Origin of the sequence: Halalkalibacter urbisdiaboli, assembly GCF_002156385.1 — a bacterium.
Classification (GTDB): Bacteria; Bacillota; Bacilli; order Bacillales; family Bacillaceae_D; genus Halalkalibacter_A; species Halalkalibacter_A urbisdiaboli.
On the sequence record NZ_MVJM01000003.1, the window covers coordinates 712,642 to 943,327 of the forward strand.

Annotated in this window: 238 protein-coding genes, 1 other RNA gene, 3 pseudogenes and 3 riboswitches (1 of these 245 cut by a window edge); of the genes and pseudogenes, 107 read left to right on the forward strand and 135 right to left on the reverse strand. The window is 37.0% G+C overall.

From position 1 onward, the window contains the following. A protein-coding gene (locus tag B1R93_RS17915) for a hypothetical protein (RefSeq protein WP_088105313.1) crosses the window boundary here: on the reverse strand, nt 1-59 show its start. Its footprint begins 517 nt before the window's first position; only the first 59 of its 576 coding nucleotides appear in the window; the start codon lies at nt 57-59; its stop codon lies off the left edge, out of view. A gap of 308 nt (nt 60-367) precedes the next feature. On the opposite strand from B1R93_RS17915, the gene B1R93_RS17920 reads away from it, so the two are divergent. The 5 genes from B1R93_RS17920 (at nt 368) to B1R93_RS17940 (ending at nt 6,675) form a co-directional block, all read left to right on the forward strand. After that, a complete protein-coding gene (locus B1R93_RS17920) occupies nt 368-3,208 on the forward strand; it encodes a 2-oxoglutarate dehydrogenase E1 component (protein ID WP_088105314.1) in 2,841 nt (946 codons plus the stop codon). A gap of 16 nt (nt 3,209-3,224) precedes the next feature. Continuing rightward, nucleotides 3,225-4,463 carry a 2-oxoglutarate dehydrogenase complex dihydrolipoyllysine-residue succinyltransferase gene (gene odhB, locus B1R93_RS17925; protein ID WP_088105315.1) on the forward strand — a complete coding sequence of 413 codons (1,239 nt, stop codon included), beginning with the start codon at nt 3,225-3,227 and terminating at the stop codon, nt 4,461-4,463. Nucleotides 4,464-4,595: 132 nt separating this feature from the next. Further along, complete coding sequence (locus tag B1R93_RS17930; RefSeq protein WP_088105316.1) at nt 4,596-4,796, forward strand: DUF6501 family protein; 201 nt, start codon at nt 4,596-4,598, stop codon at nt 4,794-4,796. Between the two features lie 217 nt (nt 4,797-5,013). Beyond that, complete coding sequence (locus tag B1R93_RS17935; protein WP_088105317.1) at nt 5,014-5,625, forward strand: DedA family protein; 612 nt, start codon at nt 5,014-5,016, stop codon at nt 5,623-5,625. A gap of 177 nt (nt 5,626-5,802) precedes the next feature. Then, complete coding sequence (locus tag B1R93_RS17940) at nt 5,803-6,675, forward strand: AraC family transcriptional regulator (RefSeq protein ID WP_088105318.1); 873 nt, start codon at nt 5,803-5,805, stop codon at nt 6,673-6,675. On the opposite strand, the gene B1R93_RS17945 is transcribed toward B1R93_RS17940, so the two are convergent. Then, the gene (locus tag B1R93_RS17945; RefSeq protein WP_088105319.1) at nt 6,676-8,496 is read right to left on the reverse strand and encodes an ABC transporter ATP-binding protein; all 1,821 of its coding nucleotides are present in this window, start codon (nt 8,494-8,496) and stop codon (nt 6,676-6,678) included. A 3-nt stretch (nt 8,497-8,499) separates the two neighbouring features. Next, entirely contained in the window at nt 8,500-10,272 is a 1,773-nt protein-coding gene (locus tag B1R93_RS17950) for an ABC transporter ATP-binding protein (protein ID WP_088105320.1), read from the reverse strand. A 605-nt stretch (nt 10,273-10,877) separates the two neighbouring features. Between B1R93_RS17950 and B1R93_RS23515 the strand changes: the two genes are divergently transcribed. Next, nucleotides 10,878-11,105 (forward strand): hypothetical protein, encoded by a 228-nt coding sequence (locus B1R93_RS23515; protein ID WP_245308319.1) that lies wholly within the window; start codon nt 10,878-10,880, stop codon nt 11,103-11,105. Beyond that, the gene (locus B1R93_RS23520) at nt 11,102-11,413 is read left to right on the forward strand and encodes a class I SAM-dependent methyltransferase (protein ID WP_245308320.1); all 312 of its coding nucleotides are present in this window, start codon (nt 11,102-11,104) and stop codon (nt 11,411-11,413) included. The genes B1R93_RS23515 and B1R93_RS23520 overlap by 4 nt, the downstream gene beginning before the upstream one ends. Nucleotides 11,414-11,534: 121 nt before the next feature. On the opposite strand, the gene B1R93_RS17960 is transcribed toward B1R93_RS23520, so the two are convergent. Both B1R93_RS17960 and B1R93_RS17965 read right to left on the reverse strand, forming a co-directional pair. Beyond that, nucleotides 11,535-13,121 carry an ABC-F family ATP-binding cassette domain-containing protein gene (locus B1R93_RS17960; protein ID WP_088105321.1) on the reverse strand — a complete coding sequence of 529 codons (1,587 nt, stop codon included), beginning with the start codon at nt 13,119-13,121 and terminating at the stop codon, nt 11,535-11,537. Nucleotides 13,122-13,402: 281 nt separating this feature from the next. Next, entirely contained in the window at nt 13,403-13,669 is a 267-nt protein-coding gene (locus tag B1R93_RS17965) for a hypothetical protein (RefSeq protein ID WP_088105322.1), read from the reverse strand. Nucleotides 13,670-13,743: 74 nt separating this feature from the next. Between B1R93_RS17965 and recQ the strand changes: the two genes are divergently transcribed. The 7 genes from recQ (at nt 13,744) to B1R93_RS18000 (ending at nt 21,100) form a co-directional block, all read left to right on the forward strand. Beyond that, nucleotides 13,744-15,867, forward strand: coding sequence for a DNA helicase RecQ (gene recQ, locus B1R93_RS17970; RefSeq protein WP_088105323.1), 2,124 nt, complete (start codon nt 13,744-13,746; stop codon nt 15,865-15,867). An 86-nt stretch (nt 15,868-15,953) separates the two neighbouring features. Next, on the forward strand, nt 15,954-16,802 hold the full coding sequence (locus tag B1R93_RS17975; RefSeq protein ID WP_088105324.1) for a DegV family protein: 849 nt from the start codon (nt 15,954-15,956) through the stop codon (nt 16,800-16,802). A 2-nt stretch (nt 16,803-16,804) separates the two neighbouring features. Next, entirely contained in the window at nt 16,805-17,131 is a 327-nt protein-coding gene (gene ytxJ, locus B1R93_RS17980; RefSeq protein WP_088105325.1) for a bacillithiol system redox-active protein YtxJ, read from the forward strand. Nucleotides 17,132-17,380: 249 nt separating this feature from the next. Next, complete coding sequence (locus B1R93_RS17985; protein WP_088105326.1) at nt 17,381-18,319, forward strand: hypothetical protein; 939 nt, start codon at nt 17,381-17,383, stop codon at nt 18,317-18,319. A 56-nt stretch (nt 18,320-18,375) separates the two neighbouring features. Further along, nucleotides 18,376-18,840 (forward strand): divergent PAP2 family protein, encoded by a 465-nt coding sequence (locus tag B1R93_RS17990; RefSeq protein WP_088105327.1) that lies wholly within the window; start codon nt 18,376-18,378, stop codon nt 18,838-18,840. A gap of 116 nt (nt 18,841-18,956) precedes the next feature. Then, a complete protein-coding gene (locus tag B1R93_RS17995; protein WP_088105328.1) occupies nt 18,957-19,661 on the forward strand; it encodes a hypothetical protein in 705 nt (234 codons plus the stop codon). A 263-nt stretch (nt 19,662-19,924) separates the two neighbouring features. After that, nucleotides 19,925-21,100: a DUF4367 domain-containing protein gene (locus tag B1R93_RS18000; RefSeq protein WP_165763868.1), complete on the forward strand. Its 1,176-nt coding sequence runs from the start codon at nt 19,925-19,927 to the stop codon at nt 21,098-21,100. A 236-nt stretch (nt 21,101-21,336) separates the two neighbouring features. Here B1R93_RS18000 and B1R93_RS18005 read toward each other — a convergent pair whose 3' ends face one another. After that, on the reverse strand, nt 21,337-21,855 hold the full coding sequence (locus B1R93_RS18005) for a hypothetical protein (protein WP_425348975.1): 519 nt from the start codon (nt 21,853-21,855) through the stop codon (nt 21,337-21,339). A 279-nt stretch (nt 21,856-22,134) separates the two neighbouring features. Here B1R93_RS18005 and B1R93_RS18010 point away from each other — a divergent pair, with 279 nt between their 5' ends. After that, nucleotides 22,135-23,124, forward strand: coding sequence for a ketoacyl-ACP synthase III (locus B1R93_RS18010; protein WP_088105331.1), 990 nt, complete (start codon nt 22,135-22,137; stop codon nt 23,122-23,124). 293 nt (nt 23,125-23,417) lie between these two features. On the opposite strand, the gene B1R93_RS18015 is transcribed toward B1R93_RS18010, so the two are convergent. From B1R93_RS18015 to B1R93_RS18025, 3 genes are all read right to left on the reverse strand, one after another. After that, complete coding sequence (locus tag B1R93_RS18015) at nt 23,418-24,320, reverse strand: 5'-3' exonuclease (RefSeq protein WP_088105332.1); 903 nt, start codon at nt 24,318-24,320, stop codon at nt 23,418-23,420. Between the two features lie 112 nt (nt 24,321-24,432). Beyond that, complete coding sequence (locus B1R93_RS18020; protein WP_088105333.1) at nt 24,433-25,647, reverse strand: sn-glycerol-1-phosphate dehydrogenase; 1,215 nt, start codon at nt 25,645-25,647, stop codon at nt 24,433-24,435. Then, nucleotides 25,647-26,444 carry an HAD-IIA family hydrolase gene (locus B1R93_RS18025; protein ID WP_088105334.1) on the reverse strand — a complete coding sequence of 266 codons (798 nt, stop codon included), beginning with the start codon at nt 26,442-26,444 and terminating at the stop codon, nt 25,647-25,649. The genes B1R93_RS18020 and B1R93_RS18025 overlap by 1 nt, the downstream gene beginning before the upstream one ends. 205 nt (nt 26,445-26,649) lie before the next feature. Here B1R93_RS18025 and B1R93_RS18030 point away from each other — a divergent pair, with 205 nt between their 5' ends. From B1R93_RS18030 to B1R93_RS18055, 6 genes are all read left to right on the forward strand, one after another. Then, nucleotides 26,650-27,423 (forward strand): DeoR/GlpR family DNA-binding transcription regulator, encoded by a 774-nt coding sequence (locus B1R93_RS18030; protein ID WP_088105335.1) that lies wholly within the window; start codon nt 26,650-26,652, stop codon nt 27,421-27,423. A 69-nt stretch (nt 27,424-27,492) separates the two neighbouring features. After that, nucleotides 27,493-28,527, forward strand: coding sequence for an aldose epimerase family protein (locus tag B1R93_RS18035; RefSeq protein WP_088105336.1), 1,035 nt, complete (start codon nt 27,493-27,495; stop codon nt 28,525-28,527). A 195-nt stretch (nt 28,528-28,722) separates the two neighbouring features. Then, nucleotides 28,723-29,418 carry an L-ribulose-5-phosphate 4-epimerase gene (gene araD / locus B1R93_RS18040; protein WP_088105337.1) on the forward strand — a complete coding sequence of 232 codons (696 nt, stop codon included), beginning with the start codon at nt 28,723-28,725 and terminating at the stop codon, nt 29,416-29,418. A gap of 15 nt (nt 29,419-29,433) precedes the next feature. Continuing rightward, nucleotides 29,434-31,098: a ribulokinase gene (locus tag B1R93_RS18045; RefSeq protein WP_088105338.1), complete on the forward strand. Its 1,665-nt coding sequence runs from the start codon at nt 29,434-29,436 to the stop codon at nt 31,096-31,098. Between the two features lie 27 nt (nt 31,099-31,125). Continuing rightward, the gene (gene araA / locus B1R93_RS18050; protein ID WP_088105339.1) at nt 31,126-32,613 is read left to right on the forward strand and encodes an L-arabinose isomerase; all 1,488 of its coding nucleotides are present in this window, start codon (nt 31,126-31,128) and stop codon (nt 32,611-32,613) included. A gap of 192 nt (nt 32,614-32,805) precedes the next feature. Then, complete coding sequence (locus B1R93_RS18055) at nt 32,806-33,924, forward strand: GntR family transcriptional regulator (RefSeq protein ID WP_088105340.1); 1,119 nt, start codon at nt 32,806-32,808, stop codon at nt 33,922-33,924. Nucleotides 33,925-33,965: 41 nt separating this feature from the next. Here B1R93_RS18055 and B1R93_RS18060 read toward each other — a convergent pair whose 3' ends face one another. After that, nucleotides 33,966-35,243, reverse strand: a complete 1,278-nt coding sequence (locus B1R93_RS18060; RefSeq protein ID WP_088105341.1) for a glycoside hydrolase family 27 protein — start codon at nt 35,241-35,243, stop codon at nt 33,966-33,968. A 331-nt stretch (nt 35,244-35,574) separates the two neighbouring features. Between B1R93_RS18060 and B1R93_RS18065 the strand changes: the two genes are divergently transcribed. Continuing rightward, nucleotides 35,575-36,537, forward strand: a complete 963-nt coding sequence (locus tag B1R93_RS18065) for a glycoside hydrolase family 43 protein (RefSeq protein ID WP_088105342.1) — start codon at nt 35,575-35,577, stop codon at nt 36,535-36,537. 48 nt (nt 36,538-36,585) lie between these two features. Here B1R93_RS18065 and B1R93_RS18070 read toward each other — a convergent pair whose 3' ends face one another. Continuing rightward, nucleotides 36,586-37,503, reverse strand: coding sequence for an ArsR/SmtB family transcription factor (locus B1R93_RS18070; RefSeq protein WP_088105343.1), 918 nt, complete (start codon nt 37,501-37,503; stop codon nt 36,586-36,588). Between the two features lie 179 nt (nt 37,504-37,682). Between B1R93_RS18070 and B1R93_RS18075 the strand changes: the two genes are divergently transcribed. The 3 genes from B1R93_RS18075 (at nt 37,683) to B1R93_RS18085 (ending at nt 40,703) form a co-directional block, all read left to right on the forward strand. Further along, on the forward strand, nt 37,683-38,138 hold the full coding sequence (locus tag B1R93_RS18075; RefSeq protein WP_088105344.1) for a MarR family winged helix-turn-helix transcriptional regulator: 456 nt from the start codon (nt 37,683-37,685) through the stop codon (nt 38,136-38,138). 16 nt (nt 38,139-38,154) lie between these two features. Further along, on the forward strand, nt 38,155-38,523 hold the full coding sequence (locus B1R93_RS18080; protein ID WP_088105345.1) for a hypothetical protein: 369 nt from the start codon (nt 38,155-38,157) through the stop codon (nt 38,521-38,523). Nucleotides 38,524-38,609: 86 nt separating this feature from the next. After that, nucleotides 38,610-40,703 (forward strand): peptidoglycan D,D-transpeptidase FtsI family protein, encoded by a 2,094-nt coding sequence (locus B1R93_RS18085; protein ID WP_245308321.1) that lies wholly within the window; start codon nt 38,610-38,612, stop codon nt 40,701-40,703. A 51-nt stretch (nt 40,704-40,754) separates the two neighbouring features. On the opposite strand, the gene bshB2 is transcribed toward B1R93_RS18085, so the two are convergent. Next, nucleotides 40,755-41,426: a bacillithiol biosynthesis deacetylase BshB2 gene (gene bshB2 / locus B1R93_RS18090; RefSeq protein WP_088105347.1), complete on the reverse strand. Its 672-nt coding sequence runs from the start codon at nt 41,424-41,426 to the stop codon at nt 40,755-40,757. A gap of 15 nt (nt 41,427-41,441) precedes the next feature. Continuing rightward, on the reverse strand, nt 41,442-41,786 hold the full coding sequence (locus B1R93_RS18095) for a YojF family protein (RefSeq protein WP_088105348.1): 345 nt from the start codon (nt 41,784-41,786) through the stop codon (nt 41,442-41,444). A 108-nt stretch (nt 41,787-41,894) separates the two neighbouring features. Between B1R93_RS18095 and B1R93_RS18100 the strand changes: the two genes are divergently transcribed. The 9 genes from B1R93_RS18100 (at nt 41,895) to B1R93_RS18140 (ending at nt 51,533) form a co-directional block, all read left to right on the forward strand. Further along, nucleotides 41,895-42,695: a S1C family serine protease gene (locus tag B1R93_RS18100; RefSeq protein WP_088105349.1), complete on the forward strand. Its 801-nt coding sequence runs from the start codon at nt 41,895-41,897 to the stop codon at nt 42,693-42,695. Nucleotides 42,696-42,839: 144 nt separating this feature from the next. After that, complete coding sequence (locus tag B1R93_RS18105) at nt 42,840-43,088, forward strand: hypothetical protein (RefSeq protein ID WP_088105350.1); 249 nt, start codon at nt 42,840-42,842, stop codon at nt 43,086-43,088. After that, nucleotides 43,085-44,206 carry a GerAB/ArcD/ProY family transporter gene (locus B1R93_RS18110; RefSeq protein ID WP_088105351.1) on the forward strand — a complete coding sequence of 374 codons (1,122 nt, stop codon included), beginning with the start codon at nt 43,085-43,087 and terminating at the stop codon, nt 44,204-44,206. Before B1R93_RS18105 ends, B1R93_RS18110 begins: the two co-directional genes overlap by 4 nt. A 58-nt stretch (nt 44,207-44,264) precedes the next feature. Further along, nucleotides 44,265-45,398 carry a GerAB/ArcD/ProY family transporter gene (locus tag B1R93_RS18115; RefSeq protein WP_088105352.1) on the forward strand — a complete coding sequence of 378 codons (1,134 nt, stop codon included), beginning with the start codon at nt 44,265-44,267 and terminating at the stop codon, nt 45,396-45,398. Next, a complete protein-coding gene (locus tag B1R93_RS18120; RefSeq protein WP_245308322.1) occupies nt 45,385-46,965 on the forward strand; it encodes a spore germination protein in 1,581 nt (526 codons plus the stop codon). The genes B1R93_RS18115 and B1R93_RS18120 overlap by 14 nt, the downstream gene beginning before the upstream one ends. Next, nucleotides 46,962-48,155 (forward strand): Ger(x)C family spore germination protein, encoded by a 1,194-nt coding sequence (locus tag B1R93_RS18125; protein ID WP_088105353.1) that lies wholly within the window; start codon nt 46,962-46,964, stop codon nt 48,153-48,155. The genes B1R93_RS18120 and B1R93_RS18125 overlap by 4 nt, the downstream gene beginning before the upstream one ends. 150 nt (nt 48,156-48,305) lie before the next feature. Further along, the gene (locus B1R93_RS18130; protein WP_088105354.1) at nt 48,306-49,466 is read left to right on the forward strand and encodes an acyl-CoA dehydrogenase family protein; all 1,161 of its coding nucleotides are present in this window, start codon (nt 48,306-48,308) and stop codon (nt 49,464-49,466) included. A gap of 179 nt (nt 49,467-49,645) precedes the next feature. Continuing rightward, nucleotides 49,646-50,620, forward strand: a complete 975-nt coding sequence (locus B1R93_RS18135; protein WP_088105355.1) for a YbgA family protein — start codon at nt 49,646-49,648, stop codon at nt 50,618-50,620. A gap of 709 nt (nt 50,621-51,329) precedes the next feature. Beyond that, on the forward strand, nt 51,330-51,533 hold the full coding sequence (locus B1R93_RS18140) for a cold-shock protein (protein ID WP_088105356.1): 204 nt from the start codon (nt 51,330-51,332) through the stop codon (nt 51,531-51,533). A 65-nt stretch (nt 51,534-51,598) separates the two neighbouring features. On the opposite strand, the gene modB is transcribed toward B1R93_RS18140, so the two are convergent. The 3 genes from modB to B1R93_RS18155 all read right to left on the reverse strand — a co-directional run bounded on the left by modB (nt 51,599) and on the right by B1R93_RS18155 (nt 53,318). Then, nucleotides 51,599-52,255: a molybdate ABC transporter permease subunit gene (gene modB / locus B1R93_RS18145; RefSeq protein ID WP_088105357.1), complete on the reverse strand. Its 657-nt coding sequence runs from the start codon at nt 52,253-52,255 to the stop codon at nt 51,599-51,601. Between the two features lie 3 nt (nt 52,256-52,258). Then, nucleotides 52,259-53,005 (reverse strand): molybdate ABC transporter substrate-binding protein, encoded by a 747-nt coding sequence (modA, locus tag B1R93_RS18150; RefSeq protein WP_245308323.1) that lies wholly within the window; start codon nt 53,003-53,005, stop codon nt 52,259-52,261. Nucleotides 53,006-53,117: 112 nt separating this feature from the next. Beyond that, the gene (locus tag B1R93_RS18155; RefSeq protein ID WP_088105358.1) at nt 53,118-53,318 is read right to left on the reverse strand and encodes a cold-shock protein; all 201 of its coding nucleotides are present in this window, start codon (nt 53,316-53,318) and stop codon (nt 53,118-53,120) included. A 310-nt stretch (nt 53,319-53,628) separates the two neighbouring features. Here B1R93_RS18155 and B1R93_RS18160 point away from each other — a divergent pair, with 310 nt between their 5' ends. The 8 genes from B1R93_RS18160 (at nt 53,629) to helD (ending at nt 64,402) form a co-directional block, all read left to right on the forward strand. Further along, on the forward strand, nt 53,629-54,612 hold the full coding sequence (locus tag B1R93_RS18160; protein WP_088105359.1) for an aldo/keto reductase: 984 nt from the start codon (nt 53,629-53,631) through the stop codon (nt 54,610-54,612). Nucleotides 54,613-54,769: 157 nt separating this feature from the next. Continuing rightward, on the forward strand, nt 54,770-55,645 hold the full coding sequence (locus B1R93_RS18165) for an ATP-binding protein (protein WP_088105360.1): 876 nt from the start codon (nt 54,770-54,772) through the stop codon (nt 55,643-55,645). 27 nt (nt 55,646-55,672) lie between these two features. Beyond that, a complete protein-coding gene (locus B1R93_RS18170) occupies nt 55,673-57,589 on the forward strand; it encodes a vWA domain-containing protein (RefSeq protein ID WP_088105361.1) in 1,917 nt (638 codons plus the stop codon). A gap of 14 nt (nt 57,590-57,603) precedes the next feature. Next, nucleotides 57,604-59,568, forward strand: coding sequence for an ATP-dependent DNA helicase (locus tag B1R93_RS18175; RefSeq protein WP_088105362.1), 1,965 nt, complete (start codon nt 57,604-57,606; stop codon nt 59,566-59,568). A gap of 51 nt (nt 59,569-59,619) precedes the next feature. After that, on the forward strand, nt 59,620-60,474 hold the full coding sequence (locus B1R93_RS18180) for a patatin-like phospholipase family protein (RefSeq protein ID WP_088105363.1): 855 nt from the start codon (nt 59,620-59,622) through the stop codon (nt 60,472-60,474). A 21-nt stretch (nt 60,475-60,495) separates the two neighbouring features. After that, a complete protein-coding gene (locus B1R93_RS18185) occupies nt 60,496-61,401 on the forward strand; it encodes an ROK family protein (RefSeq protein WP_088105364.1) in 906 nt (301 codons plus the stop codon). Nucleotides 61,402-61,493: 92 nt separating this feature from the next. Then, nucleotides 61,494-61,745: a sporulation protein gene (locus B1R93_RS18190; protein ID WP_088105365.1), complete on the forward strand. Its 252-nt coding sequence runs from the start codon at nt 61,494-61,496 to the stop codon at nt 61,743-61,745. Nucleotides 61,746-62,083: 338 nt separating this feature from the next. Continuing rightward, entirely contained in the window at nt 62,084-64,402 is a 2,319-nt protein-coding gene (helD, locus tag B1R93_RS18200) for an RNA polymerase recycling motor HelD (protein ID WP_088105367.1), read from the forward strand. An 85-nt stretch (nt 64,403-64,487) separates the two neighbouring features. Here the strand turns inward: helD and B1R93_RS18205 are convergent, their stop codons facing one another. Continuing rightward, nucleotides 64,488-65,123 (reverse strand): STAS domain-containing protein, encoded by a 636-nt coding sequence (locus B1R93_RS18205; protein WP_342587539.1) that lies wholly within the window; start codon nt 65,121-65,123, stop codon nt 64,488-64,490. Further along, a complete protein-coding gene (locus B1R93_RS18210) occupies nt 65,124-65,324 on the reverse strand; it encodes a hypothetical protein (RefSeq protein ID WP_088105369.1) in 201 nt (66 codons plus the stop codon). Between the two features lie 135 nt (nt 65,325-65,459). On the opposite strand from B1R93_RS18210, the gene B1R93_RS18215 reads away from it, so the two are divergent. Next, nucleotides 65,460-66,296 (forward strand): pirin family protein, encoded by an 837-nt coding sequence (locus B1R93_RS18215; RefSeq protein ID WP_088105684.1) that lies wholly within the window; start codon nt 65,460-65,462, stop codon nt 66,294-66,296. A 185-nt stretch (nt 66,297-66,481) separates the two neighbouring features. Here the strand turns inward: B1R93_RS18215 and B1R93_RS18220 are convergent, their stop codons facing one another. Together B1R93_RS18220 and B1R93_RS18225 are read right to left on the reverse strand one after the other, a co-directional pair. Then, nucleotides 66,482-67,657: a GTP-binding protein gene (locus tag B1R93_RS18220; protein WP_088105370.1), complete on the reverse strand. Its 1,176-nt coding sequence runs from the start codon at nt 67,655-67,657 to the stop codon at nt 66,482-66,484. 173 nt (nt 67,658-67,830) lie between these two features. Further along, on the reverse strand, nt 67,831-68,754 hold the full coding sequence (locus B1R93_RS18225; protein WP_088105371.1) for an MBL fold metallo-hydrolase: 924 nt from the start codon (nt 68,752-68,754) through the stop codon (nt 67,831-67,833). Between the two features lie 87 nt (nt 68,755-68,841). Between B1R93_RS18225 and B1R93_RS18230 the strand changes: the two genes are divergently transcribed. From B1R93_RS18230 to B1R93_RS18245, 4 genes are all read left to right on the forward strand, one after another. Next, the gene (locus B1R93_RS18230; RefSeq protein WP_088105372.1) at nt 68,842-69,609 is read left to right on the forward strand and encodes a TatD family hydrolase; all 768 of its coding nucleotides are present in this window, start codon (nt 68,842-68,844) and stop codon (nt 69,607-69,609) included. Between the two features lie 68 nt (nt 69,610-69,677). Beyond that, entirely contained in the window at nt 69,678-70,247 is a 570-nt protein-coding gene (locus B1R93_RS18235; protein WP_088105373.1) for a nitroreductase family protein, read from the forward strand. Between the two features lie 23 nt (nt 70,248-70,270). Next, nucleotides 70,271-70,564 carry a 4a-hydroxytetrahydrobiopterin dehydratase gene (locus B1R93_RS18240; protein WP_088105374.1) on the forward strand — a complete coding sequence of 98 codons (294 nt, stop codon included), beginning with the start codon at nt 70,271-70,273 and terminating at the stop codon, nt 70,562-70,564. Between the two features lie 74 nt (nt 70,565-70,638). After that, a complete protein-coding gene (locus B1R93_RS18245) occupies nt 70,639-71,430 on the forward strand; it encodes an HAD family hydrolase (protein WP_088105375.1) in 792 nt (263 codons plus the stop codon). Nucleotides 71,431-71,522: 92 nt separating this feature from the next. Here B1R93_RS18245 and B1R93_RS23735 read toward each other — a convergent pair whose 3' ends face one another. After that, on the reverse strand, nt 71,523-71,651 hold the full coding sequence (locus tag B1R93_RS23735) for a hypothetical protein (protein WP_280949494.1): 129 nt from the start codon (nt 71,649-71,651) through the stop codon (nt 71,523-71,525). Nucleotides 71,652-71,916: 265 nt separating this feature from the next. Between B1R93_RS23735 and B1R93_RS18250 the strand changes: the two genes are divergently transcribed. Beyond that, the gene (locus tag B1R93_RS18250; RefSeq protein ID WP_088105376.1) at nt 71,917-72,324 is read left to right on the forward strand and encodes a VWA-like domain-containing protein; all 408 of its coding nucleotides are present in this window, start codon (nt 71,917-71,919) and stop codon (nt 72,322-72,324) included. A gap of 176 nt (nt 72,325-72,500) precedes the next feature. Next, nucleotides 72,501-72,686 (forward strand): type Z 30S ribosomal protein S14, encoded by a 186-nt coding sequence (locus B1R93_RS18255; protein ID WP_088105377.1) that lies wholly within the window; start codon nt 72,501-72,503, stop codon nt 72,684-72,686. A gap of 19 nt (nt 72,687-72,705) precedes the next feature. Here the strand turns inward: B1R93_RS18255 and B1R93_RS18260 are convergent, their stop codons facing one another. Both B1R93_RS18260 and B1R93_RS18265 read right to left on the reverse strand, forming a co-directional pair. Beyond that, nucleotides 72,706-72,897, reverse strand: coding sequence for a hypothetical protein (locus B1R93_RS18260; protein WP_088105378.1), 192 nt, complete (start codon nt 72,895-72,897; stop codon nt 72,706-72,708). Between the two features lie 146 nt (nt 72,898-73,043). Then, entirely contained in the window at nt 73,044-73,307 is a 264-nt protein-coding gene (locus tag B1R93_RS18265) for a DUF6154 family protein (RefSeq protein WP_088105379.1), read from the reverse strand. Between the two features lie 223 nt (nt 73,308-73,530). On the opposite strand from B1R93_RS18265, the gene B1R93_RS18270 reads away from it, so the two are divergent. Beyond that, the gene (locus B1R93_RS18270) at nt 73,531-73,713 is read left to right on the forward strand and encodes a hypothetical protein (protein WP_088105380.1); all 183 of its coding nucleotides are present in this window, start codon (nt 73,531-73,533) and stop codon (nt 73,711-73,713) included. A 44-nt stretch (nt 73,714-73,757) separates the two neighbouring features. On the opposite strand, the gene B1R93_RS18275 is transcribed toward B1R93_RS18270, so the two are convergent. Then, the gene (locus B1R93_RS18275) at nt 73,758-74,258 is read right to left on the reverse strand and encodes a metallophosphoesterase family protein (protein ID WP_088105381.1); all 501 of its coding nucleotides are present in this window, start codon (nt 74,256-74,258) and stop codon (nt 73,758-73,760) included. A gap of 96 nt (nt 74,259-74,354) precedes the next feature. Between B1R93_RS18275 and B1R93_RS18280 the strand changes: the two genes are divergently transcribed. Further along, nucleotides 74,355-74,762 carry a hypothetical protein gene (locus B1R93_RS18280; protein WP_088105382.1) on the forward strand — a complete coding sequence of 136 codons (408 nt, stop codon included), beginning with the start codon at nt 74,355-74,357 and terminating at the stop codon, nt 74,760-74,762. Between the two features lie 57 nt (nt 74,763-74,819). Here the strand turns inward: B1R93_RS18280 and B1R93_RS18285 are convergent, their stop codons facing one another. Beyond that, on the reverse strand, nt 74,820-75,248 hold the full coding sequence (locus B1R93_RS18285) for a hypothetical protein (RefSeq protein ID WP_088105383.1): 429 nt from the start codon (nt 75,246-75,248) through the stop codon (nt 74,820-74,822). Nucleotides 75,249-75,549: 301 nt separating this feature from the next. Further along, nucleotides 75,550-77,175: a DUF2339 domain-containing protein gene (locus B1R93_RS18290; RefSeq protein WP_165763869.1), complete on the reverse strand. Its 1,626-nt coding sequence runs from the start codon at nt 77,173-77,175 to the stop codon at nt 75,550-75,552. Between the two features lie 166 nt (nt 77,176-77,341). On the opposite strand from B1R93_RS18290, the gene B1R93_RS18295 reads away from it, so the two are divergent. The 14 genes from B1R93_RS18295 to B1R93_RS18360 all read left to right on the forward strand — a co-directional run bounded on the left by B1R93_RS18295 (nt 77,342) and on the right by B1R93_RS18360 (nt 92,877). Then, entirely contained in the window at nt 77,342-79,642 is a 2,301-nt protein-coding gene (locus B1R93_RS18295; protein ID WP_088105385.1) for a DEAD/DEAH box helicase, read from the forward strand. Continuing rightward, nucleotides 79,620-80,888 carry a ribonuclease H-like domain-containing protein gene (locus B1R93_RS18300; protein WP_088105386.1) on the forward strand — a complete coding sequence of 423 codons (1,269 nt, stop codon included), beginning with the start codon at nt 79,620-79,622 and terminating at the stop codon, nt 80,886-80,888. Before B1R93_RS18295 ends, B1R93_RS18300 begins: the two co-directional genes overlap by 23 nt. A gap of 393 nt (nt 80,889-81,281) precedes the next feature. Beyond that, nucleotides 81,282-81,824: a spore coat protein gene (locus B1R93_RS18305; protein WP_088105387.1), complete on the forward strand. Its 543-nt coding sequence runs from the start codon at nt 81,282-81,284 to the stop codon at nt 81,822-81,824. 89 nt (nt 81,825-81,913) lie between these two features. Further along, nucleotides 81,914-82,471: an SLOG family protein gene (locus tag B1R93_RS18310; protein ID WP_088105388.1), complete on the forward strand. Its 558-nt coding sequence runs from the start codon at nt 81,914-81,916 to the stop codon at nt 82,469-82,471. A gap of 87 nt (nt 82,472-82,558) precedes the next feature. Next, nucleotides 82,559-82,870, forward strand: coding sequence for a cell division regulator GpsB (gpsB, locus tag B1R93_RS18315; protein ID WP_088105389.1), 312 nt, complete (start codon nt 82,559-82,561; stop codon nt 82,868-82,870). 29 nt (nt 82,871-82,899) lie between these two features. Continuing rightward, entirely contained in the window at nt 82,900-83,295 is a 396-nt protein-coding gene (locus B1R93_RS18320; RefSeq protein ID WP_088105390.1) for a reverse transcriptase-like protein, read from the forward strand. 67 nt (nt 83,296-83,362) lie between these two features. Beyond that, an RNA gene (gene rnpB / locus B1R93_RS18325) (RNase P RNA component class B) lies at nt 83,363-83,750 on the forward strand. A gap of 167 nt (nt 83,751-83,917) precedes the next feature. Then, entirely contained in the window at nt 83,918-85,063 is a 1,146-nt protein-coding gene (locus tag B1R93_RS18330) for a THUMP domain-containing class I SAM-dependent RNA methyltransferase (RefSeq protein WP_088105391.1), read from the forward strand. 488 nt (nt 85,064-85,551) lie between these two features. After that, nucleotides 85,552-86,484: an HD-GYP domain-containing protein gene (locus B1R93_RS18335; RefSeq protein WP_245308324.1), complete on the forward strand. Its 933-nt coding sequence runs from the start codon at nt 85,552-85,554 to the stop codon at nt 86,482-86,484. A gap of 121 nt (nt 86,485-86,605) precedes the next feature. Continuing rightward, entirely contained in the window at nt 86,606-86,872 is a 267-nt protein-coding gene (locus B1R93_RS18340; RefSeq protein WP_088105392.1) for a DUF2564 family protein, read from the forward strand. Nucleotides 86,873-87,034: 162 nt separating this feature from the next. Then, the gene (locus B1R93_RS18345) at nt 87,035-88,552 is read left to right on the forward strand and encodes a carboxypeptidase M32 (RefSeq protein ID WP_088105686.1); all 1,518 of its coding nucleotides are present in this window, start codon (nt 87,035-87,037) and stop codon (nt 88,550-88,552) included. Between the two features lie 235 nt (nt 88,553-88,787). Further along, nucleotides 88,788-90,917: a methyl-accepting chemotaxis protein gene (locus B1R93_RS18350; protein WP_088105393.1), complete on the forward strand. Its 2,130-nt coding sequence runs from the start codon at nt 88,788-88,790 to the stop codon at nt 90,915-90,917. A gap of 131 nt (nt 90,918-91,048) precedes the next feature. Next, the gene (locus tag B1R93_RS18355; RefSeq protein ID WP_088105394.1) at nt 91,049-91,939 is read left to right on the forward strand and encodes a LysR family transcriptional regulator; all 891 of its coding nucleotides are present in this window, start codon (nt 91,049-91,051) and stop codon (nt 91,937-91,939) included. A gap of 26 nt (nt 91,940-91,965) precedes the next feature. Next, entirely contained in the window at nt 91,966-92,877 is a 912-nt protein-coding gene (locus B1R93_RS18360; RefSeq protein WP_088105395.1) for a ketopantoate reductase family protein, read from the forward strand. 130 nt (nt 92,878-93,007) lie between these two features. Here B1R93_RS18360 and B1R93_RS18365 read toward each other — a convergent pair whose 3' ends face one another. Next, nucleotides 93,008-93,271 carry a DUF1292 domain-containing protein gene (locus tag B1R93_RS18365; RefSeq protein ID WP_088105396.1) on the reverse strand — a complete coding sequence of 88 codons (264 nt, stop codon included), beginning with the start codon at nt 93,269-93,271 and terminating at the stop codon, nt 93,008-93,010. A 187-nt stretch (nt 93,272-93,458) separates the two neighbouring features. Here B1R93_RS18365 and B1R93_RS18370 point away from each other — a divergent pair, with 187 nt between their 5' ends. The 4 genes from B1R93_RS18370 (at nt 93,459) to parC (ending at nt 99,708) form a co-directional block, all read left to right on the forward strand. Beyond that, the gene (locus B1R93_RS18370; RefSeq protein ID WP_088105397.1) at nt 93,459-94,448 is read left to right on the forward strand and encodes an aldo/keto reductase; all 990 of its coding nucleotides are present in this window, start codon (nt 93,459-93,461) and stop codon (nt 94,446-94,448) included. A gap of 61 nt (nt 94,449-94,509) precedes the next feature. Then, a complete protein-coding gene (locus B1R93_RS18375; RefSeq protein ID WP_088105398.1) occupies nt 94,510-94,923 on the forward strand; it encodes a CoA-binding protein in 414 nt (137 codons plus the stop codon). A gap of 373 nt (nt 94,924-95,296) precedes the next feature. Further along, nucleotides 95,297-97,267 carry a DNA topoisomerase IV subunit B gene (gene parE / locus B1R93_RS18380; RefSeq protein WP_088105399.1) on the forward strand — a complete coding sequence of 657 codons (1,971 nt, stop codon included), beginning with the start codon at nt 95,297-95,299 and terminating at the stop codon, nt 97,265-97,267. A gap of 2 nt (nt 97,268-97,269) precedes the next feature. Next, entirely contained in the window at nt 97,270-99,708 is a 2,439-nt protein-coding gene (gene parC / locus B1R93_RS18385; RefSeq protein ID WP_088105400.1) for a DNA topoisomerase IV subunit A, read from the forward strand. Nucleotides 99,709-99,787: 79 nt separating this feature from the next. Here parC and abnA read toward each other — a convergent pair whose 3' ends face one another. Beyond that, the gene (gene abnA / locus B1R93_RS18390; RefSeq protein ID WP_088105401.1) at nt 99,788-100,741 is read right to left on the reverse strand and encodes an arabinan endo-1,5-alpha-L-arabinosidase AbnA; all 954 of its coding nucleotides are present in this window, start codon (nt 100,739-100,741) and stop codon (nt 99,788-99,790) included. A gap of 281 nt (nt 100,742-101,022) precedes the next feature. Between abnA and B1R93_RS18395 the strand changes: the two genes are divergently transcribed. The 8 genes from B1R93_RS18395 (at nt 101,023) to B1R93_RS18435 (ending at nt 107,144) form a co-directional block, all read left to right on the forward strand. Continuing rightward, nucleotides 101,023-101,505 carry a DUF2975 domain-containing protein gene (locus B1R93_RS18395; RefSeq protein ID WP_088105402.1) on the forward strand — a complete coding sequence of 161 codons (483 nt, stop codon included), beginning with the start codon at nt 101,023-101,025 and terminating at the stop codon, nt 101,503-101,505. Nucleotides 101,506-101,515: 10 nt separating this feature from the next. Next, nucleotides 101,516-101,737, forward strand: coding sequence for a helix-turn-helix domain-containing protein (locus B1R93_RS18400; protein ID WP_088105403.1), 222 nt, complete (start codon nt 101,516-101,518; stop codon nt 101,735-101,737). Between the two features lie 99 nt (nt 101,738-101,836). Then, nucleotides 101,837-102,628: a DUF817 domain-containing protein gene (locus B1R93_RS18405; protein ID WP_088105404.1), complete on the forward strand. Its 792-nt coding sequence runs from the start codon at nt 101,837-101,839 to the stop codon at nt 102,626-102,628. A 221-nt stretch (nt 102,629-102,849) separates the two neighbouring features. After that, a riboswitch (SAM riboswitch) is annotated at nt 102,850-102,965 on the forward strand. A 90-nt stretch (nt 102,966-103,055) separates the two neighbouring features. Next, on the forward strand, nt 103,056-103,430 hold the full coding sequence (locus B1R93_RS18410) for a peptide-methionine (S)-S-oxide reductase (protein ID WP_088105405.1): 375 nt from the start codon (nt 103,056-103,058) through the stop codon (nt 103,428-103,430). A gap of 155 nt (nt 103,431-103,585) precedes the next feature. Beyond that, a riboswitch (ZMP/ZTP riboswitch) is annotated at nt 103,586-103,663 on the forward strand. 46 nt (nt 103,664-103,709) lie between these two features. Continuing rightward, complete coding sequence (locus tag B1R93_RS18415) at nt 103,710-105,020, forward strand: serine hydrolase domain-containing protein (RefSeq protein ID WP_165763870.1); 1,311 nt, start codon at nt 103,710-103,712, stop codon at nt 105,018-105,020. Between the two features lie 31 nt (nt 105,021-105,051). Further along, nucleotides 105,052-105,276, forward strand: a complete 225-nt coding sequence (locus tag B1R93_RS23740) for a phosphotransferase-like protein (RefSeq protein ID WP_165763871.1) — start codon at nt 105,052-105,054, stop codon at nt 105,274-105,276. Then, entirely contained in the window at nt 105,245-105,628 is a 384-nt protein-coding gene (locus B1R93_RS18425; RefSeq protein WP_133058677.1) for a phosphotransferase-like protein, read from the forward strand. Before B1R93_RS23740 ends, B1R93_RS18425 begins: the two co-directional genes overlap by 32 nt. Before the next feature lie 436 nt (nt 105,629-106,064). Beyond that, a complete protein-coding gene (locus tag B1R93_RS18435; RefSeq protein ID WP_088105410.1) occupies nt 106,065-107,144 on the forward strand; it encodes a glycoside hydrolase family 11 protein in 1,080 nt (359 codons plus the stop codon). A gap of 167 nt (nt 107,145-107,311) precedes the next feature. Here the strand turns inward: B1R93_RS18435 and B1R93_RS18440 are convergent, their stop codons facing one another. The 3 genes from B1R93_RS18440 to B1R93_RS18450 form a co-directional block, all read right to left on the reverse strand. Further along, complete coding sequence (locus B1R93_RS18440; protein ID WP_088105411.1) at nt 107,312-107,725, reverse strand: universal stress protein; 414 nt, start codon at nt 107,723-107,725, stop codon at nt 107,312-107,314. A 39-nt stretch (nt 107,726-107,764) separates the two neighbouring features. Then, nucleotides 107,765-109,213, reverse strand: coding sequence for a SulP family inorganic anion transporter (locus B1R93_RS18445; protein ID WP_088105412.1), 1,449 nt, complete (start codon nt 109,211-109,213; stop codon nt 107,765-107,767). Nucleotides 109,214-109,718: 505 nt separating this feature from the next. Further along, on the reverse strand, nt 109,719-110,027 hold the full coding sequence (locus B1R93_RS18450) for a hypothetical protein (RefSeq protein WP_088105413.1): 309 nt from the start codon (nt 110,025-110,027) through the stop codon (nt 109,719-109,721). Between the two features lie 66 nt (nt 110,028-110,093). Then, nucleotides 110,094-110,176, reverse strand: a riboswitch (cyclic di-GMP riboswitch). A gap of 242 nt (nt 110,177-110,418) precedes the next feature. Here B1R93_RS18450 and B1R93_RS18455 point away from each other — a divergent pair. Next, a complete protein-coding gene (locus tag B1R93_RS18455) occupies nt 110,419-110,772 on the forward strand; it encodes a hypothetical protein (RefSeq protein ID WP_088105414.1) in 354 nt (117 codons plus the stop codon). 327 nt (nt 110,773-111,099) lie between these two features. Here B1R93_RS18455 and xerS read toward each other — a convergent pair whose 3' ends face one another. Both xerS and pelA (B1R93_RS18465) read right to left on the reverse strand, forming a co-directional pair. Next, entirely contained in the window at nt 111,100-112,182 is a 1,083-nt protein-coding gene (xerS, locus tag B1R93_RS18460; RefSeq protein ID WP_088105415.1) for a tyrosine recombinase XerS, read from the reverse strand. Between the two features lie 188 nt (nt 112,183-112,370). Beyond that, nucleotides 112,371-117,611: a pectate lyase gene (pelA, locus tag B1R93_RS18465; protein WP_088105416.1), complete on the reverse strand. Its 5,241-nt coding sequence runs from the start codon at nt 117,609-117,611 to the stop codon at nt 112,371-112,373. Nucleotides 117,612-118,180: 569 nt separating this feature from the next. Here pelA (B1R93_RS18465) and B1R93_RS18470 point away from each other — a divergent pair. Next, nucleotides 118,181-118,879 carry a YetF domain-containing protein gene (locus B1R93_RS18470; protein WP_088105417.1) on the forward strand — a complete coding sequence of 233 codons (699 nt, stop codon included), beginning with the start codon at nt 118,181-118,183 and terminating at the stop codon, nt 118,877-118,879. A gap of 179 nt (nt 118,880-119,058) precedes the next feature. Here B1R93_RS18470 and B1R93_RS18475 read toward each other — a convergent pair whose 3' ends face one another. The 12 genes from B1R93_RS18475 to B1R93_RS18525 form a co-directional block, all read right to left on the reverse strand. Next, complete coding sequence (locus B1R93_RS18475; RefSeq protein ID WP_088105418.1) at nt 119,059-119,295, reverse strand: hypothetical protein; 237 nt, start codon at nt 119,293-119,295, stop codon at nt 119,059-119,061. Nucleotides 119,296-119,384: 89 nt separating this feature from the next. Continuing rightward, on the reverse strand, nt 119,385-119,612 hold the full coding sequence (locus tag B1R93_RS18480; RefSeq protein ID WP_088105419.1) for an SHOCT domain-containing protein: 228 nt from the start codon (nt 119,610-119,612) through the stop codon (nt 119,385-119,387). A gap of 196 nt (nt 119,613-119,808) precedes the next feature. Next, nucleotides 119,809-121,746 (reverse strand): copper resistance CopC/CopD family protein, encoded by a 1,938-nt coding sequence (locus tag B1R93_RS18485; protein WP_088105420.1) that lies wholly within the window; start codon nt 121,744-121,746, stop codon nt 119,809-119,811. A gap of 94 nt (nt 121,747-121,840) precedes the next feature. After that, on the reverse strand, nt 121,841-122,047 hold the full coding sequence (locus B1R93_RS18490) for a hypothetical protein (protein ID WP_088105421.1): 207 nt from the start codon (nt 122,045-122,047) through the stop codon (nt 121,841-121,843). Nucleotides 122,048-122,230: 183 nt separating this feature from the next. Beyond that, a complete protein-coding gene (locus tag B1R93_RS23105) occupies nt 122,231-122,371 on the reverse strand; it encodes a hypothetical protein (RefSeq protein ID WP_165763872.1) in 141 nt (46 codons plus the stop codon). Nucleotides 122,372-122,772: 401 nt separating this feature from the next. After that, nucleotides 122,773-122,970 carry a hypothetical protein gene (locus B1R93_RS18495; protein WP_088105422.1) on the reverse strand — a complete coding sequence of 66 codons (198 nt, stop codon included), beginning with the start codon at nt 122,968-122,970 and terminating at the stop codon, nt 122,773-122,775. Between the two features lie 3 nt (nt 122,971-122,973). Beyond that, nucleotides 122,974-124,374, reverse strand: a complete 1,401-nt coding sequence (locus B1R93_RS18500) for a sensor histidine kinase (RefSeq protein WP_088105423.1) — start codon at nt 124,372-124,374, stop codon at nt 122,974-122,976. Then, complete coding sequence (locus tag B1R93_RS18505) at nt 124,371-125,078, reverse strand: response regulator transcription factor (protein ID WP_088105424.1); 708 nt, start codon at nt 125,076-125,078, stop codon at nt 124,371-124,373. Before B1R93_RS18505 ends, B1R93_RS18500 begins: the two co-directional genes overlap by 4 nt. Nucleotides 125,079-125,341: 263 nt before the next feature. After that, the gene (locus B1R93_RS18510) at nt 125,342-126,052 is read right to left on the reverse strand and encodes a cytochrome c biogenesis CcdA family protein (protein ID WP_088105425.1); all 711 of its coding nucleotides are present in this window, start codon (nt 126,050-126,052) and stop codon (nt 125,342-125,344) included. 41 nt (nt 126,053-126,093) lie between these two features. After that, the gene (locus B1R93_RS18515) at nt 126,094-126,918 is read right to left on the reverse strand and encodes a cytochrome c oxidase assembly protein (RefSeq protein ID WP_088105426.1); all 825 of its coding nucleotides are present in this window, start codon (nt 126,916-126,918) and stop codon (nt 126,094-126,096) included. Nucleotides 126,919-126,938: 20 nt separating this feature from the next. Further along, a complete protein-coding gene (resA, locus tag B1R93_RS18520) occupies nt 126,939-127,475 on the reverse strand; it encodes a thiol-disulfide oxidoreductase ResA (RefSeq protein WP_088105427.1) in 537 nt (178 codons plus the stop codon). A gap of 282 nt (nt 127,476-127,757) precedes the next feature. Then, complete coding sequence (locus B1R93_RS18525) at nt 127,758-128,759, reverse strand: LLM class flavin-dependent oxidoreductase (protein ID WP_088105428.1); 1,002 nt, start codon at nt 128,757-128,759, stop codon at nt 127,758-127,760. A 286-nt stretch (nt 128,760-129,045) separates the two neighbouring features. Between B1R93_RS18525 and B1R93_RS18530 the strand changes: the two genes are divergently transcribed. Then, a complete protein-coding gene (locus B1R93_RS18530) occupies nt 129,046-129,942 on the forward strand; it encodes a hypothetical protein (protein ID WP_088105429.1) in 897 nt (298 codons plus the stop codon). 38 nt (nt 129,943-129,980) lie between these two features. After that, nucleotides 129,981-130,175, forward strand: coding sequence for a hypothetical protein (locus tag B1R93_RS18535; protein ID WP_088105430.1), 195 nt, complete (start codon nt 129,981-129,983; stop codon nt 130,173-130,175). 35 nt (nt 130,176-130,210) lie between these two features. Here B1R93_RS18535 and B1R93_RS18540 read toward each other — a convergent pair whose 3' ends face one another. The 5 genes from B1R93_RS18540 to B1R93_RS18560 form a co-directional block, all read right to left on the reverse strand. After that, nucleotides 130,211-130,393: a hypothetical protein gene (locus B1R93_RS18540; protein ID WP_088105431.1), complete on the reverse strand. Its 183-nt coding sequence runs from the start codon at nt 130,391-130,393 to the stop codon at nt 130,211-130,213. A gap of 135 nt (nt 130,394-130,528) precedes the next feature. After that, nucleotides 130,529-131,890, reverse strand: a complete 1,362-nt coding sequence (locus B1R93_RS18545) for an MFS transporter (RefSeq protein ID WP_088105432.1) — start codon at nt 131,888-131,890, stop codon at nt 130,529-130,531. A gap of 45 nt (nt 131,891-131,935) precedes the next feature. Next, nucleotides 131,936-132,688: an NRDE family protein gene (locus B1R93_RS18550; RefSeq protein ID WP_088105433.1), complete on the reverse strand. Its 753-nt coding sequence runs from the start codon at nt 132,686-132,688 to the stop codon at nt 131,936-131,938. A 75-nt stretch (nt 132,689-132,763) separates the two neighbouring features. Then, entirely contained in the window at nt 132,764-133,159 is a 396-nt protein-coding gene (gene spxA / locus B1R93_RS18555) for a transcriptional regulator SpxA (protein ID WP_088105434.1), read from the reverse strand. A 150-nt stretch (nt 133,160-133,309) separates the two neighbouring features. Then, on the reverse strand, nt 133,310-133,723 hold the full coding sequence (locus B1R93_RS18560; RefSeq protein WP_088105435.1) for an RrF2 family transcriptional regulator: 414 nt from the start codon (nt 133,721-133,723) through the stop codon (nt 133,310-133,312). A 224-nt stretch (nt 133,724-133,947) separates the two neighbouring features. Between B1R93_RS18560 and B1R93_RS18565 the strand changes: the two genes are divergently transcribed. Continuing rightward, nucleotides 133,948-134,781 (forward strand): cupredoxin domain-containing protein, encoded by an 834-nt coding sequence (locus tag B1R93_RS18565; protein ID WP_245308325.1) that lies wholly within the window; start codon nt 133,948-133,950, stop codon nt 134,779-134,781. Between the two features lie 165 nt (nt 134,782-134,946). On the opposite strand, the gene B1R93_RS18570 is transcribed toward B1R93_RS18565, so the two are convergent. From B1R93_RS18570 to B1R93_RS18590, 5 genes are all read right to left on the reverse strand, one after another. Beyond that, entirely contained in the window at nt 134,947-136,626 is a 1,680-nt protein-coding gene (locus B1R93_RS18570) for a long-chain-fatty-acid--CoA ligase (RefSeq protein WP_088105436.1), read from the reverse strand. 69 nt (nt 136,627-136,695) lie between these two features. Next, entirely contained in the window at nt 136,696-138,468 is a 1,773-nt protein-coding gene (locus B1R93_RS18575; RefSeq protein WP_088105437.1) for an acyl-CoA dehydrogenase family protein, read from the reverse strand. A gap of 86 nt (nt 138,469-138,554) precedes the next feature. Continuing rightward, nucleotides 138,555-139,739, reverse strand: coding sequence for an acetyl-CoA C-acyltransferase (locus B1R93_RS18580; protein WP_088105438.1), 1,185 nt, complete (start codon nt 139,737-139,739; stop codon nt 138,555-138,557). Between the two features lie 22 nt (nt 139,740-139,761). Next, a complete protein-coding gene (locus B1R93_RS18585) occupies nt 139,762-142,155 on the reverse strand; it encodes a 3-hydroxyacyl-CoA dehydrogenase/enoyl-CoA hydratase family protein (protein WP_088105439.1) in 2,394 nt (797 codons plus the stop codon). 2 nt (nt 142,156-142,157) lie between these two features. Next, on the reverse strand, nt 142,158-144,263 hold the full coding sequence (locus B1R93_RS18590; protein ID WP_088105688.1) for a heterodisulfide reductase-related iron-sulfur binding cluster: 2,106 nt from the start codon (nt 144,261-144,263) through the stop codon (nt 142,158-142,160). 321 nt (nt 144,264-144,584) lie between these two features. Here B1R93_RS18590 and B1R93_RS18595 point away from each other — a divergent pair, with 321 nt between their 5' ends. The 3 genes from B1R93_RS18595 (at nt 144,585) to B1R93_RS18605 (ending at nt 146,807) form a co-directional block, all read left to right on the forward strand. Continuing rightward, the gene (locus B1R93_RS18595; RefSeq protein WP_088105440.1) at nt 144,585-145,352 is read left to right on the forward strand and encodes an electron transfer flavoprotein subunit beta/FixA family protein; all 768 of its coding nucleotides are present in this window, start codon (nt 144,585-144,587) and stop codon (nt 145,350-145,352) included. 39 nt (nt 145,353-145,391) lie between these two features. Further along, complete coding sequence (locus B1R93_RS18600; RefSeq protein WP_088105441.1) at nt 145,392-146,369, forward strand: electron transfer flavoprotein subunit alpha/FixB family protein; 978 nt, start codon at nt 145,392-145,394, stop codon at nt 146,367-146,369. Between the two features lie 246 nt (nt 146,370-146,615). Beyond that, entirely contained in the window at nt 146,616-146,807 is a 192-nt protein-coding gene (locus B1R93_RS18605) for an alpha/beta-type small acid-soluble spore protein (RefSeq protein WP_088105442.1), read from the forward strand. Between the two features lie 166 nt (nt 146,808-146,973). Here B1R93_RS18605 and B1R93_RS18610 read toward each other — a convergent pair whose 3' ends face one another. From B1R93_RS18610 to B1R93_RS18645, 8 genes and pseudogenes are all read right to left on the reverse strand, one after another. Continuing rightward, the gene (locus B1R93_RS18610; protein WP_088105443.1) at nt 146,974-147,402 is read right to left on the reverse strand and encodes an Hsp20/alpha crystallin family protein; all 429 of its coding nucleotides are present in this window, start codon (nt 147,400-147,402) and stop codon (nt 146,974-146,976) included. A 265-nt stretch (nt 147,403-147,667) separates the two neighbouring features. Further along, nucleotides 147,668-147,886, reverse strand: coding sequence for a spore germination protein (locus B1R93_RS18615; protein WP_088105444.1), 219 nt, complete (start codon nt 147,884-147,886; stop codon nt 147,668-147,670). A gap of 74 nt (nt 147,887-147,960) precedes the next feature. Continuing rightward, on the reverse strand, nt 147,961-148,329 hold the full coding sequence (locus B1R93_RS18620; RefSeq protein WP_088105445.1) for a spore germination protein GerPE: 369 nt from the start codon (nt 148,327-148,329) through the stop codon (nt 147,961-147,963). A 14-nt stretch (nt 148,330-148,343) separates the two neighbouring features. Continuing rightward, the gene (locus B1R93_RS18625; RefSeq protein WP_088105446.1) at nt 148,344-148,520 is read right to left on the reverse strand and encodes a spore gernimation protein GerPD; all 177 of its coding nucleotides are present in this window, start codon (nt 148,518-148,520) and stop codon (nt 148,344-148,346) included. A 6-nt stretch (nt 148,521-148,526) separates the two neighbouring features. Then, on the reverse strand, nt 148,527-149,135 hold the full coding sequence (gerPC, locus tag B1R93_RS18630) for a spore germination protein GerPC (RefSeq protein ID WP_088105447.1): 609 nt from the start codon (nt 149,133-149,135) through the stop codon (nt 148,527-148,529). A 27-nt stretch (nt 149,136-149,162) separates the two neighbouring features. Next, nucleotides 149,163-149,384, reverse strand: coding sequence for a spore germination protein GerPB (locus B1R93_RS18635; protein ID WP_088105448.1), 222 nt, complete (start codon nt 149,382-149,384; stop codon nt 149,163-149,165). A 23-nt stretch (nt 149,385-149,407) separates the two neighbouring features. Further along, nucleotides 149,408-149,629: a spore germination protein gene (locus tag B1R93_RS18640; protein WP_088105449.1), complete on the reverse strand. Its 222-nt coding sequence runs from the start codon at nt 149,627-149,629 to the stop codon at nt 149,408-149,410. A 494-nt stretch (nt 149,630-150,123) separates the two neighbouring features. Beyond that, nucleotides 150,124-150,333: pseudogene (locus B1R93_RS18645) on the reverse strand (ZIP family metal transporter); the annotation flags it as partial. A 61-nt stretch (nt 150,334-150,394) separates the two neighbouring features. Between B1R93_RS18645 and B1R93_RS18650 the strand changes: the two are divergent. Both B1R93_RS18650 and B1R93_RS18655 read left to right on the forward strand, forming a co-directional pair. Further along, entirely contained in the window at nt 150,395-150,595 is a 201-nt protein-coding gene (locus B1R93_RS18650) for a hypothetical protein (protein WP_088105450.1), read from the forward strand. Beyond that, entirely contained in the window at nt 150,596-150,868 is a 273-nt protein-coding gene (locus tag B1R93_RS18655; protein WP_088105451.1) for an OsmC family protein, read from the forward strand. It begins immediately after the preceding gene. Between the two features lie 76 nt (nt 150,869-150,944). On the opposite strand, the gene B1R93_RS18660 is transcribed toward B1R93_RS18655, so the two are convergent. The 4 genes and pseudogenes from B1R93_RS18660 to B1R93_RS23525 form a co-directional block, all read right to left on the reverse strand. Continuing rightward, the gene (locus B1R93_RS18660; protein WP_088105452.1) at nt 150,945-151,622 is read right to left on the reverse strand and encodes a serine/threonine protein kinase; all 678 of its coding nucleotides are present in this window, start codon (nt 151,620-151,622) and stop codon (nt 150,945-150,947) included. 259 nt (nt 151,623-151,881) lie between these two features. Further along, the gene (locus tag B1R93_RS18665; RefSeq protein WP_088105453.1) at nt 151,882-152,562 is read right to left on the reverse strand and encodes an NAD(P)H-dependent oxidoreductase; all 681 of its coding nucleotides are present in this window, start codon (nt 152,560-152,562) and stop codon (nt 151,882-151,884) included. Nucleotides 152,563-152,581: 19 nt separating this feature from the next. Next, nucleotides 152,582-153,694 (reverse strand): annotated as a pseudogene (locus B1R93_RS18670) (NADH-dependent flavin oxidoreductase). A 183-nt stretch (nt 153,695-153,877) separates the two neighbouring features. Beyond that, nucleotides 153,878-153,985 (reverse strand): annotated as a pseudogene (locus B1R93_RS23525) (hypothetical protein); the annotation flags it as partial. Between the two features lie 85 nt (nt 153,986-154,070). On the opposite strand from B1R93_RS23525, the gene B1R93_RS23110 reads away from it, so the two are divergent. Continuing rightward, nucleotides 154,071-154,214 (forward strand): hypothetical protein, encoded by a 144-nt coding sequence (locus tag B1R93_RS23110; protein ID WP_165763873.1) that lies wholly within the window; start codon nt 154,071-154,073, stop codon nt 154,212-154,214. Nucleotides 154,215-154,607: 393 nt separating this feature from the next. Here B1R93_RS23110 and cysI read toward each other — a convergent pair whose 3' ends face one another. The 5 genes from cysI to B1R93_RS18695 all read right to left on the reverse strand — a co-directional run bounded on the left by cysI (nt 154,608) and on the right by B1R93_RS18695 (nt 163,173). Further along, the gene (gene cysI / locus B1R93_RS18675) at nt 154,608-156,329 is read right to left on the reverse strand and encodes an assimilatory sulfite reductase (NADPH) hemoprotein subunit (protein ID WP_088105454.1); all 1,722 of its coding nucleotides are present in this window, start codon (nt 156,327-156,329) and stop codon (nt 154,608-154,610) included. A 33-nt stretch (nt 156,330-156,362) separates the two neighbouring features. Continuing rightward, nucleotides 156,363-158,183, reverse strand: coding sequence for an assimilatory sulfite reductase (NADPH) flavoprotein subunit (locus B1R93_RS18680; protein ID WP_088105455.1), 1,821 nt, complete (start codon nt 158,181-158,183; stop codon nt 156,363-156,365). Between the two features lie 268 nt (nt 158,184-158,451). Beyond that, entirely contained in the window at nt 158,452-159,885 is a 1,434-nt protein-coding gene (locus B1R93_RS18685; RefSeq protein WP_088105456.1) for a phospholipase D-like domain-containing protein, read from the reverse strand. A gap of 353 nt (nt 159,886-160,238) precedes the next feature. After that, a complete protein-coding gene (trhO, locus tag B1R93_RS18690) occupies nt 160,239-161,210 on the reverse strand; it encodes an oxygen-dependent tRNA uridine(34) hydroxylase TrhO (RefSeq protein WP_088105457.1) in 972 nt (323 codons plus the stop codon). A 130-nt stretch (nt 161,211-161,340) separates the two neighbouring features. Further along, a complete protein-coding gene (locus B1R93_RS18695; RefSeq protein ID WP_088105458.1) occupies nt 161,341-163,173 on the reverse strand; it encodes a UbiD family decarboxylase in 1,833 nt (610 codons plus the stop codon). A gap of 497 nt (nt 163,174-163,670) precedes the next feature. Between B1R93_RS18695 and B1R93_RS18700 the strand changes: the two genes are divergently transcribed. Both B1R93_RS18700 and B1R93_RS18705 read left to right on the forward strand, forming a co-directional pair. Then, entirely contained in the window at nt 163,671-163,850 is a 180-nt protein-coding gene (locus tag B1R93_RS18700; RefSeq protein WP_088105459.1) for a small acid-soluble spore protein H, read from the forward strand. Between the two features lie 72 nt (nt 163,851-163,922). Further along, nucleotides 163,923-165,623 (forward strand): ABC-ATPase domain-containing protein, encoded by a 1,701-nt coding sequence (locus B1R93_RS18705; RefSeq protein WP_088105460.1) that lies wholly within the window; start codon nt 163,923-163,925, stop codon nt 165,621-165,623. An 86-nt stretch (nt 165,624-165,709) separates the two neighbouring features. Here the strand turns inward: B1R93_RS18705 and B1R93_RS18710 are convergent, their stop codons facing one another. Together B1R93_RS18710 and B1R93_RS18715 are read right to left on the reverse strand one after the other, a co-directional pair. Continuing rightward, on the reverse strand, nt 165,710-166,375 hold the full coding sequence (locus B1R93_RS18710) for a DUF421 domain-containing protein (protein WP_088105461.1): 666 nt from the start codon (nt 166,373-166,375) through the stop codon (nt 165,710-165,712). A 126-nt stretch (nt 166,376-166,501) separates the two neighbouring features. Then, nucleotides 166,502-167,308, reverse strand: coding sequence for a histidinol-phosphatase (locus tag B1R93_RS18715; RefSeq protein ID WP_088105689.1), 807 nt, complete (start codon nt 167,306-167,308; stop codon nt 166,502-166,504). Nucleotides 167,309-167,636: 328 nt separating this feature from the next. On the opposite strand from B1R93_RS18715, the gene B1R93_RS18720 reads away from it, so the two are divergent. Continuing rightward, nucleotides 167,637-168,569, forward strand: coding sequence for a 3'-5' exonuclease (locus B1R93_RS18720; RefSeq protein WP_088105462.1), 933 nt, complete (start codon nt 167,637-167,639; stop codon nt 168,567-168,569). A gap of 58 nt (nt 168,570-168,627) precedes the next feature. Here B1R93_RS18720 and B1R93_RS18725 read toward each other — a convergent pair whose 3' ends face one another. The 7 genes from B1R93_RS18725 to B1R93_RS23120 form a co-directional block, all read right to left on the reverse strand. Further along, nucleotides 168,628-168,927 (reverse strand): spore coat protein, encoded by a 300-nt coding sequence (locus B1R93_RS18725; RefSeq protein ID WP_088105463.1) that lies wholly within the window; start codon nt 168,925-168,927, stop codon nt 168,628-168,630. A gap of 14 nt (nt 168,928-168,941) precedes the next feature. Further along, nucleotides 168,942-169,130, reverse strand: coding sequence for a hypothetical protein (locus B1R93_RS18730; protein ID WP_088105464.1), 189 nt, complete (start codon nt 169,128-169,130; stop codon nt 168,942-168,944). A gap of 22 nt (nt 169,131-169,152) precedes the next feature. Further along, on the reverse strand, nt 169,153-169,422 hold the full coding sequence (locus B1R93_RS18735; protein WP_088105465.1) for a spore coat protein: 270 nt from the start codon (nt 169,420-169,422) through the stop codon (nt 169,153-169,155). A gap of 17 nt (nt 169,423-169,439) precedes the next feature. Next, entirely contained in the window at nt 169,440-169,655 is a 216-nt protein-coding gene (locus tag B1R93_RS18740) for a hypothetical protein (protein ID WP_088105466.1), read from the reverse strand. Between the two features lie 160 nt (nt 169,656-169,815). Next, nucleotides 169,816-169,956 carry a hypothetical protein gene (locus B1R93_RS23115; protein WP_165763874.1) on the reverse strand — a complete coding sequence of 47 codons (141 nt, stop codon included), beginning with the start codon at nt 169,954-169,956 and terminating at the stop codon, nt 169,816-169,818. A gap of 178 nt (nt 169,957-170,134) precedes the next feature. After that, entirely contained in the window at nt 170,135-170,509 is a 375-nt protein-coding gene (locus tag B1R93_RS18745) for a DUF2512 family protein (RefSeq protein WP_088105467.1), read from the reverse strand. A 111-nt stretch (nt 170,510-170,620) separates the two neighbouring features. After that, nucleotides 170,621-170,791, reverse strand: a complete 171-nt coding sequence (locus B1R93_RS23120) for a hypothetical protein (protein WP_165763875.1) — start codon at nt 170,789-170,791, stop codon at nt 170,621-170,623. 328 nt (nt 170,792-171,119) lie between these two features. On the opposite strand from B1R93_RS23120, the gene B1R93_RS18750 reads away from it, so the two are divergent. Next, a complete protein-coding gene (locus tag B1R93_RS18750) occupies nt 171,120-171,578 on the forward strand; it encodes a hypothetical protein (RefSeq protein ID WP_088105468.1) in 459 nt (152 codons plus the stop codon). 493 nt (nt 171,579-172,071) lie between these two features. On the opposite strand, the gene B1R93_RS18755 is transcribed toward B1R93_RS18750, so the two are convergent. The 4 genes from B1R93_RS18755 to B1R93_RS18770 form a co-directional block, all read right to left on the reverse strand. Next, the gene (locus B1R93_RS18755; RefSeq protein WP_088105469.1) at nt 172,072-172,311 is read right to left on the reverse strand and encodes a hypothetical protein; all 240 of its coding nucleotides are present in this window, start codon (nt 172,309-172,311) and stop codon (nt 172,072-172,074) included. Nucleotides 172,312-172,473: 162 nt separating this feature from the next. Then, a complete protein-coding gene (locus B1R93_RS18760; protein WP_088105470.1) occupies nt 172,474-173,004 on the reverse strand; it encodes a hypothetical protein in 531 nt (176 codons plus the stop codon). A gap of 222 nt (nt 173,005-173,226) precedes the next feature. Continuing rightward, nucleotides 173,227-173,520, reverse strand: coding sequence for a spore coat protein (locus tag B1R93_RS18765; RefSeq protein ID WP_088105471.1), 294 nt, complete (start codon nt 173,518-173,520; stop codon nt 173,227-173,229). Nucleotides 173,521-173,536: 16 nt separating this feature from the next. Beyond that, entirely contained in the window at nt 173,537-173,740 is a 204-nt protein-coding gene (locus B1R93_RS18770; RefSeq protein WP_088105472.1) for a hypothetical protein, read from the reverse strand. Nucleotides 173,741-174,099: 359 nt separating this feature from the next. On the opposite strand from B1R93_RS18770, the gene B1R93_RS18775 reads away from it, so the two are divergent. Continuing rightward, a complete protein-coding gene (locus B1R93_RS18775) occupies nt 174,100-174,720 on the forward strand; it encodes a YitT family protein (protein WP_207634177.1) in 621 nt (206 codons plus the stop codon). Between the two features lie 71 nt (nt 174,721-174,791). Here B1R93_RS18775 and B1R93_RS23745 read toward each other — a convergent pair whose 3' ends face one another. The 3 genes from B1R93_RS23745 to B1R93_RS18785 all read right to left on the reverse strand — a co-directional run bounded on the left by B1R93_RS23745 (nt 174,792) and on the right by B1R93_RS18785 (nt 176,635). Next, nucleotides 174,792-174,902: a tripartite tricarboxylate transporter permease gene (locus tag B1R93_RS23745; protein ID WP_133058687.1), complete on the reverse strand. Its 111-nt coding sequence runs from the start codon at nt 174,900-174,902 to the stop codon at nt 174,792-174,794. A 160-nt stretch (nt 174,903-175,062) separates the two neighbouring features. Then, complete coding sequence (locus B1R93_RS18780; RefSeq protein WP_088105473.1) at nt 175,063-175,356, reverse strand: hypothetical protein; 294 nt, start codon at nt 175,354-175,356, stop codon at nt 175,063-175,065. A 16-nt stretch (nt 175,357-175,372) separates the two neighbouring features. Then, nucleotides 175,373-176,635: an MFS transporter gene (locus B1R93_RS18785; protein WP_088105474.1), complete on the reverse strand. Its 1,263-nt coding sequence runs from the start codon at nt 176,633-176,635 to the stop codon at nt 175,373-175,375. A gap of 165 nt (nt 176,636-176,800) precedes the next feature. Between B1R93_RS18785 and B1R93_RS23125 the strand changes: the two genes are divergently transcribed. Together B1R93_RS23125 and B1R93_RS18790 are read left to right on the forward strand one after the other, a co-directional pair. After that, entirely contained in the window at nt 176,801-176,962 is a 162-nt protein-coding gene (locus B1R93_RS23125) for a hypothetical protein (RefSeq protein ID WP_165763876.1), read from the forward strand. Between the two features lie 86 nt (nt 176,963-177,048). Beyond that, nucleotides 177,049-177,636, forward strand: coding sequence for a spore coat protein (locus B1R93_RS18790; protein WP_088105475.1), 588 nt, complete (start codon nt 177,049-177,051; stop codon nt 177,634-177,636). A gap of 207 nt (nt 177,637-177,843) precedes the next feature. Here B1R93_RS18790 and B1R93_RS18795 read toward each other — a convergent pair whose 3' ends face one another. The 3 genes from B1R93_RS18795 to B1R93_RS18805 all read right to left on the reverse strand — a co-directional run bounded on the left by B1R93_RS18795 (nt 177,844) and on the right by B1R93_RS18805 (nt 180,715). Then, on the reverse strand, nt 177,844-179,985 hold the full coding sequence (locus B1R93_RS18795; RefSeq protein ID WP_280949495.1) for a heavy metal translocating P-type ATPase: 2,142 nt from the start codon (nt 179,983-179,985) through the stop codon (nt 177,844-177,846). Then, nucleotides 179,975-180,361: an ArsR/SmtB family transcription factor gene (locus B1R93_RS18800; RefSeq protein ID WP_088105477.1), complete on the reverse strand. Its 387-nt coding sequence runs from the start codon at nt 180,359-180,361 to the stop codon at nt 179,975-179,977. Before B1R93_RS18800 ends, B1R93_RS18795 begins: the two co-directional genes overlap by 11 nt. Nucleotides 180,362-180,529: 168 nt before the next feature. After that, nucleotides 180,530-180,715, reverse strand: coding sequence for a hypothetical protein (locus tag B1R93_RS18805; RefSeq protein ID WP_088105478.1), 186 nt, complete (start codon nt 180,713-180,715; stop codon nt 180,530-180,532). A 207-nt stretch (nt 180,716-180,922) separates the two neighbouring features. Between B1R93_RS18805 and B1R93_RS18810 the strand changes: the two genes are divergently transcribed. Beyond that, nucleotides 180,923-181,228, forward strand: a complete 306-nt coding sequence (locus B1R93_RS18810; RefSeq protein ID WP_088105479.1) for a hypothetical protein — start codon at nt 180,923-180,925, stop codon at nt 181,226-181,228. 26 nt (nt 181,229-181,254) lie between these two features. Here the strand turns inward: B1R93_RS18810 and B1R93_RS18815 are convergent, their stop codons facing one another. The 10 genes from B1R93_RS18815 to B1R93_RS18855 all read right to left on the reverse strand — a co-directional run bounded on the left by B1R93_RS18815 (nt 181,255) and on the right by B1R93_RS18855 (nt 190,320). Next, the gene (locus tag B1R93_RS18815; protein ID WP_088105480.1) at nt 181,255-182,334 is read right to left on the reverse strand and encodes an anti-sigma-I factor RsgI family protein; all 1,080 of its coding nucleotides are present in this window, start codon (nt 182,332-182,334) and stop codon (nt 181,255-181,257) included. Next, nucleotides 182,335-183,048 (reverse strand): RNA polymerase sigma-I factor, encoded by a 714-nt coding sequence (gene sigI, locus B1R93_RS18820; protein ID WP_088105481.1) that lies wholly within the window; start codon nt 183,046-183,048, stop codon nt 182,335-182,337. 130 nt (nt 183,049-183,178) lie between these two features. Next, nucleotides 183,179-184,003 (reverse strand): DUF5667 domain-containing protein, encoded by an 825-nt coding sequence (locus B1R93_RS18825; protein WP_088105482.1) that lies wholly within the window; start codon nt 184,001-184,003, stop codon nt 183,179-183,181. Between the two features lie 21 nt (nt 184,004-184,024). Beyond that, entirely contained in the window at nt 184,025-184,513 is a 489-nt protein-coding gene (locus tag B1R93_RS18830) for a hypothetical protein (RefSeq protein ID WP_088105483.1), read from the reverse strand. Between the two features lie 154 nt (nt 184,514-184,667). Further along, nucleotides 184,668-185,690, reverse strand: coding sequence for a potassium channel family protein (locus B1R93_RS18835; RefSeq protein WP_088105484.1), 1,023 nt, complete (start codon nt 185,688-185,690; stop codon nt 184,668-184,670). Nucleotides 185,691-185,780: 90 nt separating this feature from the next. Further along, nucleotides 185,781-187,022, reverse strand: coding sequence for a glutathionylspermidine synthase family protein (locus B1R93_RS18840; RefSeq protein WP_088105485.1), 1,242 nt, complete (start codon nt 187,020-187,022; stop codon nt 185,781-185,783). 24 nt (nt 187,023-187,046) lie between these two features. Then, on the reverse strand, nt 187,047-187,463 hold the full coding sequence (locus tag B1R93_RS18845) for a DUF350 domain-containing protein (protein ID WP_088105486.1): 417 nt from the start codon (nt 187,461-187,463) through the stop codon (nt 187,047-187,049). Continuing rightward, nucleotides 187,460-188,713: a glutathionylspermidine synthase family protein gene (locus B1R93_RS18850; protein ID WP_165763877.1), complete on the reverse strand. Its 1,254-nt coding sequence runs from the start codon at nt 188,711-188,713 to the stop codon at nt 187,460-187,462. The genes B1R93_RS18845 and B1R93_RS18850 overlap by 4 nt, the downstream gene beginning before the upstream one ends. Continuing rightward, the gene (locus B1R93_RS23130) at nt 188,703-189,191 is read right to left on the reverse strand and encodes a hypothetical protein (RefSeq protein ID WP_165763878.1); all 489 of its coding nucleotides are present in this window, start codon (nt 189,189-189,191) and stop codon (nt 188,703-188,705) included. Before B1R93_RS23130 ends, B1R93_RS18850 begins: the two co-directional genes overlap by 11 nt. Nucleotides 189,192-189,285: 94 nt before the next feature. Then, on the reverse strand, nt 189,286-190,320 hold the full coding sequence (locus B1R93_RS18855) for a phosphotransferase (RefSeq protein ID WP_088105488.1): 1,035 nt from the start codon (nt 190,318-190,320) through the stop codon (nt 189,286-189,288). 95 nt (nt 190,321-190,415) lie between these two features. On the opposite strand from B1R93_RS18855, the gene B1R93_RS18860 reads away from it, so the two are divergent. Continuing rightward, nucleotides 190,416-191,255 (forward strand): deoxyribonuclease IV, encoded by an 840-nt coding sequence (locus B1R93_RS18860; protein ID WP_088105489.1) that lies wholly within the window; start codon nt 190,416-190,418, stop codon nt 191,253-191,255. A 22-nt stretch (nt 191,256-191,277) separates the two neighbouring features. Here B1R93_RS18860 and B1R93_RS18865 read toward each other — a convergent pair whose 3' ends face one another. Beyond that, nucleotides 191,278-191,919: a TVP38/TMEM64 family protein gene (locus B1R93_RS18865; protein WP_088105490.1), complete on the reverse strand. Its 642-nt coding sequence runs from the start codon at nt 191,917-191,919 to the stop codon at nt 191,278-191,280. Between the two features lie 159 nt (nt 191,920-192,078). Here B1R93_RS18865 and B1R93_RS18870 point away from each other — a divergent pair, with 159 nt between their 5' ends. Continuing rightward, the gene (locus tag B1R93_RS18870) at nt 192,079-192,777 is read left to right on the forward strand and encodes a hypothetical protein (RefSeq protein WP_088105491.1); all 699 of its coding nucleotides are present in this window, start codon (nt 192,079-192,081) and stop codon (nt 192,775-192,777) included. Between the two features lie 66 nt (nt 192,778-192,843). Next, nucleotides 192,844-192,996: a YpzG family protein gene (locus B1R93_RS18875; RefSeq protein ID WP_088105492.1), complete on the forward strand. Its 153-nt coding sequence runs from the start codon at nt 192,844-192,846 to the stop codon at nt 192,994-192,996. 72 nt (nt 192,997-193,068) lie between these two features. On the opposite strand, the gene B1R93_RS18880 is transcribed toward B1R93_RS18875, so the two are convergent. Together B1R93_RS18880 and B1R93_RS23135 are read right to left on the reverse strand one after the other, a co-directional pair. After that, complete coding sequence (locus B1R93_RS18880) at nt 193,069-194,043, reverse strand: aldo/keto reductase family protein (RefSeq protein ID WP_088105493.1); 975 nt, start codon at nt 194,041-194,043, stop codon at nt 193,069-193,071. Between the two features lie 133 nt (nt 194,044-194,176). Beyond that, a complete protein-coding gene (locus tag B1R93_RS23135; protein WP_165763828.1) occupies nt 194,177-194,332 on the reverse strand; it encodes a hypothetical protein in 156 nt (51 codons plus the stop codon). A 135-nt stretch (nt 194,333-194,467) separates the two neighbouring features. Between B1R93_RS23135 and B1R93_RS18885 the strand changes: the two genes are divergently transcribed. Further along, nucleotides 194,468-194,737: a hypothetical protein gene (locus B1R93_RS18885; RefSeq protein ID WP_207634178.1), complete on the forward strand. Its 270-nt coding sequence runs from the start codon at nt 194,468-194,470 to the stop codon at nt 194,735-194,737. 345 nt (nt 194,738-195,082) lie between these two features. On the opposite strand, the gene B1R93_RS18895 is transcribed toward B1R93_RS18885, so the two are convergent. The 3 genes from B1R93_RS18895 to B1R93_RS18905 all read right to left on the reverse strand — a co-directional run bounded on the left by B1R93_RS18895 (nt 195,083) and on the right by B1R93_RS18905 (nt 198,213). Then, nucleotides 195,083-195,919 (reverse strand): sugar phosphate isomerase/epimerase family protein, encoded by an 837-nt coding sequence (locus tag B1R93_RS18895; protein ID WP_088105495.1) that lies wholly within the window; start codon nt 195,917-195,919, stop codon nt 195,083-195,085. 19 nt (nt 195,920-195,938) lie between these two features. Next, nucleotides 195,939-197,042, reverse strand: a complete 1,104-nt coding sequence (gene bglB / locus B1R93_RS18900) for a beta-galactosidase BglB (protein ID WP_088105496.1) — start codon at nt 197,040-197,042, stop codon at nt 195,939-195,941. A 217-nt stretch (nt 197,043-197,259) separates the two neighbouring features. After that, complete coding sequence (locus B1R93_RS18905) at nt 197,260-198,213, reverse strand: GGDEF domain-containing protein (RefSeq protein ID WP_088105497.1); 954 nt, start codon at nt 198,211-198,213, stop codon at nt 197,260-197,262. A gap of 232 nt (nt 198,214-198,445) precedes the next feature. Between B1R93_RS18905 and B1R93_RS18910 the strand changes: the two genes are divergently transcribed. Continuing rightward, nucleotides 198,446-199,045, forward strand: coding sequence for a DsbA family oxidoreductase (locus B1R93_RS18910; RefSeq protein WP_088105498.1), 600 nt, complete (start codon nt 198,446-198,448; stop codon nt 199,043-199,045). Nucleotides 199,046-199,103: 58 nt separating this feature from the next. On the opposite strand, the gene B1R93_RS18915 is transcribed toward B1R93_RS18910, so the two are convergent. From B1R93_RS18915 to B1R93_RS18935, 5 genes are all read right to left on the reverse strand, one after another. Continuing rightward, nucleotides 199,104-199,820 carry a 3-ketoacyl-ACP reductase gene (locus tag B1R93_RS18915; RefSeq protein ID WP_088105499.1) on the reverse strand — a complete coding sequence of 239 codons (717 nt, stop codon included), beginning with the start codon at nt 199,818-199,820 and terminating at the stop codon, nt 199,104-199,106. Between the two features lie 271 nt (nt 199,821-200,091). After that, the gene (locus B1R93_RS18920) at nt 200,092-200,283 is read right to left on the reverse strand and encodes an H-type small acid-soluble spore protein (protein ID WP_088105500.1); all 192 of its coding nucleotides are present in this window, start codon (nt 200,281-200,283) and stop codon (nt 200,092-200,094) included. 279 nt (nt 200,284-200,562) lie between these two features. After that, entirely contained in the window at nt 200,563-201,405 is an 843-nt protein-coding gene (locus B1R93_RS18925) for an endonuclease/exonuclease/phosphatase family protein (protein ID WP_088105501.1), read from the reverse strand. Between the two features lie 118 nt (nt 201,406-201,523). Beyond that, nucleotides 201,524-201,826, reverse strand: a complete 303-nt coding sequence (locus tag B1R93_RS18930; RefSeq protein WP_088105502.1) for a hypothetical protein — start codon at nt 201,824-201,826, stop codon at nt 201,524-201,526. Between the two features lie 72 nt (nt 201,827-201,898). Further along, on the reverse strand, nt 201,899-202,306 hold the full coding sequence (locus B1R93_RS18935; protein ID WP_088105503.1) for a DUF4395 family protein: 408 nt from the start codon (nt 202,304-202,306) through the stop codon (nt 201,899-201,901). Between the two features lie 110 nt (nt 202,307-202,416). On the opposite strand from B1R93_RS18935, the gene B1R93_RS18940 reads away from it, so the two are divergent. Together B1R93_RS18940 and B1R93_RS18945 are read left to right on the forward strand one after the other, a co-directional pair. Then, entirely contained in the window at nt 202,417-203,139 is a 723-nt protein-coding gene (locus B1R93_RS18940; protein WP_088105504.1) for a YwaF family protein, read from the forward strand. 67 nt (nt 203,140-203,206) lie between these two features. Further along, nucleotides 203,207-204,085: a manganese catalase gene (locus B1R93_RS18945; protein WP_088105505.1), complete on the forward strand. Its 879-nt coding sequence runs from the start codon at nt 203,207-203,209 to the stop codon at nt 204,083-204,085. A gap of 72 nt (nt 204,086-204,157) precedes the next feature. On the opposite strand, the gene B1R93_RS18950 is transcribed toward B1R93_RS18945, so the two are convergent. The 3 genes from B1R93_RS18950 to B1R93_RS18960 all read right to left on the reverse strand — a co-directional run bounded on the left by B1R93_RS18950 (nt 204,158) and on the right by B1R93_RS18960 (nt 210,913). Next, a complete protein-coding gene (locus tag B1R93_RS18950) occupies nt 204,158-205,447 on the reverse strand; it encodes a LysM peptidoglycan-binding domain-containing protein (protein ID WP_088105506.1) in 1,290 nt (429 codons plus the stop codon). 147 nt (nt 205,448-205,594) lie between these two features. Beyond that, the gene (gene pelA / locus B1R93_RS18955; protein ID WP_088105507.1) at nt 205,595-209,956 is read right to left on the reverse strand and encodes a pectate lyase; all 4,362 of its coding nucleotides are present in this window, start codon (nt 209,954-209,956) and stop codon (nt 205,595-205,597) included. An 84-nt stretch (nt 209,957-210,040) separates the two neighbouring features. Continuing rightward, a complete protein-coding gene (locus B1R93_RS18960; protein WP_165763879.1) occupies nt 210,041-210,913 on the reverse strand; it encodes a helix-turn-helix transcriptional regulator in 873 nt (290 codons plus the stop codon). 446 nt (nt 210,914-211,359) lie between these two features. Between B1R93_RS18960 and B1R93_RS18965 the strand changes: the two genes are divergently transcribed. After that, nucleotides 211,360-212,901, forward strand: coding sequence for a sensor domain-containing protein (locus tag B1R93_RS18965; RefSeq protein WP_088105509.1), 1,542 nt, complete (start codon nt 211,360-211,362; stop codon nt 212,899-212,901). A gap of 93 nt (nt 212,902-212,994) precedes the next feature. Here the strand turns inward: B1R93_RS18965 and B1R93_RS18970 are convergent, their stop codons facing one another. The 7 genes from B1R93_RS18970 to B1R93_RS19000 all read right to left on the reverse strand — a co-directional run bounded on the left by B1R93_RS18970 (nt 212,995) and on the right by B1R93_RS19000 (nt 218,228). Next, nucleotides 212,995-213,777, reverse strand: a complete 783-nt coding sequence (locus B1R93_RS18970; protein WP_088105510.1) for a TerC family protein — start codon at nt 213,775-213,777, stop codon at nt 212,995-212,997. Nucleotides 213,778-213,804: 27 nt separating this feature from the next. Further along, on the reverse strand, nt 213,805-214,083 hold the full coding sequence (locus tag B1R93_RS18975) for a YkvA family protein (protein ID WP_088105511.1): 279 nt from the start codon (nt 214,081-214,083) through the stop codon (nt 213,805-213,807). A gap of 27 nt (nt 214,084-214,110) precedes the next feature. Further along, nucleotides 214,111-214,500, reverse strand: a complete 390-nt coding sequence (locus B1R93_RS18980) for a sporulation protein (protein ID WP_088105512.1) — start codon at nt 214,498-214,500, stop codon at nt 214,111-214,113. A 271-nt stretch (nt 214,501-214,771) separates the two neighbouring features. After that, a complete protein-coding gene (locus B1R93_RS18985) occupies nt 214,772-215,602 on the reverse strand; it encodes a DUF368 domain-containing protein (RefSeq protein ID WP_425348979.1) in 831 nt (276 codons plus the stop codon). Nucleotides 215,603-215,615: 13 nt separating this feature from the next. Further along, nucleotides 215,616-216,734 carry a sporulation integral membrane protein YtvI gene (ytvI, locus tag B1R93_RS18990; RefSeq protein WP_245308326.1) on the reverse strand — a complete coding sequence of 373 codons (1,119 nt, stop codon included), beginning with the start codon at nt 216,732-216,734 and terminating at the stop codon, nt 215,616-215,618. A gap of 264 nt (nt 216,735-216,998) precedes the next feature. Further along, complete coding sequence (locus B1R93_RS18995) at nt 216,999-217,955, reverse strand: calcium/sodium antiporter (RefSeq protein WP_088105514.1); 957 nt, start codon at nt 217,953-217,955, stop codon at nt 216,999-217,001. A gap of 15 nt (nt 217,956-217,970) precedes the next feature. Next, the gene (locus tag B1R93_RS19000; protein WP_088105515.1) at nt 217,971-218,228 is read right to left on the reverse strand and encodes an alpha/beta-type small acid-soluble spore protein; all 258 of its coding nucleotides are present in this window, start codon (nt 218,226-218,228) and stop codon (nt 217,971-217,973) included. 75 nt (nt 218,229-218,303) lie between these two features. On the opposite strand from B1R93_RS19000, the gene B1R93_RS19005 reads away from it, so the two are divergent. Both B1R93_RS19005 and B1R93_RS19010 read left to right on the forward strand, forming a co-directional pair. Continuing rightward, nucleotides 218,304-219,074: an aspartate/glutamate racemase family protein gene (locus B1R93_RS19005; RefSeq protein ID WP_245308327.1), complete on the forward strand. Its 771-nt coding sequence runs from the start codon at nt 218,304-218,306 to the stop codon at nt 219,072-219,074. Nucleotides 219,075-219,110: 36 nt separating this feature from the next. Next, nucleotides 219,111-219,362 (forward strand): DUF2524 family protein, encoded by a 252-nt coding sequence (locus B1R93_RS19010; RefSeq protein WP_088105516.1) that lies wholly within the window; start codon nt 219,111-219,113, stop codon nt 219,360-219,362. A gap of 177 nt (nt 219,363-219,539) precedes the next feature. On the opposite strand, the gene speD is transcribed toward B1R93_RS19010, so the two are convergent. The 4 genes from speD to B1R93_RS19030 all read right to left on the reverse strand — a co-directional run bounded on the left by speD (nt 219,540) and on the right by B1R93_RS19030 (nt 221,919). Beyond that, nucleotides 219,540-220,349, reverse strand: coding sequence for an adenosylmethionine decarboxylase (speD, locus tag B1R93_RS19015; RefSeq protein ID WP_088105517.1), 810 nt, complete (start codon nt 220,347-220,349; stop codon nt 219,540-219,542). A gap of 73 nt (nt 220,350-220,422) precedes the next feature. Then, complete coding sequence (locus B1R93_RS19020; protein WP_245308328.1) at nt 220,423-220,755, reverse strand: aminoacyl-tRNA hydrolase; 333 nt, start codon at nt 220,753-220,755, stop codon at nt 220,423-220,425. Next, nucleotides 220,752-221,231, reverse strand: coding sequence for a GNAT family N-acetyltransferase (locus B1R93_RS19025; RefSeq protein WP_245308329.1), 480 nt, complete (start codon nt 221,229-221,231; stop codon nt 220,752-220,754). The genes B1R93_RS19020 and B1R93_RS19025 overlap by 4 nt, the downstream gene beginning before the upstream one ends. A gap of 22 nt (nt 221,232-221,253) precedes the next feature. Further along, nucleotides 221,254-221,919 carry a hypothetical protein gene (locus tag B1R93_RS19030; RefSeq protein WP_088105520.1) on the reverse strand — a complete coding sequence of 222 codons (666 nt, stop codon included), beginning with the start codon at nt 221,917-221,919 and terminating at the stop codon, nt 221,254-221,256. Nucleotides 221,920-222,082: 163 nt separating this feature from the next. Between B1R93_RS19030 and B1R93_RS23980 the strand changes: the two genes are divergently transcribed. Beyond that, the gene (locus tag B1R93_RS23980) at nt 222,083-222,172 is read left to right on the forward strand and encodes a putative holin-like toxin (protein WP_425348980.1); all 90 of its coding nucleotides are present in this window, start codon (nt 222,083-222,085) and stop codon (nt 222,170-222,172) included. A 189-nt stretch (nt 222,173-222,361) separates the two neighbouring features. Here the strand turns inward: B1R93_RS23980 and B1R93_RS19035 are convergent, their stop codons facing one another. The 9 genes from B1R93_RS19035 to B1R93_RS19070 form a co-directional block, all read right to left on the reverse strand. Beyond that, complete coding sequence (locus B1R93_RS19035) at nt 222,362-223,162, reverse strand: nucleotidyltransferase domain-containing protein (protein WP_165763880.1); 801 nt, start codon at nt 223,160-223,162, stop codon at nt 222,362-222,364. A 79-nt stretch (nt 223,163-223,241) separates the two neighbouring features. Continuing rightward, complete coding sequence (locus tag B1R93_RS19040) at nt 223,242-224,030, reverse strand: VOC family protein (RefSeq protein WP_088105522.1); 789 nt, start codon at nt 224,028-224,030, stop codon at nt 223,242-223,244. 329 nt (nt 224,031-224,359) lie between these two features. Next, nucleotides 224,360-225,163: an ABC transporter permease gene (locus tag B1R93_RS19045; RefSeq protein ID WP_088105523.1), complete on the reverse strand. Its 804-nt coding sequence runs from the start codon at nt 225,161-225,163 to the stop codon at nt 224,360-224,362. A 1-nt stretch (nt 225,164) separates the two neighbouring features. Next, nucleotides 225,165-225,971 (reverse strand): ABC transporter permease, encoded by an 807-nt coding sequence (locus tag B1R93_RS19050; protein ID WP_207634179.1) that lies wholly within the window; start codon nt 225,969-225,971, stop codon nt 225,165-225,167. Next, nucleotides 225,961-226,983, reverse strand: a complete 1,023-nt coding sequence (locus tag B1R93_RS19055) for an ABC transporter ATP-binding protein (protein WP_088105525.1) — start codon at nt 226,981-226,983, stop codon at nt 225,961-225,963. Before B1R93_RS19055 ends, B1R93_RS19050 begins: the two co-directional genes overlap by 11 nt. Before the next feature lie 383 nt (nt 226,984-227,366). After that, entirely contained in the window at nt 227,367-227,522 is a 156-nt protein-coding gene (locus tag B1R93_RS23140; RefSeq protein WP_165763882.1) for a hypothetical protein, read from the reverse strand. 209 nt (nt 227,523-227,731) lie between these two features. After that, nucleotides 227,732-228,415, reverse strand: a complete 684-nt coding sequence (locus B1R93_RS19060) for a hypothetical protein (protein WP_088105526.1) — start codon at nt 228,413-228,415, stop codon at nt 227,732-227,734. A 160-nt stretch (nt 228,416-228,575) separates the two neighbouring features. Beyond that, entirely contained in the window at nt 228,576-229,415 is an 840-nt protein-coding gene (locus B1R93_RS19065; RefSeq protein ID WP_088105527.1) for an SDR family oxidoreductase, read from the reverse strand. 23 nt (nt 229,416-229,438) lie between these two features. Then, nucleotides 229,439-230,665 carry a CynX/NimT family MFS transporter gene (locus B1R93_RS19070; RefSeq protein ID WP_088105528.1) on the reverse strand — a complete coding sequence of 409 codons (1,227 nt, stop codon included), beginning with the start codon at nt 230,663-230,665 and terminating at the stop codon, nt 229,439-229,441. Nucleotides 230,666-230,686: the final 21 nt, after the last annotated feature.

Sequence of the window (230,686 nt, forward strand, 5' to 3'; positions counted from 1 at the left end):
TGACAGGTTAAACAAGCGTTTGTAAGTAATTGATTATATGTTTTATCGAAAATAATCATAATTAACACCTTTCTAAAAAAAAATCAATAAAAAAACAATAAAAATAATAGTATATTTCATGACAAAGAACTAGATTTTTTGTGACAGAAGTTTTACAATTTTAAGTTGTAGACGCTTTCTAATATTTTTGCATTCTACGTAAGAAATAGTATGTATAAATTAATTAGGAAGTCAACAAACAAATCTATGAATGATTGAAGATAACCTTTGTTTGAATGTTACAATCGTGTTAAAATAAGTGTGTAAGCGTTATAAAATGAGATCATTTATAGATTTGACTTCAAAGTAACTAGGAGGTTTTTATCACATGTCCAGCAAGGAGAACACACCAGAAGAGCCTTGGCAAGGATTTCATGGTCCAAACCTTGGCGTCGCAATCGAACTTTACGAAGAATTTACAAAGGACCCAGAGGCAGTTGATGAAGAGTTAAGAGAATTGTTTCGTGCATGGGGACCGCCACCTTCGGCTTTAGAAGATGTTTCGGTTCAAGCGACTAATGCTTCAGTAGCACCTGCTGCAGGAGCGGGCATGATGAATAAGATTGTAGGGGCGATGAAATTAGCTGATGCAATCCGTAACAAAGGTCATTTAGCATCTGATGTTCACCCGATTCACAAAGACAGAAAAAATGAGGCTATTTTAGAGTTAAGTCGGTATGACCTAACTGAAGAAGACTTAAAACAAATTCCTGTTGAGTTTATCTGTCCAGATGCACCTTCTCATGTAAAAGATGGTCTTGATGCGATTAAACACCTTAAGAATATGTACACGAAGACAGTTGCATTCGAATTTAGTCATGTTCAAGATGAGGAAGAAAGAACTTGGCTTAACAAAATGGTTGAGTCAGGAATGTTTTTACCTAATTTTTCAAAACAACAACGCGTTAACTTACTTAAGCGATTAACAGAAGTTGAAGGTTTTGAGAAATTCATTCATAGGACGTTTGTAGGTCAAAAGCGTTTTTCAATTGAAGGATTAGATGTGCTTGTTCCAATGCTTGATGAAGTAGTAAGAGAATCTGTACATGAGGGTACAGAAAATATCATGATTGGTATGGCTCACCGTGGACGTTTAAGTGTTCTTACTCACACATTAGGCAAACCGTATCATATGGTTTTCTCTGAATTTCTTCATGCTCCGACGAAACTTGCCGAACCAGAAGGTGGAAAAGGAATTAACGGTTGGACTGGGGATGTAAAGTATCACTTAGGAGCAGATCGTCAAATTAAAGATGATAATACAGTTGAAGCAACTGTTACGCTTGCGAACAACCCAAGTCATCTAGAATTTGTTAGTCCGATTGTTGAAGGTTACGCTCGTGCTGCACAAGAAGTTCGTACGTCTAAAGGTTTCCCCGAGCAAACTGTCTCAAAAGCTTATTCCATTTTAATTCATGGTGATGCAGCTTTTCCAGGGCAAGGAATTGTAACAGAAACATTGAACCTAAGTCGTCTAAGTGGATATCAAACAGGTGGTTCTCTTCATATTATTGCTAACAATAATATTGGTTTTACTACTGAAACGTATGATTCTCGTTCTACTACATATGCCAGTGATCCTGCGAAGGGATTTGAAATTCCAATCCTTCACGTGAACGCGGATGATCCGGAAGCCTGTCTTGCTGCTATGCACCTGGCTTTCCAATATCGCAAAAGATTTAAAAAAGATTTCCTTGTTGATTTAATTGGGTATCGTCGTTTTGGTCATAATGAGATGGATGAACCTGCTGTTACACAGCCTGATTTATATACGAAAATTAGAAAACACCCTACGGTACGAGTGCTTTATGCAGACCAACTAGTCGGAAAAGATGTAATTGATAAGTCTTTTGCAGATAAAATTGATCAAGAGATATTAGAAAATCTTCAGTCTGAATACGATAAAGTTGCAGGAAATAAATCTGATAGTGTTAGTGAAATGTCTCCACCAGATTTTGTTGTAAATGGTCTGCCAAAAGTAAAAACAGCCGTAACGTATAATAAATTAAAAACGATAAATGAGTCATTACTAAATTGGCCGAAAGAATTTGCTGCAAATGAAAAGCTAGAAAAAATTCTTAAGCGTCGCCTTAATGCATTTGATGAAGGTGGAAAAATTGACTGGGCATTAGCAGAGACTTTAGCTTTTGCTACAATTTTAAGTGATGGAACACCAATTCGTTTGTCTGGGCAAGATGCAGAACGTGGAACATTTGCTCATCGTCATCTTGTGTTGCATGATCGTAATGACAATACAGTGTTTACTCCTTTACAAGAGTTTAACGAAGCGAATGCGTCCTTCGCTGTTTACAACAGTCCGCTTTCTGAGCAGGCAATCGTAGGTTTTGAATATGGGTATAACGTGTATGCTCCAGAAACATTAGTTTTATGGGAGGCTCAATTTGGTGACTTTGCCAACGGAGCACAAGTAATGTTTGACCAATGGGTGTCAGCGGGTAGAGCAAAGTGGGGACAAAAATCTGGGTTAGTATGCTTATTGCCACATGGATATGAAGGACAAGGTCCGGAGCATTCAAGTGGACGTGTTGAACGCTTCCTAGTTCTTGCTGCGGAAAATAACTGGACGATTGCAAATTGTACAACAGCAGCACAATATTTCCACATTTTAAGACGACAAGCAGCGATTCTTGAAAAGAATGCAGTTCGCCCATTGATTATCATGACACCAAAGAGCTTATTACGTAACCCAGTTGTTGCTTCAACTCATGATGCATTTACAGATGGTGAGTTCTTACCTGTGTATGAACAACCGGGTCTAGGTGGGAAAGATGACAAGGTTGAACAAATCATCCTTTGTAGTGGGAAAATTTCCATTGATTTAGCTGACAAAATTTCTAAAGATACGGAAGGTGATTGGGATTGGATTCATATTGCCCGTGTAGAAGAGCTTTATCCATTCCCAAGAAAAGTAATCCGTGAGTTATTTGCACGCTATAAGAATTTGAAAGACATTGTTTGGGTTCAAGAGGAGCCTAAAAACATGGGTGCTTGGCCATTTATCGAGTCTCGCATCCGTGAGATAACGCCTGAAGGAGTATCGGTCAGCTATATTGGACGTACACATCGTTCAAGTCCAGCTGAAGGTGACCCGGTTGCACATAAAAAAGAACAAGAGCGCATTGTAAACGAAGCGTTGACTCGTAAATAATAAGGAGGCCGTACCCGTGATTGAAATTAAAGTACCGGAATTAGCAGAATCGATTACTGAAGGAACAATTGCTCAATGGTTAAAGCAAGTAGGAGACCATGTCAATCAAGGCGAATACATCGCCGAGCTTGAAACAGATAAAGTAAATGTAGAAATTACCGCAGAACACTCCGGTGTGATTAAAGAATTTAAAAGAGAGCCTGGCGATACAGTTGAGGTTGGTGAGGTTATTGCTGTTATTGATGAAACTGCAAGCACTTCAGATGCTTCAGCACCCGCTGCAGAAACTCCAGTAGCAGAAGAGCCTAAGCAAGAGGAAAAAGCAGAGGCTTCTGAAACAAACACAAAATCAGCTTCTGAGCGTCCTATTGCTTCACCAGCAGCTCGTAAGTATGCACGTGAGCACGGAATTAATTTAAGTGAAGTTTCTTCACCGGATCCACTTGGACGCGTACGTAAGCAAGATGTAGAAGCTTATGAAAAGAAGCCAGCAGCTCCTGCGGCACCAGTAGCTCAAAAGCCAGCAGCTCCTACATTCCAAGAGCAACCAGGAAAGCCAGTTGAGCGTGTGAAAATGTCTCGCCGCCGCCAAACGATTGCTAAGCGCTTGGTTGAATCACAGCAAACAGCTGCAATGCTAACTACATTCAATGAAGTTGATATGTCAGCTGTCATGGACGTAAGAAATAGAAGAAAGGATGCCTTCGTTGATAAGAATGGTGTTAAACTAGGCTTCATGTCTTTCTTTACAAAAGCTGTTGTTGGTGCGTTAAAAGAATTCCCACTTCTTAATGCTGAAATTCAAGGAGATGAAATTTTAGTTAAGAAGTATTATGATATCGGTTGTGCAGTGTCTACAGATGAAGGATTAGTTGTACCTGTCTTACGTGATGCGGATCGTCTAAGCTTTGCGGGCATTGAGCGTGAAATTGGAGAACTTGGCAAAAAAGCACGTGATAATAAACTTTCTATTGCGGATTTACAAGGTGGAACATTCACGATTACAAACGGTGGTGTGTTTGGTTCTCTTATGTCTACACCAATTTTAAATGCTCCTCAAGTAGGGATTTTAGGAATGCATAAAATCCAATGGCGTCCGGTAGCGATTGATCAAGAGCGTTTTGAAAATCGTCCAATGATGTACATTGCGCTTTCTTATGACCATAGAATTGTTGACGGAAAAGAAGCCGTTAGCTTCCTAGTTAAAGTTAAAGAGTTAATTGAGGACCCTGAATCACTACTTTTAGAAGGTTAATAATTTTTAAGTTTAAACAACCTCTTTGATTTTGATTAAGGAGGTTGTTTTTTCTTTACTTTAAAACGTTTTGATTATCGTTGTCGTTCGGTTTATAATAGAAATGACGCTAAATAGAGGAGTTGAAGGATCTTGATTCATCAGCACTGGATGAACAGTAAAACGATTCGTAACGTCGAATGCGTACATACAAACGCCAAGAAATACATGGTTGACCGTGCGCTTACGGCAGGTAAAACATACGAATTAAAAAATGAAACAGATGAGTTTTATTTTGTCATTGATAACACTGGAAAAATTGGTGGTTATTATAAAGAGTATTTTAAAGGATAGAAAATAAGTTAGCATTCCAAAAAGATAGCCCAAGGTTCTGGGTTATTTTTTTTCATAACAAGCAGCTATTTTCAAAAAGTTTATGGAAGGAAAATAAAGGCAGGTTATTTTTCTTTTAAAAAAAGCTTGACAATAAAAAAAATACAAGTTAAATTCGTTGCTAATTGTAAAAAATTGCTGTATTGTTTAGGTAATATAAGATAAGGAGAGATTGGGAATGGATTTAGCCACGATGATCCAGGTTGTTCAAAGCCATGGTTACCTTGCCTTATTTTTTATATTTATGATTGGCTTGTTCTTTTTCCCAGTACCAAATGAATTACTGCTTATGAGTGGAGGGTGGCTTGCAACTACGAATCTATTAGAGCCAATTCCAAGCTTTTTAATTATTTACCTAACCGTGTTTTTTCATGGTTCTATTTTATATGTAGTAGGAACTGAACTAAGTAAAAGAACCCATTTCTCTAAGTTTCATCACTTAATCTGGTATAAACGAGCAGAAAGAGGGAGAGAGTTACTTGATCAACATGGTTTAAAAGCAGCTTCCTTTAGTTACTTTTTTCCTTTTATTCGACATGCTGTTCCGTTTAGTGTAGGAGTTTCAGATATTTCTTATCGAAAATTTGCATTGGTTAGCTTTAGCTCTGCATTCATATGGGTAGGGTTATATTTCTTAATTGGTTTATATTTTGGGCGTTCCATTCATAATTGGACAACATTTATCGACCAGTTGTTACTAAGTTTTATCATCATTGTATCTTTTTTATTCATTTACCAAGTGATTAAAAAACGTAAAAGAAATATAAAAATGAATAAATATGTTGAATAACAAACAAATTTCTTAGCTTGAAGAGTTCCTATTTTTAGGATTCTTCAAGCATTTCTTATGTTATATGTTCTATTCATTTATAGTAGGCCATACCTTTTAAAATAACAACGTTGTTAAAGTGTTGAAAAAGGAGTAAAATAAAAGTGTTTCGAAAACAGGTAAAGGGGAAACGGTAAGATGATGAAGTTAGGGGAAATACTGTCAAAATTAAATCAGCTTGTCTTTTCTATTAATCTTATAGGATATAAGCAATGTGAACCTACCTGGTATCACCACCCAAGACAACAATCTTTTCATTCAGTATGGTTTATTGCGAAAGGAAAAGGTGAATTTGTGATAAATGGGACTAGTTATCCAGCTGAACCAGGTAAATTATTTTTTTTCGAGCCAAGTATGATTTGCGAACGGTCAACTGATTTTAATGACCCTCTAGAATATTACTTTATTCGCTTTTCATATGCTTCGGCCTTTTTAGAAAAAGAACAATGGAATTTTGAGCTAGAGAAAAATATAGATTTTCCATTGACTGGAATGTATAATGTTCAAAACATTGCTCACGTCATGAACGTATTTGAGCAATTGCAGCATTTGCGGAAAAGAAGAGGAGCGATCGTAGCAATGAAGCGTAAAATGCTATTCTGGGAGCTCCTATTAATGATTATTCAAGATTTTCGTTCTCAAAAGCTAACTGGTAATACGACGAATGCCATTGATAGTACGATTGATTTTATAACCACACACTATCAGGAAAACATTACATTAGAAAGGTTAGCGCGAATGGCAGGGATGAGTGTTAGTCATTATTCCAGACTGTTCAAAAAATTCATTGGTTATAGTCCTATGGATTATTTAAGGCATGTTCGGATGGATCGAGCAAAGGAGTTAATTGTTTTATCGGATTCTAGACTTAAAGAGATTGCACAAAGTGTTGGATACCATGATGAGTTTTTCTTTAGTAGGACGTTTAAAAAAGTTGTTGGGGTGTCACCTACGGAATTTGCCAAAAAGCATAAAACGAAAATCACACCCCAAGAAAGAAGAAAAAGCTAATTAAATGGACGGGGAAGGTACAACCGATTTACGTTTAAGTGATTCTTTGTTTTGCATCTTGTAAAGGCTGTAATAAATACCTTTTTGTCTAAGAAGTTCATGATGATGACCTGATTCTTTCACAACTCCTTTATCTAACACAATAATGTTATCAGCATGTTGAATCGTAGAGAGGCGATGTGCAACAATAATGGTTGTTCTCCCAACAGAAAGACGTTTTAGAGCATGCTGAATCAATTCTTCTGTTTGTGTATCAATATTTGCAGTCGCTTCATCTAAAATAAGAATATCGGGATTAAAAGCTAACGCACGAAGAAAAGAAAGCAATTGCTTTTGACCACTAGATAAAATAACTCCTTGTTCACCTAGTAATGTTTGAAAACCGTTTGGCAAACTTGCAATAAAGTCATCAAGACCAATCTTTTTAGTTAATTCATATACGTCTTCCTCTGTCAAATCTTCATGATGAAGGCGAATGTTATACATAACATCTCCCGTGAAAATATAAGGATCTTGTTGAATGATCCCAACTCGGGTTCTTAAATCTGATAGTTTTATCTCCTTAATGTTTAACCCATCAATTGTAATCGTGCCAGTTTGAATATCGTAAAATCGTGAAATTAGATTGATAATAGAGCTTTTACCTGCCCCGGTTGCCCCAACAAAAGCAACTGTTTCTCCTCGGTTTATTTGAAAGTTAAGATCCTTCAGTACCCACTCATTGTTTTGATAGGCAAACCAAACGTTTTTGAAGTGAATATCTCCTTTCACGACTTTTGGAAAATGAATCGCTTGCGGATCATCTGTGATAAGTGGTTGTTCCTCAAGCATCTCAAATACGCGTTCAGCAGAAGCCATGGCAGTTTGGATTTGGTTATAGCGATCTGCTAGTGCCATTAACGGTTGGAAAAACTGCCGTATATAGTGAGTAAAGGCATAGACAACACCGAACGTTAATGCATCTCCCATTATGCCAATTCCGCCATACCAAATTATTAACGCTAAAGCTATGTTTCCTAAAAAGCCAATCGTAGGGTTAAAAATCGAATTAACAATGGTTGCTCGCATTCCTGCACGATAATGCTCTTCATTAAGTTCGTCAAATTGCAAAATTTGTTTTTTCTCACGTGTGAAAAGCTGGATAATTTGCATACCTGACAAGTTTTCTGCTAAATTTGAGTTCAACTTTGATAATAATAATCTTGTATAACGATGGGCCTTACGAATTAACTTTTTATAATAAACGGTTAGAATGAGTAAAACTGGGATAACGGTAAAGCTTATCAGCGTTAATTTTACACTCATCTGTAGCATAATAATGAGGATTCCGACTAAGATAAGCACTTCCTTTATTAGGTTCACAATAACCTGAGAATAAAGCTGATTTAACGCTTCTGTATCATGGGTTACCCTTGTTACTAACCGCCCAACTGGATTCCGGTCAAAAAACTGCATATGCATCTCGGAAAGATGCTTAAATACTTTTTGGCGAATATCAAAGATAATCGATTGACCAGTAAACTGTAGCAATCGGTCTTGAAAATAGGTTAATAGAGAGGCGAAGACAATAGTTCCTAAAAAAAGCACTCCTATCATCATAAACCCTTGAAAGCTTTCACGAAAAGAAGTTTCCACAGTTAAATAATCATCAATAGCGACTTTAATCAAATAGGGTTGGGCAAGTGTGGCTATAACAAATAACATGGCTAGGATAAATGATATGAAAATTTTCTTCCAATAAGGTTTTGCAAATGAAAGCAATTTGAGTAGAAGCTGTCTATCTAAGACTTCAACAGAATCTTTTTCATCATGGATATTCATCTCTTACCTCCTTTTTGTCTTAATGGAGAGTGTGCCAAGAGGGCTCGCTTGTTTCAATGCTTGTTTTTCGTACATTTGTTGATAGATTCCGTTCTTCTTAATTAACGTATCGTGAGTCCCGTGCTCAACAATTTCTCCTTCATCTAATACGATAATTTGATCAGCATCTTTAATGGTTGAGATTCGATGGCTGACAATAATGGTTGTGCGGTTTATCATTTGCTCTCGAAGCCCCTGTAATATTTTCTCCTCTGTTACGGCATCAACAGCAGAGAGGCTATCGTCAAAAATAAGAATGTTTGCTTTTTTAATTAATGAACGCGCGATACTAATTCTCTGCCTTTGCCCACCAGACAAAGAAATGCCTCGTTCTCCTAAAGCAGTTTCAAATTTGTTAGGGAAATCAATGATATTGTCATAGACTTGAGCTAGTTTTGCAGCGTTCGTAATTTGTCGTTCATTATAATTTGCTGGATCAAAAGCAATATTATCGGCAATAGTTGATGAAAAAAGAAAATTTTCTTGTGGAACAATTCCAATCGATTGCCGAAGTGTCTTTAAAGGAATCTGATAAAGATCATACCCATCAATGAAAATGGTCGACTTTGGTGGATTATATACACGCATTAATAAGTGGAGAAGCGTCGTTTTTCCGCTACCAACTTTACCAACAATAGCCAAACTCGACCCTTTTGGAATATTAAGATTAATATTTTTTAAAACCAATTCCTCAGTATCGGGGTAGGCGAAAGAAAGGTTTCGTATAGTAATTTGACCATCTACGCTTGTAGCTGTAACATCTTGTGCATCTTTAATCTCTGGCTCTGTATTTAAAATGGTACGTAACCGTTTATTTGAAGCCCAACCACGCTGAAGAATATTCATTACTTTACCTAGATTTTCGACTGGCGCGATAAGCAATGATAAATACGTGTTAAAAGCAACGAATTCTCCGAGTGTAATCGTGTTATTCATTACAAGCATGCCACCAAAAAATATTGATAATAGGTAACTTAATCCAACAATGGCAATGCTCACGGAATTAAATAACGAATTCGTTTGAATAAGCTGCCGATTAGTATAAACATTATGTTGATTTTTAAGTTCGAATTTTTTACGTTCATCTTTTTCTTGACCATAAGCTTTAATCACACGAATTCCTGCACAAAACTCTTGTACGGTACTTGTAAGATGTCCAATTGCTTCTTGAACTTTAGTGGAACGTTCTTGAATTTGAAAGCGGAATTTATAGGCTAAAAACGTTAAACCAGGAAGAGGGAGGATGACGAGTAAAGTTAACCATGCATTAATCGTCATGCCCATTGCAATTACTGCAACCGTAATTAAAATAACAACTTCGATTGAGAGAAAAACCCCACCCATTGCAACTTCTCGAATGACGTTAACATCATTAATCGCATGAGACATTAGGTCCCCAATACGATGCTTATGATAATATTGCGAGGGGAGTTTTACCCAATGAGTAAAAAGTCTTCGGCGCACCCTTTTCTCTAAAATTCGTGATAATCGAAAAATATAGATTCGACTACATGAACGAAAGAATGCAATTATAAACCCAACAATAATGATGTTTATTAACAGCTTAATTAAATCTGCCGATGTAAGCGTCGAGTCCTGGACTCTGTCGGCAAACTGTTCCAAAAAAGTTGGAATAAGTAATTGAAATAAGCAAGAGATGGACAATAATATCACACCAAAAACGTATTGCCATTTATGTTTGATGAGGTGCTCTTTTACAATCGATTTTGATGACAAACGGAATTCCCTCCTTCAACAAACAATTTAATTGACGTAAAAATAGAATAAATCGAATTGATTATGTTAACCATGGATTTCCTTATCAGCATACATGGATTATATTGCTTTCTGTTAAAACAAAAAGTAGTTAAATTCCATAAAAGGGTTGGATTTGAAAGATTTACAAGATATAATTCTGCAATTTTTGTTGCAGAGAGCTGATGTTTGCTGTGAATCAGTACAAAGGCGATATGGAATCGGCTTCGGAGCACTCAAACCGAACTTTATTGGCGCTTTGACGGAACAGCCTCATCGTTAAAAGAGGCACTTGTTGATAGACAAGAAGAGTGGATAGTTCTATTCCAAATACTGGTGTAGAATTTTCAATGAAGGTGGTACCATGGGTCTCCCGTCCTTTTTGGATTGGGGGCCTTTTTGTTTTTTATTCTTTGAAAGGGGTGATGAATATTGGAGGATGAATGGTGGTGTCTTTCAAATTGTAGTTAATAAATGGTTGTAGCTGAGCAGAGATTAGCAAAGGAGAGCTGAGAAATGGAACAGAAAAGCATCTATGAACAACAAGGTGTTGCAATGACATGCAGGTCGTTTCAAGAGTATAAGACATGTTTCAACTGACTGAACCCTTACTGACAAAAGGAAAGATTTTAGATGTAGCAGTCGGTGCTTCATCGTTTACTGCCGAGTGCATAAAGCGAGGATATGATGTAATGGACCTCGATCCTCGCTATGCATTATCTTCAAAAAAGATAAGTGAGTTTGGATTAAAGGAGCTTGAAACGGCAGAAGAAAAGATTCGGAAACATCAGAAACGGATAGGAAGTGCTATGTGACAGGTTCACTACCGAAGCTTCCTTTTCCCAATGATAGGTTCTCTCTCGTATTATGCAATCACTTTTTGTTCCTTTATCAGGACCAATTTGATTATCGATTTCATCTCGATGCAATCGAGGAGCTCATTCGTGTAATGAAAAAGGGGGGCACGATTTGTATATATCCATTAGTTGGCTTTAAGGATGAGCGTTATCCTTTTATCGATCAACTAATAGAACGTCTAAATCAACATGTAAAAGTAACAGAAACAAAAACGAATTTCCGTTTTCTTCCGTCTGCAACGCATTATCTAAGAATCGATAAATAATTTCACATACCATAATTTATTGATTGGTTTAACTAGTATTAAAACTAAGAAAGCATATCAAAAAAGGATGATGAACGTAAGGGGTTCATCATCCTTCTTCTAAGAAACAATTATAATCAATTTATGCTTCTTGTAAAAATTCATTATAGGTCATTTGTTTATCAACTAAGCCATCTTCTGTTAATTCAATAATCCGATTGGCGATCGTTTCATTGAATTGATGGTCATGCGAGGAGAAAATTAATGAGCCTTTGTAATTAATTAATCCGTTATTTACAGCTGTAATTGATTCAAGATCTAAGTGGTTTGTTGGTTCATCAAGTAATAGGACGTTTGCTCCGCTTAGCATCATTTTTGAGAGCATGCAACGAACCTTCTCACCACCTGATAGGACACTCGCCTTCTTTAATACTTCTTCTCCGGAGAATAACATCCGACCTAAGAAGCCACGTAGGAAAGTGTCACTATCATCCTCTGGGGAATATTGACGAAGCCAGTCTACAAGATTTAAGTCACAGCCCTCAAAAAATTCAGAGTTGTCTTTTGGGAAATACGCCTGTGACGTTGTTACGCCCCATTTAAATGTTCCACTATCAGGTTCCATTTCCCCAGCTAAAATTTTAAATAATGCTGTTTTGGCAATTTCATTACTGCCAACTAAGGCGATTTTATCCCCTTTATTCATAACGAAGCTAACATTATTTAATACCTTTACTCCATCAATTGTTTTTGTAATACCATCGACCGTTAAAAGATCATTACCAACTTCACGTTCCGGCGTAAAATGTACGTAAGGGTATTTACGTGAAGATGGCCTTATATCATCTAACGTAATTTTGTCTAGTAATTTCTTTCGTGACGTTGCCTGCTTTGACTTAGACGCATTGGCACTAAAACGTGCAATGAAGTTTTGAAGATCTTTAATCTTTTCTTCTTTTTTCTTGTTTGCATCCTGCGCCAGTTTCTGAGCTAGCTGACTAGATTCATACCAGAAGTCATAATTCCCAACATAGATTTGAATTTTTCCGAAGTCGAGGTCAGCAATATGAGTACATACTTTATTTAAAAAGTGACGGTCATGCGAAACAACAATAACTGTATTTTCAAAGTTAATCAGAAATTCTTCGAGCCATTCAATTGCTTTTAAATCAAGGTGGTTTGTCGGCTCATCTAGAAGTAATACATCGGGTTCTCCAAACAAAGCTTGAGCAAGTAATACTTTTACCTTCTCGCCACCTGTCAGGTCAGCCATTTTTTTTGTATGAAGCTCCTCAGAAATTCCTAAGCCTTTTAAAAGAATCGCTGCTTCGGATTCTGCTTCCCAACCGTTTAACTCTGCAAATTCTCCTTCTAGTTCAGCCGCTTTAATACCGTCTTCGTCAGAAAATTCCTCTTTCATGTAAATCGCATCTTTTTCCTGCATGACTTCATATAGGCGGGCATGTCCCATAATAACCGTGTTAAGGACTTCTTCCTCTTCATACTCAAAATGGTTTTGTTTTAATACAGCTAAACGCTGACCAGGCTTCATATGAACATCACCAGATTGAGGTTCGATTTCACCAGAAAGAACCTTTAGAAACGTCGATTTTCCTGCCCCATTTGCACCAATTAACCCGTAGCAATTGCCAGGGGTGAATTTTATATTAACTTCCTCAAATAATTTGCGGTCTCCGTACTGAAGACCAACATTTGTAACTGTAATCATGTATTACTTGCCTCCAATCCCAATATCCATAACCGAATGAAGATTAGGACAATGACAATTTAATTAAAACGAGCATTAAATGACATGTATGTGCACTATTATCATTCGGTTTATATTTTTCCACGTATATAAGGATAACCTTTTTTGGCTATGAAAACAAAGGTTTCATATTTGAATTTTATAAGAACGCAAATTTACAAGAAACGTTAAATAAAAAAGAACCTACTCAATAGAGTAAGCTCTTCCCCAGTGATGAATAAACGTGGTACGATAGTGGTTGATTACAGCCAAACATTCATAAAATAAACGATCAGACCACCAGCTGTTGCTAGCATCGTAATAGATAATAATTTCATCGAATGCATTGAATAATTTACGATAATCGCACCGAGTAAAACAGCAAAATAGAGTGAATAGTCTAAAGGAAATTGACGTAGTGACACAATAAAGGAATCCTCAGTAAATAAGTAAATGAAAAGAGGAGATAGCATTACAATAGCTAGAACGATAAGACAAATTGTATTTATTCGTTTTAATGAATTATCCATTTTTGCACCTCATCACATTCGTTTTAGGGTTACTATGTCCAATTAATTAGAAAATATGATTGGGGGAATGATGAATGACGGTCACGATGAGTCATGCTGAAGAAAAACTAAAGCATTATTTTGGTTACACTCATTTTCGAGTTGGCCAAGAGCAAATCATTGACCAAATGCTTTTAGGAAATGATTCGATTGCAATCATGCCAACTGGTGGGGGGAAGTCGATTTGTTATCAGATTCCGGCTCTGCTTCTTCCGGGAATTACTCTCGTGCTATCACCACTAATTTCGTTAATGAAGGACCAGGTGGATGCATTATTAGAAATTGGTATCGAGGCAACTTATTTAAATAGTACTCTTTCAAAAGAGGAGGAAATGCAACGTTTAGCGGATATTAAAGCGAAGCGATATAAGCTGGTGTATGTTGCACCTGAACGCTTAGAGCAATCAAGCTTTACTCGTTTTTTGGCTGAACTTGACTTGTCTCTTGTTGCTATTGACGAAGCCCATTGTATGTCTCAATGGGGGCATGATTTCCGCCCAAGCTATTTGAAAATATCAGCTTGGTTAAATGAACTTATTAAAAAGCCTCGTGTATTAGCTCTTACAGCAACAGCAACTGAAGATGTACGCCATGATTTACAGCAACACTTAAATATAAAGGACGAGCAAGTATTTGTAACAGGCTTTGCTCGTGAGAACTTACGGTTTCAACTCGTCAAAGGAGTTGATAAGTGGTCTTATGTTGAACAGTATTTACAAAAACAGAACTACAGTGCAGGGATCATTTATGCATCTACACGTAAGGAAGTTGAACAAATTTTTGAACGTTTAAAAAACAAAGGTGTTAAAGTTGGCATGTACCACGGTGGAATGAATGAACAGGACCGACACCATCATCAGGAAGCGTTTATCCATGATCATGTTTCGATCATGGTCGCAACGAATGCATTTGGAATGGGAATTGATAAATCAAATGTTCGTTTCGTTGTTCATTATAATTTACCGAAAAATATCGAAGCTTATTACCAAGAAGCGGGACGAGCCGGACGAGATGGAGAGCCAAGTGAATGTATTCTTCTCTTTTCACCACAAGATATTCGGACTCAGTCGTTTTTTATTGATCAATCAGACATGCACGAGGAACGGAAAACGCAGGAGTATGAAAAACTTCAACAAATGGTCGCTTATTGTCATACGGAAATGTGTTTACAGCAATATATTTTGCGTTATTTTGGTGATGACTCAGAGGAACAGTGCCAGCAATGTAGTAATTGTAATCGAACTGGTGAAAAGGTAAACCGTACGCGCGAAGCACAAATGGTTTTCTCTTGTATGAAACGAATGCGTGAACGTTTCGGAAAAACAATGGTCGCACAAGTGCTTACCGGATCCGAAAACCAAAAAATTAAGCAATTTCAATTAGATTCATTGCCTACATACGGATTAATGAAGCAATGGACATTGAAAAACCTTTCTGCTTTTATTGATTATTTAACGGCAGAACAATATATTAAACCGACTGGGTCTGCTTACCCAACATTGCAATTAACGGAAAAAGCGCTTCATGTTTTAAAAGGAGAAGAAGAGGTTTTTCAATATGAACAACCGAAACAAGAAGAACCGCAAGAGCAGGATGATGTTTTTGAAGCATTAAGAACTTGTCGGAAAGAGCTTGCAGATGCGCATCATGTTCCACCGTATGTTATATTTTCTGATAAAACGTTAAGACAAATGAGTCAATACATTCCTTTAACAGAAGATGAGTTAGCTCTCATTCAAGGGGTAGGGGAGCAAAAGTTACAGAAATACGGTGAGACATTTTTACAGGTTTTACATCAGTTCCAAGAAAGAAAACCTGAGCACTCTGAAATTGCTATTAATACAAGCCCTACAAAACCGAAAACATCATCGGCGAAAAAAGGCAGCTATTTAGAGTCAGTAACTTTGTTTAAACAAGGTGTCTCGATTGAGGACATTGCAAAAGAGAGGCAACTAACTGAACAAACGATTTTAAACCATATTATGAAGGCTTATCAAGATGGTGAGCCGCTTGAGCTTGAAAGCCTAGTAGATAAAGAAAAGGTTACTGCGATTAAAAGGGTCGTTGATGAAATCGGTAGTGAATATCTCCGACCAATAAAAGAACAATTACCAGAGGATGTAACATACCAGGATATTCGCTTTGTGTTAGGAAAATAATAGCTACTTGTTACTGGTATGATTCATCATGGTGCGTCTAAACTATCAAGAAGGAAACAAGCGAAAATAAAGGGGATTATATTTATATGACGGTTAAAGTCGTAACAGATTCAACTGCAGATTTAACGCCAGAACTTATTGAGAAATATAATATTATCGTTATCCCACTGTCCATTTCAGTTGAGGGGAAAACGTATTTAGATGGTGTTGATATTAGTAAAAAGCAATTTATGACGTTGTTAAAAAATACGGAAGAATTACCGAAAAGCTCTCAGCCCGCAGCGGGAGTCTTTGTTGAAACCTATAATGAATTAGCGAAAGAGCCTGACACGCAAATAATTTCCATTCATTTAACAGAAGGAATGAGTGGAACGTATCATTCCGCTCGTGCAGCAGCTGAAATGTCTGATGCAGATGTTACCGTGGTGAACTCTGAGTTTATTTCACATGCACTAGGATTTCAAGTTCTAGAAGCAGCTGAAATGGCAAAAGCAGGTAAGGGGATTGAGGAAATTGTTGAACGATTAGCCAAAGTGCGTAAGCAAACTTCTTTATATCTTATGGTTGATACGTTAGAATATTTGGTAAAAGGAGGAAGGATTGGTAAAGGTAAAGCTTTATTAGGTTCATTATTAAAAATTAAACCGATTGCTTCACTAGCAGATGGTGTATATTCTCCTTTTGCAAAGGTTCGTACTCATTTGCAAATGATTCAACTTCTTACGAAAACGTTTGAAGAAGAAACAAGAGGGAAAGTTCTCAAGCGAGTCGGAATCGCTCATATCGAAGCAGAAGCGCTTGCAGGACGCCTGAAGCAATCTTTACTACAAATTGCTAACGATGCAGATATTTATATTACGGAAACGTCTCCTATTATTAGCACTCATACTGGACCGGGTGCAATAGCATTAATGTATTACAGTGAGGAAGTGTAAAAATGAAAGAAATAGTAACCGAGCAGGATTGGAACGATGTATTTGAAGCATCTGCTGAAAAGAAAGTATTTGTACTAAAGCACAGTACAACATGCCCGATTAGTGCTGAAGCTCACGCGGAGTATTTGAAATATGTCGAGGAAACTAGTGCAAGTGATAGCTTGTATTCTTATGTGAAGGTCATTGAGTCAAGACCGATCTCTAACTTAATTGCCGAACAATTACAAGTGAAACACGAATCACCTCAGTTAATTATTTTAAAAGACAAGCAAGTGCAATGGGCTAAATCACATTGGAATATTACAAAAAAGAATATTGAACAAGCATAGGCTTGAAAAAGAGAAGGGGGACGTTAGTCATCACGTACGCGTTTCTCTTTTTTTCTTGCCATTTGTACATAGGTGAATATTAGGCACCCTGTCCCTAAAACTGAACAAACGTATTGAAACACTTTCATAAGTTCCATTTAACCACCTCGATGGTAGATTATCCCTATATATAGGAGCCTATTCATATTTGGAACAGCTTAGTGAAACTTTTCCGTCTGTTTGGCGTAGAAGGAAGAGAGGTGAGAAATGATGTTGTCGCAATATAGAGTAAGATTAGAAAATATCAAAGATAGAAAACGCCAGAAGGCAAAGTGGGAAATGCACCTAAATCGAATAGAAGAACAATTAGTGATTGAACAGAATAAGCTCAGCAAACTGTCAGAACAGTTAAAACGAGAGAGTGCAGATGTCCAAAGGTTAGAAGGGCTTTCTTTTACAAACCTGTTTTATTCAGTTGTTGGTAAGAAATTAGAAAAGATGGAAAAGGAACAACAGGAACTACTTACAGCACAATTAAAGTATGACGAGGCTCGGGAAACCGTAAATGATTTACGAGAGGAAACCGAAACGATTCGACAAGAGCTTCATACGTTAGGACAGCCGGAGCAAGAGTACAAGCAATTTTTAAAAGAAAAGAGTAAGGCTATTGCAGACGTGAATACCGAGTTAAGCGAAAAATTAGCCGTTCTCTTTGATCAGGAATCTGAATTGTCTATTCAACTAAATGAATATCAAGAGGCGATTTCTGCAGGAAAGAAAGCTATTCATTCAATTGAAGAAGCAATCGCTTCACTTGGAAGTGCGAAAGACTGGTCCACATGGGACATGTTCGGAGGTGGCGTTTTATCAACGGCGATAAAACATAGTCGAATTGATGATGCTAAAGGGCATATTCATACAGCACAGCGTGATTTGCGTCATTTTCAAGAAGAGCTCCGTGACATTAATCAATTTACAAATTTCAATATTGATATTGGTCAATTTTTAAGTTTTGCGGATTATTTCTTTGACGGGTTTATTGTTGACTGGATGGTACATGGCAAAATTAAAGATTCTCTCGAACGAATCGAGCAGATGGGACAGGATGTAAAGCAGTTGCTTCACACATTAGAGCACCAAAAACAACAAATTGAACATGAAAAAGAGAAAGTCCAAGTATTACGGATTAACGAGATCGAAAGGGCTTAAGAAGACTTTGAATAGAACCCTCACGTTATTCTCAAACTAACGGTGAGGTGAGTAGAATGAATCGACCAATGCTGACAGCACTAATAACAATAGGGTTAGCGCAATCTCTAAAGATTCCGATTAAAAAAGCAACAACTGGAGAATGGGACTCGAAAATGATACTTGAAACAGGGGGAATGCCAAGCTCCCACTCAGCTGGTGTTACAGCACTTGCAACGTATATTGCCCTTGAACGTGGGGTCCCATCAGTTGATTTTGCGCTTTCCACTGTTTTTGGTTTGATTGTGATGTATGACGCACAAGGAATTAGACGGCAAACAGGTGAGTTAACAATAAAGGTGAATGAAATGGATTCAGAACTTGAGCAAATTACTGAAGAATATGACCATGAAAATAGTCATCGTCACGCAGTAAAGCTTCGTGAAAGACTTGGGCATCAACCACAAGAGGTGCTAGGAGGAGCGTTATTAGGCCTATTAACAGGTTCCCTCGGCTATTTATTAAGTAAATCAGCAAAATAGAACGTCAGAGCAATCTGGCGTTTTTTCGAGGATAAAACGTTTTTAACTTGTGAAACCTTTTACATTCAGTGAACGTTTCATATGTAAATAAAGCATCAAGACAGGGGGAAGAAAATATGAATCGAATATTAAAATATGTTGCATGTGTAGGATTGATTGCAAGTCTCGTCGCTTGTGGGGCGGTAGAAGAAGACCGGAATGAAGCTGACACTCCGCTGGAGGAGACCGAAGAGCATACATTAGAAGAAGAGCCGGTTGTTGACAACAATCAAGATGGGGAGGAAAGTGATAAGGCGGTTGATGAGCCAAAGGAGGAAGAGGAACTCCCGACTGAAGAAGCACCGGCGGACGCCATTGAACTCGCTGATGAAAAAGAAATCGATGTACATGTTGAAGGAGAAACAGAAAAAAGGTTAGCGCAATTTAACCGTGCCCCATTAGGCTATGGAATCTATATTCTCCAAGATTACACACTAGTTAGTGAAGAACCAAATTCAGATGTCATTTTCTCAAACTTTGATGAAGAGTTTTTTACACGTATTAAATCGCTTGGGAAAGAGACTGATCTTGAAGAAGTAAAGCAAACAATATTGGAACATGCCAGTGGTACCATTCATGAAAATATAGATATCCCATTAGAGGGAGCAGTGTATGCAATTCTAGAAGAAGTTGAAATCGATGGACTAAAAACCGGAATCATTCATACAGCAAAGAAGTACGAGGAGAATGTATTAAGCTTCACCGTTTATTTGCCTTTAAAAGAAGCTGCTGAAGGAATTGGTCCAAGTATGTGGGCGATGCTGGATACGATTGAGTATTAAGCTTATTGTTTGACCATATTGCAACCATAGAAAACAAGTCTCTCATCAGTTCACTAAACTGGTTAGAGGCTTGTTTTCTGTTTTAATATAGCCTTCGAATTACTAGAATCATTCAAAAGTCAGCGATAGTATAGTGGTTGTTTAAATATAAATAGCGCTAGGTGGAAATTGGAAGCGTTAGAACTAGTTATTTATGTTATTCTTTACTGTGTTGGCTTGAAATGTGTACAGCAAAAAATATACATCGCGGAAGGAATGATCCTGTGAGAAGATACGTCATATTATTAATGGTTCTTACAATCTTAGTTCTATCAAGTTGTGGTACGGAACAATTAAATCAATCGACTGTCTTAAGTAAATCAATAGAAGCTGTTAACGAGTTAGATAGTTATTCGGTTGACATGGATATGGATGTTAATATGATGGAAATGGACATGAATATGAAAATGACAGGTGATGTGACACATGAACCGGATGCAATGCATATGTTCATGAACATGGGCATGCCTGGTATGTCGATGGACTTTGAAGCTTATTTACTTGAAGATGAAGTTTATGTAAGTATGTTCGGAGAATGGCTTAAAATGGATGCAAATGAAATGGGATTGGAAGACTTTGATCAACTGAACGAAGAAGAAATGAAGAAGTTATTAGAGTTTAGTGATGAGTTTACAATGAATGAAGAAGATGGTGTTTATGTTCTTACCCTTTCAGGTGAAGGAGATGAATACTCTGTACTGATTGAAGATTATATTAAGTCGGGAATGGGCGACTTCTATGAAGATGCCGAAATGGAAGAGATGTTGGAAACGATCAAAATAAATGATTTTGATTTTCAAATTCACATTGATAAAAAGACGTTTATGCAAACCACACAAATTTTCAACGCAGATGTAGAGATTGTAGAAGGGGACTTCCCTATGTCGATGACGCTTGGTGGGACGCTTACTATTTCAAACGTTAATGGTGTTGATCCGATTGAGATACCAGAAGAAGTAAAAGAACATGCGGTTGAAGAGGATGCGTTCTATTCAGACTTTGATGAAGATTTATTAGGCTCTTATGAAGAAATGACATTAGAAGAGATCCAACATGTAGTGGATTACACAGTTCCAGAAATACATGCTCTTCCAGATGGATACACACTGACAGAGAGTAAGTTTGATGAAACGATGGACATGATCATGTTAAATTATGAAAAAGGTATCGATAATCATTTCATGGTAACAATCTTCCCAACGGATGGAGAACCATTTCTTGAATATGAATTGGTGGATGGTGAAGAAGTCACGGTACAAGGAACTAAGGGTGTACTTTACGAAATGGACGATTTCATTAGTCTAAGCTGGGAACAACATGGATTGTACTTTGAAATAGCTGGTGGCGGAGTAGACATAACAACCGATACAGTTATGAATATTGCTGAAAGTATCAAATAATAATCCTATTATATAGAAAACGGGTTTGAATTCAGGTTCAAGCCCGTTTGTTGATCGTAAAAAAATGTAAAGGAGGTTGTGAGAGGACCTCTAAGTTGAAAGGAATAACCATTTAATAAACAGTGAAGCCAGCTTTACAAATGGCATATAATTACGTAATACAGGTTTTTTTGGGGGCCACGTTCGAACCAGTGAATATTTATAGTAAAAGAAAGGAGCCTAAAGGGCCCCTTTCTTTAATAACTCGGATTCCATTTAATTTCGCCGAACTTTTGATCGTAATCAACATGAACATGAAAATCATGCTTGCTATAAAAATGGATGAGTCTGTCTAGATGGTCCCAATCACGCTCGGCAAGATCGCCTTTAATGTATTGGACGTTTTGGCTTTTGGCGTGGTTCTTTAAATAATTCATGCAAATGGACCCATAACCTTTGTTTTCCTCGCCTTTAATGTCACCGATGTGAATGGTGTGAGGGTCCTCGTATTTAGCTTGGATTGAAAAGTCCCACATTCCACGATAAGCGGATTCGCAATCATTTAACATGATTTTGCATGAACTGCCATCATCTAATAAATACACAATCACCCATTTTTCTTCTTTTGTTTGTTCTATGCCAATGACTTGCCAGCGCTTGGCAATTTCTTTAAGATTTTCTTGCATACGAAATACTTGAAATTCAAGATCTTCAAGGCTTTGCTTTAACAGTTCAGGTTTCTCCTCCAAGACCCTTTCTCTTGTTAATAGCACCAAATCCCTCCCCTATCCATTAACTTATATATATACATACAAGTATAATATTATATTCGAAATGAGTAAAAATGACAATAGCTGCGAATGATGTCGGATTGAAAAGGATAAAAACTATGGATTTCTAGACGAAGTTGATTTACACTAAAATTAGTACCAGATCCTAATATAAACTCATTAAAAACTTTAATGTGGTATGTTTTTTTGCAAGGTTGGTTATGAGCATATACAAGGACTATTTTACATTTTTGAATTTACACTTAAAAGTGAGGTATAGAGATTATGCTGCAGTCAAAAGCAAGAATTACCGCAATCGGTTCCTATGTTCCTGAGCGAGTAATGACGAACGAAGATTTAGAAAAGTTAGTTGAAACTAATGATGAATGGATCGTAAAGCGTACTGGTATTAAAGAAAGGCGAATTGCTGAGGATACAGAGTTTACAAGTGACTTAGCCTATCGAGCTGCTTTGAATTTGATGGAACGCTTTTCAAAGTCACTTGAGGACGTTGATTTAATTATAGTAAGCACGCTTACTCCAGATTACAGAACACCAAGTGTTGCTTCCAGACTTCAGGCTAAGCTTGGGATTAAACAAACAGGAGCATTTGATTTAAATGCTGCATGTGCAGGATTTACTTATGGACTTCATGTTGCAAATGGCTTAATCACAGCAGGTCTAAATAAAAAGATTCTCATAGTAGGGGCTGAAACCATTTCTAAAATTACTGACTACACAGATCGAACAACATGCATTTTGTTTGGTGATGGTGCAGGGGCAGCATTAGTTGAGTATGATGAACAAAATCCTAGCTTCCTTTCTGCGCATTTAGGTTCTAATGGTGAATCGGCTATCAATTTATATGGGACAAACATAGCGACTCAAATGGATGGAGAAGAACTTATAAGTAATGGCCATCTTGTACAAAATGGTCGTGAAGTGTATAAATGGGCTGTCACAACAGTTCCAAAAGGGATGAAGGCAGTTACAGAAAAGTTCGGCATTGATTTGAGTAATGTTGATTGGTTCGTTCCACATAGCGCTAATTTAAGAATGATTGAATCAATCTGTGATCGAACAAGCTTTCCGATTGAACGTACGTTGAATAGTTTGGTGAATTATGGGAATACATCTGCAGCTACGATACCGTTAGCTTTAGACATTGGTGTTCGAGAAGAAAAATTAAAAAAGGATGACCTTGTTCTGTTATACGGATTCGGTGGTGGCCTCGCCCATTGTGGTCAGTTAATTAAATGGAACTTGGATGAATAATATATAAAATAAGAACCTGCTATTGTAGGAAGCCACTGAAAAACCCCTTGAAAGTCACTCTAGGAAGCAGCAATGGCTTCACACGTTGCTCGCCTGCTAAGAGAAACCCACTCATAGCAGGCTTTTAAAAAGATGGCAACGGCTCCGCACATTGCTTCGAGGGCACTGAAAAAGGGAAAAGCACCCTTTTTCAGTGCCCTCCTATTGTAGCGGGTTCATATTTTTAAGAGAATGGGGATAAACAGACGGTTAATCTATGGAACAGCTTCAACAAAAAGAAACAGCAGAAGAGATCAGTTACTGATCTTTTCTGCTGTTTTGACTTTAATTTTATATGGCTCAAGTATACTAGAAATACTTTTCCCTTCAAAATCTAGGATATAATCATCAAAGTTCGTTTTTTCTAGTTCAGGAATTTCACAAAGGATCGTAGCGAGTTTTTTACTTAAAACCGCAGAGTCTTGTCCTGCGAGGAGCTTTTTCTTATAGCGGTTGAAGCTCGAATCTAACGTCTCTATCTGCTCAAAAACAGATTCAATCGTTCCATATTGTTGAATGAGGGGAAGGGCTGATTTTTCACCTACTCCGGGGCAACCAGGAATATTATCACTTTTATCACCAAGTAGCGCCTTTACATCAATCCATTGTTCTGGTGTGATACCATAATCTTCTTTAAAATTTGTGAGTGTATAGAGTTGGTCTCCTTTTTTTCCTGCGATAATCTGAGTCGTTTGCTCGTTTAGTAATTGGAGTAAGTCTTTGTCGTTACTATAAATATAGCAAGGCTGCTCTTCATATTGCTTTTTCCATAAGCAAGATATCGCCCCAATCGCATCGTCTGCCTCATAAGGTGGGGTTACTAACTGCTTAATTCCAAGCTCATTAAGAAGTCGTTCGCATGTTTCGTACTGCTGTATAAGGGCTTCTGGTAATTCACCTCGAGTTTCCTTATAGGCTGAAAAGTATTGCCTACGAACCGAATCTTCTCGTTTCACATCCCATGCAACAGCAAGGTGAGTTAGCTCATGTAAAGAAACTAATTGAAACAGCTTTTGAAAAAATACACGGAGGGCGTTCGTGTATAAGCCATCACTTGTTTTCGGTAAATCCTCTTCGTTTTTACCATATGCTGTTGCAAAATAGCCTCGACTTAAAAGGTTAAACCCATCTATTAATAATAATCGTTTTTTCTGCATTGTTTCGCTCCTTTCGATGTTCTATTTTAACATGAAACAATGAAAAAAGGGAAAATCCCTAAAAAAAACAGAATGCCCTAAAAATATAGACATTCTGATAGAAAAAGTAGCCTTAGCGAATATTTTCGTTAATAAATTTTAAAATCGTGTATCGATCACGTATAAGGTGAGCTTTTTCAATACTTTCCTGAACTAGTTGATCATCTACCCCGAGCATTTCAGAGGTAGAATCGCCTTCTAATTGGTCGAGCATCTCTTTTAATTTAGCAGGTGCAGGGATGTTTTCAATTGCTTCTAAGATCTCTTGCTTATGTTCGATGATACGATTAATATAGTCATTGTTTTTATCTGTGCGAAGCTGTTCCAACTTTTGTTCACTTAGTAAATACTCAGAAAATACGTTTTTGTATAGATCAGCAATCAGTTGGGTTGTTACGCCAACCTTTGCACCATGTAAAATAGCCGGACGGTTTTTTTGTAAAAATTCCATTTCCCAGCAATGAGAAATGTGATGCTCCCCACCTGAGGCTGGGGCAGAATGACCAATAAGCAACATGGCTAAACCAGAAGCTACCAATGCTTCAATTAATATTTTTACCCCTTCTTCATTTGCTGCAGCGATACTATCAACATGCTCTACACAGTAACTAAGTGTATCTGCGGTCACTTTGGCGGACAATGGACAATACGGTTCGCCTCCTACAAGGTGACTAAATGTCCAATCTGTAAGTGATGTATATTTTCCAATGATGTCACCAAATCCTGCTGCAATCATTTTCTTAGGGGCATTTGCGAGCACATCAATTTGTGCGAATAACGCAATCGGAGCTTGCATCTGATAGGTTTTTTTCATGCCTTTGACAACAATAGGGGCACCCATTGAATTAAAGCCATCAACGGAAGGCGCTGTTGGAATTGAAATAAAAGGTTTTCCCATTTTATAGCTAGCAAAGCGCGTAATATCGTGTATAGTTCCAGAACCGACAGCGAGCAAAACATCTGTCTCATTTGGTGTTTCTAATAGAACTTGGACAAGGGCTTGTTCATCTGCAACGACATCTCCTTGTTCATCTTGTTCAACAAAGCAAGTCGTAACATGAAGATTTGTTTTATTTATGGCGTCATTAAAAGCTCCTTGAAGAGCATGGTCGATCGTCTTATCAGTTACAATCACCACATTTTGAAAGGACTTTTCTTTTAGGAAAATTACAGCCTCTTCAAAAGCTGAATGACTGATTTCAATTTTGTCAATGGCAATCTGAAAATGTTTATTCCCACAACTACACTTAGAAGCAAGATTAGTTAATTCGGTAACATTTGTAATCATCATTTTCCCTCCAATAGTGATTGTAAATTAGCTAAAGATTCGATAATAATGTGTGGTTTTCTTCTACCAACGAGCGTATCTACTTGCTCTTTTGTCGTATTTCCGGTAAGAACTAGAGTTGTTGAAATTCCATGCATATTTCCTAATGAAATGTCTGATTCGGGACTATCACCGATAATCATACAATTCTCAGCCTGTAATTGAATTAACTCTAATGCAGCCTCAACCATAAAACAAGAGGGCTTTCCAATCACAATTTCCGTTTTTCTTCCTGTTGCTGCTTCGATTGCGCCAATCATCCCGGCAACGTCGATGGCATGCCCATCCTCAGTTGGATAGGTTTTATCAGCATTTGTAGCGATCATTCTTGCGCCGTTACGAACCGCTTTAAAGGCATTATTTAATTCTTGGTAAGTCATCGTCTCGTACAATGAAACTAGGAGGAAATCGGCTTCCTCAGGAAATTCAGCTAGTATTACGTCATGTTCAACAAGTTCTTCACGTAAACCCGGATCACTTAATACCCAAACTTTACATGAAGGATAATGTTTTTTGATAAAACAAGCTGAAACGGTTGAAGCTAATAGAATTTCATTTGCTTCAATATCAACACCGGCATTTATTAACTTCTTATGACAGGTTTTTCGCGAAATATTACCACGATTACTTAACAATACAATCTTTTTGTTTTGAGATTTTAAATAAGAGATTGCTTTTTCTGCTCCTGGAATAAGTTGATTTCCTTTCATAATTGTTCCGTCAATATCTATAAGGAAACCATCAATATTTGAAAACAAGGACAAGACCTCCTTTTGAACACATTTACTATATTATCAGGGGAACAATGGAATAACGTCAATCATTTAATTGTGTATTTTTGCGTTTTATTGATGTTTGTTGTGCTTTTTTCGGTTGTTTCTTTTAATAAATCGGTAGAATGTGGTATGATATATATATTGAAGGAAAAAACTTTTTTCCACCTAAATAAGGAGTTGTTTGCATGTGCTAGCACCAAGTCGACGAAACAGAATCATGCAAAAATTGCGTGAACAAAAACAAATAACAGTTAAAGATACAGCTCGGGAGATGAACATCTCTGTAGGTACCCTTAGAAATGATTTAAAAGTTCTAGAAGAAGAGGGGTTCCTAACGAGAACGCACGGTGGAGCGATATTACCAAAAACATTCGAGAAAGAATTTTCATTTATTTCAAGAAGTGAAACTAATATAGATGAAAAACGAGCAATAGGAAAAGAAGCGTTAAAATTAATTGAGGGTAAGAATTGTATCATTATCGATGCAAGTTCTACGGGCATGGAGCTTGCAAAGCTTTTGTTGGACTATAAACATCTAACCGTTATCACGAATGGATTAGTAACAGCGCAATTACTCTCTCAAAATCCACACATTACCGTGATTATTGTAGGAGGAGTTGTTCGAACGGGAAGTAGTGAGGTGGAAGGACTATTAGGACAATCATTACTTTCGCAAATTCATGCAGACTTGTTTTTTACGTCAGCTCATGGGTTTACTAGCGATCTTGGGATGACTGAATTTAGTATTTATGAGGCTGAGCTAAAAAAAGCAATGGGTGCTAATGCGGATCAAATTGTTGTATTGATGGACCATACGAAAATAGGCCGTAAATCGATTGCTTCTTCAATTGAGCCTTCCGATATCGATGTATTTATCACAAGTAAAAAGAGTGATTCGACTTTTCTCAATTATTTAGAAGAACAACATCAAATTAACGTTGTGACCGCAAAAATAGAATAGACAAATACTTTAATTTGTTGTAAATAGATTATAGATCCATTTAACCTAATTAGAAACGAGGGTACAAATATGCTGATAAAAAAGGAAAAGTTTGGAGAGTTAAACGGTCAGGTAGTAGATGCCTATACATTAAAAACAGAACAACTTGAAATGACATGCATTAATTACGGTTGTATTATTACAGAGCTATTAGCACCAGATGCAAATGGACAATTTGAAAATGTAGTTTTAGGCTTTGATACTATTGAGGAGTATGTAGAACATTCACCTTATTTCGGTGCCGTAATCGGCCGGATTTCCGGTCGGATTAAACATGCTTCATTTGAATTAGATGGTGTTACTTATCCTTTAGTAAAAAACGATGGGGATAACCACTTGCATGGTGGAACAAAGGGTTTTGATAAAGTTATATGGGATGTAGAGACATTTGATTCAGAGAACAAAATTGTGTTTACATATACTAGCCCTGATATGGAGGAAGGTTTTCCGGGCGAATTGAAAACAACGGTTTCGTATACACTTGTAGGTGACAAACTAGAGATTTCGTATGAAGCGACAACTACAAAACGTACGTTAGTTAATTTAACGAATCACACGTATTTTAATTTAACAGGTGATTTAAAGCGTGATATTCTAAATCATGAATTAAAGATGAAGAGTAGTAAGTTTTTAGAGTTAGGTGAAGACCTTCTTCCAACTGGTCAACAGGTTGATGTTGAAGGAACATCGTTTGATTTTCGTTCTGGCCGAAAGATTATTGATGGAACACAAACAAACGACCCTCAAAATATTTTAGCTGGTAAAGGGTACGATCATCCATTTATGCTTGACGAAAACAGTCAACAAGAAATCGAGTTAACGGATGAAGAAAGTGGTCGTAAATTGGTGATTGAAACAACTGAGCCTTGTGTCGTACTTTATGCAGGAAATATGATGGATGATTCCTTTGCAATTAGAGGAGTGGAATCGCAGAAGCATCTAGGATTATGCTTAGAAACCCAAGGTCCACCTGACGCGATTCATCATCCTGAGTTCCCGCAAACGACTCTAGATGAAGGTGAAGTCTATCAATCAAAAACAACTTACCAATTTACAACGAAATAATACGTTCATTAGGGTCCCTTTTCGGGGCCTTTTTTTAGTTGTATGGACTTGTATGCTATTAATATAAAAACCTTGTAAAATAGCATTATTTCTGAGTGGTTTTAAAAAAGTGATCGTTATTTCAAAAAAAATAGTGAAAATTTGTCCGTACAAGTATATAATAAGTTGTAGAAGGAAAAGAAAGGAGCTGACAACATGCTTGAGAATTTAAAACAAGCTGTTCTAGATGCAAACCTTGCCCTACCTAAATATAAGATGGTTACGTTTACATGGGGCAATGTTAGTGGTATTGACCGAGAAAAAGGTCTTGTCGTTATTAAGCCAAGTGGAGTCGAATACGAAGACATGAAGGCCGAAGACATGGTTGTTGTAGATCTAGATGGAAACGTCGTTGAAGGGAAGTTGAAGCCTTCATCTGATACACCAACCCATGTTGTATTATACAAGGCTTTTCCTGAAATCGGGGGAATTGTACATACACACTCTCCGGGGGCAACAAGTTGGGCACAAGCTGGTCGAGGAATTCCTGCACTTGGTACAACACATGCTGATTATTTTTATGGTGAAATTCCGTGTACGCGTAAAATGACGGAGGAAGAAATTAAAGGGGCATACGAGCTAGAGACGGGGAATGTAATTGTCGAAACATTTAAGGTGAACAACATTGATCCTAATATGGTTCCTGGTGTTTTAGTTAATTGTCACGCTCCTTTTGCTTGGGGTACGAATCCAGATAATGCGGTTCACAATGCTGTTGTTCTTGAAGAAGTTGCGAAAATGGCGACAAATACATTCACATTAAACCCTAACGTAGAAGCAATGGACCAAACGTTGCTTGATAAGCATTTTTTAAGAAAACATGGTGCGAATGCTTATTACGGACAAAAATAATAATAGGAGGGATAATTGATAAAAAAATATACAATTGGCGTTGATTTCGGAACTGGTTCTGGTCGTGCAGTTCTTGTTGATTTATCAAACGGAACAGAGGTTGCCGATCATGTGACAGAATACCGTCATGGCGTGATTGCTGAGTATTTACCTGAATCAGGAGTAAAGTTGGAACATGAATGGGCGCTTCAGCATCCACGTGACTATATTGAAGTGTTAACAACATCTGTTTCGGCAGTGATTAAAGAATCAGGAGTAAATCCTGAAGATGTAATTGGACTAGGGATTGATTTTACTGCTTGCACGATGCTTCCAGTTGATAATAAGGGAGAGCCGCTTTGCTTTAAGCAAGAGTTAGCGCAACGCCCACATAGCTGGTTAAAGCTGTGGAAGCACCATGCAGCGCAAGATGAAGCAAATAAAATCAATGAAATTGCTGAACAAAGAGGAGAAAATTTTTTACCAAGATACGGTGGGAAAATTTCCTCAGAATGGATGCTTGCAAAGGTTTGGCAAATCCTTGATGAAGATCGTGAAATTTATGACATGACGGATCAGTTCCTTGAGGCGACTGACTGGGTTGTCTTTAAAATGACAGGCAATATTACAAAAAACAGTTGTACGGCTGGTTATAAAGCAAATTGGCATAAAAAAGAAGGTTATCCTTCTAAAGAGTTTTTCAAAGCGCTTGACCCAAGACTTGAAAACCTCACTGAAACAAAGCTTCGTGGTGAGATTTTCCCACTAGGAACAAAAGCTGGTGAATTAACAGAGGAAATGGCGGCGTTAATGGGCTTAAAGCCAGGCATTGCGATTGCTGTTGGGAATGTTGATGCTCATGCTGCAGTTCCGGGTGTTGGTGTAACGGAACCAGGAAAGCTTGTTATGGCAATGGGAACATCAATCTGCCACATGCTTTTAAGTACAGAAGAAAGAGAAGTAGAAGGCATGTGCGGTGTCGTTGAAGACGGAATTATTCCTGGTTATCTCGGCTATGAAGCGGGTCAATCAGCGGTTGGGGATATTTTCGCATGGTATGTTGAAAATGCAGTTCCTGCTTATGTGAAAGAAGAAGCTGAAAAAGCGGGTGTAAACGTTCATGCATGGCTTGAAGAGCAAGCATCAAAATATCGTCCAGGACAATCAGGTCTACTAGCACTTGATTGGTGGAATGGAAATCGTTCAGTCTTAGTTGACACTGAATTAAGTGGACTACTCATTGGCGCGACATTACTAACAAAGCCTGAGGAAATTTATCGTGCATTATTAGAAGCTACAGCTTTCGGTACGCGTAAGATCGTCGATGCTTTCCATAACAACGGTGTTCCTGTTGAGGAGTTGTATGCTTGCGGTGGTCTACCTCAGAAGAACCGTCTACTTATGCAAATTTATGCTGATGTTATGAATCGTTCAATTAAAGTAGCAGATTCTAAACAAACACCAGCTCTAGGTGCAGCGATGTTTGGTGCGGTTGCTGCTGGGGCGGATAAAGGTGGTTATGACAGTATTGTTGATGCAGCAAAGAAAATGGCACGTGTGAGGGAAGAAGCGTTCGAACCAATTCCTGAAAATGTTGCGATTTATGAAAAGTTGTATCAAGAATATTCAACGTTACATGATTATTTCGGTCGTGGTGAAAATGATGTCATGAAACGCTTAAAAGCAATTAGGCAAGGCTAATACTATTTAAATTAGGAGGAAGTTAACATGTTAAAAGTGAAACCTTATGAATTTTGGTTTGTAACAGGAAGTCAGCATTTATATGGGGAAGAGACGCTAAAGCAAGTTGCGGAGCATTCTCAAAAAATCACAGATGGCTTAAACAGTGAAGGGAATTTCCCTTTTAAAATCGTATTCAAACCTGTTCTAACAAATCCCGATTCCATTCGTCGTTTATGTATTGATGCGAATACAGATGATAATTGTGCAGGGATTATTACATGGATGCACACATTCTCGCCAGCAAAAATGTGGATTGCAGGCCTGTCTGTTCTAAACAAGCCATTACTACATTTACACACTCAATTTAACCGTGACATCCCATGGGATAAAATTGACATGGATTTTATGAATTTAAATCAATCTGCTCATGGTGATAGAGAGTATGGGTTTATCGGAGCTCGCATGAATGTAGCTCGTAAAGTTGTAGTAGGTCACTGGCAGGATAAAAACGTAATTGGTCGCATTGCCGACTGGATGCAAACAGCTGTTGGGGTTACAGATGGGAAAAACCTTAAGATTGCCCGCTTCGGGGATAACATGCGTGAAGTTGCTGTAACAGAGGGTGACAAGGTTGAAGCACAAATTAAATTTGGCTGGTCTATTTCCGGTTACGGTATCGGTGATCTTGTTCAACATGTGAATTCAGTTTCTGATAGCCAAGTAAAGGCATTATTTGATGAATATAACGAGCTATATGAAATCGACCCAGAAGGTTTAAAGTCTGGTTCCTATCAAGAGTCAATCCTAGAACAGGCAAGAATTGAACTAGGAATGAGATCGTTCTTAGAAGAAGGTGGGTTCCAAGCGTTTACGACGACGTTTGAGGATTTACATGGTATGAAACAATTACCTGGTTTAGCTGTTCAACGTTTAATGGCAGATGGCTATGGATTCGCAGGCGAAGGGGATTGGAAAACAGCAGCACTTCTTCGTGTGATGAAAATCATGGCAAACAATAAAGGTACTTCATTCATGGAAGACTATACGTATCACCTAGATCCGAGCAACGAGTTAGTGTTAGGTTCTCACATGCTAGAAATTTGCCCGACTGTTGCGGCAAACAAACCTAAAATCAAGGTACACCCATTAGGAATCGGTGGTAAAGATGATCCTGCACGTATGGTGTTTGATGGTGCTGCAGGCCCAGCTCTTAATGCATCTCTTATCGACTTAGGACACCGCTTCCGTTTAGTGGTTAATACAGTAAATGCAGTTGAGCCACAGCAGCCAATGCCAAATTTACCTGTAGCCCAAGTGTTATGGAAGCCTGAACCATCTTTAAATGAGTCCGCAGAAGCTTGGATTTATGCAGGTGGTGCTCACCATACTGTATTCTCATTCGATGTTTCAGTTGATCAGTTGTATGATTGGTCTGTTATGACAGATGTTGAATGTGTCATCATTGATAAGGATTTAAAGATGATTCCGTTCCGCAACGAACTTAAATGGAGTGACGTCGCTCGCAAGTTTTAAGCTCCTCTAGATACTAGATAGTTGAAGTTGTAGCGGGGCTTTGTATGATATTATACAAAGTTCCGCTCTTTAATGTTTTACATCTTCAGTGTTTCATCACCTGTTACAAAGGTGGTAGAATGGTTGTACGGATAAGTCTTTAAGCGCATAGCGTTCAGATAGAGTAGATGAAGCATTGACGAGGTGTCACACATGCAAACAAAATACAATATGGTGAAACAAGCAATCAAATCAAAAATTTTAGATGGTTCTATTGTTCCCCATCAGAAAATTAGTTCGGAAAACGAACTGATGAAGCAATTTAGTGTTAGCCGGCACACGACACGGAAAGCAATAGGTGAATTAGTGAATGAAGGCTGGCTTTATCGCTCACAAGGTGCGGGTACATTTTGTGCTGACAGACAGCATGAAGAGGAGAGCAATAAACCTACGGATACGAAAAGAATTGCCATTATTACGACCTATATTTCAGATTATATTTTCCCTACGATTATTCGTGGTGCAGAATCTCATTTTAGTGAGCATGGTTACCAAGTAAGTGTTTTTAGTACGAATAATGATGTAGATAAAGAAAAGAGCTTTTTAGAAAGCATCCTTTCACAACAATTTGACGGAATCATCATTGAGCCGACGAGAAGTGCGAATTCAACAGCGAATCTTAATTACTTTTTTAATTTGGAACGATTAAATATTCCTTATATTATGATTAATGCCTTCTATGATGAACTTGATCCAATTTGTTTAATTATGGATGATGAAAAGGGCGGCTATATCCAAACGGAACATTTACTCAAGCTAGGACATAAGAAAATCCTTGGTTTTTTTAAGACAGATGATATCCAAGGGAAAAAGCGGTTAAAAGGTTATGTAAATGCTCATCGTCAGTTTGGCGTTCCGATCGATTCGAATAATATTATTACTTACAATACTGAAGAAAAAAAGACAAAACCAGTTGAAGAACTAAGAGAACGATTAGGTCATTCTTTTGATCGACCGACGGCTTTGATTAGCTATAATGACCAATTAGCTTTAACATTATTAGATGTCTTAAGAGACCATGATATGAAGATTCCTACTGAGATGTCTATTGTAGGCTACGACGATTCTTTTTTAGCACAAGCATCTGAGGTCAAGCTAACAACAATAAAACACCCAAAACATGAAATGGGTCAAATGGCTGCGAAAATGATTATGAAATTGATTCAAGAAAAACAATCGAGTCATAGTCGTAAAGAGAAAGTAGAATCAATTATCTATGAGCCGGAACTTGTCATTCGAAATTCTACAAGTACGGTAGAACAATGTGAGTAAAGACACAAAGGGTGAACGTCACCTTTGTGTCTTTTTGTTTATTATGTTAGTTTAAGTAACATGGAAGAATGAGGTTGTAAAAGGGAGGAAACACGATCGGCAGTTTCTAAGTCTCTCTGATTCCAAAGGTCTCTTATGCTTTTAGAGGACGCAATCCCTAGATCATTAAAGGAAACGTCTAACGTTTGTGGAGTTTCACTAAGATTAAATAAAGCTACATACGTTTCATCCGACCATCCTTTAGCCGTCCAAACAACCTTATCATCTTTTCGATACAATAGACGATTGCTGTGGCTGTTTTGATGTACAGAAAGTACCTCGCGATTAGTCAGCAATGAATGTGTCCAATCATCATTATCTCTTAGCTCTCCACCAAACATAAGTGGTGAACGAAAAATTGACCAAAGAGTCATCATCGTTACTTGCTCATCCTTTGTAAATCTCGTCCAACGATCTGCGCCTCCACCATCTACAGAACGAATACCAATATGGCCAAGTGGCAACATATCGCAATCTGGCCAATGCCCCGGTCCGACATGCTTTTCCCATTTCTCGCAACGTTCAAACATATCGTAGAGGAGATGCCAATGATCCCAATAGTCGTCTGTCATTCGCCACATATTAGCATTTTGTATTAACGACTCCGCGTATTCAAGTGGAGCTGGGCCAGGAGAGAGACTTAACACGATTGGTCGACCACAACGATCGATTGCTCGACGAATCATGATAATTTCGTCAAGATGTGTATCGTATAGTTTAGAAGCCGCAATATCATCCACTTTTATAAAATCTACACCCCATTCAGCATAAAGCTGAAATAAGGAATCGTAATAAGCTTGTGCACCCGCAACCGAAGAATCAACACCATACATATCCGTATTCCAAGGGCAAATTGAATTAGGATGTGCGATATCTCGAGCTGTTGCAGTAGTTCCAAGAATGGCTGAGTTTGCATGAACGGCCTGCCTTGGAATTCCTCTCATAATATGTATACCAAACTTTAATCCTAATGAATGGACATAATCAGCTAACGGTTTAAATCCTTGCCCATTTTTAGCTGATGGAAAACGATTCGTAGCTGGTAATAATCTAGAGTACTCATCCATTTCTAACGGTGCAAATTTGTGATAGATGGATGAATTGGCAGTTGGTTCAAACCATTGTATGTCAACAACGACATAATCCCAGCCAAACTCTTTCAAATGCTTTGCCATATAATCTGCATTTCCGCGAACTTCTTCTTCGGTTACGCTAGCTCCGTAACAATCCCAGCTATTCCAACCCATAGGTGGGGTTTTCGCTATTTCATGGTGGTTCAAAAGCATTCCCTCCATTTCTAGGACAATTTTATTCTCGTCCATTATATTAATATTATAATAAATATTTAATGTTAAAGTAAATATTAAATAATGTTAAGAATGTACTATAATTAATCTAATTGGTTTTACTCTGTTTTTATCGATGAAAGAAGGAATATTGCGGTAATAACCATTACTAGAAATAAAAATCTGAACAGCTATTTTGCATGATTTAATAATCTATGACTCATGGTTTAATTTAAATATTTTATTTTATTTATTAATCTGTTAATATTTTTATTGAATAATTGAAATTTTATTTTAGATCTAAACGACAGATAGGAGTGTTTATATGGTGAAACACGTATATAATAATCCAATAGTGGAACAAAGAGCAGATCCTTGGGTTTATAAGCATAGCGATGGTTATTATTATTTCACCGCATCGGTACCTGAGTATGACCGAATTGAATTAAGACGCTCAAAGACAATACAAGGCTTGAATGTTGCCGAACAAGTAGTAGTATGGAGAAGGTATGAAACAGGGCCTATGAGTGCAAACATTTGGGCACCTGAGCTTCATTATATTCAAGGAAAATGGTATATCTATTTCGCAGCTGGGAGAAATGGAGAAACGAATGAGGACCGATTTGACCATCGAATGTATGTATTAGAAAATGATTCAGAAAATCCGTTAGAGGGAAGTTGGTCTGAAAAAGGACAACTGAAAACAAACTGGGAATCGTTTTCCCTTGATGCAACAACATTTGAACATAATGGCTTTCGTTATTTAGTTTGGCCACAAAGAGACCCTAACATTAAAGGGAATTCAAATCTATATATTGCTTTAATGGAAAACCCGTGGACGATTACAGGTCAACAAATTATGATTTCGCAACCTGAATTCGACTGGGAGAAAATTGGATATTTTGTAAATGAAGGACCTGCTGTGTTAAAAAGGAATGGAAAGATATTTATAACGTATTCCGCAAGTGCAACCGATCATCATTATTGCATGGGTTTGTTAGTAGCAGATGAAAAGAGCGATTTATTATCTGCAGCTTCGTGGACAAAATCTGAAGAACCTGTTTTAAAAACGAACGAAGATATTCAAATATATGGCCCAGGACATAACAGTTTTACTGTTTCAGAGGATGGGACCGAAGACGTGCTTATTTTTCATGCAAGAAATTATAAGGAGATTGAAGGTAATCCACTTAATGATCCAAATCGTCACATGAATGCTATCATTTTTGGCTGGGACGAACGTGGTTTCCCTGTCTTCGATTTGCAAGAAGAACAAATTGTTAAATGATTGTGATTACAAACAAGAAGAGTGGCAAACGCCACTCTTCTTGTTTGTTTACTCTTGAACCTCTTTTGTATAAAAGAGGCGGAAAATGATATCTTGGTTATAATTCCCGAATCCTTTTCCAAATAATGTTACACCGCCGACGTTTTCTGCATTTTCCTCAACAGCGATCCTAAATGTCCATTGTTTATCTCGGATTCTAACATTATTGATAGTAATGTCAGAGATTTTATGACCGTCAACAAATGTTCCTTCTTCGGTAATTCGCAAAAACTTAAGGAGCCCGTATTGATTAATTACTTTTGGCCACCATTCTGGGGTGTATTTACCGCGGCTATCACCGAAGTCACCAGGACTTGTCCATTTTCCTAATGGAACATCATTTAGTGTAAATGTAATATCTGACGGCCAGTTCTCATTCGTGAAGGGGGCTTCTGAAGAAAGCTCCATTGAGATTTCTAGCTCATTTGGATTATGTGTCGATAATAAGAAGTTAGGAACTTTGTACTCGATATATCCATGCTTAAACCAAAGGATTTTCGCATTGACACGTTCAGGATCTAAAAAGTAGCGTGCTTCATCAAATTCACCGATGTACTTTTCTGGGGTAGCTAATCCACAGGTTGGAACTACATCAAAGTCCGTATAATGTCCAACAGAAAGCTCAGTTTCATGGTACTCTCGCAACGTTGAAGTTAAGGTAGGGAAGAAAATTTCAATTTTTTCAACGTTTAAAATACAGAGCTTCTGTACTCCAGCTTTCCCTGGAACCATTTCGGTACGAATAAGATCTGCTTTTTCGAGCTTTTTTATATGCATGGTCATTATCGCGCTACTTAGTCCTACTGCATCTGCAAGCTCTTTAATATTCATTGAACGTTTGGATAAACATTGGATAACGGTAAGTCTAACCTTGCTTGCTAATGCTTCGTATACAGGTAAAGATTGTGTGGAGATATCTAACTGCATATATGCCTCCGATTAGTTAGTTTATATATTAATCATACCTTTTCACTCCTTTTTAGACAAGGCAAAAAAAGAATGACTGAAAGCGGAATAATAAAAAATAACAATAGACGTCGAAAGGATAATTAGTTTATATTATAAACTATTCAGCCCCTAAACTTTTAAGAGGAGTTGGTGAAACAGTGAATGAAACAACACTTAACTTGCTCATTCAACAATATGAAGACACCTATGTTTTTGCAACACAACGAATTGAGAAGATAATTTCAGAGCAAATTATTCCAATGACAATAGAACAATTTGGAATTTTAAGAAAGCTCCACAAGGATGGCTCTTGTCGACCGAAGGATTTAGCAGAGTATACGGGGGTACATAAAAGTGCTATCACGCAAAAATCAGACCGGTTAGTTGCAAAAGGCTACATTAAAAGAAAGCTTGATACTAAAGATCGGCGAAATGTCTATCTGTCCATTACGAAGGAAGGGGAAGCTGTTTATCTTGAGTCGGAGAAAGCGATGAAAATGTTTATAAAATCATTGTTACTAAAACTGGACCCTATGGAAATAGAAACACTTATTCGTGTCCACCAAAAAATAAATACTCACATGGTAAATTGGAAGGATGAGATAAAAAAATGAGACAGAAACATCATCGTTGTATGATTTATTACCTCTTATATGGATAGATTCGTTTTTCGATCCATTATCGCACCTTTTGAACCACTTGTTACAGGCTTTATATATTTTAAGTGTGGAGATTGTTTCTTTTTTAGTTGATCGGTTTGACTTTCCAGTTTCGAATTTCACTCAAGTGTTAATTGTTGCAATATTATTTGGAATAGGAATTAAGGAAGAGTTAATCAAACAAGTCGTTGTCATGCTTCCGTTGTTCGTTCCTATAATGGTTCAAGCATTAGTATATAAGCTAACAGTCGTACTGCATTTTTTAGGGGGCTGTCCCAAAAAGACCTTTTGGGACAGTTCTTTTTTTATAAAATCACAAAAAATGTGGCTCTTTTCATAAAAAAGTATGAAAAAATGTGGTGGATTTAAATGGTAAAAATGGGTTAAACTTAAATGGTGGATTTACTGATAGAAAGGAGTGAAAATTTGAAAAAAAATCGAAAGAAGAGACACCATTTTGCTTTTCGTTTGAATGTCCTGTTTTTTGCGATCTTTTTATTATTTTCAGCACTAATTTTACGAATCGGTTTTGTCCAAATTGTTAGAGGAGAAGACTACGCCAGCGATTTAGCGACAACGACCAATACAACGGCAAGAATTGATGCACCTAGAGGCCTAATGTATGACAGATATGGTCATATTGTTGTAGACAATAAACTTGAGTTATCTCTTACATACACAAATCCATCGGAAGCGACTAGCTCAAAGGCACTACTTGAAATTGCCGAAAAGCTTTCGCCGCTAATTACGATGGATACAGAAAAGGTAACTGAGCGGGATAAGCGTGAATATTTACTTTTAACGATGGAACAGGAAGAGCGATATAAGCTATTAAGTATAGAAGAGAGAGAGGAGATCGATGATCGCTCCACTGAGTACCGATTGGAGCTTGATGAAATTTCAAATCAACAGTTAACGGGTTTATCAGAGGATCATTTAACAACAATTGCTATCTTTCAGGAAATGTTAAAAGGATATGCAAATACCCCTCAACGGATTAAGCAACAAATCACAGAGAAGGAAGCACATGTTATAAGTGAGCATTTAGATGAACTACCAGGGGTCGATATTTTAAGAGATTCGACTCGTTCTTATACTTACGGAGATTCTTTTCGAAGTTTTTTTGGCTCAATCAACGCCATTCCAAGTGAAAAAATCGACTATTATTTATCACGGAGTTATGACCGCTCTGACTTAGTTGGAACGAGTTTTATTGAAGAGCAGTACGAGGATGTGTTAAGAGGAAAAAAAGCAGTAGTTGAAAGCATTTCTAAAAAAGCAGGTGGAAAAACGCTTGAGCAAGAAGTCACTGAAAAAATGGGAGAGCGAGGTAATGACTTAGTATTAACAGTAGATATGGAACTGCAGCAGCGCCTTGAGAAAATTATAGATGAAGAAATTAGAAAAGCGGGACACTCTTTTATATTAGATCGTTCTGCTTACGCTGTTTTAATAAACCCGAAAACGGGAGATATTTTAGCAATGGCTGGATTCTTTGACCCTGCTGATCATGAACGTAATAGCTATGCCGATCATATAGGAAATGTAACAAAGGCTTTCGAAATGGGTTCCTCCGTAAAAGCAGCCTCGGTTTTAACCGGGTTTCATTCAGGGGTTACTGAACCGGGACGGCAGTTTAATGATCGGCCAATTCAATTGCCAGCCACACCGATTAAACAATCCTGGAATACGAGAGGGTTTGGTTGGATTGATGACCGGAAGGCTTTAGAGCAATCCTCGAATGTTTATATGTTTGAGATTGGGATGAGAATGGCGGGCTGTTATTATACAACACCTAATGCTAGATGTGGGTGGACGGGTGAATCAATCGCTAATGCTTACAATGAAGTTCGTAATAGTTTTAGTCAGTTTGGTTTAGGTTCAGAAGTAGGAATTGACTTACCTTCTTATTCTTCAGGTCTCGCTGGTGAAAATACAAATGGTGGGAAGCTTCTTGATTTAATGATTGGACAATATGATACGTACACTACACTTCAATTGGCCCAGTATATTGCTACGATTGCGAATGATGGTTATCGTATGGAGCCACGGCTTGTACGTGAAATAAGGGAGCCAGTCACTGGTAGAAATGAACAAGGTGCGGTTATTCATAAATATGAACCGAGAATCTTAAATCGGATTGATATGAGTGATGCTCATATTAAACGTGTACAAGAGGGATTACGTCGCGTCATGACTCAAGGAACAGCAGCTAAACGATTTGCGAATGCAACCTATCATCCAGCTGGTAAAACTGGTACCGCGCAAGTGAAAGTCGTTGTTGGTGAAGGGAGTCATCGACGGATTATCGAAGGAAATACACAAACGTTAGTCGGATATGCACCATATGATAATCCTGAAATTGCTTTTGCTGTAGTTGTTCCTCATGTAAAAAGAGAGAAAAATGGAGGAGCACAGGGGATCGCACAGGAAATATCTAAGTCTGCTCTTGAAGCGTATTTTGAGTTGAAAGAAAAACGAAAAGGTCCAATTCCAGTTGAAGAAGCAGCTGAGAGATGAGTAAGGTCAAACAGGGTAGTCCTTTAAATAATAGGACTACCCTGTACTGATTTAACCTTCAAACGGATATGTCCAAAATCGCTCTTCTTGTAGCCAACGAAGAGCTTCTTTATCTCCCGCAGCCCACTTTGGTTCCATGTCTTTCAACATCCATGCTGTTTGCGAATGATGAGCTCTCATCGAGTTGATTTTTTGTTCAGTAAACCGACTCACATCGACAATAACATCTGCTGCCCCAATCTTGGTTTCGTGATTATTTGAAAATGCGATGCAATGAAGCTTAGGACGCCTTGCAGTGGGAAGGCGCTTTAATGCTCTAACGACAGCCCTTCCTGTTGCGTCATGATCGGGGTGAACGGAATATCCAGGATAAAAAGAGATGACTAGGGAAGGAGAGAGTTCATTTACGGCATCTTCAACGAGTTTTGTTAACGTTTCATCGTCCTCAAATTCGATTGTCTTATCTCGAAAACCCATCATTCTTAAATCATTTATCCCTAGAGCCTCTGCTGATCTCTGTAATTCTTGTTTTCGTATTAGTGGTAAAGATTCTCTTGTGGCAAAAGGGGGATTCCCTAAATTCCGACCCATCTCTCCAAGAGTTAGGCAAATATACGTAACAGGGGTCCCTGCATGAACGTGTTTAGCAATTGTTCCTGATACGCCAAACGCTTCATCATCAGGGTGGGGGAAAACCACGAGTACATGTCGTTCTTGTTTCATTTTCGTCTCCTTTCATTATTCAAAAGGTATTCGACTTATTTCAAGACAAACAGCAAGCTTCCCTTCATAATTATGTCCAGCTAATAATAGACGATCTTGCTGATCTTCATAATGAGTAAGCCCATCAGCATATACCCAACCAAGGTCTAATTTTAGACCAACTCGATATGGACCATCGCCTGTAATTTTACCATGCTCATATGAAATTTTTGCATTGCGGATATAAGCACTTGCTGAAAAAAAAGATTGGTCGTGATGAGAAGCATAAGCACCGTTTGTCGTTTCAAGGTGTATGTATACATCCTGTTTTGAAAATTGGTCAATTAATAATTGAACAGATGTTTGGTGTATTGATTTCATCTCCTACCCTCCTGTTCGCTCCTTATGATATTCTTACATTATAAAGGAAACGATAACATTTCGATAATAATTTGACCGGCTATATCGAGTTTATAGGAGGAGAAGCGGATGTCAACTGAGCGTGAGAACGAATTAAATGATCGTGAAGACTTTGAAGAGCCTTCTTTAGAAGATTTTTTAGATGAGGAAGAGGATGAACACACGAAAGAAATGGAGCAGTATAGAATAAAGCGCCGTCAAAAGATGTTCAGACTGATTGCATTCTCAATTTGTTTGTTTTTAGTTATAAATGGTTTAAGTATTTGGTTTAAACTATATAATTTCGATTCGATTGGTTTAAACCGCGAGTCAAAGGAGCTATCAAAGGAAGAATATATCCAAAAGTATAAGGAAGCCGTTGTTATGATACAGAGAGATAACTCACGAGGTACGGGATTCGCTGTTTCTGCCAATGGGTTAATTGTCACCAATCACCATGTTGTTGAAGGAACAGGACCATTGATTATTTCTTTTCCTTCAGGTGAAAAATTTATTGGCGATGTGATTGAAAGCGATCAAGAAATCGACATTGCTCTTGTTGATGTTGATGGAAATGATTTACCTTATTTAACGTTAAGTACAAAAGAAACCAACTTAAATGAAAAAATTTATGTAATCGGTAATCCCCTGTTACAGAGTCAAATTGTGAATGAAGGGACCATTTTAGAAAAAGCCGATACATATGATGTAGTAAAAATATCTGCACCTATTTTTCGAGGTCATAGTGGTAGTCCAGTTATCTCAGAGGAGGGAGAGGTTGTTGCTGTTGTATATGCTAAAACTATTCCAACAATCTTTAACGAGGATGACAGTGCGGGTTTAGCGGTTCCGATCGAGCTTGTTCATAAAAAAATTAATGAACTCGAATAAATGAGGAAGAGGAATAGTGTTTTAAAGGCCACTGAAAAAGGGTTGTACTTTTTCAGTGGCCTTACATGTACTTGTTTTTTTGCACATAACTTTCAAGAAATTGGTTAGTTTACTAATAAGAATCTAATCTATAAGGAGGACAATTTGGTTACTTTCGTTTATATTCTCATTTTTATTTCGCTTTCAATTTTTATGAGCGTGTTAGATTCAGTTGTTTATAAACAGTCCTTCATCCAAAGTGTAATACAGCTTATGTCTTTTGAAGTTGGTACGAGGCGTACAATCGTAGTGATGAGCGGTTTGCTTGGACTCATTTGCAGTATAACAACCGACTATCATTTACATAAAAATAAAGCTAAACAAAAAGAAAATCAGAGTGAGGGTCATCAATGAATGAATACCAGAAGGAAACCATTTCGCTCGGACAGCTTTTTATTTTGATAGTTGTTTTTTTATTAGGGACAACCATCATTCTAGCGAGAGGAGCGGAGGCGAAACAGGATTATTGGATGGCAGAGCTCCTTGGAATTTTCCTCGGTTTATGTTTTTTAGCTCTTTATTTGTATTTATTACATGCATCGAAGGGAAAAAATTTATATGAAATTTTAGAAGGGAATTTCGGGAAAAAAGTAGGGAAAGTATTTATCTTTACTTATACTGTGTATTTTCTATACCAAGCATCGCGAATTACTAGAGATGGTACTGAATTATTAAAAATAACGATTTTACCTGAAACCCCAATTGAAGTAACAGCCATTGCCATAATGTTTGTAATTGGGTATACCCTTTATCTTGGCATTGAAGTACTTGCACGCCTTGTTGAAATATTAGCCCCTTATTTTTTAATTTTCTTTCTCCTAATCGGGGCTTTTCTAGTTTTTAGTGAAGCGATTGATTTAACAAATTTTCAACCGATGCTTGCAGAAGGCTTTAATCCGATATTAACGAGTTTGCCGACAATGCTCACTTTTCCGTATGGAGAATTAGTTGTCTTTACGATTCTATTTTCAATGACTTCGCGTGTTCGTTCTGTTTCAAAGGTTGGAATTGTAGGATATCTAGTGAGTGGAATTCTGCTTGTCTATGCAGATTTTATCATAATTGGTACGCTTGGAGCTGAAATGAGTTCTCGCACCCTTTACCCATTGCTAGCAGCATCTAGAGAGGTGAATCTCTTACAATTTTTTGAGAGAGCCGACATATTAGTTGTTTTTATTTTGATGACAGGAGTTTTTTTAAAGGTAGCGATTTATTTTTTTATTGCAATAAAAGGGGTAGAGCATTTATTTGGCATTCCATATCGCCAAGTTTGTTTTCCGTTGGCGTTTCTAGTTCCTTTAGTATCATCATTAGTTGCGAAACACCTTGTTGAACACAATGTTGAAGGGTTAGAAGTGCTCCCGTATTTCGTCCACATCCCTTTTCAGCTAGTCATTCCTCTTTTAGTATTACTTGTCCTAATTGTGAAAAAGAAACAAATGAATAAAAAAGTGTTGGAATCAGGAATATGATAGTTACCCTTTTCATATTAGGGTGTCAGAAAATACGATTTCAGGAGAGAGTTCCAAGATGAATACAGCTAGAAACGAAACCCTTTCACTTTGGCAATTTTTTCTTCTCGTTATCGTCTTTACGATAGGGACAACCGTCGTTGTCGGTAGAGGAGATGATGCAAAGCAGGACATATGGATAGCGGAAATAATTGCTGTTTTCTTCGGTGTGGGCCTTGTTTATTTCTATTATTTTGTCTTAAAGCGCGGGGGAGGCAAAAACTTATACGGACTATTAGTACAGGTGTTTGGAACAAAGCTTGGCTATGTTATCGTATTCGGCTATGCTAATTATTTTATTTATATATCAACGAGAAACATACGTGATTTTGGCGAATTAATAAAGGTAACATTAATGCCAGTCACCCCGTTAGAAATTATTTCGCTAAGCATGATGGGCGTAGTTTTCTATGTTTTGTTCAATGGGCTTGAAGTTCTTGGGAAAATAAATGAGGTATTAGGTCCTTTTTTGATGACGTTTCTAGTTTTGGTTGGTGTGATGATTTTCATTACAGGTGAGATTGATGTGACGAATATTCAGCCGGTTTTGGCCGAAGGAATCAAACCGATAGTTAAAGCGTTTTTTCCAACGATGTTAACCTTTCCTTATGGGGAGACTGTTGTTTTTATGGTTATGATGACATCGGTTTCAAGATTTACAGCAGCAGGAAAAACAAGTGCCGCGGCGATCGTAGTAAGTGGTTTACTTATTGTATACTCTAATGTCGTGCAAATCACGACATTAGGAGAGGATGTTAGGAATCGTTCGATTTTTCCTTTAATGGTTGCTGCAAGGGAAATTGCTCTTTTAGAGTTTTTTGAACGTGTCGATATTCTCGTCGTATTTATTTTAATGATTGGAATTTTAATTAAAGTTAGCGTATTTTTTTATGCAGGTGTAAAGGGATTAGAATTTCTATTTCATATACCTTACCGTTACTTAATGCTCCCTATTACATTGCTTATCCCTTTATTTTCCTCCTTTATTGCTGATCATATCGTGTCCCATTTTGAGGAAGGTTTATTAGTTGTTCCTTATTTTCTTCATCTTCCGTTTCAAATTGGGATACCACTTTTTTTACTAATCGTGTTGCTTATCAAACAAAAAATGAAAATAAAAGGGAAAAGAGGTGAGAAGCATGAGAATCTATAAGCAAATTATGAAGGCTAAACGAGCAAAACAGAAAATGAATACACCAAATGATTTATTAGAGCGTGGTGAACCATCTAAGGAGCTATCTCATTTTTTAGTTGATAATGAAGCGACTTTTAATGTTATTTTTGCTGAAAACTTTGATTATTACCATAAACGAGTATATGTTGGTGGAAATGATGGCTTAATTTTGTACTTAAAAAGCATGGTCGATACAAAGTCTGTGTCTGAATATTTGATGGAAACGTTAGCTGAAGCGTATCAAGGTAAGAAAACCATTCATTCAGAGGAGGATGTCCAACGTTTTCAAAAGAAAATTTTTCCGAGTAGCGACTATGCTCTTGTTCAATATGAGCATGAGGTTGTTTGGTACGTTTTATCTGGGTATTGTGTAATCTTAATCGAAGGAGTTTCGAAAGGGCTCGCAATCAACAGTACAACAAATGAAAAGCGTGCAATTGAACAATCAAATACGCAAACGATTATTCGCGGGCCGAAGGATAGTTTTACAGAAGCACTTCCGACGAATATTAGTTTAATTCGTAGAAAAATTAAAAACCCTCACCTCATTTGCGAGAAAGTCATTGTCGGATCAGATACCCAAACCGCTGTTTGTATTACATATCTTAAAAATATCGCCGATCCGAAAATAGTGGAAGAGGTTAAAAAACGGATTAATGAGATCGATATTCATGGTATTTTCGATTCTGGAAATATTGAGGAATTAATAAATGATGATATGTATAGCCCTTTTCCGACGATTTATCATACAGACCGACCAGATACGACGTCAACAAAGCTGATTGATGGAAAAATTGCTATTGTTGTTGATGGAAGTCCGTTTGTGTTAATAATGCCTGTTGTGTTAAATGATTTCTTTCAAGTAAGCGAGGATTATTATCAAGGTATTTTTATCGGATCTTTTACACGCAGCATTCGGTATTTATCTTTTATGATCGCATTGATTTTACCGTCTATGTATATTGGGTTAACAACGTTTCACCAGCAATTGATTCCAACTAATCTAGCCTTTAATCTTCAAGCTCAAAGAGAAGGAGTTCCTTTTCCAGCTGTTGTTGAACTGTTAATGATGGAAATTACGTTTGAGATACTACGTGAGGCCGGGGTAAGGATGCCAAGGGCGGTTGGACAAGCAATTTCAATTGTCGGTACACTCGTTATTGGACAAGCCGCTGTTGAGGCAGGTGTCGTTTCCAGTTTTCTAGTCATTGTTGTCGCGCTGACTGCAATGGCAGGATTTGTATCGCCGATTTACTCATTTGCCAATTCTGCAAGGCTGTTACGTTTTGGATTAATTTTAATTACCGCGGTGCTTGGATTATATGGAACCCTTCTTGGGATTATAATGATTCTTGCTCATTTGGCAAGTTTACGTTCCTTTTCTGTCCCTTACTTAGCTCCTATGGGCCCATTTATTTTAGAGGACCAAACAGATACACTTCTCAGGCTTCCTCTTAAAATGCTTAACCGAAAACCTTCATACCTTTCAAAAAGAGCAACAGATGAACAAAGAAAGGCTGATTCAAAGGAAGGTGGTAAATCTTGAGAAGTTTTCCATGTATCTTCATTTTATGTGTTGTAATGATAGTAAGCGGCTGTTGGGATCGCCGCGAAATCAATGAAATCACCTTTGTTGCGGGGATGGCGATCGGAAAAGGGGATGATAAGGGATATGAGCTAACGCTTGAATATATCAACGCAAGTCAGCTTAATCCGCAAACATCAGAACGAATGACGCCAACCTTGTCATTTTCTTTAGCGGGAGATACCATTGCCGAATTGGACGATAAGATGAATGTCGGGATCACAAGGCAATTAGATTTTTCGCACACACGTACGGTCGTTATTGATGAAGATTTAGCGAGGGACGGAGTCGCAGCTTTTTTGCAATACATCGAGCGGAATGCAGAATTTCGTAATGATTTTCATTTATTAGTTGCTAGAGGTGTAAAGGCTAAAGATATTATCAAAACGTTGTATCCAGTTCAAAAGGTTCCTTCCTTAAAATTAGACGTGCAATTACAGTCGATGGCTGAAGAATGGGGAGGTTATCCTGATGTTCAATTTACCGACTTCACATCAAATATTTCTGCAGATGGACGCCATGCAGTGGCCGCTGCTGTAACGATTCAGGGGGATCCGAAAAAAGGCGAAGATGTGAAAAATAATGATAAAGTTTCATTGGATGCAATGACAGTTTTAGATGGGTTAGCCCTTTTTGAAAAAGATAAATTAATTGGTTATTTATCGGTTGATGAAACGAGAGATTATGTGTGGACACAGGATTTAAAGAAAACAACGATTAATGCGCCCTGTGGGCCGGAACGTAAGTTTTCTGTACGGATTTACAACTCTCATACTGAAACAAAAGCTAAATACGAGGGAGACACACCTATCATTACAATTAATTTAATACTTGAAGGAGAGCTTCAGTCAACTCAATGTCCGGATGAAACGAGTAAAATCAAGACTTACGAAAAGTATGAAAAAGAATTAACAGCACAAGTTGAGAATCAAGTGAAACAGACGATTACAAAAGTCCAGGAGAAATATGGAATTGATATTTTTGGCTTCGGTCAAGATATGGAAAGACAAGATTATAACCGTTTTAAACAAGTAAAGGATACGTGGGATGAAGAATTTAAAAAGGCAAAGGTCGATGTAAAGGTCAAGGCCTTTATAAGAAGAGACGGAATTAGAAATGAAAGCTTTTTAAAGGATGTCGAAGGTAAGTGATATATTAAAGGTGCTTGTTTAGAAGGTTAAAGGCTTCTCTAATGAATAATTTCATACAGAGGAGCTTTTTTGTACGGATGTCATCTTATGTTTGCTACAATGAACATAGTAGATTATGAGTAGTACGTAGATTATTAGGAGGGGTGAAGAATGAACAGTCCGAGTCTTTTAAAGCTTGATTCAACAGAGGAACGGATTCAGTTACTTAGAAAAAAGAGTAAGCCTTTTTTTAATAGGGCTGAAAAGCATGACCGAAATGGTACCTTCCCGAAAGAAAACATTGCAGATTTAAAGGCAATCGATTACCATGCTTTAACGATCCCAAAGAAATATGGTGGAAAAGAAATCTCTCTCTATGAAATGGTGAGACTTCAAGAAACTATTGCGGAGTTTGACGGAGCCACCTCTCTCTCGATTGGCTGGCATTTAGGAATCATTAAAAATCTTTCCGAAAGAAGAAATTGGGATGAAGATACGTATGCTGAGTTGTGTAAGGAGGTTGTAAAAAAGGGTGCGCTAATTAATGCGGCTGCTACTGAACCAGATACGGGAAGTCCTACAAGGGGGGGAAGACCAACTACGATTGCTCGAAAAGTAGGCAATGAGTGGTCAATTACTGGAAGAAAAACGTTTACGACAATGTCCCCTGTCCTTGATTTCTTTCTAGTGAGTGCATCGATTGATAAAACAGAGCAGGTTGGAAATTTTCTAATTCCAAGGACAAGTGAAGGTTTAACAATTGATGAAACGTGGGACATGATGGCGATGAGAGCTACCGGTAGTCATGATTTAGTATTAAATTCTGTTCGTGTAAATGACTCCAGACTTGTTGAGTATTTGACCCCTGGAGAAAAGCCTGCAGCAGGTTGGCTATTACATATTCCAGCCTGTTATTTAGGAATTGCAAAAGGTGCACAGGCTTATGCAATTCAATTTGCGAAAAGCTACTCTCCTAATAGTATTGAAGGGACGATTTCAGACTTACCGAATGTTAAACAAAAAATTGGAGAAATCGAGTTACTTCTTCAGCAAAGTAGTCATTTTCTATATGCGATTTCGAAAGCATGGGATGAATCTGATGAACAGCAAAGACAGCAAATGAAACCCGAACTAGGAGCAGTAAAGCATTGCGTAACAAATCAGGCTATTAAAGCGGTTGATTTAGCGATGAGAATTGTCGGCGCACATAGTTTATCAAATGAACGGCCTCTTCAGCGTTATTATCGTGATGTTAGAGCAGGCCTTCACAACCCACCAATGGATGATATGACAATCATGATGCTAGCCGCTACGGCTATGAATCGAATGTAGGATGATATAACGTGGTTTTTGTCCATTTATCATAGACTGATAACAAGATACTTTTCGAAAGCCTAGAATTAGCGAAAATTAATCGAAAAAAGTCTTTAATGTGTTTAGAGAATCCCACAATAGCAGAAAATAAAATAAATTGAGTCCAAAACGATAAATGAATCGAAGGGAGCTTAAACATGCGCACTTTTATAAAACCGAAAATTGTTGTTAGCAAATGTTTAGAATTTAGCGCATGTCGGTATAACGGAGATAAAATTAATGATGATATCATTGCAAATCTACAGCCATTTGTTTATTTTATACCTGTTTGCCCTGAGGTTGAAATAGGTTTAGGTACACCAAGAGATGTTATTCGATTAGTAGCAAATGGGGAAGAGTCTCGATTAGTTCAGCCCAAAACTGGTCATGATTTGACCGAGTCTATGACTGAGTTTTCGAATGAATTTCTTGGGAGCTTGGATGATATTGATGGCTTTATTTTAAAAGGTCGTTCTCCAAGCTGTGGAATCTCTGACGCGAAAGTTTATAGTGGCTTAGAAAAAGCACCGGTTGTTCGTACAGAAAGTGGTGTTTTTACAAAGGCCATTAAAAATTCTTACCCAAACATTCTCTTAGAAGATGAAGGTAGACTAAAAAATTTTATTATAAGAGAGCATTATTTTACGTACCTTTTTACGATTGCAGAATTTCGTGAGTTAAAAGAAAAAAATAAAACAATAGCTGCACTTATGCAATTTCAAGCAAGAAATAAATATTTATTCATGGCGATGCACCTAGATAAAATGAGAAATATGGGAAAAATAGTTGCGAATCATGAAAAAAAATCACTTGAAGACGTGTTTACTCAATATGAGGAAGAATTAATCTTATTATTTGCAAAACCACCTAATGCAGACGCGCATATAAATGTTTGCCAGCACGTATTTGGATATTTTTCAAAACAATTGACTTTACCAGAAAAAGAACATTTTCACTCAATGTTGGAGCGATTTCAACAACGAAAAAGCCCATTGAGTAGTGTCCTTAGTATTTTACGTTCTTGGTGTTATCGTTTTGATAATCAGTATTTGTTAAGGCAAACGTATTTTGAACCTTATCCCGAGGAACTAATTGCAATTAGCGATTCTGGAAAAGGTCGAAACCTTTCATAATTCTGTTATAATACATATCCATCCCTTGGAAAGGTGTCAGTTTTGTAGTCTGACGCCTTTTTTTGATATTCAACCAAGTTGTGCAGTAAGGGTTTTGTTTGAATGTGTTAATACAATCCGAAAATAACATTGACTATTATAGAACAGGTACATATAATAAAAATAGGAAAACAAACAAGGTTGAAATTAAAACATCAGGAGGGGACACCATGAGAGAAGCACAGACAACTAATTCTGATAATAGAACAGAAGAGATCCAAGAAGAACAATCTATTCTTGATATGATTAACGATTATTACAGCCGTAATGAATAAGGGATGTGTAGAGAAAAGTCATTCGTTAGCTAGACATGGCTTTTCTCTTTTTTATAATCCTTGTAACTTTTTTACAAATAGGTTATAATAAGATTATGATTTAATTCTTTTTAAAAGTGAGTGCATCTTTTTTATTCAGTGGCGCGGTCATCGGAGCCGCAACGATGAAAGAGAGGTAGGGCTTTTATTGTTTGAAAGGAAAAACGGATATTCTTTCCATTATCCCATAGGTTATTCTTTTAAAATACATGTTGGAGTTTATTATTCACATATTATAAGGAATAGTCACTCTTAGATGGATATTCCTCATAATATGTGAATTTTTATTTACCAAGGATTGTAAATGCGGATGGCATATTAAAGTAAATCAAATGAAGATTGGGGTTTTTAACAAGATGGTAGAACAAGGAACAGTAAAATGGTTCAATGCAGAAAAAGGATTCGGTTTTATTGAAGTGGAAAACGGTAATGATGTTTTTGTTCACTTTAGTGCAATCACAGGCGAAGGCTTTAAATCATTAGATGAAGGTCAATCAGTTGAATTTGAAATTGTTGAAGGCAACCGAGGACCACAAGCTTCTAACGTTGTAAAACGTTAAAGTTCAAATAAAAAAACACTATCCAACTTCATTTGGAGGGTGTTTTTTTATTTTACTTTCAGAGATTACCTCAATCTTTGAACAAAACTTAGTAAGAGGAATGAAAAGAGGACGATCGAGATTACCCAATAATAGGCGAGTATAATACTCCCTGATTCAACGGCTGTAAAAATCGCTGTTGGAATTGTTTGTGTTCGACCGGGAATATTTCCAGCGAACATCAATGTTGCTCCAAATTCACCAAGACCCCGAGCGAAGCCTAGCATATAGCCCGTTATAAGTGAACGCCAAGACAAAGGTAGTGTAATAAATTTAAGTACTTGATATTCGTTAGCCCCGAGTTGTCTAGCTGCTGCTTCTAATTCTGGATTAACATTTTCAAAGCCACTCCGTAGCATTTGATATACGAGAGGAAAAGCGACAACTACAGCTGCAATAACAGCTGCCCAAAACGAAAAAACAAGTGGCATTGAAAAAAGCCACTCAAACGAACGACCGACCCAGCTTTGTCTCCCTAATAAAACAAGAAGGCCGAATCCAATCACAGTTGGAGGTAATACTAACGGTAGCATTAAGAGTGTTTCTACGAATACTTTACCCTTAAAGGCAATTCGGCTCATAAACCATGCACAAATTAGTGCTAGAACAAAAGCGATGATACTAGCAATGCTAATCATCTGTAATGATATAATAATAGGAGACCAAAATGTTTGATTACTCATCGCTTACATTCCTTGAAATCCGTATTTTTTGAAAATGTTAAATGCAGCAGGTGTTTGTAGCCAGTTAAAGAATTGTTCTGCTTCATCTGGGTACATTGATGATTCCAAAAGGGCAAGCGGATAGATAATGAATTCATGGCTGTCTTCCGGAGCTGTTGAGCGAATGTCGACTGCTTCTGATTGTAGAGCGTCTGTCACGTAAACAATCCCAGCATCTACATTACCTGTTTCAACATAGGTTAATACTTGTCGTACGTCACTAGCAAATACAAGTTTGTTTTCAATGATTTCATATAAACCAGTGTATTCTAAAGTCTGTTTTGCGTATTCTCCAGCTGGAACCATTTCAGGTAATCCGATTGCTATATGCTTAACTTGACTTTTTTGCAAATCATCAAAATTATAAATAGTATTGTTGTCTTTATCGGTGATTAAAACGAGCTGGTTCCGTAATAAAGCAACATTAGGATTTGCACCATCTAATTGCTCTACCCAACGAACGGCAGCAGGTAAAAATATATCTGCCGGGGCACCTTGAGTAATTTGTGTTTTTAATTGCCCTGAAGAGCCGTAGTTTGGCGTAATTTTTATTGTAGGGTCAATTGTTTCGTATTCAGCTATTAATTCATTCATTGCTCCTGTTAAACTAGCAGCAACCATGATATGTAGTTCAGTTTTGTCATTTTGGTCTGTGCAACCGATGAGGAGCATAACGATAAAAAACAGTAAGAGTAGTGGATAGTGCTTCATGCAAATTTCCTCTCATATAGCCCAAAAATTATGTTAATGTTAACATAAAAAAAATGAAATAACTAGATATGAACATAAAAAAAGACTCCATAATTGGAGTCTTTTTGTTGTATTATGCTTTTTGTACGTTAGCTGCTTGTGGGCCACGGTTTCCTTCAACGATTTCGAATGTTACCGCTTGACCTTCTTCAAGAGATTTGAAACCTTCTGATTGGATAGCTGAAAAGTGAACGAATACATCGTCTCCGTCTTGGCGCTCGATGAAACCGAATCCTTTTTCTGCGTTAAACCATTTTACTGTACCTTCTAACATGTTGTTTCCTCCTATGTGTGTACACTTTGTACACAGTTGTATTACTATCTTCGCCATTAATAAAACTTACAAGAGGAAAAACAATGTTGAAATTCCTTCTTTCCATCTTAAAAACGAACAAAATCTAGTCTACTTATATTAGCATGTGTTTTATGAGAAATCAAGCGGAAAATTAAATAATGGATCTTTTATAAGAATACTGTAAATTATAATAAAAGCATTTTTTTTGCAGAATTAAAAGAAAACCCTTACAATACAAATCGGTACTTGATTTGCTTTAGCAAAAGAGAAAATGGAGGAAATTGCACATATGAATTACAGACGACTAGGTAAAACAAATGATACGATTAGTGAAGTAAGCTTCGGTACTTGGGCTATCGGTGGTGATTGGGGTAATGTGCAAACAGATGATGCTGTCAAAGCATTAAATCACGCAATCGATAAAGGTGTTAATTTCTTCGATACGGCAGATGTTTATGGTGGTGGGAGAAGTGAGGAAATTATTGGAGATGTTCTTCAAAAACGCTCAGAAAGAATTTACGTAGCGACAAAGTTTTGTCGCAATGGCGATATCGACGATCCGAAAACGTATTCCTATGATCGAGTAAAAGAATATGCGATAGCTAGCTTGAAGCGATTGAAGCAAGAGACGATCGATCTTTATCAAATTCATTGCCCACCAACAGAGATTTTAAAACAGGGTGAAGTTTTCCATACGTTAGACCGCTTAAAGGATGAGGGCATTATTCGTAACTATGGTGTTAGTGTGGAATCCGTTGAAGAAGGGCATATTTGCATGGAACATCCGAATGTTGCTACCTTGCAAATCATTTTTAATATTTTCCGTCAGAAGCCGCTTGAGTCATTGCTTTCTGAAGCCGCAAATAAAAATGTAGGGATTATTGTCAGGCTCCCACTTGCTAGTGGATTACTAACAGGGAAGTTTACGAAAAATACGACATTCTCGGAAAATGATCACCGTCATTTTAATCGTGATGGACAAGCCTTTAACGTTGGAGAAACATTCGCCGGGATCCCTTTCCAAGAAGCTGTTGAACTGAGTGACAAGCTTAAATGGATTGCGGAAGGTAGAGAAAGTATGACACAAGCAGCCCTTCGTTGGATATTGGATCAACCAGAAGTAAGCTGTGTCATCCCTGGTTTTAAAAATATTGAGCAGGTTGACGGTAATTTAAAAGCGCTTAGCACTCCTAGTTTTACTGATTCCGAAATGGAAAAATTAAAACAATTTTATCAAGATGAGATTGCTCATCGCATTCGTGGTAAATATTAAATTATAAGTGTAGGGGCTGTTTCAAAAGGTTGTTTTTTAACCTTTTGGTACAGCCTCTTTTTTTGGAGAGGTGCAATGAAGGAAGTCTAATCATTCATATGTATGGTGAAAATATGATACGATAGTGCTTTAAGGATAGGTAAAGGGGTTAAACACAATGACAATTGAACAAGTGTTAACAGATAAGGTTAAAGATTTAATAAATAGACAAAAACTAAATGAAGTTGAAGAGTATAGCTATCTCATCGGAAAAGGAGGCTACGTCCCTCCAGAGCAGGATTTGGTTACGGATGCGGTCGTTGCGTTATCGTTAGGGAAAAACGTTCTCTTAAAAGGGCCAACTGGGTCTGGGAAAACAAAGTTTGCGGAAAGTCTATCTCAATTATTTAACAGACCAATGCATATGGTAAACTGCTCGGTTGATTTAGATGCTGAGAGCCTACTTGGCTTTAAAACACTCAATTATGAAAACGACAAGCAGAAAATTGAATTTGTTCCTGGTCCAGTTATTGAATCAATGAAACATGGTCACTTTCTTTACATCGATGAAATTAATATGGCTAAGCCGGAGACACTGCCATTGATTAATAGTGTACTTGATTACAGAAAAACATTAACAAACCCGTTTACAGCTGAAGTGATTCATGCTAAGCAAGGGTTTGGAGTGATTGCTGCCATTAATGAAGGGTATGTTGGTACAGTTCCATTAAATGAGGCTTTAAAAAATCGTTTTGTTATTATCGATGTTCCATATTTATCAGGAGAGCTATTACTTGATCTAATAAAAACAGCAACGCATTTAGCTGATAACGGTATCATCGAACGCTTTGTCCGTTTATCAAATGACTTAATTCTTGCTTCAAAGCAAGGAAAGCTATCTGAAGATGCGACATCGATTCGAGCTTTACTTGACGCTTGTGATCTTGCAGCTCATATCCCACCGGCCCGTGCAATAAAACGGGCGATCGTTGATAAATTAGATGAAGAACGTGAAAAAGAAATCGTGGCGAACATTACCGATACATTGTTTTAAGTCCCATGTGAAAAGAGGAAGGGTCACATGAAATTTATTAGTTTTAACGATTCAAAGATCGATACTAACCTATTTCTTCAGCTTCAGGATTTGGCTAGTATACTTGCTGAGGATGAAGAGCTTGAATTTGAGTACCAATTTGGACATTTCCTTGATCGAAAAGGACATCGTATTACCGCGAGTCATTTTTGGGACAACCGTAATGAAACAGAAATGGTTGCTGGGTATAAGACTGACATTTATTTACGTGCAGTTGGTTCAAGAAAATATACAAACGAAACCGTATTAGCTGAGTATAAAGAGACTTTAGCGGAAACACATCTTAAAAAATTTGCGCAGCAGCTTTTTACATTGTTTGAAGATATACGAATTGAGGAGCTTTGTAAAAAGGAAAGACCTGGGACGAAGAAACTGTTTCGGATTAGAAGAGAGACATTAAAGAAATACTTTCGGAGCCAGGCTGTGACAAATAAGACGATGAGTTATTTTCTTGACGAATTATTTTGTCTCATTTTCATTACGGTGGAGGCGAACGCAGCTTATCAGAACATTGAAGAAGCTAATGAAAAGCAACAAACCCTTTTAGAAGAGATAAAACCTCTTATATTTGAACTATATGAGGCTAAAAGCACAGTCGATGTTGTTCGTTTATGCGAGCGTATCGTTTTCCGGTTAACCCCGGAATATGACAAGGACTCAATGAATGAGTATTTTGTTTACCCATTTTATGAACAACCATCATCGAACAACGAATCAATATTTGATGAGTTAAAACGAAAAGATGGGTTAAAAAACGATGATGAGAAAAATGTTGACTCAGAGCAAGAGGGCTCAGATGAATCGTTTTCTACATGGCATCGAGAAATTGATCCGGACGAACAAAACCAAACATTTTTACAGTTCGAACTAGAAAGTGGTACGGAAACGGATATGCTTGGAGATGGTGCTAGAGAAGGTGAAGAAGGTGACCAAGCAATGGCATCAGTTCAAGGAGCTTCCGGAAAAAGTAAGGAGAAGGATTATTCAAGTCTTGAAGCTCTTCAAGATGAACAGTCTAAAAAGCGTGCAAATGGTTCGTCTAAGTACGGTGAAGAAAATAGAGATGCGATTAAAATAGAGAAATCTCTTCGAAGACCATCACTTGAAGAGATACCAATGTATCAGGAGATTGTGACAGAAATTGACGGGTACCGCCGGAAGCTATCAACGACAATTGAAAAAACATTGGAGCATAAAAAAATTAGTCCGAGACGGGATTTATTATACGGTCGGTTATCTAAAAAATTACTACCAGTTACGTTTGAGCCTGTTCCAAGGGTCTTTTATAAAAAAAATAGTCCTTCAACCGAAATTGATGCTGTCTTTACTTTACTAGTTGATTGCTCGGCTTCGATGCATAATAAAATGGTGGAGACGAAAAAAGGGATCGCCTTGTTTCATGAAGTATTAAAAAAGCTACGAATTCCCCATTCAGTTGTCGGCTTTTGGGAGGATGCAAATGAGGTAAAAAAAGGCTATCAACCGAATTATTTTCACCGTGTCGTCTCATTCGAAAACTCGTTACACAATCGAACGGGTGTAGAAATCCTTCAACTTCAGCCAGAGGAGGATAATCGTGACGGTTATAGTATTCGCGTCATATCAGAAGAGCTTTTACACCGACGTGAGAAGCATCGGTTCCTGTTAGTTTTTTCTGACGGTGAACCTGCAGCTGACGGTTATGACCAAAATGGAATTGTTGATACACACGAAGCAGTGCTTTTTGCTCGTAAACAAGGAATTGATGTGATTGGCATGTTTTTAGCGAATGGTGAAATTGAAGAAACTGATGAAAAAACAATGGGAAATATTTATGGGAAAGAGTATGTTCTAGTTCCTAGTGTGGATAGGTTATCTGAACAATTTGCACCGTTGTTAAAAAAATTAATTTTAAAATCATTATAGTGGGGGCACGATTTGTGAGTATTTATGAGAAGTTACCTTTTACATTTGATCCGAAGCGTTCGTTTTTTGACCAGTTAAATGAATGGGTTGGTGATGTCTTTTATGATATTTTACCAGAGGCTGGTATGGAGCTTCGTGACGAGCAAATTTTTATGGCTTTTCAATTGGAAAAGGCCTTTACCGATAATAAAATTATGCTTGCTGAGGCAGGAGTTGGTACAGGCAAAACCATCGTTTATTTATTATATGCTCTTTGTTATGCACGGTATAAGAGAAAACCGGCAATTATTGCCTGTGCAGATGAGTCACTAATCGAACAGCTTGTAAAAAAGGAAGGAGATATTGCCAAACTAGCAACTATATTAAATTTAACGATTGATGTTAGGTTGGCAAAATCAAAGGAGCAATATCTTTGCTTAAAAAAGCTTGATGAACAGCGGAATTTAGATGAATATGAAGAAGTTTTTGATGATGTGTACGTTTCATTACCTCCGTTTGTAACCTCAAATCAAACACTGCAGTCCTACTATCATTATGGTGATCGGAAGGAATATGCTCATCTAACGAATGAGCAGTGGGATAAAATCGGCTGGGACACATTTCAAGATTGTTTCGTTTGTGAACATCGGCATCGCTGTGGTCAAACCTTGTCACGCGAGCATTACCGAAAATCTACGGACTTAATTATTTGTTCACATGATTTTTATATGGAACATGTATGGACGTTTGAATCAAGAAAACGGGAAGGGCAGCTACCACTTTTACCTGAAGCGAGTACAGTCGTCTTTGATGAAGGACATTTATTAGAGATAGCAGCACAAAAGGCATTAACGTATAAGTTTCGCCATGATGTTTTAGAAGAGTTATTGAGTCGCTTACTTGAAAATAATGTTCGCGAAGAATTTGCAGTTCTCGTTGATGAAACGATTTCTCAAAGTCTTCACTTTTCATTTTTATTACGGGATCATTCAAAATACGTTGAGGGTTCAGAGCGTAAGGAAATCGAAAACATTGAAGTAGTACTAGCCGAAGCAAACCGGTTTGCCGCACTAATCTCTCAGTTAGAAGACGAAATTGTTTTTGAGAGCGAACTATATACCATTGATGAATATCAATTAAAAATCGTCGAGGAACACCTTGATATGATTCATCATGCATTATCAATATTTGTAAAACAAACAAATGTTATCTCTTGGGTGACAGATGATAAGCAAGGGGTTACCCTTGTAATCATGCCACGTTTAGTTGAAGAAGTACTTAAGGAAAAGGTCTTTTCGAAACAGATTCCATTTATTTTTACATCAGCAACGTTATCTACAAATGGCTCATTTGATTATATCGCAAATAGTCTAGGTATAAAGGCTCCTCTTTCGTTTTCAGTTGAATCTCCATTTAACTATCAAGAACAAATGAAGATTTATACACCTGAAATTTCAACTGAAAACAGTTTTTCTGAGAAGCTTGATTATACAATTTCCTGTTTAAAGGAAACGGATGGAAAGGCACTATTGTTATTTACGAGTGAGGAAGAGTTGAAGCAATTTAAACAAGCGATGAAAGAAATTGATGCGTTTAGTAATTGGACGTTTCTATTTGAAGGAGATCGAGAAATCAGTCAATTGATCTCAACGTTTCAAGAAGAGGTGAACGCTGTACTTTGTGCTGTAAGTCTGTGGGAAGGACTTGACATACCCGGGCCGTCTCTTTCTAACGTCATCATTTGGTCTCTCCCATTTCCTCCAAAGGATCCTGTTTTTGAGGCGAAACGAAAGGTAGCAAAGGATCCATTTTTGGATGTGGATATACCTCATATGCTCTTGCGTCTACGTCAGGGTGTAGGTCGATTAATTAGAACGCATGAGGATAAAGGAATCGTTTCAATTGTTGATTCACAGCTGTTCATGAATGAGGCATTACTTAAAATGGTAAGGGGAATTCTTCCAGTGGAGGTTGAACGTAACACATCTTTTATTCAATAAAAAGGAAGGACAGCGCGGTGCGTTGTCCTTCTAGTTATCATGAGGTGAACCGTGAAAGGAACAGGACTTGTATTAGAGGGCGGAGGAATGAGAGGACTTTACACCGCGGGGGTTCTCGAATATTTTCTAGAACAGAAGTTATTTTTTCCTTACGTGGTTGGTGTTTCAGCGGGTGCATGCATGGGAGCTTCCTATGTTTCAAGACAAGAGGGAAGAAATAAACAAGTGAATATTGGCTTAGCGACAGATAAACGTTTCGTCTCATTAAGAAATTATCTTTTAAGGCGTGAGTTATTTGGGATGGACTTTCTTTTTAATGAAATCCCAAATCAAATCGTACCTTTTGATTTTGACACTTTTTTTACGGTGAACGATCAATTTATAGTCGGAACAACGGATTGTGAAACGGGTGAACCTGTATACTTTCATAAAAATAGCATAGGAAAGGAAATTTTACCCGTCATTAGAGCTTCAAGCTCAATACCGTTTATTGCTCGCCCCGTTAAGATAGCAGGGAGATTTCTATTAGATGGTGGGCTATCAGATCCGATTCCAATTCAGAAATCGATTCAAGATGGTAATCATAAGCATGTGATTATTATGACTAAATCAAAAACATACCGGAAAAAGCCAAGTCGTCTACGTCCATTCATTAAACGTAGCTATTATAAGTACCCGAATATTGCTAGATTGTTAAGTGAGCAGCATATTTACTATGAACGCGCTTGTTCAACAATTGAAACTGAACTAAATAAAGGAAAAGCCTTTGTGATTCAGCCAAGTAGAGAGGTTGCTGTTGGAATGATTGAACGTAATCAAAAAAAGCTAACGAACTTATATGAGCTCGGGTATGAAGATGCAAGGGTAAATTATAATAAGTTAATTGAATTTTTACATGACTCGTGAAGGAAAAAAGGGGCATATTTGATGAGTTTTGCAGTCGGAATTGATATTGGTGGAACGAAAATTGCGATAGGAGTCGTTTCAAGTTGGGGAGAGGTTGTAATAAAAGATACGATTGCGATGAATGTAGAATGTTCTCCAACGAAAATGATTGACGATGTCCTGTTATGTATGAATAAACAATTACATTCTCTTCCAAACGATATATTAATTTCAGGTATTGGGATTGGAGCACCTGGTCCGTTGAATGTAGAGAAAGGGATCATTCTTTCACCAACAAATCTGCCAACTTGGCAAAACTTTGCAATCGTTAACCAGGTGAAAATGGCATGTCCGTATCCCGTAGTGCTTGAAAATGATGCCAACGCAGCTGCTTTAGCTGAAAAATTGTTTGGAGCAGGGAAGGACTGTGATGATTTTATTTATTTAACAGTTAGTACTGGAATTGGGGCAGGGATTATTAGTGGCGGAGTTTTGCTGAGTGGTTTTCAAGGTAATGCTGGTGAGATTGGTCATCTTGTTGTCGATCCTTCAGCCGGAACATGTAAGTGTGGACAAGCAGGATGTTTGTATATGGTTTCATCTGGAAAGGCAATTGCACAAAGAGGCTCTGAAATCGTTGGCTCTCCCGTCTCAACTGAGGATGTTTTTAATTTATATTTCAAAGGTCATCAAGAAATAACACAGCTTGTTGAAAAAGCAATTTGGGGGCTAGGGGTCGGCTGTGTGTCATTAATTAACTTCATCGAACCTGAAAAAATCATCATTGGCGGCGGTGTTTCAAAGGTTGGCGAACCTTTATTTAGTGCTATTCGGTCATACGTTAAAAATCACGCGCTTCATCTATCTGGTAAACAGACAAAAATTATACCTACCTCGTTAAAACAGGATTCTGGTTTAATTGGGGCGGCTGCGCTAGTATTTCAGTAATGACGTAATGATGTTTATTAATAGATGTATGATTCTAAATCATTCCATCCATCCTAATGATGATCGGAAAAAGCATCGAAGGGATGATCGAAATGGATTCAAACTTAGGGTACTTACGCGAATCATTGTCAAATCACTTAGAACATCATGAATTATGTCAGCGTATTTACGATAGGATCGAAAATAATTCGTATAAAGATGAGGAAGAATTTGTTCGTGACTTAAATGAAAATGAAATTATGCTTCTAAATCTAATACTACGTACTGAAATTGGCTACGCAAAACAGGAACAGGACGAGAAACGTGAACGACAATTAAGTGACGTTTACGAATTGCTTATTTAAGGTATAGTTGAGGAGGCTGTGCCAAAAGGTTGTTTTTTAACCTTTTGGCACAGCCTTCATGCAATGAGCGTAGTCGCTACATCTTTTAAAAGTCTTACAATGAGAAGGGTACTGAAAAAGGGAAACCCACCCTTTTTCAGTGCCCTCACAATGAGTGGGGTTCTCATCGTAAGGCGCGTAGCGGACGAAGCCATTGCTGTGCACGCTTTATGCTTTTGAGACAATCCACATGTTTTTTATAGAGGAAATAATTATTCAGATATCGTATACATAAAATAAGGTGTATAAATTCTCCATTTTCAAGAAAAGCAGCAACTAGTAGAAAAAGGAGTTGTGAGATGAAGCAGACAGATCAGGTGTGGCAAAAAGAACAGGAAAGAGTAAATATAGTTGTCGAAAAAATTAAAGAACGTATGAATGAATTGAGAGAAAAAGTGGGTGTTGTTCAAGAAGATGTTGTTGAGTTTCGAAAAAAGTTTTGGGAGGATGTTACTGTTAATCTAGAAAATGATGACGAAGCAATTGAGACAATTGCGAGTATTAAACAACAGGCTGAGGTACTCTCGGAAAGAGAGCGAAGGCATCGGCATGATGTGAATCAGTTAAAAAGTTTACATAGATTGAAGGAAACACCTTATTTCGGGAAAATTACGTTTTTAGAAGATGGAGAAGAGGACGCAGAACCTGTCTATATCGGAACAGCATCGTTTGTTGATAACAATGGCTTTGATTTCTATGTTTACGATTGGCGTGCTCCAATTTCAAGTTTGTATTATGATTCAGGGCCAGGTAGTGCAAAGTATGATACACCAGTTGGTGAGATCACAGGAGCCATTGAGGAAAAGAAGCAATTTATTATTAGAAATGCTCATATCGAACATATGTTTAATACAGGGATTACTATTGGTGACGAAATGCTTCAGGAAGTACTAGGCTCTCAAGCTAATACGCAAATGAAAAGCATTGTCGCAACAATCCAACATGAACAAAACCAAATCATTCGTAATGAACGGGCACGGGTGTTAATTGTCCAAGGCGTTGCAGGAAGTGGGAAAACATCGGCAGCACTGCAACGTGTGGCATACTTACTTTATCGTTATCGAGAGACGTTGCAAGCCGATCAAATTGTCCTTTTTTCACCGAATCCGATGTTTAATAGTTATGTGGCGACTGTTTTACCTGAACTCGGTGAAGAAAATATGCAGCAGACAACATTTCAAGATTATATTGAACATCGGCTTGGACAGCAATTCTCGATTGAGGATCCATTCTCACAAATGGAGTATGTTTTGACTAAGCATAATTCACGAGAATATGAATCTCGTATCGAAGGAATTGAGTTGAAATCATCGATCCGTTATATGCATTTGATGGACGATTACATTAACGTACTAAAGAAAACAGGTATGGTTTTTAAAGAAATAACCTTTAGAAGTCAAACGTTATTCTCAGCTGAGACGATTACGGATTGGTTTTATTCATTTGAGAAAACTCTTTCTATTCCGAACCGAATTCAATTATTAGTCGAAAAATTATTGAAGGAAATTCGGATCATAGAGAAGGAAGAACGTAAAAAAGAATGGGTCGAACGAGAAATTGAGTTATTGGATAAAGACAGTTATTTATATGCTTTTAATCGTGTGGAAAAGCAAAATCAAGACAATGGTGACGGCCTTTATGATTATGAACGAGAAGAGGAAATATTAACAGCAATGGTCGTAAAACGACACTTTAAGCACATTCGCCGAAAAATAAAGCAATTGCGCTTTATTGATGTAACGAAAATGTATATTGCTTTTTTAAACGAACATGTTTGTCAGCTGTCCGACTTGGAAAAGGGCAAGGAAATGTGTTCCGAATCAATTAGAAACATTGAACAATCGCAACTTTTCTTTGAAGATGTTACTCCAATACTATATTTAAAAGGAAAAATTGAAGGCTTTGAGATGAATACCATTATCCGGCATGTGTTTATTGATGAAGCACAAGATTATTCGCCGTTTCAGTTTGCTTTTATAAAACATATGTTTCCGCGTGCTAAAATGACTGTTTTAGGGGACGTTTATCAATCGATTTACACTCATTCTCTAGCGAATGATTTCGCTTTCACCCTCAACGAATTGTTCAAAGAAGATGATACTGAATCGTATCGATTAGCCAAAAGCTATCGGTCAACGAAACAGATTATTGACTTTACAAGGCAGATTATTGGTGCTGATATCAATCCGTTTAATCGTCAAGGAAGAATGCCTGTATTGAAAAAGACAGACAGTTATAAGGATTTAGATGAATGGGTGCCCGCTCGTATTGATTTCATGCGAGAAGAAGGGCATAAAACGATTGCGGTTATTTGTAAAACAGCAGAGGAAAGCCAAGAAGTGTTTAATAAATTGAAGGAACAGGTAGACGCACGGTTGATGACTAAGCACTCGACTGGTTACGAAGAGGGTATTTTAGTGATTCCTTCTTATTTAGCAAAAGGGATTGAGTTTGATACGGTCATTGTATATGATGCATCAAAATATCGTTATGAGAGTGAGCGTAATTTGTTCTATACGATCTGTACGAGAGCGATGCATGTATTAGAAGTAGGCTATGTAACGACAACGAGTCCGTTTATTGAAGGGATTTCAAAAGAGACGTATGAAGAAGCATAATAGGGGGATGTCTCAAAAGGCTTGTTTTTGACCTTTTGGGGCATCCCTGAAAACGATAACCGAGTATTTTTGTGGTTGACTACCTTTACTCTTTTAACGATAATCCGATACTCGAAAGCGCTTGTTTTACAGTAACAAACGTCTTCACATCGGGCATGGTTAGTTTATCATCAACAATAATCGCAGCCATTTCTGGTCGGAAACCAGATATAAGAGGAGTAACGCCGATTAAGTTTAATGCGAGGACGAATTGGATTAAATAAGTACTAATCGTTTGATCCAATTTAGAAATGCCCGAAAGATCAATGATTAAATAATCTAAGTCAAAATCCTGACTTTTTCTCAAGGCCTCCTCTAATATAAGTTGGGCACGTTCTTCATCGATCTCACCAATGATTGGAAGGATTGAGATTTTCTCAGAAAGTCGTACAATGGGAACGGAAAGCTGGTGAATATGTTGATAAGCAATATCAACCTGGAGGACATATGTAATTAGTGAGGCCATCGTTTTAAATAATTCTATGTGTTCTTCGGTAAATGTAAAGGGTTTATTATCCATCCCACAAAGCGTACCGTATTTTGTCCCGTTTCTAAGGAAAATTGGCACACCAATTAAACAACCGCCACCATAATGCTTTGTAACAGCTAAGTCTTTTGTTAAGTCACTTTCTAATAAGTTTGGAATGACAAGTGGTTCCCGACCACTTTTAACAATCAGTATTCAAAATGATTGTTGGAAATCAATCGTAAACCCAGTTTCAAGCAATGAATATTTACGATTGAGTGTTTGGACAACGTCTACCTTTATTCCATCATTTTTTGCAATGAAAAACGTATTAATACCAACATGTTGACTCATTAATGAAAAGACTTTTTGGGAGATTTCATCAAAACTTTCTGTTTCAACATTCATAAGATTCACGTCAGCCCCCCTTTTTTTTCTATGCTAGTATAGTTACTTCATAAATGGTACCTTGTAAATGCTAGTTGGGTCAAGGTTGTTGCCGAAATTGTTTATTGGTACAGTAAATGAAAAAGGAGATAGAGTATGACCGACATGATTGTTCACCGTTCTATAAATGCAGTAAAGAAAGTTGGAAAAACTAAGCAAAGCTCAACACACACGTCTGGTCTAGTTCTAGAGCCAGGTAATTGGGAGGAGTATGACCCATTTCTCCTTCTAGCTGAAGACTGGTTTCAATCTGGAACGTTTCCCTTTCATCCGCATCGGGGAATAGAAACATTCACATATGTTATTAAAGGGGTACTTGAACATAAAGACAATCAACAAGGGGAAGGGGTTCTATATCCTGGAGATGCACAATTTATGACAGCTGGCAGGGGTGTGTTACATAGTGAGGATCCCGCTATAGGTGAAACCGTTCATTCTCTACAGCTTTGGCTTAATCTTCCAAGCGGATATAAAATGACGGAGCCTCGTTATCAAAATTTACGTGGACAAGATATGCCGATTTATGAAGAAGATGGTGTGAGGGTTAAAATATTCTCAGGCTCTTCCGCTGGTCTTGTGTCTGAAACAAAAAACTATGTTCCTTTTACAATGGTAGAAATGACTCTTGAAAAAGGGGCATATTTCACCCAAGAAATTCCCGAAGATTATAATGGCTTCTTTTATGTTCTAGAGGGAGAAGGGTTATTCGGAAAAGAGAAAGCAACAGCAAAACAGCGTGAAGTGGTTTGGCTTAAAAAGGTAGAGGTTGGAATGAAGAGTGAAGTCACAATTGAAGCTAGGGAGAAGTTGAAAGTATTATTTTATGCTGGAAAACCATTAAATGAACCTGTCGTGGCTCGAGGTCCGTTTGTTATGAATACGGAGGAAGAAATTTACCAAGCCTATGCTGATTACAGAGATGGAAAATTTGGTCAGGAGTAGAGTTATCGTAAGACATTACGTCTAAAAAGGTGAATCTTTAAGGCCGCTGAAAAACAACTTGAGAGTCACGCTAGGTAGCAGCAATGGCTCCACACATTGATTAGAGGGCTCTGAAAAAGGGAAAAGTACACTTTTTCAGAGCTCTCTAATCTTCTCCTTTTTAGACATTTCTTCACATAAAATGTTTAAATGTATGCCGGAAGCGGATCACTGAAGGCACTCCAATCTGCTTTCATCTCTTCATCGGTCAGTAAACATTGATCAAGTGATTTAGAAATGTGGGCAAGGTTCATATCAATGCCGATCAAAACTAGCTCAGTCATCCGGTCACCGTATTGTTGGTCCCATTTTTTCAATAGCTCCGGTTCTTCATTTAAGATTTGTATTCGTTCCTTTTCAGGATAAACGGCTACCCACTCCCCAGCTCCTTGGAGTGTGACAAGTGAACCTGCCTGTGAGAGAAGTCCGACCATTGTGTTTCGTGTTGCAATCCAAATAAATCCTTTCGCCCGTACAATGTCAACAGGCCAAGCTTCTAACCATATAAGGAAACGCTCAGGGTGGAAAGGCCGTCTTCGTTTATAGACGAAGGAGGAGATACCGTATTCGTCTGTTTCCGGTGTATGCTCTTCCGTTAGTTCTTTAATCCAACCAGCTGCTTGACTAGCTTTCTCAAAATCAAATGTACGAGTGTTTAAAATAGTGGATAAATCAACTTTTGAAAATGAGGTTGGGATGATTTTAGCTTCTGCATTTGTCTTTTTCATAAAAGCAAGTAATTGCTGAATATCCTCATCCTTAAGCATGTCGACTTTATTTAGTACAATAACATTCGCAAATTCGATTTGGTCAAGTAAAAGCTCGGCTACTTCACGTGTATCATTCATATCAGTTCCTTGTTTTCGATCAAGTAGGGATTCTCCACAAGCATAGTCTTCCCAGAAACGATTTGCATCAACAACGGTTACCATTGTGTCTAGAATACATGTTTGTGTTAAATCAATCCCAAGTTCCTCATCTACATATGTAAACGTTTGAGCCACAGGGACGGGTTCACTAATTCCGGATGATTCGATGACGATGTAATCAAATTGCTTACTAGCTGCAATTTCATTAACCTCTTGCATTAAATCCTCACGAAGTGTACAGCAAATACACCCATTTTGAAGCTCAATCAATTTTTCTTCTGTTTTGACTAAGTTAGTAATTTTAAGGAGCTTTGCATCAATATTCATTTCACTCATGTCATTCACGATAACAGCGATCTTTAATCCTTGTTGGTTTGTTAAGATATGTTTTAACAATGTTGTTTTACCAGAACCTAAGTATCCGCTAAGTACAGTAATAGGAATTTTTCTCATTAAATATTCTCCTTCACAAGATGATTAATCATTTTATATAGACGCATCTTACAAATCGTAAAGTTTACGATTTGTAATTTATAGTAGTACAGAATAATTCGATTGTAAAGGTGAAATTATTTACGTAAAAATAGGGGGTGTCCCAAAGTCAGAACACGTTTGGGATACCCCTGTTACATATCATCGTAAAAATATGATTCACCGATTTTTAAAACTTTAAGCTGTTCAGGAGGGAGCTTTAAGCGCCGCCATTCTTTTTGTAGTCGTTCAAGAGCCTCGGGACCTGTATCAATAGACAGTCTGAATGTTCCGTAATGCATAGGTATAAAATGAGTCGCTCCTATATCTAGATACGCTTGTATGGCTTTTTCCGGGCTTATGTGAGAGGTATGACATAACCATTCTGGTTCATAATCGCCAATGGGCATAAACACAGTATTAATCTGAAAGCGATTTCTGATTTCATAAAACCCTTCAAAGTAAGCGGTGTCGCCAACAAAGTAGAGGCAGTCATTTTCAGTTTGAAGAATCCAGCCACCCCAATGTGATCGATTGAAGTCAAAAGGATGACGTCGTACCCAATGATGTGCTGGGACAAAATGGAGTAATACCTCTTCATGCTTAAATGAATCCCACCAAGAGGCTTCTTTAACATTGGTTAACCCTCTTTTGATAAATGACTGCTTTAATCCAATCGGCACATAAAACGTTGGTTTTCCTTTTAGCTTTGTTAATGTAGAAAACTCTAAATGGTCGTAATGTCCGTGGGAAATGAGGACAATATCAATGAGCGGTAACTCATCTATTTTCATTCCCGGGCTTCTAAGTCTTTTTTCGAAGCCCATTCTTTTAGCCCAAACGGGATCAGTTAATATGTTTAACCCTTGTAGCTGAATAAGAAAGGTTGAATGCCCTATCCATGTATAAGAGGTTGTAGTATTGTTAGCTTGAATAGCAGAGATTTTTCGTTCTTTCGTATAAGGGATTTGAGTTTTTAAATCTTTTTTTGCCCGAAATTTTTCTACACTAAACTTCCAAACGTCTTGCAGTCTAAAGCGATAATTGATGCTATTGTTGTTGCTATATCGTTTTCTCAACCAGTATCACCCATTCAATGTAACGATGGTATCATTATGTAGAATAACCATTATGACGAAGAAAAACACAAAAAGGAGTTGAAACGAATGATTGATGCTCATATTCATCTAGAACAATATGATCGTATCTCCGATCAGATTGAACGATGGCGAATGGGTGGAGTTAAGAGTGTGATTGCTGTTTCGAACAATTTAGCGTCGTCCTACAGAACATTAGAATTAAAAGAAAAATATCCTGACTTTGTTTTTGCATGTGTTGGTTTTCACCCTGAATATGAACTACCAAAAGTAAAAGAACTTGAGGAGTGGAAATCACTTATTCGCTTGGAACGAAAACGGATTACAGGGATTGGTGAAATCGGGTTACCACATTATCAATTAGACAAGCTTTCCAATTCCTTACCTGACTATATTCAGTTTCTAGCTGAGTGCTTTGAAGTTGCTAATGAGCATAAGCTTCCCGTAGCTCTTCATGCTGTGCATGATAAAGCAGGGCTTGTGTTACAATTACTTAAGACGTACAAAATTAATAAAGCACACTTTCATTGGTTAAAGGCACCGGCAGATGTGTTGCAGGCGATCGTTGAATCTGGTTATTATCTAACTGTCACTCCTGAAGTTTGTTATCGTGAAAGGGATCAGCAGTTGCTTATGCAAGTACCGTTATCACAATTGCTTATTGAAACAGATGGGCCGTGGGAATATCATCATCCAATGTTTAAACAGGAGCGTACTACTCCTCTGTTTTTAGAAGAGATGGTTCAAACAATTGCAAGGCTAAAACGAATCAATACAACTGAATTGGAAAAACAGCTTACACGAAATACATTAAATTGTTATGTAGGAAAAGCTTGATTACTTGCTCGTGTGAAAATGAGCACGTTACAATAAAAAGGACTATTTAAATAGTTAGGAGAGAGTGTATGGATACATTTGAGCTATTAAAATCTAGAAGAGCAATACGAAACTATGAAAACAAACCAGTAGAAAAAGAAAAAATTGAGAGATTATTAGAGGCTGCTACATGGGCCCCTAATGATAGAATGAGGGAACCGTGGGGCTTTTACGTGGTTCAAGAGGAAGCGAAGTCAAGGTATGAACGACTAGCAAAAGAGTATCTTGAAGAACGTTTTCCTACAAAACCGCACTTGGTTGAAAGTTCGTTAAAGGTAGTTTCTACTACGCCTGTTATAATAATCGTCACGTCAGATATTGTTGAAGGCGATGAGGAAGCAACGGGTGATAACGAATATGCTGTATGCTGCGCTATTCACTCAATGTGGCTTGCGGCAAAAGATTTAGGATTAGGGTTTGTTTGGCGAACAAGAGGGGTTGGCCTTGTTCGGGATAGACGCTTGCATGAATTTATTGGTTCACCTAATCATAAAAAAATCATCGGTACCGTTTATCTAGGTTACCCGGACCAAGAATCGTTAGAAAAAATGAAGCCTTCAAAACGAACACCATTTTCGGATAAAACGACTTGGCTATAATTTGAAACGAAATGGAGGAGTTTATGGAAAAGCTGAATCATGCGACGATCCAAGAAAAGCTAGAAACCGTTGAAGGCTGGACAGTTCAGGATGAGAAATGGCTTGTGAAAAAATACCGTTTCAAATCATATTTACATGGAATTCGCTTTGTGAATAAAATTGCCGAGCTTTCAGAAAGAGAGAACCATCATCCTTTTATCGCTATTGACTATATTGTCGTAACACTTAAGCTCTCATCTTGGAAAGCAAACGGTATTACTGAGCTTGATTTAAAGCTTATCGAGGAATATGATCAGCTTTATTATAGTAAAGCATAAGTGACTATTTACTTCTTGCAAAATACACTGTAATCTTGAATTTGTGAGAAATTTCTAAGAAAGAGGGCACTATAATGATTAAAGCTGTATTTTTTGACCTAGATGACACGTTATTATGGGATCAAAAGAGTGTAAAGGAAGCATTTGTGGCAACATGTAAAGTTGCGCAGGAAAAGTATAATCTTGACTTAGAAGAATTTGAAGAAGCGGTTCGTAAAGAAGCAAGAGAGCTTTACGCTTCATATGAAACGTATGATTTTACTCAAATGATCGGAATTAACCCATTTGAAGGTCTTTGGGGTAATTTTTTGGACGATGATGACAACTTTAGAAAAATGAAAGACATTGTCCCTACATATCGTAAAGAAGCATGGACGAGAGGACTGAAGGCCCTCGGTATTGATGACCCTGATTTCGGGGCGGAATTAGCTGAGCGTTTTCCAGCGGAGCGTCGCAACAAGCCATTTGTTTATGAGGAATCTTTTCAGGTGCTTGATGAATTAAAAGGGAAGTACAAGCTTCTACTTTTAACAAACGGGTCTCCTGATTTACAGAATACAAAGCTGGATATTACCCCAGAACTCGTTCCGTATTTTGATGAAATCGTCATTTCAGGTGCCTTTGGAAGAGGAAAGCCAGATGTGACAATCTTTGAACACGCATTATCGTTAATGAATCTTAACAAAGACGAAGCGATTATGGTTGGCGACAATTTAATGACAGATATTTTAGGTGCTTCACGAGTTGGAATGAAATCGGTATGGATTAATCGTCATGATAAACAAAGAAATGAAGTAGTTCCAGATTATGAGATTAAGCACTTAGAAGAATTATATCCCATTTTAAATGAACTGAATCAAAAGTAAACTGAAGAGCACATAGTCGTGCTCTTTTTTGAATTTCATGTACCGTAATAGTGTATAAAAAAGTAGTCTATCATAATGGACTACTCAACTACTTAACTTGCTTTATATCGATGTTCCCATTTGATTCTCCATTTATTCCGTCTTTCAATGCGGTTTCCTTTATAAAGATGCTTATATTTTTTCCAATGAGTTTTCCATTCACTTCTTCTTTTTGTTCTCATAAAAAAAACTCCTTTGCTGTCTATTCTTCTATAAAGATTCCATTAGAAACACGTTACTCCTTTGACTATCTTTGTCTCTGGTTGTCTAATTCCGTCTAATTATTTATAACTTTCAATGCTGTTCTCGAATTAAAGCGTTTTGTTCCTGTAAATTTTAATGTATTGAACAAATTACGTACTTTTCACCTACGTTTCAACACATATTCGATTAGGCGATGTCATATAATAAATCTGCTTTGATAATGAAGGTTAGGAGCTGAAACAGATGAGATGGCAAAAATCACTTTTAAGTATGATTCAAAAGCAAGCAGATAAAAATATTGCATTAGCAATTGATACGTCAACGAATGAAACAAACCAAAAACTAATTAATAGCATTATTACGCTTTTTAAAGAAGTAAATCCAGACACGACCCTAGTTCAATCCGATTTTAAAATCAGAGATATCTCATCCATTCAGAAAACTAAAATTCAGTTTTTTACCCATGGAAAGTCTTCATATACTGAGGTATTAGAGTGGGGAAAAGAAGAAAAAATTGATACTCTATTTTATATTACTGATGTAACAGGATATTTCTATGAGGATTTACAAGTTGATTATGAGGTCATCTGGTTAGTTCCGAATGATTTTATTCCTAAAGTACCTTTTGGCAAAACGTTGAAAATTGCGTAAAATTTTTGGGAGGCTAATTCAGGATTCTGAATTAGCCTTTTAATGTGGTCAATTATACCAAAACGTCCAGTCGTTTCATAAAGACATAAAACGACTAAACGTATAAAATAAAAAGTCTATATTATCAATAACATACTTTATTATAAATTAATCTTTTGGAAAAGGAGGAATTTATGATGGCTAAAAAATCCATGATTGCTAAAGCAAACCGTGTTCAGAAGTATCAAGTACGCGAATATACACGTTGCCAAAATTGTGGTCGTCCTCATTCAGTATTAAGAAAGTTCAAGCTTTGCCGTATTTGTGTTCGTGAATTTGCCTATAAAGGTCAAATCCCCGGACTTAAAAAAGCGAGTTGGTAATAAGTAAAACCTAGTCCTTTTAAAAAGGGCTAGGTTTTTTTTGTTTTTTATTTTTGATGTTACGTTGTTTAAAATCAAGTAGGCAGGTTTGACAAAATCCCATTTCCCCATCAAATTCATACCATTTTCCACAGTTCAAACACCGCTTATGTAATACGTGGTTAATTACGAGGTCATAACCGTAATAGGTCACTCTTTTTTCAATTCTCATAGATAACCTCCACTACATTTGGGTTATTGTACTGTATGCACGGTGAGGGGAGGATGTGACAATTGATAAAAAATTAGTGAAATTCGTTTTTCGTTTCTAAAAATAAAAAAGATTTAACCGCGACATCAGTTAAATCTTTTTGACTTTTAATGAAAGTACTTAATATCACCTTGGTCATCTTTGTTTTTTGTTTGTCCTACGCCTTCTTCTGCAACCTTTAATCGGAATTTTTCATATAAAAAAAGGGAAAACATCTCATTGCGTTCACGGTCTGACATATCAGTAATCATTTTATTAATATCATTGCTGCTAAAATCTTGTAAAATCCCTTCAATAATAATAAAGGCATCCTCTTCATTTCCTGTTAAATGATTTTTATAAAGGGCATAAAGATCATCCACAAATTTCATCTTAAGTCCTCCTCAACTACATAAGTAGTCCATAGCTTTCACTAAAAAAAAGAAAATATTAGCACATAAGATAGTAAAATGTTGGTTAGTCTATTTAAGGAAATATGATAAATGATTTCTAGGAGGATACACAGATGTTTAATCAGATGAACTCAACGAATGTAAGTGGACAGCTGCAACAGATGTTACAGCAAATGCAGCAGATGGACAGCATGCGAACCAATTGAAGCAGGTTTCTAGCCAGCTACAACAAATTGGTCAGCATGAAAATATGGCTAGTCAGCAAATTCAACAGCTTTATGCTATGTGTAACCAATTAATACAAGAAAATCAACGATTAAAACAGGCAACTCAGTATTCAGCACAAACTCAGTTTAGTCAACAATCCCCAACTCAATTTCAGTAATCAAAACGGGGTGTTACAGAGGAGTTTCCTTTTGTAACACCTTTTTAGGTTTTATTAACATAAAAAACATGTTCAATTTCTAATGTACGTTCAATTTTAATTTTTCCGTATGAGTATTGAGCTTGTTTTCTTTTATCGGTAGCAGAACCAGGATTGAAAAGAATACAACCATTGTCAAGTTTTTTGGAGCAGGGGATATGTGAATGGCCGAAAATGACAAGGTCAACCTTTTCTTCCTTGAAGGCAGTAATGACCCTCTTTTCAGTTGTACCTTTTTGTCCGTGTCCGTGGACAACGCCGATTGTTACGTTAGCAATCTCGATCAATAACTTATCCGGAAATACTTCTTTTATTTCTACATCATCGGTATTTCCATGAACCCCCTTTACGGGAGCATATTGTTGCAATTCACGATAAACGCTCATATCATTCCAGTCACCTGAATGAATAATTAAATCTGCATTCTGAAGGTCTTGGATCAGAAATGTAGGAAGCTTTTTTGCGCGTTTAGGAATGTGGGTGTCTGATATAACGATAATATTCATCTGTTCCTACCTTTACATAGTTGAAATGGAATTTACGAATAATAGAATGAAGGTTCGAAAACTGTCTTGAATAAACTGTAAGGAGTGCGAATTAATATGAAAATACGCTACATCTTATTCATGATTTTAACAATAGTCATCACGGCATGCAATGTCGATAACCAATCAAACGGTGAAACTGAATTTTTAACGCAAAGTGATAATCAAACACCTCGACAAGTCGGAATTCCTACTATACACAACAATCCTGTTAATGAAAATAACGCGATTATGATTCAAGAAGCAAGCCATACCTCACAATACTTTACAAGGGAAGAAATCGCACAGCTTTTACCAGATCCAGTCGAATCCCTCTCTGCTGAAGAAATTGTACAATTGATCCCTAAGGGCACAATACAATTAACACCTGAGGAAATAAATCTTCTCATAAGCGAAGGTGCCCCATCAATGATGAAGCCTGAGCCGTACTATAATCAAAAACTGCTATTAGGACCGATTGAATAATCCTGTCATACAAATATCACCCCCTTATTGAGAAGTTCATGTAGGGGGTGAAAGCACTTAAAACGATGAAAGCAAATTCTTCAAAATGCCTTTAGTCTCGTTAATTTTAACTTGATTGTTCTTTTCCATATAATAATGTAACTCAGTAAGGTAGTAATCAATTTGCTGATACTGTAACTCTTTTGCTGCAATATTGTTAAATTTCTGTTGTTCGTTTCGTATTGTATTAATGTGAATTACATTTTCTAAAACATCGATAATCTTCTCACAGCTAAATTTAGCCCAAATAAGTTCAAGGTGTCCTTTACGTCGAATAAACATCAACTTATTGTTCATTTTATCATTATAAATGTTTAGAATCATTTTTCCTCGGTCGAATCCCCAAAATATAGCGAAATCTAATTTAAACACTTGTTTTACAATGTCGTTAATTTGTTGCTTCTTCACATCAATGGATAGGGAATCATAAATAAACGAATGTATCAATTTCTCTCACCTCATCCTCAAATAATGAATAGGCAATAAACAATCGTTAGCAACAAAAAAAGAAACCTCTTACATTTAGTTTACTATAATTCATAAACTTTGTGAAAGCGTTTTATTTTAATTCGCTTTGCAGTTTTTCATTAAAACATAGACGTCTGTGATAAAACCAATTATTAATTTCACGTACCGTAATTGGAATGAAATTTATAAATATAAAATAGTTAACGAATGATAATTTAAAGGGTGCCTCAATAGGCCTTTGACCTTTTGGGACACCCCTTCATGAACAAATTAATATGTTTTATTTTCTTTCGGTATAAAATAATCTCGAAAGGAGGACGCCAATCCCACCTAAACCAAGGAAAAGAATCGCTTTAATAACCATTGAAACATGAGGTAAGTCAGCTATAATCACCTTAATTAATGTTAAAAAGATAAGTGCAATTCCAAAAATCCGAACTGGTTTACGTTGTTTAACTACTCCATAAACGATGCTAGTTACAGCAAAGATCGCCCATAAAAAGGATACGGTTAAACTCGTTATACTCGCGCTGTAAGATTCGGTAAAGAGCGTTCCAACCATCATCAAAAAATGGAGCATAAACAGTCCATGAACAATAAGTAATCCTGTTATTAGACCATTAACATTAACTGAATGCTCCAGTTCCTTCTTATGCTCTTGTAATAAAAGTTTTATAAAAAAGACTGTTACAAATAACAAGACCCACGCAAATGTTTCTTCAGAAAGCAATTGCTGGATTCCATTAAAGACAATAAGAAAAATGGATAGCAAATATACCATCGTTCCAATTACTTTTTGAAGAGTAGCTTTTAGCTTAAAGCCAACGAATAACGAGGTACATGAGACAAGTAGTAAGGCAATCCCGACCATCTTATAATCAAGTAATTCAATGAAAAAGAAAGTCATCGCAATCGTTAAAATAGGAAACATGACTTGAAGAAACTCCTGATTGTTTCTCCAGAAATATATACAAGCACTACTATAAAGGAGAATTGCTGCAATTAAAAATGAGAGATACATGTCTGAGTGAATAATCGAGACCCACATTATAGTTAAGATAAAGCTTGTAAAAAGCATCGCTAGCTGATATTTCATGACATTTAATCTAATAAAAGCGATAAATAAAGTGAGATGCTGGATAATAATTGCTGTAACAACAATTGTAGAATCAGCTGCAGGACTCATTTTAAAGGCAACGAATGCAGCGTGGAATAATACCACTGAAGCTATGAACAAATAGCGAAATGATTTACGTAATGAAAACATGAGCAGTATCAAATAAAAAAATAATTCATAGCCTACAAATAAATAGACGTTACCAACATCACTTCTAATAAGGAAGGGTGCTAAAAATCCCGCAACACCTGCTAATAGTGCAATAGGTTGCGAATTGTATTGATGAGCAAGATAAATACCTAGTAAAGCCCAACCGAAATTTAAAATTAAAGCCAATGAAGATGGGATGTAACCATATAGCATGTTTCCAGCAAAAGTAGCTAAAATGAAGATAACAACCGCTCCACCGAGTAATACTTGAGCAAAGCCTGACCGGTTTGCTTTCATTTGTTTTATACCTAAACATAGTGCAGCTCCAGCAAGGACGTAGGCGAGGAGCATTCGTGCTAGTTCATTTAATAAGCCATAATCAGCTACGGCTTTAAATCCCCAAATGAGTCCAATAAGAAACACAAATAAAAAAATACGCGGAAGCCATACTTGGCCGATTTGCTTTTCCCAATCAATTTTTTTCGTTTCTTTTTTTGTAGGAGGTTTCGTTTGGTGGTGGAATGATTCACTTTTACTAGCTTGAACGGTTATTTTGGAGTTCTGTTGTTTTAAGCGTTGTACTTCATGTTCAAGTTGAGAAACTCTTTTCTCTAACAATTCATATTTTTCATCGCTCACGTCAGTCACCTTCTTTTATTCTTATCTGTTTACTATACAGCACATGTAAAAAATGGACAATTGGCTTTTTTTACTAACCGTTTACAACCGATTTATAAGATTGAGTTCTAGAAAAACAAACAAACATTCGCTACAATAATAGTAGGACTATAATGGGGTGGAACGGATGTTTAAACAGAATCTAGCACAATTATTAGAAGAACTTAAATCGAACAAGAAGTATAAGGACCAAATTGTTTATTGGCATGAAATGGAGGCAGTTGAAGCAAAGACAAAAGCCTTTCCAGTGGGAATGAATGACCGTATTAAAGAAGGGTTAAAGCGTAGAAGTATTTATGAGCTCTATACGCATCAAAGCAGTGCATTTGAGCTAGCTGTTGCTAAGGAAAATTTGGTTGCTGTTACACCAACTGCTTCAGGTAAAACTTTATGCTATAACTTACCAGTATTACAGCAAATAACAGAGGATAAAGAGAGTCGCGCTTTATATTTATTTCCTACAAAAGCGCTAGCTCAAGATCAAAAAAGTGAGTTAAACGAATTTATAACTGAAATGGATATCAATGTGAAGTGCTTCACATATGATGGAGATACAGCTCCGAATATACGACAAGCTGTTCGGACGGCTGGGCATGTTGTAATCACAAATCCTGATATGCTCCATTCTGCGATTTTGCCCCATCATACAAAATGGGTCGCATTCTTTGAAAATTTGAAATATGTCATTATTGATGAATTACATACATATAGAGGTGTGTTTGGAAGCCACGTTGCAAATGTTATTCGGCGTCTAAAACGAATTGCTGCTTATTATGGGAGTCATCCGACGTTCATTTGTACTTCGGCAACGATCGCCAACCCAAAGGAATTAGCTGAGGAGCTAACTGGTGAACCGATGCGACTTATCGATAATAATGGTGCACCAAGGGGCAAGAAGCATTTTATCTTTTATAATCCACCAGTTGTTAATCAAGCTTTAAACATTCGTAAAAGTGCCACAGTCGAAGTAAATGAATTGGCTAAGCTCTTTCTCGAAAACAAAATCCAAACAATTGTATTTGCTAGAAGCCGTGTAAGAGTTGAAATTATTTTAAGTCATTTACAGGAGCTAACAAAAAAACAACTCGGACCTCAATCGATTCGCGGATACCGAGGTGGCTATTTACCAAAGCAGCGGCGTGAAATTGAACGTGGGCTTCGACAGGGGGAGATACTTGGTGTCGTTAGTACGAATGCATTGGAGCTCGGTGTTGATATTGGACAACTTCAAGTTTGTGTGATGACTGGATATCCAGGCTCAATTGCAAGTGCATGGCAGCAAGCTGGACGAGCTGGTCGAAGACAGCATGAATCGGCAATCATTATGGTGGCTAACTCGACCCCGATTGATCAATATGTGATTCAGCACCCGGATTTCTTTTTCGAAAAATCACCAGAATCAGCAAGGATTAATCCTGATAACCTCGTTATTCTAGTTGATCATTTAAAGTGCGCAGCGTATGAACTACCTTTTAAAAGGGGAGATACCTTCGATGGGGTAGAGATTGAAGAAATTCTTGAATTTTTAGCGGAGGAACATGTCCTTCATCATCGAGTTGATAAGTGGTATTGGATGAATGATGCATTTCCAGCCCATGGGATTAGCCTGCGTTCTGCATCACAAGAAAATGTTGTCATTATTGACCAGTCCGATGTTGCTCATCCTACAGTTATCGGAGAAATGGACCGTTTTAGTGCAATGACATTACTTCATGATGAGGCCATTTATTTACACCAAGGTGTTCAATATCAGGTTGAGTACCTTGACTGGGATGAGAAAAAAGCGTTTGTAAGGGAAGTGGCCGTTGAATATTTTACAGATGCAAATCTTGCCGTCCAGCTACGAGTATTAGAAGAAGATGACCATAAATCAAGCTCTTATACGAAGGTTTCCTTTGGAGATGTAATGGTCAACGCAAAGGCTACTTTATTTAAAAAAATACGTCTTTCTACATTTGAAAACATCGGGTCTGGGCCAATTCATTTACCTGAAGAAGAGCTCCATACGAATGCAATGTGGCTAAGCTTTTCAGATGAAATCGCACATGAATTTGTTGATGAACCGCTTGATCAAGCCCTTATTGGTCTTGCGCATCTTTTTCAGCATGTAGCACCTGTCTTTGTAATGTGCGATCGTAGTGATCTCCATGTGATCCCACAAATGAAGGCGGAGCACTCTGAGGCACCTACCATTTTTATGTATGATCGCTATCCTGGGGGAATTGGGTTAGCGAAGGAAGTGTATCGACATATAGACCTTATACTTGAAAATGTTAAGCAGCTTCTTTCATCATGTTCCTGTCAGGATGGGTGTCCAGCCTGTGTGGGCGCATCAAGTGAGTTTACGGGTAATGTAAAACAGGTTGTTTATAAATTAATCAGATTGTTGCAAAGGAGGGAGGAGCATGGCGTTAAAGGGAAAGCTTAATCGGTTAAAGCAGCATATGAACTTTGAGAGGGGAGAGCATGTTCCATCTAAACCTGTGGTGGATGAACAAGAAGGTGAAAATACGATTCCTTATTTAGAAAAGTGGTCTAGCTTTGGGGCAAAACCAGTATGGTTTGAAGGGCAGTATACGATGATTCGTGATGTGCATTATCCGCTTGAACATCAACACGGTCGTTATCGTTTCTTTGAAATAAAAAAAGCGATAAAACAATGGCAAGATCATGTCGAAAACCATCCATTATCAGCGAAAGCGAGAAAACCTGAAGATTTACTCTTTTTTGATACAGAAACAACAGGTTTAAGTAGTGGTGCAGGGAATACGATTTTCCTTCTCGGTTATAGTCAAATACGGGAAAATGATGTACGGGTGCGTCAATATTTTTTACCGGGACCAGAAGCGGAGGTTTCTCTGTATCATCATTTTTTAACCGATGTCGGTCAAATGAAAAACCTTGTTACTTATAACGGGAAGTCGTTCGATTGGCCGCAGGTAAAGACAAGACATACCTTTGTTCGGGAGCAAGTTCCACAGCTTCCTAGGTTTGGACATTTCGATTTACTTCATGCATCAAGAAGATTGTGGAAGGAAATGCTGCCGTCCTGTAAGCTTTCTGTAGTTGAATCTAATATTTTAGGTTTCGAACGAAAGGATGACACACCAAGTTATTTAGTACCGATGTTGTATTTTGATTTTGTTAATGAAAGAGATCCTAGTTTTGTTGAAGGTGTTTTAAAGCATCATGAATGGGATGTACTGTCTCTAGTTACGTTATACACCCATCTATCTTTACTCATTACTGACCGAGAAAAAGCATCACTTCATCCACGAGAACTTTTTGAAATTGCGCGATGGTATGAATATCTTGGTGAAAAGGAGATTGCTAGTAATTTATATGAGCAACTTATTGTTTTAGGAGAGTCAGTTTCTTATGATGGTTTATTTTATTATGCTGGTTTATTAAAACAAAAAAAGTTAATAAGACAAGCCCTTCAAGCGTATGAAGACCTTTTACAGGCAAATCGATATCCTGTTGAAAGTGCGATTGAATGCTCTAAAATATACGAACATGGACTTAAGGACATTGAAAAGGCTCTATTTTTTGCAAAATGTGCATTAGTAATATATAAAGAACGCAGTGCTTTAATCAAAGGTAAAAAGGAAAAACTAGTAGCAGATCTAGAAAAACGGATTAATCGATTGGAACGGAAAATAAAGGGAGCATAAAATGAAGGAAATGTCTACACTTATTTCCTGGGCAAGCGCAAAAACAGCCGACTTTCAACATTTTGCAACAATTTTGTGAACAAAGCGAATGAAAACGTTGTAACAATAGAAAAGAAATTGTCAAAAATAAGGAAAGGGCGTACAATATGTACTAGAAATAGGAAAGATGAAAGAGTGAGAACTATGAACCGTGCCCTTTTAATTTTATTTTTTGTAATGATTGGTATAACGTTGCTTATTTCTGTTGAAATGCGAGATTCAGCAAGCCTAAATAGTTTACTAGACAAAAACCTAATCTTACAAAATTCACATAATTAGGTTAAACAACTAGGACACTAGGTGGATTTTGAACATAGGTTATTATTGACTCAACAAAAAAGGAGGAAATAACTTATGTTTGGTAATCCTAGACCAGTTAGATCTCGAGTAATGCCACCGGTAGTACACCCAACAAAATGTAACGTTGTTGAAAGCACATGTGAATATATTGTACCAGAAGTTCATCCGACTCATACTACGAATGTTACAAACCATGTTTATAAGCATGTGCACAGCTATCCACACACTCAATCATATGCTCAAAACATTGCACACCAGCAGTTTGTGAACCCTAACCCATACCCTGCAGGACCAGGAATGGTAGCAGGAGCAGCAACACCTCCAGCAGGGCCAGGAATGGTAGCGGGAGCAACAACACCTCCAGCAGGGCCAGGAATGGTGGCAGGAGCAGCAACACCTCCAGCAGGACCAGGAATGGTGGCAGGAGCAGGTATGCCAGGTTACGGAAAAGGAAATAAGCCTTTTCCGGGAATGGTAGCAGGAGCAGCAACACCTCCAGCGGGGCCAGGAATGGCGGGTTATGGAAAAGGAAATAAGCCTTTTCCAGGCCATGTAGCAGGAGCACAAAAGGGTTTCGGTAAGTCTTGTGGCTGCTAGTGAGTATGAATTTATAGAAGGGCGAACATGTTGTTCGCTCTTCTTCATTATAGAGTTTCGATGCGGCTAAGAGGAAAAGGAGGCGCTTATTGAAAACTATTGCAATAACAGGATATAAGGGACATGAATTAGGGATATTCGATCAAAAACATCAAGGTATTTATTACATAAAAAAAGCAATTGAACAACGAATTATTCCTTTAATTGAAGAGGGATTAGAATGGGTAATCATTAGCGGACAACTTGGAGTTGAACTATGGGCTGCTGAAGTTGTATTAAGTCTAAAAAAACAATACCCGAACATAAAGCTTGCTGTACTCACTCCGTTTTTAGGACAAGAGGAGCGCTGGCAAGATGCAACAAAGGAATACTATACAAGGATATTAAACGAAGCGGATTATGTTGATAGTATAACAAAGCGGCCTTATGATAATCCTAGTCAGCTGAGATTAAAAAATGAATTTATCATTTCTAAAGTAGATGGATTACTCATATTATTTGATGAAGACAAACCTGGCTCACCCTTGTACTACTTGGAAATAGCACGTAAGCAGCAGCAGTTCAAAGAATTCTCGATCTTAATGATCACGCCAACCGACTTAGATTTATTAGTCCAGGACGAACAAGCTGCTGAAAATTGGGACTAAAAAGATTCAAATTGACAATCTCTTTAACTTTTGAAAAAATAAAGATTGTATTAGGTTGTTTTTATTCGTTAGCAGAGGTGATTAAAATTGTATAATCAGGAAATTCGTTTAACAGCGAAAGATATCTTAAATAAAGATTTTAAATCGAGTATGAGAGGGTACAACCCTGATGAAGTAGATAAATTTCTAGATACGATCATTCAAGATTATGAGGTATTTCAGCGTGCAATTGAACAGCTTGAGCAAGAAAACCAGCAACTAAAACGTGAAGTTAAAAAATTATCTGACCGTCCACAAAGACAGGTAACACCACCGACCGTCGGTAGTACAAATTATGATATTCTCCAACGGTTATCAAATCTTGAGAAAAAGGTTTTTGGTGACAAGCTATTTGAATAGATTCATAACGAATCAAGGAGAGGATTTGTTTGATCGAGGTATATATCGACGGAGCAAGTGCTGGTAATCCAGGTCCATCAGGTGCAGGCGTTTTTATCAATTTTAAAAATGGCCAGGTGGAAGGACACTTTTTTCCATTAGGCGTCATGTCAAATCACGAAGCTGAATATGAGGCGCTAATTAAAGGGCTAGATGTCTGTCTCGAAAAAGGAATTACGACCGCTTCGTTTCGCACGGATTCAAAGCTAATTGATGATGCGATTGAACGTCGGTATGTTAAGAACAAACAATTTCAGCGTTATTTAGAACAAGCCCTTATACGTATTGATAAGTTTGATTTATTTTTTCTAAAATGGATTCCGAGTAAGCAAAATAAAAATGCCGATGAGCTCGCTAGAAAAGCGATTTCGAAACAAAGGGAATAACCAGTAATTCCCTATTGCATAGGTTGTATATTAGCGATATAATAAATATTGTCGCTTTGACATTTAAGCGTTCAGGTAACCGCTGCATGTTAATCATGTAGAGGAAAGTCCATGCTCGCACGGGCTGCGATGCCCGTAGTGTTCGTGCCTAGCCAATTCATAAGCTAGGGTAGTCTGGTTTCGACTGGATTAACGGCAAGATAAGCACCTACGTCTTTTGATATGGTGTGATGTCTTTGAAAGTGCCACAGTGACGAAGTCCGTTTGGAAACGAACGGAGTGGAACGAGGTAAACCCCTCGAGCGAGAAACCCAAAATTTGGTAGGGGAATCTTCTTAGTCGGAATTGAACGACTTCGAAGGACAAGGAGTATTCCTTGTAGATAGATGGTTACCACCTGAGTACGAGGTTCATCACCGTTTGCAGTACGAAGGAACAGAACATGGCTTATCGAATGCTTAATGATGAAAATTTACGCGACACTAACTCCCCTTTTAGGGGTTTTTTTATTTTTATCGATATTTACCCTATTATTTATTCAAATGTTAACATGAATTTGTCATGACATTCTGAAATGCGTATAATGGAAAAAGCATGTCCATACATAAGGGGTTTTGAATTCATGGAAAAAGTTACGTTAATTGCCACTGCAACGATGGGATTAGAAGCTCTAGTTGCAAGAGAGGTTAAAGATTTAGGTTATGAAGATGTTCAGGTTGAAAATGGAAAAGTAACGTTCTCTGCCGATATATCTGCAATTCCAAGGGCAAATCTATGGTTAAGAACAGCCGATCGTGTAAAGCTAAAGATTGGAGAATTTAAAGCGTTCACTTTCGACGAATTATTTGAAAAAACAAAGGCGCTTCCTTGGCCTGACTTTATTCCTGTTCATGCGGAATTTCCCGTAATCGGTAAATCCGTTAAATCGAAGTTATTTAGTGTGTCCGATTGCCAGGCTATTGTAAAAAAAGCCGTTGTAGAAAGTATGAAAAAACGATACAAGCGCGGTTGGTTTGATGAAAATGGACCATTTTATCGGATTGAGGTCGCACTACATAAAGATGTAGCAACGTTAACGATAGATACAAGTGGTACAGGATTACATAAAAGAGGGTATCGTTATTTACATAATCAAGCTCCATTAAAAGAAACGTTAGCAGCTGCGATGATTATGCTGACAACGTGGAGACCGGATCGTCCTTTTGCAGATCCATTCTGTGGTTCTGGAACATTACCAATTGAAGCCGCCATGATTGGCCAAAACATCGCTCCGGGGTTTAATCGGGAATTTGTCTCTGAACAATGGCATTGGATCGGTCAAGAGCGTTGGGACAAGGCAAGACAAGAAGTAGAGGATGTTGCTAACTATGACCAGCCTCTCGATATTCTCGGAACTGATATTGACCATCGTAGTGTGGAGTTAGCTCAAAATAATGCAATGGAAGCAGGTTTTGGGGAACTCATTCAATTTAAGCAAATGCAAGTGAAAGATTTTAGACATCGCGGTGAATATGGTGTTCTTGTTGGGAACCCACCGTATGGTGAGAGATTAGGTGAACGCGAGGAAGTCGAGCATATGTATCGTGATATGGGAAAGGTTTTTCAGGACCATCTAGATACATGGTCGATTTATGTTCTTACTTCACATGAAGGCTTTGAGGAACTTTACGGAAAAAAAGCAACAAAAAAGAGAAAGCTCTATAATGGGAATTTGAAAACAGATTATTATCAGTTTTTCGGGCCGCGTCCGCCAAGAATAGAATCATAAAAGTCGAAGTTTCATCTAAAGGTTGTTTACCTTAGATGAAACTTTTTTAATAGACAGAAAAATCAAAAATATCAAAAAAGAGAGCTATAAAGAGATTAAGCTAGGAAATTCGTGAAATACAACAATAAACAATAAATTTTGAATATTTACAAAATAAAAACTATTTAGTAATATAAACGTAAGCTAACAGAAAGGAGTTGGAAATGTGAAGGTCGATATCATGTTAACAGGAAATACATAGCTTTAGCTAATGAGAGGACGTGATTCCGATGAAGTAGCGTTAGCGAAATGTGCCGATTTGGTGCATACGACAAAATAATCCATAATGATTAAAATCTATTGAAAGGGATAGTAATAATGACTGAAGATGAAATAGGTTAAGCGGCCTTTTATCGTAGTGATAAGAGGCCGCTTATATTTACGTGTATAAAAACAGCCACCACGTATACGCTAAGAGTACATAACCTACTAGGGGTAGGGGGTTTTTTATGAAACGATTAACACAGAAATTTTATCAATGGTTTTACTCGACAATGTTTTATCGATATCTTTTTTTTGTTGTTTTTTTTCTTAGTGCGATCATTAATGGATTTCTTGTTGAAAGTTTTTTTTTATATCCTCTTTATATAATCTCCGTTATTTTATTAGGTATAGGGTTTGTAGATAAATCCTATCGTTTTCTTTTCTTGTCCGGAACTTTAGTCGTGATGAGTAGAATTTTTTTAACTCCTGAACCATTGCCTACAATCGAAACTGCTCTCCTACATTGGTTTACATATGTCATTATTATGTTTATCTCTGTTGGCTTAATGAGAAATGTAATCCTGTCCAGAAAACATAAGGATGAGCTTATTTCGGCATTAATCAATTCATTAGATTCGAGAGATCCTTACACCGCTTTCCACTCGAAAAACGTTGCACATTATGCTAAACGAATTGGTAAGGAGATGAAAATGTCAGAGTATCAGTGTGAGGCGTTATTTGTAGGCGGTCTTCTTCACGATATTGGGAAAATAGGGGTGCCAGAAAGAATCTTAACAAAACCGGGACGCTTATCTGATGAAGAATACCAATTTATTCAAAAACATCCTCGGATTGGCTACGAAACGCTTAAACACATAACAACCTTTAAAAAAAATGGCGTTTTAGATATGGTGAAATACCACCATGAGAGACTTGATGGGCGGGGGTATCCAAATGGTCTTTTTGGTGATGAAATTCCTTTTGTTGCTAAGGTCATCGCGATTGCAGACTCTTTTGATGCCATGACGTCAAAAAGAGTCTACCGTAAAGATATTGGATTAGACTACGCAGTTGATGAGCTTCAAAAAAATAAGGGAACACAATTTGATCCTTATATTACAGATTCGTTGCTTTCAATACTTGAACGTGAAGGTGAAGAATTTATTCGTTTATTATAAAGATACGATAAATATATTATGTAAAATAATTGTCTATTGTGAGATGAATAAATGAAGGTGTATGACGTAAACTAATTCTATAAGCAGATGCTTACATACGTCGATTTTGGGAGGCAATAAAATGACACATGATCAAAATATCAACACAGGTTATAATGATTTAAAGCAAGTTGAAATGGCGATCAAGTCCGCTCAGCACATGGTTGGACAAGCAACGATGAGTATGGATGAAGACCAGTTACAAGCGGCAACTGATGCATTAAACCAAGCAAAGCAGCAATTCCAGCATGCGGTTTCTCAACAAACAGGAGTAGATGAACAATTTTTTGAGTTTGCTTCGGAGTTGATTGAACGCACCGAAAAACAATTAACTGAAGCAAAGCAATAATGATGGAATGAATGCGCCTAGTTGGGCGCTTTTTTAATGAACTAAGAATTAATTGAGGCTTATTTTTTGTTGTGTGAATTCCTTATAATTATTTCTTATTAAAAAAGAGGATATCGAGGTAACTAGTCAAAAGAATAATGGAAGGAGAAAGGGGTTATGGTCATGAGCCAACGTATTAAAGCAACAGAACGTGATTTTCTTGCTTATGTGAAAAAAATTGAAGATTTTAATGAAGCACTTTCGTTACTAGCTTGGGATTCTAGAACTGGCGCTCCTAAAAAAGGAATGCACCAACGATCGGAAGTGATTGGGACATTGTCAGCTGAAGTATTTCAATTATCGACCTCAGAGGAAATGGCTAGTTATTTAGGTGAACTTCGTGAAGGGAGTGTACAAGATGAGCTGTCGTTTATTACGAAAAAGACAGTGGAAGAATGTCACAAAGCATTTGAGAGAAACGTAAAAATTCCTAAAGAAGAGTATAAGGATTATGTGATGCTTCAAGCACAGTCAGAAACTGTTTGGGAGGAAGCAAAGGATAAAGCTGATTTTGAGATGTTTCGCCCTAATTTAGAAAAACTACTTGAATATAAGAAACGCTTTATTAATTACTGGGGCTATAAGGGCCATCCTTATAATACGTTATTAGATGATTATGAACCGGGTGTTTTTGTTGATACGCTTGATAAAGTATTTGGCGAATTGCGTGACCAATTAATCCCGTTAGTAAAGGGGGTTACAGAGTCAACCAATCAACCAAAGACAGAGTTCTTATATAAGCATTTTCCGAAGTCGAATCAACGTGCGTTAAGCTTAGATTTATTAAAGGATATTGGCTATGATTTCGAAGCTGGACGATTAGATGAGACGGTTCACCCGTTTGCTATTGGTATCAATCCGAACGATGTTAGAATAACGACGAAATACAATGAATCTGATTTTCGTCTCGCTTTATTTGGAACGATACATGAATGTGGTCATGCTCTTTATGAACAAAACATTTCGCAGGACCTCATCGGTACACCATTATGTGATGGAACGTCTATGGGAATTCACGAATCACAGTCATTATTTTGGGAAAAGTTTGTTGGGCAAAATCCTTCTTTCTGGGAGCGACAATACCCATTATTAAAAAAGCATTCTTCTGGCCAATTTGATCATATTTCACTTGAAGATTTTTATTTTGCAGTAAATGAGGCCAAGCCATCACTAATTCGGATAGAAAGCGATGAACTTACCTATTGCTTACATATTATTCTGAGGTATGAATTGGAAAAGGCGTTAATAGAAGGCCAAATTGAAGTAAAAGATTTACCAGAAATTTGGAATGACAAGATGGATGAATACCTTGGGGTTCGACCTACACATGATGGAGAAGGTGTTTTGCAGGATGTTCATTGGTCATTTGGAGCGTTCGGTTATTTTCCTTCCTATGCCCTTGGTTATATTTATTCAGCCCAAATGAAGGAAGCGCTATTAACGGACCTTCCTAATTTTGATGACCTCATATTAAATGGTGAATTTAGCCCAATACGACAATGGATGACAACGAATGTCCACCAATATGGTAAAACGAAGAAGCCAGCTGATATCATTAAGGATATTACAGGTGGCGGGATCGATTCTGCACCATTAATTCGCTATTTGGATAATAAATATCGAAGCTTGTACACATTTTAAACTCAATTAAACAAGAGGATTCAACAGGTAATGACCTATTGAATCCTCTTTTTCTTTTATTCGACAGCTTCATTCAAAAAAATGTTAAAAGCAAATAAAAGATATGGTATAGTATATTTAGATTAGTAAATTAAACCTAGTTTTGTTAAATTTCTAACGAAAACGCTTACTAGTTTTTATTTATTTTTAAATGATAAGACGAATCCACTATTAACTTTTTAGAAAGGAAGTATCTATGAAAACAATGCTCAAGAAATTCACTCAATCATTTAGAAATAAGAAAAAGGATAAGCCTCCAAAAACCGATAAAAGAAAGCGTGTTCAGAAGCAGAAACGTGAACTCTCTTTCATGAAAGGTTCAAAAATTGGGAAGAAGCTCTTATTGATGTTTTTACTCTTTTCTATTATTCCGGTTGTTATTATCGCCTCTGTGTCCTATCAAGTATCCTCATCGATAATTAGTGAAAAAACGAGTGAAGTTACGGAGGAATTAATTGTTCAAGTAAGTAAAAACTTTGAAAGTAAAGTCGGTGAATTGGCAAATTTGAGCTTGTCCATTGTTACTTCGCGTGAAATCTATGATGGGTTAGATGGGTTAGACAGTGCTGAGACAGACTTTGATGTGTTTACCCTTAAAAGAGAGCTACAGGAAACACTAGCGCATCTGGTCAATACTAGAAAAGATATAGCTGGAATAAGCATTATTACAGATGATAACATTTTTAAAACACAAACGAGCTTCGATATTCAATCTCCTGAAGTTCAAGAAATGATTCAGAAAGTAAAGGATGCTCGTGGTAGATCGATTTTCTTTACGATGGATAAAGAGACTTCAACAAATGACAATATCGTATTAGGGAGAATGATTAATAGTATCTCATCAGGACAAGAGCTTGGAGTACTTTTAATTGAAGCGAATGATAACCTTCATGAAACGATAAAAGGGATTAGTTTAGGAGAAACAGGCTATGTTTCTATTATTAACTATCAAGGGGATCTTATTTCAAGAAGCCGCGAGTTTAGCGAGGGTGAGAGCGAAAATGCTCAATATATAGAAGATTTAATTTCAATGGAATTACCAGATTCAACAACGTTTATTTCTGAAAATAATGAATTAATTACAGCGAAGCTACTCGATGGAACAGGCTGGATTTTATCATCAAATGTACCGATTAGTGAATTAACAACTGAAACGAAAGAAATTGCAAAAATTTCCATTATTATTGGAGTGATTACGGTAGTGGTTTCATTTGTTGTTGCTATTTTTGTATCAAATGGGATGACTGGCGCGATTCGCAGAGTCACAAATATGATGCAAGAGGTTGAAGTTGGTAATTTAGCTGTGGTTCACGAACTAGGGCATAATAAAAAACAACGAAAAGATGAAATTGGAGAGTTAATGAAATCTGTGGCGAAAATGGTTGAAGGGATTCGGGCACTAATAGTTAGTGCATCTAGTACGGCTGAAGTTGTTTCAACATCTTCAAATAAATTATCGGAGAATTCGGCTTATAATAAGCAGTTAGCGACACATACTCAAGAGATAATCAATGAGGTCACTAAATTAGCACAAGAAACAGCAGCTAGTACTGAAGAAAGTGTTGAAGCGATAGAATCCATTACAACTGACATTCAGAAAATTGCTGAAGTGTCATCTGATGTATCAAATAATTCCGTTCACATGATAGATGAAGCGAAGCAAGGTCAAGAATACATTACAGATGCTGTTCAACAAATTGGTCAAGTAAACAAAATTGTTAATGAATCGGCTGATATGATTCAGGAATTAGATGACCATGCGAGTCAAATAGTAAAAGTGACTGAAATCATTAGTTCGTTATCGGAGCAAACAAATTTACTAGCGCTTAATGCAGCAATTGAAGCGGCTAGAGCGGGTGAAAAAGGTTTAGGCTTTGCAGTCGTTGCTGATGAAGTTCGAAAATTATCACAACAATCTCAAAAAGCGACAGAAGAAATCGGTGCGCTAATTACTAAGATTCAAAAATCTACAAAAGTTACGGTCGATAAAATCGTAACAGGAAAACATGAAGTGACTGAAGGAAATAAACGAGTTGAAGATGCTGGTAAGAAGTTTAATGAGCTTGTCGGATTAATTGAAAGTGTTGCTAATCAGGTTCAAGGTGTTTCGTCTATCATTCAACAAGTTTCTGCAAGCTCAGAAGAGGTATCAGCTACTGTTCATACAATGAGTAGTAATGCCCATAAGAGTACAGAAATGACACAAAGAGTTCAATCTGATATTAATAAGCAGCTTGATTCCATTGATCAAGCATCGAAATCATCTGAAGAATTAGAAGCAGTTTCGAACGATTTAATGAAAGACATCCGAGTGTTTAAAATTTAAACGTAATTCTAAAAGGTAGATCAACAGGTTAAACTCCGTTGTTCTACCTTTTTCTATTAGTATAAGAGAAATATATGTAGAGCTAATCAATCATTAAAAATGTTTATGCTATAATGGGGGCAGGAGTGATAATGATGATCGACTATTTAAAAACGTTTATAACGGTTGTAGAGCAACGTCATTTTTCAAGAACAGCAAAGATTTTAAATCTGTCTCAACCAAATGTTAGTTTGCATATCCGTCACCTAGAGAAAGAATTTGAAACGAAATTACTAAACCGCTCACCGAAGCAAGTACAAGTAACGGAGGAGGGGGAAATCCTTTATATCCGTGCTAAAAAAATATTATCTCTTGTGGAAGAAGTTAAACAAGAAATTAACGAACGAAAAGAAATTGTTAAGGGAACGCTTAAAATTGGTGCTAGCTTTACAATTGGTGAATATATCTTACCGAGTATCCTTGCGAAGTATGCTGCAGAACATCCACTTGTTAAAGTCGAGGTGACTGTTGCTAATACCGAGGAAGTAATCGCAAAAGTCCGAACACATGAAATTGAAATTGGTTTAATTGAAGGCGAATCATCAACAGCTGATTTAACGATGGAACCATTTATGGAGGATGAAATGATCATCATTGCGCCACCAGATCATTCATTGTCTCAGTTGCGGATAGTCAAACCAGAAATGCTTCAGGATCAAGTGTGGATATGGCGGGAAAGTGGTTCTGGTACAAGGGCATATAGTGATCAGCTGATTGCACAACTAGATTTAAACGTAAAGCATTTTTTTATTTTTAGCAGCAGCCAAGGGATAAAAGAGGCTGTCTCAGCAGGGTTAGGGATTGCCATGATTTCTAAATGGACCGTGCGTAAAGAATTACAAACAGGTGAAATAAAGAAATTAAATATAAACAATCGTACTTTCACAAGAAATTTTTCAATGATTCAAGCAAGGAATGGTTCATTAACAAAAGCACAGCAGCTATTTTTGCAGAAAGTAGAGCAAACGAAGGAAGAATTTTAATTGCTAGAGGTAGCAGGAGGTTTGTAATGAATATAGCCATTGTAGGTGCCGGAGCAGTTGGCGGATTTTTAGGTATATTGCTACAACAAACGGGACATCATGTCACATTTATCGGTAGAGGCTTGCATCTAGCGGCAATGAAGGATAAGAACTTCAGATTGCGAAAGGATGATGAAATACTTAGTGCAGACAGGCATTTTTCGTCAGAGTATAATTCTATTGAATCTGCGGACATTATCTTGTTTACAGTAAAAGGTACGGATACAGAGGAAACGATAAACAACATAAAACGCTATGTCACTGAAAGAGCATGTATTGTATCTTTACAAAACGGTGTATGTAATGAAGACCTTTTAATTGAAGCATTCGGAAAAGAAAAGGTTTTTCCGGCTGTTGCAAATATTTCCGTTCATGTCACGGAACCAGGGTTTATCGAACAACATGGCCCCCATTCTTTCTTACTCGGAAATGTATCCCCCACTCATTTGGCAAAGGCCGAGATATTTATTAAAGCTTGTAGAAATTCAGGGATCAATATGAAGTACCATGAGAACATTATGCAGAAAAAATGGGAAAAAAGTCTTTGGAATATTACATTTAACCCTGTATCTGCGATTTCAAGAGCGTCAGTCTCTGAAATGGTGGGTGACCCTTTGCTTAAAAAAACATGTAAAGACCTTTTAGCGGAGGCTGTTAACATTAGCGAAAAGGCTGGATACCCGATGAGTGAAAAAGCCATTACAGGTGTTTTTAACAGCGCAGAAAAAATCGGGAATCATAAAACATCAATGCTCCAAGACTTAGAAAAAGGCAAAAGAATGGAGGTTTATTCGCTATGCGGTTATTTTGTCGAGCAAGCAAATCGTTATAACGTTCAGACTCCAGTTTTAAAAACAGTCTACCACTTTCTCCAGCACCTGAATAATAAGTTAAAGTAAGGGGGTCTCAAAAGCTTATAGCGTGCACCGCAATGGGCTCCCGTTTACAATACGATAGATGTAGCGACTACGCTCATGAAGGCTGTACCAAAAGGTTAAAAAACAACCTTTTGGCACAGCCTCTATTTGGTCAATGGATAATATTGTCCTCATCTGCTTCAACTGCTATATGGTATGCTGCCAAAATATTTTCAACTTCCTCTTCGCTAACATCAACTAAATATTGTTCTTTGTCTTCATCTTCTTCAACACGCATTAGTAACATTTCCTCATCTTGATTAGCTGACAATAATGCGTATGATTCACCTTCCATATCAAACAGTGCTTCAACAAGAAAGTCTTTTTCTACTCCAGTATCATCTACGATTGTAATGCGATCATCTGTGTCGTACATCAAGCTTCACCCCTTTTATTAGGTTCATTTTAATTTTCCCCCTATAAAAAAAACGATACAAATTGAGCGTATTTCTTTTTATACGATGGAAAAGCTTGTTACAATAGGGAACGGATGAGGAATTACATAATACAGCTTGAACACTCTAACTTATCACATTTATTAAGAAAGAGGGAAATGGAGAACCATGAATTATAACAAATTGGGAAAAAGTGGATTATTAGTTTCTGAACTTTGCTTAGGAACCATGACATTTGGAAAACAAGTAAATAAAGAGGATTCAATTAAAATGGTTCACCAATTTTTAGATCAAGGTGGCAATTTTATTGATACCGCTGATGTATATGTTGGTGGTGAATCTGAGCGTATCGTCGGAGAAGCGATACAACAACGGCGCTCAGAAGTCGTGCTGGCAACGAAAGTACGGATGAAGGTCGGCCCACATCCAAATGATTTTGGTTATTCTCGTCGTCGTATCATTGAGGGAGTCGACCAAAGTTTGCGTCGATTAAACACTGATTATATTGATTTATATCAATTACATGTTTGGGATAATCTTACTCCTATTGAAGAAGCGCTTCGAGCGTTGGATGATTTAATTACAGCTGGAAAAGTACGCTACATCGGCTGCTCAAACTTTTTAGCATGGCAAATGATGAAAGCCTTGTCATATAGTGATTTTAAACGGTATGCACGTTTTATTTCAGTTCAGCCTCAATATAGCCTTGTTAGTCGAGAAATGGATCGCGAAGTTATGTCCTTGTGTAAAGAAGAGGAAATTGGCGTAATTCCTTGGGCGCCTTTGGCCGGAGGATTCCTTTCTGGAAAATACAAAAGCAAAGAAAAACCAGAGGAAGGTCGATTTGCGGAGGGCTCTGGTGAGTATGGATGGGAAAACAAAGCAACCGATCGAAATTTTGAAATACTACAAGCCGTTGAGGAAATAGCTGTCGAAGTTGGTAAAACACCTGCACAAGTATCTTTAAATTGGTTATTAGGAAAGTCAGAAATTGTCTCTCCTATTTTTGGAGCAAGTAATCTTCAGCAATTTGACGAAAATATGGGAGCTGTTGGCTGGACGTTATCAGAAGAACAATGGAACAGATTAGATCAAGCTAGTCGGCTACCAGATGAGTACCCTCAACGCTTTTTAGATAAGTTTAAACGTCACATTTAACCTTGCTTATTTAGCTTCTACAGGGACATCTTAATATAGGAAGGAGGCTAAAGAAAACGCTATGTCTATTCTAAACCCATCAAATGAAGTGATAAAGGACATATTACAAAAATACAAAACAATAGCTGTCGTCGGATTGTCTAATAACCCTGAGCGAACGTCTTACATGGTTGCAGAAGCTATGCAAGCAGCTGGTTATGAGATCATTCCTGTAAACCCATCGGTGGATAAAGTACTTGGTCAAAAAGCCTTTTCTTCCCTTGAAGAAATAGATAAACCTATTGATATCGTAAATGTTTTTAGGCGAAGTGAATTTTTACCTGATATTGCAAAAGAAACCGTTGCGATTGGAGCGAAAGTATTTTGGGCACAGCTAGGTGTATCCAATCAGGATGCGTTTGACTATTTGCAGCAACATAATGTAACAACGGTCATGGATCGCTGTATTAAAGTAGAGCACGCTAAATTTAAATAGAACCTGTATAATAGAGGGCATTGAAAAAGGGAAAAGCATCCTTTTTCAGTGCCCTTTGTACAATAAGTGAAGCCGGGCTTTTTCTCCAAGTGCTATAGTAAGTGGATTTCTCACCTGTTCGGGCGAACACATTGCTGTTTCTGTACTTAAAAGGTTGGTTTTCACCTTTTCGATAGCAGCGTATAATACTAAGTTGCCTTTTCGGTGTTTTTATTTTGTCGAAAAATGACTTTTTTCTTCAAAAAAATAGAGGATTCTTTAAAAGAGGTTGCGAATACTGAAATAACAGCTACAATAGAAAAAGCGATAGTAAACGTAAAACGAGTGTTCGTGTATGCTACAATACATGTAGCGAGTGAAAGGAGTACCTGTCTTGGCAAAGAAACAGCACCTTGATTATAACGATGATGCAATACAAGTATTAGAAGGTCTCGAGGCCGTAAGAAAACGTCCTGGGATGTATATAGGTAGTACAGATGCCCGGGGGCTTCATCATCTTGTCTATGAAGTTGTAGATAATTCTGTCGATGAAGCGCTTGCAGGGTATGGTTCAACAATAAAAGTAACTGTTCATAAAGATAATAGTATCTCAGTTTCCGATGAAGGTCGTGGTATGCCTACTGGAATGCATAAACTAGGAAAACCAACACCAGAAGTGATCTTAACGGTCCTTCATGCTGGAGGGAAATTTGGACAAGGCGGTTATGCAACGAGTGGTGGCTTGCATGGAGTCGGTGCATCTGTAGTAAATGCCCTTTCAGAATGGCTCGAAGTCGAAATAAAGCGTGATGGTCACAGATATAAGCAACGCTTTGAAGACGGAGGTAAGCCTGTAACAACTTTAGAAAAGGTTGGTAAGACAAAGCAAACAGGAACGACGATACATTTTAAGCCGGATCCAAGCATCTTTAGTGTTACCACGTATAATATCGAAACATTAACAGAGCGATTACGTGAAGCTGCGTTTTTATTAAAAGGATTAACCATCGAATTAATTGATTTAAGAAACGACGGTGCAACAGAAACTTTTTATTATGAAAATGGGATCGAAGCGTTTGTTGATTATTTAAATGAAGATAAAGAAACACTTCATCCTGTTATCTTCTTCTCTGGAGAACAAAATGAGATTGAAGTTGAGTTAGCGTTTCAATTTAATGATGGCTATACAGAAAATGTCCTTTCGTTTGTAAACAATGTTCGGACAAAGGATGGCGGTACTCACGAGTTAGGGGCAAAAGCTGCAATGACTCGTGCGGTCAATGAATATGCGCGAAAGATTAAATTGTTAAAAGAAAAAGATAAAAATCTAGATGGCTCTGATATTCGTGAAGGGTTTACAGCGATTGTTTCGGTCCGAGTACCAGAGGAAAAGCTCCAATTTGAAGGACAGACGAAAAGCAAATTAGGGACAACTGAAGCACGTTCTGCCGTCGATGGCCTTGTTTCTGAAAAGCTCTCTTACTTTTTTGAGGAAAATCCAGATATTAGCTCCATGCTTATTAAAAAAGCAATAAAAGCAGCACAAGCGCGTGAAGCAGCTAGGAAAGCTAGAGAGGATGCGAGAAACGGGAAGAAGAGCAAGCGAAAGGATGTTCTATTAAGCGGTAAGTTGACACCTGCTCAATCTAAAAATCCACAGCGGAATGAACTTTACTTAGTAGAGGGTGACTCAGCTGGTGGTTCAGCTAAGCAGGGGCGTGATCGTAAATTCCAAGCCGTTCTTCCACTTAGGGGAAAAGTAATTAACACGGAAAAAGCAAAATTAGAAGATATTATGAAAAATGAGGAAATTCGAACGATTATTCATACAATTGGAGCGGGTGTAGGTTCGGATTTTGATCTTGAAGACGTAAACTATGATAAAATCGTGATTATGACCGATGCTGATACTGATGGCGCACATATCCAAGTCCTTTTATTGACGTTCTTTTTCCGTTATATGCGTCCATTAGTTGAAGCTGGGAAAGTCTATATTGCTTTACCGCCTCTTTATAAGGTGAGCAAAGGGTCAGGTAAAAAAGAAATCATCGAATATGCTTGGGATGAACGTCAACTAAGTGAGGCAACGAGAAAAGTTGGCAGAGGCTATACACTTCAGCGTTATAAGGGTCTTGGTGAAATGAATGCAACACAATTATGGGAAACAACGATGGATCCTGAAACGAGAACACTTATTCGTGTGAATGTCGATGACGGAGCGCGAGCGGAAAAACGCGTAACGACTCTTATGGGTGATAAAGTAGAACCACGAAGAAAATGGATTGAAACCCATGTTGAGTTCGGATTAGAGGAAGAAACAAACATTTTAGAAAATGAAAATTTAGTCATTGTTGAGGAGGAATAAGGGTGGCACAACAAGAGCGTTACTTAGACCTTCCTTTAGAAGAAGTAATTGGCGACAGATTTGGTCGTTATAGTAAATATATTATTCAAGAGCGCGCATTACCTGATGCGCGCGATGGCCTTAAGCCGGTACAAAGACGAATTTTATACGCGATGTATAAAGATGGCAATACGTCTGATAAGCCGTTCCGTAAATCGGCGAAAACAGTCGGTAATGTAATCGGTAATTACCATCCCCATGGTGATTCTTCCGTTTACGATGCGATGGTTCGGATGAGTCAGGACTGGAAAGTACGGAACATTTTAATTGATATGCACGGGAACAATGGTTCGATTGATGGCGATCCTCCAGCTGCAATGCGTTATACAGAGGCGCGTTTATCAGCGATTGCAGCACAGCTATTAAGAGATATTGATAAAGATACAGTTGAATTTATTCCGAATTTTGATGACTCGGAAGAAGAGCCAGTTGTACTCCCGTCGATGTTTCCTAATTTACTTGCAAATGGTTCGACAGGGATTTCAGCCGGTTATGCAACGGATATTCCTCCACATCATTTAGGTGAAATCATTGACGGGGTTATCATGCAAATGGAGAACCCGAATGTAACACTTGATCAGTTAATGACCGTTATAAAAGGTCCCGATTTTCCAACAGGGGGAATTGTTCAAGGGATTGACGGGATTAAACAAGCTTATCGAACAGGGAAAGGGAAAATCGTCGTTCGAGCTAAAACCGAAATTGAAGAAATGCGCGGTGGCCGTCAGCAAATCGTTATCACGGAAATTCCATATGAAATCGTTAAAGCAAACTTGGTTAAAAAAATGGATGAACTCCGCTTTGATAAAAAAGTTGACGGGATTGCAGAAGTACGTGATGACACGGATCGTACAGGTCTGCGTATTGTCATAGAACTTAAAAAAGAAGCCGATGCCAATGCCATTTTAAACTACTATTTGAAAAACACTGATTTACAAGTAACATATAATTTCAATATGGTTGCGATACATAATAAAGCACCGAAATTAATGGGACTGCAATCACTTATTCAGGCATATATTGACCACCAGAAAACAGTCGTCACAAGACGGTCGCAATATGAGTTACGTAAAGCGACAGACCGTCAGCATATCGTTAAAGGGCTTATTAAAGCAATCTCTATCTTAGATGAAGTCATTTCAACGATTCGGTCATCAAATGATAAAAAAGACGCGAAAGAAAACCTAATCTCTAAGTTTGACTTTACTGAAGCTCAAGCAGAAGCGATTGTAACATTGCAACTATATCGATTAACAAACACGGATATTACAACATTAGAAGAAGAAGCTGCCGAGCTTGAGCGGAAAATTCACGAGCTTGAAGGCATTCTTGGTAGTGAAAAGAAATTAATTCAAGTGATTACAAAGGACTTATTGGCAATTAAAAAGCAGTTCGCTGACCAAAGAAGAACTGTAATTAAGGAAGAAATCGAAGAAATCAAAATTAACATGGAAGTCCTTGTTCCTTCAGAAGATGTTATGGTAACCGTTACGAAAGAAGGGTATGTGAAGCGAACGAGTATTCGTTCTTATACTGCATCTAACGGAGAACCACCTGGAATGAAGGAGGGAGATCGACTCCTTTCATGTGAAGAAATAAATACAACAGATACACTCTTACTGTTCACAAGACTTGGCAATTACTTATATGTTCCTGTTCATAGTCTTCCAGATATCCGCTGGAAGGACAATGGTCAACATATTGCCAATCTTGTAAGCATTGATCGTGATGACGAAATTATCGATACGATGGTTATAAAGGAATTTACAGAAGACGAATCGTTACTATTTATTACGAAGAACGGAATGGCAAAACGGTCACAACTTTCATTATATCAAGCACAACGTTATTCGAAGCCTCTAATGGCATTAAAGCTTAAAGATGACGACGAATTGGTATCTGTCACGCGAACTGATGGAAACCAAGAGTTATTCCTTGCCACTCACCTAGGCTACGGCTTATGGTTTAGTGAAGAAGAGGTGAGCCTTGTTGGTCAACGTGCAGCTGGTGTGAAGGCAATTAATTTAAAAGACGATGATTTTGTTATCAATGCAACAACGTTCTCGCTAGATGATAAGGTTGAGTTTTTAATCGTGACTCAACGCGGCGCATTAAAGAAAATGTCGATTACAGAATTTGATAAAGCCTCTCGTGCCAAACGTGGTTTAGTCATGTTAAGAGAACTAAAAGCAAATCCTCACCGAATTGTAGGATTTATGAGAGTACTTAAACCGAACGAAACTTTTTACGTAATAACAAGGGACGGCGAAGAGGTAATGATTCATGCTGATAGCTATCGTAATAGTGACAGATATAGCAATGGATCCTTTGTCGTGGATACGGATAAAGCTGGTGCGGTAATCGAAATGCGACGGAATATAAATGATAAAGATGATGAATAAAACAATTATCTGATCTAGACATTAAAACGAGTAATTAAAAACAAGCAAGAGGGCATTTATGCTCTCTTGCTTGTTTTTTTTAATACGTTGGCCAGCCTTGTGAATCCCAATATAAATCGTTAATCAGCATTTTCGGAGTACCGTTATCCTCCGCATCATAAGCATGACGAATGATTAGGTTGTTATTGTATACATCCTGATGACCAGGTCCTCTCCAGCGGTCATTTCCTGCATCTAAAATTGTCCCACCGCCATAAAGCATATTATTGCCATTCTTGTCGTAGTAAGGTCCTGTAATATTTGTCGAACGACCATAAGCAATTTTATAGGTACTATCGACGCCATCGCAGCACTTATCAAAGGAAACGAATAAATAGTAGTAGCCATTTCGATACGTAATATTTGGAGCTTCAACTGCATCATCATTGTTTGGTCTTGCCGCAATTGAATAAAGCTGTCCCGTCGGTTTCATCGTATTTGGATCAAGTCGCGTAATTTTAATTCCGCTCCAAAACGAGCCGAACGATAGCCATGGATCTCCATTTTCATCAATGACTAAATCGCCATCAATTGCATTAAAGTTATCATTTGATGTGGAACGAACAACGAGTCCATCATCACGCCATTGTCCAGAGTTGATGCTATGTGTGGAAGTTAGACCGATAAGAGAAGTATTCGATCCGAAAGACGAAACAGAATAATAGAGCCAGTAACGACCGTTATAATACTGGATATCAGGGGCCCATTGGTTACTCTCGTGGTTTGGTACGTAGTTTCTCCACCAAGAAAGTGGCTCAGGAAAAATAGTAGGGACTGCATACCAATCTGTACCGTTATCAGAGCGAAGCACACGGATGCCATTTTCATCAACCAATCCAGTTCCAAATGTATACCAAGTACTACCTTCTTGAATGATCGAAGGGTCATGAATTAACGTATCACCCGTTAATTCTTTAAAGGCCGCTGAGGCCGAATGCGCAAACGCAAGCACCATAAACACCCCTAGAAACACTGACAACAACCGAACTTTCATCTAATCCCTCCAAGTTTAATATTTATGTTTATAAGTTAATATAAACATAAATATACTAACATGCCATTTGTGTTAGTTGTTGGAAATTTCAAAAAAATATTAAAATATATCTAAAGGTCTCGTTCTAAAGTTGTGACCGTTAAAAGCGCTTTTTTATTATTGAAAAGATAAGGATTATGTTTTTAACAATAATAATATAATAAAATACAATAATGTTTTATTGTAAAACGATAAAGTGTGTGATAAAGTCAAATTGACAATAAATAAGTGAGGTGCTTTTTATGAAACAAGTGTCAACGCTCTTTTTAAAGATAGCTGTAATCCTTATTGGAATTCCGATTCTTGCTTTGTGCATTTTTTTGGTGCCTGAGATAGCGAAATATGCTGCAGAATTGATTCCAAATATTGCTTTTATGAACTATCTCGTTTTAGTCTATTTGTATGTAACGGCGATACCTTTTTACTTTGCTCTATATCAAGCTTTTAAACTTTTAAGCTTTATTGACAAGAACAAAGCTTTCTCGGAATTATCTGTAAGAGCTTTAAAAATTATAAAATACTGTGCAATCACAATCAGTGTCTTGTATGTGATAGGCATGCCACTCTTTTATCTCATAGCGGAGGTAGATGATGCCCCAGGTATTATAATAATTGGATTGGTCGTTATTTTTGCTTCAATGGTGATTGCGGTCTTTGCTGCTGTTCTTCAAAGGCTTTTACAAGAAGCCATCGATATAAAATCAGAGAATGACTTAATAGTCTGAGGTGAATAACATGGCAATTATAATCAATATTGATGTGATGTTGGCAAAAAGGAAAATGAGTGTTACAGAACTTTCTGAGAGGGTTGGAATCACGATGGCGAATCTTTCTATATTGAAAAATGGGAAAGCAAAGGCGATTCGATTATCAACTTTAGAGGCGATTTGCAAGGCTTTAGAATGTCAGCCTGGAGATATCTTAGAATACCGAAGTGATGATGGCACCGAAAATTAAATAGGAAACATTGCAAGGTAAAGAATGTTATTTGGTGGTGAACTAGCTATACTAAGCAGGACTTGCATCTATTTTAGAAAAAAATTGGAGGCAGAAATCATGAGAGCACTAAAACAATTCGTTCGTTTTGGTTGGGAGCAGGCCTTATCATGTTTGTTTCCTGTCGTTATTTTTGCCTCTTTGGCTTTTACACAACTTATTCCTTTGCCCTTCCTACCACGGTATGACTGGCTGCTCATCATCTGCCTTCTAATGCAGTGGTGGATGGTGAACTCTGGACTTGAAACACGGGATGAACTAAAGGTTATCACATTGTTCCACCTTATTGGTCTTGCTCTTGAAATTTTCAAAGTACATATTGGCTCCTGGAGTTATCCAGAGGAAGGGTATTTCAAAATTTTTGGAGTGCCTTTATATAGCGGATTCATGTATGCAAGTGTAGCGAGTTATCTGTGCCAAGCGTGGAGAAGGTTTAAGGTTGAACTGGTTAAATGGCCATCGTTTTTGGTAGTTGTACCTCTTGCAGCTGCGATTTATTTGAACTTTTTTACCCACCATTATTGGATTGACGTCCGCTTTTGGTTATCTGGACTTGTCATGATCGTCTTTTGGCAATCATGGGTCATATACGAGGTTAATGGAACTCGTTACCGTATGCCACTTGCACTTTCTTTTTTGCTTATCGGATTTTTTATATGGATAGCCGAAAATATCGCAACGTTCTTTGGAGCTTGGGAATATCCAAACCAAACCGATGCATGGAGTCTCGTTCATCTAGGAAAGGTGAGTTCATGGCTCTTATTAGTGATTGTTAGTTTCCTGATAGTAGCAACGTTAAAGCAGGTTAAGGGGAAAAATTCCATTAGGATAGCTACTAGTCAATTTTTATAACGGTTATGAACCCTCTTTAAAAAAGTCGGAGCATGGGTTTCGATTTTTTAGATTTAATTTCTCCTAGTGCAAAAAAATCGAATAAGCTAAACAGAAAAAAGCAACGTTCGATTCTAAATTATTGATAATTATATTTATTTCGAAAATAATGCTTGATTTTTATATGTTGGGATGGTATTATCAGTAAAAATAAAGTACTTAAATAAAAAATAGCAATAAACTTCTTATCCAGAGTGGTAGAGGGACAGGCCCTATGAAACCCGGCAACCATCAAGTCAAAATAACGACTTGAACGGTGCTAATTCCTGCAAAGGTGATAACCTTTGAAAGATGAGAGGATGGTGTATATATACAACCCTCTCTTTCATTTAAAGAGAGGGTTTTTTGCGGTAAGAAGAGGTTTATTGCTCAGAAGGAGCGGATTTAAATGGAAAGAGCTGTATTTGGTGCAAGTGAATTTTTTAGTAAAGAAGCTATTACTGGTTTTCGTGGTATTGAATGTGTTCGACTAGGACATTTAAGAGGAGCCAATGTTGAAATAGTAGAAATATGGTTTAATCCTTGGAAAGTAACGTATACTGAATTATTAGAGTTGTTTTTTGACTTACATGATGCAACATGTAGAGAGGGCCATCGAAATAAAAATCAATCATTAATTTTCTTTTCTGACATTCATCAATTATCAGTTGCAAAACAAAAGAAAAATGAGCTTAATAATACATTTAAAGATGAAATAATTACTGAAATTACTCCAATAAGAGAACATATTAATAGCTTAGAAGCGATAAAATTAATCTCTTAATAAAACTTCCCAATAGGGTAGAATGTGTAGAATTTGTTCTTAAACAATTTGGACTGGAGGTTAAAATGGGGAATCTCATCTTGTTTTAGTGCAGTGTTAAAAAAATATGAGTTGGAAAAGTAGGAAAATTATGGTGAAAGAAACTGAAGTTAAATTTTGGTATGTATAACTGGCGTAACGTGGATAACCACGAGGGAGTACATACTTTATAGCCGTACGCCTGGGCAAAGCATATGAATTCATTTTCATATGCTTTTTATGATTATAGGGGGGATGTTTATGGCTAGCACCAAAAAGTCAGTGGAATCTTTACAAAAGGAACTAGACGACTATTGTACTGCGCTTTCGAAACTGGGGTATTTTAACGGTTCTGTTTTAGTAGCATTAGAGGGAACTGTATTTATTAACAAAGGGTTTGGAATGGCAAACATTGAACTTGAGGTAGTAAACACTTCAAAAACTATATTTGGGATTGGTTCTATATCAAAACAGTTTACAGCCGCAGCAATTTTAGTTTTACAGGAGAAAAACTTGATTCGTGTGACAGAACCAATCTCGAAATATTTGCCAGAATACCCTAATGGGGAAAAGATTACAATTCATCATTTATTAACACATTCTTCAGGAATACCTAATTATACAGAACTAAGTAATTTTGATGAAACAGTAAAGTTCCCAGTAACAATTGAAGAAAGAGTTAATTATTTCAAGGATGTGCCTCTCGTTTTTGAACCAGGGGAAAGGTTTGAATATTGTAATTCTAATTATGCTCTTCTAACCTATATCATAGAAATAATAACAAATAGATCATTTGAATCTATTTTGAATGATATTTTTTTCAATCCTTTAGGAATGAAACATACAGGTCGGTATGATTATAGAAAAATAATAAAAAATCGTGCATCAAGTTATGGATTATTAGGAGATATAGTGAATGCTGAATTTATGGATATGTCACATTTTTCTGGAGATGGGGGGTTATATTCCACAACAGAGGATTTATTTATTTGGGACCAAGCCCTTCACTCAGGAAAAATTCTACATAAAGAATCCTATTCTTTAATGACAACAATTCATGAAGCGAATTATGGATATGGTTTGATATTGTTTGAGGAACGGATTAGAAACAAAGCAAGAAAAGTAATAGCACATGGAGGAGGCATAAAAGGGTTTGTATGTGATTTTAGAAATTATATTGATGACAAACTCACCATTATTGTTCTTTCTAATTTTTTTACAACCCAATCTAGAAAAGTGGCAAATGCGTTAGCAAGGATTGTATTAAATGAGGAAGTATCTTTGCCTGATCAATTAGAAATGGTCCCACTTGTATACCGATACGATCATTTTATAGGAGATTATAAAGTGTATGAAGGACCCTACAATACTTACTCGGTTTCTAGTAAAGATGGCAAATTATATATATCAAATGACCTTAATTGGTATCGGGCTGAAATTATTCCTTATTCTCAAGAGGTAGAAGATATAAGCTTCTTTACGAAAGGAATAGAAGGAGGAAGTGTTACCTTTAAAAAGGGAGAAATTCATGTAAATGTATTTGGTATGTTGAGTAAAGCTACAAAAATATAATAGTTAGTTTGAGGTATGAGGAGGAATTGTATTGAAACAGGGGAAAATAATTATATTAAATGGTACATCAAGTTCTGGAAAAACTACATTGGCAAAGTCGTTAGAAAAGGTTATGGATGAACCTTATGTTTATGTATCTCTTGATGATTTGTTAGAACCAGTTACTAATTTATATTTTACAAACGTACCCCAAAGTGAGGAATTGGGTAAAGCTGGTCAAATGATTGTTCCAAAAAGTTATATCATTAATGCATAATACAATAGCAGCCCTAGCGCTGGTTGGACAAAATGTAATAGTTGATCATGTTATTAACGATAAAAAACACTTGGTAGAATGTCTTGAACTATTATCAACTTATCCTGTTACTTTTGTAAAAGTGCACTGTCCAATTGAAGAACTTGAAAGAAGAGAACAAGAGCGTGGAGACCGACCAGTTGGACTTGCTAAATCACAAATGGAAAGTGTACACGCTAATAGAGAGTATGATTTGACGGTTGATACCTCTAAGTTTAATTCACAGGAATGTGCTTTACAAATCAAAAGGGGACAGATTATAACTCCTAGTGGTTCTTTTGTTCACATGAAAAATAGTCTTTCAAGTGTTTAAGTTTCAAACAAGAAGTAAGTAGGTTATGGACGATTATACTTAAAGTAACGAGTACTTTAGTTGAACAAGAAATAGGTAAAGGAATGTCCCATAATGGGGGCATTCTTTTTTTCTAGAAAATAACTTACTTAAAAATGCCCGAAATAATAAGTGTTCAGTTTTATCGAGCAAAAACTGTTCGGTTTAGTCTAGCAGTTACAGCTTTATATGATTTGGATCGAAAACGGAATAATCGACATGGTTTATGCTATGTCTATTTCTAAACATAAAAAACTAAGCTTTTTACAGTATAAACTAAATTTTTACAGGTGGGCTAATAAGGGATGCCTTGATAAGATCACTAATGAAATCGCTTTTATTAGTATTTTTGGAAGGTGGTGGGAATTAGCGTCGTAGTAAGACTATATGTAAGTTAACTAAAAAGGAGGAATTCAAAATGAAGAAAAAAAGAATGAGGTTACTTTTAGCTATTTTAATTTGTTTTGCAATTACATTGCCTTCAGTAAACGTACATGCGGCGGTCACCAGCAATGAAACTGGCACTCATGATGGCTACGACTATGAATTTTGGAAGGATAGCGGTGGGTCCGGAAGTATGACTCTCAATAGTGGTGGTACTTTTAGTGCCGAGTGGAGTAATGTCAATAATATATTATTCCGTAAAGGAAAGAAATTTGACGAGACCCAGACACACCAGCAAATCGGAAACATATCAATAAACTACGGTGCCAATTTCCAACCAAACGGTAATTCATATTTAACTGTCTATGGGTGGGCGGTTGATCCACTTGTTGAATTTTACATCGTCGATAGCTGGGGGAGTTATCGACCGACTGGTACGCATAAGGGCACGATTAACGTTGACGGGGGCACATATGATATATATGAGACTACTCGAACCAACCAACCTTCCATTAAAGGCACTGCGACTTTTAAGCAGTATTGGAGTGTCCGTACATCGAAACGCACGAGCGGAACTATATCTGTTAGCGAACACTTTAAAGCGTGGGAAAGTTTAGGAATGACAATGGGTAAGATGTATGAAGTCGCGCTTACGGTAGAGGGCTATCAAAGTAGTGGAAGTGCTGATGTGTATAGTAATACACTTACAATCGGTGGTAGCACCAGCGGCAATGGCGGCGGTAGCGAAAGTAGCACTACGAGAGTGGAAGCCGAGAGTATGAATAAAAGCGGTCAGCACACAGGGAATATCAGCTCGCCGTTCAACGGAGTCGCTTTATACGCCAACAATGATTCAGTCAAATACACGCAGTATTTCGCGAGCGGCACCCATAGTTTTTCACTCCGTGGCGCTTCGAATAATTCCAATATGGCCAGAGTCGACTTAAAAATCGGCGGTCAGACGAAAGGTACCTTCTACTTTGGCGGGAGCTCTCCTGCGGTCTATACCCTAGACAATGTCAGCCATGGAACTGGAAATCAAGAGATTGAGCTCGTTGTAACAGCCGATGACGGAACATGGGATGCTTTTATTGATTATTTGGAGATCAAGTAAAATCCGATGAGTTTTTGATTGAATTCTAATCGTTTTTTCAAACAGAATCCTGGCGGGGATCTTCACCGCCGGGATTTTTGTGGGTATCCCCAGTATGAGTGAGATCTGTTAGGTGAGAAGGGATATTTTTTGCAATATAATTTTAAAGAGATGACACTTTTTGCATATCATTTTATAATTAAAACTGCACAATTTGCTCGCTTTGCAACTTTGTGACTAACACTTCCCAACACTAGCTCCTGTAATCGGTTACGACCTCTACTACCGAGTACAACCATTTCAAACTGATTATCATTCGCATGTTTTACAATCGTTGGTCCAGGTTCTCCTCGTAAAAATTCAACTTCATATTTAATCTCAGCAGCTTTAACCTTTTCTTCAGTTGGCTTTATTTTTTCTTTCCTTTTCTCTTGAGCTCCAATGGTATTCCAGTTGTTAAGTACATCTGATTTTGAACTATCAATGACATACACAATATGAACAACTGTATTTGGATCACATTTTGCTATTTCAATTGCTTTTTCAGTTGCTCGAAGCGCGTGTTCCGAGCCATCGGTTGCTAATAATATTTTTTTGAACATAACTTCACCCCTTTTTAATTAGTAACATGTCAGCTAGAATTAATGACCGCTTAATCTATGTCGCAGCTTATTTACTAAAAGGCTACTTGCCTCATTTAAACCAGTGATCGTAACAGTTGTCCCATTTTCCTCAAATTTTGAAATGATTTTCTCCATACCAGCTACTCCTGAATCATCCCAAATATGAGCATGGGTTAAATTAAGCTCAACTTCTTTTATGTTTTCTTTAAAGTCAAAATAATCAACGGTATCCGTAACAGAGGCAAAAAACAATTGGCCGATAATAAAATAGGTTCTTTTTTCTTTCTTATCATCTAATTCACTTTCTATACTTATTTTTGAAATTTTTGATACAAAGAAAATAGCACTTAACAAAATCCCTGCGAAAACACCTTTTGAGAGGTCATGTGTATAAACTACTACTACTACTGTAACAATCATTACAATCGCGTCAGTAGCAGGAACGATTCTTAGCGTTTTTAGAGAATTCCAATCAAATGTACTAATTGAAACCATAACCATTACCCCAGCTAGTGCTGCCATCGGAATTTGGACGACAATGTTTCCTAATAGAATGATTAAAATAATTAAAAATACACCAGCAACGAGAGTGGATAATCTTCCTCTTCCGCCTGATTTTACATTTATGACTGATTGTCCAATCATTGCACAACCTGCCATACCTCCAAAACAACCCGTAACAATATTTGCTATACCTTGCCCACTACTTTCTTGATTTTTATTACTGCCAGTGTCCGTCATGTCATCTACTATTGCAGCTGTAAGAAGGGATTCAAGAATACCGACAACCGTTAAAGCTAATGCGTATGGAAAAATAATAACTAACGTTTCATACGTTAAAGGTATTTGTGGTAATAGGAACACTGGTAAGGATTGTGTTAAAGTTCCCATATCTCCAACCGTAAAAACAGTAAGACCTGAATACATTGTAAAGGCAGTTACTACAACAATTGCAACAAGAGTAGAAGGGACTGCTTTTGTAAGGTAGGGAAATAAATAAATAATCGCGAGTGTTACTGCCGCAATAGCTAAAACAACCCAACCTTGCCCAAATAAATGCGGGATTTGTGATGTGAAAATAAGTATCGCTAATGCATTTACAAACCCAACCATTACAGACCGAGGAATAAATTTCATATAACGAGCGAGCTTCAATAGACCAAAAATGATTTGTAATATCCCGGTTAGAATCGTTGCTGCTAACAAATATTCTAGGCCGTGTTGTGCAACAAGGTCTATCATGAGCAAAGCCATCGCACCTGTAGCGGCAGAGATCATACCAGGTCTTCCTCCGACAAATGCAATTACGACAGGGATTAGAAATGAAGAATATAGACCAACCATTGGGTCTACCCCTGCAATAATTGAAAAGGCAATCGCTTCTGGAATTAAGGCAAGAGAAACGACAATTCCAGCTAGTATATCTCCCCGTATATTGCCGAACCACTCATTTTTAATCGTATCCATATCAACCACCCTTTAAGTATTTGTTCTCTTAGGGTAGGAGAAATGTTCCTATTTTATCAAAGTAAAATACTGGGTTGGTTTGAATGGAACATGTACAACATTACTATGATTTAGGAAACGATTTATATGAGCTTTGGTTGGATGAAACAAATGTGTTACTCTTATGCTTCCTTTAAAACTCCTGAAGATTCTCTATATCAAGCGCAGTTATATAAAATTGACCAAATATTTAAAAAAATAAGTTTAAACTCGGTGAAAGACTCTTACAAGCAAGTGCTTTTTTTAGGAATGGTGTATTGAATAAGTATCAAATTGTATTTCAAAAGCGGAAAATAACAATATTGAAATGACTAAGGGACTATTTGTATTGAAATGAAAATAGCTACGAATCATCTTGTAAATGAAGGAAGAACGAATGGTCCGATAACAACAAAGCCATTGCCACCTGGTTTGATATCGAGTGGCAATGGCTATCGTTTATTTGATGGGGAAAGGTCATTCATATTTATACCAATTTCAGCTTTAGTTCTGCTAGTTTTCTTTGCGCTTCTTCATATTCTAAACTAATGTTCGTTAAATAATAGAGGTAACTGCTATCCTGTTTCCTTAATTCTCTAAAAATAACCGGTTTTTCATGTTTAATTATCGACATCACTTCAGAAGCCGGAAGAGGGATGTTCTTTGTTTTCACTTTAATAAAATACTTAATAAAGTTTTTATAGACGTATAGTGAGTGAGGATTATCAGGGGTTTTTTTAATCATTATATCAAACTTCTTTAACGCTTCTTTTAACTCATTTTCATTCTGCTTCATGAAAAAGCTCCCTTCCTAAAATAGTTGCTGCCATTTACAAGAAAGAGAGTACAGACCTATTTCTATTAAGGCAGCTGGCTGACATCGGTTTCCCCTTAGTCCCTGTAGCTTTGCGTCCTTGCTTTTCAGCAAGTTTGCCATTTTCAAATTTATTTGAGAAGGCTCAATTGAAGAACCTAAAATAGTGTAATTATTTCTCATAGAATACTACGAGATGCTTGCAAAATCAATGGAAATATATTGGATTTTGTGGTATTTTGTCGAAAAAGAATGGCATCACCGAATAGATTTTCAGTGAATACAATGATTATTATTTTTAACTTTTTTTGATTAAATTTGGTACAAACAACAAACGATATGGATGAACTAAAATATAAGTGGGGGGGTAACCATGATATATGAACAATTTCTTTATGAAGTAACAATCGATTTCAACTCACTATATACAGACTTTGAAAATCATTTATTCGATGGAAACAATATTAAAACATTTGATGATTATTTTAATGAAACAACTGCAAATGAAGAGATTATGGATGAAATATTCCGTGAGGCCAGAAACTTTGGTAAAACAAAGGAGCAGTTTTTACAAGATCTTTATAGAACGGTCAAAAACTTTGATGGCCAAATCGAACAACGAATAGGGCAGATTGATGATCGAATTCAAAAGGGTGGATATGCTAAAAATAATTTATTTCATGTAAAGAAAACGATAACAATATTAGAACAATCGATATCAAATTAGGGAGCTCATATTGACTGCTGTTCTTTTTTATATTCAATTTTACAAAAAGCAAGGAGAGGAGAGACTAGCGTAATATTTTAGCAAGTTGAGTAAAAATAATATAATTAAGGTCCCAACTGTAACAATGGATTTAACCTAACTAGTTCAAATTTTTATTTCGTCTCAAAATCAGAAGTATACTTAATATTTGAGATGAAAATTGTTTTAATTTATTAACTTCCGATAATATATATTATGTAAACTAGGGGATAAAAAAAGAGAAGTGCCAAAGGTGTTAACAACTTCACTTCTCTAAGCAAACATCTCAGTTAATAGGAGAAATGTTTGTTACGCCTCATCTTTAGGCAAATCCATTTTATCAACAGCATGCCTTAAATCATCATTTCGAATATGTGTGTAAATCATCGTTGTTTGAATCGAGGAATGACCTAATTGTCTTCTTAATTTAGGCACATCATTGATTTCATTGTGATATCTAGTAGCGAAAGAATGTCTAAGCTTATGAACTGATAATGATGGTTTGCCAAATGCTGCAGCATATTTTTCGATTAATTTTTCAATTGAGCGGGCTGTGAGCCTACGTGGTTTTCCTTTAGGTCCCATAGCAGCAGCGATGAATAATGCTTTATTCGATTTATCTACTTGATATTTACTTTCTCTAATTGATAAATACTCTTGCAGGTCATCCATAGCTAGCTTGCTAAAATAGACAAATTGCTCTTTGTTTCCTTTTCGGATTACTCGGGCTGTATATTTGCTGTAATCAATATCGTCTAAATTTAAGTTTACAACCTCAGAAAGCCGTAGTCCGGAACCCAATATTAATGATACTATCGCTGTATCTCGTTCACGATTTAACAGGTGGAAATTATACAATTTTTTGTTCTCTTTGATTTGCAGACCATAATCATAAGCGATAAACTGCCGGAATTTTTCATATTCATCACCAATTAAGATTTTACCTTCGATTTTGTTAGCGATCGTTTCCATACTATCTTTTATTTCATTAAATTCGATTTTAGCCATTACATTACGTTGTAAATAGGGCTTTAAATCTCGAGTTTCAGCTATGTTTTGAAGGTAATTAAATAGTGATTTTAAAGCAGATAACTTTCTGTTAACGGTGATTTCTTTATTATTTAATTGGTATTGAAGATAGCTTAAAAAGCCTTCAGCTTGTTGTACTGTAAGTGATTCTAAAAGCTCTAACGGAACCTCGGTGATTTTACCGTTAAAAACTTCTTCATCGATTAACCAGTTAAAAAATATTTTATAGTCATGGGCATAATTAAGTAATGATGCTGCAGATAATTTTCTTTTTTTGTGATTGATGTATTCCTCAACATACCATGGTAAATCTTTTAGGAGGATTTGAAGTTTTTTATAAATTTGCTGTGATTGATTTGTCATTAAATACACCTCAATATGTATATTCTACGTATTTATTATATTCGTTATATTTAATTACGTCAAATTTATATTTTACGTAATAAAGTCAAAGAGTGCTCCTCTTATCGTTATAACAAAAACACCCTCAGCAACTGCTAAGGATGTTTTTATTACTAATTTGCTTTTACTTGATGTTAATACCTTCTTGATTAGTTAGTAATAGCATCTTCAACTCGAATTAATTTCCCTGTTTCTAATGTTTTACCGGCAGCATTATACGAGTTCTCACCAACAATTTTGACGTAAACGCGATTTTCGTAATAGCCTGTTGTTTTGGAAACTTCTAACAGCTTCTCAGGCCAATTCCCAGCCCAAGCGTAACCATCTCTTCTTTCTTTTTCGATTTCAAGGATGCTGTTTTTAATTACACCATCACGACCCGAGAAGATTGGTTTGTTTGTTTCAATGTCGTAAAAGCGGTACCAAGTAGTACTAGATGGGTCCGAATAGAAGTATTGTCCTTCTGGGTCACCCGAAACGTATTTGGTCTCTTCGACTTTACTCGCTTCAAACCAGTTTAAGGCACCTTCAATTGCCTCATTTACTTCGTCTGACGGATTAGATAAGGACATCAAATACTGGACAATTCCTACTGATTCCGAACCTGAAATAGATGGGTGTTCGTAAATACGTGCTTCTAAGGCTTCGTACGTTTCAGGATCATGCTGTGCGCACCATGCGGTAAGTACACCATTCACCTTTATTTGAGATTTTAAGATGTAATCTAACCCACGCTCTAATGCATCGCCCGTATCATTAACCATATCTTCATTAACAATGTCTGTGTTAAACGGATAGCTTTTTTGATTGACCATTGTTAATAGATTCATCACGCGAATCATTGCATTATCGTTAAATGTAACATAGTCGGAATAGCCGCCTCTTGCTGGATATGCCTGTGGCCAGCCGCCACTCTCATATTGGGCTTCGAGCAAATAATGTAAACCATTGGAGACAGATTCTCTATAACGATCATAGCCTGTTTCTTTATACATCAATGCTATGAAAAGAAGCTCATTTATCGTGGCGTTGTTATCAATCGTTCCTAATTCACCATCTTCTGTGGTGTACCAGTCAGATTTTGCTTCTTGGCCATCCCATTCTCTGATGTATTTGTCTTCCATATTTTTATACCAACCACCATTATCCAACTGCCAAGACAACAGATAGTCGGCCTGTGCAATATCCTTGTCTCGATCGCCAGTATAGTAGCCTACCTTAAGATACGGAATGTTATGAGGGTCCTCAATGTCCTCTCTTGAAATCGTTGCATCGTTGTTTAATGCTTCCTCGATTTCAATGATTGCTACTGTATTTCCGTCCTTAATTCGAGTTTTCGTATTTTTAATTGTAAAGTTAGACGTGAGCTTAGGGTTTAGTTCAGACCAATTCCCCATTGCTGCCTGTAAATCAATATCACTTGGATCAAAGTCCTTAAGCATGCTGTTAAACGTTAACTCGATTGTATTTGGACTTGTAGCCTCTGCTTTTGTGATTTTCACAGGTTCAGCTGGTACTGCATCCCCCTCCGGAACAACATTAAAAGTAACTGGTTCAGACACATTCCCTGCAGCATCAACTGCAGATATGGTGATTTTATTTAACCCAGCTTCAAGCGTTACTGTTGTATCAAACGTTAAATCGGCGGAAACCTCAACTTTTTCACCGTTAATGAGAAGGGTTCCTTTTTCGCTTAATTTCCCTGAAACCGGGTAAGGATTAAACGTCGTGTTGTAGTGATTCCCAGTTTTCTTACCTTCAAGTGGATCTAACGTGACGTTAGGTGACTCATTATCATAAGTCACTTTTAACACAACTGGAATAGCTAGATTACCATCTTCATCAACAGCCTCTACTGTAATAGTGTTCACTCCTACTTCTAACTGTACGGTCGTACTAAAGCTAAAGTCAGTTTGTAATGGTACTTCTCTGTCATTAACTGTTAAAACAGCTTCATTATCCAATTTTCCAGAAATGGTAAAGCTGGCTTCGTTTACAGATGTGTCTTGTTGCTCGACAGTAATGATCGGTGCAGATGTATCTGTTATTGGGATGATGCCTGTGCGTGTTGCATCCCAATCGTCATTTCCTTTTAAGATATTTTGAACGGTATATTGATTTGCTTCCTCTGGCGTCAGTTGCTTCGTCCATCCGTCGCGTTCTTTCGGATTCGCTCCCGGACCTTGACTATTATATTCAGAATATCTAGCTGTTTTTTCATTCGACTCATCTCCCCAGTTATCCCAGCCATCAGGTGAAATTGAAGAGTCAATCTGTGTATTGATGAAAGAAACAGCAGAATACGGTCGCCATGGTCTACCAAAACCTACATTCTCAATTCCTTCGTCAGACGTGATTTCGGAATTGAGAAAAACGTAACCAAATTCACGTTCTTGTGGTGTACTAGCAGCTGTTAACATCCCTTTATCTCGTTTGCTGTTAATTTGACAGCTATCAAAAACAGCCGTCGCTGCACCGAAAATAAAATCTACATCACCTTCGATGTAACAGCTCTTATAATAATGTCTGCCATCATTCGTATACAAAGTATCTTGGTACCCTAAAAACTGCACGTTTTCAAAATAGGCACGGTCACCTCGAACATAAGCAGCAACTGCTTGGCCGGTCCCTTGTCCTGAATCATTTTGGAATGTTAGATTTTTAGCTATAAAATCATTTGCATAAATGAAAATGCTTGAGCTTTTCGATGTACCTATCGGGTTTCCGTCCTCCCCTATTGTATTGGCGTTGTCATCATAGACAAGTACGGTCCCTTCTTTACTTTCTCCAACAAAACTAAGCTTCGTTTTGCTAGCAGGGATGGTTAGTTTTTCACGGTACTCTCCGTTTTTAATATAAATAACCTCACGCTTGGTGCTGTTGTTAGGCATTGAGTCAATGGCGGCTTGAACAGTATCAAAATCACCACTGCCATCCTTAGCTACAACCGTCACTTTTGCCGGTGTTACGGCTAGAGGTTCAGAATTGTAGCTTTCTCCATGAACATTAACGGCTGAAACCACATAATCGTAAGTCTCGCCATTTATTACATTTGTATCTTGAAAACTTGTTCCATGAACATTAGATGCAATGATTTCAAACGTATCACTATCAAATGCTCCTCGTTTAACCGTATAGGAAGTAGCATCCGCTACTGCCGGCCAACTCAATACAACCTGTGCATCACCAGCTGTTGCCTCGATAGCATCCGGAATGGCCGGTGTTCCATTTTCAGGAATAGGAACGGCTCTTACCGATTCAGAATTTGCACTTGTCGATTTCTCGTTAGTAGCTGAAACGACATAGTAATATGCTTTACCATTCGTTAGGCTCGTATCTGTGTAGTCGGTTCCGTTCACGCCACTAGCGATTACTTTATACGATTTTCCATTTTCGGTACTTCGCTTCACATCATAAGAAGATGCGCCATCGACTGAACCCCAACTAATTGTTATCTTGCTGTCAGCTGCTGTTGTCTCTAAGTAACTAGGAGCTTGTAATGGCGCCACTGCCATTGCTTGGATTTCCTTTGAATGCTCACTCTCTCCGCCAATATTTTCAGCTGTTACTACATAATAATAATTGATATTGTTATCTAAACCGAAATCGCGGTATTTCATTTCATCAATATTTGTTGCTACGGTAGTATAAGGACCACCAGGCTCTGTACTTCGTTTGATGTTATATGTTTCTTTTGGTCCAGCCTTATCCTCATCCAAGCCAAGTGCCCACTTAACAGACACATCGATTAGCTTCCAACCATCAGCTGTCACAACATCTTCTTGCCCTGCAAATAAAAATGTGGAAACTTGGCGCGCAGGAACAGGTTCACCCTGGACATTTTTTGAACCTTCTTCATAAGCGAAAATAGCCGCTTTTGTGTCATCATCCCCAACAGTTGCAATGATATCGGCCTCTTCACCGGGCGTTCCGAAGTTGATTTTTCCAGCCTTGTTGTACACCTTTATTGACCCACTTAAGCCGGCTGCAAGTGGATGACTGCTGTCAGCAATGTTTAGTGCTGTTTGATTTTCATAACTTCCAAAATCCCCTTGTTGAGCGCTACTTAAATGTACATCATCTAACGCATAAGGTTCAGCATACACAACGGGTACAGTAGAAGCTTTAAATTTATCGGCAATAAAGCCGGAGTTAGAAGACTCACCGACAAACACTAACGAATAGTCTGATTCATCGCCGGAAATCACCTCAGAATCCATAGTGAATGTAACTGAAAATCCAAGTGACTCTAAATGTTTGATCGTTTTCTCATCTGCTTCAACGCCAGTTCCGACAAATAAGATGGTTTTCCCTTGACCGAATGAATCCCAGCTTAAATCTATTTGACTATCACGTGGAATAAACGTTAACCCAGATGGTGCAGCGGGTGGATTTGGAATAACAGTCGGTGTAGCACTTACTTGATTTGAGTTTTTACTCTCACCGAAAGAATTAACTGCACTTACAACGTAATAGTACGTCTGATCATTTACTAATTGACTGTCAACGTACCGGGTTTCGGATACATTAGACTGAATAATTTCATATGGACCATCTTCATTGGTACTACGTTTAATATTATAGGATGATGCACCTTTTGCAGAGATCCAATTTAATTCTACTTTTTGATCACCAATCGTAGCTGTTAGTCCCTTCGGTGAGTCCGTAGCCTCTACATATATTTGGGTATTGTCCCAATATATATCACCTACTGAAGAACCAGCTGTTTGGGCTTCAATCGCATTTAAACTCTCAACCTTTTGATAGAAAGGAATATTTCCTACATACATATCATTAATGTAAATATCAGCTGTTCCATTATTGATATCAGCTAAAATCTTAATGTGATACCATTGATACGACTCTAGCGGAATGTTTTCGTTTTCATAGGTAAAAGATTTAAAGGCTCCGTCAGGCCCTCTGTAGCCGAGATTACCGCCAGATACTTCAACGATTACACCTGTTTTTCCGTTTTCCTTGTCTTCTAGGCGTACTGGATAAGAATTTCCGATTGCCCTTGGTTCCATTACATCTAATTCTGTAACAAAACTACCCGTTTGTGGTTCAAACGTTTTTGTCACAATGGTTCTCGCGCGCTTAGATTCTGGGCCATCGTTATCGAATACCCTTAAAGCGTTTGTTGACGAATTTCCAGCGGAGTCAACTGGAACAGGCTCAACAAATACTGCACTGGTCTGGCTTGTAACCCCATCAGCTGATGCAGTTTGGATATATCCTTCAGGAAGTTCTCCAACCGTATCATATTCATAATCATCATTTACTAAGTTAGCCACAGACGGTTCCTCTGCAGCTGCTACCGAAAGAAAGCTACTCGGAAAATAAGAAAGTAAAAGCACCATAATCAAAAAAACATTGGCTATTTTCTTCATTTTTTCCTCCTTGTTTTTAGTCGCATAAATTAAAGTTCATCTGAGCAATGTTGAGAAAATTTTAGTGGAAGGTTGAATATTTGATGGTTAGTTAGATTGTGAACGAACACAGCTTTCTTCGGAGGCAGCTTCTAAGTTAGTTTTTTTTTGTGTCTATTGAAAATCAAATGGGTAATACGTTCATATCAACTCCTTTTTTCATTATCCCTAGGGCTTTTATAATAACAACGTTGTTAAAGTGAAGTGTAATCGCTTTCAAAGAATAAATCAATGAATCTAGAAAATTTGTGAATTTATACTTATGTGCTCGTTATATTCTTTTGAATTTTGACATAATTTTCACGTTCCGCTAGTTAGATAGTCTTGCGTGAATTTTCCTCTTTTTATTTTTTCATGGATATAATGTTCCTATTACTTATTTCTTTCTTACCCGAAGGTTTTTCATTTAATAAGATAGCTGATTTTTTCTTTCAAACGAAAGAACTTGTCTTTTGTTATACATTTCTTTACCTAATAAGGGGATATTTAAAACAGCAGACAACCCATTTCTTTTAAAGGAGTTTATAGTTATGTCAATTGCAGAGTTAGCCCTACGAGTTGTTATTGCATTCTTTACATTATTATTTTTAACTAGGATTATGGGGAGAAAAGAACTTTCACAGATGACATTTTTTAATTTTGTCTCTGCCATTACGATAGGTGCGCTGACAGCTGTCTTAGTAATGAATCCGAATGTAACCATTCTAAATGGTGTTTTGGCATTAGTGGGATGGACGATAATTACGATAGTATTAGGCTTTATTGATATTAAGTCAAAAAAAGCTCGTGGCATAATTGAAGGTCAACCAAGGATTCTTATAAAGAACGGTAAAATTATGGAACATGAGCTTCGTAAGGTACGTTTGGATGTGGATGCTTTAAACGCCTTATTGAGAGAAAAAGAAGTATTTGCAGTATCTGATGTTGATTATGCAATATTTGAAACGGATGGAAAGCTTTCCGTTATGAAAAAGGAGGCTAAACAATCTCTTTTAAAATCAGATTTAGGAATCCAAAACCCTTCACCTAAAATGTACCCTATATCAACTGAAGTAATAAATGATGGTCGAATCATTACTTCAAATTTAGAAAAACTAAACTTAAATACACAATGGTTAGAAAAGCAATTAAAATTAGCAGGTGTTAATTCAATTACTGACGTTTTTTATGCTGAAGTTAAAAAGGATGGTACACTCTATATTGATAATAAGAATGATGTATTACATTAGGCTTTACAAAGGCACTTTCTTCCCTTCCTTTGACGCAAGCCCTATACCTAGTAAAAAAAAGAAGCAATTGCTCATGTTGAACAATCGCTTCCTTTTTTATGGAGAAACAGATATTTTAATTAATTCTTTTGCTTCAAACCCGGCTGGTTTTTCAAAGAGATAAAGCCTTACATCTTCCCTTATTGACTAACTTCTTTCTCATCAACTGACATGAATTTACTACAAGTTTTCATCATTTCTTGTCCTTCTGCGGAGTTCATGGCTTCCATCATGTTGCCCATTCCATTCCCATTCATCATATTCATCATTCCACCGTTTTCGTTGGCTTCAGAAGTTCCTGAAAAACCTATTGTACCAACAACTAAAGCAGCTGATAAACCAAAAGAAAAGATAAGCATTTTTGTCTGTTTTTGCATGTTAAACACTCCTAACCTTTAATATTTGTCTTCCAATTTAAGTGTAGTCAATAAATTTGATGAATCTGTGAATGATTAAAATTAAGGCATTATTTTTCTTCAAATTCTGTTTCAGTTAATTCCCCTTTTGCATACCTCTCCTTTAAAATTTTTAGTGATTCATCCTGACCTTCTAAAGAAGTTGGGCTTGCTGTATCTTTATTGAAAAATTTCATGATTAGTGACAATACACCATAAATGAGTAAACCAAACAGGATAATCATAAATAACATGTAAAGTACCATGCCAACATTCATCATTCCTCCACTCATCATCATTATCGTTCCCCCTCCTACTGTTAGCTTTTGTTATTTTTAAGTGTAAATAATCAATGTGTTGAAATTATGATATTTTAGATTACGTCTGTTAAATCAAACTAAAATAGGCTTTTTAATGGTTTATCAGCTTTTTTATCGGAATACCGTATAATTGTCCGTAAGCATAGGACGCAAGGTTCCTGTGCTTACATATTCTTTAATTTTGTTTTGTCCAATACATTTCTCGAATGTCCTCGGGCATCTTACCTGGAACCTGAATTCTAAATGGAAATACACTGATGTTTCCACTTTCGTGGACTACCTCCACTTCCATGAAAATCGTCCCTGCTCCATGTAGAAAATTACCTGTAAGCTGATACTGGCCATCTCCTACTGGGAATGCTGTATTTTTCATGCGCCAAGAGGGAAACATGAAAAAGGTTGTCCGGACTTCCTTCAAGTAAGGGGCATTCTTAACATGGATGTTCACATCATTTTTTCCAATTTGAAACGGTTCAATATCAACTGATACTTCCATACCATCAGCAATTGCTACGTTAGGATATACACCTTGATCGGCATTACTGGGTTCTAAGTCGATAAGAATAGCTGCTGCGATTAGAACAAATACACCGAGAATGATTTCGATTTTTAGCCTTGAAATAAACGGCTGTATACGTTTAATTACCACTCGTTTTAGTGTACATCTCTGTTTGATAGCAAAAGCAAGAATCATAATACTAAATAATACTTTTATCGAAAGCATCGTTCCCCACTCACTTGACAACAGACTGGAAAATGTAAAGGTTGGTACATACGTGATGGTCATCAAAATCCCCGTTCCAACAATGGTGACCATACTCATGAGTGCCCATGTTGAAAAAGTGCCCCCTACCTTTTTCAACCAAGTGCCCGTTTCAGTTTTTGGTGTCATAATTACAAACGCAAATATGCCACCGAGCCATATCGATACCGCTATTACATGTAGAGCATCAACAGCAATTCCTAGCATTCCGCCATATCGTTCAGATGCAGAGTGTCCCATTAATCCCCATAAAATTACAGTAATGAAAAGGAAGAATACGTATAATCTTTCTATTTTTCTTGCTAACCAATATGCAATTGAAAGCAGAAATAGTTGAAGAATCGTCAGCCATGTAAAGCGTAACGAGAAATAATCAGTCCATGATACATAGGAATAGGTGATTCTGCGTTCGACTAATAGCATTAATAATCCTATGATTCCTAGAGCGTACAGAACTAATGATACTTTGCGCCAACGTTTCTGATTACCCTTTTGCTTAGCAATGTAAATCGAGAACCAAGTACCACCAAAGAGAGTCATAATACCGAAAAATGCTAACCAATCAGCTAACTGCTTAAAGCCTACATGTCCAAAAGACATTAAAGGGATTTTCATAGTTTGGTTTTGTGAATCGACCAATGATGTGACTTCATTGAATGCAAAATAAAAAACACCATTTTTGCTTTTATTTCCAATCGTCGCATACCAGTTCACCGTATACGTTCCTTTAGTCAATTCTTCCTCTAATATAATTGTAAAATGTTTTGGGTTGTTGGGGTCAACAATTGGTTCACTTGTAGTCACCAATTGTTGTTCGTCATCGAAAAGACCAAAGACGGATAATTCAGCTTGTTCCGTAAACCATATTTCAATTTTCTTTGGTGATGTAGAAAGAATCATACCGTCCTTTGGCTCTGATTTATTTAATTTCAAATTACGGAACTGGTCTTCTGCAGATTTTATAGGTTTCTTAATTTCAAACTGAAAACTCTCCGTTAATGGATGCCCATCAGCTGCAATTACATCAATATGAACGGTGAAATGACCAGGAGGTAACTCTTCTTTAATAGGAATCGTAATATGTCTACGCTCTCTTTCGTTCACAAAGGGCTGAGCGGTCTCATATTTATTGCCATTCTCCCCGATTAATTGAAAGGACTCAGCGTGAAGTTCAACTGAGTCAAGAAAGAGAAGCTCGATTAAAACAGGAGGCTCTTCTAACGGAATCCCTGATACAGGGTAGGATTTCTCAATAGCGGTATGTGCTTCAACCTTTAGTGATAAAGATAAGAAAAAGGTAAGAACAATTGTTAATGAGAATAATAAACCTAGTTTATTTAATTTTTTCATGAAAAAGCCTCAATTCTTTTCTAAATACTATCTATGGTACTTAACAAACGTTCACTTAAAGAAGAGTGAACGTGTTAGTTACGTGGTAACTGTCTTATTTAGATTTTTTTAATTCTTCCATTTCATTCATTAATTTTTTGTTTTGTTCCATTAACTGCTGCATATTATTTTGCATTTTTTGAGTTGAGTCATTTGCTTTATTTGTTTTATTTTCTGTCAGCATTCCTCTCATAAAGAAGAACATAATCCCTATCATCAACGGACAAGCTAAAAAGGTGATATAGTATAAGATATTTTCCATTTGCTTTTCCTCCCAATTCTATATGATAGATTAATAATTGAACACTTTGTACTTTATAATTAATCCTCTTTTTATGTTTGATCATATAACATTGTTTAACTACTTTCTTTCTTCTTTAGATCAGTTGAAGGACATTGTTGTTTTTTCCTGAATCGCTTCTGACAGCCTTCTATTATAATCCATTCATTTCATTCTCGATTGAGCTTGCTTTAAGTCCTTTGCACAGTTGTCGTTACGCTGTTTTCTTGCGACTAATACGCTTTTCCAACAAAAGAATAAACACACAGCTTTAAACACGATTAAAGCAATTAATAACATATTCAACCTAATTCTCCTCCTTTAAGGTATTTGTCTATAATGAATGTACTTCTTATAAAAGCTGTTGGTTTTGCATTTCTATTTCTGTCAGTTGACTATACAGATTCTATCTATCGGGGTCAGTTTCTTTTATTTTCCTGTTTGATTGACGCATCTATTTGAGTAGTGCAGCATTTTCCTTTTTGCTTAAGCATTCGGTTTAGACATGATAGTGTTAAAAGCACAAGAATTGCGATGAGTGTATAAGTTATAGAATCCATTTGGTAAACACCTCCTTTTGCTAAGTCTCATCTTATTTGAGTACACTTTACCAAGAGAATGTGATGGAATTGTGATGATGCTTAATTACTGAATAAAAAACCTATTAATGAAAACAAAACACCAGTAACTTAACTGGTGTTTGATGGTTATTTTCTTTTAATTAATAAAAAATACAATAAGGCTACGAGAATAGCTGGAATTCCGGCCCATAAACAAATTTTCCACAATGTTGTGAGATATGGTCCGAACGAATTTACATTACCGGTCATGTTTGCGGACATCGTTAAACACGATAACCCAATTAATACAAGGGCAATCGCGATTACCCAATCAACTACTCTCATTGTTCATCCCTCTTTCATTAATGGGAACATTAATTCAAATCTAGTTCCAGCGCCTAAATCACTTGAAACTTGAATTTTTCCACCCTGTAGTTCTACTAGTTGTTTTACTATCGCTAAGCCCAGTCCTGTTCCACCATGCTCCCGAGAGCGAGATTTTTCGATTCGATAGAACCGTTCAAAAATGTAGGGCAGGTCTTCTTTAGGCATGCCCTTACCAGTATCCTCAATCGTTATAACTACATCATGGCTCGTTGTATTCACGCTTACTTTTATGGAACCTTTATCTGTATATTTGATCGCATTATTTAACAAATTATAAATGATTTGTTCCATTCGTAGACCATCACCATATAGGAATGGAGTTCCTTCTAACCGTTGAATATCTAGTGTTAGACCTTTTTCTGTTGCTTTTAGTGCTACTCGATTTTCAACATTTTCTATGATTTCATCTATGTCAATCAGCTCTTCTTGAAGAGTGATTTTCCCTTCTTCTAGCTTTGAAAGCTCAAATAAATCCTCAATTAATCGAGTTAAGTGTTTGGCTTCTGCTTCGATAATATCTAAATATTTCTCTTTTTCTTCTTCAGTTTGATATAATTCTTTTTTTAACACATTTGCGTAGCCTTCTAAGTACGTGATTGGCGTTCTTAACTCATGTGAAATATTTGCAAAAAATTCTCTTCTTGTATCACGATATCTTTTTAAGTCGGTAGCCAAATCATTAATTGCTTGGGCTAAAGAACCAGTTTCATCCTTTGTTTTAATTGCTACCTTCGTTTCAAGATTTCCTCTCGCAATTTTTCGAGTAGCATGTTCCATTTGAACTAAAGGATCTGATAATGTACGTGATAATACGATGGTTACACCTAAAGCAAGGAAAAAGGCTCCCACACCGGAAAGGATAATCATTTGCCGTAATCGGTAAAGCGATTCGTCAATATTTTCCACTGATGATAAGACAAACACACTTCCTAAAAAAGAATTTCCTTTATAAATGGGGGTGCCTGACACTAAAAATCGCTGACCAGATATAGCATGTTCATACTCTCCTCCGATTGTAGATCCATTACTTAATAGAGCTTGTTCTTCATCTGGTATCGTCGAACCTAAAGGTAAACCCGGAACATTTGCATTTCCAATTACCTCACCTGTCTTATCAACAATATAGAGATGTTGCCCTGAAAAATCTGCCATCATTTCAATCATGCTTGTCATCATTGCGTTCTGTGAGCCTGACAGTGCCGAGGCATAGCGAGTGGATAGCGTATCAATTTCGTTTTTTACTTCTCCATAGTAAAAACTAGACACGATTTGATTTATGACAAAACCAAGAGGTAATAAAACGACGAGTAATAAAGAAATAATCGTTACGCCTAATTTGATGGAAATTCGGTTCAAATTCATATCGTTTTTTCTGGCTCCTTATGTTTATATCCTACCCCCCAAACGGTTTCAATTGGATTATAGGATAATCCTGCTTTTCTGACCTTTTCTCGAACATTCTTCACATGGGTATCTACGGTTCGCACATCACCGATATAGTCATAACCCCAAATCTGTTCTAATAAAACATCTCGACTATAAACTCGGCCTGGATGTTCAATCAAAACTTGTAATAAATCAAATTCTTTTGGTGTTAAATCAATGGAAGAATCGTGTATATAAACTTCCCGTTTATCAACATCTAAAACCATTTCAGCGACGGTGATAACCTTCGACTGCTGTTGTGCGTGTTCAACAAATTTAGCTCTTCTAAGCAACGCTTGGACTCTAGCGGATAACTCATTTGGATCGAACGGCTTAACAAGGTAATCGTCTGCGCCGATCGTGAGTCCATGTACTTTATCTTTTGTATCTGTACGAGCGGTCAACATTAAAATTGGAATTTGCTTTGTTTCCCGTATCTTTTTACAAACTGCCCATCCATCTAGTCCTGGCATCATCACGTCTAATATGACTAAATCAAATGTTTTATTATCAATTTTAGTTAAGGCCTCGTACCCGTCCTTCGCTTCGTGTACTTCGTAATTACAATTAGAAAGATATAATCGGACAAGATTTCTCATATTCCATTCATCGTCGACGATTAAAACGTTTGTTTGACTCATGCTATCCCTCTTTAGTTATGAATGTATTTACTTTTATTGGAAAAGAAACTACCCGAAAAAGAGTAGCCAGCTTATACTTGCACAAAAACCAATTTAAACTTCTTTAAGCGAGTTGAACAGACAATGAACTAAAGGCCATTTCCTTCGGTGATTGTTTCTGTTTTATTTGGAACAATTGTATCTAATATATGACCACTTTCCAAACTAGACGCATCCTCATTAGGAGAAAACCCTAGCATATATTTAGAGCAATGTATTATTCGTTAGAAGCCTGTAAACCCACCAAAAATCTCGTTCACTAAAAATGATGTCAACTTGGCTAACCAATCAAAATATAAAATAATTCCCATTGCAATCATCATGTATCCACCAAACTTCATAATTTTTTGATTGTGTCGCTTTATAAAGTTAAGCTTACCAATAAAGAAGGTCATAACAAAAAATGGGATAGAAAACCCTAAACTATATGCTGTCATAGTAAGAATACCTGAACCTGGATTTGTTACGCTTAATGCAATAACCGAAGCAAGAATAGGTCCAATACAGGGAGTCCATCCAGCTGCAAATCCTATTCCAATCAGACTCGATCCAAAATAGCCAGTCGGTCTATTTTTAATTGAAAGTTTCTTTTCCTTCATTAAAAATTTAGGTGTTATCAATCCTAAAATAACAAGCCCCAAAAATACAATTAATATCGCCCCTACTTGACGGATGAAATCACTATATATTGTGAAAAATTGTCCGATAAGTGATGTAGACATTCCTAAAACAATAAAAATGATAGAAAAACCTAATAAGAAAAAAACGGTATGAATAGTGGCTTGTTTAGATAAGCCTGTACCCTCTTCTTTCAATTTATCTACCGACATCCCGGTTATATACGAGACGAAAGCAGGGTACAAAGGTAAATTACATGGAGAAACAAACGATAACACACCGGCTCCAAATGCTAATAGTAACGTGATGTCAAAAATGATTTGATTATGCTCCTTTCTTTATGAACAGAAGTCCCTGCTCACACTGCTTTGTCTAAGCTAGGTTCCTTTATACGTTCTTTCTTGGCCCACTTGAAAAAGATAACAGCAATTGAACTAATGAATACGCCTTCTTGGATAATCTTCATTATGATGCCACCTAAACGTTGATCCTCTAAAGTAGGTAAAAAACTAAATAATTGAGGAGCTTCAAGATACACACTATATATTGGTGAAGTGCTAAAAATTATTAATGCACACACGGGAGTAATTAACGCTCCACTCATGAAAATATAACCGATTCTCGACAGCTCCCCCACCCGATTTAGTTCAGGAAGTGGAGACAGTAAGGACCACCACATTAAACTTGCTCCTATAAATAAAATAATGTGGAAAAGAGTAAATAGTGAATGGTTGGCCACTGCTGTTTCAAAAACTAAAGGATGGTGGTAAATTGAAAATAGCCCATTAAAAAAGAAAATACTTATAATTGGATGTGTGAAAAAAATCACTACCCTCTTTAGCCATTGTTTAGTTACGACTAATTTATAAACCTGCTGTGGTATCCCTAATAGTAATAAAGGAACAACGACCATATACAACATTGCTTGTTGGAACATATGAATACTAAATAGAAACGTGTGACCTAAAACATGAAGTGGGCTTCCTAGAATGACCAGTGTCACCAACAAGCCAGTTAAAAAATATACTTTTTGTTTAAGGGGGATCACATCTCCCTTTATGGTACTTTGACGATAAGGACCTACAATTGCTATATAGAAAGCTGACAAAAGTAATACTATCAATATTAATGGGAAATCCCATAATTCTGTCAAGCGATAATGCAGAAAAATTGAATCAATCATCCAACGTCCTCACCTTTGTTTTATTGTTTAGTATTGGGCTTAATACTATCTAAATAGTCCGCTATGTTTTTCTCGGTCATTCCTCCTGTAATCACTTCTGTAACGAATCCATCTTTATTAATAAGAAATGTTGTCGGTAGTGGACTCACATTATAGGCATCAATAACTTTTGACCCCCTATCAATCACAACAGGAAATGATAGTCCACCTACACGATCAACAAATCGTTTAACAGATAACTCGGGCTCATCAACATTTACCGCTAAGATTTCTACACCTTGATCTTTATAAATTTGATACTGACTTTCCATGTAAGGCATTTCTTTTTCGCAAGGTGGGCAATAAGTGGCCCAAAAATTAAGGAATACCCCTTGTCCTCTTAAATTATCTAACTCAATCCGCTCTCCGGTTAAATCAGTAAGAATAAAATTAGGAGCTTTATCACCGACTGAGAGAACATTTGATTCATTAAAAAATGCATGATAAAACGTATAACCAATGGCTCCGAATAAAAGCGTAAGGATAAGAGTTCTTGTGACTAATCGTCTTTGTTCCAACCTTCACACCTACCTATCTACCTATTTAAAATCGTTAATAAAAATCCATCCAGTTTAAGGGTGGAATTACTTCACAACTTTTTATTGCGACTAAAAAAAGATTAACACGTAAATGTGTGCTAATTGTGAAGTGTCATTTTTCGTTTAGGAACATATGAATCAAGAGCACTTTTTGGAGTTTAAAGAAGGAGTAAATGTTAAGCGTGGGGATTTGTATACTTATGGATGAGCTATCATCGTAAAAAAAGCCTGTTTCATGTACAGGCTCCTTTTTACGATTCATTATTTTTCATCTACGATTTCTTTTAAGATTTCATAAGAACGAACTTGTTTTTCTGGATTGTAAATATAAGACACAACCATAATCTCATCAACGTTATGTTGAATTTGAAATCTTGTTAACTGTTCTCGTATCGTTTCTTTGCTACCTTGTAAAGTCATACTAGACATGGATGTTGCCATTTGTTTCTCAGGCGGGGTCCAAACTTGTTCCATGTTTTCAACGGGTGGCTTTAAAGGCGTTTGCGTACCACGAACAACATTAAGAAAAAATTGCTGCATGGTTGTTGATTCAAATTGGGCCTCTTCATCACTTTCGGCCGCAATAACATTTATACAGGCGATCATATATGGAGAATCAAGGTAGTCAGATGGCTGGAACCGTTCACGATAAATGGAGATAGCTTCTTCCATATACCTTGGTGCAAAGTGAGCAGCAAAAACATAGGGTAAGCCTAATTTAGCAGCTAAATAAGCTGAATCAGTTGAAGAACCAAGAATATAAATCGGAATATTCGTGCCAACACCTGGAAACGCCTTCACCTGATTTTGACGTTCCTCGGGCCCAAAATAGGTTAATAAATCCGTCACATCCTCGGGAAATCGATACACGGGATCATTTTGGGAACGCCTAAGAGCACTTGCGGTCAGCATATCTGTACCGGGTGCTCGACCTAAGCCTAAATCAAGACGATTAGGATAGAGTGTTGCCATCGTTCCAAATTGTTCCGCCACTACTAACGGAGAATGATTAGGTAGCATAATTCCACCGGCTCCTACACGGATCGTACTCGTGTGTTCCAACGTATGCTTGATTAATATCGAAGTAGCAGAGCTTACAAGGGAGCGTGTATTATGGTGTTCTGCAATCCAATAGCGTTTATATCCAAGATTCTCACCAGCCTGCGCCAAATGTACCATCGCATCAATCGCAGCTTTTGTCCCCTCTCCTTCACGAATCGGTGCGAGATTCAATATTGAAACAGGTATATTTATATTGGCCATATTCTCTAATTCCTTTCTTTAGTAAAGATTCTGTATTAGAATATCAATTTACGCAGTCGCAGCAAAACGAAATGCTTAAAGCTTCATTCGAGCAGCCTTATTTCATTCTCTTACAAAGTTTCACTATATGATTACCTGAAAAGGGGGTCATTAACATAAATAGAGTAAGAAAATCGTAGTTTGCAACATTTGAATCATTAGTGGACGAGTTTTAATCAAGGAAAAGTCCCATAAATGAACTATTTTATGTATAATTTTACTAGGAAGGCCGAAAGGAGAAAATTAGGTGAAAGAGACAGAGACTAAAATGTTGCAAGACGAAAATCCGATACGAAAAGATTGGTTGAGGTTTGTCGTTATTGCTTTGTATGTAGCTGGTTTTATTGGGATTGTAGGTTTAGGTGTAGTAGAAATAGTACAAGCGCCTTTATCATCTAAAGAAAAGGCTGTAGAAGTTGTTAGTGGAGATGCTGGGCAAAAAATTAGTGAAAAGCCTACACTTACTACCCTTGTTATCGAACCGATTGTATCAAATCCTAAAGTAATTACAATTATAAAGCACTTGTTTTATTTACTAGTATGGATTTTTCTTTTTTTACTGTTTCCCATTGTGTTTACACGATTAAAACGACTAAAATTGTTCAATTTTGAATTCGAGCTTGAGAAAAAGGAAGAACAAGTCATTAATGTGTTAAATGTGACAACTCAAAAAATCTATTACTTGTCCGAATGGGCTGCGGAAGAAAAAACGAATCAATTCGTTCATAAGGTAAAACAATTCCCTGATGTTGAAGATGCGATTGAATTAATGGTCGTAGAAATGGCTAAGTATTATTATGATACATGGGATCATACGTTTTCGTATCAAATATTAGATAAAGAGGCTTTTCAAAAGTCTAAAAAGATACCAAAGATTGTCAGAAATACATACGATTTAGCTCACGAACGTCTGGAGGCTATTCCGATTAACAAGGAGAATAGCGATCATATTTATTTTAAAAATTACTTACTTACCTCAATCAATTACGATGAACAAAACATAGTCGTTGTTTTGTCGAGCTATAAATTAGAATTTGATGAATATGATTCGATTTTATTATCTGGATTAGTTTCATTAGCGATTCAGTACTATGAAAAGGCGAAGATGATGGGGATATTAGAAAGCTTGGATCTTGCAGAATAATATGGAAGGCATTAGAATAGAAGTAAGAGGTGATGATTATGCCCAAACTTAAAGAAGGAAACGTTAGGATTGAAGTGAAATCAGAAAATAAAGTATCGAAACAGGATCTAGAGAAATACATTCGCAAATCTAAAACAGTTTTAAGTGGACAGGCCCATGCTAACAAAAAGAAAGCTTCAGGTGTTAAAATTACTAAAGGAAGCATTATAGCAAAGAAGGCTTTACCTTATTAATAAGAAAGAGTGAGTCCCGTGTGGATTTACTCTTTTTATTTTTCTATTTTATAATAATCAGCAATCGTTCTCTTCACTCGGTCGTCACTAGAAAACCAATTTGTTGCTCTTCTTATTTTATTTGGATTCCACGGTTTCACTCGTGTTATTTCTGTTTCTGTTGCTAATATTCGTCTAGCTTTTTTAATCAATTTATCGCGTAATTTTTTTTCGTCCAATGTGAAAAACCTCCTTATTTAAGGATATAATCCCCTTTTAAAAGTATTCTATGATTAAAAAAAGCAGAAGATGAATGTCTTCACCTTCTGCACTTCCTTCTTCATAGTTAGTTGATATTAATTATGGTAATGAAATCACTTCGCCTCAGATAACGTCTTCTGTTTAAGGGAGAATGTGGTGTAATATATCGTAAAGCTGATAGCAATGGTGATTAATAAAACGACAAAAATGTTGCTATAAATTACGCCTGTTTGATTTACAACCGCAAACGGGTTCCATTTTACTCTCGCCTCTGATAAATCAAGAACTTTCCCAACTGTCGTTGCGCCAAATGCACCTGACATAAAGAAGATCAGGTTGTATAAGCCCATCCCTATTCCTAGGTTCTCTTTATTAAGTGTATTTGACACCGTGTTGGCTAAAGAAGATTGAATCGTCGAAAAGCCAATGTAGCAAATGATTAGTACTGCAGCAATCATACTGAAATGAGATCCGGCAAAGATGGACATTAAAAAATAACCAATCCCTATTAGACCAAGTCCTCCGGTAACGATTGGAACGCTCCCAATTCGATCAGCCATTCTGCCACTGACTGTTCCAAAGATTGCAGCGCTAATCGCCCCAGGAAACATAACTAAACCGATGAACATACTCGATAACCCATTTTGATCCTTGAGCATAATGGGAACGAGAAACATCATGCCAAACACAGTAGCTACTGCTAAAAAGCCAGTTAATAGTGCATTACGGTATTGTTTATTTAAAAAGAGGTGAGGTTGGATAAATGGGTTCTTCTCTTTTCTTATGTGTAAGACAAATAATCCTAAAAGTAAAAGGCCAAAAACTAAATACATCAAATGCAGTTCTGTTAAAAAAAGGAGCAAGCCTGTTATCCCAATCCCCAATAAAACCGCACCTTTTAAATCAAATGTTAATTGTGTATTTGCTTTTTCAACCGGTAAAAGTTTTCGTAAAAAGTAAATCGCTGGTAAAGAAAACAAAGAAATTAGAAACAAGTAATGCCAATTCAATGCACCCGCAACAAAGCCACCGAGGATGGGTCCTATCCCTGCACCAAAAGAAACGGTAGAGGCAATAGCGCCTAAGACCTTTCCTTTTGATTGAGGTGGGAAATAACGAGTTGCTGTAATCATTCCGAGAGCCGGGATGGCAGCAGCTCCAGACGCTTGAACAATCCTAGCAATGATAAGCATCCAATAAGTTGTTGAAATAAATCCTAACAAGGACCCGAGATTAAATAACACTAACCCGACTGTAATTAAATTTTTCACTGGGTACATGTCTGCCAATTTACCATATGTTATCGACCCAAGTGCAAAAATAACGATATAACCAGAAATAACCCAGCTTACTTCTGATGGCGTCAATTGAAACTGTTCTCCAATCGTAGGAATTGCTACATTAAACATTGTCCCGTTCATAACGGAGAAAAACACAATGAAGCTTAAGAAAAAAATTAATCGATTACTATGCAAAGCATTCGCTCCTTACTTTAATAATTGCTGCAGTCTGTTTCGTTGTCAGCGTATTGTAATATCCTTCTCCAAGTATTCTTCACCTTCATACACCCTTTCAACAAATCGAGTCTCCTGCTGATTCATAAAAAGTACCGTCGAAGACCTTGTGCCGTACACTGGTGTGTGAATGAATAGTGGAGAGAGTTTTCGTTCCCATTCAAGTGACAAACCTGTCACTGGCAATTCTTCATCAGAAGCCGGTTCAGCATTTTGTAAATTTGAAAACAAACATTCCTTTACACCTTTTAATGAAGCCTTTAGGCAACGCTCTAACCCTGCTTTGCCTTTTTGAACCTTTGGCCATGGTGTGTCTAAGAAATGATTGCTAAGCCCGTATATCCCTGGTGCTAATAATTTTATTTGGTTTTCAACATTCGAATAATAAAATAAGGAGTTCCTATCTCCAACGAGTAAGTTAAATCCAGGATAATCTTCACGCTGAAGTTGAATCCTTTTTAAATAGGTTTCCGGTAAATCATTTTCTATTAAAAAACGACTTACTAGTTCTCCCCGCGATCGTTTATTTCTTTGTTGTTCATTTGGATTACGGAAATTTGTAAGTGCCGCAAAACGTCCCTGTTTTGTTACTCCCATCCAAGTTCCCATTTTTTCTAGGTCTCTTCCAGCCAACACATGAGGGGCTTCTTCCCAGAATGATACTGGTGCTGTCGGTCTTTTATAATATTCGTCGCGATTAGCAGAAACAATTAAGTCATAGCTTGAATCGACCCGATAAGCAAAGTTTATTAGGCACATCTTATTCACCTGCTCGTGATTTCTATTCTTTCATTTATCTAAGTTCTATCTTTTATGCCATTTTCCCTTTATCAGCTAGTTTGCTACTTTTTGAAGTTCGCTTCTTAGAAATGAACGAAGCTTACGTGGTAGGAATCGGCGAATTTCCTCTTCATGATACCCAACTAACAGTTTTTTTTCATTATGGATAATTGGTCGGCGTAGTATTTTTGGATTCTCCAATATTAGTTTGTACAATTCATGTAGTGAAAGGGAATCAATTTTTTCTCCTAATTCTTGAAACGTTTTTGATTTTGTCGAAATAATCTCGTCTGTCCCCTCTTCCGTTAAAAGAAGGATAGATTGAATTTCACTTTCTGTTAGCGGATCAGACAATATGTTTTTTTCGATAAAGTCAATGTGGTTTTCTTCAAGCCATTTCTTTGCTTTTCGACATGAAGTACAGCTTGGTGTTGTATATAGTTTTATCATTTATACTCACTCCTTATGAAATTATTTGTTTAGTAATATGTTTATTCTGTAAACTTTTTTGTTACATTTAATATAAATTAAAAATTCCAGAGATTTTTAGAAAATACGAGTATCTGTAAAACAATTAAAGTGAAGGTTAAAGCAGGAGTCTTAATGCTCTTGATTAATGGAGTCAATCACTTCTTTAATTGTATATTTTTTTAAGTATTCACCAAGATGCTCTTCAGCGCCTAAGAAAATAGAAAATAACACTGTTCGCATGTTCGCGCCGACAATGCATTTTTCATTTGACTCGGGGCACTTTGGCTGCAACGCACCTTCAGATGTAACTTTATAAACATCCCAAAGCGTAACATGGCCAGGGTCCAACACAAAAATAAATCCCCCACCTGTTCCTTCCTTTGATTGAATGTAGCCATTTTTTCGTAATAGACTTAATACTTTTCGGATACGTACTGGGTGTACCCCTGCACTTTCTGCTATCGCGTCACTTGAAGACATCCGGTCTGGCTGTAAAGCAAGAAGAGTTAAACTGTGAATGGCCAGTGTGAAATTACTGTTCATTTCTTGACCTCCTAAGGAACATAATCAACATAAAACAATTGAGCCCCTTTAAAGAGTCTCGCTCTTAAGAAAGATATTCTGTAATCTTAAATGTTACAGTAAGAAATGTCAAGTCGTACTCTCCAGTAAATAGAGATTGAACTAGTCTTAGTATTTAGCCTGTACATATTCAATTATTGAATCGAATACGTTTATATAAGCACCATAGAAAAGGAGAGAGTCATTTGAAACTAATCCTAGCTATAAGCCTATTTATCATGTTATTCAGTTGGTTGATAATTGTTTCTTACGTTTATAAGCAGCAAATAAGTAAAATGGTTGGAATGGTGATAGCGATGACCCTAGCGATGGTTGTTGGTCTAGGTGTTGGGAGTTTAGCTGCAATGTTGTTCCCCTCCTCGTTTTTTGAGATTACAATGTTGAGCATGCTCATTGGAGGCTTTGTTGGTGTCACGGTAGGGTTTCCATACGCCATTGTAGCTATTTTAGATGGTCTGATCTCAGGTTTTATGGGTGGAATGATGGGGACAATGCTTGGTGCGATGATCGCTCTAGAAAACCAAAACCAATTGCTACATATCATTGGGCTTATATGTGTTGGCATTTTCTTTCTCGTTTATTTATTACAGCTCTCGGAAATAAAAAGTATTTCAACACGAGTCCGTTTATTGATGCAGCCTTCTCTATATTTTGTGTTAATTTGTTTGTTTTTATATAGCTTCCATGATTATTCCTTTGAGCGGAGCGTAAAGGAGGAAGCTCATAAAGTACATGAACATGTAGAGGAAATCGTCATTCATGCAGATGACTACCATTTTTCACCCGAAAAAATAGAAGTTTCTCAAAATGAAGAAGTTACGTTTACTTTGGTGAATGATGGTTTAGAGGAACATGATTTTGAGATTAAAGAGTTGGGTTACCATCTTCATGCCATGCCAAACGACTCAAATAGTCAAGCTGTTACCTTTACAAAACCAGGTATTTATGAAGTTCTATGTACGTTACCAGGTCACAAGGAGGCTGGGATGGCAGCAACAGTCGTAGTTGTGGAGTCATAACGCAATAAATAAAAGGCAAGATTATGTATCATCTTGCCTTTCTGCCTATCTTTTGCCTGAGAAAAATCAGTTTAGGTATTTGGCATACTTTTTTAAACAGGGTTGAAGTTCACTTTTGGTCCATTATGCATTTTAAAATGTCGACCATCCCCTTATGCTTTCAAGTTACTTATCTTGCAGGTTTTCTTTTTCCTCCTCTACTAATAGCCGGCGCAGTGTTTTACCAATCAATGTTTTAGGAAGGCTATCACGAAATTCAAACTTTCTCGGTACTTTGTAAGCAGCCAGCTTAGCTCGACAGAAGGTTTCAAGCTGCTCTATATCTAGATTCACTCCATCTTTTATAACGATAAATGCTTTTACCGTTTCACCTCGGTATTCATCTGGGATACCGACAACAACCGCATCCAATACGGCAGGATGTTCAAACAATACTTCTTCAATTTCGCGAGGATAAATATTAAAGCCACCAGCGATAATAACATCCTTTTTACGGTCAATAATATAAAAGAAGCCGTCATCGTCCATCTTTGCCATATCCCCAGTATAGAGCCAACCGTCCTTTAATGTATTAGTAGTCTCTTCTGGTTGGTTCCAATAGCCTTGCATCACTTGAGGCCCACGAATTATAAGCTCACCGACTTCCCCATAGTCTACTTCAACTCCTGTATCAGGATCGATTATTTTTGCTTCAGTATCAGGAAATGGAATTCCAATTGAGCCAAGCTTTCTTTTTTCCCATATATTATTAGCATGGGTAACTGGTGATGCTTCTGTTAAGCCGTAGCCTTCAATCAACTTCCCACCTGTAACGTTTTCAAAAATCTCCTGAAGATGACTAGGTAAGGATGCTGCTCCACTAATACATACATTTATAGACGATAAGTCATATTTGTGTATGTTCGGACTGTTCATGAGAGAGATGTACATCGTAGGTGCTCCTGGAAAAGTAGTTGGCTTCATTTTGTTTATAAGCTTTAATGATAATTCTGGTTCGAACTTTGGGATAAGGATCAGCATTCCACCTAGTTTCATAGCAAGATTCATAAGGACTGTCATTCCAAACACGTGGAAAAATGGGAGTGCAGCTAAATATCGTTCCTTGCTTTCCTCACTTCGATAGGTCCATGCCCTTGTTTGAAGGGTGTTCGCTACGAGATTATAATGAGTAAGCATCACCCCTTTGGAAAGACCTGTGGTTCCACCTGTATATTGTAAAAGCGCTAAATCTTTCTCAGGATTAATCTCAACACTAACGGGCGAGACTGGGGCTTGAGAAAGCAGGTCTTTCAATGAAAACATATTTTTCTCGTAGCGTACATTCATTGATAACCCGTCTTTTTTGACCTTTAGTGGATATAAGAAATTTTTTGGGAAGGGCAAGTAATCTTTTATAGAAGTAAAGATCGTATGCCTAACTGTTGTCTTTGTTAGTACATTCCGAACTCGATTATGCAGAAGGTCAAGTGCAATGAGGATTGTTGCTCCGGAATCATTGAGTTGATACTCAAGTTCTCTTTCTACATAAGTCGGATTTGTTTGTACGACAATGGCACCAATTAATAGTGCACCGTAATAAGTGATAACCGCTTGTGGACAGTTCGGGAGCATGATGGCGACACGATCACCTTTTTCAACTCCCAATTCTTTTAATACATGTGCGAATTGATACGTTTCATATAACAACTCTTTGTACTTGATTTTTTTTCCATAAAAGAACAAGGCTGTATTTTCCGGGTATTTTGCGGCTGCGTCTAACATGAATTGAGCCAAATTGTGCTTAGGATAATCATATGTTGGAAAAACCTCTTTCGGATATTCCGCCAACCAAACCTTATCGGTCATACCCAACACTCCTTTTTTGGCTAGAAGACGTGTTTTATAACACGCATTACAGATTCCTCTATTTACCCTTTAAACGACGTACTTTTCCGATTTCACCACACGTTCTGCTATTTGCCTTTTTAACCCGATAGTGTTTGCGGGCGTTCGGCGTGAAAGCTTCTTTAGTATCGATAGCTGCGTTTGCAGCGTATCTCCTGATGCCATAAAAGCCAATGCATTCTTCCCTAATGACTCCAAGACTTCAAAGGATTCATGAATAAATACCTTTGTCATATTAATTGCATTGGTTGAATGTTCTTCTCCTTTTGTATTTACGATTTTCATTGTTCGAAGGTACACACTTTCAATGGCGTAAACTTGGATCATAATATCAGCTAGGTAACTTAACATTTCTTGTTCTTGTTCTAATTTGACTTGATAGGTTTGGACAGCCAAACCGCCAATCATTAAGAAGATATTCTTGGCCATAGAAAGTAAATGATGTTCTTGTTCGAGCAACCCTTCAAACGTACGATTAGGTATGAGCGTGAGAAGCTCAGATTGGAGTGCTTGTGCTTTTTGTAATAAGGGCAGTTCCCCTTTCATTGCTCTTTTAATAAGCGTACCTGGAATGAGTAATCGATTAATTTCATTTGTTCCTTCAAAAATTCGATTAATACGCGAATCACGATAAATTCGCTCGATTTTATACTCTTGAATAAATCCATACCCACCGTGTATTTGAACTCCTTCATCCGCTAAAGCGTCTAATGTTTCAGAACCGAAAACTTTATTAATCGAACATTCTATCGCATATTCGGCAATTGCTTTTGCTGAAGCCATGCCTGCTTCCGGACTATTAAAATCAATGTCCTTCATACTAGAATCAATCAGGCCAGCTGTACGGTAAACCATACTATCAAGGACATAGGCTTTGATGTTCATTTCTGCTAACTTTTTGCGTATTAGTGAAAAGGACGAAATTGGTTGAGCAAACTGCTGGCGCTCATTTGCATATTTTGAAGCAAGTTCAACCGTTTCTTTTGATGCACCAAGACACCCTGCAGCAAGCTTAAACCGGCCAATATTTAAAATATTAAAGGCGATAAGATGCCCCTTTCCAACCTCCCATAACAAATTTTCAACTGGCACCTTTACATCTTCAAGAATGAGCGGACAAGTGGAAGACCCCTTTATCCCCATCTTCTGCTCTTCCGGTCCAATGCTTACCCCTTCCATCGTTCTCTCGACAATAAAGGTGCTAAAATCGGTTCCATTTACTTTCGCATAGACGATGAAAATATCGGCGAAGCCGGCATTTGTAATAAACTGTTTCGTTCCGTTTAATAGATAATGGGTACCATCCTCTGATAAGGTAGCGGTCGCTTTTGCACCTAAAGCATCTGAGCCGGAGGACGGTTCAGTTAGGCAATATGCAGCGATTTTACGTCCGCTAGCCAAATCTGGAAGGTAGTTATTCTTTTGTTCTGTTGTACCGAAATAGACGATTGGCAAAGAACCAATGCCTACATGAGCACCTAGGGAAAGCGCAAAGGAGGATGCTTTTGCGAGTCGTTCATTAATGAGTGTCGAGCTTACCTTATCAAGGCCAAGCCCTTCATATTGTTCCGGCACATCTGCTCCTAATAGACCCAAGTCACCTGCTTTTCTTAAAAACTGAATGGTGAGCTCATAATTTAATTTTTCAATCTCTTCATCTTGCGGAAGAACCTCTCCTTCAATAAAATCCTTTGTTGTTTCGGCAATCATCCGTTGCTCTTCAGAAAAATCCTCTGGTGTCACGATCGAGTTATAATCACCTTCTTCAATGATAAAACTTCCCCCAACTATTTTCTTTACCATGAAGCGTTCCCCCTTACGATAAATGTCTCAGATGCATGAAGTTTAAACGGACTACATTCATTTGTTAACGGAAGGATTTGTTGTAATCAATCTGGATAAACCTCAAACACTCCAGCAGCTCCCATCCCGCCACCAATGCACATTGAAACAACTCCGTAGCCACCTCCACGACGCTTTAGCTCGTAGATTAATGTCGAGGTTAGCTTCGTTCCCGTACATCCAAGTGGGTGACCTAAAGCAATGCCTCCACCATTAACATTCACCTTCTCGTCATCGATGTTTAATGCTCGAATAACCTGTAAGCACTGTGAAGCAAATGCTTCATTTATCTCAAAAATGTTAACGTCCTTCTCATTAATCCCGGCCATTTGTAGTGCTTTTGGGATCGCTTTAATTGGACCAACCCCCATAATCTCTGGTTCTACTCCAGCGAGGGCGAATGATTTGAAGCCTGCCAACGGTTTCAGACCAAGCTGATTAGCTCTCTCCCTACTCATAATGACACATGCTGCAGCTCCGTCACTCATTTGTGATGAATTTCCGGCCGTCACGGAACCGCCCTGCTTGAAAGCGGGTTTGAGTCCAGACAGTACATCTGCGGTTGTATGAGGCCGCACTCCTTCGTCGGTATCAACAACGAGTTCTTTTTCCAAGCGCATTCCGAGTTTATCGACGCCTTTTTGTATAATAGGAACAGGAACGATTTCATCTTTAAAATAGCCGGCCTGCACCGCAACTGCCGCTTTGTGGTGGCTCGCAGCCGCAAAGCGATCCTGATCAATTCGTGAAACGTTAAAACGCTGGGCTACTTCTTCAGCTGTAAACCCCATGCCCATGTAGACTTCTGGCATTTCCTCGACGATGTTAGGATGGGGAGAAAGCTTAAATCCCGTCATCGGCACGTGGCTCATACTCTCGATTCCACCAGCGATAACAACCTCAGCATGCCCAAGCATCACCCGCTCAGCTGCAAAGGCAATTGATTGTAAGCCTGAGGAGCAAAATCGGTTAATCGTAAGTGCGGGTGTTGTTACAGGAAAGCCCGCGTACAGACTAATAATTCTTGCGACGTTTAAGCCTTGCTCCCCTTCTGGCATGGCACAGCCAATAATCACATCCTCTACATCGTCTTTTTTTAAGCCGGGTGCACGTGCGATCACAGCATCTAATACGGTTTTCCCTAAATCCTCGATACGAGTTTGTGCAAAGACCCCTTTTTTCGCCTTTCCAACCGGTGTTCTTGCAATCGATACAATTACTGCTTCTTTCATCTTATTCACCTCTCAAATCGTCCTAATTTCTAAGCGGTTTTCCCTTCGACAACATGTGTTGCATCCTTTGCTGAGTTTTCGGTTCGCCACATAAACTTAAAAAGGCTTCACGCTCGAGGTCCAGCATATATTGCTCACTTACCATAGTCCCTGCTGGTACGTCACCCCCTGCTAATACATGGGCAAGTTTGTTCGCAATCAAATGGTCATGGTCACTGATATGCCCTGCTAATTTCATTTGATAGGCACCTAGCTGCATCACCGCTTTTCCTTCTCTTCCTACTACACGAATATCATTAATCGGTTTCGTTTCATACCTTTGAGCAAGCTGCATGGCGATTTGTTTCGCTTCATAAATTAAATGATCGTGATTATAAACAACAAAATCAGAATCACGCATATACCCTAATTTTTTCGCCTCTGGAGCACTTGTCGACACTTTAGCAGTTCCGATGGTTTCAAAAATGGTGTTTACAAATGGCTGTAAATCAACTTGGTGATTCGTGATAGAACCACTAAGACGTGAGATGAGCTCCTTACAGCCACCGCCTGCAGGGATTAACCCAACACCAACTTCAACAAGACCGTAGTATGTTTCAGCAGAGGCAACAACCCGGTCTGCTGGAAGACAAATTTCAACTCCACCTCCTAATGTCATTCGATGAGGAGCCGCGATGACGGGCTTTTCAAATTGTTTTAGCCTAGACATCGTGTTCTGGAACTTGCGAATAATGTAGTCAACTTCATCCCATTCCTCATCTTGGGCTTCCATTAAAAGCATCATTAAATTAGCGCCGACGCAAAAATTACGCCCTTGATTTGCAATGATTAGACCTTCATAATTTTGGCGAACTTCCTCAAGACTTTGTTCGACCATTAAGAGAATATCTGCCCCAATGGCGTTGTTTGGTGAGTGGAATTCAAGACAAGCTATCCCATCACCAAGGTCAAGCAGACTTGCCCCGTTGTTTGACTTAATGACTTTGTTTTGTTCTTTTAAAGTTTGAAGCGAAATGACTTCTGGGTTTTCTTCAAGCTGTTTGTACTGGCCATTTGATGAGAAAAAAACAGTACCTTGCCTTTTTGAATAAAAAGATTCATTCCCCGCAGCAATCCAATCCTTTACCCACTTAGGTACAGTGAGCCCATCTGCTTCCATTCGTAAAACTGATTTTTTTAATCCGATGGCATCCCATGTTTCAAACGGACCTAGCTCCCAGCTAAAACCCCACTTCATGGCTTTATCAATTTCTACAATTGAATCAGAAATTTCACCAGCTTTTTCTGCTGAATAAAGGAGGACGTACTTCAAAACATTCCATGCTAATTCTGAGTACTGGTCATGACCGTTTAGAAGAGCATTGAGTTTTCCCCTCGTTCCTTTCGTTAACTTTGCCGCCTCGAGTGATGCTCCGACTACTTTTTGTTGCGGACGATGCTCCATTGATTCAAGGTTTAGCGAATAAATTTTTTTATGGTTACCGTTTTTAATCTTTTTATAAAAACCTTGCCCTGTTTTTTCGCCAAGCCATCCTTTCGCTACCATCCTTCTTAAGAACTCAGGTACATCAAAAACGGCCTTTTCCCCTTCATCGGTTACTTTTTCATACACGTTATTCGCTACATATAAAAAAGTATCGAGACCAACGATGTCTAATGTTCGAAATGTTGCACTTTTCGGGCGCCCCATGATGGGACCTGTCACGTTATCAATTTCTTCAACGGTATAGCCTTTCTCCACCATTTCTCGAAGTGTGACAAGAATGCCGTATGTTGCAATCCGGTTGCCGATAAAGTTAGGAGTATCTTTTGCGATTACGACGCCTTTTCCGAGTCTTTTTTCGCAAAATTCTTGCATAAAGCTAACAACTTCCGGCAATGTTTGCTGCCCTGGGATGATTTCAAGAAGCTTCATGTATCGTGGAGGATTAAAAAAATGTGTACCTAAGAAATAATGTTTGAATGAATGGCTTCGTTCTTCCACCATGGCATTTATCGAGATCCCCGATGTATTAGAGCTTACGATGGTTCCTTCCTGCCATACACTTTCAATCTGTTTATAGACCTGCTTCTTAATAGTGATGTTTTCGACCACCACTTCAATAATCCAATCCACTTCCTTTAAACGCTCTATATGATCCTCAATATTACCGGGAGTAATTAGTGCGCTATTTTCATCAACATAAAGAGGTGCAGGCCTCCTTTTCTTTAAATGGTTAATCGCATTGACAGCTAGTCGATTACGTACCTCTACGCTTTTTAATGTTAGTCCTTTTGCTTCCTCCTCTTTCGTTAGTTGAGTTGGGACGATATCAAGTAAGTGACAGGGGACGCCGACGTTAGCTAAGTGGGCTGCGATACTTGCCCCCATAACCCCCGATCCAATTACTGCTGCATGACGAATTTGTCTTGGCATAGTTAAGCCTCCTTTTTAGATAAGCCTTCATTGTACAAGTCTTCAAAAACGGCTTGCTCTAATATTTCAGCGATGTCTTTTGCTTTTACAAGTTCATCTGTTTCCGTTGCCTTAGTCCCATCCTCGAGCATGGTGAGACAAAATGGACAGGCACTACTAATAACCGTTGGATTCAGTTGAAGTGCCTGTTCTGTTCGAGCTAGATTGACCCGTTTTCCAGCAGTTTCCTCCATCCACATCATTCCTCCACCAGCACCACAGCACATGCCATTATCACGGTTTCGCTCCATCTCTAGTAAGATTAATCCCTTGATGGATCGTAGAATATCTCGAGGCTGTTCATAAATATTGTTATAGCGACCTAGGTAACATGAATCATGGTACGTAATACGTTCGTTCACTTGATATTTAGGGGTCAGTCTTCCTTCTTTCACCAATTCACTTAGTAGCTCTGTATGATGATAAACCTCCACTCCTTCTAATCCGAAATCAGGGTATTCATTTTTTAATGTATTGAATGTGTGAGGACAAGCCGTGACAATTTTTTGGACACCGTATTTCTGAAAGGTCTCAATATTCTCCATGCACAGCTGCTGAAACAATAATTCATTCCCCATTCTTCTCGGGGTATCACCTGAATTTTTTTCTTCATTTCCAAGAATGGCAAAATTAACGCCCGCTTCGTTTAGTAGTCTTGCAAAAGAACGTGAGACTTTCAGACTTCGATTATCATAGGAACCCATTGAACCGACAAAATAAAGAATTTCAAAATCAGGATTATCTTTAACGGTTGGGACGGGCACTCCATCTATCCATTCCGTCCACTTGCTGCGGTCCTTTCGATTGATTCCCCATGGATTCCCTTGTCGTTCTATGTTTTGCATAGCACGCTGCCCTTCATGTGGGACCCGCCCCTCCATTAGAAGCAAGTGTCGACGTAAATCAATAATTTTATCAACATGCTCATTACCAACTGGACATTGGTCTTCACAGTTACGGCAAGTTGTACAAGCCCAAATTTCATCTTCAGTTATAACATCGCCAACAAGTTCAATTTCAGTTATATTTTTTTCACACGTCTTCCACATTGTTTCCTGTATGCTCATCGTAGGTAGAATGGACGTAATTTGTTCATTCCCCCAATAAACGGGCTTCTTTTGAGCAGCCGAGTGTTGAACAATATGTGAGTCGCTGCTTTCAAACGCAAACGAAGGCACCCATGGAGTTTTAGAAGTAATGGCAGCTCCTTTTTCTGTTAAATGATCACGCAACTTCACAATAAGATGCATCGGAGATAGAACCTTCCCTGTATTTGACGCAGGACAAGAGTTGGTACAGCGACCACATTCAACGCAAGCATAGAAATCGAGCATTTGATGCTGAGTAAAGTCTTCAATTTTACCAACACCGAACGATTCGGCTTCCTCATCTTCAAGATCTAGTTTCCGTAACCGACCAATAGGTTCCGTTCGTTTTAATAAAAGATTTAGAGGAGCAACAAGGATGTGAAAGTGCTTCGACTGAGGAACATAAACGAGAAATGCAAGCAGAATAAGTAAATGAGCCCACCAAAAGGTATAAAAGAAGCTGGTTGCTACGATTGCGTTCATTCCAGTAAAAGGGGCTGCGATAAGTGAGGTAATCGGGGCATACCATGAAAAGGTCGCTTCATGTAGCACTCGTTCAAAGGCAAGTGTAAATAGAACCGTGAGCATTAAAGAAAAAATAAAGTAGATTACGACGCTTGGTTTCTTCCCTCTTTTCAAACGAGGTAGTTTCTCAGCGTAGCGTCTATAGGCAGCATAACCTACGGCAAGAAAAATGAGGAGGACAGTTACTTCCTGTATGAATCCAAACACGTGATAACCTGGTAAAGGTAGTCGTTCTATTCCAAGTCCCTTTACGATAATATCTAGTGCGCCAAATTGAAGAATAATAAAACCATAGAAAATTAATACATGCATGATCCCACTTTTACGATCCTTCAATAGTTTCTTTTGACCTAACACTTGAGTTATAAAAATGTTGAAGCGTTCATGCCAGTTTTTTTCAATCTCAAACTTTTTTCCAAGCTTAATGTATAAATAGCGATGGTAGATAACTTTCATAAATAAATACAAGCTGTAAGCGCTTACAATAGAAAACGCTAAAAATTGTACCCATTGCCAAGCCACAAAAAATCAGTCCTTTCATGGATATAGCTTAATTATGTGCATAGGGAGTCTTTCCCCTACCCTCAATAACAATAAAGGTGTTATGTTGTGTTGATTTACTTATATTTAAAAAGCTTTTGAATTATGCCATTTTCTATGCAACTTAAAAATTAGTGAATGAGTAGCGAAACTCTTTCATACGATTATGTAAATGTTTTCATTTTGTTGCGTGCTAGCTAGGACGAAAATTGTAACCATTTGAAAGGAGAATGATCGATGAACATTTATGTCATCATGAAACAAACCTTTGACACCGAGGAAAAAATCATCATTGAAAACGGGAACGTTTCTGAGGATGAGGTACAGTTCGTCATCAATCCTTATGATGAGTATGCTGTCGAGGAAGCCATTCAACTAAGAGATCAATTTGGCGGTAATGTATGTGTAATCTCAGTTGGCCCTAAGCGTTCTGCGGAAGCATTAAAAACAGCCTTAGCTATGGGAGCTGATGAAGCTGTCCTTATATCTGACGAAAGAATGTCTGCAGATGAATATACGGTTTCAAATGTGTTGGCGTCTTTTTTCAAGGAGAGAGTATATGATCTCATTCTTGGCGGGTACTTTTCCGTCGATAATGGTGCTGGCCAAGTAGCTATTCGATTGGCACAAAAGCTAAACATCCCTCATGTCGGCTCAATTACAGAATTAACTATTACAAATCAAGTCGCTACCGTTCATCGAGATGCAGAGGGCGATTTAGAGAAGGTTGAAGTTGCTTTACCGGCCCTTTTTACAGCACAGCAAGGTTTAAATGAACCTCGTTATCCTAGTCTGCCAGGGATCATGAAAGCGAAGAAGAAACCTTTTAAACACTTAACATTAGATGATTTAAAGATAACCGATGCGGAATTAACCCCGAAAACAACTACTACAGCAATTTTACCCCCTCCCAAAAAAGAAGCAGGTCAAATACTAAAGGGTGAGTTAACAGAGCAAGTAAAGCAGCTTATAGAAAAGCTCCGAAATACCTCAAACGTTATTTAACTCCTTTACCTATAAATTTTACACAAGGAGGAAATCAACATGAGTAAAACGATTCTCGTCGTTGCTGAACACCGTGATGGTGCATTACGTCAGGTCACATATGAAGCAATTGAAGCAGCGAAAGTATCCTCTACTTCTCGTGACCAAATCTGTCTAGCTATCATTGGCAGTCAGCTAGATCACATCGTCACGACCCTTTCAGATTCTGGAGTGGAAAAGATATATGTCGTGGATCATGAGCAGCTGAAGTATTATCAACCGGAAGCCTATGCATCTGCCCTAAAGCAGGTGATTGATGCTTCTAATCCTAGGGGAATCATTTTTGGTCACACGGCAATAGGGAGAGATCTAGCCCCTATGATTGCAGCGAGTCTTGATGCAGGTCAAGTATCGGATGTTATTAACATTGGAAAATTAGGAGAAGAAATTGTCTATACTCGGCCAATTTTTGCAGGCAAAGCATTTGAACAAAAGAAAGTGGAAAGTTCACCCTGGGTTGTGACCATTAGACCAAATAATATAACAATAGCAGATAACAAAAATAAAAATGGGAACATTGAAAAAATCGCGTACAATGAACCATCCTCCTTGCAAACTAAAATACTCGAAGTAGTCCAAAAAACATCAGCCAAGGTTGATTTATCTGAAGCGAAAATTATTATTGCAGGTGGTCGTGGTGTAAAAAGCACGGAAGGGTTTCAACCGTTAGAAGAGTTAGCTGACCTACTAGGTGGAGCAGTCGGTGCTTCGCGTGGAGCTTGTGACGCTGGCTATTGTGACTATTCAATGCAAATTGGCCAGACAGGTAAGGTCGTAACTCCTGAAATTTATATCGCATGCGGGATAAGCGGAGCGATTCAGCATGTGGCTGGTATGAGCCAATCTCGTATTATTATCGCAATTAATAAGGATGCGGATGCACCGATTTTCAAAATCGCTGATTACGGAATCGTCGGTGACCTCTTTGAAGTTATTCCCCTATTAACAGAGGAATTTAAAAACGTGTTATCTAATTGACATTATTTGAAATAGAAAGGAGTGTATAATAACTCCTTTCTATTTTTTTTGCAATTACACTTCATATTCATACGATGAAAGTATCTCCTTTTTTATTTTGAAAACTGTGTTTTTACACGTAGTGATGAAACATAGTAGTAATATTTAAATCACGAGGCTTAATAATAAGCGAATCACCGGACATCCTAATTTTGAGCACTGTTCGGTGCTTGTCTTTCCTAAACCATTCAAAAGGGGTGTTGAACAATGGCAAGAAACAAATTATTAGTGCCAGGTTCAGAAAGTGCACTTGAATCCATGAAACAGGAAATTGCGAATGAATTAGGAGTTGAATTAGGTGCCGACACGACTGCTCGTGCTAACGGTTCTGTTGGAGGAGAAATGACCAAGCGCTTAGTTGCTTATGCGGAGTACTCTCTTCAGAATCAACAGCAATAGAAAGCAATGAGAATCCCTCCTTTCCATTGAGGGATTCTCACCTAATAATCCTAAATTTACATCGTTGCAATTGCTATTGCTTTCTCCTTGAGAGCTTTTTCTGTAACAACGAAAATCTTTTCGCTGCCTGAGAAGCATAAAGTAAGCTTACTAAGTGGACAGCCCCTTATTCCTCGTCTCTTATTAAGATGCTTTTATTATCATTATTTGGGATTAATCGAAATAAATGAACCGTTAATAGTCCTCTTTTATACGAGGCTTCAATTTTATCATTACGTACTGAAAATGGTAGGTTAATGGTTCGATTAATTACTCCTTGATTTATTTCTTCCTGAATGAGACGAAATCCTTTATATTCTAGGTTAATAGTACAGCTTATTTCTAGTGTATTCTGGTTGACTACATTCAAGCGGATATCGTCTACTTTTTTTAAGCCAGGTAAGCAAACATTACAAATTAACTCATTCTCAGATTCGTATACGTTTACTAGTGGTTGATTACCAATACCGTTAAAGTAATGATCAAATTTCCCCCAAAATTCATCATCAAAAAATCTTCTAAATGGCTTAGACCATTCATTTGAGAAATTATCCATAAAATTCACCACTTTTAAAAAAATCAATCGAAGTTATTTTTGGAAAATCATGATTGAATGGTTCCCAAATTAAATAACATTAAGAATGGCTGGTAACTCAAGTGAACTAGTTAATTTTAACCTTAACATCCTCTCCTTCTTTTATAATATCTAATGACTAACTTTAAAGAATCCTCATTATATTCTAGATTGTTTAGCACCTTTCAAATGTAATTAATAAACCATATTCACAGCTGAACATTTTCTTATCTATTTCTTAATTTATTTATGCATTGCCACCTTGGTTTTGATCAGCAACATCTGGATCAGATGTATTATTTATATTAAACCCGTTATTTGTAACGATAAAATCACCTGTATTACCACCACCTGAGCCAGAAACTACTTTATTTGTACTCTTTGGAGAAATATTTAAGGAATCTCCAAAATTCATTACTCCCTCATTTGAATTAACTTTAATAGGTCCACCAACGATTGAAGGCATAATAACACCCTTTTCATTTCTGTATATATTATAATTATTCACAATAAAAAGAAGTGTTCGGGTAAAATATATTGTTAATCGTCTAGTAATTGTCTAATATGTTTAACCCTAGATTCTGCATCAATCGTTTTTGTTGATCCAATATGCAATACACTAGATGCTGCAGTACTTATGATGTCAATATGATTTACATAGATAAATGGTGATTGATTATATTTTGTCATTTTTATATTTTCATCAACATTTGGTACTGGTATGGGATTGGTGAAAATTGAGTATTTTTCAAAGTTACCCTCGTTTCCAAAAAATAATTCCATTTCACGTTGTACAGCTAAAGCTCTAGAGCGTGGTCTAATGCCAGTTGAATCTCCAATCTCAAATATGGAGCCACTAGATACATTTGTAACGTTAATATTTTTAGTAACTGATGTCCTTTTAAACAAAGTATTCCGCTCCTTTATTCAGGGGCAAGTGGGACAAATGGACCTATAATTAGTGATTCAGGTGGTGTATCAAAAACGGAAGATAAAGCAATAGAATCAGTGTCACCGACTAAAAAGATAGACGAACTCGCGACCCCTGTAATCTGAATGTTTTCTACACATATGTTTTTATTTACCACGGTAAAATTCATAAAAAATCATTCTCCCCTCGGTAAATGTTTAATAAATTCATCATACGTTTTATGAATGTCTTCTTTTACTTTATTTATTGTCATTTCTTCAACCTCTGCTAATTTTTTCTTATCAAGATCATTGAAATTTATTTGGTTAAGGTAATATTGAATCCGATTGTCTATCTGTTTTTTTATATCTTCAATAATGTGGTTACGGTATTCATCATTGATTTGGTAATGATGTTGTTTTTCAATTGAATCAATCATCTCGTAACAATCTTCGTTTAAATACTCATATATATGTTGCCGAATGTTATCAAATAACTTTGATTGTTCGTTATTCATTGAAGGCACATTTAATTCATTTTGATTAACAGAAAAATCTTCAATTGAACCTCCCCCATTATTTGGAGTTATTCCAATATTTAATGTGCCTTCCAATCTCTCTACTTTTAATTGGTCAAACTTATATTCAACCCTTTCAATAGTTGAAGTTTGATTTTCTTTTAGCGTATTTATTTCCAATTGGAGCTGTTGAACCACTGACTCTAATTCAGTAATTCTTTGATGCTGGTAGTTCAAACAATCATAAATGTGTTGGAGATTTTGTATTATATAAGAATTGTTCCACATTAAAATCTCCTCCTTGATAAAATGTAATTATTCAAATGATGAACCAGTTGGAGGGGCAAGAGGAACAAGTGGGGGGCGTGTACCGTTTTCCTCTATTTCAGGGGCTGGCTCAGTAAAGCCTCCTGTATTGTAGAGGTTTGATAATGCTTTTATCATACCTGCACTACCGATTTGTAAAACGGAAGAGTTCGTAATACCACCAACTTTTAAATTGTGTATGACGATACTTTGATTAATATGAAAATTCATACGATACCTCCCCCAAAATCCTTCTATGTGACTGATTTGATGTTTGAATCCGCAAAATCGCTATCATAGGTATTTGTAGAACTAGAGTCATTTCTTATTTTTATATAATCTCCAGTATTAAATGAACCGGCTCCCGCAAAGGTTTTGGCTGTAGTAGCCGGAGCAATGATGAAGACGTCTCCAATATTAAAAATGCTACTACTCCCAATACTGTTTACTTTTACAGCTCCTACTATTGCTGGCATCAAAACCATCCTTTTCAGAAACAATGATTACTAATTAATACAATATGAATAATCATAGATAAATGTTCACGAAAAGTATTGTGTGTTTTTATATAGATGAATTTGATACTTGTAAGTAATATATTATCTGAAGGAAGAAAAAATGAAGGAATTAGTTATTTTCTTTCAAGTAGTATTGAATGTACCAACACGTCATCATATATAACAAGTTAAAACACGATCATAAAGAATTTGTCATCACCCTTGAAACTGCAATAAAAGCAATGAGAATCCCTCTTCTCTTGAGGCCACTGAAAAACTACTTCTTTGTAACTCAAAGAAGTAGTAATGGCTTCGCACGTTGCGCGCCTTGCTACGAGAAAACCACTCGTAGCAAGGCTTTCAAAACCAGGCAACGGCTCCGCACATTACTTAAAGGCCACTGAAAAAGGGAAAAGCACCCTTTTTCAGTACCCTCCTTCTCTTTTGGGGGATTCTCTTATCAGTTTTATAAATTATCCTAAAGCTACATCTAAAATCATCATTACAGTGAAACCGATCATTAAACTCATCGTTGCAATATCACTATTTCCTTCTTCTTGAGAGCTTGGAATAACCTCCTCGGCCACAACGAAAATCATTGCCCCGGCTGCAAAGCATAAGGTATAAGGCAAGATTGGTTGAATAAAAATGACAGCCATTGCCCCAATAATATAGAATATAGGGTGAATGGTTGCGTGCGTGTTTAGCTTTTAGCTAAGCTTATAGTAAGGAGTGTGATGTGATATGACTAAACCGATCGCCTTAACGAATATCACGATTATTCAAAAAGATACGGCTAATAAAATTCGACATGCCTTTATTGAGGGATTTGATGCACCTCTTCATTTTGGGGTACATGGAGGCGTCAAAGATTTCTACGGTGTTCACACAGAGGTTGAAAATCCTTCCACACTTGATCATATCGTCGCAGCAGCGGGTGGCTGACTGGTTGGAACCCTTTCAGGCGCGCTGGAGGCGCGTAAAATTCCAACATCGCCAAATAAAGTCGAGGCCCAAGTCCAAGGTACAATTGAAGCACCTGAGGGCGTGTTGAAAATTACAAAAATCAGTTGTCACTACTCACTTAAAGTTCCAAAGGGGAAAACGGCAGCGGCAGAACGAGCATTATCTGTATTTGAACAAGGTTGTCCAGTTGCGCAAACACTTAAGGGAGCTGTCGATTTTATTCATAGCTGGGATATTATTGAGATAGACTAATACAAAAAAACCTGCATAATATTGCAGGTTTTTTTGTATTAAATATGCGAAGGATAATGATTTAATACAAACCATGTTATTTTATAAATTTAATAAGTTTTAAGACATTTTTCATGAATTCATCAAACGTTGAAAATTGATTGTTTCGTTGATTGTACCATTTACGGACAGTTTCTAATAACCAAGAAGGTACACTTTTTCCATCAATTAGATGATAATATTCGAAATAAGCTTTTCTTAAATGCTCCCATCTAAAATCATTTCCCGGTTTAGTATATTCAGAAACATCTAGGATTTTAGCACGATCATTTTGTAGGATAATATTTTTTAAATGAATATCACGTGGATTTAATCCTTTATTAATTGCATAAGTCCTAGCATCCTCAACGTCAAGAATTACTTGCTCAGGGATTTGCACCCCTTGTAGGAGACAGTCATATAGCGTCAACCCTTCTTCGTAACTTAACACAAGGTAGTTTTCAGTTGAAGCAAAGCATTTGGAGAAATAAGGTGATTCTCCAAGTTTGTGATAGACCTTTTCTTCTATTTGAACTTTATCTAGCTTCGCACTTGCATACACTTTAAATGCATATGACGGAATCGCAACGGATTGAAAAACTGCCGCATCAGTTCCAACTCCGATACATCGTAAATCATCAGGGCTGCCACTAATTGATACTGGTTCGTTGTTGCGGTTTGATGTAACAGATATATTAGATAAGGATTTAGCTGCAAGGACCCAGTCGTTATTCATAAATTCCTCCTAACCTCATGTTATAGTCCGATTAAATAATGGCTACAGTTTTCCTTAATTAAACATACTAAAAAACTTATCTGTTATGTGTAATTATTGTTTCACAAATAGCCGAATCCACAATAACCCGTGGTTCGGCTTTGGTTTGCTTAGTCAACTTATAGTAGTAGTTTACTTCATTCTAAAAAAAGATCCACATGAATTTTAGCTTAATTATAGAAAATCTTTTTTGTACAAAAGACGCTTGAGGCAGTATTCCTTACTTTATCCACTTTATGATGTCTTTACGATCTTTTCTCGTTTTAGGACGTGGTTCATTTTCACGATAACCAAAGGCGACCATTACGGAAATATCTAGATGTCCATTCTCTAGAAGACCTTCTTCCTCTAAAAGTGTATGAACAGATTCATAATGAAACCCTTCGATTGGACATGAATCAATTCCAATTTGCGCTGCAGCTGTCATCATATTACCTAAAGCAATATATGTTTGTTTCCCAGCCCAGTCTAACATCGTTCGGTCGTTATCGAGTAAGTTTAAGTCATTTTCTTGGAAATCTTTATATCTTGTGTTTATAACGGTTTCAAGCATATCCTCTGGCATGCCTTTCACTTCTGTCATGTGTTGTGTAATATATGCTGAATCATATTTCGTATCCTTGATCGTTCTAGCTAATATAAGAACAAAGTGACTGGCTGTTAGCAGCTGCCCTTGTGCCCCCCACGTTATTGCTTTTAATTTTTCTCTTAGCTCTTGATTTTGAACAACGACAAACTTCCAAGGCTCAAGGCCAATTGAGCTTGGTGAGAGTCGTGCGGTTTCTAATATAAAATCAAAGTCCTCATCTGAGATTTTTTTTGTAGGATCAAACTTTTTCGTTGCATGACGGAAATGGAACGCTTCAAGAATTTCCCGTTTTTTCTTTATATAATCTATCATCTAATATTCGGCTCCTTTATTACACACCAGGGAACCATCCAGGTGTGTTTATTATCACATTCCATAATGGATCAGGAATATCTAAACGTTTTTGTCCTTCCTTATCTAAAGTTGTTTCAATATCGTATTCTAAGCCTTGTTCGACTTTCTGGACCCAATCTGGCTCAATAATTAATTCTCGTCCTAAAGCAATTAAGGGAGTGCCGCTTTGTTGGACTTTAACAGCGTCGTCCGCGGTTTGGATGGAGCCAACACCGATTATAGGCATACGGCCTTGAACTTTTTTATTTATTAAGTCGATTCTACTATGTTCTCCATCTATCGCCTTGCAGTAGACCAGAAATCCATTAAGGATACGTGCAGATAATCTATCGGTTGATTTGCTAATGCATCGACTAATTCAAGTGTATCTGCCATAGTAATCCCTGGTGTTTCTGGTTCCTCTGGTGAGAAACGATATCCAACAATAAAGGGTTCTTTTGCATATGTGTCCACAACTTTTTTAACCTCATCAACGATTGCCAGTGGAAAGGCTAATCGCTTTTGTAAACTTCCACCCCACTCATCTTCTCGTCGATTTGAATGAGGTGAGAAGAATTGATGAATTAAGTAACCATTAGCTCCATGTATTTCAACTCCATCAAAACCGGCTTCGATTGCACGTCGTGTCGTCTCACCGAAATCTTTAATAATGGTCCGAATTTCTTCACCTTTCAACGCACGAGGAATATGTGCATTTGGCTGTTCAGCTGGTACTGCACTTGCACTAACGATATCACCATTTGGAACTAGCTCTGGAGGACACATTCTTCCTCCATGGAAAATTTGAAGAATAGCTTTTGCACCTTGTTCTTTAATGGTTGTTGCGAGCTTACATAGCCCGTGAATCATCTGAATCTCCAGCAAATTCGCCTTTAAATCCTTTGCCGTTAGCTGAAACATAAATGCAAGCAGTAATAACCATTCCCGGCCCTTTTGAGCGACGAGCATAATATATAAGCTCATCATCCGAAACGGTTCCATCCGCATTTGACGAAAAATGAGTCATTGGTGCCAGAACAATTCGATTTTTTAATCGAATACCGTTCGAAAAGGTAAACGGTTCAAATAGTGATTGATATTTTTGATTCATGTTAAACCTCCAAGGTAAAATAGATAAGTAATCTGTAATAAAAAAAGATACATTTATGGTATAAATTAAGACCAAAACTTTTTGCGAAATGGTTTGTATGGAAAACGAATACTGTCATCTTAATTTATATAAGTTTATCCTGTCAATTAAAGAGCTTTAGGAAGGGCTGTATCAAACAGTAATGATCCATTCTTCCGCTCTTGTTCTTGCTTTTCTTCCTTTCCAGTGTCGCGGACCAATTGCGCCCAAGGCATCTACCATTGCACGAACATCATTTGCTCTTTCTTTTACTCCTTAGATTTATCTAATTGGAAAATACATACTTTTATAAAATAGAGGTACGCTAAATGGGAATAAATTGTAGGAGGCATAGCACGTGACAAAAGAAAATAAAAGTAACCGAAAGCAAAAAAAAGGTTCTGCAATTGAACAATGGCAGGAAGATCCGTTTCGAAAAGAAGCAATTGAAAAGAACAATATTAAAGATTTTGACCGTGCGTGGGAAGACGACAGACTTTAAATTCATTAGAGCTAAACTATGTTAGAAAAGAAGGAAAGTATGAAAGAAATATTACAGCTAGTAAAAGAAGAGCTTGAACAAACGTTTAATCATCCCAAAGGGGGATGACTTAAGAAATAGCATTGAACAGTTTCAGTCCGCATTGCAACAACAATGATTGAGGATACATCCGTGCATTAACATAGGCTCAACATGCAAAAAGTGAGCATGGACAAGGAGATATCTCATTGTCAGCTGCATTTGGTGAAGTGTGTAATGGTTTGTACGCTAAGAATCCATCATAATTATAACAGCATTGCACTGCACCTCTAATTGTTAGTCTAACAATTAGAGGTGCAGTTTTTTAAGCAAAAAAACAGAAGTCTTTTCTGGACTTCTGTCTCAAAGGTTGTATTAATCATGAAAGTTTGTTCCGTCCGTGACCGCTTTAATCACACCAGCACGAATGACATAATCACCAAAGTGTTCGCCTTCCTCACGCTCTTTAGAATAGCGAGAAAGTAGGGTACGAAGTTCGGTTAAAATCTCAGCTTCGCCAATATTTTCGCGATACATTTTATTTAACCGGCTACCATCAAAGGCGGCACCAAGGTACATGTTGTATTTGCCTGGTGCTTTACCGATAAAACCGATTTCTCCTAGTGTTGGGCGAGCACAGCTGTTTGGACAACCAGTCATTCGAATCGTAATTTCTTTGTCTCTTAAACCATTTTCATCGATAATTTCGTCAATTTTATCAAGTAAAGTTGGTAAATAACGCTCTGCTTCAGCCATAGCTAACCCACATGTTGGCAACGCAACACAAGCAAGTGAACTTCGACGAATAGCAGAATAATGTTTTCCATCAGTTAGATTGTATTGTTCAATCAGTTCATTAATTTTCTTCTTTTTTGAACTTGATACATTAGCGATCACTAGATTTTGATTGGCTGTTAGACGGAAATCGCCCTTATGGATTTTGGCAATTTCACGTAAGCCAGTCATTAATTTATAATCCTCATAATCAGTAATACGACCACCTTGAATAAATAATGTGAAATGCCACTTCCCTTTCACACCTTTTACCCAACCGTAGCGATCACCGTTATGATCAAAATGAAATGATTTCGCTTCATCAAGGCTCCAGCCAAGACGCTGTTCAAGTTCATTTTTCACTGTTTCTACTCCAAGTCGATCAACTGTATATTTGAAACGAGCATTTTTACGTTCAGATCTGTTTCCGTAATCACGTTGGATCGTAATAATTTTTTCAGCAACATCATAAATTTGCTCTGGTTTACAGTAACCAATAACTTTAGCAAGCTGTGGGTATGTTTCTTTATCTCCATGAGACATCCCCATCCCACCACCAATCGCGACATTAAATCCGATTAGCTTGTCGTCTTCTACAATCGCAATAAAACCTAGGTCTTGTGAAAATACGTCAATATCATTTGAAGGTGGTACCGCAACCCCGATTTTAAATTTTCTTGGTAAATAAAGAGGACCATACATAGGTTCGGTTTCTTCTTCTACTTCCGGTGTTCCAGCGACAAGTTCTTCATCGAGCCAAAGCTCATGATAAGCTCTAGTACGAGGTAATAAATCATCACTTAATTGTTTAGACCATTTAAAGACTTCAGCATGAACCTCTGATTGATATGGATTCGGATTACACATTACATTTCGGTTAACATCACCACAAGCAGCAATTGTATCTAAAAGCGATTCATGAATTTCCTGAATGGTTTTCTTCATATTCCATTTCAATATTCCGTGCATTTGAAACGCTTGACGTGTAGTAAGTTTTAACGTGCCATTTCCGTATTTTTGTGCTAAGTCATCCATTACCAGCCACTGTTTAGGCGTAGATACTCCCCCTGGCGTACGAACACGAAGCATAAACTGATAAGCAGGTTCAAGCTTTTGTTTTTGTCGTTCATTACGAAGGTCTCGATCATCCTGTAAGTAGCTCCCGTGGAATTTCATGAGACGGTTGTCATCATCCGAGATACCAGCACTTATCCGATCAATCATTGATTCTTTAAGTGTCCCGCGTAAATAATTACTTTCTCGTTTTATACGTTCTACATCACTCGGCGGGCCTTCCGGTGCTTTTAATCCTTTATTTACCATGAGTAAATAACTCCCTTCAATCAAAAATCAAAATCAATATACATCACGTTGATAACGTTTTTGTTGTTGCATATCAGCAACATAGGCTTCAGCTTTTTCACGATTCATATTGCCTTCTGTTTGAATTATCTCAATTAATGTTTCGTGAACATCATGTGCCATATGTTTTTCATCGCCACATACATAGAAAACAGCGCCTTCTTGAAGCCAATTGAATAATTCGTTACTTTGCTCGCGCATACGGTGCTGAACGTAAACTTTTTCTTCTGTGTCGCGTGAGAACGCAACATCCATTTTTGTTAGGACACCATCTTTAATCCACTTTTGCCACTCAGTTTGGTAAAGGAAATCTGTTACGAAATGCTGGTCTCCGAAGAATAACCATGACTTTCCTTCTGCTCCAATCTCCTCTCGTTCCTGCATAAACGAACGGAAAGGTGCGATTCCTGTTCCTGGACCAACCATAATAATTGGAGTATCGGGGTTTTCTGGAAGCTTGAAATTTTGATTGCTTTGAATAAAGATTGGTAACGTATCCCCTGGTTTGATACGTTCTGCAGTTAAAATGGAACATACACCGTTTCGTTCACGTCCGTGTGCTTCAAAACGGACAGCTCCAATTGTTAAATGGACTTCTTCTGGATTCGCTTCAAGACTACTTGCGATTGAATATAGCCGAGCGGGCATTTTTCTAAGCATGGAGATCAACTCTTGCGCAGTTCCTTTCCATGGTCCAAAATCGTTAATTAAATCAAGCAAGTCTCTTCCATATATATATTCTTTTATTACTTTTTCTCCACTTGATAATAGTTCTTGTAAAGCATCATTTGCCAAACGTTTTGCAGCTTGTTCAAGCAGAGGCTTTGTTAAAACAGTTATTTCAACATTTGATAGTAGAGCTTCTCTTAACGGACGAACATCTCCTTGCTTATTAACGGTAACATTCTCACTAGAATCGAATTTCAACTCGTCTAACAGCCTGTCTACAAGTTCTGGATCGTTTTCAGGATAAATACCTAAACTGTCACCAGGTTTGTAAGTTAGACCTGACCCTTCTAATGATAATTCAAGATGACGCGTCTCTTTATTTGAACCGCGACCGTTTAAGTTGATATTTTCAAGTACCTCGGCTCTAAACGGGTTTGTTCTTGAATAGATAGTCTCACTAGCTGGTTGAGTTACTGCTATCGTAGATGTTGGACTACTTCCACTTTGAGCTTTGCTTAAGCCATTAATGACTCCTTCAAGCCACTCTGCTGCCGGTTCTTCAAAATCAAGGTCACAATCCACTCTTGAGTAAAGACGTGTGCCACCAAGCTCCTCTAAACGTTCGTCAAATTCTTTTCCTGTTTGACAGTAAAATTCATATGAACTATCACCAAGTGCCAACACAGAATACCGAAGCTCATCTAATTTAGGAGCCCGACGACCATGAAGAAATTCATGAAATGATAGAGCGTTATCAGGGGGATCTCCTTCACCGTGTGTACTGACGACAATCAATAAATTTTCAACTTTCTTTAGACTGTTCGGTTTAAAATCGTTCATTGAACTTACAGTGGCATTAAAGCCACGTCCTTCAAGTGTCTTTCCAGCGTTTTCGGCAAGACCTTGGGCATTTCCTGTCTGTGACCCATATAAAATGGTAATGTCTTTTGAGATTGGTTTTGCTTGTTCAACCTGTTCAGTGGGGATTTCTGGTGTTTGCTCTACTCCTGTTGTAGTCACTGGTTGTGATGCAGCAAGATACCCACAAAGCCATACTTTTTGAGATTCTGTTAATGTCGGTAGAAGACGATTTAGGAGATCTACCTGCTCCTGATTGAACGGACTATTCGTAACCTGAAGTTGCAACTTTTCCACCTCGCATTAAAGTGATGTTATTAAAAACATATTTTACTAATTCCTTTATAAGAAAAATGATAATTTAATCGTATCTTCCCATTTGTTATAAGTCAAATTGTTAATTCTTATCGCAATCATATGAAAAAATTATGATTAACTTAATTTAGTCTTTAAAGGTTTTCTAATCAACTTAATCATGGATTAATAAGATATGTTAAATGTAAAATAAAGCAATTAAAAAGGCACAAAAGCGTACAAACGCTTTTGTGCAAAGAACCTATAACAGGTTTTCGATAAAGCGAGTTAATCCTGAAGAAAGCCTAGCTACCGTTACTTTTAACGTTGATACCCTTTTTTCTTTGACGGATGGATGTCTTCGATAGGAACCATCGTTGTTGACTAATAGGCTCCCTTCGTTTATGACAGGGTCAATTTTATCTTTTAATTGACGCGCAAAAGCTTCACTATCAATCACAACCATCACTTCAGTATTTAAATATGCACTTCGCGGGTCTAAATTAAAAGAACCAACTAAGCAAATTCGATGATCGAATATAAAAGTTTTCGTATGGTGCGACTCTGAAGGTCCTTGGAATTCGTATACATCAATCCCTGAATTAACAATTTTTTTCCGGTAACGATTGTAGCCTGAGTAGGCCATTATATTTGGGCTAGCTGCAAGTGAATTTGTAAGCGCTTCGATTTCGTGAGCATTTGTATTCTTTTTGTTTAAATACCTCAACATATTTGATGTCGGAATGATGTAAGGACTTTGGATGAATATGGAGTCCTTTGCCTTTTTCATCAAGTCCGAGATTTCATACCAAATCCACGGTTCTTTATTTAATCGCTCAATTGGATTGTGAATAAACGTTACCTTGTTTGTTGGTAACGAACGTTCCTCCCAATTCAAATCAAGTTGAACCATATTAGGTTGAGAAAGTGGTAATTGTTTAAAATGCTCTCTATATTTATCGAGTACTTTCTCTGCCAATGTTTGTTGCTTGTTTGTTAACGTAGAAATTGGAATATTTGAGAAGGGATGATTCCAAACATAGTCATAATACTTTTTAATTTGAGAAAGAACGCTACCGCCTATTTCGTTCGGAGCTTTATTGATAATGACAACGTCTCGGTCATTTTTCGCTCCATTACAGCCAGGTGGTGCAAAATATTTATCCCCTATGTTACGACCACCAATCATCGCCATTCTATCATCGACAATGATCAACTTATCATGAAGCCTGTTATTCCATTTCCAAGGTCTAAGTATATCGAATGGCTCGTAAAATTTTAACTGGATATTTGGATGATAAGTAAAGGAATAGAGAATCTCTTTCTTCTTTTTCTTTAAGCTATGAAAGATTCCATCCAAATGAATCCGAATCTTTACACCCCTATCTGCAGCGTCTACAACGCTAGCAAGGAATATTTCACTTGTTGTACCAGGATGGATGGAATAATATGAGATATCTAATGTTTTCTGAGCGTTTTCGATCAGGTTAATTCTTGCAATTGCTGACTCATGTCTTTCTTCTACGAGCACAACTCGATCTTGGGAGGGTTTATCTCCATAAAAACGTTGAGAAGTATGTTCATTTTGATAAGAACTCTTTTTATGCTTATGAATTTTGAAAACAATGACGCCAGAGATGAAGGCATAGACGACATATAGACCGATGATAATCGCTGCTATGTAAATAAGAATCATAAAAGCACCTCGTTAGCTAATAGTTAACACCCTCAGTTTGAAAGCTCTTGTTTTTTACTATTCTCTTTAAGGGTGCTTTTTATGAAGGCTATGAGAAAAAAACGACACTAGCCGAGGGCATTGAAGCAATGTGCGGAGCCGTTTCCATCTTTTTAAAAGTCTGCTATAAGGAGGACACTGAAAAACCTTCTTAAGTAACTCAAAGAAGAAGTAATGGCTTCGCACGTTGCACGCCTTGCTACGAAAAAGTCACTCGTAGCAAGGCTTTCAAAATCGGGCAACGGCTACGCACATTACTTAAAGGGACTGAAAAAGGGTGAGTTTCCCTTTTTCATAGCTAGAATTAAGGAATGTCAACCGGTATTGATTCTGTGATGTTTTTCAATTTTCTCAAGTCGGTTCGATATATCCTCTTCAGATAAGTTATGCTCCTCAATAAATCGGTTTCTTGGATGCACACGACATTCATGAGAGCAGCTGCGAAGAAACGTATGTTCATTTTCTTCAGAACAAAGAATTTTTTTGTTGCATTCTGGATTGGCACAATTCACATACCGCTCACAGGGCTCTCCACTAAAATAATCTTTCCCAACAACTACATGCTCCTCTTGATTGATGGGAACACTAATTCTTTCGTCGAACACATAGCATTGACCGTCCCACAGCTTTCCTTTTACTTCAGGATCCTTTCCATATGTGACAATCCCACCATGTAATTGTGCAACATCCTCAAACCCTTCATCTAATAACCAGCCAGAAAACTTCTCGCAGCGAACGCCACCAGTACAATAAGTCAATATTTTCTTTCCTTCTAACTTATCTCGATTGTTGCGAACCCATTTTGGTAACTCGCGAAATGATTCAATATCAGGTCTTATTGCTCCTCTAAAATGTCCCAAATCATATTCGTAATCATTCCTTGCATCAAGGATAACAGTATCCGGAGATTGCATTTGCTCAAAAAATTCTTTTGGACTTAAGTACGTACCTGTTTTTTCCTTTGGATTGATGTCATTCTCTAACCTTAAAGTAACTAACTCTTTTTTGTATCGTACATGAATTTTCTTAAATGCATGTTCTTCTGCCTCATCTTCTTTAAAAACAATATTTGCAAAACGCGGATCTTCTCTAAGTGTTTTTTTATAAGTTTCGGTCTGTTCAACCGTTCCTGAAACGGTCCCATTAATACCTTCATCCGCAATTAAAATTCTTCCTTTTACACCGAGCTCTTGGCAAAATTTCAAATGCTCATGTGCAAATTCTTCAGCATTCTCAATCGGAACATACTTATAATACAGAAGCACTCGATATCGTTGATCTGTCACTTTAATTTACCACCTTTTTATTCATAATCAGGACATACTATTTTGTGTTAGTTTAACCCGTATCCAAACACTTTAAAAATGACGTTCATAACAAAAAAGCAGAAGGCTGTTTTTTCCTTCTGCTAGTGTCCTAATCCAGTTTCACGTTACTTAAACTTGCTCCTTTAGCGAAGAACCGTTTAATATTGTTTTCGACTACGGGATCTGCGATCAAAGGTGGCGCGTGATGAGGTTTTATTCGGGCATCAATGATAACATTATCGCACGCCCAATGCTTATTATCATATTTGCTGTTAACACCATATATATCATGCGAAGGGTTACTACGTGTAAAGGTAGCCCATAAAAAGTTGCTAACCGACTGGCTAATAAACTCACTATCATCACAAAGGATAACCATAGGACAAGAGGGCATCGCACCTTTCATCTGAATCGCATGACTTAGAGCAGTTAATTCCTCTTGAGCTTTTTCATACGTTGAAAAGGCTGGGCCTTGTATCGCAACTACGCCTGGCATTACTACTTGAGGCTGTTTGAACTCTCGTAAGTCTTTGAGGTTATTCGGGCTCTCTCTACATAAATCACGTTTTACATCCCCATACGCAGCAAATACTACCTTGCTGCCTGTATTTAATCCGGTTCCAGAATAGTCTAAAGTATCAATGGTCGTATTTGTTTGAAAATGAAGATCACGACGTAAATCGATTCGTTCTAAAATGTAGCTTAGGAAGTCAACTTCCTTATGTGTACTTAACGGCTTGTCCTCTTCTGCCGTAATAAACAAATATTTAGCAAGACTTAGTTGTCCTGTCCCTAAAATACGATTGGAAATGGTCAAAAGCTCTGCTGGCTGTTTTACCTTTTGATAAGGAGTGTAACGTTCGCTTCCAATCGCAAAAAGTAATGGATGGACGCCAGCCGCATCAACAGCATGAACTTCTTTTACCCCAGGTATTTCTTGCTTAATGGCATCTCCAGTTAATTCATGGATAAGGTCGCCAAAAGCTGTATCCTCCTGTGGAGGACGTCCGACAACTGTAAATGGCCATATCGCATTCTGTTTCGCGTACACCTTATGAACCCTCATAAATGGAAATGGATGAGTAAGACTATAATAGCCTAAATGATCACCGAACGGCCCTTCTGGTTTCGTTTCTCCTGGGTGAATGTCACCAGTAATGACAAAATCGGCATCATGACTAATGCAGTAACCATCAACATTACTATATCGAAAACGTCGCCCAGATAACAATCCAGCAAACGTCATTTCACTAAGCCCTTCTGGTAAAGGCATTACAGCGGCTAACGTATGAGCTGGAGGACCGCCAATAAAGATGCTTACCTTTAATGGTTTGCCTAATTTATTTGCTTTCGCTTGGTGGACACCAATTCCACGGTGTATTTGATAGTGTAAACCAATTTCCTTATTCATTTCATAATCATTACCACTTAACTGCACCCGATACATTCCTAAGTTGGCGTTCATGATTCCAGGTTTTTCAGGATCCTCTGAATAAACTTGTGGTAATGTTACGAAAGCTCCTCCATCATCAGGCCAATGATGAACTAGAGGTAATTCAGAAATTTGTATTTCTTTAAAATCATTTGGGATACCTGATTTTTTCATAGGAAGAGCCTTTGAAGCCGCAACCCCTGTAGTGACATGCTTAAATGGGTTTTTTAAAGCACTCATCGGATCATTTCTTAAACCAATCACCTGTTGGGTTGTTGTTATGGTATTACGAAAAATAAACTTACTTCTTTCTAGGTTTCCGAAAAGGTTTGAAATCGCACGAAATTTTGATCCTTTTATATTTTCAAACAATAATGCAGGTCCACCTGCTGTATGAACCTTCAAATGAATGGCTGCCATTTCAAGGTAAGGGTCAACCTCTTCATGAATACGAACTAACTGTCCATTTTTTTCTAAATCGAGAATACACTGCTCTAAGTTCTGGTACATTGTCATTACTCCTATTTCTATCACTTAGTAAGCTTATTATACAAGTTCTCGCGTCTGATGTCTTGCTTAGCTTATAATAAAAAAGGGCTGTCTCAAAAGCTTAAAGCGTGCAAGGCTGCGCCAAAAGGTTAAAAAACAACCTTTTGGCGCAGCCTCTAGTTGTATTTGTTTTCAATCAATTGCGTTAACGATACACGCTACTAATCTGAGAAGTTTGGCGGATTCCGTTTTGACCATTAATAATCCGATCTCCCCACCATGTTAAGCTATTACCTGAAAAATCATTTGCCATATCCAAATATTCTACTCCTTCTCCATTACCATGCCAGCTCCATGCTAACCAGCCTACATTTCGATTGTTCTTCGTATTTATTTTTTCATATTACATCCTCAATCGTATCGTTTGTTTTTTTGTTTTTTCTTTAATATCCTAGAATAAGGATAAGTATGTTCTTGACTCCTTCGACAAATAGTAATATTTGAAGGAGGTGTCTGCTTTGAATGCACAACGGGCTCAAGAAATTGCTTCATCGGCAAATATGGTTAGTGTAACCCACAATGGAGAGTCTATTTATATCGAGCATGTTGATCAGGACAATGGGCTCGCTACTATCCATCCACTTGATGATCCTAATCAAAAACAAAGTGTTGCAGTAACCGAATTAACGGAACAATAAAGATTTTTAAATATGGAGTCCTAAAATAGTAGGGCTCCTCTAAATAATGCAACGGATATAAGGGTGAATGATATGAATCAATTAAAAAGACAATTAAAGGAAATGAATGGAAAAGGTTATAAGGCATATAAAGATCTTCGTGGTACATACGAATTTCCTGAATTTTCATTACATATCGATCACATTCAAAGTGACCCTTTTGCAAGCCCGTCAAGAATACGTGTTTGCTATTTAGGTAACCTCTCCTTTATAAAAAAATCTTGGCTAGAGCAAAGCCATTTGAAGATAGCACTTGAAGATATGATTACTCGTTTGGTCTATAAAGAACTTGAACAATTGAAGAAATCTAAAGACTTATCAATCAGCAAGAAAATCCAAATTGACCGGCCTGGACAGGAAATTCTCTTAAGTACTTCCTGTCTCGTTCAAAAAGATTCAGTAGAATTACGTTTATCAGTTGAGCTTCCTGCCCAAGGGAGACGCATTCTTGGAGAGAAAGCGATTGAGCTTCTATGTCTTGCTATTCCGCAGCTTATCAAACGAACGTTTAACCCGTTTGATCTAAAGAAATGCGAGGAACATCTTCAGCTAGCACAACACCAATATGAAATTCGACATTTTTTAAAAGAAAAGCAGTATATCGCTTTCATCGCGAATGGTTCAATTCTTCCGAGAAAAAGCGGTGTTAGTCAAGAGCCGTTACCACTTAAAGCCGCAAAACCATTTCAATCACCTTCATCGATGGAAATTGAGATACCATTATCAGGGCGCTCCCCTATTAAAGGATTAGCGATACCAATTGGGATTACACTTATTGTTGGTGGGGGCTATCATGGAAAAAGTACTTTATTGCAAGCAATTGAACGTGGGGTCTACGATCATATTGAAGGAGATGGAAGAGAATGGGTCATCAGCGAGCAAACAGCATGTAAGATTAGATCTGAAGATGGTCGCCGTGTCGAGATGGTCAACATCTCCCCTTTCATTTCTAAGCTACCATTTGCAAAGAATACAGAAAGGTTTTCAACAGACAATGCAAGTGGCAGTACATCACAAGCAGCAAATATCGCAGAAGCACTTGAACTTGAATCTAATGTTCTTTTAATAGATGAAGATACTAGTGCAACAAATTTCATGATTCGTGATAATAGGATGCAGCAACTTGTGGCTAAAGAGAAGGAACCCATTACTCCTTACGTAGATAAAATCCGTCAGCTTTATGAAGAGCATGAGGTTAGTACGATTCTCGTTCTAGGTGGGACTGGTGATTACTTTGACGTTGCAGATCATGTGATTATGATGGATGAATATGTTCCTAAGGAAGTAACGTCAGAAGCGAAAAAGATTGCGCAAGCATACAAACAGTCTCGTCTTCATGAAGGAGGGTTAACTTTTGGTGAAGTATCCTGTCGTATATTGAGGAAGGAAGGCTTTTCTTCACAAAAAGGCAAAAAAGAAAAAGCGGATGGGCGTGGAACGAATTATGTGTTCTTCGGTTCTGAGACAATTGATCTCTCACTCGTGGAGCAGCTTGTTCATCCGAGCCAAACGAATGCAATTGCTAACATTCTTCGATACTTGTCTATAGTTAGTATAGATGAAAAAACGACTTTAAATTACCTGCTTGAGGAGTTATTTCTTAAAATTGAACATGAGGGTCTTGATTTTCTTTCTCCTTTCAAAGGGCATCCTGGAAACATGGCTTTACCTCGTAAATATGAAGTAGCAGCAGCAATCAATCGCTTACGAACACTAAATGTAAAAGTCAAATAACCTTTAGTTGTACCTGATACCTGAGGAAAACATCTTTATTAAAGAGGGTGTCGCAAAAGCTAAAAAATAGGACTTTTGCGATACCCTTATGACTTAGGATATGGAAAAATAACAAGTTCATCCCCATCTTTATAGTACGCATAAAAAATTTCGTGGATCCGAAATCCTTTTGTTATAAGCTCTTGGCTTAACCACTGTTCACTTTTTTCAATAGATGATAGATTTGTTTTATAAATTCTGCCTTCTTCTATTACCGGAATGGGTAAATGGCAACTTTTAACGTTTAAACTAATATCTATTGGTCTTACAGTGCGTAGATTTGCTTTAGGTAATACACTTATTTGTCCATTCGGTTCTAAAATGGCATAATCAATGTCATCTATGTTAAGGTATCCTGCTGTTCGAATGGTTGATAAAAGTTCCGTAAGAGAGCAACGAGTTTCATTCAGATTCTCTACAAGCAGTTCCCCCTGCTTAATTAAAACCGTTGGCTGACCAATGATTATTTGTTTAAATATTCGGTGGAAACTTAATTTTGATAACAAAAAATAGAGCAACATAATGAGAATAATACATAAAACAGCATGGAGAAAACCGTTTATTTTTACAGCGCCTAAAGCAGCATACGCTAAAAAAACAACAGTAACTAGATCATGGGCGGTCCATTGTGATAAAAGAGTCTTTCCTAAAAGACGCATCGCAATAAATACAATTAAAAATAAACTAGATATTTTTATCGTTTCAATAAACATCTCTAAACCCCACGTTGTATATTTAAGATTAGTTTCTTCTCCTTTAAAAAAATTATGTTAGCTAAAGTATTTTGACTAATGTTAATAAGCCCTCTTGTGATCCAAGAGAGCTTTATTATTATCAGCTTAAAGTGCAGTTAAATGGCGTTTTTTATTTATAAAGTATGCCCACTCTTTAAAGCCGATTTCCTTTAGCTTTTTCTTTACGATGTCAAACTCATCAGCAATTCGTTCAGGGGTATGGGCGTCTGAACCAAAGGTTGGCATTACATTATAGAATAACGCTCGTTCTAATATCTCATCAGATGGATACCAGCCACCACTATCTTTCGTTTTTCCTGACGTATTAATTTCAATCGCGACATCCTCTTCACCAATTATTTTCAATGTTTGCTCTACAATATCTGTTTGGATGTCAGAAAATGCTGGATAAAACCCTTTCATAGCATCTATATGTCCCAAAATTTGAAATAGCCCGCTTTTTGCGGAAGCTACAATGAGTTGATAATAGCGTTCCTTTACTTGAACCTTTTGTTTGTTCGTTAACTCATCGAATCTTCCCTTTTCAAAGATGTTCCGGTCATCTACATAATGAACGGAGCCGATAATGTAATCAAACGGATGTAACAAATAGTGTTCACGATAAATTTCTAGATGTTCAGGAAAAAAATCACTCTCCATTCCTAGGAGTACATGAATTTGGTCAGCGTATTTTTCCTTTAGTCTCAACACTTCTTCAATATAAGGGACGAGTTCGCTTTTCCCCATGGCGATTAATGGGTATAATTGATCGTCGTTACTATAAAAATGAGGAGAATGGTCCGAGATTCCAATATAATGCAACCCATAGTCGATCGCTTTGGTTACATAATCCTCGATAGTACCAATAGCGTGTCCACAACGGTAATGATGGGTATGTAAGTCAAACATAATAGACAAATTTGTTACTCCTCCCTATTTATTCCTATTATCTATAGTTTAAACCGCGAAACAATCACTTGCAACTCTTCGGTCATTTCGATCTGAATGTGCTGAAATGGAATATTTACAAAATATAGTTATAAAACTGAAAAATCCCTTGAAAGTCACGCTAGGAAGCAGCAATGGCTCCGCACGTTGCTGAGGGCATTGAAATAGGGAAACTCCCCTTTTTCAGTGCCCTCTATAATATACGTTTTGTTCCTTGTTTGGAAAACATTTATTGTATCTTTTTTGGCATCCTTCCCTTATAATTACCAGTTGGAGAAAGGAGGTTATTAGAGTGGCTGAGCTTAAACAATATATCTTTTTTGATTTTGAAATGTTATGTTCTCATGCAGGGATGCCTTATGAAGCGATGGAAGCGATTCGCTTAGGAGCCGTTAAATATGATATTGAAACTGAACAAATTACATCTTTTGATCGTTATATCCAACCGATATCGAACGAGCCGTTGAGTGCTTTTTGTAAGGAACTGACTGGGATTGATAATATCGATTTACAACAGGCAGAGTCTTTTTCTTCCGTATTTGAAGATTTTCTAACATGGGTTGGCGGTGTGAAAAAGTCACGCTTTTTTTCATGGTCCCCTAGTGATTTAACTCGTTTAAAGCTCGATGCTTCTACCCATGGAATCTCTAGCGCCACAGTTAAAAAAATTGAAAAACGGTATGTAGACTTTCAAGCGATATTTTCCAAACGTGTCTCAAAAACAAATCCATCTGTTGAAAAAGGTTTGAATATGTATGGTCTATCTTTTATCGGAGAAAAGCACAATCCAATGTTTGATGCTTACAACACATTACGGATTTATTTAACTTTTTTACAGCAACCTTTAATGACTGATTTAATTATGGCAAAGGCATTTATTTTTGAAAAGGAAGATTTTTCAATCGAACAAATTAATAACCAATTGTTCGAAAAAATTAAAGATGATTTATCTTCTTTGATTGGAAGCGGTGATACGTTTTCGATGAAGGACGCAACGAGATTAGTGAAAAAAACGAAGGCTCTTGTAAAAAAATACAACAACATTCTTATTAACCGTTCAGGCTTATTTAATCAAGATAATGTGATGTTAGTTGAAGAATTAGTCAACTTTTATCATGAGTTTTTGAAAACATATGAAGGTCATGTATCCTATTCAGCAAAGATATTAATTTTTGATGATTATCTTGTTAAGCAAATTAAACAGGTTCATTTGAAGCGAGGATGAAAATCTTCCTTCATACATAAAAAAAGACCATAACGTTTTATGATCTTTTTAATCTAGTTTAGTTCATATTCAAATTTAAAGCTGTTTGAGCTGTTTTCATATCAAGGGTTAATTGTTCTTTCGTATTATGTGGATGATAAAAACCATGGTCAATCATATAAGTTGAAATTGTTAGATGGAATTGAATGGCTTCTTCTAATTGTTGTGTTAATGTATTTCTCACTTCAGGAGTTGCTGCTTCTGTAATTGCAAGTGCATAATTCTTGATTTCGGCTTTTGCGGCTATTAGAATATCGGTCGCAATAACTTGATCCGTTAATGGCGCCATACCTGTTATTTTCTCAATAAGCTGATTCATCTTAATACCCCCAACTATGATAAATGATTTTGTAGCTGTTGAATATGACGTGTATGCATATCAGCATTCTGCTGCATAATCGTTTTTAAGTTTTCGTCTGTTACAAGCCCTTGCATAACCGCTGCTTTAGTAAGGCACAAGCTCTTAAATGTAACTAATTCATGTAGTTCGAGCGTTTCGTGTACTCCTAGGTTTTCTCGCATTTTCTCACCACTTTCTTAATTATTAGTTCGTTAAGACTCTTTCCGCATAGCTAATGTCTTTTTGAAGTTGTTGAGGGACATTATAGGCGTCATAAATTCCACGTTCTTGTAAAAAAACGTAAATCTGCTCATGTTGCTGGATCGCGCTTCTTAGCTCTTGTGTTAAAAAAGTCCTGATTTCTGGTGATGTTGATTCCGTAATCGCTGCAGCAAGGTCTTTTACTGCCGCTTTCGCTTCAAAAAGCATATTCGTTGCTATTGCGTGATCTGTAGGACTTAACTCTTTTTCCATTTTTCTTCCCTCCACAATTATTGATTCATTTGGGTCATAGCTTTGCTGAGTATGTCTTTCATTTGTGTTACGGATGTTTGTCCTAGTTTCATACTCTGTTCCACTAATGCTTTTAATTCTGAGTTTTCAACCGTTTTTAATCGAGTTTTGTCTTGAGCTAAGCAAGTACCCTTAAAATTGATTAACTCACGTAAATCGGTCACTTCATGAACACCATATTGATTGCTTTCCATGCTCTCACCTCCGTTTTCTTCATCGTTAGGTTTCGCCATTGTTTTACAGTTATTCCTTGAAACCATGTAAAATTTTTAAAAAAGGCTATGCCAAAAGGTTTTTTAAAACCTTTTGGCATAGCCTTGCACGCTTTAAGCATTAAGACAGTCCCTTCATGATTTATGAACCATTTTTTAAGTTTTTTAGTACTGTAGGCATGTCCGCTTTGTTTTGTTTTCTTTTTTTGTCATGTTTTGTTTGTTCCTCTGAGTTGACCGACTTAAAACGAGCTGCATCCATCCCATCAATAATATTAGTCATCTTTCATCCCTCTTTTCCATTTATGGTGTAAGTTCTAAAAGTTTTTGTGATGCTCGTTGTACGTTATCGAGCATATCGGATAAAGTATCTGTCATGTTAGAAAGTGGAGTCCCTTCTTTTTAATTTCTTAAAAAGGGTTGTCCAAAAGGTTGATATCACCTTTGGACAACCCCTGGAACTAGCGGTTATGGATGACTGGATCTTTTTCACCCTCAAGAACTCGATTCGAAACAAACTTATGGAAAAAATACTCACCAACCGCTATAACAACAGCGTTAATAAATGCAACTGACAACGGTACAGTTACCCCGTAAAGAAAAGGACCGATTAACCAAATTGCCAGTGTTGTTAAACCAAGGTCTGCTAACGTTGCAACCGTGTTATTTGTAAACCTAAGAATACCAATATCACCAATAATATAACTTGCTGCGATAATGATAATCGCTAGGGCAAATGTATCGCCAATTGGGTAATTGTAAAAAAGTGACATTATAATTAACAAAACGAAGGCCACCATGAACGTCTTTACAATGATTGCACTTAAATGTCTCATTCCAATCACCTCCTGTTTATTTGATTATCGGGCACACTTAGTATAAGAAAAGAATTTTAATTGATTCTGAAAAATATTGTGAATTAGAGTAGAATTTTTCTGTTTTTCCAATTACTCTTCTCTTAACGGAAGGTCACGTCCCTCCGCTCCCACTGATTTTTCAGTATTTAGATTACCACTCATATCGTTAAGGCCTTTTTTGTTTGTTTTTGATTTCCCGAGATAATTGGTCTTATGTTTTTCTTGGACATCAATAAACTTGTCAAAATCCTGATTAACCATGCTGCACCCCCTTTATTGTTGTAGAATAAGTATTTAATGATTTATTATTCAGTTTCCGTAAGAGGTAAAAAAATTTTGAATATAAAGTTGTTGATTTTTTGCACATTCGACTTCTTGTTTTGGAGATAAAAATACGCTATTTGTTTTTACTTACGTCCCCATTTCCTAAAATTTTGTATATTTTTTACAGAAAATCATTCGATTCGGGTTGATTCGACGAAAAACGACCTAAATAGTAATGACTAAACCCAAATATTTTTTCTGTATTTAAGAACAATATAGTTGAAGATGTATTTAGCATAAATCTTAATAAAAAGAAGGCATGTCGATGGAAAAAAGAACTGAATCTATTTTATGGAGTATTGCATTACCTGGATTTTCACAAATGTTAAATGGGAGGCTATTTAAAGGAACCGTTTTTATCTTTCTTGAAGTTTTAATTAATGTGCAGGCAAAACTAAACTTGGTCATTATTCCGAGTTTTCATGGTGACATGCAGACGGCTATTGATTTAACCAATTATCAATGGTTGATGTTTTACCCGTGTCTTTACATGTTTGCAATGTGGGATGCTTATCGAGACGTTGGTGGAGGCAAGTATTCAAGCTATGCATTTATTCCGTTTGTGGCAGCGGCTATTACATCAACTATTGGCGTAATTTATTCTCCTACTTTAAAACTTTTTGGATGTTTAATCGGGCCTATTTTTCTTCCCATTCTATTTTTACTGATTGGATTTGTTTTGGGATTATGTATTAAAGTCTATCTTCATAAAAAAAACAGCTAGGCATAAGGACATGTTTTTAATTTTTTCTAACTTGAAAAATGTAACCATTTAAAGATGGTACATACGATGTTTATCTGACTAGTTGAGGAACTAGCCTCGGAGTGGAGTTGTGGATGGATACGAATGATATTTTGGCATTCGGGCAAATAATCCTTTGATGCTCATGGGTAATGCTCTCCCAAAAAGGACACCAAGCAAATGTTAAAGTTGATTACGCTTAAGCTAGTAGTAATTTCTTACATTGCCATTCAACAATGGTAACCTAACAAATGACCGAGACTCTTATGAATTATTATAAACAAGAATAAGATGATCGTTTTTATGTAAAGTGAAACAACATCCTATGTTATATTGCGATGTTGTTTCATCCTAATTTAATGAATGACGTCCGGCTCAGGCTTCTACCACTTATAAACTCATCAATTAACATTTTAAAGTCAATTATAAAAAAGAAAATCAATTATTAACAACTTTATCTTCTAGTTAGAGCTTCCTAGAAGAGCGGTCTAGGGCGAACGACTGGGGACCCAAAACCATACCCTAATGTTCCTGCAGCTGGATAACCATATGCAGGAGGATATCCGTACCCTGTACCATATCCTAATCCACTAACAAGAAGACCTCCTCCTAAAAACCCTAAACCAGCACCAATAAGACCGGCACTTATTGGTGCAACACCAGCCCCATATCCGAATCTCCCGTACCCTACTGGTGTATACCCATATCCGTACATTTACATTCTCCTCTCGAAAATACAGATTGTTCCATAATCAATTCACTTTACAATATGTAAAATCAGCCCTATGTGTATAGGCATAGGTCACTATCTAAGAAAATTGAAATGGTGTTAATAACAAAAAAGAACCCCGTAAATGGAGTTCTTATTACTAAGATGCTATTTGTTTTCATTCACCAATTGTTGCAAACGTTCTTTACACTTAGTCACCATTTCCTGATCATTCTTTTCGAGCGCTTCATGTAAATCCATTAACACATAATCAATTTCTAATTTTTTTGTGTTTTTTGACTCTTCTCTCGATGCTGGAAGTGCCAGTTTATTAGTGTTTTCATTTCTGCCTTTTTGGATTACTTGTATTTCTTCTTCTCTCTTGTCAGCTCTACTTTTGGCTCTTGTGTAGATATTTTGAATCCCCATCTTCTTCTTTCTTGCATCAAAAAGAAGCTGGCTTAGAGTGAGCGAAAAAATCTTGTCGTGTATAACTAGTTCATCTATTGTTAGAATGTATGAATCTTGTTTTTCTTTAAACGAAAGTTCATACTCATTTTCTCCTATAACAAGTGCATGATGTTCCTCTTTTGTTAACCATTTGTACGAATGTGTTTGCTTTATTTGAGCGATAAAACAATCGACAAGTGCTTTTTCAATTTCTAATTGAATGTTTTCAAATCGACTTAAAAATTTCATTGCTTCACCTCTATATAATTATTTTTAGGAATCGATTGCAGGAGGTGACTAAGTTCAGTGAGTATTTATATACTCAATACTATCAGTATAGCATGATTAATAAGTCAATCTATCGGTAATTACTGTAAGATAGACGAAACAGGCCAATTGTTTAATGGTATTCTTACTTATGTAGAAAAGTAGAAGAAATTAAAAAAACCCTCTTTTTTAGAGGGTTTATAATTAAAATTGATTATCTGGATGTAGGTTGTTTTGCATTAATTTTTGAGTTTGGTTAATTTGTTCTACTGATGCAGGAGCGGTTTTATACCAGCCCTTTTGACTCATAACTTCATAAAGCTGAATTTGGTTGTCATTGGCGTTGTCTAACCATTGTTGGTAAATTTTGCGAAGCTCCTGATGTGATGTTTCTAGCATTGTCTGACTAATACTTCGGCATCTTCCTTTTTCTAGTTCAAGGCAAAGCTGTAGCATCTCTCTATCCGTTAAGCCACGTCCTTCAATATTATTAGGCATTTAATTCACCTCCCATTTACTGAATCATACCGGAACGATTAAAATATTGTGATAAGTCGGCAATTTTTAACTGGTGCTTTTCTGCAAGCCCCTCTAGTAACGCTTTTAATTCAGTGTCATTACATTGGGAAGCACACCAGTTAATCGTCTTCGCTGTTATTTCTTCTGCCCGGATTTCATCCTCTATGAAGGCCAATTCTTTCGTTGTGAGTTGGGTCATAGTTGCCACCTCCTAAATAGTCACTTTCGATATCCATAGTATTCTTGGATCACCAAGATTTTATCCGTTTTTGTAACACTTAAAACGTTTTTATCATTCTAGTATTTAATGTTCATTAGCGTTTCTTTGTCTTTAACCGTTGTGTAACTTGGCGATAAGTTAAATGTAGTTCTAGGTTACTTAAGAATGAGAGGTATTGATATGTGACTGTTTAATTATGAACTTTGATAACCGAAAATCCTTTAAATAAACATATTTATCTCCTAATGTTAATACACTTAAAAAAAGGACAAGTTCGTTGAAAAAGGGTGAATGACTATGATCTTAATCGTATTTCAAAACATCCATGTTTCATGCCAATGAGACATTCCGTTAAAGCTTATACATTAGTGACCTTAGGAGGAGCGTTACAAGGTCTTGCAATGGCGCTCTTCTTATTTCCTCATTCTATTCCTTCGGGTGGAGCAGGAGGGTTAGCTGTTTTATTGAACCATTGGTTTAATATCCCTTTAAGTTTCGCTTTATGGTTTGTGAATTTTTCTTTGTTGCTCTTAGCGATTAAATGGTTAGGAAATGCCAGTGCTATTGGAACGATGTTTGGCATTTCTATCACATCACTAAGTATTTATTTTTTTAATCTAAATATGTACTTGCCTCCGTCTAATGTATGGATTGATTTACTCATTGGTTCCATCATATTAGGCTGTGGAATTGGCATTCTCCTAAGGCAGGATGTATCAAATGGTGGAATGGGAGTATTAGCCCTTATTTTTTCAAAACACCGTAATATTCCTCCCGGTAAGCCTCTATTTTTATTAAATGGTTCCATTTTCGTTCTGACGGCTTATATTATTGATTGGCATATTGTTATTCAAGCACTCATCTCTCAGGGGTTAGCAACTAGGATTGTTGATTTCGTTTTCAAAATAAAATGGAAACAACCAAAACCACCACATATAATCCTCGTACGTAAAAAATAGTGTGTCTAACCCTGTTTTTCTATTGAGACACCATTTAATTGAGTGATGATTGGCGATGAGATTGTCTAATATTAAAGCCCTTCTCTCCTTTCCCTTCTCATCGGATATCCGTCAAAGGTTGTAGCAACGGTAGCGGGAGCACCAGGAACATAAAATATAATAGCCGGGATTGAAGAAGCCAGATTAAAGTACCCCGATCATGGTGTTAGTTCTGGAAGTGCTCCTATAAGGATCCAAATTGTAAGATCAACAGATGTTTCTTCCACTTGAAAAAACTAACCATATCCTACCCTCTGTAATAAAGACTAGGATATGATACTCACCCAATGAGGGATCTGTGTTTTATTCTTCTTTCTTCTTCTCGTCTCCTAGCTCGACTTTTTTGCCACCGACTGTTAAGTAAGAATATACTTCTAATTCTGGTTTAAGCTTTGTTAATCCTTGTAAGTATGGTTTTACTAAATCCTTAAAATCCTCGTACACACCTTCTTCTTCAAGTTGTCCATAAACATACATTTTTTTCTTTTCCTCTTCCATTAAAAAAGCCATATAACCCACCGGCTTGTTATCATCAGTCACAACGTTTAATACTTGTGCATCTTCCTTCATAAATTCAGGTGAAAAGTAAATTTGCATTGTAACATCCTCCTATTTATTCAGTCGTTACTTGTAAACGTTTAAATAATGTGTTCTCGTTATCGTCTTTCTTCTCTGCACCTTTTGGATTTTTTGCATGAATAAGAAGTAGACTTAATATCCCTAATAAAAGGGTCAATCCAGCAGTACTTAAGAACATGCCAGTTCTTGACCAATTCATTAACGTTTCAAATATTGGTGGTCCAGCTGCTACACCAAGAAATCGGACCGAACCGTATAAAGACGTAACAAATCCTCTAATATTTTGGCCAACAGATCCAGTGATTAAACTGTTCAAGCACGGTAGCACAAGTCCAGTTCCAATGCTACTAATAACAAGAATGGATATAAATGGAGTTAATGTTGTGAAGAACACTAACGTTGCAAACGAGATGGTCATAAACGAAAAGCCTAATATAATTAATTTTTTCATTCGTTTTAAGTCTTTCCCAATTTTACTTCCAGTTATATAAGATGTACTCATCATAAATAATAACGGAATAGCTAGAATGGCTCCTTTTAAAACTCCGTCGATTTCATATTTCGTTTCAAGAACATCTGATAGGTAAAATAAAATTCCGAAAAGAGTAAAGAGGCATGTTGCTCCGGCTAAATATGCTGTAAATAACCACCGTCCTTCAGATTTGAAGACAGAAAATAATCCTTTGGCATAGGTTCCAAAAGGAGGAGCCTCCTTCTTTTTCTTTTTTTCCTTTACAAAAAAAGCAGTTAACAGCAAGGAGATGAGGACAAAGATTGGGAAACCCCAAAAAGGCCCATACCAAACTAATAAAGCCAAAAGGGAGCCTACTATTGGTGAAAGTACTTTTCCAAAGCCATTTGAAGCTTCAACAAGACCTAACACCTTACTTTGTTCTCCTCCTTTAAATAAATCCCCCGTTAAGGCCATGGCAATTGGCGCTGTCCCCGCTGCACCGATTCCTTGTAATGCGCGACCTACCATAATCCATAAAAAAGGATTATTAAACCATGCAGCAGCAATACCAGCTAATAAGCCCCCTATACCATACATTGATAATGCAGGAATAATAATGGCCTTCCTTGAGAATCGGTCGGATAAATATCCTAAAATAGGGATCGCGATGGCCGCTGTTATAGAAAAGATGGTAATCGTTAAACTTGCTTTAAAAGCCGTTATCCCAAGTTCAGATTCCATCCGAGGTAGAATGGGAATGAGCATGGAATTCCCTAATGTCATGATTAACGGAATTGACCCAATTGCTAAAATTACTAATCCTTTTTTTGTTTTCTCGGCCATTTGCCACCACTCCTTCATTGCTCTGAGACAAACGTAAAATAAATAAGCACAAAGATAATGTACCCTTGAAAATTATTATTTATCAAAGCCAACAAATCCCACTATAATTATCGCTTGTTCGTTAAATCTAATGATTGATGTTTATATAGAAAGGAGTGAAATGTGTTGACTAATCAAAAGTCCGGTAATGACGTTGGTACTAGAGGTGAGAGCTTCCATGTTTATAGTGTAGATGCAAGAAAAACGGATTTTGAAGCCTCTTATGAATATGCAAGTGGAAATCGCACGGCAAAATCGCGTTCAAAGGTAAATGATAAGCAAAAGTAAATTTTTATGTTTTAATGTATTTATTTTACAATGAGACAGACAATAGTTTTGGGTAATCCCAAAATAAACGTTGGAGGTAACAAAGAATGAATGTAGCGGCACATGAGTTATTAGAAACATCGGAGGCATTACGAACAAAAGCAGCAGAAATTGAACAGCACGGTATGTTTGCGAACCAATGTCAGGATCAAAACTTAAAAAGTATTTTAATGAAGCATCAGCAACAAATGATTATGGCATACCAGCAAGGTGTAAACCTTATGAATGGGAAAGGTGCTCAAGTAAGTCATATCGCTCCTTCGTTCCAAGGTCAACAAACGAACACTGGGATGCACCGACAAGTAAGCATGTCAGCTCCAATGCCTAATACGCAATCTTTATCTGACCAAACGATGGCTACTTTAGCATTAAATGCACACAAAGCAGGTGCGATGATGGGAATGCAATGGGCAAACGAATGTGTGGATCCACAACTTCGTATGTACCATGTAAATGGTGCGAATCTTTGTCAAGAAATGGCATATGAAATCTGGGCATGGATGAACCAAAATGGTTACTACCAGCCTTCAACATTTAGCACGACACAAACTTCTCAAATGACTGAAATGTTTCAGCCGATGACAACAACAATGAATATGAACCGCATGAATCAAACTGGTTATCATATGCAATAATTTTATGGTTCAAGATGCTTAAAGGTTTAGCCTTTAAGCATCTTATTTTTTATAAAATGACAGTTCTCAAGCAAATGAAAACGATTCTAAATGGCTTTACCTAGTTCTACGTTTACATTGTATCGACTCTATATGTTGTTTATATTCGATAATGAGAACGCATGAAAAAGCCCATTAGAATTAATTTAATCCTAGTGGGCTACAATACTATTTTTTATCTTTGATTCTTAACAAACGTAAACTATTTAAGGTGACGATAATCGTTGCCCCCATGTCTGCTAAAATGGCAATCCAGAGAGTTAACCAACCAGGCACGACTAACAATAAAGCAAGAAGCTTAATTCCAATCGAGAAGCTAATATTTTGTTTAATAATCGCCATTGTCTTATGACTAAGTCGAATCAAATATGGAAGCTTCTTTAAATCATCCCCCATAAGAGCAATATCAGCAGTCTCAAGGGCTGTATCAGTTCCTGCACCACCCATGGCAATTCCTACAGTCGAAGCAGCTAAAGCAGGTGCGTCATTTACACCATCTCCAACCATTGCTACCTTCCCATACTCTGAGCGCAACTCTTTAACATAGGTCAGTTTATCTTCCGGCATCAGTTCTGATTGAACCGTTACGCCAATCTGTTGCCCAATTGCAGTCGCAGTACGATGGTTATCACCTGTTAGCATAATCGTTTTATGAATACCTGCAGCTTTGAGTTCTTTTATTACTTCCCGACTCGTTTCTCGTGCTTCATCCGCAACCGCAACTATTGCTAACAATTGCTGCGTTGTTCCTATCATCATCACGGTTTTTCCTTGATCTTGCATACGGAGAATGTCATCTTCTGTCGTAGAAGGTATTTTATGAACTAGTATCTCAGTCAATAAAGCTGGACTTCCGACAAAATATGTTGTCCCTTCTACTACCCCTTTTATTCCTTTACCTGTGAGAGAAGAAAAATCTTCAACCAAAACATCTTTGTATGAAATCCCTTCTTGTTCAGCTTTTTTGACAATCGCTGAAGCAAGTGGATGTCCAGAGCGATATTCAAGAGCTGTAAGGATTCGTACTATGTCTTGTTGTTCTTGTTCAGTTTTATAGACAATTAAATCTGTTACTACTGGTTCTCCTTTTGTTAATGTTCCTGTTTTATCAAAGGCAATGGCTTTTAATGCTCCCGCTTCTTCTAAATAGACTCCACCTTTTACAAGAATCCCATTTTTTGCTGCATTACCGATTGCAGTTACAATGGATACGGGAGTTGAAATGACAAGTGCACATGGGCAACCAACAACGAGGACAGCTAGCCCTTGATACAGCCAAGTGGTCCAATGTGCGTCAAAAACGAGAGGCGGAATAATCGCAATTAACGCTGCAATGATCATGATAATTGGTGTATAGTATTTGGCAAATCGATCGATAAATGCTTGGGATGGGGCACGTTCCCCTTGTGCTTCTTCAACAAGATGAATGATTTTCGCAATTGTTGTATCATCCACATGCTTAGTCACTTCTACCTCAAGAAGGCCTTCCTCATTAAGCGTACCAGCAAATACAGAGTCACCGTTCGTTTTTTCGACTGGTACAGATTCTCCTGTAACTGCTGCTTGATTGACAGCGGAATACCCACTTATAACGACACCATCCATCGCTATTTTCTGCCCTGGCTTTACAATCATGATGTCACCAATTTCAATGTCCCGAACATTTATAACAAGTTCTTTTCCATTTCTTCTTATAGTTGCTTCCTTTGGTGCGATATCCATAAGGGAACGAATTGATTGTCTTGCTTTATCCATAGAATAACGCTCAAGTGCCTCGCTTATGGCAAAGAGTATTACGACGATTGCACCTTCCGTCCATTCCCCTATAATGGCAGCACCTATTACAGCTACAGTCATTAATGTTTTCATATCGAATTGTAAACGAATTAAGTTCACGACACCTACTTTAAAAAGTGAAAACCCACCAATAACCATAGAAACAATAAAAAGAAGAATCGCGTTTAAATGGCCTTCTCCATATATAGATTGGGCAATGAATCCAAGACCTAGAAAAATACTAGAGAGAATAACGGTTTTATTTTTCTTAAGAAAAGGTTCCTTATCTAATTTCTGAGGCTCCCCTGAGTCTGAAGTGACTTTTAGTTTTTCAAAAGCTCCTGCTTTTTCTAAGTCTTTAATTGTTGTTTCTCCATATACAGTAAGTTTGGAGGCACCAAAGTTAACTTTTGCATCGGAAACACCATCCAGGTGCTTCACGTTCTTTTCGAACGTAGCTGCACAGCCTGCTCAGCTGAAACCTTGAACACGGTAAACTTGCTTTTGATCGGAACGAACATGTTCATTCTTCACGATTGTTTACCTCCTTCCCATGAATAATTGCAGTTTTAATAATGAGCCTAACATGCTCATCATCTAAGGAATAAAATACTAATTTCCCTTCTTTGCGGCTTTTCGTAATCCCCAAATTACGTAACAGACGTAAATGGTGTGAAACGGTCGCAGTTGTTGCTCCTATAATATTGGCAACATCGCAAACGCATAATTCATCTTCTTGTAATAAACTATAAGCAATCTTTAATCGCGTTTCATCAGCTAAAGCTTTAAAAATACCCGCAATTGGTGTGAGATTTTCTGCTCCCACGATTGTAGTTACTCGTTTAACCTTAGCTTCGTCATAACAGAAAACCTCGCAAGTATCCTGTATTTTTTTTGTTGGTTTATTCATACGCATACACCTTCAGTCAAATAGTTATTTGATTATTAGTTTATGCTTCATTTGACCAACTGTCAATCAAATAATCAAATGAACATTTGAATGAATTTTAAAAAAGCAGCTCCACTATTTTCTGGGAGACTGCTTTATATGTATGTCATTTAACTTAGTTCGGTTCAATTAACGCATAGATTTTTTTTTTAGCATAGCTTGATGTGCCTTTTCAATAATATCTTTTAAAACATCTCCTTTATAGACTCTACCGAATTTAGTGTTTTCTTGATAATATGTAACGATTTCATCTAATTTATCTGATGTGTCCTTATCAATCCTTACATTCAACTGGATTTTACTTTCATTCTCCACAGTTTCCCTCCTTAATACCTTGCTATCATATGCTATCATCTTGCTATCATGTTGTTAGTGGATGATAGCATCTTTCTACATTATATAAGGGATTATGTAGAATTGAAAGGTTTTCTGTTGTTAATATAGCTTCTATTTTGTTAAGATAGCACTAATTAGCACGATTGCTTGTAAATCTAGAACAAATTTTATACTGAAGGTGAAAACATGAATTCTAAGGAAATGGAAGAACAAATCATTAACAACTATCAAAAAGACGAGCATATGATGATTCTCGTTTTTGCACAATGGTGTGTGAATCATCATCTCGATCCTGAAGAATTGTATTTGCGCGCTTATCCGAATCAAGCTGTGAATCATGCATTAAAGCATGCTCTCGAATTAACAGTTCCAAAAGAGGAATCAGAAGAGATTGCAAATGAAACATTACTAGGTGTGCTCTCTTTATTTGGAAACGATGATTTGGCATTCGTTGTTACAGAAGAAATTAATAAGGACATTAAAAAGGTGTGACATTTGATTTGTCACACCTTTTTTATTTATTCCTTTTTTCCTTCTTTTGAAACATTTTTCGTATCTTTTATCTTGTGAACTTTTTTCTTTTGAGAATGATTTTGACTCTTTTTTCCTTGGTTATTTTGACCGTTTTTAATATGTTCTTTGAATTCCTTTTTATCTACATTCTTTTCATTTCCTTTATTTGATTGTTCGGCTTGTTTCTCCTTATTACTGTTTTGTTCCTTCTGTCCTTGACCAGTACCAGGTGTTTTATTATTTTGAGCATCTTCTATTTTGTCTGTCTTTTTAGAACGGTTGTTATTCGAGTTTTCTTCATGTTTATTACGTTTTTGTTCGTCTTTATCTTTCAATTTCTTATCAGAATTGCCGCGGTTTTCTTTTTCCATTTTTTTCAGCTCTGAAAGGCTTTTATTTTCGATTTCTTGAGGCGTTGTTACGATCCCCATATTTTCGAGAACTTTATATTCTTTTAAATAATTAATTGACATATTTAAACTTTTTGCTTCTTCATATAAGTCTTTCTTTTCTTGAACAACAACAACGTCTGATGTTTGATGATTTTGTTCAAGAGACGCTTCTATCGATTGTTGAAGTTTAAGTATATTTGTAGTGTCGTTCTCTTCTAATGGTACAACTGAAGTTGCTATTAGAGAGTGTTCATGGATAAAGCCTTGTTTAACAGTTTGATCGACAATTTGTTGCATAACATCATATAAATGATCCTTTGTTTGAATGGTAGCTAAAATCTGTTTGCCGTCTTCATTTAAAGCTTTCGTTCGAATGATTTGTAATTGTTCATCTGTGACGATTTCAATACTTGGATTAATGTCAACTGTTATAATAAATGCTTCTTCCGCTTGACCACCAAACGGAAACATAAATGAAGCCACTAATAAGAAAACAAAAACTGCTGCAACGGAAGCGTATTTATAAAGGGAGAACGTTCCTTTTCCTTTTTCGACATAGGTAAATGTCTGACCTATCAATGGTATATCTGATGACGATTTTGTTCTCGGTATATTTTTAAACGTACCTTCTTCGGTAAGTAGGACGATCTGTGTGTTCGTTACTTTCATTACAATCCCACTAATCGTTTTCATCTAGTGTCCCTCCTCTTTTCTTATAAATTGCGAAAGTTGTTCCCAATGTGGATTTATCTCAAGTAAGATTAGCGTTATAAGGTATTTACGGTGCCTTTCTAACAGCTTTTTGTTATAACCCATTTTCTTTGAAATCGCTGAAATCGGTAGCTTCTTTTTTCTTTGTAACTGAGTCATACATTCACTATCTGCTGCTATGTTAGAGGCTACCTCAAACAAATGCATTCTTGAATCACGATGTTTTGGACTGTGGTCCTCTAGCTCTTCAAACGAAATTTTATATGGACGGAGTGCTTCATCTAACTCAAGAATTTCTTCTACTATTTCCATTGAACGGACTTGTTTTTGAAAATGAGCGACTGATGTTTTGAATTCTTGTTCGGTTGCTGCCGTTTCTTCTTCTCCTGCTAATAGGTTTAACGAGAGATGTTTTTCTCTTTTTTCTTTTCGGAAATAATCAATGAGATCACGGTTCATTAAAAGATAAGCATAGCTTAAAAACTGTCTGCCTCCGTTGTCATCAAAAGTATCAATTGCTCGATTAAATGCTAGAAGGGCTATACTTGCTTCCTCATCGCTCCATGTAATATATCTTTTCGAGATGTGTCCCGTTGCGTTAATGATGTATGGTTTGTAATGCCGGATCATTCGTTCGCGCGCAAGTTCATCTCCTGATTTTGCCAATATTAACTCTTTTTGTTCATCACTATTCATTGTGCCAACACCTTCTCCAGTTGCGCTCTTCTATAAAGATAGCACGATAAAGAATACTAGAAAATAGGTAACAACTAGAAGCTGTTACCCATCGTCTAATTTTCTTTCGTAAGGCTGTTCAATTTCGCTATTACTTGTCTTGTTTTTCTTTCCCTTTTCCAAGCCCGTTCCCTTTTTGTTTGTCTTGTCCTTTTGCTTTATCATTCTTCACTTTTTTGCCTTCTTTTGATCTTAGCTCATCTTCTTTAACAACTGATGTAGTCTCTTCTTCTGTCGAAAAATCGTCGTCTGATACGTCCTCATTCTCTTTTTGTTTTAAAGCTTTCTTTACTGCTTTAAGTTCAGCCTTTTGAGCTTTTCTCTCTTCTTTTTCTAGTTGCTTTTGCTCTTTTCTTTCGTGTGCTAGTTCACGCTTTTGCTTCGCTCTTTCCTGATTCGCAAGAGCTTTTTCAATACCATTTCGCGCTGATTCCGGAAGATCATCACGAGTAAGCATTAATTGTAGGTTAACACCACGCATGGATGTTTTTTCAGAAACGATTTCTTCTAACTCTTCTTTTTCTTCATCCGCTTCTTCTTCAGACTCTTCAATGTTCTCTTCCGTTACAGGTACCATAAGCTCCTGAATCGCTTCAACGTTAGTATTATATTTTTCTAATAATCTGGCAGCCTCTTCGTAACGTCCTTCCGCAAGGAGACCAGTAATTTGATCAATTGTTTGAGATACAAACTCAGCTAATAATGAGACTTTTTCTTTTTCACTGTCTGTTAATTCGACTGCAACTTTTTGGTATAAATCAACAAAGTCAATTAATTCATAATCGATACTAACATCTTCGACAGTGACAGTCTCTTCTTGCGCAGTTTCAGCTTCTGCATTTGTTGTTTCTTCCTCGGCGTATGCAGTTGAGGCTAGTAATGTTGAGGCTAATAGAACAGTTATCATTTTTTTCATTCGTCTCTTCCTTTCCTTCACTTAATGTATTTCAATGTTTTTTCTGAATTCTTCTGCTTTTGCACTATTTTGTTCATATGTTTCGAGTGGTGTTAAGAATGTAACGATTAAAGTTTCTTCACCAGCTTGTTCTCTGTAAATATCAGAACGAATGCTTTCGTTTTCCCTCATTTGAAATGAAAGATAATCTTCAGATTCATCAAGTACTTTTACAAAATCTCGATTTAACTTAAGCTCTTGTTTGATTTGCTCAAGGGAGCGTTCTCCTGGAATGATGGAGACAATTGCACGAACATCGTCCCGCTTAAAAGTTGCATTAAAAGGTTCATTCGATACGACGGAGTCTAACACCCAGTTACTTGATTCATAGATTGTTAAGCCAGCCTCTTCGTTTTCAAAAAATACAACTTTTTCTTTTTCACTTGCTTTAATCACACTGTTTTGTGAACTACATCCTCCAACAGCTATCAAAACTGCTATGCATAGCAAAAACACACGTGGTTTGAACATTTAGGCACCTCTCTTCTATGTACATAGGTTATCGCAGCTGCTTACATTACTCTATACGATCCTGATTTTATTTTTAAGGGGGCTTAAAAATAATATTAAAAATAAAAAGGAGCAGGATGTCCAATTGGAACATCCTGCTGTATCTTTCAAGATTTTAAAGCGCATCTTTTATCATTTGATAGGATTCTTTATTACAGATAATATATAGCACCGCATTATCAGGAATATTTTCTTGGAGACGGCGATTAATGTCAAGATTATCCCTGTCTGCAATTAGTGTTGCTCCCTGTTTTAGCAAATCCTGAAAGGCATCATGATATGTAACCCATGTCTTCTTTTTAGCAATTTTATATAAGTCTTCCCCATGTTGACGACTAATTAACTGTGAATATACTTGGCTAACTCCTTTATATAAGGCGGAACGAACAGCAAGGCGAGAAATCGTTTCCTGTGATAAAATAAATTCATCAACTTTACTATGTGAAAAGTTGGAGACGTGACTTTCTGTCATGACTTCAACAGTCGTATGTACGGCTGGAGCTAGTCTTTCAACCGTAATAGAGACAAGTAAGGTTTTTGCATCCCTTAAAGAGGGATCTTGGATATTGTCATCTGCAAAAATAATAACTGATCTTGCTTTTTGAATATTGGCATTTCGTAAAGTCTCTTCCTCGGTTGGGTCTCCCTGTATGTAGTGAATTCTAGAATGGGTATAGTCAACAGGTGCTTTTTCTAATGTATCAATAATAACAATTTCTACATTAGGATCAGAATCAAGAATTTCTTCAACTGCAAATTCGGACTTTTTACTCCATCCGATAATCATTACATGATTTTCCTTTTGATAATTCACCTTTCCTGCCTCCCTTTTCTGTCTGAAAATCGTAAACGCTTCGACTATTTTTCCGATAACGACGCCTAGTAAGCCAATACCGAATAAATACATAAAAACAGCAAATAGCTTTCCTGCCATCGATATTGGTGAATAATCACCATAGCCTACGGTAGAAAAGGTTGTCATTACGAAATAAAAAGTATTAAGAGGGCTTTCAAAAGTTGTTGGTTCAAGAAAATACATAAAAAAAGTACAAAAGAGAATGAAAATAACGGTTGTTAGCAAGAGTGTTAGATTTTTCATTTTTAATAAGTTTAAGCCTAGTTTTAATAGGATGTGCATGGAAATCCCTCCTTTCATCGTGTTTGAAAAAAACGCAGGTTTCTCATACAGGACAAGTTGCGATTAGAGCATTGCTATGGAGGTACTAGCTTATATTGTTGTATAAGCAACAAACATTGATAAATTACCGGTTATATAACTACCTACTCTAAAAACGAGTCCACTTGGTTGACCGTTCATGACATGTGAGCTTATTAGTAGCTTCCCGGTATAAGGTCCATCCCAAGTCCCGATTGTTTGATCGGGCATCGGAAAATACTCCTGATAAATTGCACGTTGGTCTTGATAGTAATCAACGTCTTCCTCTAAGACTGTACCGTTTTGCACCACTCTAATTCCTCCACCTTCACGACCTAATACAGGTTTCTTCACATAAGAATGAAGTAATTCAGGGGACGAGTATGTTGTTAAAAAATACTTATCAATTACAGCTTGCTCGGTCCTCGTGTACCATTCTGTCTTTTTCTCTGTAATCAAAGCGAGGATTGCTTTTGATTGCATAAGCAAGGAGGCTGGTGGATTAATAATTTTCACTTTTCCTTCAATTATATGAACGAGAAATTGCTCTCCAATTGGTTCGCCTGTGTTGCTTTTTTCGTCTAGAAAATATTCAAGTGGCCATAATCGAAAAAGAAACTCGATTTTTTCTCCAGTCGGGGTTCTTAAATCTTCTTTCTCGACGACTAGCTCCTCAAGTGGTATGTATTTTGCTTGTTGAGGATATAAGCTCATTAAATAATGAACAGTTTGCTTATCCTCATCATGCCAATCTGCAGTTGTGAAATACAACGTTTCAGATGATCGGATGTTGTAATCACGGATCACTTGTTCCCATGTTTCTTTTACTTTTTGATTTATGTCCGAATTGGGATTCGTCTCATTATGCTCTTTGCAGAGAATGTCTTGGCCTGTTGCCGCTTCGACAATGCCACAAGGGGTATCAATATTGCCCTCGATTACCTTTAATCCCTTACTAGATGCGATAAAATCATACCTTGAAAAGTATGAAAATCTTGTCCGGCTTTCCATTAAAAACAGGTCCCAGAGCATCACAGGCACACCCAATTGATTTAATATTGATCGGTTTTTCTCAATTTGTTCGTACGTTTTTTTGAATATGTCGTCAACCGCCCTAGTTGCATTTTCGATTTCTCTTGCCATTGCATTGGGTACGAGAAGTATTGAATCACTCATGTATTGATTGTCTTCATAATTTTCATAAAGTGTCGCCCACGTAAAGCCTTGTGCGGATACTTTTTTTTCAACCGCTTCCCATCTTTTTAAATAGGTTTCTGGATGAAATGGTTCAACAAGTGTTTTATATGGAAGCATCGTAAGTCCTCCCTTTCCAGCTAATTAGTAGCTGATTGTCGCAGCGACGATTAAACCTACTAAAACCGACACGCCACCTAAAAATAATCCGACAGCAACATTACCGTTCTCAACCTCTTTTGCTAAATTTGTATTACGAGTAAATACATACTCAATTACAAGATGAAGCACAATTTGTACAATAATAGCGATTACGGCCCAAATGGCTAAATCAATTAAATTAATGGAATGACGAATCGCTGATTGTAATACAACAACAAGCCCAGTCATTTTCCCTAAAAGCTTAAGAGAAACGGCAATATTGCCTTGTTTTATAAGGGCACGCTCAGAGTAAGGGGTTATAAATTTAAAAATATAGGTCCCAATTAAAAATAAAACTAATGACGTAGCTAGATAAATTAAAAAATGATCGAAGGTTTGCAAATAATACGAAATGTTCATGTTATTGCTCCTTTCACTCCACAAGGTAAGAAATAGGATAAGTTATTTGTAATTTTGTCGCCTGCTCTAAAGCCAAAGGCACTGGGTTTTTCATTAATTATAAAGCTACCAATTAATAAGTATGATTTCTTCTGTCCGTTTTCTGTTTTTACCATTTTTTCGGGAAGGTCAACATATTTTTGATAAACCTTCAAATAATGTTGATACGATTCCCCTTGGGTGACAACAGCTTTACCAGCGTCCTTCACCTCGACCGTATTCCCCTCTCGCCCAAAAACAGGCTTTGAAACATACACCTCGTTTTTTTCGATAAAAGGATCTTCATCTAAATAGGTCGGTAAAAAATATCGGCGAATACTTTCTCTATCTTTTTCAGTAAAATATGAGTGTTGAGCTTCCATCATCCCCCAAATCAGAGCCATAACAGCCTTGCTTTGCATCAAAAATGCCGAAACAGGGTTGAGCATGCCGACTGCTCGTGCTTGAACAAGCTTCATAAATTCAATCCCAATTGGAAACTGATCCTCTATGATATCGTCTAGTAACGCTTCTAATGGATATGTATGCCGGTATACAATTGAGATCCGTTTACCTGTTGGATCATACACCCCTTTATTTGAGCCTTCTGAGATAATTTGTAGCTGATGTAAAGGGACAAATGCTGAATCTTTAATTTGGGCGACCTTCATTAAAAACTTCATGGTTTCACGGTCTTCAATATCTTCTTCATGAGCAGTAAAGACAACGTAAGGATGATTGGATACTCCAATTGTTTTCGCACAATGGTAGACACTGTTGCGAATAGCTCTTCCTAACTCTTCAACTTCTCCATCATTTGGGTCCTGTAACTCGAAATGCTTACAGACTAAACTGTTAATTTCAAAGAGTTCTCGGATAAAAGTAGGAGTGTCTGAGTTAAATTCAATTACTTTTAGACCCTCTTTTGTTTTTACAAAATCAAAGCGTCCAATAACCGTTTCATATGGCAGAAGCTTCATTCGTAAAAACGGAAAAGCTTGCTTAGGAAAGCCTAATTGTTCCAGTGTTTCATCAGGTGCTTGCTGGCAAACCTGATTTATTTTTTTGAAGATTGAATAGACTTCCTTTGTTGCTTTTCTTATTTCAGTAACTTCTGAATGTTCAATTTCAAGACAATCAAATAAAGCGTACTCCTGATTATAAAGCCGGTCCCAAAAGTCAGTGATTTTATTATAAAAATGATTTCGAGCTTGCTTATGGTTACCCTCCAAAGCTACCACCGCCCCCCATTCCGGAACGAGGGTTAGATCCTGGTGATGTTGATGGATTTTTTGATGGATTTGTAGTAGTTGTATCTTTATTACCGGTGTTCGGATTAGGCTGTGTGACATTTTTCTTTTCTCGATTTACCGTACCGCTGCCAGTTTTTCCTCCCATCGCACGACCAGCCATAAAAGCAGCAATTGTTGGAAACCAGCTCCCACCATAATAATAATGACCATGATGTTCCGAACCTTCCTCTGCACATTGATAGCCCTCTGCTTCTTCATCCCACTTCCACGTATCGCAGTCAGCTTCCTCGGGGGAAGGTGGTAATTCTTCGGGAGCAGCAGAGTTTGTCGGGGCCTCTTCAACAGGTACAGAAAATAAAGGGTCATTTGATGCTGTTGAGCAGGCTGTTAAACTAGTCAGAGCAAAACTAGTTCCAATTACGCCTTTAAGTAATTGATCTGTTTTAGGCTTTTTCATATTAACACCTCCATTTTTTTATTTACGAACCAAAAGTTATAAAGTTTCATATTGCTCAAGTGGTGTCACGCTTTCTCTATGTTAACATAAAAGACTAACTATTTTTACCAAGTGTTTCGTTTATTTGAGCGTTTTTCCAAAATGAGATAAGGTTTCTGTCCTCATCAGATGTTTGTTTAATTGATGCTGTTTTAACGATCTGTTCATAAAGGATGGACTCATTGTTCACACCTTCGCAATATTGATTAAGAAAATGGACAAATACGTCAAGTCTTCTGAGTTGGATTAATAATGGAATAGCCTCAATTTCGGCATTAGATAACGTAACAACCGATGAGAACCCTGAAATGAACGCTTTTGCTTTTTCCATATCAATCCCTTTGACATCAACAAATAGTTCTGCAAGACACACCGCGGGTTCCATAGCACGTAAATCATAAGTAGCAAACTCAAAATCCAAAAATGCTGTTATGCGGTTAGATTCAGCTAAACTATTCGATGCATTAATATCACCGTGAATGAGTTGATGTGGAAGGCTTTTCAATTGTGATAATGAATGTTGTAGGTTAAGAAACTGCTCTGCTATCCATTTAAGTTCATCCTCAATTGTTATAAATGTTGATGGCGGATCTGTACACCAGTTAATCACCGAATCAATTGAATAATGCTTGTACGCCTCCCCAATCTCATAGTACGGTTTATATGAACAAGGTTGTTCGATTAAGGTATCTTTCAACAAACCGACTAAATGTCCAACCTGTTGACCATAAGAAATGAGCAGTGATTCATTTTGAAGTAAGGGATTTTTTCCTTCAATAAAGGTATACACGCAGGCAATTTTATTAGTATCTTTTGTTCGGACATATGTTGTTTCACCATTCAGAGTAAACAACGGAACGGGAATCTGAAAATACGGCTTAGCAAATTTGTTGAGCTTTGAAAGGACTTCGTGTTCGAATTTCACTTTTGCTTCATCATTATGCGTTTCATATACGCGTAATAAATACGTGTTCATACCAACGTTCACGTATCGTGTTGTATTATTGTAGCCGCTTGGTCCAAAAAATACAGACCAGGTTGTTTGAGTAAAATAATGTCCTAAAATATCGTCAATTGTTTCAGTTAACATGTCGTGCTCCTTTGAATGAGAATCTGCTTTTGTAAAACAATATAAAAATGTATCTTTAGTATAATCGTTCGAGATGAAAAAAGCAGGTGAAATGTATGTATATTGGAAGTCATGTTAGTATTAAACATGGATATCTTCATGCCGCTAAAGCAACACACGCATTAGGGGGAAAAGCATTTCAATACTTTCCTAAAAACCCTAGAAGCTTAATGGTAAAGGAATTTTCCCATGATGATGCATCAGCGTGTTTGACGTTTTGTAAGGAGCAACAAATTAAGAGTGTCGCTCATACGCCTTACCCTACGAAGTTGATTCCAGATAAACGAGAAATAGAAGACAGAATCATTGATTCAATCCTCAATGATTTACACATTGCTGAGGCGTGTGGCTCGGTTGGAATTGTTGTTCATTTCGGTACGACTAAAACCATTGAAATTATAGAAGCCTATCAAAAGATGATTGAGATGTTAAATCGAGTTTTAGCCCAATGGGATGGTCAAGCCAAATTGTTGATCGAGAACAATGCAGGTGGAACAAATATGGGGATTACACTTGAGGAAATGGTTCAAGTACGTGAGCTTACTGACGATCCTAGCAAGATTGGCTTCTGCTTTGATACTTGTCATGCATTTGCAAGTGGATTATGGAATGGCGAGGATTGGATTCAAGTAGTTGAAAAAGGAGAAGAACTTGGCTATTTTGAGCATTTAGAAGTGATTCATATGAATAATTCAAAATATCCTTTTCGTTCCAGAAAAGACCGTCATGCAAATCTTACGAAGGGACATATTTCCCCTGAGCAAATTCAAATGCTTATACATTCTAAAGCATTAAAGAATAAACTCGTTATATTAGAAACACCAAAAGATGAGGGAATTACCCATCAAGACGAAATTTCATTGCTTAATAAATGGTCATTCGGGGGCCAAATGTAACATCTACTTCTGGTCCCCTCTTTTACATATCTAATTTCCCTTTAAATTTACGACGCAAAATCAGTGGAATTAGGATTAAAATAATAAACATGAGAATTGCCAGAATAATGGTAAGTGGATTTTGCTCAACAAAGCTTGCTCCAAGCAAGTTATAAGCAATCGTCCCAGGAATAATCCCAAAAAATGTAGCGAAAAAGTATGGTTTAAACCTCACGTTTGAAAATCCCGAAACATAACTAATTAAGTCAAAATTAATGACTGGCATTAATCGAAGCGCGAGAATGTAAAGAAAACCTCGAACTTTTAATTGGCTTTCAATAGTTTCTGCAACACCTGTCCATTTTTTCTTCATAAATCGAGAACTCACCTTTCTTGCTACAAAGAAAGAAAAAATAGCCCCACTCGTTGCACCGATTAAAGCAAAAATGATTCCAAACGTAACCCCGAAGGCTAGTCCACCAACAATGGTAAAAATGGATGCAGGAAATAAAATGAGCGGTCTTATCGTATATAGCACAATATAAAAGAGTGGTGCAAACCAACCGAAGGATAAAATCCAATTTCGAAATTCATCTGGATCAATATCCAAGAAAGTCAAATTAGTCCATAATAATATTAGAACAACGATGAGAGCACCGATTCCCCTAGTTATTATTTTTTTCATCAAATTGCCCCCCCTTTCCTTATACTTGTTTATTCCCTTATCCCATTTTATAAAACATTGGTTTAAAAAGAAAAGTTCACTTTTTTTCAACGGATACTTCTACATCTAAGAAAAACAATCTGTTATCATATATTCAAAGGGATTGAAAGGAAGCAAATAATGGAAAGTACACTTCATGAACATCTTAAAGTTCAGTCACTATATTGGCTTAAGGACAAAATGGTCGACCTCTGTGCCAATGAAGTAAAATTGTTTTTTCGCCGAAAACAAGTAAAGGCTGACGCAGTGGGGATTAATATAAAAAGAAAAGAATCCCGAATTATAGAGGTCAAGGTTTCACGTGCCGACTTTTTAAGGGATAGTGTTCTACATGAACCCTATGGCTATCATGCGCTTGCCGATTATGCCTACTTAATGACTCCAGTTGGACTTTTACAGTTAGAAGAAGTACCAAAAGGCTATGGTTTACTTGAAATGGACGAATACGATAATATTACCGTAAAACGGAATCCAACGAGAAATCCTAATCCGATTCTTACATTTGATACTCTTATTAAACGAACAGGGCGTGCGGCTACTAATGCTGTATTATTTCAGGAGTTATCAAAGGAGACAAAGGATTTAACGAAAGGGACTTTTTCAAACGGGGCTAAGGTTCACCTTATTAACGCGACTTGTCCTGCTTGTAAAAAACGGAAACAATATTTAGTTCGGAGTAACCAGTCTGAGGTCACATGTAAAGCACGAGCTTGTAAACAAATGATTCCACTGAATAAAGCGCGCGTTCATTTCATAACCGCTTATAACAAAACGTTTTTCAAACAATTAACAGCGTTAATGGATGAAGAGATTGATTAATGAAGGTCGTTAGAGTACATACTATAACTGCTTCAGAAAATCCATTCCAAACCATGAGGTGATTTGATGAGTTATAAAGATCAATTGGATCAGCATTCTCAACTGTTTCACCATAATTGGACGAGACCTAAGCGTACGGGATCGCAAGTAAATGGTCACACGGAGATGTCCAAATCGACCTTAATTCTTAGATCAAACGCGAAGGCTCATAGATGGTAAGGATTACTGAGCATCACAGAATATAAAAAGAAAGAAGGCATTATGTCTTCTTTCTTTTTTTGTTCGACGTTTTTACCTTAAAGGGGCAAAATTCTTTACTTGATTAAGAATCTGCTCTATTTCAGTTAAAACACCTTGTGAAAGGTTTAATTCTGTTGCTTGCACGTTTTCCTCGATCTGTTCTGGGCGACTTGCCCCAATTAAAGCTGAGCTAACTCCTGTGTGGCGCAGTACCCATGCTAGTGAAAGCTGAGAGAGCGTTACACCTAACTCACTTGCAACGTTTTCTAATTGTTGAACACACTGCAGGACATCATCTTGTAAGTAGCTTGTAATAACATTATTCACTTGATTATTTGCGGCACGGCTATTCTTAGGGATTTCAATTCCTGGCTTATATTTACCTGTGAGCACCCCTTGAGCTAAAGGTGAGAAAACAATTTGTCCAAGGCCAACCTGCTCACTAACCGGCAATACTTCCTCCTCAATATAGCGTTCAAACATATTATATATTGGTTGATTAGCTATGAACGAACGTAGGTTTCGTTTTTCTGTAATATGAACCGCATCTGTTATTTGTGCAGCGCTCCATTCACTTACTCCTGCATAAAGTATCTTACCTTGGGCAACGAGGTCATCAAGTGCTCGTAATGTTTCCTCGACCGGTGTTTCATTGTCATAGCGGTGACAAAAATATAAATCAATATAGTCAACACCAAGCCGCTTCAAGCTAGCCTCACATTGTTCAACTATATGTTTTCTTGAAAGCCCCCGCTCATTTGGCCCCTCACCCATCGGAAAAAAGACTTTTGTTGATAATACATAGCTTGACCGAGAAAATGGTTTTAACGCAGAGCCTAATGCTTCTTCCCCTGCCCCTCGGTTATACGCATTGGCCGTATCGAAGAACGTAATCCCTAAATCAAATGCTTTTTTGATACAAGCGTTCGCAGCCTCCTGTTCAGCTACCGTACCATATGTAAGCCAACTTCCTAGTCCGATTTCACTTACCTTTAACCCACTTTGTCCAACTCGTCTGTATTTCATCTTACCTATCCCCTCTAATTAAATATATAAATTGAATTACATTTATATTAACATATTCGTGATATGTTTCGTATTCTCCTGTCAAGTCGAACATTATTATCCCGCTTGGAATCATGATCCAAGCGGGATAAATTTAAATTAGAAACGATAAGGCGATAATACAAATCGAAGCATGGTAGAGAAGATCTAAAACATTATTTCGGAAACTTTTAAATATTGTGATTGCCCTGTAGCCCGAGCGAATGACAATAATAACTAATGCTATTTGAATAAGTATAGCCGGAATCATAACATCGCCTCCCTTTATTCTAAATCTATGATCGAATATGAGCTTCTAGACTACTATATGTTTGTCACGTATTGGATTCAAATGAGTACGATATTATAAAGGGTTTGAAAAATCCGAAAAATAGGGGTGATAGCTTTGGCAAGGTATCGGAGGAAACCGGTAATTATTGAAGCTGTTATGTTATCAAGGACTATAACGATTGAAACTCCCGAAGGAACGTTAACAGGAAAGGCTGGGGATTATCTAATTACTGATGTAAATGGGGAGCAATATCCTTGTAAGGCAGATGTGTTTGAACAAACTTATGAGCGAGTAAAAGATCGAGAGGATGTAAAGTTTGGCTTATGGCGTGCTTTAGCAAAAATCAAACGGAAAACAAAGGAAGTTCTAACAATAAAAGCTTGAACCTCTTAGTAGTTCAAGCTTTACAAATTATAGAACTTTTGATAATAATGCCTTCGTTCTTACATGTTTGGGTTGCTCAAACAGTTCCACGTTTCCAGCCATTTCAGGATCAAGGGCTGAAAAAGGTTGGTTTTTACCTTTTTTCAGTGACCTCCTCTAACGGTACGTTTGCTGAATAACCGAATGGGTCAGCGTCTTGATAGCCAGATATTTTTACATACTTCAACTAAGGTTTTACTTCGACTAATTTTAAAAATTTTCGAATTGTAATCCGTTTTTATTGCACATAGTATCTAGAATAAAGCAAAAAGAGATGTCACAACGATGACATCTCTTTTTTGGAGTTTATGCTTGCTCATATTTTTCCTTTAAATACGCAATGCTTTCATCAATAAATGGTTCTATTTGGTCTTCCATTAAAAAGTTAATATGTGGCTTTCTATCTTTGATTAGTTTCATGACAAAATCATAGTTCAATAAACCTTTTCCAATCGGTACAACTTTAACCGAATTATCCTCAATAACAAAATCCTTTACATGGATAATGGCAATTTTTTCACCAAACCATTCAAATGCTTTACTGAAGATCTCTTCTTGATTTTGATAATTATCAATCTTCATAAGATTTACGGGATCAAATATGACTTGAAGGTTATTAGAATCAATTCGATCAAGAACTTTTTTCATTGTTTCGATCGAATGTATCGGATGCGTTAAAGCAGCTTCGAGACCTACAACGACTCCAAATTTTTCAGCTTCGGCTACTAGTTCACGAATTGTTTCTACGACCATATCCAATACTTCTTCTTTATGGTTTTCGGTTGTATAACCAGCGCCGGGAATAATCGTTCCAGTCTCTGTTCCAATCACACTACAACCAAACTCTCTTGCATAACGGATATACTCTTTAAAGCGTTCAATCTCTTTTCTTCTTACATTTAAATCGGGGTGAACAGTATTAATATAGCAACCTAAAACTGCAATTTGTAAGTTGTTCTCTCGAAAGGTACGGCCGATATAATGAGCTAATCCAGGTGTGACTGTCCCAAGCTCGGTCCCAATATAATCAAAGGATTTAGGTAATGCTAACTGAACTGCGTGGAGACCTTTGCTTTTTACTTCTTGTACTAATTCTTCAACACTATGTTTATTAATATCATGAGCGCGTACTCCTAAGTTCATATCTCAATCTCCTTTCAAATTAAATATAATAATGTAAAAACTCAGATAAACTTAATACCGCAAGAGACTGACCATAAGGCATAGCTGTAATTTTTATTTCTTTGTAAAAATCAAGTGTATCGCCCATGCCTGTACCAACTGATACCTTTTGAACAGTTCCCTCTTCATTAATTTCTTTGATTAATCCTTGAATGGCTTTATGAGCAACTTCTTTATACTCTTGACTAATGTAGCGTTTATGCACAGATTTTAGTATTCCGTAAGCGAATCCTGCAGTTGCAGATGCTTCAAGATAGGAGGACTTATCATCAATTAACGTATGCCATAATCCACTTTCATCTTGGTGTTTTGCTAAAGCTTCAACTTGTCGATTTAAAGTATCAATCAGGAACTCCCTGAAGAAATCCCCTTTTTTCAAGTCAAGAATCTCAATAATTTCTGGAATCGCAATTGTTATCCAGCAGTTCCCTCTTGCCCAAAGTGCTTCAGCATAGTTATGATTTTCTTCAAACGTCCAACCATGAAACCACAAGCCTGTTCTTCTATCACTTAAATATTTGATATGTATTAAAAATTGTTTTTTTGCTTCTTCGATATATTCTGGTTTATTAAAGAGTTTCCCAATTTTCGCTAAAGGAAGTACCGTCATCATTAACGTGTCATCCCAAAGTTGATTCTTATTTTCCGGACCATAGGTCATATGCTGTAACCCATCTTCCTTCGTACGTGGCATATCGTACATAACCCATTCTGCCCAATCCTCTAAATAGGGGACGAACGTTTGATCTTTTGTGTCTTCATATAAATATGCCAATGTTAGAAAAGGCGCCATCGTGTTTACATTCTTTGGTGGTACCCCTTCTTCAAAGCGCTCTTTAAACCAATCTGTAACAATATCTAAAGCTTTTTGGTCATTTGTTAGTTTCCAATATTTGTAGATCCCGTATAAACCAACGCCTTGTGGCCAGTTCCAAACATGCCAGCTCTTATCATCAACAACTAGACCATCAAAGTTTAATAAAAATTCGCCGGTATTGTCCTTAATTTTTGTTAAATTATCCATTAATAAATGAATATACTGAATGACCTCTTTACGCTCAATAAACACTTCATTTTTTATCATTTTATCGCCTCCAACAATCATTTAACAACGTTATTATGATAACGCTCTCAAAAGGTTTTCTATCATTTTAGATTAGAAGTATAATGAGGTCAATGCATTTTCATATAAAACAATAAAAAACAGACAATTTCGTTGAAAAACAAAAAAGACTGTTTCTGTTTATATGGGTTAGATGAACTTCTACTAATAATGAAGAAAACCTTAGTAACAATCATGGTTAATTTACGTACGTATGATTAGTGAAATAACAGCTGTAAGAATTCATTTTACATATTTTTTTAAGTCTAGTTGCCGCATCAACAATTTGATCTGATGTGTGAAACATTTCTTTTTGATTCGTAACAACTGCAATGGAGATTGCAACAAGTGGTATTTTTTCTATACTCCCCCGCCGATTTTCAGTATATACCCCTTCTCGTTCTATATCCTTTTTATCGTAAAACAGCTGTATTCTTTCATTAAAATCCTTTATTATACTTTGACAAATAAACTCGTAGTGGTGATGCGGAAATATTACAACGAAATCATCGCCACCAATATGACCGATAAAGTCTTTTTTAGAATTGATGAATCTTTGAATGATTTTTGAAGTTTCTTGGATTAGTTGATCGCCTTTTTTAAAGCCATAAGTATCGTTATATTCTTTAAAATGGTCCAAATCAATGTACAATACACTAAATTGTTCAGCGCTTAATACTTGCTTTAATTTATCCTCAATCATGTGGTTCCCTGGTAATTTCGTTAATGGATTTAAAAAAGTTGAAAGCACCGACTGGATTTCAGCAACCTTTAATAATAATTTCTGAATACTAACGACACCAAAGAATTTTCCATTTTTCGTAACGATGACGTAATTAAACACATCCTCTTCCGGTCTATTCATAGCTAAAGTGCTAACGTTCGTTACGGAATCAGCATAATCGACAATGAGTGGGTTATTATGAAGTAATAAATCAATAGTCCTATTCATATATAAGCTGTACCCATATAAACTCCCTATCTTTTGGTAAAATTGTGTTTTTGAAATTAAGCCGATCGGAGCGTCATCATCGATAATCACGATTCCTTGTAACGATGGATACTCATTAAATAATTCATGTACATGCTTGTTTATGGATGTTGGCAATAAACAAGGCACCATTTCAGCAATTTCTCCAATAAAAGTAATCATAATGCACCATCCATATCTTTTAAACTAATCACATTATAACAGGTAATTGTTAAATTAATGTAAAGATTGATCAAAAAATCACTTCTTTGGTTTTAGGTTAAAAGTATTGCATTTAAGTTTCTCTGTCAAAAAAATTACATTCGGAGAGCATGAAATCGATATAGATTAAACCAAACACGTTGTATATTAAACGGACGAAAAGAGGCATGTTATTCATGAAAGGAGAGAGGATATGTCGTTAAAAATAAAAATTTATTCAGATTATGTATGACCCTTTTGTTTTCTGGCGGAGTTTCCGTTAAAAGAAGCGATTCAAGGTAAGAATGTCTCTTTAGAGTGGATGCCTTTTGAACTTCGACCTTATCCAACTGAAACATTGAAGCCTGAAGGAGATTATTTGAAACGAACCTGGGAACAATCTGTTTACCCACTGGCTGAACGAATGGGGGTCCATATCGTGTTACCTGATATCTCTCCTCAGCCATACACGCACTTAGCATTCGAAGGATATCAATATGCTTTTGAGCATGAAAAGGGAAATGATTATAACGCTCGTATATTACGGGCCTTTTTTCAAGAAGGATTAGACATTGGCGATATTTTAGTATTAACAAAGCTTGCCGGAGAAGTTGGTTTACACGAACAAGAATTTCAAGAAGCGTTGGAGACGCGGAAGTATAAAGAGCTTCACCAGCGTTCACTCGAGCATGCTCAAACTGAGGTCAACATTACCTCAGTTCCAACATTTGTTATAGGTGATAAGGTCGTTGCTGGGATGCGTTCAAAGGAAATGTTGGAGTCAGTTATTGATAAAGAGTTAATAAATTTATGAATGAGGGTATCTCAAAAGGTCCTGTTTTTGACCTTTTGGGACACCCTTATTTAATGTTTTAAGGATTTGTTGACCAGAGACCAGCAGACTTAATAAAGACACGAGAATTTAGTTTTAATTGAGCGACTATAAATTCGGCCAGGTCTTCTGGCTGCATTACTTTTTCTGGATTGCCGTCTGTTAAATTTGTTTCGATGGCCAAGTCCGTCGCAACTGTACTTGGCGTTAAAGCACTCACACGAATGTTATGCTTCCGCACCTCAAGCATTAATGACTCAGTTAACCCGAGCACGGCGAATTTTGATGCACTATATGCACTCGTAACGGGAGCACCTTTTTGTCCAGCTGTTGATGCAATATTAATAATATCCCCTGCTTTACGCTCGATCATTTCTGGCAGCACTACTCTTGTCACGTTATAGACACCGATTAAATTGACTTGAATAATTCGTTCCCACTCTTCTGGAGATAAATCCATAAAGCCACCAAATTTTGCGATGCCGGCATTATTTATTAAAATATTTATTTGCTGTAGCTCGTTTTTTATATAAGACACAGCTTCTTCTACTGGCTGAAGATTGGAGACATCAGCTGTTGCATATGCTGTATTGACGCCAATCTCTTTGAGCTCTTGTGCTACTTTTTCAAGATTAGCATTCGTCATCCCAATTAATCCAATATGTACGCCTTCTTTAGCTAATGCGATCGCTGTTGCACGTCCAATCCCTCGACCAGCCCCGGTAATTAAAGCCGTTTGTCCTTTCAATGAACGCATTTACATCCACTCCCTTGTAAAATAATTGAAATTATCTAACTTACATATTTTCTCATATTGAATAGTAGAATTCAAAAATAAGCTCATTAAAAAGCAGTGAGCTTTGATTACGTTAGCTCACTGCTGATATGTTTTATTTGTTTTTCGTTTTCTTAGTTTGGTGTTCGCGATCGTTATATTCTGGGTACAATTGATTTCCTTCGTTGCTTTTTTGGGCACGTTCATTGTTAGTTTTCGTTCTTTTATCTGCCATTTGCTTAGCCTCCAGTTATTATCTTCTTGATTCGCCTTCTTCTAACGAGTCGACTGGTAAATCGAATTGTTCTTCTTTTGGAGACATTGATTTAACTGTCACCATGTTGTTTGAATCATTTGTCTCCATTAGCCATACAGGTTGTCCATGATACGTAACCTCGATCTCTGCTGGTGAAGAGATGATTTGTTTTGCTCTTGTGATATCCACGGCTTCCGCTCCTATCTTAAAGTTTTTCATTTTATTTTGTAACTAAGACATAAACTTTATTCATAGTCATGAAGTAGTTAATAATTTTCGGGAAATTGTTTAACTTATTTTCTTATCTTAAAATAATTAAGTCATTTTTGAATTGATATGGCACCAATATGGTCTTACAAATTCAGGAGCATAAAGATGATTTGAAAAAATTCAAGGTTGCCAAAATTATTTGTCTATAGTATAAATTGCCTTACCTTCGTTTCCAGGTAAGGCGATTTTATTATGTTTCTAATTTAAATGACAAACTAACTCATCTGTAATACTTTGCGCTTGTAAATGTAGTACAGCACTAACAGGAAAATGGTCTGAGGCTTCACTTTCTAAAACCGTAACCTCCTCAACTTCAAAATCACAGCTGTGAAAAATATAATCAATCTGCCAGTTCTCACTATAGTACGTTTGAATCGGAATGCCTAAGTTACTTTTAGTAAGAAAGTGATTCCACTCTTGATATTCTTCTTTGTCTGGAAGGGCATTTAAATCTCCAGTTAATATAATGGGTGCATCTAATGTTTCTGTCTGATCCCTTATTACATTAATCGCTTCTAACCGTTCATCTTCATTTAAACCTAAATGTGTATTAAGAACATAAATTTTTTGTGAGCTTGTCACTTGGATTTCCGATAATAAGGCGGAACGATTTTCTCGTTTGGTCAAAAATGAAATAATTTCAGTATCATTTATAGGGAATTTTGAGAGAATTGCATTACCATAATAAAGCCCTGGAAATGACAATGATGGGTTAAATACGACATTCATGTCAAGTGCGTTTGCGATTTCTGTTACTTGATCAATGAATTGCGAGCGAATGCTATAACGTTCAACCTCTTGTAAACTAATTATATCTGCATTTAATGAATTTAAGGTCTCGATTGTCCGATTAAGATCCACACGATTATCAAGTCCTCTTCCATATCTCATATTATACGTTGTAACCGTTATCATTTTGTCGTCTTCTAAAAATTTTTCGTGCTGATACAAAGTAAAGGTCGATTTATATTCACTATGTATTAAAAAGATAATGACTAGAATACTAGATATACTCAAGAAAAAATGTTTTCTTTTGAACATAACTTTCCCTCACCCCACTATTCTTTCTTTATATTACTATAATTTCTGAATAGTTGGAATGCTATCTTTACATAAGGGGAAAATAGGAAAGGCTCACGATTGCTCGTGAGCCTAAACATTATCGGTTTTTTAAATAGGTGTCGAGTATTTCTTTGACGCGGTCCGCTTGGTCTGTTTTTACAACATAATGGTCGCCAACTAACTGATGATCGATATTTTCGATTCCTTGTTTATTTAAAAAGCTAACAACATCATCTACATCTTCTGTTTCAGTTAGAAGCACCTTTTTGCCTACATACTCTTCATTTACGTAGACATCATATGCATCATGCGAATTTTTGACTTCATTCGCATCAGAGTCGTAAAGTGCGAAGGCTAAGATAGGATAACTTGAGCTCGACCCTCCAACATTATTAAACATTGCATTATCAACTCCATTCTTTTTTTATTAGTTTGAGCGAATATATGCAATGTTATGTGCTAATTGTGTCGTTCAACTGTTTTGTTGTTTGTATCTCCACATCTTATACCGATAACGGATCGTACAGCCGATACAAAATCCGGCAAGTGCCAAGCCTGCTGCAACTGCAACCAACAAACTAAACACATGTCCTATAACATGAAAGTTTAACGTATAAAAAAGGATAGATAGAGCCAAACAAATTGTAGCTATCCATTGATTAAAAAGCTGTTGCTCTGGATCCTCTTGAATATAACTTGATGCTGTATTTCTCAGGAAGTTTTTACTAAAGTGAATAAGTGGATTTTGTTTTTTTATAAGGGTAATTATCCCTACAATTAAAGGTATGAATAAAAATCCTGTATGAATGAGAAATGCAAGTAGAATAAATAGAAGAATAAAGATTTGGTTTAGTTGAACAAGTGGTTTCGGAATACCCATCTTAGGAAGCCTCCTCTTTTTAATGATGATAACATGGTTCTTATCAAAAACATATTTCGTTCTATTTTTGTTCACTCTAATACTTAATTTTGATTAAAGTGGTGGTTTTAATGGAAAATCCGTCTTTTTGGGATCCTGCTGTAACTGAACAAGCTTTGTTCTTATCTCCTGCCCATCTTTCGACTCTGCTTTTATGTCTTATGTTCCTTGGATGGTTATTTTCACATCGAGATAAAAGTTATATGAAAACATATGTTCGATGGGGGTTGATGTTCCTTTTATTAGGTTCAGAAATTAGTATTCTTTTTTGGGCTATTTTAACAGGCACTTGGGACTTACGTACACATTTGCCACTTCAATTGTGTACTATTAGTCTTTTCCTTTGTGTTTGGATGTTGTTAACAAAACATCGAACGACCTTTGAAATCGTGTATTTTTTTGGTATTGGTGGTGCCACACAAGCGCTTGTTACACCTGAACTTTTTTATTCATTCCCACATTTTCGTTTCTTTCACTTTTTTATTGCTCATCTCGCAATTATCCTTGCTATTCTATACATGGTTTGGGTCGAACGGTTTATTGTTACAATAAAATCTTTAATTAAATCCTTTGTAGTATTAAATGTGATTGCACTTTATGTCTTTATTATGAATCAACTCCTTGGGACTAATTATATGTTTTTAGCTCGGAAGCCAACGACACCAACAATCGTTGATTATCTTGGTCCCTATCCTTGGTATATTCTCTCACTTGAGGCTGTTGTTCTCATCATTTACTTTCTTCTTTATTTACCATTTTGGAAAAAAGATAGTCATTTAAAAATGGAAAAATAAGTAACACATAGTCTTTACTACATTTTCCAAACTAATAACGCATGATTACGTATAAAGGAGACTGAAAATGTTTTATCACGTAAAAGAACTTCAGTATAATGCAAAGCCTTCACAACCTGATCCCGTTTATGCAAAGAAGCTTCAAGAAATTCTTGGTGGGCAATATGGTGAAATGTCTGTTATGATGCAGTATTTATTTCAAGGCTGGAATTGTCGTGCCGATAATAAATATCGCGACATGATATTAGATATTGCAACAGAAGAAATTGCTCACGTTGAAATGATTGCGACAATGATCGCTCAATTATTAGATGGTGCTCCAGCAGGTGATCAGGAATTAGCAGCAGTAGATCCAGCTGTACATGCTGTTTTAGGAGGAATGAATCCACAGCATACGATTGTTGCAGGGCTAGGGGCGAGACCCGATGATAGTGTTGGCTTCCCATGGACTGCACGTTATACAATTGCAAGTGGTAACCTACTAGCGGACTTTAGAGCGAACTTAAATGCCGAATCACAAGGAAGATTACAGGCAGTGCGTCTATATGAAATGACGACTGATCCTGGGGTACGTGATATGCTTTCGTTTTTAATTGCACGTGACGCGATGCATCAGAATCAATGGATGGCCGCCATTGAAGAACTAGAGCGAACACAAGGGTCGCTCGTTCCTACCGATTTTAATCGTGATTTTGAAAAGCAGGAAGTATCCTATTCTTTTATGAATTTCTCTCAAGGTGAAGCAAGTAGTCATGGCAGTTGGGCGCATGGACCATCTTTTGATGGCCAAGGGAATTTCGAGTATATTCAAAGCCCAACAGCAATGGGTCATAAACCTCATTTAAACCCGGCTCCGCCGTTTGTGCACGGAACTCCGCCGGAAGATATTAGGATGATGCAAAATGCTCGTAATATGAACATTAATCAACAAAATCAATTTCGCTAAGCATTTCAAAGAAGGTTACAAATCACGGGTGATTTGTAACCTTTACGTATAGACCATATAGCATGTTTTTATCTATCTTTTAATAACATTAAAATTTTCAGCAATCAGGAGCCAATTTTGAGGGAATGGCAAACCGAGCTTCCAATAACTAATTCCCCTTAGACCTAGTCGTTTTAATAGGTCAAACTTTGCTTGAATTGACCTAGCATCCTCAAACCATACTTTATGTGTTCTTCCTTGTTCATCAATATAATCAAAATGCGGGGCTTGAGCTTGAAAATCATATTGAATTGCTGCATTGTATTGTTTTGCTAGTTCGATTGCTCGCTGCGGGCTAACAGCACGTGCGTATTCTCCCCCTTCGACGAAAGGTAACGTCCAATCATATCCATATAAATTTTGACCCATCATAATTTTATTGGCGGGCATTTCGGTTAGAGCGTATTGAATGACCTCCTCTACCTGTCTAATTGGTGATACGGGCATAGGAGGTCCACCAGAGTATCCCCATTCATATGTCATCAAGACTACAAAATCTACAATTTCTCCGTGGGCACGGTAATCATGTGCTTCATACCATTGACCAGGTTGATCGGCTCTTGTTTTTGGTGCCAAAGCTGTTGAAATGAGAAGACCCTCCGCTCGAAGACGTTCTGCAGCTCTTCTTAAAAAGTTATTATACGCTTCCCTTTGGTCGGGAGGTAAGAATTCAAAATCAAAATGGATATCCGTGTAACGGCCGACTCTTCTTGCTTCAGCGATAACATTATCGAGAAGTCGTTCCTGAACCGCCGTACTTTGTAAAATGTCTCTGCCGAGTTCCCCACTGAATTGTCCTTCTTCGAGGTTTGTTACAACCATCATTAAAGATGCCCCTGTCTCAGCTGCGACCTCTGGAATCCCTTGTAAAGGTTGGGGATCTAGTGTACCATCCCGTCGAACCTCATAGCTAAAAGGTGCTAAATAAGTTAAATAAGGTCCAGCTGCTCTTGCATCAGCTAAAAGAGCTGGGCTTACTGTCCCGCCACGGGGCTCAATATACGCATTTGTTTCGACATTTCGTTTTGGTAATGGCGGAAGGTAAAGTCGAAAGCCAATCGGAAGTTGTTGATTTGGATCAATTCGATTTATTTCAGCTAACTGTACATAATTTAAACCAAAGCGTTGAGCGATCGACCACAAACTATCACCAGATTGAACCCAATAAAACCTTCCTTGAATTGGTATGACAAGTGCCTGCCCAACTACTAATTGACTAGGGTCGGGGATTTGATTGGCTTGAACAATTTGTTCAACAGAAGTGTTATAAGCTTGAGCAAGATTCCATAAAGACTCTCCGGCTTGAATAACATGGATTTGCATAGTATACTCCGCTCCATTCATCGTTTATTAACGTTATACCGTATATTTATGAATGGGCGTGCTAGATATTCACTTAATATCGAATTCATTCCATAATTTACAAAGAAAGCCCGTTAAATAGATGATTCCATTTAACGGGCTAAAACGTTATTCGGCTTTTGGATTCCAGCCTTTTAATACATTTTCAATCGTCCAATCGGCCGCTTCCTCATCGGTTAATAACCTTCTAGAGTCTGTCTCTTCTTGAATTGCGCCTGGGCCGTGGTTGTTATACTCGTAAAATCTAGCATCTTTGTGCGAGAAACCAGACATGTCAGTCCACCCTTGCTTGTGAATGTGATCACCAAGGTAACTGTCCATGAACACCACACTTGCGATTGCATCTGGATTACCGCCTGGATGCCATGGTCTTCCTAAGTACACGGTTCCAGGTGCTGCATCACTTGTTAATTCACAATTAAGGAACAAGTAACCATAAGGCTCTGTAATCATTGTGCTTGCAGCCGTGATATAGCCATTGTTTGTTGACGAACCTCTGTCTAATGAGTGAATGACCGTATCTTCAAAAACAGCACGGGCTCCGCCGAAGATAAAGTCGACATCACCTTCAATATAGCTCTGATAAAAATACTGTGTACCGCCATTGGTTAACAGTGTATCCTGGTTTCCTAAAAAGCGAACATTTTTAAACGTCATTCTCTCACCACTTGAGTTGACAGCTACTGCTTGTTTTCCATCTGTTTCTGTACGCTCATCAAATGAGTTTTCAAATGTTAAGTTTTCGGCAGTGAAGTCATCTGCTTGTAAAAACGCAGTTGCACTACCACTTGTGCCGAGGGTTCCGCCAACCCCATTTTCACGACCAGCATAATTGTCATACGTGATGACCGTCTCCTCTGCACTTTCACCAATTAACGTAACTTTTGGTTTATTCGCAGGTATACGAATCACTTCTTTATATACCCCATTTTTAATACGGATGGTTACTGGTTCAGAATTATTCGTCGGTATTGCATCGATAGCAGCTTGAACCGATTCATAATCACCTAAACCTGCTTGATCGACAACTAATTCATTTTCTAGCTCGCTTAGCTGCTTCGTGACGTCTTCCATCTTTTCTGTTTCACCTGCGACTAACGTTCTTCCATATTCATCTTTTGATTTTGTATTTGTTACTTGAGCATACACGTTCTTCTCAAAATAACCGGTTGATTTTGCAACTTCGAGTAACTGTTGGGCGTAGTTACCACCCCATGAATAACCATCACGACGTTCTTTTTCAATTTCTTGAATTGTTCGTTTAATTACCCCATCACGTCCAGAGAAAATTGGTTCATTGGTGCCAATTTCATAGAAACGATACCATGTTACGGCATTAGGATCTTCGACGAAATATTCCCCATTTGGATCTGCACTTACATAACGGATCCCGTCAAGCTTTACATCATCAAACCACTGTAAGGCACCTAAAATTGCTTGTTTGATTTCAGGTGTTTGTTCAGGTCGTGACATAAGGAAGCGGACAATACCAACAGCCTCTGAGCCTGACAATGACGGATGTTCATACGAACGTCCTCCTCTTGGTTCATACGTTTCACGGTCGTGCTGTGCACTCCAGCCTAGTAATTGGCCATCTACTTCAATTTGTGATTTTAAGATATAGTCGACACCACGTTCAACGGAATCCTGCAATCTTTCGACATAGTCATCACTAATTAAATCTCCGTTGAAAGGATATTGTCTATTCATTGCTGCTTCCATTAGTTCAAGGACATTAACCATTGCCTCATCGTTAAAGGTCACATGATTAGAGTAATAGACACTGCTTCCAGGAGTAGCTCGTTCTGGATAAACCTGTGGAAAGCCTCCTGTTTCAACTTGTAAGTTAAAAAGGAAGTCAATTCCCTTTATGATGCTTTGTTTTAATTCTTCGTCACCAGTTTCATTGTAGACTTGCGCTAGGAAATTTAATTCCTTAATGGTAGCATCATTATCAATCATACCAAGCTCTTCTCCATTTGGCCCTAACCATACAGAGCGTTGCTTTACCCCATCCCATGTTTGACTATAATCAATTCCCTTTGAGAAACCACCATGATCCATTTGCCATGAGACCATGTTTTCTGCTCGTTCTATTGCAGCTTCAAGGTCACCAGAGAAAGTAGGTTCGTCTAGTTCCCAGTTGAATTTGGCATTTTCATTCCATTGTTGCTTGCTTTCAAATACTAAAACAGTTTGGCCGAATTTGTTTACAGCTTGAGCGGCTTTTGTAATTGGAAGAGCTTTTAAGCCTGGGCTTAACGTTTCCCATCTACCCGTTGGTGACATGATTGAGATGTCATCAAAATCAAAGTCTTCGAAATACCCATTTAATGTTACGGTAACAATATGAGGTGATACCGAATGCACACCGACAACATTAACTTCTTTTGCTTCATTGCCTTCAACAATTCGCTCGACAATTTGTTTTGCTTCAGCAACCGTTACTGATTTTTTTGGACTAAAGCCACCGTTTTTTGGATTCATATAGCCATTACTTGCTACGGCTCCAATTGCCCCCTTAGTTTTCTCTGGAATGTTATCATCCGCAGCATCAGGGTTCGGTTCTAAGTTAAGTACAGAGGCAATCATAACAGCCGCGTCATGACGATTTAATAAGTCATTCGGTGCAACATTCCCTTCACTATCTGTCGGAAGATAGCCTGCATCTTCGGAAGCTTCTACAACATACGAATACCACTCGTCTAGTGAAACCTCTCCTACCGCTGAATCTAATTCAATATTCTTAAATGTGTCGTTCTTAGTGAACCCAAATGCATCGTTAATAAGAGACATGAATTCGATACGAGTAATAGGCTCTTGCTCTTGCTTTTGTTCAGAGGCTATTAGGCCTAGTTTATTTAGTTTTTTCATTTGTAAACCACTAAGAATTTCTGTTAGCTCAACTTCTTCTAGTTCAACAACATCCTCTACGTCACCGGATTTATTATGGATGCGAAGATGATCAATATTCGCACCACCACTAGAGGCAATTCCTGTAGCTCGAATAACATTCTTACCAGCTTGTAGTATTGTTTTCATTGTTGTTGTTTGCCATCCAGCCCAATCACCTGTCGGATCAAAAGCTAACTCAGGGTTCGCTACCTCTCCATTTACTAGGATTTCGGCAGGACGTTTATCCGTGCCTCCATGTGCATAGCGAAATTCCAATGTGTATTCATCTGTAGCTGGAATATCAACGGTCCATTCAATCCAACCACCTGGCGCATTAGGATTATAATCAGCAAAGCCTGTCCCCGTAAAGCCAATATGTTTATTATCAATGATAACAGCATGGTGTTCAGCGTCTTCTGCCTCGCTTATAATATCAACCTCTTTGTAAACATTAACATGATCGATATTTGCTCCTCCATTCGAAGCAATACCGGTAGCACGAATTACATTTTTTCCAGCCTTCAAATTTGCTTTCATGGAAGTTGTTATCCAATTAGCCCAATCTCCACTTGGATCAAAAGGAAGCTCGGCTTCAACGACTTCATCATTCACTCGAATTTCTGCTGGTCTTTTATCTGTGCCTCCATGTGCATAACGGAAGTCTAATGTATACTCGCCATCTTCAGGGACATCAACGGTCCATTCAATATATCCGCCTGGTGCATTAGGTGCATAATCGACAAATCCTGAACCTGTAAAGCCAACATGTTTGTTGTCGATAATTGCATTATGTAAATCTCCATGCTCTGCTTCATAAATCCCCACGCCTGTCATAGTTGCTGGTTCATCTTTATCAGGGCTAGGCTCTTCTTCATTAACTGGCTTTTCTTCTATAGGAGGGAAACCAGACACCGTTACATCATCAATATAATGGCCGAGTGTTTTACTATTTGGTGTAAAAGATTCAAAGAAGTCAATAATTGCTGTTTGCTGATGAAAAGGTGCACCTTCTATTTTCATTTCACCATTAATCTTAACGTCAGTCGTTTGTGCGTCTGTATCCATTACGATTTCAAGTTCATACCATTTGTTCTCTTCAACCGTAATCAATGACTCATGTGATTGATCTCCATGTCGGTACGTTAAGTTTCCTGAATTCGTTTCAATAACGACTGCTGTTTTTCCTTCACCCTTGATTCTTGCTACCTTTGTTGCACTCGTATATTCAGGTTGCATAAATTTCATTTTAAAAGTGACAACACCTGTCACAGGCTCAAAATCTTTACTTAATATGACATTCGTTTGTTCACTCGTATCATCTAAATAAACACTTTTGTTTTCGCTTTCAAGGTCCTCCGAAATTCGTACAGTCCCTCCGCTTTCAGCCACAGTATAACCAGAAGGTACAGCTCCAGTCTCATCCTGCTCGAAATTACTCTCCAACACGATTTTCAAATCTGCTTCCTCCGCTGATACCCCGTTCGGTACAGGAACCGCTGACATGACACTCATTGCTGTAAAAGCACTAATAAATGAGATTTTGCCAAATTGATTAATACGTTTTGATGGTTTCATTCTTTTTCTCCTTTCAAACTATCGATATTTAATTCTGAATATTCCGTCTATTTTCTGTTGACCACCTCCTTTTAATCGTCAGTTTTAATAAAATTTAACTAGGTTTGTTGCAGATATATCACGGTATTGTTTTGGAGTCATATGAACAACCTTCTTGAAACTTCGTATAAAATTGGAATTCGTAACAAACCCGACTCTCTTCGAAATATCTTGAATCGTCATATCTGTATTCGTAAGCAATTTTTTAGCTTCGTGTACTCGCCTCTGCTGAATATATTGTTGAATCGTTAATCCAAATTCTTTTTTAAAAAAATGGCATAAATAAAATTTATTTAAATGTAAATTTGCTGCAATTTCTTCTAAGGTCCATGATGTATCCCAAACTGAATTAAGCTCCTTCAGCACTTTTTCAAGCATAGATACTTTGTCTGAAGAAGTGTTTGAAATCGGAATTTTATTAGTAGGTGCTTTTATTTCACGACAAATAAATAAAAATAATTCACATAGATACAACTCAAGCGCATTTTTTTGTCCCCAGTTGTCTTCATGATTAAATTCAAATAATAGCCTGTCCATAATATGCTGGAATTGCTGCGCTTGCCAAGGTGAGAAATGTAAAATGTGATGAGGATATGGTAATGACTCTAGAAATACCTTTAATTCAGTCAATAAATTACTAGGGTTAGAAAAGAAGTCTTCATCAAATTGCAAAACCATACGTTCGTATGGAATATCTTGCTGTGCATGAACTTTGTGTAATTCTTCGGCATTATAAAAAAGGACCTGCCCTTTTGTCATATGATAAACCTTTTCTTCAAAAATATATTGAGCTTCACCTTTAATCATCCAAACAACTTCATAACCTGGATGAGAATGAAAGTTTATAGGAATACGGTAATCATCCTTTAACTCTATACAAAAACGATTGTGTTCAAATAATTTTTGTCGATCTTTCATAGTCATTCCTTCTTTCCTTAAACATTCACCACATAAAGAAAGCGATTACAAAGGTAATCGTAACATGATAAAAACAGAAAAAATATCCTTTAATTGTCCTAAATGTGTGCAAATATTGCTCTAATCGGATTAAATTATCTTATTTGAAAAACGGGAGTTATTTACCTAGAACATTTTACATCCTTCTCTTTCAATACCCTAGCACTACAATACTCTTACGGTTTACCATTAATTGTAAGATGGTATCAGTATAAAGACTTAAGTCCTGTGCTTTCGCTAAAAAACAACAATTTTCATAGCAATATTTACGCGTTTTTCTTCAAGAGAGGAAGTTTCACTTATTGAATTACGTTTTTTACAAAGATAATAAGTCGTAATTTGTCGATATGTGTTATGATGAGTTTAATATGCATTAAATTATTTCGATTTAACATAGGAGTTCAGTGATGAAGAAACTTAAACCTCTCTTTTACTCTAAGCTTTATACGATTGCTGTTACGTTAGTACTAGTACATATTATATTGAATGAACTAGTTTTATCCCTACTCTTATCAAGTGATAGTTTATGGGTTAAACTAATCGAACATCTAATATTTGTGATGATTATTATCCCAATTTTATTTTTGGTTACAAAAAAGGTAAATAAGATTTCCGATGAATTAAAAGTCAAAGATAAAAAGTTAAGCGAAATTGAGATTGATTTAAAACACATTTTTAATAATCCGAATGCTTGTTATTATCAAGTGAATATCCTAACAGGAGATTTAAAAATTTCAACTGGTATGGAGCGTCTAGTTGGTATATCTTTAGTTAAATTAAGAGAAAACCTATTACAATGGAAACAAGTCATTCATCCTGATGATGTTCATTCTATTGAAGTGTTCCAACCACAAGATCTATTATTTAAAAAAACAAAACAGGAATACAGAATTATAAGACCTGACGGCAATATAAGATGGGTCGAGGAACATCGAATGCCCATCTTTAATGACGCAGGTAAAATGATCAAGCTTAATGTCATCCTACATGATGTGACTGAGACAAAAAAATATCAACAAGAGCTCAAACGCCAAACTGAGCAATTAGCTGTTAGCGAAGAGAAATATCGTTCTGTGGTTGAGCTGTCACCAAATATAATTCTTATCCATCGACAAGGAAAGATCGTTTATGTAAACCCAGCGACGATCGATTTATTAGGGACTGGTGATAACCTTCTCAATCAGTCGGTAGACCAATTCATTCAACCTAATAAAGTGACTCCGACTCGCAAAGGTGGTATGCAGCTTGTCACGATTACTACTCAACATGGCCAGACATTTGATATAGAAATGGCGACGGCTGAAATAATTTATGAGGGAAATCCTGCTACTTTAAACATTGGAAGAGATATTACTTGGCAAAAAAGAAAAGAAGATAAACTGAAAACCCTTGCCTATTATGACGAACTAACTGAATTACCAAACCGACGTTTGCTTCTAGAAAATCTAAAAAAATCAATTGCTCGCTCAAAAAGGCATCATCACATGTTATCTGTTTTATTTATCGATTTGGATGGCTTCAAGCGAGTTAATGATACGCTTGGTCATGAAATGGGAGACTCTCTCTTAATCGAGGTCGGAAAAAAATTAACTGAATGTGTTCGAGAAGGTGATACGGTTTCTCGACTTGGTGGAGATGAATTTATCATTCTACTAGAGGAAATAACCGAAAGTGAAGCCTCCGAAGTATCGGAACGAATTATTGAACAATTATCAGAGCCTTTTTTGATAAATGAGGAAACTGTACAAATTTCACCAAGTATTGGTATTAGTATTTTTCCGAATCATGGTGAAACGGACGAAGATTTAATTAAACATGCAGATAAGGCAATGTACTTTGCAAAGAAAAATGGGAAAAATAACTTTAAAATCTACAACCCCGAAATTGAGATTTCTGTTCAAAAGAAGTTTGACTTCTTCGAAAAGATCGTGAGTCATTTTCAAAAATAAACAAGAGGCTGTACCAAGGTTTAATAACCTAGTACAGCCTCTTCTGTCTGAATCATAGTTGATGCTTTTTCTTTTAACTCCAACACTCTTTTATTACGCACTCTTTTCTTTTGCAGGTTCTTCTTTCTTTTCCTTTGATAAAAACCATCCCCCTAAGGCAATCAACACTAGGACAACATAAAATGTTATTTTCCATTCAGGAGACTTAGCAAAGCCCTCAGGTAAAATGGCTAATGCAGGGTGCGACATTGTGTAAACAGATAATTTTACTCCTACCCATCCAACAATAACAAAGGCTGCAATTTCAAGACCAGGTCTCGTATGAAGTAAATTAACAAAGAAGTTTGCTGCAAATCTCATAATAATTAATCCGATAAAGCCGCCAGCGAAAATAATAAGGAACTTTCCACCATCTAACCCCCCGATATGAGGAAGACCCGTATCAGGAAGTACTACAGCCAATGCAACCGCTGCAAGAATCGAATCAACAGCAAACGCAATATCTGCAAGTTCTACCTTGAACACTGTCATCCAAAAACCAGATTTTTTTGTTTCATCCTTTTGTTTAATAGATTCATCTGCTTTTTTAACAATAACTTTTCTGAAAATATGATTGCAAGCAATGAATAGTAGATATAGTGCACCAATGGCTTGAACTTGCCATACATCAACTAGAAATGAAATCGCAAAAAGTGAACCAAATCGGAAAACAAATGCTCCGGCAAGACCGTAAAAGAGTGCTTTTTTTCTCTGTTCCTCAGGAAGATGTTTTACCATTATTGCTAAGACTAATGCATTGTCTGCTGCTAAAAGACCTTCAATCGCGATCAGAAGAAGCAAAACCCAACCATACTCAATTAAAATAGCTAATTCCACGTACTATCAATCTCCTTTTTGTTTAAATTATCGTTCAACGTTATATTTATCTTTTAGAGAATCTGGTGCCATTTTGACCATTCTCTCAAAAATAAACGTTGCAATGACCAAATCATCAATGATCCCAAAAAAGGTTAGAAAATCAGGAAGGATATCAAATGGAAAGATGGCGTAGCCAACGATCAACATGACTCCAATTATTTTTTTACTTTTTGAAACCTCTTTTGAGAGAAAATAATCTTTTAAGAACGGCATAAATTTCCATACTTTAAAAATAAACGTCATTCTTTTCAATGCTTTTCGCATCTAATCACCTCAACTAGGTCGTTTTCCTTATTCGATTATTCGAATCATATCCTCGTCCCTGCTTTCCACTCCCTCATTAAATGTCAGCGTTGTTTTAAAATAATAGGAAATATGTTTGGAAGAACGTTTCGTATGTTTTGGTAAGGTAAACTGAAATGATATTTTATTCCTTTCTCCAGAATAAATCAGTTGCGTTGTCAAAAAACTTGTTGAATCAATAATTGTCTCAGTGTCATGTAAATCGTCTGACATGACTAGATCACAATCGATTCTCTTTATTTGTTGTTCGATCGTTCCCCCTTTAATAAGGTAATATCCATGAATTTGTTCGCCTGTTTTATAGGTGGTTTTCGGTAAAATTAAATCAATTTGAGCAGAACCTACCCCTATTAATGACATATATTTTCTTAATAACATCTTAAACTCACTCCTATCATCATTTAATAAAAACAAACAAAAAACCTTCACCATTGAATGGTAAAGGCTTTAAAATAATAAAGACCTTTACCAACGGTAAAGGTCTTGCTAACAACATTCGTTGCCAACAAAGCCGAGAGTAAAAGACTCCGAAATGACGACTTTGCTGTAAAAGCTACTCCCCTTTAGGAGAAACCGTATTGAATTATTTTATATAATTATCATAATCTAGCTATCTCAATAAGTCAATATCTTTTTTTGTAACAAAGGATTATACTTTAGTATTTTCAAATTTACTAAGACTGAAAACAACTAAAAACCCAACTATAAAGGATGTAACACTAAGTATAAAGAGCAAAGGGTCGTTGACCATTCCTGGATAAATAACGATAGTAGAACCGATTATAAATCCGATAATAATTGCATACGTACTTACTCGATACATATTAAATAAATACGTTATTAATTTAGTCGTCAAAATTAGACCTATCACTATCCCACTTCCTGTAAAAGCTAGTACATGAAGGTTCAATGTGGATAATGCATTTATTATCGTTGGATACACACCTAAAAGCAGCAAAACAAACGACCCGCTTATTCCTGGTAAAATCATTGCCGAACTTGCTAACCAACCAGAAATAAATAGAAAAACATAATCACTCCATTCTAAATGTTTCATGATTGGGGTCATCTTATCCTCTTTTACAATTGCCGTTGATGCGACCAAAATGGTTGCAAATACGACAAGTAAATAATGATGTAATTGAAACGATTCTTTATACTTGATTTCCTTTAATAGAGTCGGAATGATTGCGACTGTAAGGCCTAAGAAAAAGAAAAACGTAGGTTGTGGGTAATTTGATAATAACCATTCAATTAACCGACTTAATGATACTAATGCAATTCCTATACCTAAACCAATTGGAATAAGAAAAAGGAGGTGTTCCTTCCACTTCTTCGTAAAAACTCCATTAATAGCCGCAACTAATGTTTGATAAATCCCTAGTAATAACGCAATGGTTCCTCCACTAACTCCTGGAATTAAATCACTCACTCCCATTGCTATTCCTTTAAAAATATTCATCCACTTAAACAAGGTCATTCTCCTCTAGTTGTTATTCAGGTTCATTTTTGATAAACCGCCATATCCCTTCAAAAACATTAGCTTGGTGCATAGAGACAACTATAACTAAAATAACAGGACCGATGACGAGCCCGATAAAACCAAAAAGTTGAAGGCCTACGAATAAAGATATAAGTGTTGCTAAAGGGTTAAGCCCTAAACTTGATGATAAAACTTTAGGCTCAGCAAATTGTCTTAAAATAATCGTCAGTCCGTATAAAATAAGGAGCCCCACTCCTAAAAAGAGATCACCCATAACTAAACTATAAACGGCCCATGGAATGAGAATAATTCCAGTCCCTAAGTAAGGTAATAAATCAACAACCCCTAATACGAGCGCAATTGTTAAGGGGTGCTCAACTTTTAATACAAGAAGTCCTATAAAATTTAAAATCGCTGTCATACTGATCAAAATACATTGGGCAGTAATAAAGCCGATCACCTTTGATTTTAAATCTACATATACTTGAACGAATCGTTCTGTAACAGTAACTGGTAATTTCTTTTTAAGTGATAACCGGTAGTGATTCCAGTCTTTGCTTATGAAATATAATGACAAGATGATAAAGATAAAAACTGTCAGCGTAATTGGTAAAGCTCCGACAAAATGAGAGAGACTGTTTGCAATGGCTTGTCCAACATTTCCGAGTATAGACGCAAATTGAACCCCTAATTGCTGAATGCTATTTTCAATAGCCGATCTTTGTGAATCCTCTAAATGATCTATCATTCCAATCCCTTTAATCCATAACGGTAAGAGATGTTCATTTACATAAGCTTGTATGTTGATGGAGATTTGTTCGATATGCGTTGGAACAAGCCTTGATAAATACTGAAACCCGTCCACAAGCTTAAAAATAATTAAGGTTAACACCCCACCAACTAGTCCAAATAAGAATAAAATCGCGCTTAAAACAGCAAGCGTTCTTGGTAATTTACATATCTTTTCTAAAAACGTCACAAGCGGATTTATCATAAAAGCGAATACAGCCGCAATGATAAAAGGAAAAGTCAGCGTTACTACATTAAAAAAGACATACAAACCAATCGCAACCAATACTGCAACAATTAAGACCCGGAATATCATCTGAAGGATTTTATTATTGGACAAATTCGGTAAACCTCCTCAAATATCGTTTTTTAACCTAGCAACTAAAAAAGACCCTTTACCAAAAGGCAAAGGTCTCCTTTGAAACAAAGACCCTTCCCTTGGTAAAAGGTCTTGCTAACAACAACAATGTTGCCAATAAAGCCGAGGATGACCATCCTGTAATGACGACTTATATTGTACAGCTACTCCCCTTTTCGCTCATTCAATTATACGCTCATTGTAAGCTTTAGTGCAGGTGAAAACAACTACTTTTTTTCAATAAGATTAATTTCGAATGATAATGTAAATTAAATACGAAATGTAAGCAATTGTTAATAGTGCACCCTCATATTTTCCGATTGTAAAATGGGTCCTTGAGAAGGTAAGTAGAACAAATGTTAAGCCGATCATTAAAATAATATCGATAAAAATTCTCGAATCAACTTCTAATGGAGCAAAAACAGATGCTGCACCGAGGACAAAAAGTATATTAAAAATGTTACTTCCAACGATATTTCCTAAAGCAATTTCACTTTGCTTCTTTATAGCGGCTGTCACCGAAGTTACCAACTCAGGTAATGAAGTTCCAAGTGCAACAATTGTTAACCCAACTAACGTTTCACTCATACCGAACGAGTATGCAATTTCAGTACTGCTTCTCACAACGAGGTCTCCACCAAAGATAATTGCTGCAAGGCCTATAAGTGTAAGAACAATTTGTTTTGTCCAGGTTTTTGATGTAGCTTGCTGTTTTTCGCTACGATCCTCTGAGCGCTTGCTACGTGCTACTTCAAAAATATAATAGAGAAACACTGAAAAAAACAACAGGAAAATAAGGCCTTCACTGCGGGAGATGGTATTAACAGTTGCGTATTGTAAAGTAATATCACTAATGAAAATTAATAAAGCAACACTTGCAAGTAATGTAAACGGTATTTCTTTACGAATCGTTTCATTTTCAACTGTTAACGGATTCAGCATCGCTGTAATCCCAATCACTAATGTTATATTGAAGATATTACTTCCAACGACATTCCCAATCGCAACATCGGCATTTCCGTTTACCGCAGCCAATATACTAACCGTTGCTTCTGGTGAGCTTGTACCAAATGCAACGATCGTTAACCCAATTAATAATGGTGAAACATTGAGTAGTCTTGCAATTGACGAGGAGCCATCAACAAAATAATTGGCTCCCTTTATTAATAAACCGAACCCTAATAGCAGTAATAAATAGGTCATTTTACACCAACCTTATTATCTCAAGTTTTTCATGGCCATTTTTATCATTTCCTTTACCATTGTACCGCCTATTTCTCCTCCCACCTTTCCAGCATCTTTCGAACGTAATTCGCCATTGTCGCCTTTCGTAAGAGGTACGTTAAGATTTTCAGCTACTTCATATTTGAGCTTTTCTGATGACTGAGCTTGATATCCCTTTTCATTCATAACCTGACCTTTAAAATGATCTACCGCTGGGCGTGCCTCTGGTACAAGCAGTTTATTTTTTGTCATGTTTATCAACTCCTTATATTCTACGTCCCTCTTATGTTTTCCTTCTGGCTTCTTATTATGATAAGGATATGAATAATGGGAATGCTAAAGGTAATGCGTAATGAAGGTGATGCAATGATATATCAAGCGAACAACGGACAAGTTTTTTATGGTCATACGATTGGAATCTTAATGCTCGATACTTTTGTTCCAATGATTCCAGGTGATGTCGGTAATGCAACATCGTTCTCTTACCCTATTCTATATCGGACGTTACACAAAATAACCGCTAATAAAATGATGTCAAAAGAGCCGGAAGTTCTTCAAGAAATTCTCTTAAGAGGAAAAGAACTCGTACGAGACGGTGCAAAAACAATTACTGGTGACTGTGGTTTTTTCCTGTATTATCAGAAAGAACTCCGCCGAGCCTTGAATGTTCCTGTATTTCTTTCAAGCTTAATTCAATTACCATTTATACTGCATCTTCTAAGTAGAGATGAAAAGGTCGGTATCATTACTGCTGATTCAACTATGCTTACCGATGCTCTTCTTTATGAGTCTGGTGTCACAGATATGAATCGTATAAAAATAAAGGGTCTTGAAAACACCGACCATTTTTATCAAGCTTGCATAGCTGAAACCGGCACTTTAGATTCTATGCTTATTGAGCAGGAAGTAGTTGCTGTTACAAAAGATCTAGTTCAAAGGGATAAAGGCATTAAGGCAATCTTACTAGAATGTAGTTTTTTACCACCCTATGCAAAGGCGATACAAAAGGTAAGTCAACTTCCCGTATTCGATTATAAAACGATGATTGACTATGTTCACTCAACCTTTGTCAAGCCGAGATATCAAGGTTATTTATAAAAACGGAATACCGTTTGACATTTAGGAGGAATTAATATGGAAGAGATAAATCCTTTATTAGAAAAAGTGGAGGAAACAATTGAGCGCGCCTTAAATGAATTAATGGAAGTTAAAATCATTAGAGAAAATGACCCTACAGAATTTGCACTAGCTCAAAAAGAATTAGAGGAGCGAGAAGAAGAAATTTTAGGGTTACTAAGCCAAGCATCCGCTGAAGAAAAAGAAGCATTATCTAACGCCCTTGAACGCGTAAAAGGAGTTCAAAAGACGATGGTGCGCGGAATATAGGAAATAAGGTCACTTCTGGAAGTGTAGTGGTTTTTAAGTGGTATTGCATGAACTACAGAGACCTTTTTATTCCTCATTTTTCTGCTGTTTTTTGAAAATAAGTATTGTGTTTGATAATTGAATCTGTGTTCTGTTTTATTCTCCATTTAAAAAGAAAGAACGGCTAAGTCTTTTTGCTTAGCCGTTCATATTTTTACCGTAATAAATTTCATCCATTTCTTTCGTTAATCGATCAGTAATTTCCTCTATTTCTTCGTTACTTAGCTTGTCCTTCGTATAGCCGAAGAGATAATTGTTAATGTCAAAATTTTTCAGCTTGCATTTTGTATGAAAAATGTTCTCCTGATAAATATTGACATCGATCATATCAAATTGCTCTTTCGCTATATCAGGAATGTAATTTTGAATCGAACTAATATCATGATCGATAAATAATTTATGACCACTAATATCCCGTGTAAAACCTCGTACTCGATAATCAATCGTCATAATGTCTGTATCAAAAGAGTGAATTAAATAGTTTAACGCTTTTAGTGGAGAAATTTCACCACAGGTTGACACATCAATATCAGCCCGAAAGGTACTTATTCCTTCATCTGGATGATATTCTGGGTACGTATGAACCGTAATATGACTTTTATCTAATTGCATAACAACAGAATCTGGTAGTGGACCTGGAGATTCATCAAAGGATTCCGTAGGGACTTCAACTATCGGTCCTTCAGAAACTAAAATGGTCACGCTTGCTCCTTGTGGAACATAATCCTGTTTCGCTACATTTAAGACATGTGCCCCAATAATTTCAGAGACATTTTTAAGTATTTCTGTTAATCTGTCAGCATTGTATTGCTCATCTATGTATTCAATATAAGCTTCACGTTCTTCTTTCGTTTTCGTATAACAAATGTCGTACATATTAAAGCTGAGCGATTTTGTAAGGTTATTAAAGCCATGTAATGTAATACGTTGTTCAGGTGTAAGTTTCATGTTTTATTTCCCCTTACTTTTCTAGTTTTTAAACCTTTATTTATAGTGTACCCATTGCTGTTAATAAAAAACATTATTTATACAATCGAAAAGTACTAGTTAAAGATTTAGCGTCTTCTTTTTTCATTGGAGGTAAACATACAACGGTTAAACTTCCAGCTGCAATTTCCGTTTTTCCAGCGTCTCGAATCGAAACAAAATCATGCTCAAGCAAAGCCTCTAACTCCTTTTGTTTTGCTTTTAAAACGATTTTTGTCTGACCTGTTTGGAGCCAATCGTGAAAGCCTGCGTTTTTATGATAAAATAAAACTGCCTGTGTAGCTGCATGCGCTACTTGAGCCGCTACTTTACCTGCTGACATCTGTAAATCTTCGTTTACTATATAATACTGAACATATCCATTCACCAGTAACCCCTCCTTTCTGATAATTTCTTACTCATAGTAACAATTGTAAGCTTTGGGTGATTTGTTCTTTCTTCTTGACACACAGAATAGCCAAGTCTTTGATACAAATGGATATTTCTAAGTATATCCTTGCGAACCTTACAAAAGACCTGTTTAACCCCACGCTCAGACGCAAAAATCTCGAGTTGATGTACGAGTTTTTTTGCAATGCCTTTCCCCTGTTTTGTTGGCAATACCGACAAACGGTAAAAATAAAGACCCTCGTTTACATATCGAAAGCGAACCATCGCAATCGGTTCATGATCTTCGTAAGCAATAATGGCTTGTTCTCCTTGATTTAAAGCATTTTGTATTGATTCAACTGTCTCCTCTAGAGCTGTCGATGGAGGTTCTGAAGCATGATATTCTTGAAATGCTTGATGCATTAAACGATGAATGATTTGCGCATCCTCCTGTTTCGATGTTTCAAAATACACAATAATACTCCCTTTCATAAAACTACTTGTCTGCATTCCTTTTGTTTAAAACGAGAACATTCCACAATGTTTTAAACAGAGAATCGCTTTCGAGATGTCTACTGATGTCATTCATAAATGGGAAATCTTCTTCGGTTATCTTTATCCTCGCTAATGGACTTATTTTATGTTTACATATCCATTCATTAGCAACGCCTCCCTGCTCGAAATCCTTTCTTGGAAAAAGGTAAATAGTTCCCGGCGCCCAATATTCTCCCTTGTACGCCCTATTAAGTGAAAAATAATAATATCGCTTTAATCCTTTCTTTGTTTGAGCAGTAAAACACGCATTTCGTAGTGAACCTACATAGTCTTGTTTATTTACAAGCGCAAAAAACATCGACCAAACACTATCACTTGATGCAAAAACCGCCTTAACAAGCTTACCTGTAAATAATGTTTGCTCTCTCGGTTCAAACTGGGCAATTTCATCATTCTGTGAACCGTGAACAAGCACATTCTTGTTTTCGATTAAGTAATTTAAAAACATGTATTTTGGTAAGGAGCTTTGATAAATAATAGTTTCTCCTTGTCCATTTTTGACGTAAGAGTCGTAAAGGGAATCAAACTCTCCTTTTTCTTTAGTTGAAAGATGCAATTCCGGTAACGTTAAGAAATGTAGCCGATTTAAAAGAAAATGTTTTAGCATCGAGCAATGCTCCTATTCGAGTCAAGTTTCAAGGCGTATAGAGTAACAAAAAACACTTTTACGAACATTTGTTCTTATAATCTATGAATTTATGTTATAATAGTTAAAACAATAGAATAGAACAAATCAAGGGTGGTTGGCATGTTCCCCATGGAAGGGGGTGATGCTTTTGACAGTGTTTCAAACTTTGATGTTAATGATTGCGTTTGCTACACTAATTGTTGCCATACTGTCATTCCAAAATAAAAAATAATCCACCCTTGAGCTGTGACTGGCTAGGTGGATTATTTCATTTGCTCGTCGACTCCTTTATCGGAATCTATTCTATTGTTGGACCGTTGGTGTTGGCAGCACCACGGTCTTTTCTACCTATTTATATGAATATTATACTATTTATGAAGAAAGGGTGCAATTAGAATCAATCTTATGAGATGTTTCTGCGTTATTGTAATGCTGATATTAATGAATGATTCTGATTACAATACTTATGAGCATACTTGATAAATTCTTTGCAATCATTGGCCCTTTTCAACTTGCTACTATAAAGAGAATGTTTGTTCGTGAATTCTCTAATACGGATCGTTTCCCTTAAAAGTAGTTCCCACTTATCAGGAAAGGTGTATAGAACATATTTAACCGCAGCATCTTTAGAAATGATTGCTTCATTATTGAGTGAATAAATAATTCTACAGAGGGTTGTAACGGCAAATTCAACCATGTCTGAAAACAAAAAGAGATATGGCTTCTTTGATTTTTGATACCAGTATTGGTTTATATTGTATGACATTGTTTCAAATAGGTTATTCCATTCTACCTTTACGTTCAAACTAGAGATTGATGGACCCATTATTTGAATGCCGTGATTTTTTAAGAGCCACCATGTAATATTGTTCACGTCCCAATGCCCCAATTTTATTTTTCCGTTTGAACAATAAGGGTAAGGTGTTATATGATGATTTAATTTCCCAATATCTTTATAGTAGAGATACATTCCATCAAGTCTTTTGCCCCATTTTTGTTTTCTTAAATAAGAATGACAGGTTTTTAAATTCTGTAGTTCTTCATTTGTCAACTCCCGTTTAAGAAGGACGATAAAGTCAATATCACTTTTGTTCTCATTAAACGCACCAAGGGCAATTGAACCATATAAATAAACACCTTGAATAACGTCATTGAACTTATATGTTAATTCATCGGTAAATGCATGAACAAATATTTCAATATCATTTGGAATTTTCCCCATACATTTCACATCCTTTTCATGGAAAATTGTCATTTAACATAAATAAACATCATTTTACTTTTTTAATAACCAATCCCTATTAAACACCTGGTAAGTTTAGGGCCTTTAGTTTTTCTACACTATAAACAGGGGCATATTTCAGCGAAAATGAGTATCCACTTTTTTCAAAAGAAAGTACATCATCACTGTAGAGATCCTCACGGTGTCTAAGTTTCCTTTTCACCTTGTTTATAAAAGTAGGATTATTAGTTGCAAGTGATACATGTATTGTTGAAGGGAGCGCTTTCATTGCAATTGGAATCCAAGGACGCCCTTCCCATGACACAACAGCATGTGCGGTTCCGCTAATAACAAAGTTAAACGTATCCTGTGCTGGACCAGATGTTTTCATTTCGAGAACTGTATGTAACCAGTCCCTAAAGTTTGATACATTACTAACAGGAAATCCGATTTCTCTTATATACAAAGCGTTTAGTGGACCATATGGGAGAACTACCTGTTCGTTTATATAATCATGAGCAATGATTTCTAAAAGATTGCCATCACCATCACGGAAATATAAATTTACTCTACCTTTTTGTTTGTCTACGGTATGACCATCTGGCCAATTTAACACAAGAAGTCCTGAATCCTCGATGAATCTTACTGTTTCATAAAAGGTAGAAAATGAGACTTGAATAGCGAAATGAACAGGAGTAATTGGCTGATTTTTTTCTACAAATGTAAGTGTGCAACATTCAGTTATTTGAAAAGTAATTTCTTGTTGGAATTCATCCATAATCGGAAATCTTAGTAGCTCTGCATATACTTGTCTAACATGCTGTATGGAGACAGTTGGTATCGTTATCCCACTGAAATGAGTAATCATTCGTTCCCCCCTGTTTATCTATATGAAATACAGAAAATTTCTTTTTTCAAAAACAAGAAAAAAGAATCTAGGATATAAATCTAATTATAAACGAAAAAGGCAAGGACAAGTTCTTATATTTGTATGAATTTATTAGATTTAATAGTTTCTTCCATACTATCAGCTATTTCATCAGCATATAGTTGGTTACTACTTCTTAATCCATCAACAACATGTTGCTGACGAGTAATAGAGTGATTTTGGTTGTTTATCTCAAAACACCTCTTACTTGATCAATATCATGTTTCGTTGCCAATTAGTTGTTGTCATATTTTCTCCCCTTTAAAAAACTATGAACCTGTACTCTGATATTTATTAATCCCTTTACTCCAAACAAAATAGGATAATAAAATAGTAAGAACGCCTACTACCGGTGTTCCATATTGCAGAATCGGATGAAATAGTGTACTGCCTTCCTTCTCTAAAAAGAATTGTGCTGGATAAAAGTTTATAAAGGCAAACGGCAGGATAAACGTTAATAAAATTTGTATACCTTTATGGTAAATTGAAATAGGATAATTCAAAAAGCTTCTTATATCATATATGGCCATTTCGACAACCATCGTTGATTTGACGAACCAAAAACTGAAACTTCCTGATAGGATCATAATGGCTGAATGAATTAAGACGCCCCCAAAGATCAATATAAAGAACCATAGAGCATGATAAATTGACCAGTCGATATTAAGTTTTGGGATAGATATTCCAAATACAATCATAGCTAAAAGAATGTGGCCCATAAAAGTATATTCAAATTGTCTAGCAATAATATGAAAAAGTGGATTTAATGGTTTTATTAAAATACTGTCGAACGTACCATTCTGTACCATACCCTCTAAATCTAGCATAGGATGTTTAATAATCATTCCACTCAGTGCATATGTAAATAAATTTAGATTATAAAGAAACATGACCTCATAAAAGCCCCACCCTTGAATATGATTGAATTTATTTAGTAAAATCCAAATGCTTAAAAACATTAGCGAATACGTAAAAATATTTGTAAAGAGGTCCATAAAAAAAGAAAATCGATATTCCATTTTTCCTTTTACGAAAATGGCGATAAATCGGCAATAAAGTTTTATATGGTTCATTCTATCCTCCTTGAACTACCAATTTATTTACTGCGTTTTTCCATACTACCTTTTCTAGTAAAATTAATACGGTGATCCATATGAACTGTTGTAAAATTAAATAAATTGAATCGCTTACGGTTATCTTGCCAAGATAAATTGAAATGGGCGTGAAATAGATAAGATGAAAAGGTAGAACAGCTGAAATGTCCAATAAGACTTTTGGAAAAAACCAAAGAGGAACAATGGCCCCGGCAAAAAGGCTAATCAAATCGCCTAGGAATCTCTCCAAATGCCAAATAGCCATATACCAAAATGCTAATAAACCAACGATATAGGTTAATAGAAAGTAAATGATAACTGCATTTATCAATGTAATGATAAATAAAACGACATTTTCCGGTGTTGGTATTGTTAAGTTAAGGAACAAATAGCCTACTATAATTAACGGTATAAATTGGAAAATTAGTTTAAACGCACTACCTCCTAAGGAATTACTAAATATCATTAATTTAAGGTTTGTAGGCTTAATTAAATCCATTGCAATTTCTCCACTTTTAATCTTCGTTTCCATTTGTAAGATAACTTCATTTCGGATAAATAATGATATTGCTGTACTAATAACAACGTATGTAACCATCTCATTTATATCAATGGTCCCCATTTGGGTACTCGTTTCGTGCGCTCCGTTAAACAAAGCATGCCAAATAGAAATTTGAATAAAAACTGCAATGATATAACTAAACATTCGGATAATAACATTCATTCGATACGCCATATTCGCTTGAAATTCATTTTTCATAAATTGTATATATCCTTTATAGTGCATATGCGCCCCCATTAGCTGCTATTTGTGGAGCGCCATTATACATTTTGCGAATAACCTCTTCGATATCTGTTTCTCTAATAATAAAATCAACGACTTTGTATTTCTCTAAAAGCAAACCAATGACAGCAGTAGAATTTATATGATTTTTGTTATAAGTAATGAATAACTTAGTCCCTTCCTGATTAATTGCAGTTACACCTAAAGCATAGAGTGAATTTATTTCATTCACTACTTCTTCTGTCTCTACGATCATTGTTTCATCAGATCCATATGTTGCTTTAAGCTGTTCAAGCTGTCCGTCATATATCATTTGACCTTTGTCAATAACAATCACTCTATGACAAAGCTTTTCAATATCAGACATATCATGGGTAGTTAGAATAACGGTTGTCTTTCGTTCTTGATTGATTTGTTTAATAAACTGTCTGATTTTCTCTTTAACAACTACATCTAAGCCAATAGTTGGCTCATCTAAAAATAAAATATCAGGGTTATGTAGTAATGCTGCACAAAGATCCGCTCGCATCCGCTGTCCTAAACTAAGCTGACGTACGGGGACTTGTATAAATTCATCAATATTCAAGTAATCTTGGAACGTTTTGATATTCTCTCTGTATTGATTCTCCGGGATATTATACATATACTTCATTAAATTTAATGATTCAGACACTGGAATATCCCACCACAATTGCGACCTCTGGCCGAAAACGACTCCGATTCTTTTAGCATGTTCTTTTCTATTTTGATAAGGAACAATTCCGTTTACTTCTAGCTTTCCGGATGAAGGGACTAATATACCTGAAAGCATTTTTATCGTTGTCGATTTCCCCGCCCCATTTGGACCTAAATAACCTACAATTTCTCCCTCATTTATTTGTAGAGAAATGTCCTTTACGGCTTTTTTTATTTCATACTTTCGATTAAATAAACCTCGAAAAGCACCTAACATTCCTTCATCTCTTACTTGTAATCGATAATCTTTTGATAGATTCTCCACCTTAATAATCGTCACATACTTTCATCCTTTCTTTCATTGAGTGTTAGGTAGAATTAAACTGTCTTAAAACTATTTACAATTTTCATTAATTAATAATATAAATATTAACTAGTTAGTTTTTTACATTATATAACAGGGAAAAAATGAAAGTAAACTTTTTTTGAATATTTTACCTATCTGAGGGTTGAACATAACTTTCTCGAAGTATAAATAGGTAATGAATAAAGCTTTACAGCCAATCCAAATTGATAAAAAGCCCGATTTTGATGTTTACAAGTATGGATGTACTATTCATTAACGAATGAGTAATCACTTTTCTTTATGCTTTTGTACCTGAATAAAACCGCTCACGTATTTATGAGCGGTTAATATTATTATTTTTATTATTACAACAATGTTTATTCTTCTTCTTCAACATGTTTATTAAAATAAGTGTTTTCTGTCGTAGCAAATGTTACGGATTCGAGGCTTTCTTCAGACTTCAAACCATACAGTTGATTTGTCTGTTCATCTGTCTTCTTTTTGCCTTGAATCCTCCTATGTTTTTGGTCCATTATTTACTCCTTTATAACATATTTTTATGGTTAGTATGTCCAATTTTCCAAGTTTATTACTCCTTTAGTATTCTTTTTCAATGTTTTTACTTAATTAATTAACTTTCTCTTCAATATTTTTAAGCTGTCTGTTAAGGACTTATGCATTTAACCATGTAAACAATAGAAATAGGATGAAAATACCAAAAAAACGCCCTGAATTGGGCGTTTTACGAAATGTCCTTGTTAATTTCTTTCATTAATGCCTTATAGCCAAGTCTAGTTAGGTTGAACTGATCATCTATATAACTATTATTTTCTAAAAGGTGAATCGTCTCGTCATTAAGCTGAGATTGAATACGGTGCAGCTCTTTGTTTAGGTCATATATATCTTCGTTTAAGACATCCGAATTAAGAGCAGCTGCAACCTCACGCATTGGGTTTTCTTTTACAAAAATCTTCTTTGTATCAAGAAATGCTTGTTGGATTACATTTTTCGCATGCGATAAATCTAAAAGAATACCTGACATTTCATTGTCTTTTTGCTTAATTTTACTGCGGTACTGCTGCTTCTCGGCTTCGTTCAATTCGGCTTTCGTAAACAACTCCTCAAGAAGTTGCGTTCGATCAAAATCGACTTTCTTAAGTTCAATTTCTTTCTCTTTGATTGAAGAGGGTAAATAGGTTGTCGGGCTCTCTTCAGGAGGAGCCTCAAAATCCTCAACCTTTTCAACTCTTTGAAGCTCATTTAACTTTTTTATAACATAAAATGCAAACCCAGCCCAAAATAGAATCATTAATAAACGGAATATAACCTCATTAAAAATAGCTGAATATAAAGAAAATCCGGTGATTCCAGCAATTAAAATAGTAAAGCTCCATTCCTTTACTGAAGTTGGTTTTTTTATTTTCATTAACCTTACCCCTTTTTTCTAATTAAATCCTTATTTATCCTATCATACCTTTTTGCAAAAAAGACCTTCCTAAAAAAATATGAAAAAATTGCATAAATCCTCAAAAAGCATTTAGATGGAATGAAGCTATGTCCAAAAAGGTGAAGGTTAGGAGTAAGCGCTATTTGTACAAGGTTCGTTTAACAACGGATTCAAAAAAACGCCATGGAAGAAGGTGCTTTATAAAAATGGTTGCCTTTACACCTTTTCCAATTTGGTAGCGGAATTTCGGGTTATCATCGGCACATATCGAACGAATAATTTCAACAACCTCATTTGGATCGCCAGCTGATTTGGCAGAATGTTCAGCTTTTTTATAAACTTTCTTTACTATCGATGTATAATCTGAATTCTGTTTTGATTTAACCTGCTCTAATGCTTTATCCCAAATGTTTGTTTGGAAAGAACCAGCCTCGATTAAGCTGACGTGAATGTTAAACGGAAGCAGTTCAAACCGTAGTGACTCACTAAACCCTCCAAGTGCATGTTTAGATGAGACATATGGCCCCAGTCCAGGGAAACCAATTCTGCCACTAATGCTGCCAACATTAATAATTTTTCCTTTTCGCCTTTGCCGCATTACGGGTAGAACTGTCTTTGTCAGAGTAACGATACTAAAGAAATTTGTTTCAAACTGGGTCCTCCACGCTTGAACTTCAAGCTCCTCAGTCATCCCAGCTACACAACAGCCTGCATTATTTATTAGAATATCTATTTTTTTGTATTTATTTAACACATAAGAAACTGTTTTTACAATTTGTGCATGGTCATTAACATCCAATTGAACGATGTCTAATAACGTTTCTACATTATTTTCACGAGCAGCTTTTACTAATGCGCCACTTTTTGATAAATCCCTCATTGTCGCAACAACAAAAAATCCATTTTTAGCTAAAGCCAACGCTGATAAGAAGCCAAATCCACTACTAGTACCTGTAATAACTACAATTTCTTTATTCATTTAACACCTCACGGACATAAATTTTACATTACATTTTTATGCTTGACCTGCTCTATAATCGTTTGATTTTGACCTGCTCCATAGCCAGCTATAATCATAACAAGTACAATGATAAAGAATACGATAAGTGGTAAGAAAGCTGAATGAGTAAAGTCAAGAAGAAGTCCGATAAAAACCGGACCAATTGCCGCAAGTGTATACCCAACCGTTTGAGCCATTCCTGAAAGCTCAGCGGCTTGTTTTGCATTTTCAGATCTTAAACCAAATAAGGTAAGCGCAAGACTCAGTGAAGCCCCTTGGCCAAGTCCTATTAACAAGACGCCGATCGTAATAAGAAGGACTTCTCCAGACAACAAGCTGCCTAATCCCACTAAATAAAAACTACCAATCCCTAAAACTAATCCTCTCTGATCAAGAGATCGTTCAGCAAAAACAGGAATTAAAAAATTCATCGGAAGCCCAGCCAACTGCATAATTGATAGCATCCATCCGGCTGTCACAATACTTAAACCTTGATAATAAAGAATTTCAGGTAACCAAGCGATCATGCAATAAAATAAGAATGATTGCAGCCCCATAAAAATAGTCACTTTCCATGCAAGCGTTGAACGCCACATATTAGTATTGGTATGAGTCAAATGTTGTACTTTTTTTGGGGGCGAAGAAGTCTTTAATTGCGGAATCCAAACGAGTACAGCTATAAACGCTAAACAAGACCATAATAATAAGGATGTCCTCCATTCTACTTCGAAATTTTCGACTATTGGTTTACTTAGTCCGGAACCAATAGCAGCAAACACGCACATTGCCGTTGTATATATACCAGTCATCAGGCCGATTTTTTGTGGATAATGAGCTTTAATAATACTTGGTAATAGTACATTAGCGATGGCTATCCCGACCCCAATTAAAGCTGTCCCAATAAAAATTAAAGACACGAAACCACTTGAACGTACTAAAATGCCTAGTGTTAATGTCACCATCCCGATAAAAATCATTATTTGTCTTCCAAACCGGTTGCTTAATTTAGGAGCAAGAAATGAAAATAATGCAAATGACAGGAGCGGAAGTGTGGTGATAAAACCAGCGATTCCGTTTGAGATCCCGATATCCTCTCGAATTGAACTAACTAAAGGACCAACAGCTGTAATGGCTGGCCGTAAATTAAACGAAACAAAAAGAATGCCTATTAGTAGAAAGAGTTTATTCGTTGTTAGACTCTTTCCTAGATTCCTTAAAAGGTTATTCATTCCATTTTCACCTACTCTACT

Coding starts and splice junctions, on each gene's coding strand:
- B1R93_RS17985 (WP_088105326.1), top strand. CDS start 17,381: ATGTTGTCGCAATATAGAGTAAGATTAGAAAATATCAAAGATAGAAAA.
- B1R93_RS18550 (WP_088105433.1), bottom strand. CDS start 132,688: ATGTGCCTAATAAACTTTGCTTATCGGGTCGATTCAAGCTATGACTTA.
- B1R93_RS18505 (WP_088105424.1), bottom strand. CDS start 125,078: ATGAGTCAAACAAACGTTTTAATCGTCGACGATGAATGGAATATGAGA.
- B1R93_RS17960 (WP_088105321.1), bottom strand. CDS start 13,121: ATGATTACAGTTACAAATGTTGGTCTTCAGTACGGAGACCGCAAATTA.
- B1R93_RS18625 (WP_088105446.1), bottom strand. CDS start 148,520: ATGAATTTTACCGTGGTAAATAAAAACATATGTGTAGAAAACATTCAG.
- B1R93_RS18395 (WP_088105402.1), top strand. CDS start 101,023: ATGAAACAAGTGTCAACGCTCTTTTTAAAGATAGCTGTAATCCTTATT.
- B1R93_RS18355 (WP_088105394.1), top strand. CDS start 91,049: ATGATGATCGACTATTTAAAAACGTTTATAACGGTTGTAGAGCAACGT.
- B1R93_RS18020 (WP_088105333.1), bottom strand. CDS start 25,647: ATGATTACAAATGTTACCGAATTAACTAATCTTGCTTCTAAGTGTAGT.
- B1R93_RS18335 (WP_245308324.1), top strand. CDS start 85,552: ATGAAACGATTAACACAGAAATTTTATCAATGGTTTTACTCGACAATG.
- B1R93_RS19050 (WP_207634179.1), bottom strand. CDS start 225,971: ATGCACTATAAAGGATATATACAATTTATGAAAAATGAATTTCAAGCG.
- B1R93_RS18440 (WP_088105411.1), bottom strand. CDS start 107,725: ATGTTCAAAAAAATATTATTAGCAACCGATGGCTCGGAACACGCGCTT.
- B1R93_RS18775 (WP_207634177.1), top strand. CDS start 174,100: ATGAGACATTCCGTTAAAGCTTATACATTAGTGACCTTAGGAGGAGCG.
- B1R93_RS18295 (WP_088105385.1), top strand. CDS start 77,342: ATGTTTAAACAGAATCTAGCACAATTATTAGAAGAACTTAAATCGAAC.
- B1R93_RS18100 (WP_088105349.1), top strand. CDS start 41,895: ATGTCAACTGAGCGTGAGAACGAATTAAATGATCGTGAAGACTTTGAA.
- B1R93_RS18835 (WP_088105484.1), bottom strand. CDS start 185,690: ATGCACATCCTATTAAAACTAGGCTTAAACTTATTAAAAATGAAAAAT.
- B1R93_RS18010 (WP_088105331.1), top strand. CDS start 22,135: ATGCTGCAGTCAAAAGCAAGAATTACCGCAATCGGTTCCTATGTTCCT.
- B1R93_RS18480 (WP_088105419.1), bottom strand. CDS start 119,612: ATGATGATGAGTGGAGGAATGATGAATGTTGGCATGGTACTTTACATG.
- B1R93_RS23140 (WP_165763882.1), bottom strand. CDS start 227,522: ATGGACCAAAAACATAGGAGGATTCAAGGCAAAAAGAAGACAGATGAA.
- B1R93_RS18710 (WP_088105461.1), bottom strand. CDS start 166,375: ATGTTTATTGAAACGATAAAAATATCTAGTTTATTTTTAATTGTATTT.
- B1R93_RS18785 (WP_088105474.1), bottom strand. CDS start 176,635: ATGGCCGAGAAAACAAAAAAAGGATTAGTAATTTTAGCAATTGGGTCA.
- B1R93_RS18135 (WP_088105355.1), top strand. CDS start 49,646: ATGCGCACTTTTATAAAACCGAAAATTGTTGTTAGCAAATGTTTAGAA.
- B1R93_RS18825 (WP_088105482.1), bottom strand. CDS start 184,003: ATGAAAAAAATGATAACTGTTCTATTAGCCTCAACATTACTAGCCTCA.
- B1R93_RS18525 (WP_088105428.1), bottom strand. CDS start 128,759: ATGGCCAATATAAATATACCTGTTTCAATATTGAATCTCGCACCGATT.
- B1R93_RS18110 (WP_088105351.1), top strand. CDS start 43,085: ATGAATGAATACCAGAAGGAAACCATTTCGCTCGGACAGCTTTTTATT.
- B1R93_RS18120 (WP_245308322.1), top strand. CDS start 45,385: ATGAGAATCTATAAGCAAATTATGAAGGCTAAACGAGCAAAACAGAAA.
- B1R93_RS18375 (WP_088105398.1), top strand. CDS start 94,510: ATGTCTATTCTAAACCCATCAAATGAAGTGATAAAGGACATATTACAA.
- B1R93_RS17945 (WP_088105319.1), bottom strand. CDS start 8,496: ATGAATATCCATGATGAAAAAGATTCTGTTGAAGTCTTAGATAGACAG.
- B1R93_RS18185 (WP_088105364.1), top strand. CDS start 60,496: ATGAGTTTTGCAGTCGGAATTGATATTGGTGGAACGAAAATTGCGATA.
- B1R93_RS18960 (WP_165763879.1), bottom strand. CDS start 210,913: ATGAAAGATCGACAAAAATTATTTGAACACAATCGTTTTTGTATAGAG.
- B1R93_RS18695 (WP_088105458.1), bottom strand. CDS start 163,173: ATGTACCAGAACTTAGAGCAGTGTATTCTCGATTTAGAAAAAAATGGA.
- B1R93_RS18870 (WP_088105491.1), top strand. CDS start 192,079: ATGGAAAGTACACTTCATGAACATCTTAAAGTTCAGTCACTATATTGG.
- B1R93_RS18280 (WP_088105382.1), top strand. CDS start 74,355: ATGAAAATACGCTACATCTTATTCATGATTTTAACAATAGTCATCACG.
- B1R93_RS23135 (WP_165763828.1), bottom strand. CDS start 194,332: ATGATTCCGGCTATACTTATTCAAATAGCATTAGTTATTATTGTCATT.
- B1R93_RS18485 (WP_088105420.1), bottom strand. CDS start 121,746: ATGAAAAAATTAAATAAACTAGGTTTATTATTCTCATTAACAATTGTT.
- B1R93_RS18215 (WP_088105684.1), top strand. CDS start 65,460: ATGATTGTTCACCGTTCTATAAATGCAGTAAAGAAAGTTGGAAAAACT.
- B1R93_RS19010 (WP_088105516.1), top strand. CDS start 219,111: ATGGAAGAGATAAATCCTTTATTAGAAAAAGTGGAGGAAACAATTGAG.
- B1R93_RS18865 (WP_088105490.1), bottom strand. CDS start 191,919: ATGAAAAAAATAATAACTAGGGGAATCGGTGCTCTCATCGTTGTTCTA.
- B1R93_RS18730 (WP_088105464.1), bottom strand. CDS start 169,130: ATGCGAGAAAACCTAGGAGTACACGAAACGCTCGAACTACATGAATTA.
- B1R93_RS18980 (WP_088105512.1), bottom strand. CDS start 214,500: ATGTTATTAAGAAAATATATGTCATTAATAGGGGTAGGTTCTGCTCAA.
- B1R93_RS18815 (WP_088105480.1), bottom strand. CDS start 182,334: ATGAAAACGATTAGTGGGATTGTAATGAAAGTAACGAACACACAGATC.
- B1R93_RS18340 (WP_088105392.1), top strand. CDS start 86,606: ATGACACATGATCAAAATATCAACACAGGTTATAATGATTTAAAGCAA.
- B1R93_RS18810 (WP_088105479.1), top strand. CDS start 180,923: ATGAATTCTAAGGAAATGGAAGAACAAATCATTAACAACTATCAAAAA.
- bshB2 (WP_088105347.1), bottom strand. CDS start 41,426: ATGAAACAAGAACGACATGTACTCGTGGTTTTCCCCCACCCTGATGAT.
- B1R93_RS18410 (WP_088105405.1), top strand. CDS start 103,056: ATGGAAAGAGCTGTATTTGGTGCAAGTGAATTTTTTAGTAAAGAAGCT.
- B1R93_RS18790 (WP_088105475.1), top strand. CDS start 177,049: ATGAATGTAGCGGCACATGAGTTATTAGAAACATCGGAGGCATTACGA.
- B1R93_RS18455 (WP_088105414.1), top strand. CDS start 110,419: ATGATATATGAACAATTTCTTTATGAAGTAACAATCGATTTCAACTCA.
- B1R93_RS18345 (WP_088105686.1), top strand. CDS start 87,035: ATGAGCCAACGTATTAAAGCAACAGAACGTGATTTTCTTGCTTATGTG.
- pelA (WP_088105507.1), bottom strand. CDS start 209,956: ATGAAACCATCAAAACGTATTAATCAATTTGGCAAAATCTCATTTATT.
- B1R93_RS18400 (WP_088105403.1), top strand. CDS start 101,516: ATGGCAATTATAATCAATATTGATGTGATGTTGGCAAAAAGGAAAATG.
- B1R93_RS18740 (WP_088105466.1), bottom strand. CDS start 169,655: ATGGAAAGCAATCAATATGGTGTTCATGAAGTGACCGATTTACGTGAG.
- B1R93_RS18500 (WP_088105423.1), bottom strand. CDS start 124,374: ATGAATTTGAACCGAATTTCCATCAAATTAGGCGTAACGATTATTTCT.
- B1R93_RS19005 (WP_245308327.1), top strand. CDS start 218,304: ATGGGAATGCTAAAGGTAATGCGTAATGAAGGTGATGCAATGATATAT.
- B1R93_RS18495 (WP_088105422.1), bottom strand. CDS start 122,970: ATGAGAGTAGTTGATTGGGTAATCGCGATTGCCCTTGTATTAATTGGG.
- B1R93_RS18975 (WP_088105511.1), bottom strand. CDS start 214,083: ATGCGAAAAGCATTGAAAAGAATGACGTTTATTTTTAAAGTATGGAAA.
- B1R93_RS18535 (WP_088105430.1), top strand. CDS start 129,981: ATGCCCAAACTTAAAGAAGGAAACGTTAGGATTGAAGTGAAATCAGAA.
- B1R93_RS17975 (WP_088105324.1), top strand. CDS start 15,954: ATGACGGTTAAAGTCGTAACAGATTCAACTGCAGATTTAACGCCAGAA.
- B1R93_RS18855 (WP_088105488.1), bottom strand. CDS start 190,320: ATGTTAACTGAAACAATTGACGATATTTTAGGACATTATTTTACTCAA.
- B1R93_RS18490 (WP_088105421.1), bottom strand. CDS start 122,047: ATGGAAAATATCTTATACTATATCACCTTTTTAGCTTGTCCGTTGATG.
- modA (WP_245308323.1), bottom strand. CDS start 53,005: ATGAAGCACTATCCACTACTCTTACTGTTTTTTATCGTTATGCTCCTC.
- B1R93_RS18590 (WP_088105688.1), bottom strand. CDS start 144,263: ATGAAAGTTATCTACCATCGCTATTTATACATTAAGCTTGGAAAAAAG.
- B1R93_RS18575 (WP_088105437.1), bottom strand. CDS start 138,468: ATGGTAAAGAAAATAGTTGGGGGAAGTTTTATCATTGAAGAAGGTGAT.
- B1R93_RS18985 (WP_425348979.1), bottom strand. CDS start 215,602: ATGACCTTGTTTAAGTGGATGAATATTTTTAAAGGAATAGCAATGGGA.
- B1R93_RS18155 (WP_088105358.1), bottom strand. CDS start 53,318: ATGTTAGAAGGTACAGTAAAATGGTTTAACGCAGAAAAAGGATTCGGT.
- B1R93_RS18585 (WP_088105439.1), bottom strand. CDS start 142,155: ATGCCAAGACAAATTCGTCATGCAGCAGTAATTGGATCGGGGGTTATG.
- B1R93_RS18250 (WP_088105376.1), top strand. CDS start 71,917: ATGAGATGGCAAAAATCACTTTTAAGTATGATTCAAAAGCAAGCAGAT.
- B1R93_RS18845 (WP_088105486.1), bottom strand. CDS start 187,463: ATGAACATTTCGTATTATTTGCAAACCTTCGATCATTTTTTAATTTAT.
- B1R93_RS18705 (WP_088105460.1), top strand. CDS start 163,923: ATGAATCAATTAAAAAGACAATTAAAGGAAATGAATGGAAAAGGTTAT.
- abnA (WP_088105401.1), bottom strand. CDS start 100,741: ATGAAAGTTCGGTTGTTGTCAGTGTTTCTAGGGGTGTTTATGGTGCTT.
- B1R93_RS18570 (WP_088105436.1), bottom strand. CDS start 136,626: ATGACCGATAAGGTTTGGTTGGCGGAATATCCGAAAGAGGTTTTTCCA.
- B1R93_RS18595 (WP_088105440.1), top strand. CDS start 144,585: ATGAACATTTATGTCATCATGAAACAAACCTTTGACACCGAGGAAAAA.
- B1R93_RS18360 (WP_088105395.1), top strand. CDS start 91,966: ATGAATATAGCCATTGTAGGTGCCGGAGCAGTTGGCGGATTTTTAGGT.
- B1R93_RS18265 (WP_088105379.1), bottom strand. CDS start 73,307: ATGAAATTTGTGGATGATCTTTATGCCCTTTATAAAAATCATTTAACA.
- B1R93_RS18405 (WP_088105404.1), top strand. CDS start 101,837: ATGAGAGCACTAAAACAATTCGTTCGTTTTGGTTGGGAGCAGGCCTTA.
- B1R93_RS18930 (WP_088105502.1), bottom strand. CDS start 201,826: ATGTTTAATAATGTTGGAGGGTCGAGCTCAAGTTATCCTATCTTAGCC.
- B1R93_RS18170 (WP_088105361.1), top strand. CDS start 55,673: ATGAAATTTATTAGTTTTAACGATTCAAAGATCGATACTAACCTATTT.
- B1R93_RS18130 (WP_088105354.1), top strand. CDS start 48,306: ATGAACAGTCCGAGTCTTTTAAAGCTTGATTCAACAGAGGAACGGATT.
- B1R93_RS18750 (WP_088105468.1), top strand. CDS start 171,120: ATGGAAAAAAGAACTGAATCTATTTTATGGAGTATTGCATTACCTGGA.
- araD (WP_088105337.1), top strand. CDS start 28,723: ATGCTTGAGAATTTAAAACAAGCTGTTCTAGATGCAAACCTTGCCCTA.
- B1R93_RS19040 (WP_088105522.1), bottom strand. CDS start 224,030: ATGATTACTCATTTCAGTGGGATAACGATACCAACTGTCTCCATACAG.
- B1R93_RS23120 (WP_165763875.1), bottom strand. CDS start 170,791: ATGGTTAATCAGGATTTTGACAAGTTTATTGATGTCCAAGAAAAACAT.
- B1R93_RS19060 (WP_088105526.1), bottom strand. CDS start 228,415: ATGAAAATAAAAAAACCAACTTCAGTAAAGGAATGGAGCTTTACTATT.
- B1R93_RS18770 (WP_088105472.1), bottom strand. CDS start 173,740: ATGACCCAACTCACAACGAAAGAATTGGCCTTCATAGAGGATGAAATC.
- B1R93_RS18115 (WP_088105352.1), top strand. CDS start 44,265: ATGAATACAGCTAGAAACGAAACCCTTTCACTTTGGCAATTTTTTCTT.
- helD (WP_088105367.1), top strand. CDS start 62,084: ATGAAGCAGACAGATCAGGTGTGGCAAAAAGAACAGGAAAGAGTAAAT.
- gerPC (WP_088105447.1), bottom strand. CDS start 149,135: ATGTGGAACAATTCTTATATAATACAAAATCTCCAACACATTTATGAT.
- B1R93_RS18735 (WP_088105465.1), bottom strand. CDS start 169,422: ATGGAAAAAGAGTTAAGTCCTACAGATCACGCAATAGCAACGAATATG.
- B1R93_RS19030 (WP_088105520.1), bottom strand. CDS start 221,919: ATGCTAAAACATTTTCTTTTAAATCGGCTACATTTCTTAACGTTACCG.
- B1R93_RS18260 (WP_088105378.1), bottom strand. CDS start 72,897: ATGAGAATTGAAAAAAGAGTGACCTATTACGGTTATGACCTCGTAATT.
- B1R93_RS18140 (WP_088105356.1), top strand. CDS start 51,330: ATGGTAGAACAAGGAACAGTAAAATGGTTCAATGCAGAAAAAGGATTC.
- B1R93_RS18305 (WP_088105387.1), top strand. CDS start 81,282: ATGTTTGGTAATCCTAGACCAGTTAGATCTCGAGTAATGCCACCGGTA.
- B1R93_RS19035 (WP_165763880.1), bottom strand. CDS start 223,162: ATGGGGAAAATTCCAAATGATATTGAAATATTTGTTCATGCATTTACC.
- B1R93_RS18275 (WP_088105381.1), bottom strand. CDS start 74,258: ATGAATATTATCGTTATATCAGACACCCACATTCCTAAACGCGCAAAA.
- B1R93_RS18755 (WP_088105469.1), bottom strand. CDS start 172,311: ATGTACGGATATGGGTATACACCAGTAGGGTACGGGAGATTCGGATAT.
- B1R93_RS18800 (WP_088105477.1), bottom strand. CDS start 180,361: ATGAATAAACCAACAAAAAAAATACAGGATACTTGCGAGGTTTTCTGT.
- modB (WP_088105357.1), bottom strand. CDS start 52,255: ATGAGTAATCAAACATTTTGGTCTCCTATTATTATATCATTACAGATG.
- B1R93_RS18615 (WP_088105444.1), bottom strand. CDS start 147,886: ATGCCTTCAATCGTTGGTGGACCTATTAAAGTTAATTCAAATGAGGGA.
- B1R93_RS18610 (WP_088105443.1), bottom strand. CDS start 147,402: ATGGATAATTTCTCAAATGAATGGTCTAAGCCATTTAGAAGATTTTTT.
- B1R93_RS18875 (WP_088105492.1), top strand. CDS start 192,844: ATGAGTTATAAAGATCAATTGGATCAGCATTCTCAACTGTTTCACCAT.
- B1R93_RS18350 (WP_088105393.1), top strand. CDS start 88,788: ATGAAAACAATGCTCAAGAAATTCACTCAATCATTTAGAAATAAGAAA.
- B1R93_RS18055 (WP_088105340.1), top strand. CDS start 32,806: ATGCAAACAAAATACAATATGGTGAAACAAGCAATCAAATCAAAAATT.
- B1R93_RS18650 (WP_088105450.1), top strand. CDS start 150,395: ATGACTAAACCGATCGCCTTAACGAATATCACGATTATTCAAAAAGAT.
- B1R93_RS18665 (WP_088105453.1), bottom strand. CDS start 152,562: ATGATAGATTATATAAAGAAAAAACGGGAAATTCTTGAAGCGTTCCAT.
- B1R93_RS18945 (WP_088105505.1), top strand. CDS start 203,207: ATGTTTTATCACGTAAAAGAACTTCAGTATAATGCAAAGCCTTCACAA.
- B1R93_RS18255 (WP_088105377.1), top strand. CDS start 72,501: ATGGCTAAAAAATCCATGATTGCTAAAGCAAACCGTGTTCAGAAGTAT.
- B1R93_RS18015 (WP_088105332.1), bottom strand. CDS start 24,320: ATGCAGAAAAAACGATTATTATTAATAGATGGGTTTAACCTTTTAAGT.
- B1R93_RS18760 (WP_088105470.1), bottom strand. CDS start 173,004: ATGAAATTTTTAAGTCGATTTGAAAACATTCAATTAGAAATTGAAAAA.
- recQ (WP_088105323.1), top strand. CDS start 13,744: ATGACGGTCACGATGAGTCATGCTGAAGAAAAACTAAAGCATTATTTT.
- B1R93_RS23980 (WP_425348980.1), top strand. CDS start 222,083: ATGCTTTTGACAGTGTTTCAAACTTTGATGTTAATGATTGCGTTTGCT.
- B1R93_RS17940 (WP_088105318.1), top strand. CDS start 5,803: ATGATGAAGTTAGGGGAAATACTGTCAAAATTAAATCAGCTTGTCTTT.
- B1R93_RS18685 (WP_088105456.1), bottom strand. CDS start 159,885: ATGATTCTTATTTACATAGCAGCGATTATCATCGGTCTATATGTCGTC.
- B1R93_RS17920 (WP_088105314.1), top strand. CDS start 368: ATGTCCAGCAAGGAGAACACACCAGAAGAGCCTTGGCAAGGATTTCAT.
- B1R93_RS18580 (WP_088105438.1), bottom strand. CDS start 139,739: ATGAAAGAAGCAGTAATTGTATCGATTGCAAGAACACCGGTTGGAAAG.
- B1R93_RS18840 (WP_088105485.1), bottom strand. CDS start 187,022: ATGCTTCCATATAAAACACTTGTTGAACCATTTCATCCAGAAACCTAT.
- B1R93_RS18725 (WP_088105463.1), bottom strand. CDS start 168,927: ATGAATCAGCTTATTGAGAAAATAACAGGTATGGCGCCATTAACGGAT.
- B1R93_RS18240 (WP_088105374.1), top strand. CDS start 70,271: ATGGAAAAGCTGAATCATGCGACGATCCAAGAAAAGCTAGAAACCGTT.
- B1R93_RS18470 (WP_088105417.1), top strand. CDS start 118,181: ATGTCAATTGCAGAGTTAGCCCTACGAGTTGTTATTGCATTCTTTACA.
- B1R93_RS18330 (WP_088105391.1), top strand. CDS start 83,918: ATGGAAAAAGTTACGTTAATTGCCACTGCAACGATGGGATTAGAAGCT.
- B1R93_RS18515 (WP_088105426.1), bottom strand. CDS start 126,918: ATGATTGATTCAATTTTTCTGCATTATCGCTTGACAGAATTATGGGAT.
- B1R93_RS18605 (WP_088105442.1), top strand. CDS start 146,616: ATGGCAAGAAACAAATTATTAGTGCCAGGTTCAGAAAGTGCACTTGAA.
- B1R93_RS18165 (WP_088105360.1), top strand. CDS start 54,770: ATGACAATTGAACAAGTGTTAACAGATAAGGTTAAAGATTTAATAAAT.
- B1R93_RS18160 (WP_088105359.1), top strand. CDS start 53,629: ATGAATTACAGACGACTAGGTAAAACAAATGATACGATTAGTGAAGTA.
- B1R93_RS18745 (WP_088105467.1), bottom strand. CDS start 170,509: ATGAGACATTTAAGTGCAATCATTGTAAAGACGTTCATGGTGGCCTTC.
- B1R93_RS18925 (WP_088105501.1), bottom strand. CDS start 201,405: ATGTTCAAAAGAAAACATTTTTTCTTGAGTATATCTAGTATTCTAGTC.
- B1R93_RS18765 (WP_088105471.1), bottom strand. CDS start 173,520: ATGCCTAATAATATTGAAGGACGTGGCTTAACGGATAGAGAGATGCTA.
- B1R93_RS18415 (WP_165763870.1), top strand. CDS start 103,710: ATGGCTAGCACCAAAAAGTCAGTGGAATCTTTACAAAAGGAACTAGAC.
- B1R93_RS23115 (WP_165763874.1), bottom strand. CDS start 169,956: ATGACTAATATTATTGATGGGATGGATGCAGCTCGTTTTAAGTCGGTC.
- spxA (WP_088105434.1), bottom strand. CDS start 133,159: ATGATAAAACTATATACAACACCAAGCTGTACTTCATGTCGAAAAGCA.
- B1R93_RS18935 (WP_088105503.1), bottom strand. CDS start 202,306: ATGGGTATTCCGAAACCACTTGTTCAACTAAACCAAATCTTTATTCTT.
- cysI (WP_088105454.1), bottom strand. CDS start 156,329: ATGGTAAATAAAGGATTAAAAGCACCGGAAGGCCCGCCGAGTGATGTA.
- B1R93_RS18450 (WP_088105413.1), bottom strand. CDS start 110,027: ATGAAGCAGAATGAAAATGAGTTAAAAGAAGCGTTAAAGAAGTTTGAT.
- B1R93_RS18995 (WP_088105514.1), bottom strand. CDS start 217,955: ATGACCTATTTATTACTGCTATTAGGGTTCGGTTTATTAATAAAGGGA.
- B1R93_RS18965 (WP_088105509.1), top strand. CDS start 211,360: ATGAAGAAACTTAAACCTCTCTTTTACTCTAAGCTTTATACGATTGCT.
- B1R93_RS23735 (WP_280949494.1), bottom strand. CDS start 71,651: ATGAGAACAAAAAGAAGAAGTGAATGGAAAACTCATTGGAAAAAATAT.
- B1R93_RS18905 (WP_088105497.1), bottom strand. CDS start 198,213: ATGATTACTTTTATTGGAGAAATTGCTGAAATGGTGCCTTGTTTATTG.
- B1R93_RS18830 (WP_088105483.1), bottom strand. CDS start 184,513: ATGTTCAAACCACGTGTGTTTTTGCTATGCATAGCAGTTTTGATAGCT.
- B1R93_RS17990 (WP_088105327.1), top strand. CDS start 18,376: ATGAATCGACCAATGCTGACAGCACTAATAACAATAGGGTTAGCGCAA.
- B1R93_RS18660 (WP_088105452.1), bottom strand. CDS start 151,622: ATGAATAACGACTGGGTCCTTGCAGCTAAATCCTTATCTAATATATCT.
- speD (WP_088105517.1), bottom strand. CDS start 220,349: ATGAAACTTACACCTGAACAACGTATTACATTACATGGCTTTAATAAC.
- B1R93_RS19045 (WP_088105523.1), bottom strand. CDS start 225,163: ATGAACCATATAAAACTTTATTGCCGATTTATCGCCATTTTCGTAAAA.
- B1R93_RS18880 (WP_088105493.1), bottom strand. CDS start 194,043: ATGAAATACAGACGAGTTGGACAAAGTGGGTTAAAGGTAAGTGAAATC.
- B1R93_RS18475 (WP_088105418.1), bottom strand. CDS start 119,295: ATGCAAAAACAGACAAAAATGCTTATCTTTTCTTTTGGTTTATCAGCT.
- B1R93_RS18245 (WP_088105375.1), top strand. CDS start 70,639: ATGATTAAAGCTGTATTTTTTGACCTAGATGACACGTTATTATGGGAT.
- B1R93_RS18065 (WP_088105342.1), top strand. CDS start 35,575: ATGGTGAAACACGTATATAATAATCCAATAGTGGAACAAAGAGCAGAT.
- B1R93_RS23515 (WP_245308319.1), top strand. CDS start 10,878: ATGTTTCAACTGACTGAACCCTTACTGACAAAAGGAAAGATTTTAGAT.
- bglB (WP_088105496.1), bottom strand. CDS start 197,042: ATGATAAAAAATGAAGTGTTTATTGAGCGTAAAGAGGTCATTCAGTAT.
- B1R93_RS18365 (WP_088105396.1), bottom strand. CDS start 93,271: ATGTACGACACAGATGATCGCATTACAATCGTAGATGATACTGGAGTA.
- xerS (WP_088105415.1), bottom strand. CDS start 112,182: ATGACAAATCAATCACAGCAAATTTATAAAAAACTTCAAATCCTCCTA.
- B1R93_RS18915 (WP_088105499.1), bottom strand. CDS start 199,820: ATGCGTTCATTGAAAGGACAAACGGCTTTAATTACCGGGGCTGGTCGA.
- pelA (WP_088105416.1), bottom strand. CDS start 117,611: ATGAAGAAAATAGCCAATGTTTTTTTGATTATGGTGCTTTTACTTTCT.
- ytxJ (WP_088105325.1), top strand. CDS start 16,805: ATGAAAGAAATAGTAACCGAGCAGGATTGGAACGATGTATTTGAAGCA.
- B1R93_RS18445 (WP_088105412.1), bottom strand. CDS start 109,213: ATGGATACGATTAAAAATGAGTGGTTCGGCAATATACGGGGAGATATA.
- B1R93_RS19000 (WP_088105515.1), bottom strand. CDS start 218,228: ATGACAAAAAATAAACTGCTTGTACCAGAGGCACGCCCAGCGGTAGAT.
- B1R93_RS18860 (WP_088105489.1), top strand. CDS start 190,416: ATGTATATTGGAAGTCATGTTAGTATTAAACATGGATATCTTCATGCC.
- B1R93_RS18300 (WP_088105386.1), top strand. CDS start 79,620: ATGGCGTTAAAGGGAAAGCTTAATCGGTTAAAGCAGCATATGAACTTT.
- B1R93_RS18035 (WP_088105336.1), top strand. CDS start 27,493: ATGCTGATAAAAAAGGAAAAGTTTGGAGAGTTAAACGGTCAGGTAGTA.
- B1R93_RS18070 (WP_088105343.1), bottom strand. CDS start 37,503: ATGCAGTTAGATATCTCCACACAATCTTTACCTGTATACGAAGCATTA.
- B1R93_RS18370 (WP_088105397.1), top strand. CDS start 93,459: ATGAATTATAACAAATTGGGAAAAAGTGGATTATTAGTTTCTGAACTT.
- sigI (WP_088105481.1), bottom strand. CDS start 183,048: ATGAATAGTGATGAACAAAAAGAGTTAATATTGGCAAAATCAGGAGAT.
- B1R93_RS18235 (WP_088105373.1), top strand. CDS start 69,678: ATGGATACATTTGAGCTATTAAAATCTAGAAGAGCAATACGAAACTAT.
- B1R93_RS18095 (WP_088105348.1), bottom strand. CDS start 41,786: ATGAAATCAATACACCAAACATCTGTTCAATTATTAATTGACCAATTT.
- B1R93_RS17935 (WP_088105317.1), top strand. CDS start 5,014: ATGGATTTAGCCACGATGATCCAGGTTGTTCAAAGCCATGGTTACCTT.
- B1R93_RS18940 (WP_088105504.1), top strand. CDS start 202,417: ATGGAAAATCCGTCTTTTTGGGATCCTGCTGTAACTGAACAAGCTTTG.
- B1R93_RS23130 (WP_165763878.1), bottom strand. CDS start 189,191: ATGAAAAAGCCTAAAACAGATCAATTACTTAAAGGCGTAATTGGAACT.
- B1R93_RS18560 (WP_088105435.1), bottom strand. CDS start 133,723: ATGAACAGTAATTTCACACTGGCCATTCACAGTTTAACTCTTCTTGCT.
- B1R93_RS17995 (WP_088105328.1), top strand. CDS start 18,957: ATGAATCGAATATTAAAATATGTTGCATGTGTAGGATTGATTGCAAGT.
- B1R93_RS18950 (WP_088105506.1), bottom strand. CDS start 205,447: ATGCAAATCCATGTTATTCAAGCCGGAGAGTCTTTATGGAATCTTGCT.
- B1R93_RS18895 (WP_088105495.1), bottom strand. CDS start 195,919: ATGAACTTAGGAGTACGCGCTCATGATATTAATAAACATAGTGTTGAA.
- B1R93_RS18230 (WP_088105372.1), top strand. CDS start 68,842: ATGATTGATGCTCATATTCATCTAGAACAATATGATCGTATCTCCGAT.
- B1R93_RS18600 (WP_088105441.1), top strand. CDS start 145,392: ATGAGTAAAACGATTCTCGTCGTTGCTGAACACCGTGATGGTGCATTA.
- araA (WP_088105339.1), top strand. CDS start 31,126: ATGTTAAAAGTGAAACCTTATGAATTTTGGTTTGTAACAGGAAGTCAG.
- B1R93_RS18220 (WP_088105370.1), bottom strand. CDS start 67,657: ATGAGAAAAATTCCTATTACTGTACTTAGCGGATACTTAGGTTCTGGT.
- B1R93_RS18635 (WP_088105448.1), bottom strand. CDS start 149,384: ATGAATTTTCATATTAATCAAAGTATCGTCATACACAATTTAAAAGTT.
- B1R93_RS18190 (WP_088105365.1), top strand. CDS start 61,494: ATGGATTCAAACTTAGGGTACTTACGCGAATCATTGTCAAATCACTTA.
- B1R93_RS18435 (WP_088105410.1), top strand. CDS start 106,065: ATGAAGAAAAAAAGAATGAGGTTACTTTTAGCTATTTTAATTTGTTTT.
- B1R93_RS19065 (WP_088105527.1), bottom strand. CDS start 229,415: ATGAATAAAGAAATTGTAGTTATTACAGGTACTAGTAGTGGATTTGGC.
- B1R93_RS17965 (WP_088105322.1), bottom strand. CDS start 13,669: ATGGATAATTCATTAAAACGAATAAATACAATTTGTCTTATCGTTCTA.
- B1R93_RS18640 (WP_088105449.1), bottom strand. CDS start 149,629: ATGCCAGCAATAGTAGGAGCTGTAAAAGTAAACAGTATTGGGAGTAGT.
- B1R93_RS19070 (WP_088105528.1), bottom strand. CDS start 230,665: ATGAATAACCTTTTAAGGAATCTAGGAAAGAGTCTAACAACGAATAAA.
- B1R93_RS18780 (WP_088105473.1), bottom strand. CDS start 175,356: ATGCAAATTTACTTTTCACCTGAATTTATGAAGGAAGATGCACAAGTA.